The organism is Streptomyces sp. B3I8 (genome assembly GCF_030816915.1).
Taxonomy (GTDB): domain Bacteria; phylum Actinomycetota; class Actinomycetes; order Streptomycetales; family Streptomycetaceae; genus Streptomyces.
In genome coordinates this window covers 6,234,577-6,465,262 of sequence record NZ_JAUSYN010000002.1, presented here as the reverse complement: position 1 = coordinate 6,465,262, position 230,686 = coordinate 6,234,577, and the positions used below count along the sequence as shown (strand labels likewise).

The following is a 230,686-nucleotide window of genomic DNA, read 5'->3' as shown; positions in this document are numbered from 1 at the left end:
ACCGGGTCCGTCCTCGGCGTCCCCGTCCGCCCCTCGGGCGGCGGCGTGCGCGCTCCAGTGCTTCTCCAGGATCTCCGCGACCTCCGCCGGGCGTTCGAGCACCGTCCAGTGATTGCAGTCCATCTCGACCACCTCACTGGAGTGCAGGGAGTCAGCCAGCCGGCGCCCGAACTCGACCTGGCAGGCGGGGTCCCGCGCTCCCCAGAAGACGACGCACGGCGCGGACACCACGGACAGCTCCGGTTGCCACTCCGCTCCCATGGTGAGCGCCGACCTGTACAGCCTGAGCACCGCGTCCTTCATCGGCTCGTCCACGCGGCTCGCCATCTCCCTGGCCAGGTGAAGGGGTACGTCGAAGCCGACCGCCATCTCCTCCGCGAAGGGCTCCGCACGCAGTTCGGCCATGTAACGGTCGCCCTGGACCCGGTCCTGCCAGATCCTGGCCAGCGGATGCCAGACGTACCCGGCGTCGACCGGCCCGTTGCCTCCGGCCCAGGTACGAACGAGGTCAGGGCGCAGGGAGGCGACGCGGAGGGTGAGAATGCAACCCCAGTCGTGCCCGACCAGGTCCACCGGCTCACCGATCCGCTCCAGTCGCCGGACGAGCCAGTCCACGTACTCCTCCTTGGTGGAACCGAAGCCGGCGGGGCGCTCGGCGCCGAAGCCGGGCAGGTCCCACGCTTCGGTGTCGGACCTGGTCAGATGACGGCGCACACCGTCCCACACATGGTGGGTGTCGGGAACGCCGTGGATCAGGATCGCGGGCATGGTGGACCCTTTCGTCGGTGGACGAGGCCGCGTGCGGTCGGCGACACCTGATGGTGTCACACTGTTGTACCCTTCATTCGTCTCCGCGGCCCTCTCTGCCTCCGTCACCGCCTCCGTCACCGCCTTCTGTTGTCACATGATCCGCGCCTGCGCGGTCTGCACTGCCGAGGGCACGGCCAGCCGACCGCGGTGGTGCGATGTGGTGCCGGCAGAGGAAGGACACCTCATGGGTGGGACCGGTGACACGACACCGCTCGCGGAACTGCTGGCCGAGCGACAGCATCTGATCGACGTCGCTCGCTGGATGCTGGGCGCCGGGCCGACGGCCGAAGAAGCCGTCACCGAGGCCTACCGGCGGTGGCACGGCCTGACCGACGACGAGCAGACCGGCATCAGCGATCCGCGTGTCTGGCTGACCAAGAGCACGGGCACCATCTGTCTGGCGCGCCTGTCCGCACCCGCACGCCGACTGCCGGGCCCGGGCGAGGTGGACGCCGGTGTCGGCATCAAGCCCGGCCAGGCCCTGTCGGAGGAGGTCAGCGACGCCCTCCTCAACGCCCTGGACACTCTCTCCCCGTCCGAACGGGCGGCTTTCGTGCTCAACGACGTCTTCGCCATGCCCTCTCGGACGGTCGCCGACATCGTCGGGCGGACCCCGCACGAGTGCGCCGAGCCTGCTGAGAGCGCCCGCCGCAGCCTGCGTGCCCACCGCGCGCGTCCCACCCCGTCGCACCAGCACGACGGGATCGTCCGCGCCGTCCGGCATGCCTGCGCGCTCAATGACGCGAGACATCTGGTGTCCCTGCTGTCTCGGCACGCCATCGCGTTCTTCGACGGCGGAGGCAAGATCCGTGCTCTGACCAGGCCGGTGCACGGCGACCAGCACGTCGCCCGGGCCCTCCTCACATTCCTCGCCCCCCGCCCCCGCACCGTCCTCCACCTCCAGGCGGCCAACGGTCGCACCGCGATCGTCGTGCGCCACCACGGCCGGGTCGCCGCCGTCATCAGCTTCGACATCACCGACCAGCGCGTCACACACGTCTGGGCCGTCCTGAACCCCGACAAGCTGCGCGGGTGGAACCGCCCCCACCCGACCACCGACGGACACGGAACGGTTCGGCACGTCTGAGGAGGTTGCCGGAAGGTGCCGGAAGGTGCCACCGGCCGGGTACTCGGTGCCCAGGGTGCGCTCACCCGTTGCGTTTCCGCGTGTCAGTGGCAACAATGGAAGGTGGGCTTCCACCGAATCGCCATCACATCTTCATCACGGTGACAACGGGATCCATCCGGCGAAGACGTTCCAGCACTCCTTGAAGGAAAACATGGTTCCGGCATCTCGCTCGACACGCGACATCGAAGTCACGGCTGAGAGCCTCCAGGCCGATCTCAGCCGCTTGGAACTGCAGAGGCGGGCGTTGGAGAGGGAGCTGGCCGCCGTCGTCGCTCATCTCGACACGGTTCAGCGGGCACTGGGGGCTCTGGAAGTCGTGATGGCGTCCCCCGCGGCGGGAACGGTCTCCGGGGCCGCGCCGGAGGCCGCCGGCGCCGTTGCCCGGCGCCGTGGCACAGGTCCGGCGCAGGCCGCGATCCGGCCGAGAGCCGGCACGGAGCGCACGTACGGCAGGCTGACCGAACAGATCATGGAGTACTTCGCGCAGGTCGGCGACGCCGACGTGCGCGCCCGGGACGTGGCGGTGGCATTGGGCCGGGCCACCGACAGCGGCAGCATCAACGCCGTTCGCAGCACGCTCGACCGTCTCGTCGGCACCTCGCGTGTCCGGCGCAGCGGTCGAGGCCTCTACCGCGCCGGATGATCCCGGGCAGTCCCTCCGGCCCACGAGAGTGGCCCCGGACGCCGACTCGCGGGGGGATCGGTGGCGTCCGGGGCACAGTGCCCCCGCCAGGCTCCAAGCGGCAGGGGAGCGTTCTCGGCGCCGTGTGTGGGGTGTCCAACCCGACGCCATGAACACTGTGAAGAGTGTACCGCACTTTCACACGCACCGAAGACAACGTCGTGGCCCATACTGGTAGTCGTGAACGACCCGTCTGTGTCTTCTGACCCCGCCCCGTCAGCGGAGGAGCCCGCGCCGCAGTCTGCGGTCGGACCGGCCCCGGACCCTGGGGACAGTGTGGATGCCATGCTGCGTCAGTGGGAGGAACGCCGACCTGGCATGGACGTCTCCTCCAGCGAGGTGCTCGCGCGGCTGTTGCGTGCGGCCCGCCTGGCCGAGGAACTCTTCGAGGAGCGGCTGCGCCGTCAGCCCGGCAGGACCATCACCAATGTCGGGGACTTCGAGCTGCTGCAGACCCTGCGCCGGGCAGCTCCCGGGAACGCCCTGACGCCAGGGCAACTGATGCGGCACCTCGTGGTCTCCTCCGCCGGTCTCAGCGGCCGCCTCAACCGGCTGGAGCGTGACGGCTGGATCGTCCGGACCGCGTCACCGGACGATCGACGGCGCTCGCTGGTCAGTCTGACGGTGCGGGGGCGGGAGGAGTTCGACCGCCGGCTGGAGGGCCACCTGGTGGTGGAGCGTGAGCTGCTGTCCGTCCTCGATGCGCGGGAGCGGGTCGTTGTCGTCGGCGCGTTGCGCAAACTGCTGCTCGCCCTCGAAGCGTCGGAGTGAGCCGGCGGGTGCGGCGGGGCCGAGCCGTTCAGCCCGCCGCCACCAGGACGAGGGGGACGAGCAGAGCGATCACGGTCGCCGCGAGCACGGCCAGCGCCACGCGGGACGTCCGGCGCAGCCGGGCGTAGCGTCTGGCGTGACGCGCTTCCACCATCGTGATCTGATCGGTGAGGTGATGGGCGATGGCGCGGGAGACCCTGATCTGCTCCTCGACGTACCACCACTCCAGGTCGGTCTTCTGTCCTTCGCTCAGTCCGGGCACGTGTGCGGCGAACTCCGCCGCGCGGCGGTGGGCGGCCCGGCGGTGGGAGTCCCAGTACAGGTAGTCCTGTATGACCGTCAGGCCGCGCTCGGCCTCGTCCTTCGCATCCATGGTGTGCTCCAGCCATAGGTGTGCCGCGTCATGCCCACGACGCCGCGGCCACCGCCTTGCGAGACGCCACCGTGGCGGCGCCCTGGCGTGCGGCAGATCGTGTCACACCATCGTATCTCTCGCTCGCGAGAGAGGGGACGGCGAGGCACCGCTCGACCATGACGTGCTGCATAACAGTGTCATCACTCGTTGTGTTCTTTCTTGTGATGTTGCTGCCTCCTCACGGATCATGGGACAACGTGAAGCACACGCATCGACCCGGGGTTCTCCCGCGCACACCCGAAGATCTCTCCTCACCCCTGTCTCCTGGCACGCACGTGATCACCGTTCCGCACGGTACTGCCCGCATCGCACTGCGCTACCACGTCGCCGGCTCGGGCCCCGTATGTCTCGCTCATTCGGGCGGACCGGGCATCGGCTGGGAATACCTGCGCATGCCCGGTCTCGAGGACTCCTTGACCATGGTCTACGTCGAACCGGTCGGCACGGGCGACTCCGGCCGGCTCCCGGATCCGCGCGACTACACCGTGGCCACGTACGCGGACTTCCTGCACGCCGTGGTCCAACACCTGGACGTGCCACGGTTCGCCCTGCTCGGTCACTCCCACGGTGGTTTCGTGGCCCAGCGGTACGCCCTCGACCATCCCGCGCGGGTCACTGCCATCATTCTCTACGACACCTCACCGGTCGCGGACGAGGAGTTCTGGTCGGCGGCGGTCACCGCCATGGAGCGGTTCGTGAAGGATCACGTCGAGGACCACCCGGAGGTCGCGGGTTACGCCGCAGCCCTCACCTCCCGTCTCGGCCTGCTCGACGACGACGGCGCCACCGCCGTCCTGCGCACACTGATGCCGGCCTATCTCTTCGACTACTGGGGCAGAGAACCGGAGTTCGCGCCCGCTCGTCGGACGCTGCGCATGTACGCGGCCCCCTCCCTGGGGGAGGAACCTCCCTTCGACGTCCGGGACGAACTGCCCGTCCTCACTCCGCCGGCACTGGTCCTGGCGGGCCGTCACGACTTCATCTGCGGGCCACGATGGGCCGCCCTGCTGCACGAAGGCCTGGAAAAGGCCGAGTTGACGGTCCTGGAGGAGGCTGGGCACCTTGCGCACCTCGAACAGCCCGCACGGTTCGACGCTTCCGTCCTCACGTTCCTCCGTGCCCACCAAGTCGCTTCGTGACCCCGCGTCACACGTTCCGCGACACGCTCCCCGCCGTCGGAGCCTGCCCCGGCTCGATGAGTCCGAGGCCATCCACTACGAGGTGTTCGGACCCGGCCTGTGGATCGGCAAGCAGCAGCGCCGGCCGCCGGGCAGGGAGCGGGCGGGCGACGGTCCGCGGCGCATGGCGCCGGCCGTCGCCCGCGTGCGGAAGCACGAGAGGAGTCCGGCCCATGGGCGCAGGCGTTCATACGCTCGACGCGGTCGCGGTGAGTCCGGCGAGGGCGGGCTTCAGCTCGGTGCGCCGCTTGATGCCGAGCTTCACGAAGACCTTGCGCAGGTGGTACTCGACGGTGTGCGCGCTGATGAAGAGGCGGGCGCCGATCTCCCGGTTCGTCAGTCCCTCGCGGGCCAGGCGCGCCACGTTCAGTTCCTGTTCGGTGAACCGCGCCGCCGACCCCCGTGCGTGGACCCTCAAGGTCTCACCGCTCGCGCGCAGTTCGTCCGCGGCGCGCTGGGCAAATCCGTTCACTCCGCAGGCCGTCAGCACATGGTGCGCGGTGCGGAGTTGTTCACGCGCTTCGGCGGAACGCCCCTGGCGGTTGAGTGCCTCGCCGTACAGCAGGCGGCAGCGCCCCACCCAGATCGGGATCCGCTCGTGCTCGAAGCGCTTGATCGCGTCCAGGAAAAGCTTCTCGGCCTCGTCCCCCGACCGCAGTTGCGCCTCGGCCATCGCCAGCACGGCCAGCGCGTAGCTGGTGCCCACCGGCCGTGTGACGCCGGCCAACTGCTCGAGTGCCTGCTCGGCGAGCGCGCGCTCACCGGTGTGGGCAGCCGCTTCCACCAGTTCGAGCAGCGTGCGCATCGCGAGGTTCAGTTCGTGGGTGTACGGCAGCTCGCGCCGGCCGCGGGCCACCGCCTCGGCGAAGCGGCCCAGGCCGTTGTAGAGGACCGCCTCGGAGAAGTTGGCCGCGCTCAGCGCGTATCCCTCACCGCGGGCGAGCCCGTCGGCCCGGATCCGCTCGGCCAGGCGTTCCGCCTCGTCGGCCTGCCCCCGGTACGCGGCGAGGAGGAGCCGTCCGTACCCCGGCAGCGGATTGCCGGTGACCTCCTTGATGGCATCGATCTCGTCGCAGGAGGCTTCCGCCCCGTCCAGGTCACCGTCGGTCGTCTGCACGAGCATCAGCAGGCTCAGGGCGATCGGCAGTACGGTGACGACTCCTTCGGCGCGAGCGAGCTCGACCTGCCGGTCGGCGAGCGCGCGCAGCCCGGCGGGGTCCCACAGGTCCTGGGCGGCGCGGGAGGCGAACCACATCCAGTGCAGTTCGAGGAAGTCCGGCGCCTGTTCCAGGAACGCGCGCTGGGCCCGTCGCAGGGTGGGGAGCGCCGCCGTCTGTCCCTCGGTGGCGAGCAGCGCCTGTCCGCGCAGGATCAGGTCCCGTGCCCGGTCGGTCTCGTCGGCGGCGGGCGTGGCGCCGAGAATCGCGTGCGCGACGGCGGCCACCTGCTCGGCGTCACCGAGCCTTCCGCCGTAGGTCGCCGCCGCGAGCGCTTCGATGTAGGTGTCGCGGGCCAGGACCGGGTCGAGCCCTTCGAGCCCTCGCGCCGCGTCGAGCAGGTGCTGCACGCCGCTGCGGTCACGCCGCAGCGCGTATCCGGCCCGCGCGCGCAGTCGCACCACGAGCGCCTCCTGGAGCGCGGTGAGGGGAAGGGCGCGGGCGGACTCGAGCAGGCGCAGGGCCGCGTCCGACGCGCCCGCGTCGTGCTTGGCCTCCGCGGCCGCGATCAGCCGCTGCCCGCGGCGGAACGGCGAGGGCGTGAGCTCCGCCGCCCGCTCGAGAAACGCGCCGGCGGCCGCCGCGCCGCCGCGGGTTCGCGCGCGCACGGCGGACTTCTCCAGATCGGTGGCGACCTCCTCGTCCGGTCGCAGGGTCGCGCTGGCCCGGTGCCAGGCCCTGCGGTCCGGGTCGTGCTCGGCGCTGGTGACGTCCGCCAGAGCGGCGTGGACGCGACGCCGGTCTGCCGGTGACGCCGCCCGGTACACGGCCGAGCGCACCAGCGGATGGCGGAAACCGACACGGGTGCCGAGGACGAACGCGTCGGCGTCCTTGGCCGCGTCGAAGGCTTCCGGCCCCAGTCCCAGTACCGCGCTGGCACGCCACAGCAGCCCCGGGTCACCGGTGGGCTCGGCGGCCGCCAGCAGCAGCAGGAGGCGCGCCGGTGCGGGCAGCGGGGCGAGCTGGACGACCAGGCTCTGCTCGATGCGGCTTTCCAGCGGCAGGGAACCGGTCAGGGTGAAACCGCCGGCGATCTGGGCCGGGCTCAGGGCCCGGGGCAGTTCACGCAGGGCGAGGGGATTGCCGCGGGCCTCCGCGATCAACTGGTCGCGTACCCGCAGGTCCAGGCCACCGGGTACGGCCAGACGCAGCAGTTCGCACGCGTCCTCGTGACCGAGCCCTTCGACGACCAGGTGAGTCAGGCCCGCGAACACCGGGTCGGGCTGCCGCATGGCGAGCACCAGGGCGATACCCTCCGCGTCCAGACGCCGGGCGGCGAAGGCGAGGGCCCGCGCGGACGCCTGGTCGAGCCACTGTGCGTCGTCGACGACGCACAGCAGTGCCTGCTCCTCGGCGGCCTCGGTGAGCAGCCCCAGCAGGGCCAGCCCTACGAGGAACGGGCTCGGCGCGGCCGCGCTGCGCAGCCCGAGCGCCACCTCGATCGCCTCCTGCTGCGGGGCCGGCAGCCGGGCGGCCGAACCCATCATGTGCCCGCAGAGCTGCTGAAGGCCGGCGTAGGCGAGTTCCATCTCGGACTGGGAGGCGACGATGCGCTCGGTGCGGACGTGTGCCGCGGCCCGTGCCGTGAGGTGGTCCAGGAGCGCCGTCTTGCCGACGCCGGCCTCACCGGAGACGACCAGCGCCCCGCTGCGGCCCCCGCGGGCACGGCTCACCAGCGCTTCCAGTTCCGCCAACTCGCCGCGTCGCCCCCGCAACGGCGCGATGTCAGGCACCATGTCCGCCTTCGCCGGGAAGTACCGCTCCGCCATGTCCTTCGTCCGCGCATTCTAACGGAGCGTCGTCCTGAACCGCCGAGCGTCGCGGGTGCCGTGCGCGGTGAGCATCGGCCATCCGTCCCGGCGGGGTGTCAGCGGACAGGGGCATGCCTCATCTCCGACGGGCCCTCCGCGAGGCTTCAGCGGTACAGGCGCCGCTGACGGCGGCGAGAAAAGGCGGGAACGTGCAGCAGCGCCGACGGAGTCAGGTCCTCCAACGCGATGCCCTGCGTGGGTCAGGACAGCGGTCGGGTCGCACTTCGCCCGGACCCGGTGCATGTGGTGTACGTCGAAGGCGTCGGCCGCGGCGAACAACCTCTCCAGCAGCGGATCGGGCGGGAGGTCGCGGAATCTCCGCGGGTAGTCCCGGAACCTGTTCGCGCGGTAGCCGGAGATGGACGGCCGGACGACCCGCAGGCAGAACGCCGGCTCGGTCCCGGCGATCGGATCCGCGCTGTCGACGCGGTCGCCCTCGCGCGCCAGGGCGCATACCGACTCGGCGCCTTCGTCGTCGAAGCCGCCGGCCTGCCACTGTTCCCGCCAGGTGTCGTCAGGCATCTCCTCCAGGACGGAGGAGACCCGCCTGACGGCAGCCCGCCGGCGCCCAGGGTTGGGACGGCCCTCGGTGACCCGCTCGACGATGCGCAGGATCTCGGAGGCCGGGGCCCGGGAAGGTCCAAGAAGGGGCCCAGCGGTGTGCTGGTCAGCGGCGCCGGTGCCGCCTCGAGCTCCGCTCCGGGAACCGGCTGACGGGAGCGGGGACGAAGGGGGTGGTCGGCGTTGCAGTGGGTGCGGCGGTTGCGGGCGGTGAAGGTCTGCGGGTCGGCCGCCGGACACCGCCTTGACGTCGTCCGGGTCGTGGCCGGGCGCGATGCTGGGCCGAACGCGGGGCCGGTGGTAGTGGGCCTGGAAGACGTCGAAGGGGTCCTCGACACGGAACGTGCGGGTAGCGGCCGGTGGTGGCCAGGTCCGCGTGCCGCGGGGACACCCTGTTCCGGAGGGACGCCGCCGCACTGTTCGGCACGGGCGACGGCAGGCGCACGTACGCGGCGGTGGCCGCGATGCGTGGGACCACCGGGGAGCCACTGCGCAGGTGGGCCCGCAGGGACGCTGGGGCGGGCGTGCCGACCGTCCGGGTCGGGAGGGGCCCGCGGAGCACGGCCGGCGAGTCGCGTCCGGCGGTCCGTCACGCCGCCTTCGTCATCGGTCCCCCAAGGAGGGACCCGGCCCGGTGCTGCCTCGTGGGACGAGTTCCACCGGCAGGACCACAAGTCGTTCCCGGTTCGCCTCGGGATCGTGGATCACTCCGTGTGCCAACTCCGCTGCCGCCTCGCCCAGTCGGCGGGCCGGCTGCGCCATCGTGGACAGGTCCCACGGCTCGGCCATCGCGTGACCGTCGAAGCCGAGGATCGACATGCGCTGCGGCACCGGAACGTTGACGCCGCGCAGCACCGTGAGAAGCCTGAAGGCGATGTCGTCCGTCTCGGCGAAGATCGCTGTGGGGGGCTCCGCGAGACTCAGCAGACGCCCCACCGCCGCTTCCAGGCTCGGCCCCTCCCAGTGGGCGACCTCGCGGACAAGGTCGTCGTCCCTGTCGACACCCGCCTCCGCCAGGGCCGCGCGGTAACCGTCCAGCCGGGCTCGGCTGCTCCAGGCGAAGCCCGAGGCGTCCGCAGGCTCCAGGTAGGCGATGCGCCGGTGGCCGAGGTTGAGCAGATAGCGGGTGCCTCGCTGGGCGGCCTCCACATCATCCACATAGACGCCTGCCCTGCCCTGTTCGTGCTGGCTGACGAAGACCAGGGGCATTCCCAGGTCGTCCAGACGCGCTCGTTCCTCGGGGGACAGCGCGAAACTGACCACGAGCAGGGCGTCGGCGTTGCGGCGGGCCGGCAGTCGGTCGAAGAACTGGGCGCGCTGTTCGGCGGTGGTGACGCTGTAGACCAGCATGTCCAGCCCGGCCGCGTTGAGTGCGGGCGCCATGCCGGCGAGCGCCGCGCCGAGGAACCAGGAATCGAGGTTGGGCACGAGTACGGCCACCCGGCCGGTGCGCCCCGTGACCAGACTGGACGCACTGCGCGAGATCGCGAACGACAGTTCGCGCGCGGCTTCCTCCACGCGAGCGCGGGTCGCGGGAGACACCGTCGACAGGCCGCGCAGGGTACGCGAGACGGTCGAGGGCGAGACTCCGGCCCGCCGGGCGACATCCGCCAGCGTGGCGCCCTTTTCAACGGCTTCACCGACCATGTGCGGGACGCTAACACAACGACCGGCTGACCAGGTCTTACCTGAAGACAGCGCTGTCATCATGATCGACCGCGATACTCGAGCACGTGTGACCGTTGACACGTCGTACAGCCGCTCCCTACGGTGACAGCGCTGTCATCAGACAGTCCGAGAGAGGAGGAGTACGCCATGCCCCTGCACCGCAGAGCATTGCTGACAGGCGCCGTGAGCGCCGCCGCGGCGGGCCTGTTGGCCGGGTGCGGCGGGAAGGACCTCGACGACCTGCTCGCACAGGCCTCGGCCGTTCCCCGCAAGCCCGCCCGGCTGACCTGGTGGGTCTCCGAGATTCCCTCACGACGCGGCGGAGTGGTCGCGGACCTGATCATCCGCGCCTTCGAGCGGCGGCATCCGTTGATCACTGTCTCGAAGATCAACGCCCTGTCCACCTCGGACGGCAACCGCAGCGCGCTCACCACCCAGCTCGCCGGCGGCTCCGCCCAGCCCGACGTGTACCTGGGCGACACGACATGGCCCGCGCAGTTCGGCCACTCCTCGCTCGCGTTGCCGGTGGAGAAGCTGCTCCCGGGCGACTTCTGGGACGCCTATCCGCCCGCCCTGCGGGACAGCTCCACGTATCGGGGCAAGGTCTACGCGGTGCCGTTCTTCACCGACAGCAGCTACCTGTTCTACCGCAAGGACCTGCTCGCGAAGCACGGACTGCGCGTCCCCCGCAGCTGGGAGGAACTGCAGCACACCTCCCGCACGGTGCAGCGGACCGGTGACGTCGAGGCCGGGTTCCTCTGGCAGGCGGCGGTGACCGAGTCGCTGACGGCCAACGTCACGGAGTTCCTCGCCGACGCCGGCGCCGCCGTCCTGGACGGGCAGGGAAGGGCCGCGCTGGGCGGAGCGGCGGCGGAGCGGGCATTCTCGCTGATGGCCGGGTTCACCGCCCACGGGATCACGCCCCGCACCGTGGCCACGTACGAGGAATCCGACTCGCAGGACGCCTTCGTCAACGGACGCGGCCTGTTCCTGCGCAACTGGTCGTACGCCTGGGTCAACGCGAACACTCAGGGTGTCTCCCGCGTCGCCGGAAAGATCGGGGCCGTGCCGCGACCGGGCTTCGAGGGCACCGGCCGCTCCGGCGTCTCCTGCGCCGGCGGCTGGAGCAACTTCGTCAATCCCAGTTCACGGGAGCTGGGCGCCGCCGTGGAGTTCGCCCGGTTCTGCGCCGGGGACGAGGTGCAACGTCTCCTCGCCCGCGAGGCCGGCGTCATCCCCGCGGCGACCTCCGCGCTGAGCGGCCCCCAGGCACGCGCTGCCAAAGATCCCACAGTTCTGCGCGCCGCCGACCTGCGACTCGTGGCCCGGCCCGTCACCCCGTACTACCCACAGGTGAGCAAGGCGCTGTACACCCCTGCGAACGAGGTCGTACGCGGCGCCCTCTCCCCCGCGGCCGGCGTACGCGCCGCGGGGAAGGGCCTGCGAACAGCCCTGGAAGGAAGAGCGCTGTGAGTTCCGTACCGATGAAGGCGGCGATGACGCCGTCGAAAGGTGAGAAGAACGGCGGGTCCCCCGCAGCCCCGCGGCAGGCATCGGCGGGCGCGCCTGTGAGCTCCACCGCCCGCCGTCGTGCTCGCACCGGGTGGCTGTTCGCCTCCCCCGCCCTCCTGGTCATCGCCGCGGTGACAATCTTCCCCGTCCTGTTCTCGCTGGTGCTGTCGTTCTGCGAGGTCCGGCTCGAGTACGGCGGCCTGCGGCTCGGCTCGCCCACCGTCGCTCACTACGGGACGCTCCTGACGCACTCCGAGTGGTACCGGGCACTGGCGTTCACACTGGGATTCACGGTCGTCTCGGTCTTCGCCGAGCTGGTCCTCGGGACGCTGGTGGCGCTCGTCCTGGAACGGCTGGGAGCCGCCCGCGGCTGGATTCTCGCGCTGCTCCTGCTGCCCTGGGCGCTGATCAACGTCGTCGCCGCGCAGCTGTGGGCGTACCTGTTCAACGGGACCTACGGCGCGGTGGGCTGGCTGTGCGAGCAGTTGTTCGGGACCCAGCCCGACATCCTCGGGCAGCCGGCGCCCGCGATGGCCGCGCTGGTCGCCGTCGACGTGTGGAAGACGACGCCGTTCGTCGCCATCGTCGTGCTCGCCGGGCTGATGCTCATCCCGGGCGACGTGTACGAAGCCGCCGAGATCGACGGCGCGAACGCGTGGACCACGTTCTGGAAGGTCACCCTGCCGCAGCTGCGGCCCATCGTCGCCATCGCGGTCCTCTTCCGCATCCTCCAGGCGTTCGGCATCTTCGACCTGCCGTTCGTGCTGACGCAGGGCGGTCCGGGCACGGCCACCCAGTCGGTGGCGATCCTCGGGTACCGGATCCTCTTCCAGAACCTCGACTTCGGAGGCGGCGCCGCCGTCGCGGTCACCACGGCGGTCATCGTCATGGGCTGCTGCCTGCTGTTCCTGCGCGTCTTCCGCGCCCACGTCGACGAAGGAGGACGGGCATGAGCCGCCACATCCCGCGCACGGGCGTGCGCCGTTACCTCAATGTGGTCAATCTCGGCGGGCTGCTCATCGCCGTGTGCGCCACGCTGCCCCTGGTCTGGATGGTGTCCTCCTCACTCAAGGGGCCCAGGGAGATCAGCGCGACGCCACCCTCCCTGCTGCCGAAGCAGCCCACCCTCGACAACTACGAGACCGCGTTCACCCGCAACGGGATCGGCCACTACTTCCTCAACAGTGTCGTCGTGGCCTGCCTGTCCACCGTGCTGATCCTGTCCCTGTCGTTCTTCGCCGGATACGCCCTCGCCCGGATGCCGCTGCGCGGACGCGGGGCCGTCATGACGGCGTTGCTGATGCTGTCGGTCTTCCCGCCGATCGCCCTGCTCGTGCCCCTGTTCCTGATGGAGCGCCAGGCCGGGCTGCTCAACAGCTACCCGGGCCTGATCATTCCGTACGTGGCGCTGAATCTGCCCTTCGCGATCTGGATCATGCGCAACTACCTCAGCCGCATCCCGGGTGAGCTGGAGGAGGCCGCCGTCGTCGACGGCGCCGGTCCGCTGCGCACCGCCCTCACGGTGATCCTGCCGCTGGCCCGGCCGGGGCTGTTCACGGCCGGGGTGTTCTCCTTCACCGCGACATGGTCGGAGTTCCTGCTCGCGCTCACGTTCAACGGATCCGACGACCGTCGCACCGTCTCCGTCGGCCTCGCGCTGTTCACCAGCCAGTACCAGGTCCCGTACGGGGTGATCTTCGCCGGCGCGATGGTGGCCACCGTGCCGATCGCGCTCCTGGTGCTGATCTTCCGCCGGTCGGTCGTCTCCGGCATGACCACGGGCGCCGTGAAGGGCTGAGCAGCCCCGCACGGAGTCCTGTTCCTCGGTGACGGCCGCTTCCGGCTCCACCCTCAGCCCCACCCGTACGTCCGCCCGTCCGCACCCTGTCCCGAGCGCTCGCACGAGAGGTTCACAGATGCTCCAGCACGACTCCCCCGCCCCCTCCGCACACGATGCGCACTGGTGGCGGCAGGCCGTCGTCTACCAGGTCTACCCGCGCAGTTTCGCCGACTCGGACGGCGACGGCATCGGGGACATCCCTGGTGTCACCTCCCGTCTGCCCTACCTCGCCGACCTCGGTGTGGACGCCGTCTGGCTGAGCCCGTTCTACCCCTCGCAGCTCGCCGACGGGGGCTACGACGTCGCCGACTACCGCGACGTCGATCCCCGTCTCGGCACCCTGGAGGACTTCGACGCGATGGTCGCGGAGGCCGACCGGCTCGGTCTGCGCGTCATGGTCGACATCGTCCCCAACCACTCCTCCGACCAGCACGTCTGGTTCCAGCAGGCGCTCGCGGCCGCGCCCGGCTCGGCCGCCCGGGAGCGCTACGTCTTCCGTGACGGCCGGGGGCCGGACGGTGAACTGCCGCCCACCGACTGGCCCTCCAGCTTCGGGGGACCCGCCTGGACGCGGGTGCCGGACGGCCAGTGGTACCTGCACCTCTACGCGCCCCAACAACCCGACTTCAACTGGGACAACCCCGAGGTCCGCGAGGACTTCCACACGACCCTGCGCTTCTGGTCCGACCGGGGTGTCGCCGGTTTCCGCGTCGACGTCGCCCACGGCCTCGCCAAGGACCTCCGCGCGCCGCTGCGCGACCTGGGCGAGCAGCTCAGTTATCAGCCCGGCGCCCTGCCGCTCGACGGCAGCCATCCGCTGTGGGACCGCGACGCGGTGCACGAGATCTACCGCGGCTGGCGGCAGGTGTTCGACGCCTACGACCCGCCGCGCTTCGCCGTGGCGGAGGCCTGGGTGGGAGCCTCCCGGCGTACGGCCTACGCCTCCGCGGACGGACTCGGGCAGGCGTTCAACTTCGACTTCCTCGGCGCGCCGCTCGACGCCACCGAGATGTTCACCATCATCGACGCCGCGCTCGCCGACGCCCGCCGCGCGGGGGCGACCAGCACCTGGGTGCTCTCCAACCACGACGTGGTGCGGCACGTCTCGCGTTACGCCCTGCCCGGCGACTTCACCAAGCAGGACATCGAGGCATGGCTGCTGACCGACGGCCGGGAGCCGGAACCGGACCTGCCGAAGGGCATGCGCAAGGCGCGCGCCGCCGCGCTGCTGATGCTGGCTCTGCCGGGGTCCGCGTACGTCTATCAGGGCGAGGAACTGGGACTGCCCGAAGTCGCCGACCTGGACCGCGCGGACCTTCGGGATCCGATGTGGATGCGCAGCGACGGACGTGTCAAGGGACGCGACGGCTGCCGGGTGCCGCTGCCGTGGACCGCGGAGGGCGCGAGCTTCGGGTTCGGCCGCGGTGGCTCGTGGCTGCCCCAGCCCGCGGACTGGGGCCGGTACGCGGCCGAGACCCAGCGCTGGGACAAGGAGTCCTTCCTCGAGCTGTACCGCGAGGCCCTGCGGTTGCGCCGGACGCTGGTCACGGACGAGGGACTCGAGTGGGTCGGCCCGCGCGAGGGGGTGCGGCAGGGGCTGCTGCACTTCGCCCGCACCGGCGACTGGCACACCGTCAGCAACCTCGGTGACGAGCCCATACCGTTGCCGCGGGGTGAGGTGCTCCTCGCCTCCGGCCCGCTGACCGGTGACAAGCTCCCGCCCTGGACCACCGCATGGCTGCGGGCCACCGCACCCGGCCGCTGAGGAACGCCGGCCGGCGCCTGGCGTGGTGAGGACTGCCGTCTCACGGGCGCGTTCCGCGGCGTTGGCGCTCGGGGGCGATCCGGCCCGCGTACAGGGGCAGCTCCAGTGGCGGCTGTCCCTCCGCGAACGGGTCCCACACCCGGGTGCGGGCCCGCGGTTCCCCGGTCCCGCACCCGTCGGGCCTCCGCCAGGCCCAGTACGTCCGCCAGGACCTCTTCCGGTCCGGGTCGTCCGGCCCCCGGCGCACACGTGTCCCTCGGGGTCCACCACGACGCTGCGTCCGACGCCGCCGTCTTCGCCCGCGCCCGACGGCACGGGGTTCCCCGCAACGCGGTCGCGGCGTCCACCGTGGTCGGCATCGCCGCGATGATGGCCGGCCATCTGCTGCCGGGCGTGTTCTCGTACCTCGGGCCTCCGGGGGGCGGGCCCCGGAGCGCACGTGGTCCGGATGCCGACAGGTCAGCGGGCGTGGGCGTGGGTGGCGCGCGGGACGAACTCGGTCGGCAGGACCAGCCGTTCTCCGGCCGGATCGACCTCCTTGGCTATCCGCCGGACGAGCAGCCGTGCCGCCTGGCGCGACAGCTCGCGCAGATCGTGCCGGACCGTGGTGAGCCGGAACACTTCCCACGCGGCCATCGGGAGATCGTCGAAGCCGATGACGGTGAGGTCGTCGGGGACCCTGACACCCGCTGCCAGGGCCGCGTTCAGGACACCGATCGCGACGACGTCGTTGCCGCAGAACACCGCTGTGGGCGCCCGCGCGGACTCGGACAGGACGCGCAGGGCCTGGTAGCCCGTGTCGTACTCGAACGCTCCGCGCACCACCCGGTCCTCCGGCAGCCCCACTCCCGCCTCGGCGAGAGCCAGCCGGAAGCCCATTTCCCGCTCGCGCCCCGTGGTGGTGTTGGCCGCGCCGAAGACGCCGGCGATGTGCCGGTGTCCGAGGGCCACGAGTTCCCGGGCCACGAGCCGCCCGCCGCCCTCGTTGTCGACGACGGAGGCGAAGTCGCCGGCCCGGCCGGTGTCGCGGTTGAGGAAGACGTAGGGCATACCGCGCCGCTCCAGTTGGGCGGGCAGGCGGGAGTCGGTGGTGGCTGTCGCAAGGACGACGCCGTCCATCGACTGGTCCAGCAACTTCTCTTCGGCGACCGCCTCGTCGGACCGCTCCGTGATCAGCATCATGCGGTAGCCGAGGCTGCTCAGTTCGTCGTGGAGCGGCGCGATGACGTGCGGGTAGAACGGGTTCGTCAGGTCGGTGACGATGACGCCCACCCGCCGGGTGGCACGCGTCGAAAGGGTGCGCCCGGCCTCACTCGGCACGTAGTTCAGCGCCTGGGCGGCGCGCCTGACCTTCGCGCGGGTGGCCTCGGACACACGGGGGTCGTCGCGCAACGCGCGGGAGACCGTGGCCTGCGACACCCCGGCCAGTCTGGCCACGTCGTGACTGGTGATCCCCATCGACTCTCCTCGTCACCACCGGCGCCCCCGATGGCGCACCCAGATCAGTATACGTATGCCTCGATCCGCCCACTGGATCGCGCGGGCGCCCACTGCCCCGACAGCGGACATGAACGGGGCCGACTTTCCACGCACCTTCACCCTCCCCCTTGACATCCCTCCCTTCACCGCCTGTCATGGAATACATACGTATTCACAACCAGGGAGCTGCCATGCCCGATGTCGTCGTGACCCCCCACGAGCTGGCCCGCCGCACGGTGCGCCGCAGCGACTTCGTCTCCTGCAACCAGGCCTTCATCGACTGCCGCACGCCCGGTTCGGACCGGAAGGAGAACTACGCGATGATCGGGCCGGGCGTCTCGCAGGCGGCCGGCCAGCACGTCAACCTCCGCCTGCCCCACGGCTACAACATCGGCGCCGCCGCCATGCCGCACGGCATCACCAACAACCTGCACCTCCACTACACGGCCGAGGTGTTCATCTGCACCGAGGGCGAGTACCTGCTGCGCTGGGGCGTCGACGGCACCGAGGGCGAGCTCGAACTCAGGGCCGGCGACATCGCCTCCATCCCGACCTGGATCTTCCGCGGCTTCACCAACACCGGCCCGGACAACGGCTGGCTGTTCACCGTGCTCGGCATGGACGACACCGGCGGCATCATCTGGGGCCCCTCGGTCCTGCGTGAGGCGCAGAAGCACGGCCTGTACCTCACCGCCGACAACGAGCTCGTCGACACCGTCACCGGCGACACCGTCCCGCCGGAGTCCGAGCTGATCAGCCCCCTGGCCCAGGAGCACCTCGACCGGCTGCGGCGCTACACCCCCGACGAGATGAAGCGCCGCATCGCCGCCGCGGACGAGCTCGTCTTCTCCGAGCGCCCCTTCCTCGACAGCACCCTTCCCGGCGGTGGAGCCCGGCTGAGCTGCGTCATCGGGTACGGCATGACCGAGGACCCGCACCAGGAACCCCGCGTCTTCAATCCGCACGGTCACAACGTCGCCTGGCTCCGCGCCGACCCCGGGCAGGGCGTCTCGTCGCACCGCCAGCACGAGACCCAGACGCTGATCGTGAAGGACGGCCTGTGGGAGATCACCCTCAACCGCACCGACCCCCTTTCGGTGCGCCTCGGCCCCCGCGACATGCTCTCCGTCCCGCAGGACGCCTGGCGCACCGTGCGCAACGTCGGTACCGAGCAGGGCGACCTCCTCGTGGTCAACTCCGGTGACGGACGTGTCCGGCTGGAGTGGGACGACGAGGTCCTCAAGAGCGCGGCGGACGCCGGTCTGGGTATCGACCACAACGGATACGTCGCCCCTTACGCGCTGCTGCCCCGCTCCGCGCGCCCCTGGTGACCGGCGTGCCGCACCAGGACCCGTCCGGTCCGCTGCCACTCGTCGTGGTGCCCGGGATGCTCTGCGACGCGAGGCTGTGGCAGGACGTCGACTTCCCCGAGGGCCACGACGTGCACCACGTACAGCTGCGGCGGGCGGACATCGGGGCGCTCGCCGAGGACGTACTCGAGACGGTCGTCGGCCCGTTCCTGCTCGTCGGGCTCAGTCTGGGAGCCATCGTCGGGTTCGAGGTTCTGCGCCGGGCACCCGGCCGCGTCGCCGGCCTGTGCGTGATGTCGACCAACGCCGGCGCGCCGCGCCCCGAGCAGTACGCGGCCTGGCGGGAGATGGACGAGTCGATCGCGGCAGGCCGGTTCACGCACGTCGTCGAGCGAACACTGCCGGACATGTTCCCCGACCGGGAACCGACGCCCGGGGCCGCGCGGCGCTACCGGAGCATGGCGCATGCCGTGGGCGCCACCGCCGCCCGCGCCCAGCTCGCCGCCCAGGCGACGCGCACGGACGCGACCGGCGTACTCCGTACGGTCCGCTGCCCGACCCTCGTGCTGGCCGGCGAGCGGGACCCACTGTGCCCGCCCGCGTTCCACCGGACGATCGCACGAGCGATCCCGGGGGCCGGCCTGACCCTGCTGCGCGACTCGGGGCACCTGGTGCCGTGGCAACGGCCCGAGGCGGTGACGGCCGCGCTGCGCGAACTGGTCGCGGCCGCCACCGGCACGACACCTGCCGGCGCCCCGGACGCCGGCTCGTAGCCCCACCCTCACCTCACCCCTGCCTCACCCGACTGGAAGAGAGCCGTCATGCCTCGACACCTCAAGTCCCCGGTACCCGCCGCGCAGGTCACAGCGGCCCGGGCGGATGTCGCCGAGCGCGTCCACGTCATCCTCGACGACATCCGCCGGCGCGGCGACGACGCGGTGCGCCAGTACTCCGAGAAGTTCGACGACTGGAGTCCCGAGTCGTTCCGCCTGGCTCCCGACGAGATCCGGCGGATCGTCTCCCAGGTGTCCGACACGGTCCTGGACGACATCCGCTTCGTGCAACGGCAGGTCCGCACGTTCGCGCAGGCCCAGCGTGACGCGCTGGGTGATGTCGAGATCGAGACGCTGCCCGGCGTCCACCTCGGCCACCGGCACGTTCCCGTGGCGGGCGCCGGCGCGTACGTGCCCGGAGGGCGCTACCCGCTCACCGCGTCGGCCCACATGACGATCGTGACCGCCAAGGTCGCGGGTGTTCCCCGCGTGGCCGCCTGCACCCCGCCCATCCGGGGGGAGATCCCCGCCGCGACGGTCGCGGCCATGCACCTCGCGGGCGCCGACGAGATCTACCTGCTGGGCGGTGTCCAGGCGATCGCGGCGCTGGCCCTGGGAACCGAGACCATCGAGCGTGTCCCGATGCTCGCCGGCCCGGGCAACGCGTACGTGGCGGAGGCCAAGCGGCAACTGTTCGGCGAGGTCGGCATCGACCTGTTCGCCGGGCCGACCGAGATCCTGGTGCTCGCCGACGAGCACGCGGACCCGTTCGTGGTGGCCGTCGACCTGCTGTCCCAGGCGGAGCACGGCCCGGACTCCCCCGCCGTCCTGGTCACGACCTCCGAGGAGCTGGGCCACGAGGTGGAGCGGCACATCGAGCGCCTGCTGCCCGGCATGCCCACCCGGGACTTCGCCGCACCGGCCTGGCGCGACCACGGTGAGATCGTGGTGGCCGACACCCTCGACGAGGCCTTCCGGATCGCCGACTCCTACGCGAGCGAGCATGTGGAGGTGCTGACCGAGAACCCGCGCCAGGCGCTGGAGAAGATGCGGGACTACGGTGCGCTCTTCCTGGGCGAAGGCACCTGCGTCTCCTACGGCGACAAGGTCATCGGTACCAACCACGTCCTGCCCACCCGCGGTGCCGCCCGCTACACCGGTGGTCTGTGGGTCGGCAAGTACCTGAAGACGGTGACCTACCAGGAAGTCACCGACACCGCCTCCTCGGCGCTGCTCGGCGAGGTGTGCGGGCGCGCCGCACGCGTCGAGCTCTTCGAGGGCCACGCCCGCTCCGGCGACGTCCGCGCCGCCAAGTACGGCAAGGGCACCCTGCCCTGGAACGCGGAGGGCGTCGCGTGAGCGCCGGTATCGCGGTGCCGGCCGGTCCCGCCACTCCGCTGACCGGGCGTACCGCCCTCGTCACCGGCGGGGGCGGCGGTCTCGGCCGGGCCATCGCGGGGGCCCTGGTCGCCGACGGTGCGCGGGTGGTGATCACCGGCCGCGACGAGGTCCGGCTCAAGGAGACGGCGTCCCGGCTCGGTCCGAACGTCGCGCACCGCGTCTGTGACGTCTCCCGTCCCGAGGAGGTCGGATCACTCGTGCGCGGTCTGGCCGACGAGGAGATCTCGATCCTGGTCAACAACGCCGGGATCGCCGGCCCGGTGGCACCGCTGACCGAGATCACCGCGCGGGACTGGGACGAGGTCTTCGACGTGAACGTGCGCGGGGTCTTCCTGATGTGCCGTGCCTTCCTGCCCGCCATGGCCGGGCGGGGCGCGGGCGACATCGTGAACATCGCCTCGGTGTCGGGCAAGCGCCCGCTGGCGCGGCGCACCCCCTACTGCGCGTCGAAGATGGCGGTCATCGGCCTCACGACGACCCTGGCCGCGGAGGCCGGGCCGCTGGGCGTCATGGTGAACTCCCTCTCCCCCGGACCCGTTGCGGGCCCACGCATGGAGCGCAACTTCCGCCTGGAGGCGGAGCGCACGGGCGGCTCGTACGCCCAGGCCGAACAGGCCTTCGTGTCCCGCTCCGCCCTGGGCCGGATGGTCACCGAGGAGGAGGTGGGCGAGGCCGTCGTCGCGATGCTGCGCATGCGTGGTCTGTGCGGCGCCGACATCGACCTCTCGGCCGGGATGGTGGCCCGGTGACCGCGCGCGGCACGTCGCGCCGCACCCTCAAACAGCGCCTGGCGGACGGCGAGCGGTTGCGGGGCGCCCTGCTGCGGCTGCCCTCGGAGACGCTGGTCGAGATGGCGGGGGTGGCGGGACTCGACTACGTCGTCATCGACTGCGAGCACGGGCCCGCCGACACGGCACTGCTCCAGCATCACCTCACGGCCGCGGCGGCGTACGGGATCGACGTCCTGGTCCGCGTGGGTTCGGCCGAGCCGGCACTGGCGCTGCGCTGCCTCGACATGGGCGCCGCCGGACTGATCCACCCGCATGTGAACAGCGCCGAGGACGCCCGGCGGGCGGTGGCCGCAAGCCACTACCCCCCGTGGGGAGAGCGGGGTTTCGCCACCTACAGCAGAGCGGGCCGGTTCGGCACGGTGACGGCGGCCGACCATGTGGCCGCGTCCCGCGAGGCCCTGGTCGTGACGATGGTGGAGACCCGGCGGGCCTGCGAGGACGCCGACGCCATCGCCGGCACCGAGGGAGTGGACGCGGTCCTGGTGGGCCCGGCCGACCTGGCCGCGGACTGTGGCTTCCCGGAGCCCGGCGTCGTCGACGCCCTGATCAACCGGGCCCACGACGCGACGCGGGCGCGCAGGCGCGCGGTGATGACCATCGTGCCGAGTCTCCAGGCCGCCCGGGCCGCCGAGCGCGAGGGCGCCCGGCTGATCGTCTACAACATGGCTCATGTGCTCATGGACACCATGCGTTCCCTGAGCGCGTCCGGGACGGCGGACGCGGTCGGCCCTCCCGCCTGACGGCTCGACCGACCACCGCCGCCGAGGATCCGGCCGACCGTCCCAGGAGCGTCGCGTGCCCCCCTGCCGACGGTGTCGGTGCGCTCCCCGCCGTCGCGTTCTGGGGTGTGCCGCTCCGTGCGGACAAGGCCTTGACGCCCCACACCGGGATCCTTAGTGTTCACCACCAGTTCATACGTATGCACACCCCTCATCCCCCCTGCGTGATCGGAGACGTCATGTCCGCCGCAGCGCCACCCGGCCAGGCGGTCGGCTCCCCCCAGGCCGACCAGGACAAACGGAAAGCCATACGCCGAGCGATCGGCGCCGGCAGCATCGGCAACTTCGTCGAGCAGTTCGACTACGGCCTCTACGGCTACCTGGCACCCGTCATGGCCCCGGCGTTCTTCCCCGAGAGCGACCGGACCGTGGCAGTGCTGGGCACGTACGCGATCATCGCCGTCGCCTGCCTGTTCCGCCCGCTCGGCGGCACCCTCGTGGGCCGCTGGGGCGACCGGGTCGGCCGCAGGAAGACGCTCCTGTGGACCATCGTCGCCATGGGCGTGGCCAGCGCCCTGATCGGGGTCCTGCCCACCTACCAGGCCATCGGCATCGGTGCGCCGATCCTGCTCCTGCTGCTCCGTGTCGTCCAGGGTGCGGTCTCGGGCGGCGAATACGTCGGAGCCGTCGCGTTCATCGTGGAGTGGGCCGAGCCGAACCGCCGGGCCTACTACACCTCGTACGCCTCCAACAGCTGCTTCGTCGGCACCCTCGCGGGCGCCGGTACGGCGGCCCTGACCAGCTGGGTGTTCGAGGGCGAGGCACTCGACTCGTACGGCTGGCGGCTTCCCTTCCTGCTGGCGATCCCGCTCAGCCTGGTCGGGATATGGCTGCGCCGTCACATCGAGGAGACTCCGGAGTTCGTCCGCGCGACCGAAGAGGGCACCGATGTCGTCAGGGCACCGGTCCGTGAGGCGCTGCGCTCGCAGTGGCGGCCGATCCTGGTCTTCTGCGGAATTTCGATCATGCTCGCGATCCTGTCCTACAGCTGGGTCACGTTCTATCCGCAGTACCTGACCGACACGCTCGGCCTGCCGCGCTGGATGGGCCTGGCCTCGAACGCCATCTCCATCGCGGTCCTCATCCCGACCCTTCCGCTGGCCGGCATGCTGTCCGACCGCATCGGCCGCAAGCCGATGCTGGTCACCGGCGCCATCGGGTGCATCGTCCTGGTCCCGCTCGCCTTCCGGGTCGGCGAGCAAGGTACCTTCGAGGCGGCCGTGGTCAGCCAGCTCATCTACCTCGTGCCGGAGTTCTTCCTCACGGGCATCGTCACCGTCTGCGCGGCGGAGCTCTTCTCCACCCGGACCAGGTTCAGTGCCAGCGCCATCGCGTACAACAGCTCCTTCTCCATCTTCATGGGCATCACTCCGTTCGTCGCGACACTGCTGGTCAGCACCTTCGGCACCATCTACGCCGTCTGGGTCTACCTGGCCGTGGGCGCCCTCCTGGCCCTGGTCGTCGTGAGCGCCTTCATGACGGAGACGTACCGGAGCCAACTGGGCGCGGACAAGTTCACCCGATAGCGCGGCGGGGAACCGGACATCGACGGCCCGGCGGCGACCTCACCGGACACCTCCCCGAACCATCCTTCTACATACGCATTCACACCAGCACAGGAACGGAAGCACCATGCCCCTGGATCCCGTCGCATACCTGCCCTACAAGGACCCGGACGACTTCATCCGCGAGGTGACCGACCGTATCTGGGTCGACCGCGACATCGCGCACATCGTCGACAACTACGAGCCCGACTCGATCGTGCACACCAGCCTCGGCACCGTCGTCGGCCGTGAGGGTGTCATCGAGGGCAGCACCATCCGTATGGGCACCGCACCGGGCCACGTGGGCCAGGCGGAGGACGTGGTGTGGGAGGCGCGCGGCGACGACGCCTTCCTCAGTTCCCACCTGGTCTTCTCCGCGGACGAGCACCTCGTGGACGGCCGCAACGTCCGCGTCCGCAAGCGCACGGTGGCCAACTGCCTGTACCGACGCGGCCGGATGGTCGAGGAGTGGGTGGTGCGCGACGAGCTGGCCGACTGCCTGCAACTCGGCCTGGACCCGGCCGAGGCGGCTCGCGGGCTGACCTTCCAGGGATACAGCGGCTCCATGCTCGAGGAGCCGCCGAAGGACGTGCTGGTGAGCGGGGTCAGCGGGGCCCGACCGGACGAGTACCGGCCCGAGTGCGAGATGGTGCTCGAGTTCATCGACGACGTGTGGACGCGGCGCCGACTGCACAGGGTCAACGACTTCATGGTGCGCGACCTGTTCCTGCACACGATCGGCGACCGGACCGTCATCCGCCCCGAGCGCTACCAGAGCGACCTCCTCGCCATGGTCGCGCCCTTCCCTGACGCACGCTTCTCCGTCCGGGACATCCAGACGAACCACTCCCCGCGGTACGCGGGCCTGCGGGTGGCCGTCCTCTGGACCATGCACGGCACGTACCGCGGCGCCCCCGTCTTCGGCCCCCTCACCGGCCGGCCGGTGACGGTGCTCGGCGTGTCGCAGTTCCTGATCCAGGAGGGCCGCATCGTGAAGGAGGTCCGCGTCTACGACGAGATCTCGCTGCGTGCGCAGATCGATGCGGCACGCGAGGACGCCCCACAGGTGGAGGCCAACATCTACTGATCCTCCGCTGATCCCGGCGGGCCCGGCACCGCGCCCAGGTGCCGGGCCCGCCGGGGCGCGGCGCCCGGCTCGGAGCGGGCCACCGCAGGGGCGTCGGGATCACGAGATGAGCCCATGGCCGCCCTCGGCCCTGCCCGATCCGGCGTGGCCCGAGGCGGTGCAGGAACCGGGCGAATGATCCAGGTCGGGGACGCGGTAGGAGACGAACAACCTCACGCCCGCGCACCGGTTGGGCCCGACCCCGCCGTTGTCTCCTCCGGGTCCGCGCGAGCCGACCCGCAACTCAGGTCACGGCGGCCCGGTGGGGGCGTCATTGACGTGGCCACTCCCGGCGTCGGAATGCGAAGGAGACCGGCATGAGTCGTTCGCCGCAGCACGAGGAGTATCGAGTCGGCGCCGTTGTTCGACTTCGGTGAGCGAGCCACCTACAAGGCACTCACCGGGCGCACCGCCCAGATCATGCACGTCGAGATGAAGGCAGGGGTGATCTTTCCCGACCAGCAGGATCCCAACGAGCCGGAGATTCACCCCCCCACGAGCAGATCTCGACCATCATTTCGGGACGCATGAAGATCGTCGTCGACGGTGACGAGCGCCTCCTCGGTGCCGGGGAGTCGATCGCGATCCCCCCGAACGCGCCGCACACGGCCGAGTTCCTCGAGGACACGGTGATGCTCGAGGTGTTCATCCCGCCGATCATGTGACGGCTGCGCGGCCGGGACCCCGCCGCGTCGGCGGCACCTCACCAGTGCCGGCCACCCTGCTGAAGCAGTTCACCGAGAGCGAGATGCCGAAGATGAAGAACCCGGCGGGGGCCGACGAGACGGATCGCACGCGGCCCGCGTGCGATGAGACCCTCGTGCGCGAAGTCCCTGAGGGTTCTGGCGACGACCTCCCGCACCGGTCCCACCGCCCGGGCGACTTCGTCCTGCGTGGCGTGGACGACGAGTCCGGCCTCGTCGCGCGTGCACAGTTCGAGAAGGTGGTACGCCCCGCGCGGCGGCATCCGCTGGTACACGGCAACGGGACCAGGCCCGCCCTGTGGGACTGCAACACCGGAGGCAACCAGCTCCGGACCTCCACGACCACCAACCAGCTCACCGTCTACGACTCCGAGTGCCTGGAGGTCACCGGCGGGGCCACCGCCGACGGGAGCCCGGTCGACATCGACGACTGCGACGGCACCCCCGCCCAGGCCTGGCGGGTCCGCGCCGACGGCAGCGTGGTCGACGTCGCCTCCGGCAAGTGCCTGGACGCGGTCGGCCAGGGCACGGCCCACAACACCGCCCTGGACATCTGGCCCTGCAGCGGCGGATCGGACCAGCGCTGGCGGCGCACCTGACCCGCCCGGAGGCGAGCGCACTCCACCGGGGCCGCCGCCACGACGGCGGCGACCCCGGTCCCCCGGTGCTTCCCCGCCGCCGTCCTCGTCACCCGACCAGGACGGCGGCGGGGGCGGTGTCAGGACGCAAGCGTCCAGCGCTGGTTGCTGCCGCCCGAGCAGGTGTAGAGCTGGAGCTGGGTGCCGTTGGCGGTGCCGGCTCCCACGGCGTCGAGGCAGAGTCCGGACTGGACACCGACTACGGACCCGTCGGAGTTGAGACGCCACTTCTGGTTGTCGCCGCCCCAGCAGCTGTAGATCTGGATCTTGGCGCCGTTGCCGGTGCCGGCGGCGTCCAGGCACTTGTTTCCGTAGACCCGCAGCTCACCGGCGTCCGTCTGCTCCCACTTCTGGTTGTCGGCACTGTTGCAGTCGTACAGCTGGACCGCGGTGCCGTCCGAGGTGGCGGCGCCCGGCACGTCCACGCAACGGCCCGAACCGACGCCCTTGAGCTGTCCGCTCTGGCCGCCGTCGCCGCCGTCGCCGCCGTCGCCGTCGCCGCCGCCGGGCGAGGCGCTGTTGAGGGCGTTCAGGACGGAGGTGTACGCCGACTTCTTGTTGCCGTTGTTGTCGAACAGCAGCGGCGACTGGTCCGAGCGCCAGGAGTCACTGTCCCGCACACCCCAGACGGTGATGCCGAGGCAGCGCGAGACGGCCAGGCAGTCGTTGACCACGTTGGCGTACGTCGAGGCCGAGGCGCCCTGGATGTCGAGCTCGGTGATGGCCACGTCCACGCCGAGGGCGGCGAAGTTCTGCAGCGTGGTACGGAAGTTGCTGTCGTAGGGGCTGCCGCTGTTGAAGTGCGACTGGAAGCCGACGCAGTCGATCGGCACGCCGCGCGACTTGAAGTCGCGGACCATGTTGTACACGCCCTGGGTCTTGGCCCAGTTCCAGTTCTCGATGTTGTAGTCGTTGTAGCAGAGCTTGGCGGACGGGTCGGCGGCGCGCGCGGTGCGGAAGGCGACCTCGATCCAGTCGTTGCCGGTGCGCTGCAGGTTGGAGTCGCGACGGCCGCCCGAGTTGCCGTCGGCGAACGCCTCGTTCACGACGTCCCACTGTGCGATCTTGCCCTTGTAGTGGCCCATCACGCCGTTGATGTGGTCGATCATCGCCTGGCGCAGCGAGCTGCCGCTCAGGCTCTGCATCCACCCGGGCTGCTGGGAGTACCAGGCCAGGGTGTGGCCGCGCACCTTCTTGCCGTTCTGCACGGCCCAGTTGTAGATGCGGTCGGCGTTGGTGAAGTTGAACTGACCCCGCTGCGGCTCGGTGGCGTCGATCTTCATCTCGTTCTCGGCCGTCACCATGTTGAACTCACGGGACGCGATCGAGGTGTACGCCGAGTCGCCGAGCTTGCCCGAGGCGATGGCGGTGCCGAAGTAGCGGCCGCTCTGCGCCGCGGCGGCGCCGAGCGTGTTCTCGGCGGAGTGCGCGGGCGGCGGCGAGACCAGCGCGGCGACCAGGGCGAGGACGCCGGCGGCCAGCGCCACCAGCAGAACACGGCTCTTCCGTCTGGCGACGGGTCTGTCAAGGGCGTAGAAGCCCATGGCTGTGCCTCCGAAGGTAGGAACGAACGGAACCACCGGCACGCGGCGACGCGTACCTCTCCCGCCGCACAGGGCGTCGGGAATGTGTCGACAGGCGTCGACCTGCGTCAGGTGCGAGCCTCACCGGAACGAAGAACGGGGTGGCGCGTGGCGCGGGCGGGGTGGTGTGCGGGTGTGCGGTTCTGCGGACCTGTCGTGCGGATGTACGCGGCTCTGCCGGGCAGCACGGCCGCCCGGGTCATGCGTCCGAGATCTCGGCATGCGGTCGGTTCACCGACAGGATGATGACCAGATTGACGAGAGCTCGTCAACCGTGACGGCAGAATAATTTTCCGATTGCCACTCGAAAGTTTCGACAAGCCGGAAGTCGACGCCAACCCGCACGGTTTACTGCGCCGGCGAGTCATCGGCGGCATACGCAGGGGATTGTCCCTCGGCGGGCGGCATGTTACGCCTCGCGGAGTGACATCTCCCGCACGGAAGTCGACGGGAGGCCTTGACCTATGAGCCCCGCCTACCTAACTTGAGGCGTCGTGAAATCGAAGTGCCGTCGAAACTTTCGCCCATGTCCGACGCCCGTCTCGACACCCTCACGGCGCCCTTCTCAGTGCCCTTCTCAGTGCCCTTCTCAATGCCCGTCTCGGCGCCTGGATCGGCTCCCGTGGCGGGTCGGTGGCGAGTGGCGGGGGCTTCGACACCGGCCCGCCACCGGCCACCGGGACGCGCTCAGTCGGAGTTCATGGCGTCCACCAGGCTCTGGGGACGCATGTCGGTCCAGTTCTGCTCGATGAAGTCGAGGCACGCCTGGCGCGCCGCCTCGCCGAAGACCGGCTTCCAGCCGTCCGGCACGTCGACGAAGGTGGGCCACAGCGAGAACTGGCCCTCCTCGTTCCTCAGTACGAGGTAGTTGGCGTCCGCGTCCTCGAAGGGGTTCGTCATCCGTCGCTCCTGTCCGTGCACCCGGAGGTGGTGGGGGGTTCTTCCTGAAGGTCACCGCTTGTCGTGGACAGCCATGCGGCGACGGCGTTCCACAGCAGCGGGAGCATGGGGGGATCGGCCATCTCGTCGTGCGTGCAGGGCAGTCGGGCCTCGCTGATGCGGCCGGAGGTGTACGGCTGCCACATGGCCCGGCCCCAGCCGTCCTCGAGTTCGTCCGACGAGAGGAAGAGGACGTCGCCGTGGAACACGCGGGGACGGTGCTCCACGTAGACACGGGTGTTGTTCGCGATGATCCTCGCCCTGACCTCGGCCTCGGCCTCCGATATCTCGTTGCGGAAGTAGTCCGGGAGACCGGCGAGATCGTGGAGGGCGGGTGCCTCGTCCAGTACGTCCGCCTCCGTCGCCGTGTCCGTGTCGTCGGGGTCGAGTCCGGCGCGCTCCCACATCGCCCGGCGGAGTTGCTCGGCGGATCCCCGGCCCGTCTCGTCCGTGCCGGATGCATCCGCCATGTCGACGGGGGCGGGTGCGTACCCGCCCATGATGACGAGAGCCACCTCCTGGCCGTCCGCCCGCAGTTGCACGGCCATCTCGTGCGCCACCCGGCCGCCCATCGACCATCCCAGCAGGTGATACGGGCCCGACGGCTGCACGGAGCGCACTTCCCTGACGTACTCCTCCGCCATTTCCCTTATGGAGCCCGGTAGTTCGCCCGTACCCGCCGCACCGCCCCCGCCCGGCGCACTGCCCGCGCCGCCCGCGCCGTCGACGTAGCGCGCCTGCAGGCCGTACAGAGGGATGTCCGCAGGCACGAACGCGGCCAGCGGTGCGAAGCACCAGCTCAGTCCGGAGCGCGGGTGCACACAGAAGAGAGGCGGCCGGCTGCCGTGCGTCCGGATGGGGAGCAGCGTGCGAAGGGAGTCGTTCGTCGCGGGGAGGCTGAGACGGTGTGCGAGCCCCTCGACGCTGGGCGTTTCCATCAGCATCTGGACGGAGACGTCGACACCCATGACCGCGCGGATCCGCCGCACCAGTCTGACCGCGAGGAGTGAGTGCCCTCCGCGTTCGAAGAAGTTGTCCGTGACGCCGATGTGGGGCACGTCGAGTTCTTCGGCGAAGACCCGGCACAGGATCTCCTCCTGGACCGAGGAGGGCTGCCGGCCGGGAGCGGGCGCGGTGCGGTCCGGGGCGGGGAGTTCACGCCGGTCCAGTTTCCCGTTCGCCGTCAGCGGCAGGCTCTCCAGAACGACCAGTGCGGACGGCACCATGTGCTCCGGCAGCCTGGCGCCGAGGTGGGCGCGCAGGCCGGCGGTGTCGACATCGCCGACATGCCCCGGTGAGAGCACGAGGTATGCGACCAGACGCCGGTCCCCGGGGCGGTCCTCCCGTACCACCGCCGCCGCCCGGCCCACGGACGGGTGGGCGGCCAGCGCGGCCTCGACCTCGCCCAGTTCGATCCGGAAGCCGCGCACCTTCACCTGGTCGTCCGTGCGCCCCAGGTACTCCAGGTGCCCCTCCGCGGTCCAGCGGGCCAGGTCGCCGGTGCGGTACATGCGTGTCCCCGGGGAGAACGGACTGGCCACGAACCGCTGCGCGGTCAGCGCGGGCCGGCCGTGGTACCCCCGCGCCAGTTGGGCACCGGAGACGTACAACTCCCCCGCGACGCCCACCGGTACGGGCCGCAGAGCCGCGTCCAGGACGTGGACGCGGGTGTTCCACACGGGACGGCCGACGGGTGCGGCGCCCTGAGGCCAGGTCTCCCGGTCCGCCGGCAGGGTGTGGGCGGTCACCACATGGGTCTCGGACGGTCCGTAGTGGTTGTGCAGCATCGTCCCGGCTGCCCCGGCTGCCCCGGCTGCCCCGGCTGCCCCGGCTGCCCCGGCTACCCCGGCTACCCCGGCTACCCCGGCTACCCCGGCTACCCCGGCCGACTCGACTGCCCCGCACAGGTCACGGACCCTGTCGCCGAGCACGAGGGCCTCGCCGGCCTGAGCGACGTGCCGGAGCCGTGGCAGACCGGCGCCCCGCTCCGCCACGGCCTCGCCCAGGGCGTCCAGCAGCATGGTGGGGGCGTACAGCTCGGTGACCCGCTGCTCGTCGAGCCAGGTCACGAAGGCCTCCGGGTCACGCCGGGTCTCCTCGTCCGGTATCACGAGGGTCTTGCCGTCCAGGAGGGCCGAGAGGACCTCCTGGGCCGAGACGTCGAAACTGATCGCCGTGAACTGGGCGACGCGTGAGCCGGTTTCCGCGGGGACGGCGGACGCGTGCCAGGACAGCAGGTTGACCAGCGCGCCACCGGGCATCACCACTCCCTTGGGGCGCCCGGTCGATCCGGAGGTGTAGATCAGATAGGCGGGGTGCTGCGGCAGCAGCGGGCCGGTCCGGTCCCCGTCGTCCGGGGCGTCGGCCGCGAGGGCATCGAGTGCGGCGACGACGGCGGGGTCGTCCAGCAGCAACGTGGGCCCGGTGGCCAGGTGGCCGTCCGCCACTGTCGTGGTCGCTGTCGGCGTCAGCACGGGCCCGACGGCCGGGCGGCCGGCAACCACGGACGTGGTCAGCGTCAGTGATGGGCCGGCGTCGGCCAGCATGAAGGCGATCCGCTCGGCCGGGTACTCCGGGTCGATCGGCAGGTATCCGGCGCCCGATTTCAGCACCGCCAGCAGCGCGACGATCAGGTCCACCGAACGGGGCACGGCCAGCCCGACGATGTGCTCGGGCCCGACACCGCGACGGATGAGCAGCCGGGCCAGCCGGTTCGCGCGCCCGTCGAGCTCCGCGTACTTCACCTCGACACCGCCGAGGACCACCGCGACCGCGTCGGGATGCCGCGCGACCCGCGCCTGGAACAGCTCGGGCAGTGTGGCCGCGGGCACCTCGCGGGCGGTGTCGTTCCATTCCGCCACCAACCGGTGCCGCTCCTCCGCCGACAGCACCTCGACCTCGCCGACCCGCCGGTGCGGTCGGCCGGTGAGGGCGTCCAGGACGCGGACGAACCGGTCGGCCAGGGTCCGCACCGTGTCGTGGTCGAAGAGGTCGAGGGCGTAGTCGACACCACCGTGCAGACCGGCCGGACGACGACCGCCACCGGCACCGGCAACGCCGGCTTCGCCTCCGCCGTCCCCATCGCTGACGTCGGTATCGGCATCGGCATCGGCATCGGCATGGAAAGTCTCGCTCAGGCTGAAGAAGAGGTCGAACTTGGCGGGCGGTTCGCCGGTGGGGAAGGGTTCGGTGTGGATGCCGGGCAGGTCGAGGCCGGCCGGGGCGGTGTTCTGCAACGCGAGCATCACCTGGAACAACGGGTGCCGGGCCATCGACCGCGCCGGGGCGAGATCCTCCACCAACCGCTCGAAGGGCACATCCTGATGCGCGAACGCACCCAGACCGTTCTCCCGCACCCGCCCCAACAAAGCCGCGAACGTCGGATCACCCGACAGATCCGTCCGCATCACCAGCGTGTTCACGAAGAACCCGACCAGATCGTCCAACGCCTCATCCGTACGACCCGCCACCGGCGTCCCCACCGGAACATCCTCACCCGCACCCAACCGCGACAACAACACCGCAAGCGCCGCCTGCAGCACCATGAACACCGTCACACCCTCCGCACGCGCCACCTCCACCACCCGCGCATGCACCGACGCCGGCACACAGAACTCCACCCGCCCACCACGATGCGACGCCACCCCGGGCCGCGGACGATCCCACGGCAGCACCAACTCCTGCGGCACCCCGTCCAACGCCTCGCGCCAAAAACCCAACTGCTCACTCAGCACACCGCCCGGATCACCCTCCCCACCCAGCAACTCCCGCTGCCACAACGCGTAATCCGCGTACTGCACCCCCAACGCCACCCACCCCGGCACCCCACCCGCCACACGCGCCCGATACGCCACCGACACATCCCGCGCCAACGGCCCCATCGACCACCCGTCACCGGCGATGTGATGCACCACCATCAGCAGCACCCACTCGTCCGGCGCCACCCGCAGCAGCCGGGCCCGCAGCGGGATATCGGCCGCCAGGTCGAACACGCGCATCGCCAGCCCGGCGACCGTCCTCTCCAGGTCCGCCCGCGCCACCTCGGTCACCGGCAGGTCGAAGGATCCGGGCGGGGGCAGGATCCGCTGCCGGGGGGTGCCCTCGTCGGCGGCGATGACCGTCCGCAGCACCTCGTGCCGGCCCACCACGTCACCCAGCGCCGCCCGCAGCGCCCCGACGTCCAGCGCACCCGTCAACCGCAGAGCCACCGGAATGTTGTACGTCGCCGACGGCCCCTCCAGCTCCCCCAGGAACCACAACCGCTGCTGCGCGAACGACAACGGCAGCACGTCCGGCCGTGTCCTCGCCGTCAGCGCGGGACGTGCCGCATTCGAATCGGTGAGCTCGGTGAGCCGCCGCGCGAGTCCGGCCGCGGTCGGAGCTTCGAACAGCGCCCGCATCGGGAGTTCCACCCCCAGCACCGTCCGGGCCCTGTTGATCAGCTGTACGGCGAGGAGGGAGTGGCCGCCCAGTTCGAAGAAGTTGTCGTCCACACCGACCGCGGGCAGTCCCAGCACCTCGGCGAACGCCGAACACAACAACTCCTCCCGCACCGTCACCGGTGCTCGACCGGCACCGGTCGCCCGGTACTCCGGCGCGGGCAGGGCCTCGCGGTCCAGCTTGCCGTTCACCGTCAATGGCAACGACTCCAGCACCACCAACACCGACGGCACCATGTACTCCGGCAACACCCCCCGCACATACCGCCGCACAACAGCGACATCCACCCCCTCCAGCCCGCCCACCCCCCACGGACCACCCGCCGCCACCACATAACCCACCAGACGCCGATCCCCGGGACGGTCCTCCCGCACCACCACCACCGACCGGGCAACGGAGGCATGCGACACCAACGCGGCCTCCACCTCACCCAGTTCGATCCGGAAACCCCGCACCTTCACCTGATCATCCGTACGGCCGAGGAACTCCACCTGCCCGTCCGCGTTCCAGCGGGCCAGGTCACCGGTCCGGTACATCCGCTCCCCCGCACCCCCGTACGGATTCGCCACGAACCGCTCCGCCGTCAACCCCGGACGACCCAGATACCCACGCGCCAACCCCGCCCCCGCCAGATACAACTCCCCCGCCACACCCACCGGCACCGGCCGCAACGCCGAATCCAGCACATAGACGGCGGTGTTGACGACGGGTGTGCCGATGGGCGGTGTGGTGGGGTCCTCGGGGGACAAGGGGGCGGTGGTGGTGGCACAGACGGTTGACTCCGTCGGGCCGTAGGCGTTGACGAGCCGTCGTCCGGCCGACCACCCGGTGGCCAGGTTCCGGGTCAGTGCCTCGCCGGCGGTGACGAGGGTCGTGAGCGACGGCAGGCTGTCCGGCTCCATGAGCGCCAGTGCCGCGGGGGGCAGGGTGGCGTGGGTGACCGCGCGCTCGGCGACCAGGCGGACGAGCGCCGGCCCGGGGAGCAGGTCGTGGGACGCGGCCGACACCAGGCAGGCCCCGTTGCACAGGGCCATCACCGTCTCCCAGAGCGACGCGTCGAAGCTCATCGACGCGAACTGCAGCACCCGGCTGCCCGGCGCGAGCGCCAGTTCTCCGGCCTGTTCGGCCGCCATGCTCGGCAGCCCCCGGTGGGTGACGGCCACGCCCTTGGGGCGTCCGGTGGAACCCGAGGTGTAGATGATGTAGGCGGGGTGGGCGGGCAGCAGCGCGGCACGCCGCTCGGCATCGGTCGGGTCGGTGTCCGCGAAGTCGTGCAGTGCGGCGACGGTCCCGGGGTCGTCGACGGCCAGGAGCGGGACCCTCCCGTCGACGGCGGGACGGGAGGCGAGGTCCGTGCTGGTGAGCATGAGGAAGGGCCGGGCGTCGTCCAGGACATAGGCGATGCGCTCGGCCGGGTAGTCCGGGTCCACGGGCACGTACGCACCCCCGGCCTTGACCACCGCGAGGAGGGCGACGACCAGGTCGGCGGAGCGGTGCATCATCACGGCGACCGGCGACTCGGGGCCCACCCCCCGCTCGATCAGCAACCGGGCGAGCCGGTTGGCGCGGGAGTCGAGCTCCGCATACGTCAGCTCCACGTCCTCGAACACGAGGGCCGGCGCCCCGGGAGTGCGGGCGACCTGGGCCTGGAACAGCTCCGGCAGCGTGACCGCGGGCACCTCACGGGCGGAGGCGTTCCAGTCGACCAGGATACGGCGCCGCTCCACCGGCTCCAGGACCTCGACGGCTCCGACGTGCTGGTGCGGGGCCTCCTCCAGAGCGGTGACGACATGCTCGGCGGTGGTATGGACCATGGCGCACAGCGACGTGCCCGAGACGGGCGCGGCGGCCTGCACGGTGAGGGCGAAGCCGTCGCCGGTGTCGTCGACGCTCAGCCCGATCGGGTAGTTCGTCCGCTCCTGCTCGTGGAGCAGCTCGACGCCGTCGAGGCCGTGGTCCGCCGTCCCCGGCTCGGTGCTCCTGGAGTGCCGGTAGTTGAACAGGGAGGTGAACAACGGGCTGTCCGCCCTGATGCCGCTGGCCTGCCGGGCGAGTTTCAGGGGGGCGTGTTCGTGGACGAGCAGGTCCGCGAGCTGGTTCTGCACCGACCGGACCGTGTCCTCCACCCGCGTGTCGTGCGTCCGTACCCGGACCGGGAGGGAGTTGATGAACAGGCCCAGTACGCGGTCGGCCCCGCTTCCCGCGGCCATGCGGCCGAACAGGACGGTGCCGAAGACCACGTCGTCCCGGCCGGACGTGGCCGCCAGCACCCGTGCCCACACCACGTGCAGGATCGTGGCCGGGCTCACACCCAGTCGACGTGACTGTTCCCGCAGTCGCCGTGCGAGACCGGCGTCCATCACGCGGCGGGACTCGGTCACGTCGGTGCCGTCGCCGCGGACGTCGAGCAGGCCGAACGGGGCGGTCGGCTCGGTGACGTCACCGAGCAGTGCGGAGAAGTACCGCCGGTGCTCCTCCTGCGTCACCCGCAGACGGGCCTGGGCGACGAAGTTCCGGAACGGCAGGGGGGCGGGCAGGGTGTCCTCGCGGCCGGTGAGGAACGCCCGCACCTCGCGCAGCAGTACGTCGAGGGTGGTGTGGTCCGCGATCAGGTGGTGGGCCTGCACGAGTGCGAGCCACTGGCCGTTCACCGGGTTGGTCGCCGTGTACACGCGCAGCAGCGGTGCCCGGCCGACGTCCATCGATCCGGGGCACACGGCCCGCATCCGGCCGATCACGCCGTCCTCGGGACCGCCAGGGCCGTCGGGACCGTCGGAACGATCGGGACCGTCGTGGCTGTCGAGGCCGTCCTGACTGTCGGGGCCGTCGGGGCCGTCGGGGCCGTCGGGGCCGTCGGACAGGTCGACGGCCGTCACCGGGATCGTGGCACGGCGCGCCACCACCTGGACCGGTTCGCGCAGTCCCTCCCACAGGACGGCGGTCCGCAGGATGTCGTGCCGGTCGACGACCTTCTGAAGGGCGTCCACGAACCCGTCGAGGCGTTGCCGGGAGTCGAACCCCAACAGCACCGGCAGCACGTACACGTCGGCCGCGTCCGCCGTGTCGTCGGCCGTGTCGTCGGCCGTGTCGTCGGCCGTATGGGCGGACGCCCCCATCAGGTGGTGGAACAGGATCCCTTCCTGCAGCGGGGCCAGCGGGTACACGTCCGCCACGTTCCCGGCTCCGCCGGGGGTCAGGGCCACGATCCGGTCGATCTCCCCGTGGGTCAGGTCCACCAAGGGGAACATGTCGGGCGAGAGGGCCGTGGCGCCGTCCGGTATCCGGTTGTCCGGGACCGTCACCTCGGCCCGGCCGCCCGCCGCGGCAAGACCGGCCGCCGTCGGCGCCGCGAACAGCGACCGTACGTCGACGGACATCCCCCTGGTGCGCAGCAGCTCGACCACCCGCACCGCGAGGAGGGAGTGGCCGCCCAGCTCGAAGAAGTTGTCGTCCACGCCGACCGCGGGCAGTCCCAACACCTCGGCGAACACCGAGCAGAGGATCTCCTCCTCCACCGTGGCAGGGCCGCGGCCCCGCTCACCCGTCCGGTAGTCCGGGGCGGGCAGGGCCTTGCGGTCGAGCTTGCCGTTCACCGTCAGGGGCAGCGTGTCCAGCACCACCAGCGCCGACGGCACCATGTACTCCGGCAGCGTGCCCGCGAGATGGGCGCGGAGGGCCACGGTGTCGACGTCGCCCGTGCGACCGGTGGACGGAACGAGGTATCCGACCAGCCGCCGGTCACCGGGGCGGTCCTCCCGCACCACCACCGCGGACCGGGCAACGGCGGGGTGCGCGGTCGCCGCGGCCTCCACCTCACCCAGTTCGATCCGGAAGCCACGGATCTTCACCTGGTCGTCCGTACGGCCGAGGTATTCGACCTGCCCGTCCGCGTTCCAGCGGGCGAGGTCGCCGGTGCGGTACATCCGCTCGCCCGGACCGCCGTACGGGTTGGCGACGAACCGTTCCGCCGTCAGCCCCGGCCGGCCCAGATACCCGCGGGCGAGGCCCGCCCCGGCGACGTACAGTTCACCCGCCACTCCCGGCGGCACCGGCCGCAGGGCCGCGTCCAGCACGTACACCAGGGTGTTGGGGACGGGGACGCCGATGGGCGGGCCGGCGGGTCCGGTGGCGGACATGGGTCCTCCGTCGGACAGCGGGCCGGCGGTGGTCGCGCAGACGGTTGACTCCGTCGGACCGTAGGCGTTGACGAGCCGACGGCCGACCGACCAGCCGGCGACCGCGCCCTGACCGAGAGCCTCGCCGCCACTGACGAGGGTCGTGAGCGACGGCAGGCTGTCCGGCTCCATGAGCGCCAGCGCGGCGGGCGGCAGCAACGCGTGGGTGACCGCGCGCTCGGCGACCAGGCGGACGAGCGCCGGCCCGGGGAGCAGATCGTGCGACGCGGCCGACACCAGGCAGGCCCCGTTGCACAGGGCCATCACCGTCTCCCAGAGCGACGCGTCGAAGCTCATCGACGCGAACTGCAGCATCCGGCTCCCGGAGGTGATCCCCAGGTCCTCGGCCTGCGCGACGGTCAGGCTCGGCAGCCCCTGGTGGGTGACGGCCACGCCCTTGGGGCGTCCGGTGGAGCCGGAGGTGTAGATGATGTAGGCGGGGTGGGCGGGCAGCAGCGCTCCACGACGTTCGGCATCGGTCGGGTCGGTGTCCGAGAGATCCTGGAGTGCGGCGACGGTTCGGGGGTCGTCGACGGCGAGATGGGGCGGCTTCCCCTCGGCGGGGCGGGGGGCCAGGTCCGCGCTGGTGAGCACCAACAGGGGCCTGGCGTCGTCCAGGACATAGGCGATGCGCTCGGCCGGGTAGTCCGGGTCGACGGGGAGATAGGCGCCCCCGGCCTTGACCACCGCGAGGAGGGCGACGACCAGGTCGGCGGAGCGGTGCATCATCACGGCGACCGGCGACTCGGGGCCCACCCCCCGCTCGATCAGCAACCGGGCGAGCCGGTTGGCGCGGGAGTCGAGCTCCGCATACGTCAGCTCCACGTCCTCGAACACGAGGGCCGGCGCCCCGGGAGTGCGGGCGACCTGGGCCTGGAACAGCTCCGGCAGCGTGACCGCGGGCACCTCACGGGCGGAGGCGTTCCAGTCGACCAGGATACGGCGCCGCTCCGCCGGCTCCAGGACCTCGACGGCTCCGACGTGTTGATGCGGGTGGCCGGTGAGGGCGTCCAGGACGCGGACGAACCGGTCGGCCAGGGTCCGCACCGTGTCGTGGTCGAAGAGGTCGAGGGCGTAGTCGACACCACCGTGCAGACCGGCCGGACGACGACCGCCACCGGCACCCGCCGCGGTGCCCGTCGCAGTGCCTGTCGCTGGGCCTGTCGCTGCGCCCGTCGCGGTGCCCGGTTCCGAGGGCTCGAAGGTTTCGTCCAGGACGAACGACAGGTCGAACTTGGCCACCGGCTCCCCCATGGGCAGGGGTTCGGTGTGGATGCCGGGCAGGTCGAGGCCGGCCGGGGCGGTGTTCTGCAACGCGAGCATCACCTGGAACAACGGGTGCCGGGCCATCGACCGCGCCGGGGCGAGATCCTCCACCAACCGCTCGAAGGGCACATCCTGATGCGCGAACGCACCCAGACCGTTCTCCCGCACCCGCCCCAACAAAGCCGCGAACGTCGGATCACCCGACAGATCCGTCCGCATCACCAGCGTGTTCACGAAGAACCCGACCAGATCGTCCAACGCCTCATCCGTACGACCCGCCACCGGCGTCCCCACCGGAACATCCTCACCCGCACCCAACCGCGACAACAACACCGCAAGCGCCGCCTGCAGCACCATGAACACCGTCACACCCTCCGCACGCGCCACCTCCACCACCCGCGCATGCACCGACGCCGGCACACCGAACTCCACCCGCCCACCACGATGCGACGCCACCCCGGGCCGCGGACGATCCCACGGCAGCACCAACTCCTGCGGCACCCCGTCCAACGCCTCGCGCCAAAAACCCAACTGCTCACTCAGCACACCGCCCGGATCACCCTCCCCACCCAGCAACTCCCGCTGCCACAACGCGTAATCCGCGTACTGCACCCCCAACGCCACCCACCCCGGCACCCCACCCGCCACACGCGCCCGATACGCCACCGACACATCCCGCGCCAACGGCCCCATCGACCACCCGTCACCGGCGATGTGATGCACCACCATGGCCAGGACATGCTCGTCGGGTCCGACCTCGAACAGCCGCGCCCGCAGCGGGATCTCGGTGGCGAGGTCGAAGTGGTGACCGGCGACCTCGGCGAGTGCGGACCCGAGGTCCGTCACCCGCTCGACCGGGAGGGACACCTTCGCCTCCTCGACCGCGAGGATGCGTTGCCGGGGCTGCGCGTCCACCGTGGTGAACACCGTCCGCAGCACCTCGTGCCGGCCCACCACGTCACCCAGCGCCGCCCGCAGCGCCCCGACGTCCAGCGCACCCGTCAACCGCAGAGCCACCGGAATGTTGTACGTCGCCGACGGCCCCTCCAGCTCCCCCAGGAACCACAGCCGCTGCTGCGCGAACGACAACGGCAGCACGTCCGGCCGTTCGGCACGCACCAACGGTCGTCGCCGCTCACCGGAGGACGTCAGACGCTCCGCCAGGACAGCCGGGGTGGGCGCCTCGAAGACCGTCCGGACGGGCACCTCGACCCCGAAGACCGAGCGGATACGGCTCACCAGCCGCGTCGCCAGCAGCGAGTGCCCGCCCAGTTCGAAGAAGTTGTCGTCCACACCGACCGCGGGCAGTCCCAGCACCTCGGCGAACGCCGAACACAACAACTCCTCCCGCACCGTCACCGGTGCTCGACCGGCACCGGTCGCCCGGTACTCCGGGGCGGGCAGGACCTCGCGGTCGAGCTTGCCGTTCACCGTCAACGGCAACGCGTCCAGTACCACCGACGCCGACGGCACCATGTACTCCGGCAGCACCGCACCGAGGTGGGCACGCAGGGCCACGGTGTCGACACCGCCGGCGTGAGCGGCGGCGGGCACCAGGTAGGCGACCAGACGCCGGTCACCGGGACGGTCCTCCCGCACCACCACCGCCGCTCGCCCCACGGACGGATGCGCGGCCAGAGCCGCCTCGATCTCACCCGGCTCGATCCGGAAACCCCGCACCTTCACCTGATCGTCGGTCCGCCCGAGGTATTCCAGCTCACCGTCGGCCCTCCACCGGGCGAGGTCACCGGTGCGGTACATCCGCTCCCCGGGACCGCCGTACGGGTTGGCGACGAACCGTTCCGCCGTCAGCCCCGGCCGCGCCAGGTACCCGCGCGCCAGCTGGGCCCCGGCGAGGTACAGCTCACCGGCCACTCCTTGCGGTACCGGCCGCAGTGCCGGGTCCAGGACGAGAACTCCGGTGTGCGGGGCGGGCCGGCCGATGGGGACGCCACCCGTCGCGTCCGGGTCACCGGGGCGGAGGGTGAAGGTGACGCATCCGACGGCCGCCTCGGTCGGGCCGTACTCGTTGGTGACGAGGACGTCGGGGTGCGCGGACCGCCACCGTCCGAGCTGTTCGCCCGTGAGGTGCTCGCCGCCGACGACGAGGTCTCCCCGGGGGAAGGACTCGGCGAGCTCCTCCGACAGCAGGCCCAGGTGGCTGGGGGTCACCTTGAGGAAGGTGGGCGCCGGTCCGGCGGGAAGCCCTTCCCGGATGTCCGCGAGGTACAGGGTGCCGCCCGAGAGCAGGGTGCCGTACAGCGGTGTGACGGTCAGGTCGAAGGCGACCGAGGAGTGCAGCAGGGTCCGGCCACTCAGGCCGGGGTACGCGTCGACGGCCCAGTCGAGGTAGTGGGTGACTGCCGCGTGACTCACCACGACGCCCTTGGGCCGCCCCGTGGAGCCGGAGGTGTAGATCACGTAGGCGGGATGGTCGGGCAGGAGTGCCGCCCCCCGCTCGTGCCGCGTGAGGTTCTCCCCGGGCAGCGTGGCCAGGGCGGCCGCGGTGTCCGGGGAGAACCTCACGACGCGTGCCGCGGCGTCCCCCGCCGCGTCGGTTCGGGCCCGTTGGGTGACCAGCACCGCGACCCGGGCATCGCGCAGCATGTGGGCGATGCGGTCGGCGGGATGGGCCGGGTCGATCGGGACGTAGGCGGCACCGGTCTTGAGCACCGCGAGGAGCGTGACGACAAGGTCGGCGGAGCGGTCCATCAGCACCGCCACGCGCGCCTCCGGCCGGGCTCCCTCGGCGAGCAGGGCGCGGGCCAGCCGGTTGGCGCGCGCGTTCAGCTCCGCGTAGGTCAGCTCGGTGTCGTCGGCGACGACCGCGATCGCGTCGGGGGCGCGCGCGGCCTGGACCTCGAAGCGTTCGACCAGCGTGGCCCGCGGTCCGTCGGGGGCGGTGTCGTCGTTCCACGGCGGCAGGAGCCGTTCCCGCTCCCCCGGGTGCAGGATGTCGACGCGGTCGACGGGTGTCGACGGGTCCGCGGTCACCGCCTCCAGGACCAGGAGGAAACGCCGTACGAGCGCCTCGGCACTCGCCTGGTCGAACAGGTCCGTGGCGTAGGTGAGCAGTCCGGTCAGGCCGGCCGCGGTGCCGTCGTCGCCGGCCCGTTCGGCGATCTGGAAGTCCAGGTCGAACTTGGCCGGGAGGGCATTCACGGGCAGTGTCTCGACGTCCAGTCCGGGCAGGTCGAGGGGGGCCGCCGCGGTGTTCTGCAGGGTGAGCATGACCTGGAACAGCGGGTGGCGGGCCATCGACCGCGCCGGGGCGAGATCCTCCACCAGCCGCTCGAACGGCACGTCCTGGTGCGTGTAGGCGCCGAGGTCCGTCTCCCGTGTGCGGGCCAGCAGTTCCAGGAAGGTCGGGGCGCCGGACAGGTCCGAGCGCAGGACGAGGGTGTTGACGAAGAACCCGACCAGATCGTCCAGCGCCTCGTCTGTGCGGCCGGCGATCGAGGTGCCGAGGGGGATGTCGTCACCGGCCCCGAGCCGGTGGAGCAGGACGGCCAGTGCCGCCTGCACCACCATGAACACCGTGACGCCCTCCGCCCTGGCCAGCTCCACCAGGGCGGCATGGACGCGGGCATCGACGGTCAGTTCGACCTTTCCGCCCCGGTGCGAGGAGAGCGCGGGGCGCGGCCGGTCGAACGGCAGGGTCAGTTCCTGGGGCAGACCGGCCAGCGCCTCGCGCCAGTGGTCGAGCTGCCGGGCCAGCACACTGTCCGCGTCGCCCTCCTCGCCCAGCAGCTCCCGCTGCCACAACGCGTAGTCCGCGTACTGCACCGACAACGTTGCCCATGCCGGGGCGCGACCGGCCCGGCGAGCCGTGTAGGCGGCCGACAGGTCACGCGCCAGCGGGGCCTGGGACCAGCCGTCACCCGCGATGTGATGCACGACGATCACCAGGACGTGCTCGTCGGGCCCGGTCTCGAGCAGCAGGGCCCGCAACGGGATCTCGGTGGCGAGAGCGAAACGGTGGCCCGCGACCTCCGCGAGGGCGCCGTCGAGATCGGTCACCTGCCGAACGGGCAGCGACACTGCGGCCTCGTCCAGGGTGAGGACGCGCTGGTACGGCTCCCCGTCCACCGTGGCGAACACCGTCCGCAGCACCTCGTGCCGGTCCACCAGATCCCGCAGGGCGTTCTCCAGGGCGACGACGTCCGGCGCACCGATCAGGCGCAGGGCGAGGGGGATGTTGTACGTCGCCGACGGCCCCTCCAGCTCCCCCAGGAACCACAACCGCTGCTGCGCGAACGACAACGGCAGCACGTCCGGCCGTTCGGCACGCACCAACGGTCGTCGCCGCTCACCGGAGGACGTCAGACGCTCCGCCAGGACAGCCGGGGTGGGCGCCTCGAAGACCGTCCGGACGGGCACCTCGACCCCGAAGACCGAGCGGATACGGCTCACCAGCCGCGTCGCCAGCAGCGAGTGCCCGCCCAGTTCGAAGAAGTTGTCGTCCACACCGACCGCGGGCAGTCCCAGCACCTCGGCGAACGCCGAACACAACAACTCCTCCCGCACCGTCACCGGCCCCCGACCGGCACCGGTCACCGCATACTCCGGAACGGGCAACGCCCCGCGGTCCAGCTTGCCGTTCACCGTCAACGGCAACGACTCCAGCACCACCAACACCGACGGCACCATGTACTCCGGCAACACCCCCCGCACATACCGCCGCACAACAGCGACATCCACCCCCTCCAGCCCGCCCACCCCCCACGGACCACCCGCCGCCACCACATAACCCACCAGACGCCGATCCCCGGGACGGTCCTCCCGCACCACCACCACCGACCGGGCAACGGAGGCATGCGACACCAACGCGGCCTCCACCTCACCCAATTCGATCCGGAAACCCCGCACCTTCACCTGATCATCCGTACGGCCGAGGAACTCCACCTGCCCGTCCGCGTTCCAGCGGGCCAGGTCACCGGTCCGGTACATCCGCTCCCCCGCACCCCCGTACGGATTCGCCACGAACCGCTCCGCCGTCAACCCCGGACGACCCAGATACCCACGCGCCAACCCCGCCCCCGCCAGATACAACTCCCCCGCCACACCCACCGGCACCGGCCGCAACGCCGAATCCAGCACATAGACGGCGGTGTTCCAGATCGGACGCCCGATGGGGACACCGCTGCCCCGGCTGTCGTTGTCGCACGTCCACGCGGTGACCTCGACCGACGCCTCGGTGGGACCGTAGAGGTTGTGCAGCGGCACGCCGAGGACGTCCTGGAACTGTTCGACGACCTCGCCGGTGAGGGCCTCGCCGCTGCAGAACACGGCGCGCAGGTCGGTGCATCCGGCGGCGGCGGGTTCGCGGAGGAAGACCTGCAGCAGGGACGGGACGAAGTGCGCGAGGGTGACGCGTTCGCGCTGGATCAGCTCGGCCAGGTATCCGGGGTCGCGGTGGCCCGAGGGCCTGGCGACCACGACCGTCGCCCCGTGCAGGAGCGGCCAGAAGAACTCGCGTACCGACACGTCGAAGCCGAAGGGTGTCTTCTGCAACACCCGGTCGGAGGCGGTCAGTTCGTACGTGCCCTGCATCCATGTCAGCCAGTTGACGACCCCCGCGTGAGGTACGGCCACGCCCTTGGGGCGTCCGGTGGAACCCGAGGTGTAGATGATGTAGGCGGGGTGGGCGGGCAGCAGCGCTCCACGACGTTCGGCATCGGTCGGGTCGGTGTCCGAGAGATCCTGGAGTGCGGCGACGGTTCGGGGGTCGTCGACGGCGAGATGGGGCGGCTTCCCCTCGGCGGGGCGGGGGGCCAGGTCCGCGCTGGTGAGCACCAACAGGGGCCTGGCGTCGTCCAGGACGTAGGCGATGCGCTCGGCCGGGTAGTCCGGGTCCACGGGCACGTACGCACCCCCGGCCTTGACCACCGCGAGGAGGGCGACGACCAGGTCGGCGGAGCGGTGCATCATCACGGCGACCGGCGACTCGGGGCCCACCCCCCGCTCGATCAGCAACCGGGCGAGCCGGTTGGCGCGTGCGTGGAGGTCCGCGTACGTGATCCCGACGCCCTCGAAGACCACCGCGACCGCGTCGGGGGTGCGGGCGGCCTGCGCCCGCAGCAACTCCGCCAGCGTCGCCGCGGGCACCACCCGGGCGGTGTCGTTCCACTCCTCGAGGACGAGACGCTGCTCGGAGGGGCTCATCAGCGTGATCCGGTGAACGTGTTCCTCCGCGGCGGCGTGCGCCAGCCAGTCGAGCACGTCGAGGAATGCCGCGGCGTGCTCGCGCACGGCCTCCGTGTCGTAGAGCTCCGGACTGCCCTCGGCCACCACGGACATGCTGCCGTCGGAGGACCTGTCGTACACCGATATCGACAGGTCGTCGAAATTGATTCCGCCGAGCGAGTGCGCACGGCTGGAGGCGTCGCCGAATGCCAGGTCGTAGTCGAAGGAGACGATATTGACGAGGAGCGGATAGATTCCGCCGCCGCCCACGAGTTTCAGGTCCCTGAGGATGTCCTCGTAGCGGTACCGCTGATGCTTCAGAGCGTCTCGCATCCCGCGGGAAACCTGCTTCACGAGTTCCCGTACGGTGTCCTTCGGCCGCACCGCGAGGCGCAGGGGAATGATGTTCGCCGTCATTCCCGGTATGTCGCGCAGTGCGGTCCTCCGGCCCAGTACGGGAACGCCGAGGACGATGTCCTCCTGCCCGGTGGCGCGGTGCAGGTATGCGGCGTTCGCGGCCAGGGCCAGGCCCGAGAGGCTCGTTCCGAGGCGGCGGGCGGCGTTCCGGAGTTCCGCGGCGGCGTCGGCCGGGATGTGGAGCGTATGGCGTGTCAGCTCATGGGGTGTGCCGGAGGGCTCCCGGCCGCTCAGACTGACCGCCCGCGGGAGGTCGGTGAGTCGTTCCGTCCAGTACTGCCGGTCCAGTTCGAAGTCCGTGGAGGCCCGGTATTCGGCGTCGGCGTCCATCAATACGGAACTCGACGGGACCGTACCGTCGGGCAGGGGTTCGCCGGCCGACAACGCCGTGTAGACGGCGGCCACTCGGGAGGCGATGCGGGAGCCCGCGAGTCCGTCCGCGACGATGTGGTGAATGCGCTGGTACCAGAAGAAGAGGTCTTCTTCCACCTTGAACAGGGCTTCGGTGAACAGTGCGCCGTCACGCAGGTCCACCGGCCGTCGTAAGTCCGCCAGCATCCATTCGGCGGCACGGGCGGGCGGGTCGTCGGCGCCGCTCACATCGACCATGTGGAAAGGCCAGTCGGTAGGCGGATCGGCATACTGGCGGGGGGTTCCGTCCGGGGCCTCCTCGAAGCGCAGGGCGAAACAGTCGATCGCGGAGACGGCGGTCCGCACGGCCTTCTCGAATAAGACCGGGTCGACCTTTCCCCGAATCTCGAGGTATTCGGCCATGTTGTAGATCGGGTTGTCCGGATCCAGTTGTTGCGCATGCCATACGCCGAGCTGTCCGGCCATCAGGTCACGACGGCCACCACGCGATCCAGACATCCCACACCCCGGTCAATGCTCGCGCTCCGAACAGGAGCAATTACGTGAAGCAATTTGACGGTCATGCCGATTCGCTTCACCTTCTCAAGGGGTAGTGGAAGTGTCAACCATCCTTGGGAATTGGGGGCTAAGGGCGATTGATGCCCTTTCGCGACGGTCGATTGGCACCACTTCGCACCGTTCATCACCAGCTCCCGCCGGACGAAGGCTCACGGAATCTCCACACCTCCGGGAATTTCTCGTGTCACCAATTGATGCCACGGCCCCACGAAATGTGGACGACGTTCGCCTGGCATATACATGACCACTCTGACGACCGAATACCCGGCAATGCGAACAGCGTCTCCGCGGCCCGGGACGGATCGTCCGCCGAGGTACCGGGGCCCGGTATTCGCGGGCACCCGGAGAAAGGACGGGGCCGGCCCGCGCCGGCCCCGTCACAGCGCGGCGCGGCGGGCCGGCCCCGCCCCCCTCACTCGCCTACTCGTCTCCCGGCGTCCCGGTCGGTCCGGGCGGCAGCGGGACCCAGGTGTGCGACCACGCGATGATCGCCGCGATGACCGGTTCCAGATCCTGCCCCTTGGCGGTGAGGCGGTACCGCACCTGCACCGGCGTCTCGGGCACGACGTGACGTTCGATCAGGCCCTCACGCCGCAGCTCGCGGAGGCGCTGCGCCAGCATGGTGTCGCTGAGCCCCGGAATGGCCGCCCTGATCTGCGCGTACCGGCACTGACCGGTGAACAGCGCCCGCAGGATCGCGCCGGTCCAGCGCGCGCCGATCAGCTCGATCGCCGTGTGGAAGCGCACGCAGACCGGGTGGACGTCCACGTCGTCGAGCGCCGGGCCGTCGGTCATGGCGCGGCGGGGGCCCGGAGCGGGCGCAGGGCCTCGGCGAAGCGCACCAGTTCGTCGAGCATCGCCTTCGCGGAGCCGGTCATGACGTCGTTCGGCAGCAGCCGCCGGTCCTCGTCGAGCAGTTGGTGCACGAAGGGGATGGAGACGGCCTCCACCACGGGTGTCATCTTCAGGGTGGTCACCACCTGCTTGATCATCTGCACCGCGCGCGTTCCTCCCGACACGCCGCCGTAGCTGACCAGGCCCACCGGCTTGTACTGCCACTCGCCGTGGAGGTAGTCGAGCGCGTTCTTCAGTTCGGCGTTGTAGCCGTAGTTGTACTCCGGCATGACGAACACGAAGGCGTCGGCCTCGGCGACCTTGGCGCTCCAGTCCCGGGTGTGCTGGTGGGTGTAGCGGCCGAGCCGCGGGTGGTGCGGTTCGTTCATGAAGGGGAGGTTCACCTCTGCGAGGTCCACCACCTCTATCGCGTCGAAGCCGCCGTGCCTCGTGGCCTCCGACTCGATCCAGTGGGCGACACTCGGGCCGACGCGCCCGGGGCGCGTGCTCGCCACGATGATCTCCAGCTTGCTCATGCAGACGTCCGCCTTCCGTATGTGAGGAACGCCTGATGCTACTCATTATCGAGTGACTAAGGAAACCGTAGCAGCGCCTGCCAGTCCACGATCGGGACGGCCGCACCGGCGGCCTCCGCGCCCTGGCAGCGCGCGTGATGCCTTTGGGTGAGGGCGTCGAGGTCGAGAGAGCGGCCGAAGGCCGGGAGGGTCGTCAGTCGCCGGGCATAGGCCCAGACGTGGGGGTGCTCGGTGACGCGGTGAACGGCGGCGGCGTCCAGGTGATGGCGGTGCACGGCGTCCAGTTGGACGAGCGACGCCCACAACTCGACGTCTGCGAGGGTCAGTTGGTCACCGACCGCGTACTCGTGGGAGGCGAGCCGGGCGTCCAGGGAGTCCAGGGTGCGCAGCAGGAGGGCGAGAGCGGCCTCGCGCGCCGCCGGGTCGCCGTCGGAGCGTCCGGCACCCTGGGCGGCCTCGTTGACGCCCTGCTCGCAGAGCCGCTCCACGGCTTCCACGGCCTCCTCGAAGCCCTCGGGACGCAGGTCGGGGCCGTGTCCACCGAAGCTCCGGACCAGGTCACGGAGTATGCCGGGGGCGTGGGTGCTGACGATGGTTCCGGTCCAGTCGTCGCTGAGCACCGGCGCCGCAGCCGGACCGGGATGCTGGTGCGAACTGGCCTCGTACAGCGGGCGGAGCGCCCGGTGACCGCCGTCCGGCGCGTCGGGCAGGGCGGGCAGCAGCGTCACCGGGAGGACGTCGTCGAGGCCGAGCAGGCTGTGCGTGACGGCTATCCGCAGACAGTGCGGACAGGACGGTGACAGGTGGAGGCGGTAGCGCCGGGGCGCGGCGTAGTAGCCGCTGCGCGCGTCACGGCCGATCCTGCCGCGGAGGGACGGCACGACTGTCGGGGATATGGCGGACATACGTCTCCCTGGGGGCTCGGTCACAGGAGGTACGGGCGTGCGGGACGTCCGGGACATCGGGCATGGAGAACGTGCGAGGGCGGTGGGGAAGGCGGAGGCGGGGACGGTGAGGACGGTGGCGCGGGTTGCTTCCCTACTGAATCGATAGGGTTACCGTACTGGAGTTTCTGCCCCCGGCCCGGCCCCGTCAAGTGCGCACACGCCACCCACGCCCGAACGTCTCACCAGGTGAGAAGGGTCGCGGCCCGTGTCGACGTCATGACCGGCGTCACGGTCGCCGCCACATCCCCCGCGCCTCGAGCCTCGGCAGGACGCCCTCGCCGAACCAGTAGGCCTCCTCCAGGTGCGGGTAGCCGGAGAGCACGAACTCCTCGATGCCCAGGGCCGCGTACTCCTCGATGCGCGCGGCCACCTCGGTGTGACTGCCGACCAGCGCCGTGCCCGCTCCGCCGCGCACCAGGCCGATGCCCGCCCAGAGGTTGGGGTGGATCTCCAGCCGGTCGCGGCTGCCGCCGTGCAGTGCGCGCATCCTCCGCTGCCCCTCCGACTCGCTGCGGGCGAGCCCGGCCTGCACCGCCTCGACCGTCGCCGCGTCGAAGCCGGCCAGGAGCCGCTCCGCCTCGGCCCAGGCCTGCTCGGCGGTGTCGCGCGTGATGACGTGCAGCCGGATCCCGAAGCGGACCCGCCGGCCCTCCCGCTCGGCCTGTGACCGCACCCAGGCGATCTTCTCCGCCACGGCGGCGGGCGGCTCGCCCCAGGTGAGGTACACGTCGGCGTGCCGGGCGGCGACCTCCCCCGCGACCGGCGAGGACCCGCCGAAGTACACCTCGGGGAGCGGGTCGGGCACCCGGGTCAGCCGCGCGTCCTCCACATGGAGGTGCCGGCCGCGCGCGGTCACCGTCCGGCCCTCCCACAACTCCCTCACGATGCCGAGGAATTCGCCGGTACGGTGATAGCGGGCGTCCTTGTCGAGGAAGTCGCCGTACGCGCGCTGCTCGTGACTCTCGCCGCCGGTGACGACGTTGAGCAGCAGCCGTCCGCCGGAGTGCCGTTGGAAGGTCGACGCCATCTGCGCGGCGAGTGTCGGGGAGACGAAGCCGGGGCGGAAGGCGACGAGGAACTTCAGCCGCTCGGTGTGTTGGCTGAGCATCGCGGTGGTCAGCCACGCGTCCTCGCACCAGGCCCCCGTCGGGGTGAGCGCACCGGCGAAGCCCAGGTCCTCGGCGGCGCGGGCGATCTGGCTGAGGTAGGCGACGGTCGGCGGCCGGTCGCCCGCGGAGCGTGTGACGGGGGTGCCGTGGCTGCCGCCGACGACATGCCGGCTGTCACCGTTGGTCGGCAGGAACCAGTGGAAGACGAGGGACACGCGGGGCTCCGATCGGGGGGTGGGTGGGGCGCCGACGACCGGCGGCGGCCCGCGCGGGAACGACGATGACGACGACGGCGGCGGCCCGCGTGGAAACGACGACGGTCCGGACGGGAGGACGGTGGCCCGGACGGACCACACGGACTCACACGGGACCGGCCGAACCTCAGCCCGTCGCCGCCAGTGCCGTCGTACGGCCGCCGAGCGCCGCCGAGAACTGGTCCGTGACCCGGGCCAGCCCCTCGGCCGGGCCCGGCGCGAGCATCGCGGTGCCGTCCTCGGCGACGGCTATGTCCTTGTCGAGCGTGAACCAGCCGGGCGTGATGTGGGCGGGGCCCATGGACGCGAGGACCGGGCGCAGGGCGTAGTCGATGGCCAGGACATGGGCGGTGGTGCCCCCGGTGGCCAGCGGGAGGACGGTCTTGCCCGCCAGGGCGTACTGCGGGAGCAGGTCGAGCAGTGACTTCAGCAGCCCTGAGTAGGCGGCCTTGTAGACGGGCGTGCCGATCACCACTCCGTCCGCCTGCTCGAACAGGGCGGTGGCCCGGACGATCGCCGGGTGCGCGAAGTCGGCCAGGAGCAGTGCCTCGGCGGGGAGGGTGCGAACGTCCAGCGGGGTCACCCGGTGTCCCTGGGCGACGAGTCGCCGGTCCAGGTGGCGCAGCAGCCGGGCGGTGCGTGAGGTGGCGGAGGGGCTTCCGGAGACGGACAGGACGATGGCCATGCGGGGACCTCTCGGTTCGTCGTTCTCGGGGTACGGGGCCACGCGGATGTCTGCGGGTCGGGTCGGTCAACGGGTCGGGTCGGGGCGGGTCGGTCAACGGGGCGGGTCGGTCAACGGGTCAGCGCGGTCAGCGGGTGGTGTGGCCCCGTCGGCGCCATTCCTCGGCGAGGAGCGCGTACGAGCGCACCCGGTCGGCGTGGTCGTGGGTGATCGTCGTGATGAGCAGTTCGTCCGCGTCCGTGGCCTCCCGCAGCCGCTCCAGTTCGTCGGCGACCCGGCCGGGCGAGCCGACGAACTGGGTGTCGAGGCGGTCCTGGACGAGGGCCCGGTCCGCGTCGGACCACGGGTGGGCGCGGGCCTCCTCGGGTGTCGGGAACGCGATGGCGCCCTCGGCGGTGCGGATGCTGCGCACCCACAGGCCGTGCCCGGTGGCGAGTTCGCGTGCGGTGGCGTCGTCCTCGGCGACGACGACGTCCGCCGAGACGCTGACGTACGGCTTGTCCAGGAACTCGGACGGCTGGAAGAACGAGCGGTAACCCTCCACCGCCTCCAGGACGGTGGCCGGGCTGACGTGGTAGTTGGCCGCGAACCGCAGCCCCCGGCGGCCGGCGACCGCCGCGCTCTGGCCGCCGCTGCTGCCCAGGATCCAGACCGCCACGTCGGCGCCCTCGCCCGGTACGACGTGGGCCTCGACGCCCTCCGGGGAGCGGTAGGTGCCGGCCAGCAGGGCGAGGAGGTCGTCGATCTGCTCGGCGTAGTCCTGCGGTTCGGCGCCCGGCAGCAGGAGCAGCTCGCGCTGCAGGGCGATGCGGGGCGAGCCGAGCAGGTGCGCGAAGGAGAACCGGGGCGGGATCAGCAGCCCGTTGGGTGCGCGGCCGTCGACGACCGGGGTCGCCGCGGGCAGCGATGCGGCCGGCTCCCCCGGCGGGCGCCCGCCCGAGCGGCCCAGGCCCAGGTCGAAACGGCCCGGGTGCACCGCGTCGAGCAGGCCGAACTCCTCCACGGTGGACAGCGCCGTACGGTGGCCGAGCTGTACGGCCCCCGAGCCGAGCCGGATGGTGGAGGTGGCGGCGGCGGTCAGCGCGAGGACGACGGCGGGCGAGGTGCCGGCGACGCCGGGGTTGAGGTGGTGCTCGGCGAACCAGTAGCGGCCGTAGCCGAGGCGTTCGGCCTGCTGTGCGAGGTCGACGGAGTTGCGCAGCGCGTCGGCGGCCGTCGAGCCCGACGGGATCGGGACCAGGTCGAGGACGCCCAGCGTGAGGTCAGACATGGGTGGACTCCTCTGTGACGGGTGCGGCAGTGGCAGGGAGGACCGGGCCCCAGGTGAACGGCGGGTCGGGGATCTCCCGGCGCAGCACGGGGGCGACGGCGGACTGGAACAGTTCGAGGGAGGCGCGGTGTCGGGCGGGCGGCAGCCCGCCGGCGTCGGCGTGCACATGGAGGACGGTGTGCCCGAGCTGTTCGTGGTACCGGTGCACCTTCTCGACGACCTGCTGCGGGCTGCCGATCAGGGCCGAGCTGCGGGCGACATGGTCCTCCAGGGTCTCGAAGACCACGGGGAGGCCGGACTGCCGGGCGTGGGCCAGGTTGGCCTCGAACACCGGCCGGTAGGCGGCGACGGCCGCCTGCGAGGTCGGGGCCACGAGGATGCCGGCCGTGCCGGCGCCGACCGTGATCCGGGCCGGGTCGTGGCCGTGGTGCTCCCAGCGCTCCCGGTAGTGGCGGACCAGTTCGGCGTAGGGCTCTATCGGATGGGTGACGTTGGCCGAGAACAGCGGCTCACCGTGTCGGGCGGCCAGGTCGACCGACTCCCTGCTGGTGGCACTGCCGTGCCAGATCCGGACCGGCCGCTGGTACGGGCGCGGCCACACCTCGGCGTCGGTGAGCGGCGGGCGGAAACGGGTCGCGGCGGTGACCTTGTCCTGGCGCCAGATCCGCCGGAACACCTCGTAGCTCTCGGCGTTGCGCTCCCACTGGTCCTCGGGCGTGACGTCGAACAGCTCGCGCTGGGCGGCGCCGTTGCCCTTGCCGATGATCAGGTCGAGGCGGCCCTCGGAGAGGTGGTCGAGGGTGGCGTAGTCCTCGTAGGCGCGGACGGGGTCGAGGAGACTGAGGGTGGTGACGGCGGTGAAGAGCCGGATGCGCCCGGTCAGCGCGGCGATGTGGCTGAGGACGACGGTCGGCGAGGAGGAGAGGAAGGGCCGCTCGTGCCGCTCCCCCACGCCGAAGCCGTCGAAGCCGAGTTCCTCGGCGAGCAGCGCGCTGTCGAGCACCTCACGGAAACGGTCGTGGGTGGGGACGAGGACACCGGTCAGCGGGTCCGGGCGGTGCACGATGAGGGTGAGGGCGAGGAACTTCACGACGCCACCCGCCGGGCGTCGCGCTCCGGGTACGCCCGCGACTCGTCGCGCTCCCGGTCCGGATGGTCGAGGCCGAGGTGGTCGCGCAGGGTGGTGCCCTCGTACTCGGTGCGGAACACGCCCCGTTCCTGGAGCAGGGGGACGACCTTGTCGGCGAACTCGTCGAGGCCGCCGGGGGTGAGGTGCGGGACGAGGATGAACCCGTCGCTCGCGTCGGCCTGCACGAACTCGTCGATGGTCCGCGCGACGGTGGCGGGCGAACCCACGAAGCTCTGCCGGTTGCCGGTGTGGATGACCAGGTCACGGATGGACCAGCCGTGCGCGGCGGCGAGTTCACGCCACTCGCGGGCGGTGGCCAGACGGTCACGGTACTCGCGGGTCTGGGCGCGGCCCCGGGCGAGGTGCTCGTCGCCGGTGTCCGGATCGATGTCGGGCAGCGGCCCGTCCGGATCGTACGACGACAGGTCGCGGTTCCAGACGAACTCCAGGTGCCGCAGGGCGGTGGCCCCGCTGACCTGGAGGCGGCGCACCTCGTGGGCCCGTTCCTCCGCCTCGGCGTCGGTGTCGGCGAGCACGAAGGTGGCGGCGGGCAGGATGAGCAACTGGTCGTGCCGGCGGCCGTACTTGGCGAGGCGGGACTTCACGTCGGCGTAGAAGGCCCGCCCGGCGTCCAGTCGGGAGTGCCGGCTGAAGATCGCGTCGGCGCTCGACGCGGCGAACTCGCGGCCATCCTCGGAGTCGCCGGCCTGGAAGATCACCGGCCGGCCCTGTGGGGAGCGCGGCACGTCGAACCGGCCGTGGATGTCGAAGTGCCGGCCGGTGTGCACGAAGGAACCGGCCTTCGCGTCCCGCAGGAACGCGCCGGTGGCCGGGTCCGCGACGATCTCGTCGCCGTGCCAGGAGTCGAAGAGTTCGTGCGCGGTGGCGAGGAACTCCTTGGCGCGGGAGTACCGCTCCTCCTGCGGCAGGAAGCCGCCGCGCCGGAAGTTCTCGCCGGTGAAGGCGTCCCAGGAGGTGACGACGTTCCAGGCGGCGCGGCCGCCCGAGAGGTGGTCGAGGCTGGCGAACTGGCGGGCCACCTCATAGGGCTCGTTGAAGGTGGAGTTGATGGTGCCGGTCAGCCCCAGCCGGTCGGTGACGGCGGCGAGCGCGGCGAGGACGGTGAAGGTGTCCGGGCGGCCCACCACGTCCAAGTCGTAGATCCTGCCGTTGTGTTCGCGCAGCCTGAGTCCCTCCGCGAGGAAGAGGAAGTCGAACTTGGCGCGTTCGGCGGTGCGCGCGAAGTGCGCGAAGGAGGCGAACTCGATGTGGCTGCCGGCCTCCGGGTCGCTCCACACGGTGGTGTTGTTGACGCCGGGGAAGTGGGCGGCGAGATGGACCTGCTTGAGTGGCTCGGTGGTGGCCGAGTGCTCGGTGGTGGTCGGTTGCTCGGTCATGGTGGGTGCGTCCCTCCGGTTCAGGCGGCCGCGTAGCGGTTGGCGGGGCGGGCGAGACCGAGAAGGCCGCGCAGGGTGTCGGCCTCGTAGGCGTGGCGGAAGGCGCCGCGGCGCTGGAGCTCGGGCACCAGGAGCCTGCTGACGGCCGGGAGGTCGTGCCCGGTGACGGCGGGCCGCAGCCGGAAGCCGGTCAGCCCTGCCGACTGCAAGTCCTGCACGAGGTCCGCCAGTTGGGCGGGTGTCCCCGGCGAAGACGCGGGCGTCGGAGGTGTACGGGGTGCCGGCGAGGTCGTCCAGGCGGGCGAGCCGGTCCTCCGCGGCCGCCCGGGTCTCGTCCAGGAGGACCACCAGGTCGCCGAAGATGTGCAGAGACTCGTCCGCGCGCCCGGCTGCCCGCTGTTCGGCGCGGATCTCGGCGACGATCGCGCGCGCCTGGCCGGTGTCGTGCGGGGTGACGTGGCCGACGTCGGCCTGGCGGGCCACCAGCCGGTACGGGACGGTCCGGTGGGCGAGGGCGGTGACGAGTGGCTGGCCCTGGGGCGGGCGCGGGGTGATGGAGGGGCCCTTGACGCTGAAGAAGCGGCCCTCGAAGTCGATGTGGTGCAGCTTGTCCCGGTCGACGAAGCGGCCGGTGGCCACGTCCCGGATCTCGGCGTCGTCCTCCCAGCTGTCCCACAGCCGCCGCACCACCTCGACGTGGTCGGCGGCCTCGTCGAACAGGTCGGTCACGAGGGGCTGGGCGGACAGGTCCGCGGTGAGGTCGGGGCGCGGGACGTGGCGGCGGCCGAAGTGGTCCGCCTCGTCCGGACGGACACTGATCCGCACCCTGAGTCCGGCCCGGCCGCCGCTGACGTGGTCCAGGGTGGCGATCGCCTTGGAGATGTGGAACGGCTCGGTGTGCGTGGCCACCACGGTCGGGACCAGGCCGATGTGTCTGGTCAGCGGGGCGACCCGGGAGGCGATCAGCACGGCGTCGAGACGGCCGCGCACCTGGTCGGTGCGTTCGTCGGGGTCGAGGAGGTGGGAGGACTGGAGGCCGAGGCCGTCCTCGATCGTGACGAAGTCGAGCAGCCCGCGCTCGGCCTCGGCGACCAGGTCGGCCCAGTACCCGGCGGTGAACAACTCCCGGGGGCGGGCGACCCGTTCGCGCCAGGAGGCGGGATGCCAGCCGGTGCCGTCCAGGGCGACGGCGAGGTGAAGGGGGGAGGCGGAGGAGGCGGAGGAGGCGGAGGAGGCGGAGGAGGCGGAGGAGGCGGAGGAGGCGGGTGAGGCGGAGGAGTCGGATGGAGGGGTTGTGGACACGGGGGGCGCCTTCCTGAGGGTCTGTGACGGGTACGGCGGCGGGGAGGGGCGGCGGGCCGGACGGATCAGGGGTGCGCACCCGCGCGAGAGGGCCCGGGCACCGCCGCCGGCGTGCGCACCCGGAGGATCGTGGTGCGGCGGCGCAGGGTGAACCCGAGCGACTCGTACAGCTCGATCGCCCTCGTGTTGCCCGCCGCGGCGTGCAGGAACGGGGTCTCCCCGCGGTCGCGGATGCCCGCCGCGACCGCGCGCACCAGCCGGGTGGCCAGGCCCCGGCCGCGGTGGGCGGGGTCGGTGCAGACCGCGCTGATCTCCGTCCAGCCGGGCACCCGCAGCCGCTCCCCCGCCATGGCGATCAGCCGCCCCCGGTGCCGGATGCCGAGGTAGGTGCCGAGTTCGACGGTGCGGGTGAGGAACGGTCCCGGTGCGGTGCGGCCGATCAGATGCAGGATCTCGGGGACGTCGTCCGGCCCGAGCCGTACGGTCTCCGGGTCCGGCTCGGCGCGCAGGGAGGTGCCGACGAGTTGGACGCCCTCTCCTGCGCCGACGGTCTCCCACCCGGCAGGGACGGTGTCCACTCCCTTGATGTGCAGGAGCTTCGACGGCCCGGCGAGGGTGTGCAGGTCGGCCCAGGCGGCCGGGTCCACGGGTTCGGCGACGGCGGCGAACGCGTAGACGTCGGCCGGATAGCGGGCGGCCCGGCCGACGCGTTCGGCGAAGCGGGCGGCGTGCGGCCCGGTCAGCGCGGCCCAGACAGGGTTGTCCAGGACGTGCGGCGAGGCCGGGACGGCGGGGGCCTCGTCCGCGGGGAGGTCGGTCGTGTGCGCCATGAGTGTGGGGTCCTCACAGGTCTCAGAGGTCGGTGAGAGGCCGGGCCGTACCGGACCGGATCGCGGAAGCTACTTGTTTGTCCTGGGCAGGCCGGGCGGGTTGATCTCGGACTTGGTCACCGCCTCGTCGGACAGCCCCCAGCGGCGCAGCACCCTGGCGTACGTGCCGTTCTCGATCACATGGTTGAGCGCGTCGGCGAGCGGTTTCACCAGCCCGCTGTCCTTCTTGGTGGTGGCCGCGATGAGGCCCTGCAGGGTGGCACCGGCACCGGAGTACGTGCCGGCGATCTCCGACTCGCCGGCCGTGGCGGCGTGGTAGGCGGCGGTGGGGCTGGGGCCGAGGGCGAGATCGATGCGGCCGGAGCGCAGGGCGAGGTAGGTGTCGCTGGGGTTCTGGTAGTACTTGATGCGGACCGGCTCGCGGCCCGCCTTCTCGTCCGCCCTGCTCCACCCGACGAGCAGTTTCTCCTGGTTGGTGCCGCTGCTCACGGCGACCGTCCGGCCCGCCACGTCCTTCGGTCCGGTGACCTTCAGGCCGCTGCCCTTCTTGGCCTCGAAGGCGAGGTTGTCCTCTCGGTAGGAGGCGAAGTCGTACTTCTCCTTGCGCTCCTCGGTGACGGTGATGTTGCTGAAGCCGACGTCGTACTTGGCGCTGTCGAGGCCGACGAAGACGTTCTCCCAGGAGACCGGGTTGAGGTGCGCCTTCAGGCCGAGCACGTCGGCGACCAGGTGCGCGAGGTCGGGTTCGACGCCGATGACGGTCTTGTTGTCGGTGGCGTAGAAGGTGAGCGGTGCGGAGGAGGTGGCGGAGTCGGCGATCTCCAGGGTGCCTCTCTCCCGGATGCGCGCCGGGACCTCGGCGGCCAGGGAGCCGACCTTGCCCGTGGTGATGCGGGCCCGGTCGGAGCTGGTGTCGATCTTCGTCTTCGCGGTGGCACCCGGGAGGGCCGCGGTCTCGGCCGTGCCGCCGTCGTCGGGGTTGCCGCAGGCGGTGAGGGCGAGCGCGGCGGCGAGTCCGAGCGCGGTCGCGGCGGTACGGCGGGTGGGCGAGAGGGGCATGACAGTGCTCCTGGTCGGTGAGCGAGGACGGCGGGAAGCGAAGGCGGCGGGATGGACGGCGGCGGGCCGGGGGGCCTCGAAGCCGGCAGAGGGTTCCGGGGCAAATCAGAGAACCTTGGAGAGGAAGGCCCGGGTGCGCTCGTGGCGCGGCTCGTCCAGGACGGCCGCGGGCGGCCCCTGTTCCACCACGACCCCGCCGTCCATGAACACCACGGTGTCGGCGACCTCGCGGGCGAAGCCGATCTCGTGGGTGACGACGATCATCGTGGTGCCGGTCCTGGCCAGGTCCTTGATGACGTCGAGAACCTCGCCGACCAGTTCCGGGTCGAGCGCGGAGGTGGGCTCGTCGAAGAGCAGCACCTTGGGTGCGAGGGCGAGTGCCCGGGCGATGGCGACGCGCTGCTGCTGGCCGCCGGACAACTGGCGCGGATAGGCGTCCGCCTTGTCGGCGAGCCCGACCCGGTCGAGCAGTCGGCGGGCGGTCTCCCGCGCCTCCTTGCGGGGACGGCGCAGCGCGGAGACGGGGGCCTCGATCAGGTTCTCCAGCACGGTCAGGTGCGGGAAGAGGTTGAAGTCCTGGAAGACGAAGCCGATGTGCGTGCGCTGCCGCAGGACGTCCTTCTCCTTGAGTTCGTGCAGCTTGTCCCCGGAACGGCGGTAGCCGATGAGCTCACCGTCGATGCTGATCCAGCCGCTGTCGACCTTCTCCAGGTGGTTGATCGTGCGCAGCAGCGTGGACTTGCCCGACCCGGACGGGCCGAGGATCACGGTGACCTCGCCGGCGCGGACGGCCAGGTCGACGCCGCGCAGGACCTCCAGCGGGCCGAAACTCTTGTGGACGCCGTGGACGTCCACCATCACCTCGCTCATCGGCTCTCTCCCAGGAGCTCGGGTGCCCTCGGCGGTATGACGGGGCGGTCGGGGTGGTCGGCCGCCGCGCGCAGGGCGCGCAGCGAGCGCCGGAGGCGCCGGAGGGGGGTGGGCGGTGGGGTGCGGTCGGCGCCGCGGGCGTAGCGGCGCTCGACGTGGTACTGCGCGAGGGACAGCAGGGAGGTGAGCAGCACGTACCAGGCGGTGGCGACCAGCAGCAGCGGGATCACCCGGCCGTTGCGGCCGTAGACGACCTGCACCTGGTAGAACAGCTCGCCGATCGACATGACGTAGACCACCGAGGTGCCCTTGAGCAGGCCGATGATCTCGTTGCCCGCGGTGGGCAGGATGGCTCGCATCGCCTGCGGCAGCACGATCCGGCGGATCTGGCGCAGTCGCGGGATGCCGAGCGCGGCGGCGGCCTGGAGCTGCCCGTGGTCGACGGCGAGGACGCCGCCGCGGACGATCTCCGCGCAGTAGGCGGCCTGGTGCAGCGTCAGTCCGATGACGGCGGCGCCCATGGTGCCGATGACGGCGTTGCTGTCGACGGACCAGAACACCGGGCCGAAGGGGATGCCCAGGCCCAGCCGGTCGTAGAGCGCGCTGAGGTTGAACCAGAACACGAGCTGGACGATCATCGGGATCGACCGGAAGATCCAGATGTAGGTCCAGGCGACCGTCCGCAGCACCGGGCTGCGCGAGAGCCGCATGAAGGCGAGCACGGTGCCGAGGGTGAAGCCCAGCACGGTGGCGTAGGCGGTGAGCTGGAGGGTCACCCAGACGGCCTGGACGATCGTCTCGGACAGGACGTAGGCGCCGAACACCCGCCATTCCCATACCGGGTTGGTGGCCAGTCCGTGCGCGAACTGGGCGACCAGGACGAGAACGGCGACGGCCGCCGTCCATCGGGCGTAGTGCCGGGCGGGTACGACGGTGAGGGCGGCCGGGTCGGTGCCGGCCGCGACCGGTGTGTGCCGCACATCCGGTGGGTCCGGCGTGACCTGCGCACCCGGTGTGACCGGTGGCGCGGCGGTGGAGTCGGTGGTGGGCCTCATGGTGGCGTTCTCACTCACTGGTCACTCGTGCTCGGGCGGGTTGATCCGGGAGCCATCGATCGCGGAGCCGGTGGTGCCCCATTTGTCGAGGATCCGGGCGTAGGCGCCGTCCTTGATGAGTTCGTCGACGGCGGCCCGGAAGGCCTCGGTGAGCGGGGAGCCCTTCTTGAAGGTGAAGCCGACGTCGAGCCGGTGGTACTCACCGAGGAAGGTGGTGCCGGACGCGGGCTGGGCGGCCTGGTACCGGAGGCCGTTGGTGGTCGACATGATCACGTCGACGCGTCCCTGCTGGAGCGCGGTGAGCGTGGCGGCGTTCTCGGAGAACACCTTCACGTCGTACGGCTTCTTGCCCGCCTTCGCGCACACGTCCTTCCGCGCGGCCAGGGTGGTCTCGAAGGTGGTGCCGGCGCCGGTGCCGATGGTCAGGCCGCAGAGCTGGGTGAGGTCGGTGATCCTCTTCTTGAGCGTGGTGCTGCCCTTCTTCACCGCGAAGCCCTGGCCGTCGTCGATGTACGTGACGAAGTCGATGGTCTTCAGACGGGTGGTGGTGACGCCGAAGTTGCCGGTGCCGAAGTCATACTTGCCGCTGCCGAGGGCGGGCAGGATCGTCTCGAACGAGGCGTCCTGGCGCCGGAGTTCCACCCCGAGCACCTTGGCGACGGCGTCGGCGAGGTCGATGTCCTGGCCGGCGGGCGCCTTGTCCGGGCCGTTGGGGTAGTACGCGCCGGGCGGGGCCCCGATGGCACTGCCGACCTTGAGCGTGCCCGACTCGCGTACGGCGGCGGGGAGCAGGGCGGCGACGGAGTCCACCCTGTGCACGGCGGCGACCGGGTCGTCGGTCGGGGCGGGGGACGCGTTCGCGCCTGCCGCCGCCGTGTCGCCGGTGTCCCCGGAGCCGCAGGCGGTCAGCACCAGGAACGGCAGCGCGATCAGCGCGGCGAGGGCGCGCGGCCGGCGGGTGCGCGGCCGGGTGCGCGGCGCGTTCATCCGCCCACCACCGCGAGGTTGTGGGTGCCCCGGGGGGTGCGCGCGACGTCGCGCTTGGCGACCTCCTCGCGGACGAGCGGGATCACGTACCGGCCGAAGTCGACGGCGTCCTGGAGCAGGTCGTAGCCGCGTGCGGAGAGGATGTCGACGCCGAGGTCGTAGTAGTCGAGGAGGGCCTGGGCCACCGTCTCGGGGGTGCCGACCAGGGCGTTGGAGTTGCCCGCGCCGCCGGTGGCGGCGGCGGTCGGGGTCCACAGGGCGCGGTCGTAGCGCTCGCCCGCCTCGGCGATGGCGAGCAGCCGCTGCGAGCCGGCGTTCTCCGGCTCGGCGCTCCCGTGACGGCGTCGACCGGCCGGCTCGCCCTTGGCCCTGCGTTCCTTGATCGCGCCGACCACGCGGTGGGCCTTCTCCCAGGCCGCCTGCTCCGTGGGGGCGATGATCGGGCGGAACGCCACCTGGAAGCGCGGGCCTTCGACGCGTCCCGCGACCTTGGCGGCGGCCTTCACCGCGTCGATCTGCTGGGCGGTCCTGGCGAGCGGCTCCCCCCACAGGCAGTAGATGTCGGCCTCGGCGCCGCCGGCGGCGTACGCGGCGGGCGAGGAACCGCCGAACGACACGTCGGGGCGGGGCTGTCGGACGGGGAAGACGTCACTGACGAAGTCGTGGAATCGGTAGTACTCGCCCTCGTGGTCGAAGGGTTCGCGGGTGGTCCAGATCTTCTTGACGATCTCGATGTACTCGCGGGTGCGGGCGTAGCGCTCGTCCTTGGTGAGGGTGTCGCCCTCGCGGCGCTGCTCGTGGTCGTTGCCGCCGGTGATGAAGTGCACGGTCAGCCGGCCCTCGCTGATCTGGTCGAGGGTGGCGAACGTCCTGGCGGCGAAGGTGGGGTAGGACACGTTCGGCCGGTGGGCGAGCAAGAGGTGCAGACGGTCCAGTTTGCTCGCGACGTACGCGGCTGCGGGCGCGGGGTCCGGGGAGCCGGAACCGTAGGCGAACAGCACCCGGTCCCAGTCGTGCTCCTCGTGGGCGGCGGCGAGGCGGAGCGTGTACTCCTTGTCGAAGGCGGGGCCGGAGCGCGGGGTGGTTTCGGAGCCGTCGTGGGTGGCGGCGATACCGAGGAACTGCACGGGCATGACGGTGGCCTTTCACGGGTGACCGCGTGCGGGCACGGTGAAGTGACGACACTCGCGCGTTGTATGACGAGGCGTCGGAAATGTCGGGCGGGAGGGTGCGAGCCGTTCACCGCCGACGCGGGGGCGCGGGCGGTTCGGTGCGGGTGTGACGACGACGGGCGTCGGGGTGACGAGGGCGCGGAGGCAGCGCGCGAAAGGGAGGGGAACGGCCCGCGTCGGGGGTCGACGGAGGAATTCCGGGACTCACCGAGGGAGGGAAGGGCCGGTCAGAGGGCCCGCTGCCGAGTCAGGCGCAACACGCGGCCGACCACACTCGACCGAAGTCGATGTGGTCGCGCGAGACCAAACGCTGCTGGGCATCCATGCGATTAATTGAGCAGTGCGTTTCGCCGTTCGTCAAGCGGCGTTCGGATGGCGGACCGGTTGTCGGTCCAGTCATCGCTCCGCTCATCGGACCGCCCCACACGCCCTGTTGACACATCCGTGCCATGGGCACATACGATCGATGGCGGGTGGGCTCCGCCGTGCGCGGCAGCCTCTCCGGCCGCGTTGAGGGACGCGGCGACTGTGACGACGTCGGACCCGGACGCACCGGACCGCGCGGCGCTCGCCGCGCTCTTCCGCGAGTGCCCCGGACGGTCGTCCACGCCAGCCATCCCTCCCGGAGAGGCCTTCCGATGCCCACGTCTTCCGACGTCACCGCGCCCGACGCCGACTCCCCCGGCACCAACACCGCGAAACGGCCGCCCACGACCACCGGAAACAACTCGCCCGCGCCCGGTGCTTCCGGCTCCGACCGGCCGCGGATCGTGCCTCGCCGACACCCCGGACGTCTGCTGTCCGCCGCCGTCGCGCTGCTCCTGTGCGCGATGCTGGTGAACTCCGTCGTCCGCAACAAGGCGTTCCAGTGGGACGTGGTGGGGCGCTGCTTCACCACCACCGCCGTGCTCGACGGGCTGCTGCTGACGCTGTGGCTGACGGGCGCGGTGATGGTGCTCGGCTTCCTGCTCGGCACCGTTCTCGCGGTGATGCGGCTGTCCGCCAACCCGGTGCTGCGCACGCTGAGCTGGGGTTACGTGTGGATCTTCCGGTCCACGCCGCTGCTGGTGCAGTTGCTGTTCTGGTTCAACATCGGCGCGCTGTATCCGACGCTCGGCCTGGGCGTGCCGTTCGGCCCGCAGTTCGTGACCGTCAGGACGGTGAACCTGCTCGGCCCCACCCTCACCGCCGTGATCGGCCTGACCCTGCACGAGACCGCCTACGCCGCCGAGGTGGTGCGCGGCGGCATCCTCTCCGTCGACTCCGGGCAGACCGAGGCCGCTCAGGCGCTCGGGCTGAGCCGACGCCGCACGCTGCGCCGGATCATCGTTCCGCAGGCCATGCGCTCCATCGTGCCGACCGCCGGGAACATGCTGATCGGGACACTCAAGGGCACGAGCATCGTCAGCGTGCTGGCCGTGCACGACCTGCTGTACTCGGTGCAGCTCGTCTACAACCAGACCTACCAGGTCATCCCGCTGCTGATGGTCGCCACCCTCTGGTACATCGCGGTCACCACGGTACTCAGCACCGGGCAGTTCTACATCGAGCGGTACTACGCGCGCGGCAACGCCCGCGCGCTGCCGCCGACCCCGCTGGGCCGGCTGTGGGCGCGCCGGAGGCCCGGCACCGTGGTGCCGGGCCTCAAGTGATGTGTCAGGATCCGCCGTTGAGCATCGCGGCGGTCAGGATGTTGCCGCCGATCCCCCAGCCGCCGTCGGTGACCTCCTCCACGACGACCAGGGTGTTGGCGCGGGCGCGCTCTCCGTAGACCTCGGCGTAGAGGTCGGTGGTGCGCTCGACGATCTTCTTCTTGTCCTCGTCGCTGAGGGTGCCGGCGGGGACCTTGAAGTTGGCGAAAGGCATGGCTGTGGCTCCTGAGTGAAGGTGTACTAGAGGGTGGGTGTGCTGGTCAGAGGCTCGCGCCGGGCGTGAGCAGTTCGTCGATGCCGATGCGGTGGAAGAACTCCGCGCGAACGCGATCGTAGACGGCGGAGACCACCTCGCTGCCGTCCCGGCTGGGGTCGACGTGCGTGCGCAGCGGCCGGCTGCCGTGGGGCAGGCCGACGACGCGGACGATCTCGTCGGCCACCTCGTCCGCCGCGCGTCCCGGCGGGAAGATGCCGGCGAGCGCGTCGGTCATGGCGTCCCGGAGCGTGCCGTAGGCCTCGTCGTACTCGGCCGCCCGTGCCGTGTCCGCGGGGCTGCCGGCGTGCGCGAAGTGGTTGGTGCCGCTCGGGTAGGCCCCGGGGACGACGAGGGTGGTCTCGATGCCGTACTTGACCACCTCGGCGGCGTAGCTCTCGGCGAGCGCGTCCATCGCGGCCTTGGCGGCGAAGTAGGGCCCGAGGAAGGGCGGATGACCGCCGCGGGTGGAGGAGGAGCCCACCCACAGCAGCAGCCCGCGGCCCTGGCGGCGCATGAGCGGGAGCACCGTGCGGTTGACCCGCTGAGTGGAGAGGACGTTGATGTCGTAGACGTCGGCGAGTTGCTCGGGGGTGAACGCCTCGGTCGGCCCGAGGACCATGTGGCCGGCGTTGTGCACCACGACGTCGAGGCGTCCCCGCTCGGCCTCGATCCGTGCCACTGCGGCGTCGACGGACGCCTGGTCCTGGACGTCCATCTCGATCGCCGAGACGCGCAGCCCGCGCTCCCTGCCGAACGCGTCGAGGGCGGCCGCGGCGGGGGCGTTGCGGCCGGTGGTGGCGCGCATGCCCGCGTGGACCACGTGCCCGGCCTCGGCCAGGGCCCGGGCGGTGAGGTTGCCGAACCCGCTGGACGCGCCGGTGACGACCACGACCTGGGGAGGGCTGCCTGGAGAACCGCTCGGAGAGTCGCTCGGAGTACTGCTCGGAGGGCCGCTCACACCATGCCCCCGTTGGCGCGCAGGATCTGGCCGTTCACCCAGCGGCCCTGGGGGCCGGCCAGGAAGGCGACCACGCGGGCGATGTCCTGAGGAGTGCCCAGCCGCTCCAGCGGCGGGACCTTGGCGAGCCGCTCGACCTCCTCCTCCGTCTTGCCGTCCAGGAAGAGGTCCGTGGCCGTGGGGCCCGGGGCGACCGTGTTCACGGTGATGTCCCGGCCGCGCAGTTCGCGGGCGAGGATCAGGGTCAGCGCCTCGACGGCCCCCTTGCTCGCCGCGTACGCGCCGTAGGAGGGGAACTGCGTGCCCACCACGGAGGTGGAGAAGCCGACGAACGCGCCGCCCGCCCGCAGCCGGCGCGCGGCCTGCTGGGCGACGACGAAGGTGCCGCGGATGTTGGTGCGGTGCAGGGCGTCCAGGACGGCCAGGTCGAGTTCGGCGACGGGGGCCAGGGCCATCCGGCCGGCGCAGTTGACGACGACGTCGACCCCGCCGTACTCCCGCTCCGCCCGGTCGAAGAGCGCGGCGACCTCCTGCTCGTCCGCCACGTCGGCCCGTACGGCGATCGCCCGCCCGCCGTCGGCGGTGATCTCGGCCACCACCTCCTTGGCGGCGCCCTCGTCACTGGCGTAGTTCACCACCACGGCCAACCCGTCCCCGGCGAGTTCCCGGGCGACGGCGCGGCCGATGCCGCGGGAGCCGCCGGTGACGACGGCGACCCGGGTGGTGTTCCCCTGCTGAGGTGAGGTGCTCGTGTTCATGTCTCCAGCGTGCGCGCCCCCGGCCGGCGGAGCCAGGGGACGCCGTCCCCTGTGTCCCGGTCCCGTCCGCGCACACAATGGACCTCATGGGTTCTGCGAAGTACACCGAGCTGGGAGTGTTCCTGCGGTCCCGGCGGGCGCGGATCAAACCCGGCGACGTGGGGCTCCCGACGGGGCCCCGGCGCCGGGTGCCGGGACTGCGGCGCGACGAGGTCGCCCAGCTCGCCGGGGCGTCCGTGGACTACTACAACGAGCTCGAACGGGGGGCCGGGTCGCAGCCGTCCGCGCAGATGATCGCGGCCCTGGCCAGGGCGCTGCGCCTGACCGCCGACGAGCGCGACCACCTGTATCACCTGGCCGACCGGCCGGTGCCGCCGAACTCGGGTCCCGTGTCGCATGTGCACCCCGGCATGCTGGACCTGATCCAGCGGATGCCGTCGACGCCGGCGCAGGTCATCACCGACCTGCACGTCACCCTCGTCCAGAACCCGCTCGCGGTGGCCCTGCTCGGGGACCAGAGCGGGTTGCGGGGCGCCCGGGCCAGCTTCGTGCACCGGTGGTTCACCGAGCCGGAGGCCCGGGCGATGTATCCCGAGGAGGATCACGCGGCACAGTCCCGGTCCTTCGTCGCCGACCTGCGCGCGGCCGCCGCCCGGCGGGACGCGAGGGACGGCGAGGCCCGGGAACTGATCCGTACGCTGCTCGGCCTCTCCCCCGAGTTCGCCCGGCTGTGGGACGAGCACGACGTGGCGTTCCGGCGCAAGGACCGCAAGCGGCTGAACCATCCGGTACTCGGCCTGCTGGAGGTCAACTGCCTCAATCTGTTCAGCGAGGACGGTCGGCAGCGGCTGCTGTGGTTCACCCCGGCGGTCGGCACGGACAGCGCGGACCTGCTGGACCTGCTGGAGGTGGTGGGGACACAGGAGCTGGCGGGGCGAGGGGGCGGAACCGGATGACCCGCGGCCGGGTGGCAGGGCCGGCGGACTCCGTGGGGTCCACCGGCCTCCCGGTCAGTGCCCCCGGCCCGTCGGCTCCTCCGCCGCCGGCCGTCCCGCCCACTGCTGCGGGAGCCCGACCAGACCCGGCTGCGGTGCCTGTCCCTGCAGCGCCACCGTCCGCGTCGGCGCCGGGATCCTGATGCCTTCGAGCTGGTAGCGCGCGTGCAGCCGCTTGATGAACTCGTGCTTGATCCGGTACTGGTCGCTGAACTCCGCGACCCCGAGGATCACCGTGAACCCGATCCGCGAGTCCCCGAAGGTGTGGAACCGCACCGCGGGCTCGTGTTCCGGCAGCGCCCCCGCGATGCCGGTCATCACCTCCGCGACCACCTCGAGGGTGACCCGCTCCACGTGCTCCAGGTCGCTCTCGTACCCGACCCCGACCTGCACCAGGACCGTCAGGTCCTGCTCGGGCTTGGTGAAGTTGGTCATGTTCGCCTTGGCGAGCTGCCCGTTGGGTATCACGACGAGGTTGTTGGAGAGCTGGCGGACGGTCGTCTGCCGCCAGTTGATGTCGACGACATACCCCTCCTCGCCGCTGCTGAGCCGGATGTAGTCACCGGGCTGGACGGTCTTGGAGGCGAGGATGTGGACGCCCGCGAAGAGGTTGGCGAGGGTGTCCTGGAGGGCGAGCGCGACGGCCAGACCGCCGACGCCCAGCGCGGTCAGCATCGGCGCTATCGAGACGCCCAGCGTCTGCAGCATCACCAGGAAGCCGATCGCCAGCACCACCACCCGGGTGATGTTGACGAAGATCGTGGCCGAACCCGCGACCCCGGACCGGGATTGCGTGACCGCCTGTACCAGACCGCTGATCACGCGCGCCGCCGTCGCCGTGGCGACGGCGATGAGCAGCACGGTCAGCGCCTGGTCGACATGGTGGCTCACGCCACCGGTGAGCGGCAGCGCCGCGGCGGCGACCGCCGCGCCGCCGACGACCGCGGTCCACGGCACGATGGTGCGCAGGGCGTCGACGACCACGTCGTCGCCGCGCCAGCGGGTCCGTCCGGCGTGCTTGCCGAGCCAGCGCAGCAGCAGCCGTAGCAGAAACCCGGCGAGCAACCCCGTGACCAGGGCGATCCCGGCCACGACAAGATCGTCCAGAGTGAGCGCCCGGTTCACCGCTCGCCTCCGGGGGCGAAGGGTGCGGCGGCGGGTTCCGCCGACGGCCGGATGAGGAGTTGTGTCACGTGCCACCTGCTCGGATCTCGGATGCGCGATACGCCGTCGGCGAGCGGGAGGCACGCCGGGCGCGACCGCTCATCCTGCCGCATCCGGCTGCCGGTCCGTCAGCCGACCGGGACGAGGGGGGCGTTGCCCACCCACAGAGCCGAATGAGGCGTCCCCGTCTCCCCCGGGGCGGGCTCCCCCGTCTCCCCCGGAGGTGGGCTCCCCCGTCTCCCCGTCTCCCCGTCTCCCCGGGGCGGTTCCGGTGCGTCGTCATCCGCAGGTCGACACGGGCTGGTCGCGCAGTTCCCGCGCCCTGGGGTGTCGGGGCGCCCCCGACTTGCAGGGGCGCAAGGAACTGCGCGAACACCCCCCCACCCGCGCCCGCCGCCGAACCGAGCCCCCCACTCCCTCACGCGCCGCAGGGCTGAGGGGCTGCGCCCCGAAGCCCCCCGTGCCGCCGGCCCCCGCCACGAGATATCTTGATGTCAAGCAATGTCGCAGACGAAGACGTGGACGTGGAGCGGAGCACCCGGTGACTGACTCGACCATCATCTACACACACACTGACGAGGCCCCAGCCCTGGCAACGCATTCGTTCCTGCCGGTGATCAAGGCGTACGCCTCGCAGGCGGGTGTCGCCGTGGAGACCCGCGACATCTCGCTGGCCGGGCGCATCATCGCCGTCTTCCCGGAGTACCTGGACGAGGACCAGCGCATCCCCGACGCGCTGACGGAACTGGGCGAGCTGGCCAGGACCCCGGCCGCCAACATCATCAAGCTGCCGAACATCTCGGCGTCCATCCCCCAGCTCAGGGCCGCGATCGCCGAGCTGCAGGGCCAGGGCTTCGCCCTGCCGGACTACCCGGACGACCCGAAGACCGACGAGGAGCGGGAGATCCGCGCCCGTTACGACAAGATCAAGGGCTCCGCGGTGAACCCGGTGCTGCGCGAGGGCAACTCCGACCGCCGCGCCCCCGCCTCGGTGAAGAACTACGCCAAGTCCCACCCGCACCGCATGGGCGCCTGGTCCGCCGACTCGAAGACGAACGTGGCGACCATGGGCGCCGACGACTTCCGCACGACCGAGAAGTCCGCCGTCATCGCCCAGGACGGCACCCTGCGCATCGAACTCAAGGGCGACGACGGCTCCACCACGGTGCTGCGCGAGTCCGTGCCGGTCCTGGCGGGCGAGGTCGTCGACGGCGCCGTGCTGCGCGTCGCCGCGCTGCGCGAGTTCCTCACCGCGCAGATCGCCCGCGCCAAGGCCGAGGGCGTCCTGTTCTCCGTGCACCTGAAGGCCACGATGATGAAGGTCTCCGACCCGATCATCTTCGGTCACGTGGTGCGCGCCTTCTTCCCGAAGACGTTCGCGAAGTACGGCGAGACCCTCGCCACCGCCGGCCTCACCCCGAACGACGGTCTGGGCGGCATCCTCAAGGGCATCGAGAACCTGCCCGAGGGCGCCGAGATCAAGGCCTCCTTCGACGCCGAGCTCGCCGAGGGGCCGACGCTGGCCATGGTCGACTCCGACAAGGGCATCACCAATCTGCACGTCCCTTCCGACGTCATCATCGACGCGTCCATGCCGGCCATGATCCGCACCTCCGGCCACATGTGGGGCCCGGACGGCCAGGAGGCCGACACCCTCGCCGTGATCCCCGACTCCTCCTACGCGGGCGTCTACCAGGCCGCCATCGAGGACTGCCGGGCCAACGGCGCCTACGACCCGTCGACGATGGGCTCGGTCCCGAACGTCGGCCTGATGGCGCAGAAGGCCGAGGAGTACGGCTCCCACGACAAGACCTTCGAGATCCCGGCGACCGGCACGGTCCGCCTGGTCGACCAGTCCGGCGAGGCCGTGATCGAGCTCGCCGTCTCGGCCGGTGACATCTTCCGCGCCTGCCAGACCAAGGACGCCCCGATCCGCGACTGGGTCAAGCTCGCCGTCACCCGCGCCCGCGCCACCGGCGACCCGGCCGTGTTCTGGCTGGACGAGGACCGCGCCCACGACGCGCAGCTCATCGCGAAGGTGAAGCAGTACCTCACGGAGCACGACACCGAGGGCCTGGACATCCGCATCCTGAACCCCGTCGAGGCGACGAAGCTGTCCGTGGAGCGCATCCGCCGCGGCGAGAACACCATCTCCGTCACCGGCAACGTGCTGCGCGACTACCTGACCGACCTGTTCCCGATCCTGGAGCTGGGCACCAGCGCCAAGATGCTGTCGGTCGTGCCGCTGATGGCGGGTGGTGGCCTGTTCGAGACGGGCGCGGGCGGCTCGGCCCCCAAGCACGTGCAGCAGCTCGTCAAGGAGAACTACCTGCGCTGGGACAGCCTGGGCGAGTTCTTCGCGCTGGTGCCGTCGCTGGAGCAGTACGCCGAGGTCACGGGCAACGCGCGGGCCAAGGTCCTCGCCGACACGCTGGACCGCGCCACGGCGACGCTGCTCAACGAGGACAAGTCGCCGAGCCGCCGCGTCGGCGGGATCGACAACCGCGGCAGCCACTTCTACCTGTCGCTGTACTGGGCGCAGGAGCTGGCGGCACAGACCGACGACGCGGACCTGGCGAAGGCCTTCGCCCCGCTCGCCGAGACCCTCGCCGCGAACGAGCGGAAGATCGTGGACGAACTGGCCGCGGTCCAGGGCAAGCCGGCGGACATCGGCGGCTACTACCGGCCGGACGTGAAGAAGGCGTCGGCGATCATGCGCCCGTCCACGACCTGGAACGAGGCGCTGGCGTCGCTGGCGTAGCCGGAGTCGCCGGCGCAGTCGGCTTCGCCACGTTCCCCGCGCCCTGAACAGGGGCGCGGGGAACCGCGCGGGGCCCCACGGACCGCCCGTACCCGCCGACAAGCCCCCACCACCGTCACCATCACCGGCACGGCGGCTCTCGGGCGCGACCGCCGGGCCCCGCGGAACGCTCGGTATGATCGGCCAATGTCCGACACGACCGAAACCACGCCCGGCTGGCTGTCCTCCGACGACCTCGAGCAGGCGCGCGCCCAGATGCCGATCCTCTACGTCGAGGCGGTACCGGTCCGCGTCGACGACAGCGGTGAAGTCACCAGCATCGGACTGCTGCTGCGCATCGGCCCCGACGGCACGGTCAGCCGCACCCTCGTCTCCGGCCGCGTCCTGCACCACGAACGCGTGCGCGACGCGCTGCTGCGGCACCTGGAGAAGGACCTCGGCCCGGTGGCCCTGCCCCGGGTCCCCGCCTCGCTGCAGCCCTTCACCGTCGCCGAGTACTTCCCGACGCAGGGCATCACCCCGTTCCACGACCCGCGTCAGCACGCCGTGGCCCTCGCCTACATCGTCCCGGTGACGGGCGACTGCCGGCCCCGGCAGGACGCGCTGGACCTGGTCTGGTTCAGTCCCCAGGAGGCCGTCTCCGCGATGGTGCAGAACGAGATGCCGGGCGGCCAGGGCATTCTGCTCAAGCAGGCACTGGCGCACGTGGGCTGCGCGGTCTAGGAACGTACGGCACACGGTACGAAGAGGCCGGGCGACTCCGCGGAGTCGCCCGGCCCTTCATGCGCCGACTGAGCAGCGACATCGGGCCGGCTACCGGTCCGGTGAGTGCCGGCGGGGACCAGGGACGCGTTGAAGTGACCCCTCAGGTCCCGACACTTCCGTCTTGTGCCGCGAGGCCCAGTCGTTGATGCCGGCGGAGCCTCTCCTGGTACGGCGTGATGCAGCCGATCGTCGAGTGGATCCGATCCCGGTCGTGATGTTCCACGATCCGGCGGAGAACGTCCTGTCGAGCCTGTGCCCGGGTGTCCAGGCGGTCGTTCCGGTCTCTGCTTTCAGGACAGCGAAGTCTCCGCGGCGGCGTCTGCTTTTCGTTCAGCGCCGTACCCGCTGACGGCCCTCTCGCCGTGGTGGCGGGCGGCGCGTCCCACGGCAGTTGCTCAGCCCACGCCCAGGCATGGGCCGCAGGCCGCCTCACGCGGTCGACGGCCGCCCTGTCGTGCCGCGGACCACGAGTTCCGGAACCGGTGTGCGGAGCACCAGGTCAGCCAGGGGAGCTCCGTCGATGTGGTCGAGCAGCATGGACGTGGCGGCGGCTCCCGCTTCTTGCAGCGGCATGCGTACAACTGTCACTGGCGGGCAGTACACCTCGGCCATCCAGGTGTCTTGGACAGCCACCACCGAGAGCTCCTCCGGAACGCGTATTCCGGCGCGGCTCGCGCAGGAAACAGCGCCGAAAGCGGCGTTCACACTGGCCACCACCAGGCCGGTGGGAGGTGAGGACGCATCCAGCAGTCGCTTCGCGGCAGCCATGCCCGCATCGGCCTCCCATCCCGCGGCGACGACGTCGGACTTGGCGACGGAGCGCCCGGCAGCGCGCATGGCGGCCCGAAAACCCTTGAGCCTGCGCGCCGCGGCGTCATGCCGAACGGTTCCGCCGACGAATCCGAGGTGCTCGTGCCCGAGGTCGAGCAGATGCCGGGTGGCGATCCTCGCGGCTTCGACGTCGTCGAGAAGCACCGAACCGGTGCGGCCCTTCAGACGGGAGTTGAACAGTACGACGGGTACGTCGGTGTCCAGGGTCGATGCCAGCATGCGGTCGGTGAAGTCCTCCCGCCGCTGGAGGACCACCCCGTCGACCCGGCCCTTCCCTACGAGCGCATCCAACTCACGCTTTCCCGCCCGCGGGCCATCGAGCTGTCCCAGCAGTACGCTCACGGACCGCGATGTCGCGACCTCGTCCACGCCGGCCAGCAAAGGCGCGAAGACGGCGTTGTTGACATCGGGGACGATCAACGCCAGGGCCCCGGCCCTGGACATGCGCAGGGCGCGGGCACGGTGGCTCGGGACGTACCCGATCTCCCCCGCGACAGCCAGGACCCGCTGACGCGTGTCGGGATGGATCCGGGCCTTGGCGTCCGCGGTCAGTACGCGGGAGGCCACCGATATGGATACACCGGCGGCCGCCGCGACGTCTTTGAGTTCTGCCATGGTCAGGGCATCCTACAAGTCGGCTGGACCCGAACCCGGTGGTCGGGACATGGCCGAGAAGACATCAGCGTGCACCGAACTCCGCGGGACGTTTCTCGACGAAGGCCCGGATGCCTTCCCGCGCGTCGGCCGTGTTGAACAGGGCGTGCAGGTGCTGCTGTTCGACAGTGAACCCGGCGGTGGTGGTGTGCCCCACGGCGGCCTTGATCGCCGTGATCGCGTGGGCCGGTCCCCGCGCGAGCTCGTCCGCGATGTGCTGCGCGCGAAGGAGAGCGGTGCCGTCATCACTGACATGGGTGACAATGCCGAGTGCGTGGGCCCGTTCGCTGGAGATCCGCGCACCCGTCATGATCATTTCCTTGGCGCGGTTGATTCCCACGTGCCGGGTCAGCCGCTGGGTGCCTCCCCAACCGGGCATCAGGCCCAGCGAGATCTCCGGCAGGCCGAAAGAGGCTGTGCTGTCGGCCACCACCAGGTCGCAGCTCAGCACGACCTCGAAGCCTCCTCCCAGAGCCAGGCCGTGAACGGCGGCGATGACGGGGAGCCGGAGACCGGCGATCGTGTCGCACATGGTATTGGCACGTGTGGTGAACGCCTGGAACTCCTCGCTTTCCACGCTCGCGTACTCGCCGATGTCGGCGCCGGCGGCGAAGGCGGGGCCGCTGCCGGTGATGATCACGGCACGTATGCCCGGGTCCGCGTCGGCGTCGAGCAGTGACGAGGTGACCAGCTGGATCATCTCGGTGTTGAACGCGTTGTACTTGCGGGGCCGGTTCAACCGGATGGCCAGCGTCTGGTCGCGGACCTCGGTCAGAACGGGCAGATCTTCGGTCCTGGGCCTGCTCGTCCGCTCAGTCGGCACGGTGCAGCGCCCCCTTCTGTACGAGGACATCGATTTCCTGCGCGGTGTAGCCCAGCGACTCCAGGACCGTCGCGGTGTCCGCTCCGAGCGCGGGCGGTACGGCACGGACACCAGGGCGCTCTCCGTCATAGGTGACCGGGTGGCCCAGCACGCGGACTGTGCCCGCGTCAGGGTGTTCGAAGCTGATGATCGAACGGTTGTGGACCACCTGCGGATCCGTGACGACGTCGGCGTAGGTGTTGACCTGTGAGAACCAGATCTTGTGGGCGGTCAGCCGGGCGGTCCAGTCCGCGGTCGTCCGCCCGCGCATGTGCTTGGCGACTCGCGCGTTGACGTGCTCCCGGCGGGCGTAGGACTCGTCTTCTGCGATGTCGTCGAACCATGGGTCGTCGAAGAGCGTGTGCAGGGCGGAGAGGCTGGTGAGGGAGACGCAGAGGTGGCTGTCCGCCGTCGCGAAGACGCCGTAGGGAGCCTTGTAGTACATGGACGAGACGCCGGAGGCGCTGCGCTCTCCCTTGAAGCCGTTCAGATGGTAGGCGAGCGGTTCGATCTGCAGGTCGAGTGCCGCGTTCAGCAGGTTGCTCTCGACCTTGCAGCCCTCGCCCGTACGTTCGCGCCCCTGCAGGGCGGCCAGGATGCCCATGGCTCCGAGGACGGCGCCGTGCTGATCGACGAGCGACGCACCCACCGGCGTGGGAGGCCCGTCGGCGGTCCCGGTGGCTGCGGCCAGCCCCGAGAGTGCCTGAATGAGGACGTCCTGACCAGGCCGGTCACGGTAGGGCCCGTCGGCGCCGTAGCCCGAGAGGGAGCAGTAGACCAGCCGCGGGTTCAGGGACTTCAGCCGCTCGTATCCGAACCCCAGGCGGTCCATCGCGCCGGGCCGGAAGTTCTCGACCACCACGTCGGCGGTGGCCAGCAGTCTGTCGAGCGCCTCGCGCGACTCCGGCGCCTTGAGGTCGACCGCGATGCTCTTGGTGTTCCGGTTCCCGAGAAGGAAGAAGACGCTGGTGTCACCCAGGTATGCGTCGGGGCCCGACCAACTCCGCTCGAAGGCACCGCTCGGTGGTTCGACCTTGATGACCTCGGCCCCGAGGTCGGCCAGTAGCTGGCTCGTCGAGGGGCCCTGGAGGAAATGGGTGAAGCTCACGACGCGGAGACCCGAAAGCATGTGTTGTCCCATCTGAGGTGATGCGGCGTCCGGCTCTGGCCGGCGCGGGGATGCCGACCCGACAGCTCTTCGGTCGCGGGCATCCGGAAGTCCGGGGCGCGGCCCCCAGGACTTGTCTTCCGGAGGCGCCATGTCGGTCGACGCGGAACCGAGTCGATCCCAAGGACGAGCCTTGGCGACTTCGTTTCACACTAGACGGCGCGCATTGGCCTCCGCAAGAGCATGCGCAATCGATTGTGCGCAGGCACTTTCGCCGCATTGCCCCCCCTGTCCTCCACTTCCGTGGTCGACACGCCGCGCCCAACTGCGCAATCGATTGTTCAATGGTGCCGCCGCTGCGGACATCCGGCGTGGCCGGAGTCTTTCTCCACGGGTCCCCGAAGCCGAGTCCGACCGTGCGCGTCGAGCCGCCTGCCGGCCGCCGGCCGCCGGCACATGGTGCCTCAGTGCGCGGCCCCCATGGCCCCGAGCTGGAGCCGCAGAGCCAGTCGTACGCGCGGCGAGGAAAGATCCACCGGAGCCACTTCCCCCAGGCGCCGCATGCGGTAACGCAACGTGTTGGGATGTATGCGCAGAGCGTGAGCGGCACTTTTGGGATCGCCGTGGAAGTCCAGCCACGCGGTGAGCGTCGCCAGGTGCGCGGTCCCGTGCTCCCTGTCATGGGCGGAGAGGGCTGCGAGCGGGCCGCCGAGCAGACCCGCTTCGATCCGCGTTGCCGCCTGGGCCCGTTCCACCACGACGGCGTCCCAGACGTCCTCCACCCGGATGAGTCCACTGGACGCGGCGGTCGGCAGTCGGCCCGCCGTGACCAGCCGGCTCAACTCGGCGGCCTCGCCGCGCGAACGGGGAATCTCCTCGGGCGCGTGCGCCAGGCCGCCCATGACGGCGTACGAACTGCGGTCGTGCGGGGACGACTCGCCGAGGATGTTCCGCAGCCAGCGCACGGAACCCGGGCGAGGTGTCGTGGCAGAGCCGTTGCCGCCGTCGCTCACCAGGCAGTACAGAAGGCCGTCGAGCTCCACCGTGAGCGGCTGCTCCCAGCCGGCTCGACGGGCGACGGATTCCCAGACGAGGGCGTGCGCGCCCACGTCCCGCACCCCGTCCGGGGCGCCCAGGACGATGACGCGCCACGGACCCGGCGGCAGCGCGGACGCCGCCTCCCGCTCCCCATGGCGCAGCACGGCGGACAGGCGGCCTTCCAGCATCCGGCGCCCCAGACCGGCGTCCGCGCGCAGGTGCAGCAGGTGCAGGGCGAGAGCGGACCCCACTCCTTGGAGTTCGCGAATCCGTTCCGGAGGCACCGGCTTCTCGGCCACGGCCCAGATCGAACCGAGCCATTCGCCCGCGGCACGAACGGGAATGATCAGCCGTGGCAGCATGCCGTCCGGCCCTGGAGGAGTCAGCACCGGCTCGCTGGAACCGGCGAGCCGACGGTAGACGCCGCGGGCTCTGAAGTGCGCGGTCACCTCGGCAGGCACCCGTCGGCCCACGATCGTCGAGACCCGCGCGGAGTCCGTGACCTCCTGGCGTGCGGAGTAGGCGAGGACGCGCGAGTGGGCGTCCTCCACGGTCACGGGGGCGTCGACGATGTCCGCTGCCGCATCCGCGAGGGCGAAGAGGGTGCCGCGCGCACCCGCGGCGTCCGCGTCCGTTCCCGCCCCGCGGTCGATGACACTGCGCAGGAGCCAGACAGCGCCCGTCCATGACACGTGCGGTTGCAGCTCCACGAGGGCCAGGCCGAGGCGCTCGGCGATGTCGCCGATCCCCGAAGTGCTGATCACGGCGGCCTTCAACACGAGTCCTTCCGCTCCCGCCGCGGCAGCTCGTTCGGCGAGCTCCGCAGCCGCATGCGGGTGGGTGACGCCCACGCCCAGGACGAGATCGCCCGGCTGTCCCGCGCCCTCACCGGGCTCCGCCAGCACGACATCGCGGATCTCGGCGCCCGGCCCCGCGACGACCAGGCGCAGCAGTCCGGCACCGAGAGAGGTGACAAGGTCGGTGAGGGTGATCACAGCCGGACCCTGGTCCGAAGGACGACGACTTCACTGCGCATGATGCGCATTCTGCATCACCCCTTTGTGCCCGTGGCACAAGCACCACGGCGGTCATGAGCGGATCACGACGAAGACAGCGGCGGCCCGCCCACCCAGGATCGACACCGTTGCCGTCGAAACGGAAGGAAGCACAATGCGGTTCTCCTCCCCTGGTCCTGACCGTGTCGCCGTCGTGGGCGCAGGCATGGTCGGCCTCTCCACCGCCTGGTTTCTGCAGGAACTCGGCGCCACCGTCACCGTGCTCGAACGCGCTGACGTGGCCGCCGGATCCTCATGGGGCAACGCAGGATGGATCACCCCCGGACTCGCCACGCCCCTGCCCGAACCCGCCGTTCTGCGCTATGGCCTGCGGGCCGTACTGAACCCTTCCTCACCCGTCTACGTCCCGTTGAGCGGCGATTTCCAGCTGCTGCGCTTCCTGGCGGGCTTCGCACGCCACAGCACCAACGCCAGGTGGAAACGTGCGATGCGGTCGCTGGTGCCGATCAACCGGCTGGCGCTGTCGAGCTTCGACGCCCTGTCGGAGGGCGGTGTCGCTGCCGAAACCGTCCCCGCGGGCTCGTTCCTCGCCGCATACGGCAGCACACAGGAGCGCAAGGTGCTGCTGGACGAACTGGAGCACATACGGTCTTCGGGACAGAGCATCGAGTTCGATGTGCTCAGTGGTGACGAGGCTCGGGAGGTCGAACCGGCGCTGTCCGCGAAGATCGGCGCGGCGCTGCGGCTGCACGGGCAGCGCTATGTCGACCCGGGGGCCTATGTGCACGCCCTCGCCGCCGCGGTCCGTGCCCGTGGCGGCGATGTCCGGATCGGTGCGGAGGTCACCGAAGTGTCGGACGACGGCCGAGGAGTTCAGGTCCGCACGGCGGACGGCAGAGTGGACCACGTCGCCTCCGTCGTCCTCGCCAACGGTGTCTGGTTGCGTCGCCTCGGCCATCGGTTCGGCGTGCGCTCCCTCATCCAGGCCGGACGGGGTTACAGCTTCAGCGTCCCCATGGAGCGGGTGCCCTCGGCACCGGTGTACTTCCCCGCTCAGCGTGTGGCCTGCACACCGCTGGGGGGTCAGCTCCTGCGGGTGGCGGGCATGATGGAGTTCCGGTCTCCTGAGGCGCCTTTGGACGCCCGCCGGATCAACGCCCTCGTGGACGCCGCCCGGCCGCTGCTGGAGGGAGCGGACCTCGACATGCGCAAGGACGAATGGGTGGGTTCGCGGCCCTGCACCCCCGACGGCCTGCCGCTCATCGGCGCCACTCGCTCGCCACGTGTGTTCGCCGCCGGCGGGCACGGCATGTGGGGCATCACTCTCGGACCGGCGACCGGTCGCCTGCTCGCGGAGCAGGTGGTCACCGGCCGTCGACCGGCGGAACTGGGCCCCTTCGATCCGTTGCGCTGACGCGGGACGGCGGCCCGGAGCCGGTGCCCGTGCCCATCGCCACTCAGGCTCTGCCGGCCAGCATGCCCCACGGGTCCACCGGGATCACCTCGGTGGACCTGCCGTGCTCGTCCACCAGGCGTCCGTGCACCTTCACCTGCCGAAGCACCAGACGACGTTCGGCGATGGTGACCTGCGGATATTCTGCGGCCAGTCTGAGCACGATCTCTTCCAGGTGCTCCACCGAACGCAGGCTGACGATCACACACAGATTGGTGCGACTGACCACGGGCGCGCAGAAGCGCGTCTCCCGCCACTCCCCGATCGCCCGTCCGATGCCGCCGACCTCGGCGTCGGGTGCCGTCAGCCACAGCATCGCCATGGCGTGCCATCCGGCCAGGGGCCGCGCCACATCGCAGCGGAAAGCGACTTCGCCCCGTCGCTGCAACCGGTCGAGGCGGCGCTTGACCACCTGCGGCGAGGTCCCCAGGTCCTGTGCGACCTCGGTGTAGCTGCGGCGCCCGTCCCTTCCCAGGGCGACGTACAGCGCTCTGTCGTCGACGCTGAGCGGGCGCAGTTCCTTGGGCGGCGGCCCCAGGTCGCTGCGGACCTGCTCGCATTGCGCGCGGTTGAGCACTCCGTGCCTCCAACGCCCTCCGCCCAACATGCCCGTGTAGACATGGCTGCTCACCCGGGTGACGTCAGAGGTGATCGGCAGCCCGTCCAGCAGCACCGTGGAGATGGCATCGACGGTCGGGGCGACCACCAGGGCGAACAGGTCGTACTCGCCGACCGTGATGCCCACGGTGGCGACGTGCGGCAGCGCGCTGAAGGCGGCGGCCACGTCCACGGCCGTGCCGGGTTTGCAGGCCACCTCGATGATCGCTCCCCGGAAACTGGGGCCTTCCAGGGTGATGCACGTCCATGCGGTGCGTGCCCGGACGAGCGCCTGCCATCTGCGGGCCAGGGTGACCGGGGACAGCTCGAGCACCTCGGACAGGGTGGTCCAGCTCACGCGTGGGTTCAGCTGCAGCGCATCGGTGAGGGCAAGGTCGGTCTCGTCCAGGATCGGGACTCCGCCCAGGCTGACAGAACTCGTCATAATCCGTCCCACCCGCGTGCTCGACGCAATTTTCCTTCATGTTGGCGGGACGAACGGGATTCGGGACCACTCTGAACGGCATCGCCGCCCACGCCGCCACCATCTTCAACGCGGTGTTCATGCGTGCGCAAGCTCACTCACACATCCCGGAGGCTTCCATGAGAGCCCTGTCCCCGCTCGCGGTGGAGCACGACGCCCGGCGCGATGCTCTGTATGCGAAAGCGGCACGGCGGATCATCCCGCTGCTGGTCGTGTGCTACACCTTCGCCTATCTGGACCGGGTCAACATCGGCTTCGCCAAGCTGCAGATGCAGCAGGACATCGGCATCAGCGAGCATGTCTACGGAGTGGCAGCCGGCATCTTCTTCCTCGGATACGTCATCTTCGAGGTGCCGAGCAATCTGTGGCTGGCCAGGGTGGGGACGCGCAAGACGATCGTGCGCATCATGATCCTGTGGGGGGTGACCTCGGCGGCCATGGTGTTCGTCCATGACGCCACCAGCTTCTACGCCATCCGCTTCCTGCTCGGTGTCTTCGAGGCCGGTTTCGCACCGGGGATCATCTACTACCTCACCCTGTGGTTCCCGCCGGCCCGGATGGCGGCGGTCATGTCGTACGTCATGCTTCCCGGGCCCATCGGATCGATGGTCGGTGGCCCGCTGTCCTCTTGGATCATGTCGACCCTCGACGGCACCGCCGGACTTGCCGGATGGCAGTGGGTGTTCATGATCGAGGGCCTGCCCTGTGTCCTGCTCGGAGTCGTGGTCTGGAGGACGCTCGTCGACCGTCCGTCCGACGCCGGGTGGCTCACGGCCGAGGAGAAGGACATCATCACGGTCGACATCGGGAAGCGCCCGCAGGGCGGCAAGCACCGCCTCGGCGCGGCACTCACGGCTCCGCGGACCTACAGCCTGGCCCTCAGCTACTTCTGCCTCATCAGCGGCATCTATGCGGTGAGCTTCTGGCTTCCGACCATCCTCACGGAGAACGGTGTCCACGGCCTTTCCCGTATCGGTGCCCTCTCCGCGGTGCCGTACCTGTTCGCCATCGTGTTCATGCTGATCGTCGGCCGCCGTTCCGACCGCACCGGCGAGCGCCGGCTGCACAGCGCGATCCCGGCCGGGATCGCCGTCTTCGCACTGGCGTGCGCCGCTGTGACCGCGAGCCACTTCGTGGTGTCCTTCCTGTCGATCAACGTGGCAATCGTCTGCCTCTGGGTGGCGTACACCGTCTTCTGGTCGATCCCACCCTCGTTCCTCAAGGGGACGGCCGCGGCCGGGGGAATCGCCTTCATCAACTCGATCGGGCTCCTCGGCGGCTTCTTCAGCCCCATGATCATGGGGTTCGTGAAGGAACGCACCGGGAGTACCGAGTGGGGGCTGCTGACGATGAGCGCGCTTCTCGCCGCCGGCACGGTACTGCTGCTCGCGACCAAGCCGACCCCCACGCGCGTGGAGACGGATACCGAACACGCGGTGCCTGCCGGCACGTGAGGACGTCCGACTCCCCCACCAGCCCTATCGGAGTGATCTCCATGCCTGCTTCCACCCTCTTCCGCAAGGCCACCGTCGTCGACGGTTCCGGTGGCCCGGCCTACACCGCCGACGTCCATGTCGCCGACTCCCGGATCACCCGCGTGAGCGATCCGCGTCCCGGGGCGGGGACGGCGGACCGTGTCATCGACGCCGAGGGACTCGTCCTGAGTCCGGGGTTCATCGACGTCCACTCACACGCCGACAACGCCCCGTTCCTGAACACTGCCGATGTGTCCAAGGTGACCCAGGGGGTCACCACAGAGGTCGTGGGCAACTGCGGATTCAGCCTGGCTCCGGTGCACGATGCCCATCGGGACGCCTTTCGCTCCTTCACCCGCCGCATCTTTCCCCCGCTGCCGTTCGACTGGTCGTCCATCGAGGAGTTCTTCTCCCGGGCGGACGAGGCCGGCCATGTCGTCAATGTCGCCCATCTCGTCGGCCACAACGCCCTGCGCATCGCGGCCATGGGACTGGAGGCCCGCGCACCCCGCCCCCAGGAGCTGGAGGCGATGCGGTCACAGCTGCGCCGGGCCCTGGAGGCCGGAGTGTTCGGGCTCTCCACGGGACTCATCTACCCGCCCGGAGTGTTCTCCGAGGTCGAGGAACTCGTCGCACTCGCCGAGGTGATGCCGCCCGGCCGTGTCTACGCCACGCACATGCGGGGAGAGGGACCGCAGTTGCTGCAGAGTGTCGCCGAGGCGGTGCATGTCGCCGAACGCGCCGGGTGCCGCCTGCAGGTCTCCCATCTCAAGGCGACGGGAAAGCAGGCCTGGGGAACCGTGAGCGACGCGCTCGAGGCTCTCGACGCGGCCCGGGCACGCGGCCTCGTCGCGCATCAGGACGTGTATCCCTACGAAGCCGCCGGCACGATGCTCACCGCCTGCCTCCCCCCGTGGTTCCAGGACGGCGGCAACCAGGCCTTCCTCGCCCGGCTCCGTTCCGAGGACGCTCTGGCTCGCGCCAGGGCCGAACTGGAGCGGCATGACGGCAGCTGGGAGAACTGGGTGGCCGCGGCGGGGTGGGACCGCATCGTCGTGGCCTCCTCCGCGACCCATCAGTACGACGGCATGAGCCTCGCGCACATCGCCGCGCAGAAGGGGATTCCCGCTTTCGACGCCCTGGTCGCCGTGCTGCTGCAGGAGGAGCTCCAGGTCTCCATGACGGTGTTCGCCATGGACGAGAAGGACATCGCCGCGGCGATCGCCCATCCCAGCTCGGTGATCGGGTCCGACGGCATGCCGCCGGGAAACGGTGGCAAGCCCCATCCCCGGATGTTCGGCACGTTCCCGAAGATCCTGGCCAAGTACGTCCGTGACACCGGTCTGCTGTCGCTGCCCGAAGCGATCCGGAAGATGACGCACCTGCCCGCCACCGCGTTCGGCATCCCCGACCGGGGACGCGTCGCCGAGGGCTGTGCGGCCGATCTCGTCCTCTTCGACGCCGGGACGGTCAAGGACCACGCGACCTATGAAACACCGGATCGGCGGGCAGCGGGCATACGCGCCGTCATGGTCAACGGGCGGATCGTGGTGGAGGACGGCGAATTCAGCGGGGAGCGAGCGGGAAGGCGTCTCACCCCGGCGTGAGCCACCGGAGCGCCCTGGCCGGTCCGCGCATGAGGCCTCTCGGGCCTGTGGGGACCGGTCATACCTCCCGTCGGAGGTGCCGCTGCCGTACGTGCGGTGGCCTGCGGCTAGGGTCTTTCGTTCGGATCAGGCCGGCTGGGAGGCGCGGTGCGTCTTCGACCGACCCGAGCGGGGTCCGGTGCGTGCGGCTGCAAGGCGGAGGAGGGCGCCAGGGCGGAGCCCCGGCAACCGACGACAACGCCGCACAGGCGCGTGCCGGACCCCGCGACGCCGGCCTGATCCGAACGAGAGGCCCTAGTAGTGCTTCGTTGGGCTGTCTGCGGCGGGTTCGTGGGCTGGGCAGGGGTCGTCCGCAGGTGGTGCAGGTACCGGTCCAGCACCTCAGCAGGTCCTGAAGAACGTCGAGGACTTGGACGTTCCGACAACGCGGCGAGGTGCCGTAGCTGTCGTCGCGCGCCCGCCGGGGATTACGGGACAGCCCTTAGCCCCGCGGCCACCGCTCTCCGCCCCGGAGTGCCGCGCCGGTATGCGTCGGAGGACGGCCGCGCGCAGTCTCACCTGCTGCGGATGGTCCGGTGGGAGAACTCCACCAGGTAGTCCGATGGCAGTCATGTGACGCATACCTCGGCTGAGCGTCCGGATACAGAATCGTGATGCGCGCACGGTCGTGCCTCACCGGGTCGGCGGGGCAGGCACGACCGGCGCCGACGGTGGCGTCGCTTCCGCGCAGGGGGTCACCGTAGCCGCACATCTCGGCAAGGAAAGGTCACTCTCATGGTCACCGATGGCTCGTGGCTGGTAGGACTCGGGTTCCGCACGCCTTGCGGTCGGCTGGTACGCCACTTCTATGTGGTCGATGACACGGCCGACGCGGAGCACGCCCGCAAAACAGCTCTTGAGAGAGCCGACCACCCGCGCGAACGCGCGGCCCGCGCCGATCTGCGGCTCGAGGACGGGTGTGTCGAGATACGCCGGGTGCTGCGCGATCCTTTGGGCACCCGGCGGCTGTCCGTCCCAAGTCCATGCACCGCTCACCACCTTGATGCCTGAGCGCTGGCGTGCATGCTGTTTCACTTGCAATTCGGCGGCGTTTCCCGCATCCCCGCATCAGTCACGTGACGGATACAGGCGATTCCCATCTCAGTCACGTGACTGATACCCGTTGACTGCTCCTGGAAGCACCATGGTTGAACAGGCCGTGATGACATGAAAGCGGCTTTGTCACAGTCCTGGCCGCCTCCAACGGCCGGCGCAACAGGACGTCATGTGTGGATTTCATCGGAGTGCAATAAATGGACAGCGAAATTCGTTCACGTTCCCTGAGCCGGCGCGGCTTCGTCGGAATGACCGCGGGCATCGGCGCGGCCGTCGGTGCCGCCGGCCTGTTCGGCAGCCGGCTCCCCGCGTCCGCCGCCGAACGCCGCACGCGGGTCCAGACGATCGAACTGGGCAAGGTCACCATCACCCGTGTCGTCGAGTTCAGCGGTCCGGTGGGCCTGACGTCGCGCCAGTTCTTCCCGGACAGCGCGCCGGAGCTGTGGCAGGAGAACGAGAACTGGCTGAGCCCGGACTTCTGGAGCTCCGGCACCGACATGGTCAGCTCCGCCCTGCAGACCTGGGTCCTGCGTAGTGAGGGCAAGACGATCCTGATCGACACGGGCGCCGGAAACGACAAATTCCGTCCCTACGCCAAGCAGTGGCAGTACATGGACACCGACTTCCTGCGCCGCCTCGCCCGCGCCGGGGTCCGTCCCGAGGACGTCGACGTCGTCGTGAACACCCACCTCCACAACGACCACGTCGGCTGGAACACCCAACGCAGGGACCGCGACTGGGTGCCGACCTTCCCCAACGCCACGTACGTGATCCCCAAGGTCGAATTCGACTTCTGGAACCCCCAGGGCCCGGCGCGGCCGAAATACTGGCAGGGCAACCAGAACGTCTGGGAGGATAGCGTACTCCCGGTCCACAACGCCGGCCTGGTGAAGCTGTGGGAGGACTCGCACACCCTGGACGGCAGCCTGAAGCTGCACCTCGCCCCCGGGCACACTCCCGGCTCGTCCGTCCTCCGGCTGGAATCGGGCAAGGAAAAGGCGCTGTTCACCGGCGACCTGCTGCACACCCCGCTCCAGCTCGAGCACCCCGAATTCAACAGCTGCTTCGAGGAGGACGAGAAGAACGCGCTCGCGACCCGGCGCCGCGAACTGGAGTGGGCCGCCGACAACAAGGCCCTCGTCCTGCCCGCCCACCTTCCCGGCCACGGCGCCGCCGAGGTGGAGCGCAACGGCAGCTACTTCAAGATCAAGGAGTGGGCGGGCTTCAGCCGCAGCTGAACCGGCCGGAAGGACCGCCGGGCATCGCGAGCCCCCACCCACCACCACTCCGGCGATGAGCGCCTGAGGCCCGCGACCGCTGGGCGACGAGCGGGGCGCCGGCACCCGACACCGGTCCGGCGCCCTGCGACCACCGGGCACCCGGGCACCCGGGCGCTGCTCAGCCCGTCGTGGCCGTGGGGCGGTCCGGGCAGTGGGAGGTCCGGGCCGTGTCGCTGTCCAGCACCGGCAGTCAGCCGCAGCGGGCACCGACGGCAAGGACCTGCGCGGGTGCGCAATCCATGTCGCGCCGCAGAACCTGGCTGTCACCTGCGAGGTCTCCCCGGATACGCGGGCATCCCGCTGCGCTGCACAGCACCGCCGCCGCCGCCGCCAAAACCGGAGCACGCGGGACGCGGCTCGGCGCATCGGAGAGTGCAGCCCGTCTCCCGTCCCGGTGGCGGGCTCCCGTGCCCGTTCAGTCACGACCCTCCGAAAGCAGTCACCTGACGCATACCGGACGGAACCCCCGCTCGTCGAGACTGATGACGCGGTAATGAGCCGGCCGGCGGGACCCTCAGCCCCCTCCCCTCGCCGTCTGGCGTATCGCGGTGACGCAGGGTCCCGCGCGGACGACCGCCACGCGGTGGCTCCGCGCCGTCAGCCGCGGGCACGACCGTCCACAGGCGGAAGGATGACGGAGAACCCCATGGTGGCAAGGACAAAAGCATTGCTGTGGGACCGCTTGGCCGGCATTGGCCCGGGGCTGATGCGTCTCACCTCCGCGATGCGCGCCGTGCTCGGCGCCGCCGCGACCCTCGCCGTGCTGACAGCGCTGCAAGGGTCCGACATGGCACTGCTGGCCGGCGGTTTCACCGCGATGGTGACGTCACTGGCGATCAGTGACCTGCACCCGCGCAACCAGCTCATCACGCTCGGGCTCGGGGCTCCACTCTTCCTCGCGGCCCTGACCGCCGGAGCCGTGCTGGCTCCGTACCCGACGGCAGCGAAGATGCTGTTCCTGCTGCTGATCCATCTGGCCGTCCAGGCCCGCCGATTCGGCGCGAGAGGGCTGGGGCTGGGGATCTTCGGCTTCATGGCCTTCTTCCTGTCGCAGTTCACCCAGGCCCGAGTGGTCCAGCTTCCGCAGCTCGGGGCAGCGGTACTCATCGCATTCGGGGCCGTCGCGACCGTGTGGTACTGCGCGGGCCCCAGGACGGTGTCCGGCGTCCTGACGCGGCTGCGGCGTGCCTTCGACGGGCGTCTGCACGATGTCCTACGGGACACAGCCTCCATGATCGCCACTGGTCAGGACGTCCACACCCGGAGGCGATCGTTGGAGCGCCACCTGGACAGGCTGCACGCATCCGTGCTTCTGATCGAGGACTTCCTCGATGAACGCGCGGTCGACCGGGCCACCGACGACCTGCTGCTGCAGCACATCTCTCATGTCGAGGTGGCTGCGCAGCGGCTAGCCGTGCTCACAGTCCGCGCGGCCCGAACGCAACCGAGCCTCGACGGCCTGGCGGAACGGACAGCACGACAGCAGCTCGCGGGACGGATCCAGGTTCTCCGACACCAGTTGACCGTTGGAACGGCCCGTCCCTCCGAGCAGTACGGGGAGCAGCGTGAGGACGGTCCGGCGCGCCGGCCGGCCGGATCCGCACACGTGCGGGACTGCTTCCAAGCAGTCGACGAACTCACCGCAGCCCTGCGGGCTCTCGGCCCGCGCGTCGGCCTCCGGCGAGAACGCGGGACACCTGCGCGCGAGCCCGCCACACTGCAGGGGCAAGCCCTCGCAGTGGAGCGGCGCGGGGAAAGGGACACCGCAAGCCTGAAGCGCGCGGTCACCCAACAGGCCTTCCAGGTGACCACTGCCTCGGCACTCGCCATCGTGGGCGGTCATCTCCTGTCCCCGCAGCTGTGGTACTGGGCCGTCGCGGCGTCCTGGGTCGTATTCATCAAGAACGAGAGCATCGGCGAAGTCCTGTTGCAAAGTCTCCGGCGGCTGACGGGCACCGTCATCGGCGTGGTGGCCGGCTACGGTCTCGCCGCCCTGGTCGGCGGAGACGGCCCGCTTCTCCTGGTCCTGCTGCTGGTCTGCATGTTCGGGATGTTCTCCATGCCGTCCGTCGCCTACTGGGCGGTGACGTTCTTCATCACCTGCATGCTCAGCCTGCTGCTCGCGCTCCTGGGCACCTTCTCGACGCACGTGCTGCTCCTGCGCGTCGAGGAGACCGCACTGGGAGTGGCCTGCGGGATCCTCGCCGCCGTCCTGATTCTGCCCACCACGGTCCGCCGGGCCAGTGACGAGGAATTGGCCAACTTCCTGCTGGTCCTCCACCGCCTCCTTCGGGCCACCACAGGAAGCCCGGGCGCGGGAACATCGACGAGCTGGGTGCGCGCGGCCCATGACCTCGACCAAGCACTGGAGTCCTTCGGCAAAGCGTCTCTGCCGCTCACCCACCCGCTCAACCCGCAGCGTGGTCGACGTGATCGCGCCCGCCACCTGGTGGAACTGCTGGAGGCTGCTGCTTACCACGCACGGAGCCTGGCCGCCACGGCCGGGCGTTTCCCGGCGGGCCAGGACGCGCAGTGCGCCACCCGGCTCACCGCCGCGGCCGACCGCGCGCAGGAGACCGTGACACAGCTGATCCGCATCACGCGCCGTCGACCGGGAGTCGCCTCGCACACAGCGCGCCCCAGGGTCACCAGGGCGCTGTCCCTGCTCTCGGACGAGCGGCGTATGCGTCGCCCGGAGCAGCGCCTGCTGCTGCACATCGATCACCTCGACGCGACCTTGATCGTGCTCGCGCGAGCCCTGGACCCGCTCGCCCCGGAACCCGGCCACGCCCCGGGCCGTCGTCCGCACGGCACCGGGCCACGACCGGCCGCACCACTTCGCGGGACGTGCACGTCCGCGACTACGGCCGTCCCCTGTGCCCCCCGCGCGTAGACGGCGACCGACCGTGTCGCCCGCCAAATCGAGCAGCCTCGAATCCTTCTCGGCCGCCACTTCTTTCCCGGACGGCACAGGCCGGGGCGTGGGCCGGTGGGCACGGGTCGTCGTTGAGGTGCGACTCCGTCCAGCGGTCGGCGGTCCGTCGTGGCCAGGTGCAGTCACGTGACGTATACCGCGGCACGTGCCCGGTGCCGCAGCATCGTGGTGCGGGGTCGCTCACGGAGCGGTCGTACTCGCCGGGAGGCGGCCCTGTCGCCACCCGGCGGGGACCGGCATGAAGGCTCCGCAGCCCCGGCCGTCTCCCACCCGGGTGGTCGTCGGCCGGAAGCGGATGTCAAGCCCATCCTCCGGTTGCGCGCCGGCACGTCGAAGGCGCACCGCCCCGCAGCTGCGAGGCATCCGCGTTCCCGTAGTGAACAGCCGCTCATCCGCATCCGTGCCGCACCACGGTCCCGAGCGATGCGGATCCGATCGAACTGGAGATCAATCATGGATACCATCACCCTCGGCGATGTCACGATTACCCGTGTCTGGGAATACTTCGGCCCCGTCGACATGACCCCCGAGGTGTTCTTCCCGGAGAGCCCGGCGGAGGCGTGGGAGACCCACCGTTCCTGGCTGGCGCCGGACTTCCTGGACGCCGAGACCCGGATCGTCAACTCCGCGATCCAGACGTGGGTGCTGCGCAGCGAGGGCAAGACCATTCTGGTCGACACCGGTGTCGGCAACCACAAGGAACGCCCCTACGCGCCGGTGTGGAGCCACCTGAACACGAACTTCCTGGACAACCTCGCCCGCGCCGGTGTCCGTCCCGAGGACGTCGACATCGTGATCAACACGCATCTGCACATCGACCACGTGGGCTGGAACACCTACCTCGACGGCCGGACCTGGGTGCCCACGTTCCCGAACGCCACCTACCTCATGCCCAAGGCGGACTTCGACTTCTGGAACCCGGCCAATGAGCACAAGCCCCTGCCGGGCCGCGGCAACCAGAACGTCTTCGAGGACAGCGTCGCCCCCGTGCACCAGGCCGGTCTGGCCCAGCTCTGGGAGGACAGCCACCGGATCGACGCCAACCTGCGCCTCGACCTCGCCCCCGGCCACACCCCGGGCTCCTCGATCCTGATGCTGGACTCCGGATCGGACCGGGCGGTCTTCGTCGGCGACATGATGCACAACCCGGTCCAGATCCACGAGCCCGACTCCAACAGCTGCTTCTGCGAGGACCCCGCCGCGGCCCGCGCCACCCGGCGCAAGGTCCTGAGCTGGGCGGCCGACAACAACGCCCTCGTCGTCCCCGCGCACCTGGGCGGCTCCGGCGCCGCCGAGGTGCAGCGCGACGGAGACAAGTTCGCCATCAAGTCCTGGGCCGCGTTCTCCCCGTACGCCCAGAGCTGATCAGCCGAGAGAGGCCCAACCGGTGAACAACCACACAAACCCCATCATAAAGACCGCGCAGGGTGCCGTCCGCGGTCTGCGCCAGGACGGCACCGCTGTCTTCCTCAACATCCCCTACGCCGCACCGCCCGTAGGCGCTGGCCGCTTCGCACCCCCGCGGCCCCACGCTCCGTGGGACGGGGTGCGCGACGCCACCGAGGCCGGGCCCACGGCACCGCAGGCCAAGCGGGACGCGTTCGGCGACCTGGACATGTCCCCGTACTTCGGCCCCGGCTGGATCCCCGGTGAGGACTACCTCACCGTCAACGTATGGGCGCCCGAGGGAGCGTCCGGCGACCTTCCCGTGATGGTCTTCGTGCACGGCGGCGGGTTCGTGGCCGGCTCGACCCGGTCCGCGCTCTACGACGGCAGCGCGTTCGCTCGCGACGGCGTCGTCTTCGTGACCCTCAACTACCGACTGGGCATCTCCGGCTTCCTCGACCTCCCCGGCGCCCCCGCCAACCGGGGCCTGCTCGACGTCGTCGCCGCCCTGCGGTGGGTGCGTTCCAACATCGCGGCCTTCGGTGGCGACCCGGGCAACGTCACCCTGCTCGGTCAGTCCGCGGGAGCCACCATCGTCGGCGGTGTCCTGGCGCATCGTGAGGCCGAAGGTCTCTTCCAGCACGCCATCGTCCAGAGCGGCAGCGGGCTGGGCGCCTTCAGCCCCGAGCAGGCCGCCCGCGTGACCCGGGCGGCGGCGGAGGCCCTCGGCGTCGAGCCCCGTGCGGACGCCTTCGCCGCCATCCCTGACGATCGGTTCGTCGAGATCATGCCCAAGCTGGCGGGTATCGACCTGAGGACCGAGACCCACTCCGATCCGCTGATCGGCCTGAGCCCGTTCAGCCTGGTCCTCGATGTGCAGCCGGCCGACGCCGTGGCCGCGGGCGCCGCCGAAGGCGTCGACCTGCTCGTCGGAACCAACTCCGAGGAGGGAAACCTCTACCTCGCCCCGCTGGGCAACTACTCCACGTCGACCGACGCCGACGTCGACGCCGCCGCGGCACGCGCGCACCGTGACCCTGCCGGACTCGTCGAGACCCTCCGTCGGGAGCGTCCGCAGGCGTCCTCCGGGGAACTCCGGTCGGCCATCATGGCCGATGCGCTCTTCGGCAAGGGCAGCCGGCGTATGGCCGAGGCCCACGCCTCCCACCACCCGAGGTCGGACACGTACGCCTACGAGTTCGCCTGGCGCTCCCAGGCGCTGAACGGTGAGCTGGGGGCCACCCACGCCATGGAGCTGCCCTTCGTCTTCGACGTCACCGCCCTGCCGCAGTTGCACGGCGCGAAGGCCATCCTCGGTCCGGTGGAACCTCCCGCCGAACTGTCGCGTCGGGTACACGCCACCTGGATCGAATTCGCCAGGAGTGGCGCCCCCGGCTGGGACCGCTACGAGACCACCCGTCGGGCCACCATGCGCATCGACAGCGAGTGGACTCTCACGGAGGATCCGCGCAGCGCGGAGCGACAGTTCTGGAGCTGAGCGCCGCCCACCCCGGGGCCCGCGGCACACGACGGCTCCCCGGGCTCCGGCAGCCGCCCTCACCGGCAGGCGCGGGCCGGCTTCGCAGCCGGAACGGGGCGGGCGTCCGCGTCCGCTCCCGGGACTGGTCATGAACCGAATCGGTCCATCCGCCCCCGTCCCCACCGGACCTTGACAGCCCGTCCCCACCGGACCTTGACAGCCCGGCCCTCCCGCCCCGTGGCCGGGCGGGCCCTCGCCGAGGTCACCCACCGAGACGCCTCGCGATCCTTCTCACCACGGATCCGGCCGTCTCGCAGACATTCCCCTCTGAAGCAGACCGAGGAAACTCCCATGAGCAGGACCATCATCAGTACCAAGGACGCCCCCGTGCTTCCCGCTCCCCTGTCCCAGGGCGTACGCAAGGGCGGACTCGTCCAGGTCGCCGGCCAGCTGCCCCTCGACCCGGCGACCGGGAACATCGTGGGCAGCACGGTCGCCGAGCAGACCGCACAGGTCCTGCGCAACGTCACCGCGGTCCTCGAAGCGGCCGGTGCGAGCCTGGAGGACGTGCTCATCCTGCGCGTCTACCTCACCGACCCGGCCCATCTCGCCGAGATGAACCAGGCATACGCCGAGGCGGTGGGCGAGCCGTTCCCGGCCCGTACCACCGTCTACATGGCGCTTCCGCCCGGCATGCTGGTGGAGATCGACGCCCTCGCCGCCATCGACGGCTGACCAGGGCCCGTCGCAGCGCGGCCGATCGGTTGCGACAGCCCGTCCCGGGTTGCCGCGACCGATCGGCCGCGTCATGACATACGGTGCCCGCGAGCGCCGTCGCTGGCCTGGTGGCACTCAACGGACGTCTTCGGAGAACGGAAAGGCATGACTGATCGCTTGCCGCAGGCGTGCCGCGCGCTCCGCGTCACCAGGGCCGACCTCGTGGACGCGGTGTGCGAGCTCTCGGGCCGGCCGGCGCCTCCCCGGGGAGCGCACCCTGTACGGGCTCTCTACCTGCAAGTCCTCGAAGTGGGCGCCACGACAGCGCCGGGGGCACTGCAACCGGGCGACATCAGCGCTGCCGCCCACGTGCGCTCCGGCGTCCTCGACGTCCAAGTGCCGGGCCCGTCAGAGGTCGCCGCACAATACATAGAGCAACTGGTGGACGACCTCGGCATCGGTGATCTCGCCCAGCTCGCCCATGACGCCGCGCTCACCTGGGAGGATGCGGCCAAGGGCGCCGCCACTGTGCTCGGCTTCGCCGGTCCGGACCTCGAGGAGACGCTGTGCGAACTCGGCGCCCACTCCCTCGTCGACGACATCGCCGAACGACCCCCACAGCACTGGGGCCGCCTCCACACGCAGGCGGTCCGTGCCGCCCTGTACCTCTGCCTGGCGGACCTGGCCGACGCCCTGATCGAGGCCTCCGAGTCCACACCCACCCCGCTGCGGTGGAGGAGCGGCGCAGAACAGGGGCAGGAGTCGGCAGAGGCTTGCATCAGCGGAGTGAAGCGCCACATCCTGGTCGACCGGGCGGAGGCTCTGCCGCCCCCGGAGATGCCGATCTGGAGCCATCCCGACGTCGCCCCCGTCCAGTTCACCTGGAGGTGGCAGCTGCGGCCGGGGACGTCCGAGCGCATCACACACGGCTGTGGGACCTTTCCCACCCCGTTCGCGGCTCGCCACGCGGCCGAGTGCGCTATCACCGCCATGTCGGCCGGCCATCGCGACCTGTGAGCCAGTCGACCAGCCCGTGCTGACCGTCGAGACCGATCTGGTCATCTGCGTTGGTGCGAGAAGACGCGTGGGCGGTCGGGGTGCGGGCCGAACCGCGGGACACTTCGTCGAGCACCGTGCCGCGGTCGTTGGCCGCGGCGATGGCCAACCGGCTCAGCTTCCTGCGGGACGGCACTCTCCAGATGCCGCGGACGCAGGTCAGCCGATACCTGTGCGGCGTGGTGCGGACAGAGCCTGATAGGTCACGTCGATCAGGTAATCGTTCAGGCTGTGTGACGCCGCTACGGCGACCGACTCGTCCCCGTGGGCCACCGCTTGCAGGATGGCGCTGTGCATGCGGGCGGCCTGCGCCAGGTGCGTGGTGACGTCCGGCAGATGGGCGAACCAGAAGCGACGGGACAGTGCCTGCAGCGGCGCCATGGCCAGCTGAAGGTAATCGTTGTGCGCCGCTGCCGTGACCAGTCCGTGAACGGACTTCAGCAGCAGCGCGAAGGCACGCATGTCGTCACCGTCGAAGGCGTCCAATCGGCCACTCAGTTCGACCATCGACTCCTTCTGCGGGGTCTCCGCGCGAAACACGGCGAGCCGCACCGCCAGGTCCTCCATCGCGCGGCGGAGCTCGAGCAGCAGGCGGAAGTGCTCCTCCGTGGAGATCGTGGCCACGAAGACTCCGCGGCGGGGAAGGATCTCGACCATGCGCTCGCGGGCGAGGCGCTGCAAGGCCTCGCGCACCGGCGTCCGCCCCAAGCCGGTGAGTTCCATCAGCATCGCCTCCGACAGGAGCTGTCCAGGAGCCAGCTCCTGGAAGGTGATCTTCTCTTCCAAGAGCTCATAAGCCTGGTCCGCCTTGTTCGGCTGGTGCTGCACGACGCTCCCTCTTGTTCACGGCCTGCGCCTACGTAGACAACGAACATTCTAGTCATGTACAACTGATATATGAGTAATACATCGCAGCGGGAGTTCCCCGCCTGGCGGTTGGACACCTCGGACATCGACGCTGAGGCGCTGCCATTGCTGGCCGATGTGGACGTCGTAGTGGTGGGAGCCGGTGCGGCCGGGGTCGCCGCAGCGACGATCGCGGCCGAAGCCGGTTGCACCGTCGTCCTGGTGGAGAAGTACGGCTTCGCCGGAGGGGCGGCGGTCGCCGGCATGTCCGGCACCATCTGCGGCCTGTACCTGGCCTCGGAAGCCCCCCGCGCCCCGGAGCGTCTCGTCCAGGGCTTCACCGACCGTTTCCGCTCCGAACTGCGCAGGCGCGGCGGACTCACCGACCCGCAGCGGTACGGCAAGACGTGGACCGAGGCCCACGACCCGCTGGTGTGGCGGGAAACCGCCGACGCCCTGCTGGAGACAGCCGGCGTCCGCCTGCTGTTCCACACCGGAGTCATCGCACCGGTCATGGACGGTGACACGTTGCGCGGCGTGGTGGTGGAGTCCAATGCCGGCCGCTCGGTCGTCCGGGCACGCCGTGTGATCGACGCCTCCGGCGATGCCGCCGTCGTGGCTCGCGCCGGCGGTGCCACCTTCTTCGGAGACGACGGCGCCATCCAGAACCCGACCATGTTCTTCCGGCTCGGCAACGTCGACACCGACGCGTACGAGGACTACTACGGCCCCGACACCATCTGCCCGCCCGAGGTGACAGAAGCCCTCGAACAGGCCCGAGAGCGGGGGGCCGACCTCCCACGTTCCAAGATATGGATCTTCCGCACGCCGCGCCCCGGTGAACTCCTGGTCAACGCCACCCGCCTCATCGGCCGTGACGGCAGGATGCTGAACGTCATCGACCCCGAGGACTTCACGGAAGCCGAGCTCTACGGCCGCCGCCAGGTACGTGAGTACGAGACGTTCCTGCGGGCCAACCTGCCCGGCTGTGAGAACTCCTTCGTGGTCGACACCGGCGTCGAGGCGGGTATCCGGCAGACACGCAGCATCGTCGGGGTCGACACCCTCCGCAACGACGACGTGGTCGCGTGCCGCAAGCGTCCCGACGGCGTGGTCCGCTCCGCGTGGCCGATCGAGCTGCACAGCGGCGACCACCCGAAGCTGACCTGGCTCTACGACGACTTCTACGAGGTGCCCTATCAGGCACTCGTCCCCCGCACCGGGGAGAACGTCATCGTCGCCGGCCGCTGCCTGAGCGCCCAGCACGAGGCGCTCGCCTCCGCCCGTGTCACCGCCCAGTGCTTCGAGTACGGCCATGCGGCAGCCGCGGCCACCCTCATGTCCCTGGAGACCGACACCCCCTACCGCCGTCTCGACGGCCAGGACGTGCGTGCACGGATGCGCCTGGCCGGAAGTGACCTGTGACCGACCTCCGGCCCCGTACCCGCCCGCTCACCCACCCCGTAGCCGCCCCTTCACACACCCGTAGCCGCCCGCTCACACACCCCGTACACGCTTGAGAGAGAGCCGCCGCCATGTCCTCCACCAGCCAGCACAGCCCGGCCCACCCCACCGAACGTCGCCCGCTGCCCGACGAGGACCGCGGCAGCCCCGGCCGCCTGCGCAGCAACTTCACGCCCGGCAGCACGAGGTGGGCCGTACGCAGGGCGCAGTGGACGTCGATGGGACACGCCCCGGAGGACCAGGAGCGCCCGAAGATCGCCGTGGTCAACACCTCGTCCAAGCTCTCCGTGTGCTTCGCCCACCTCGACGGCATCGTCGACGTCGTCTCCGAGGCGATCTGGGAAGCAGGGGGACTGCCCCTGGAGATCAGGACGGTCGCCCCGAGCGACTTCGTCACCAGCGCCGGCCGCAAGGGGCGTTATCTCATGCCCACGCGCGACCTCATCGTCAACGACATCGAGGCCGCCGTCGAAGGAGCTTCCCTCGACGGAATGGTGTGCCTCTCCTCCTGCGACAAGACCACCCCGGCCCACCTGATGGCCTCCGCGCGCCTCGACCTCCCCTCGATCCTCGTCATCGGCGGCTACCAACAGGGTGGACAGCACGCCGGCTGCTCTGTCGACATCGATACCGTCTACGAGTCGGTCGGTGCCGTGAAGTCCGGACGCATGACCACCGAGGAACTGGGCCGGCTCGCCGACTCGGCCATCAAAGGTCCCGGAGTCTGCGCGGGGCTGGCCACGGCCAACACCATGCACATCCTCGCGGAGTCCCTCGGCATGACCATCCCAGGCTCGGCGCCCACCCGAGCCGACTCCGTACCCATGCGCGCCCGGGCCGCGGAGGCCGGCACCCGCATCGTCGACATGGTGGCCGAAGGCCTGACCGCCCGTAAGGTCCTCACCCGCGAGGCCGTCGGCAACGCCATCGAAGTGGCACTGGCATTGGGCGGATCCGTCAACTGCGTGCGGCACCTCGCGGCCGTCGCCAACGAGGCGGACCTCGACATGGATGTGGTCGCCGCCTTCGAGGAGCGAGGACGCAGCGCCGTCCAGCTCGCCACCATCCGGCCCAACGGACCCCATCAGGTCTGGGATCTCGACCGAGTCGGAGGTGTGCAGACCGTTCTGCGTACGCTCCTGCCCCGCCTCGACCAGGGCGCCCGCACCGTCTCCGGCCGCACTGTCGGTGAACTCGCACGCGAGGCATCCGAGGCGGACGGTCAGATTCTGCGCCGGCTCGACGATCCGGTCCGCGACGAACCCGGACTGCTCATCATGCGCGGCTCTCTCGCGCCGGACGGTGCCATCGTCAAGGTCGCGGGCGCCGGCGACGCCCGACGCCAGTTCTCCGGGAAGGCCAACGTGTTCGCCTCCGAGGACGAGGCCATCAGTGCCCTCGGGGAGAACGGCATCCAGCCCGGTGAAGTGATCATCCTGCGCGGTATGGGTCCCCGCGGCGGTCCGGGCACGGTGTTCGCCGCAAGCTTCGTCGCCGCCCTCAATGGCGCCGGCCTCGGTGGCCAGGTCGCAGTGGTCACCGATGGCGAGCTCTCCGGCCTCAACCACGGACTGGTCGTCGGACAGGTCATGCCGGAGGCTGCGGACGGCGGCCCCCTCGCCGGCGTCGAGGCAGGTGACACCATCAGCATCGACCTCGACGCCCGGCTCATCGACGTCTCGCCCCTCAGGCATGGCAGTCCGGTGACAGCCGGCCGGCCGGAAGAGGAACGGGGCTGGCTCGGCCAGTACGCCGCTCTCGTCGGCCCGGTCCAGCAGGGGGCAGTACTGCGCCGCCCGGCCCCGCTGGGACGGGAGAGCTCCGATGAATGAGCCGTCGCGGAATCCGCACGCCAGAAGAGCGGCCGCGGCCGCCCTCGTGGGCACAGTCCTGGAGTGGTACGACTTCATCATCTACGGCACAGCCGCCGCGATCGTCCTCAACTCGGCGTTCTTCCCCACTGACAACCCGGTGACCGGCACCCTTGCCGCCCTCGCCACCTATGCCGTCGGTTTCGTGGCCAGGCCATTGGGCGGGCTCGTGCTGGGGCGGCTGGGTGACCGGATGGGCCGCAAGAGGGTCCTGGTGCTGACCTTGCTGCTGATGGGCGGCGCCACCACGCTGATCGGCCTGCTGCCCACCTACGCGACCCTCGGCCCGCTCGCTCCCGCGCTACTGGTGCTGCTGAGGCTGGTGCAGGGCTTCGGCGCCGGTGGTGAGTACGCGGGAGCCGTGGTGCTGTCGGTGGAGCACGCCGATCCCGGGCGCCGAGGTCTTGCCGGATCGGCCGCACCCCTCGGTTTCGCCGTGGGGACTCTCCTCGCCAACGGCGTCTTCGCGCTGTTCATGTTGATGCCGACAAGCGCCTTCGAGGCCTGGGGCTGGCGCATCCCCTTCCTGCTCGGTGCGGTCTGTGTGGCCGTCGGCTACCTGGTGCGCCGACGGGTGCAGGAACCGGAGGCGTTCACGGCCGTCCAGGAGTCGGAGCGGCAGCCGTCGCCCCTGTTCGCGGCGTTGCGGCGGCATCCCCGCAGCTTCTTCATCGTGATCGGCACACGGATGGGGGAGAACGGCTTCGCGTACCTCTTCCCCGTCTTCGGGGTCGCCTACATCTCCACCACGCTGGGCCTCGGCGACTCCCTCGGCCTGGTCGCGGTCATGACCGCTTCCGCCGTACAACTGGCCACCGTTCCGTTCTACGGTTGGCTCAGCGATCGCTGGGGGCGCCGCCCCGTGTACGCGGCCGGTGCCGCACTCTCCCTGCTGTGGCTCGTCCCGTTCTTCCTCCTGGTCGGCACCACCGACTCCGTCGCGGTGGTCGGCGCCTTCGTCGTCGGCCTCGGGCTCGTCTATCCGGCGATGCTCGCGCCTCAGGCGGCTTGGTACGCGGAGCTCTTCGACACCGAGTTCAGGCTGACCGGCTTCGCCTTCGCCAGGGAGATCGGGTCCGTAGTCGCAGGGGGCCTGTCACCCTTCATCGCCACCGTTCTTTACGCATGGGCCGACCACTGGTGGCCCATCGTGGTCTACATGGCCCTGCTGTCCCTCATCACTCTCGCGGCGCTGGCCATGGGGCCGGAGACATCCGGCCGCGGCCTCGACCATGACGCCCGCACCCAAGACGGCCGCACCCCGAAGGCCGCCTCCGCGGTTGCCGTGCCACTCAGCCCTCGTGGACTCCAGAACCGAGCCGAGTGACGCACCCCGTCCGGTGGGGGCGCGGCGGCCGGTCGGGATGCCCCGTCCACCGCGCCCTCCTCGGCCCTGCTCCGGCAGCTCCGCCCGCCCTCGTACGCCTGGCTCCGCACTGGCGGCAGACGTCGTGTCCACCTCCGAGCAGCGCGGTTCGAATCGAGGTCGGATCGAAGCGCTTTCTCCGCCTCGACGGCCGGCGCCCAGGCCGTCGGCCCGAATCCCGATGCCCGCCCTGTTCACCGGCCCGCGCGGCGGACGAATCCCCACCGCCGTCCTGCGCGACGCCACACACCGGGACGACGTGGTCACCAAACTCGGCTACGAGCACCCACGCCGTCACGACCTCCGGCACACCGGACTGACCTGGTTCGCCGACGCCCAGGTCCAGGTACACGTCCTGCGACGCATCGCCGGCCACGGCTCCCTGACCACCACCCAGCGCTGCCCGCACCGGGACGTACACAGGATCACGGCCGCCGGGGCAGCGCTCTCCGCCCACCTCGGCGTCCTGCGCGCACCGCGCTCCCTGCCGAGCCCGATCGTCGTGACCCACTGGCCACGGTCAAGGGCGCCGGTCCCCAACCGGTCCCCAGCTGGTCCCCAAGAATGACGAAGGGCCGGTTTCGGATTCCTCCGAAACCGGCCCTGACCTGCGACCGTCTCCAGTCGGGACGACAGGATTTGAACCTGCGACCCCTTGACCCCCAGTCAAGTGCGCTACCAAGCTGCGCCACGTCCCGGTCGCGTCCGGCGCGGGCTGCCCGCGCGATCACGCAGGTCAACCCTACCGTACGGGCGCACCGCGTCCCAATTCCCGGCCGTGGGCGCCCGGCTCAAGCGGGGCCGCCGGCCAGGACCCCGGCGGCGTCCCCGGCCTCCGGCGGCATGTTGTACGGCGTCACCACCTGGATCGCCGACGGCCGCACGGGCCCCGCCGGGGGCAGTGCCCCGTGGGCCCGCAGGACGATCCGGCAGGCCTGGCGCATGTCCTGGCGCAGGTCGTGGTGGAGGACCGCGGAGAGCCGGTGCGCGGCCAGCAGCCGGGTGTTGTCCTGGTCGAGGTCGTGCGCGACGAACACCGCGCACTCGCGGCCCGCCGCCTCGAACGCCTCCAGCGTGGCCACGTTGCCGCCGCCGATCGAGTAGACCGCGCGGATCTCCGGATCGCGGGCGAGCGCGTCCCGGACGAGGTGGTACTGGGCGGCGTCCAGCCCCTGCCCCTCGTCGATCTCGACCAGCGCGTGCCGGGGCCGCAGGCTGCGCAGGGTGCCGCGGAAGCCCATCTCGCGCTCCTCCTCGTTGCGCATGAAGCCGCTGCTCAGACTGATCAGCACACTGCCGGGGCGGTCGCCGAGCCACTGCGCGGTCAGGTACGCGGCCGTCGCGCCGGCCGCCCGGTTGTCGATGCCGACGTAGGCGAGCCGGTCGGCCGCGGGCAGGTCGGTGGCGAGGGTCACGACCGGGACGCCGGCCGCCGTGAGCCGTCCGGCGGCGGCGGTGACCTCGGGCACGTCGGGTGCCTTCAGCAGCACGCCCCGGGAGCCGCGCCGGGCGATCCGGTCCAGGGTGGCGACGAGTTCCGCCACGGGTCCGGTCTCGCGCAGATGGAAGCGGCAGCGCAGCACCGCGGGCTGGAGCAGGGGCAGTTCGGCCTCCAGGGCGGCGCGCACGGCGGAGGAGAACCGTTCCGGCGCCTGCATCACGATGTCGATCATGAAGGTGCGGCCGACCAGTCCGACCTGCGTCCGCTGCCGGTCGAGCTCGGCGACGGCCCGGTGCACCTCGCGCGCGGTGCCGGGGCGCACTCCCCCGCGTTCGTTGAGGACACGGTCGACGGTGGCCTCGCTGAGCCCCGCCTGACGGGCGATCTCACGCAACGGGTACGGGTGGGGCATCTCAGGGGTCTCCTAGGGATTCGCTCCGGGGCGGCTGAGGGGTTTTTGAGGGTTCTCTGCTGGTTGCCCGAGGGGTCCGCGCTGCCCAGAATGGCAGTGATCGGGCGTCCCGTCGCCCCTCGGTCAGGAAAGGACGCCGATGTCCCACGCCACCCCCGTGCGCAGCTCGTGGCTGTCCGAGCAGGACTGCGACCTCGCCGTCTTCCGTGCCCTGGTGGAGCGCACCACCGATCCGGCCGACCATCCCCACGCCGCCGGGGTGGTGGACAACGTCCTCTTCTATGACGGTGACCGGCTGCGTGCCGCGGGGAGGGCCGAGCGGCGGGCGGTGTCGGAGGAGGTGGTGCGCGCACTGACCGACGGGCCGGGGGTCGCCGTCTTCCGGAACGCCTTCCCGGACGCCTCGGTCGTGGACCGGGCCACCGCGGCCTTCGAGGCGGTGATCGACGCGCAGCGCGCGGCCGGCACCCTCGCGGGCGACCACTTCGCCGCGCCGGGCGCCAACGACCGGGTGTGGAACGCGCTGGAGAAACTGGCCCGGCAGGACCCCGAGGTGTTCGCGGACTACTACGCCAACGAGGTTCTCGCGCAGGTGTGCGAGGCGTGGCTGGGCCCCAATTACCAGATCACCTCGCAGCTCAACCAGGTCAATCCCGGTGGCACCGCCCAGTCGCCGCACCGCGACTACCACCTGGGCTTCCTGTCGGCCGACGCCGCGGCCGCGTACCCGGCGCACGTCCACCGCCTCTCCCCCGTGCTCACCCTGCAGGGCGCGGTGGCGCACCGCGACATGCCGGTCGAGTCGGGACCGACGCTCTACCTGCCGTATTCACAGCGCTACGAGCCGGGCTATCTGGCCTGGCGGCTGCCGGAGTTCCGCGCCTACTTCGACGCCCACCACGTCCAGCTCCCGCTCGCCAAGGGGGACGCGGTCTTCTTCAACCCGGCGCTGTTCCACGCGGCCGGCGCCAACCGGTCGGCGGACGTCCGGCGCATGGCGAATCTGCTGCAGATCTCGTCGGCGTTCGGCCGGGCCATGGAGAGAGTGGACCGCGAGGCCGTGGTGAACGCGGTGTATCCGGTGCTGCTGAAGCGGAAGGCGGCGGGCGCGGACGGGGAGTGGCTGGACCGGGTCGTCGCCGCCTGTGCCGAGGGTTACCCCTTCCCCACCGACCTGGACCTCGACCCGCCGGTGGACGGCCTGGCCCCGCCCTCGCAGGCGGACCTGGTCCGGCGCGCGGTTCGCGAGGAGTGGACGCCGGAAGCGCTGCGCGAGGCCCTGGCGGCCACCGCCGGGCGCCGCCGCGGCTGACGCCGCACAGCCGGCCGGAACGGGAGAAGAGGGCACGCGATGGGACTGCTGGAGGGCAAGGTGCTCCTGGTCAACGGCGGCACCCAGGGCATCGGCGCCGCCGTCGCCCGGGCCGCCGCGCGGGAGGGTGCGACGGTCACGGTCACCGGGCGCCGCCCGGAGCCGGGCGAGGCCCTGGTCGCCGAACTGACCGCCGCCGGGGCGAGGGCGACGTACGCCCGCGCCGACCTCGCCGACGCGGAGGAGGCCGGCGCGAGCGTGACCCGGGTGGTGGCGGCGCACGGCCGGATCGACTGCCTGGTGAACGCCGCCGGGCTCACCTCGCGGGGCACGCTGCTCGACACCACGCCCGAACTGTTCGACGCGCACCTGGCGGTCAACCTCCGGGGACCGTTCTTCGCGATGCGGGCCGCCGTGGCGGACATGGTGCGGCGGGGGGCGCCCGGCACGATCGTCAACATCGGTTCGAACTGCGCGCACGGCGGCCCGCCGCACCTCGCCGCGTACTCCGCCGCCAAGGCGGGGCTCGCCGGGCTGACCCGCAACGCGGCCCACGCCCACCGCTGGGACCGCGTCCGGATCAACACGCTCAACATCGGCTGGACGGCGACGGAGGGGGAGGACACCACCCAGCGGACCTTCCACGGGGCGGGCGACGACTGGCGCGAGGAGGCGGGCCGACGGCTGCCCATGGGCAGACTCGGCGACCCCGCCGAGATCGCCGACCTCGTCGTCCTGCTGCTGTCCGACCGCTCCGGCGTGGTCACCGGGTCGGTCGTCGACTGGGACCAGACCGTCGTCGGCGGACAGGACTGACGTACGGTCCGGCGGGGGCCCGCGACGGAACCCACGACGGGACACGCCGGACCCTGAGCACGGCTGAGAACGAAACGAAAGGCAGCACATGCGCATCGGCATCATGGGGCTCGGACGGATCGGCGCGTTCCACGCCGAGACCCTCTCCGCCCTCCCGGTGGTCGACTCCCTCGTGGTCACCGACCCGGTCACGGCGGCCGCCAAGCGGGCCGCCGAGCGGTTCGGCGCCGAGGTGGCGGACACACCGGAGTCCGTCCTGGCGGCGGGCGTGGACGGCGTGGTGATCGCCGCGGCCACCGACGCCCACCCGGAGCTGCTGCTGGCGGCGGTACGGGCCGGGGTGCCCGTGTTCTGCGAGAAGCCGGTCGCCCGCACCATGCGGGAGGGCACCGAGGTGCTGGCGGCGGTGCGGGACAGCGGGGTGGAGATCCAGATCGGCTTCAACCGCCGCTTCGACGCCGGTTTCACCGCCGCCCGGGAGGCCGTGCGCCGCGGCGAGCTGGGCCCGCTGCACACCGTGCGGTCCACGACGCTGGACCCGGCGCCGCCGCCGGCCGCGTACATCGCCACGTCCGGCGGCATCTTCCGCGACTGCGCGGTGCACGACTTCGACATCATCCGCTGGGTCACCGGCCGCGAGGTCACCGAGGTGTACGCGACCGGCGGCAACCGGGGTGCCGAGTTCATCAAGGCGGCGGGCGACGCGGACACCACGGGCGCGCTGCTCACCCTGGACGACGGCACGCTCGCCGTGGTGTCCAACAGCCGCCACAACGCCCGGGGTTATGACGTCCGCATGGAGCTGCACGGCTTCAACGACAGCATCGCGGTCGGCCTGGAGGACCGGCTGCCGCTGCGCTCGGTGGAGCCGGGGGTGTCGTTCCCGGCGGGGCTGCCGTACGACTTCTTCATGGACCGCTTCACCGACGCCTACCGCCGCGAACTGGCCGGGTTCACCGAGATGGTGGCCGGCCGGCGCCCCTCACCGTGCACGGTGGAGGACGCGCTGGAGGCCGGCTGGATCGCGGAGGCGTGCGCGCTGTCGCTGGCCGAGCACCGGCCGGTCACACTCGAGGAGGTGCGCCGGGAGTCGTAGCGGAGGGCGCGGCGGCGGTGTCCCCCGCACCGCCGCCCCCGGCGACGTTGTTCCCGAAGTCGGTCCGGGGGCGGCCGCCGCCGCACCGCGACGGCGGCGGTGCGGTACCCGATCAGCTGCCGGAGCTCTGCTCCACGGCACGACGGCCCCGGTGGTCCGGTCGGGTGAAAGCGCCGGAAGCCGAGTACCAACCCGCCGCCGGGCGGGCATCTTCGCCCGGCCGCCATGGCATTCACACCACGTGAAACTGCGCAGGCCTTTCCCCTCCCGACTGACGGAACAGGGCTACGACCGGGCCCGCACCTGGCGGGTGCGCAAGAGCCGCTGGTACGTCCCGATCCTGGCACTCACCTTCTTCGGCGCCCTCGCCGAGGTGTTCCTGATCGTCATGAGCGTGGCCCATCTGGCCGGGGCCACGTCGTTCGTCGCTCCCTACACGTGGATCAGGAAACAGTGCACGGACAACTACCAGTTCTCCTGTGGCCTGCTGCAGGGCATCGTCATGCCCTTCCTCACCCTCGCGCTGGCCAGCGTCGCCTACCTCTTCTTCCGGTTCACCCACGTGAGCAGGGCGTATCTGCGCAAGGCGCGGGAGAACCCGCGGGATCTGGTGCCGACGGCGGGCGGCATCTTCGGGCGGGTGGTCGGCCGGGACCAGTTGTGCGCGGTGCTCATGGAGGACCTGCGCGACAGCCGCTTCCGCCGTACGCACGTCGTGGTCGGCGGCATCGGCACGGGCAAGACCGCGCTGCTCGTGCTCCTCACCCGGCGGCTGGCACGGCGGGGAGCGGTTCCCGTGCCGGTACGGCTGCGCGGGGTGGAGAGCGATCTGGACTTCCGGCAGCTCGCCTTCGAGCGGTTCCGCCAGGAGGTGCAGGGGCACATCCGGTCCGGCGACGAGGCCGAGAAGGTGTGGCGACGGCTCAGCCAGCAGGGCCGCATCGTCGTGCTGGCCGACGGCCTGGAGGACGCCCTCACCGTTCCCGGGGCGACGGAGGAGCGGGACACCGTCGTCCGGATGGCGATCAGACGGGCCAACGACGAACGGCTCCCGCTCGTCATCACCTCGCGCCCGCACGACACGCTGCGCGGGCTGGACGCCTCGCTGACCGACCTGGAACCGCTGAGCGAGGAGGCCGCCCTCGCCTACGTCTCCTCCGGCACCGTGTGGGAGGACCACCAGCGGCTCGACTGGATCCTGGAGAAGGCGGGCATCGCGGAGGCACCGACCTATCTGCAGGTGACGCGGGAACTGCACGCGGCGGGGCTGCTGGAACGGGCCCTGACCGGCCGCTACGAGGAGGGGGTCGAGACCCGCGGCGGCGACCAGGCGGCCCTGCGGGTGCACCTGGTCGACACCTGGCTGGGCGCCGTCGTCGACGGGCGGCTCCGTCCCCAGGTCCCGGTCGGCCGGGACGAACGGCAGGCGACGCTGGAGTACCTGTCGGCGCTGGCCTGCGTGGGACTGGCCGACGACTCCGCCGAGGTCCGTATCGGCGACGTGGTCGACGAGCACGACCCGTCCGGGTCCCGGTTCCCGGAGATCGTGGCGGAGCTGGCACGGAGGGTGCAGAGCAGCCCGCTGGACATCCGTCTGGCCACCCACTGGGGCATGGGCATGGGGTTGGTGGAACCCCTCGGGGAGCGGGTGCGGTTCCAGCACAGTGTCGTGCAGGCCCATCTCGGCGCCCGCTTCATGAACGCGGTGATCCACCCGGGGACGCCCTCCGTCACCACACCGGGCACGTACTTCCCGGCCGCGCTGGAGAACCCGGGACGCGAGCTGCTGATCGCCATGGTCCTGCACTCGCGGACCCCGGCCGGCTCCTGCCCGCGCGGGAACGGCCCCGGCGACGGTGCCACCTGGTGCCCGGTGACCACGGCGCGCGATCTGCTCCTGGGCGCGGCCTGCCGGGCTCAACGGGACGGCCGTCACCGTACGGCCCCCCGGGACGACTGCGCCCGGGCCGGGTCCGTACCCGGCGACTCCGCCCCTGCGGCCGGGCAGGCCCCGCCGCACGGCGCCGCCGATCCCCCCGGCGACCGGCGGGAACGTACGGGTGTCGCGGCCGTGCCCGACCCCAACGAAGTCTTCCGCCGCACCCTGCACACCAAGGCGCTCCAGCTCTATGCGGCGGCATTGCAGATCGACAGCGTCGACGCCGAGCCCCAGCAGCACCGGATCGCGATGGAGCTGACGACGACATGGCCCGATCTGCGCGCCCGTGACCCCCACACGCTGGCGGTGACCAAGACTCTACTGGTGGCGCGCTTCGGCGAGGCGCTGCGCGACGTCGACCGCAGGCAGAGCGTCCACCCGGCGTACACGGAACTCTTCGAGATCGGTCGTCTGGAGTCGTCGTACGCCGTGCGGGTCGCCCTCGCCCAGGAGATCGGTGCGGGCGGCGACAGCGCCTTCGGACTGCTCCAGGCGCGGCTGCGGCTGCCGGAGACGGTGCGGGAGGAGCCGATGGAGCGCGCCCGGGAGTGGCGGCTGGACCTGTGGGAGAGCCAGCAGCCGCATGAGGCGCCGGGGCGGACGTCCGGTGCGCCGACGTCCGACGCGTCCGACGACCTCGCACCGCTGCGACGGCTGGAGGAGACGGAACGCGAGGAGGAGGAACGCCAGTGGCGCGACGAGACCCTGTGCGCCTGGCTGATCCCGCTGCTGGTCGGCTCGGTCACGCTGCGCCGGCACCGTGACACGCCGTACGAGATCCTGGCGAGCTGGGTGCGCCGCGTGGGCCCCCAGGACAGTGGTGAGCCCGCGCTGAACCCGGCGTTGGAGGTCGCGCTGGCCCAGGGCTTCAAGTTCGCCGCCAACCGCAGGGCCCGGCACCCGCACGCCCGGCCGCAGGCCCGCGAGTACCTGGCCGAACAGGCCCTGGACATGCTCCGGCGGTCCCGGTTCTGGCTCACCCGCCTCACGCTGCTGCACGCGCTGACGCTGTGGGAGCTGCCCGACGGCACGGCCCCGGCGGCCGGTCGTGCCGGGCCCGGTGGACATCCGCGGCAGTTGGTCCATCAGTGGCTGGCGTCGCCGGGCGACGCTGAGCACCACCCCTTCGTCGAGGCCGCGGCCGAGTTGTGCGTACGGGCGCTGCGCACCGGCCGGCCCGAGCGGTTCCTGTGGATCGACGAGTGCGGGTCGACGGCCCAGGTCGGTTCGCAACCCGCCGGCGACGGTGGGGTGCGCAAGCACCGGCTGTGGATCCCGCCGTCCACGGGCTGGAGCACCCTGCACCCGCGGGCGCAGCAGCTCCTGGCCGACGTGCTGCTGCTGGTCAACCTCGCCGAGCGCGGCGACTGGCCCTCGGACCGGCTCCGGCGGCTGGCACACACCGACCGGTCGGATCTGCCCCCGTGTCTCAGCCGGGACCGCCGCCCGCTGGACCCGGGGCGCTCCCTCGCCCACACGGAGGCCTCGCACGCCGGTTCGAACTGCCTCGACGGCTGCCCCTTCGGGCTGTGTCCCTATCCGCCGTCGGGGCTCGGCGGCCAGCGTCCCGAGCTGCCGGAGGCGTTCTGCCGGGCCCAGTTCACCCAGCTCTCGCACTCCTGGCCGTTCGTCCATTCCGGCGCCCCCTGGCAGCGGCGCACCCGGGTGGCCGAGCTGCGCCTGTTCTGGGAACACATGGGCGAGCGCTCCCGCGCCGTGGACCACGACGGATGAACCCGCGTCACCCCCCGGTTCGGGGGCAGGACGAACGGCCGTCTCGCGGCGGCCAGTTCGGCGAACAGGGCCCCGTTGGCCGACATCTCGGTCATGTGGACGTACTGTTCCAGCGGGCCCGTCGCCCCAGTAGGGGGTGTCGGCGACGCACCACGCCGGCCGTACCTCGTCGGCACCGCGCCGCAGCGCCTCCCCCACGTTGGTGTCCTGCACAAAGGGTGGACGCGCATCGGCTCGACGGGCGCAGGCGGCAGGTCGCGGCGCCGCGGGACCGGCAGCACCCCGGGCTCTGACGTACCGTCAGGTGAAAAGCGGCGCGTGCGGCTCGGAGCCTTCGGGGCGTGTCCGGGGGGCACCCCGACGTCCGGCGGGAACGAGCCCGAGGAGGCGAGGACGCGTCGAGGGGCGGTTCCGGATGGTTCCGGAACCGCCCCTCGAACCTTGCGACCCTCACGAGTCGGGACGACAGGATTTGAACCTGCGACCCCTTGACCCCCAGTCAAGTGCGCTACCAAGCTGCGCCACGTCCCGATGCGCGCCGAGCGGTGGAACCGCGCGTTCGCGCGTGGAGCACTCTACCCCACCCCGGACGCCGTCCCGCGGGGGGCGGGACGTGCGGGACAATCGAGGCATGAGCGGGACATCCGGAGTACGCACGGACGACGGTCGGGACCGGGACGCCGAGGGGCGGGCGCGGAACGCGCGCCCGCGGGACGGGCTGGGGCGGCCGCTGCCGTACGGCGCCGAGGGCGTTCCCCGGCAGCCCGAGGGGGTCGTACGGGAGCCGGACGAGTCGGTCGCGGAGGCGCAGACGCTGCTGGACGCGGGCCGGCCCTTCCACGCGCACGAGGTGTTCGAGGACGCGTGGAAGACCGGTCCCGAGGAGGAGCGCGGCCTGTGGCGGGGGCTGGCGCAGCTCGCGGTGGGCCTCACCCACGCGGCCCGCGGCAATGTGGCGGGCGGCGCCCGGCTGCTGCGGCGCGGCGCCGGGGCGGTGGAGGAGTGGCGGGCGCGGGGCGCGGACGCGAATGACCCCGCAGGTGCCCCCGCGAGTGACCCGCACGGTCTCGCTCTGCCCGGACTGATCGACTGGGCGCGGGAGTTGGCGGCCGACGTGGAGCGCGGCGGCGAGCCGGTCGACGCGGCCGCCCGGGCTCCCCGGCTGCGGGGCGACGTCCGGCGTTGAGGCCGGGCGGAGCCGCCGCACGCGGTGGTGGCGGCGTGCGGCAGACTCGGGGGCGTGCGAGAGATTCATGTCATCGGCATCGGAGCGGGCGACCCCGACCAGCTCACCCTGCAGGCGGTCAAGGCGCTGAAGCGCACCGACGTGTTCTTCCTCCTGGACAAGGGCGAGGCGAAGGCGGACCTGGTGCGGCTGCGCCGGGACATCCTCGACGCGCATCTGCCGCAGGGCACGTACCGGCTGGTCGAGGCCCGGGACCCGGAGCGCGACCGGACGGCCGGGAGCGCCGCCTACTCCCCGGCCGTCGACGACTGGCGCAGCGCCCGTGCCGACATCTACGAGCGGCTGCTCGCCGAGGAACTCGGCGAGCAGGAGAGCGGGGCGTTCCTGGTCTGGGGCGACCCCGCACTGTACGACAGCACGCTGGGCATCCTGGAAGAGGTGCGAGAGCGGGGGAACGTGGCGTTCACGTACGACGTCGTCCCCGGCATCAGCAGCGTCTCCGCGCTGGTGGCCCGCCACCGCACGGGCCTGAACCGGGTGGCGCGCCCGGTCCAGATCACCACGGGCCGCCGCCTCGCGGAGGGATTCCCCGAGGGGGTGGACGACGTGGTGGTGATGCTCGACGCGCACCAGGCGTTCCTGCGTCACGCGCAGGACGAGACCGCCGAGGACATGCACATCTACTGGGGCGCGTACATCGGCACGCCGGACGAGATCCTGGCGTCGGGCCCGCTGGCGAAGACGGCCCCCGAGATCGCGCGCCTGCGGGCGGAGGCGCGGGAGCGCAAGGGCTGGATCATGGACACGTATCTGCTCCGCAGGCGGCCGAAGGAGTGAGGCGCCCCGGCGCCTCACCGCCGTTGGCCACCTCGCCGTCGGCCCCCTCGCCGTCGTCTCCTCCGGCCGCCGACCCCGCCGGTCACGGCACCTGAACCACCCCGAGCAGGCCCAGCCTCTCCACCGCGCCCGCCACGTCCTCGACGGCCGTCACGCCTGCCGGGAGCGCGGGGCGCCCGACGAGGACGACCGGGACGCCGAGTCGGCGGGCCGCGGTGAGTTTGGGAGCCGTGGCGGAGCCGCCGCTGTCCTTGGTGACCAGGATCCGGATGTCGCGGTGCCGCAGCAGCGCCAGCTCGTCCTCGAGGGTGAAGGGACCCCGGGCCAGGAGCACTTCCGCGCGGGCAGGCAGCGGGGGGTCGGGCGGTTCCACCGACCGTACGAGGAAGTGGTGCTGGTCCAGGTCGGCGAAGGCGGCGAGACCGAGTCGTCCGGTGGTGAGCAGGACCCGGGCGGGGGCGAGTCCGGCCAGCGTCCGGGCCGCGGCGGTCAGGGAGGGGACCGTGACACGCTGGTCGTCGGGGTCGGTGGGCGGGAAGCCGGGGCGACGCAGGAACACCGCCGGGACGCCGGTCGCCGCGGCGGCCCGTGCCGCGTGGGCGGTGATCCGTTCGGCGAAGGGGTGGGTGGCGTCGACGAGGGCGTCCACGGCGTGGTCGCGCAGCCAGGCGGCGAGCCCCTCGGCCCCGCCGAAGCCGCCGACGCGCACCTGCCCGTCAAGGGCACCGGGGCGGGTGACCCGGCCGGCGAGGGAGGTGGTCACCCGTACGCCGGGGCGGGCGGCGAGCGCGGCGGCGAGGTGCCGGGCCTCGGTGGTGCCGCCGAGGATCAGGACGTGCGGGGACATGCCGGCGAGCGTACGTGCCCGGCCGGGCCGACCGCACCGGCGGCCGGGCCCCTCGACCCGGCGGCCGGACCCGCCGCACCGACGACCGGACTCTCCGGCACCTAGGACCACCGGCACTCAAAACCACCGGCAACCGGGCTCACCGCACCAGCAGTTGCACGCCGCCCACCACCGTCGCGGCGATCACGAGGCGTTCGAAGAGGCGCTGGTTGATGCGGTCGGCGGCCCACTTGCCGAGGAGGGCGCCCGGGACGACGAACACCACGAGTGCCGCGTCGAGCAGCAGCGACCGGCCGTCGATCAGCCCCAGGCCCGCGCTGAACGGCACCTTGACCAGGTTGACGATGAGGTAGAAGAACGCCGAGGTGCCCAGGAAACCGAGCTTGCGGAAGCCCGCGGAGAGCAGGTAGAGCGACATCACCGGGCCGCCCGCGTTGGCGACCATCGTGGTGAAGCCGCCGAGGACGCCGTACGAGCGCGCCTTGATCCTGCCGCCCCGGGTGACCACCTCGTCCGGGTCGCTTCCGCGTTCGGCGGTGCGCCGGCGCCACATCGTGACCGCCGCCATCAGCAGCAGGATCGCCCCGATCGACACCCGTACGACTCCGTCACCGGCCCACAGCAGGAACCCGGTGCCGAGGACGAGGCCGACCGCCACCGCGGGGAAGAGCCGCCACAGGGTGGGCCAGTGGGCGTGCCGCCGGTAGGTGAGGACGGCGAGGACGTCGCCGGCGATGAGGAGGGGCAGCAGTACGCCGGTCGACGCGCGGGCCGGCAGCACGGCCGCGAAGATCGCCAGGCTGACGGTATTGGCGCCGCTCACCGCGGTCTTGGAGAAGCCGACGAGGACGACGGCCGCGGCGAGCGCGGCGAAGCCCCACGGGGTCAGGTGCGAGAGCGAGATCGTGTCCATGCGGCCACCGATGCTATGCCCTCCCCACCTGGCACGTAAGGAGTGTCTCGCCTTTCGGTCCTTTCCTCCGTCGGCGGACCGACCGGGTTTCCGGCGGGGGGCGGCGGGCACTCGCGTGGGGGTGGGGCAGACACGCGGGGCACAGGACCCGCGAGGAGACACACGACTTAAGGAGAACCGAGGCATGACCGTAGTGAAGAGCACGCTCCCCGACGATGCCCGTCGAGTGGCCGGGGACGTCCTCCAGCAGACGCTGGTGGACCTGCTCGGCCTCTCGCTCGTCGGCAAGCAGGCGCACTGGAGCATCGTCGGGCCCCGGTTCCGTTCCATTCACCTCCAGCTCGACGAGGTCGTGGACACCGCCCGGACGTTCTCCGACACCGTGGCCGAGCGCGCGGCCGCGATCGGCGTGCCGCCGGACGGCCGGCCGGAGACCATCGCCGCCTCGTTCAACCTGGGCGGCCCGAAGGTCGGCTGGGTGCGCGACTCCGACGTCGTCCAGATGGTCGTGGACGCCCTGGAGACCGCCGTCAAACGGCTGCGGGAGCGGATCCGCGCCACCGACGAGGCCGACCCGGTCACTCAGGACCTGCTGATCGCGATCACCGCCGACCTGGAGAAGCAGCGCTGGATGTTCGACGCGGAGAACTACCCGCACGAGGAGGGCTGACCCCTCGGGACTACGGCGGGCCCGCCCCGGTGACGGCGCCCGCCGCCCGCACGCCCAGGAACGCGCACGGAAGGGAAAGTGATGGCCGACGCCCTCGAACTCGACACGCTGTGGGACGAGTTCCACCGTGTGGTGAACATGACCTCCCAGGAGCTGGCGGCCTGGCTGCGGGTCCAGGACGCCGGGGAGGAGACCGAGCCGATGCCCGACCGGGCAGGCCCGGCGACCGGACAGCATGTGCTGGCCATCCTGCAGAAGCGGCGCACGGACCTCGGGGAAGCCGACATCGACGTGATGTACGAGGTCGTGGACGCCGTCACCGCCGAGCAGGACCGGGCGGACGAGCCCGAGCCGGAGCGCGCGGACAGCGCGGAGGACACGGCACGGCGGCACCGGCTGATGTCCCTCGGCCACGACCCGCTCAAACCGGAGCGGACGGAGTCCCGCTCACAGTCCCGCTGAGCCACCGGCACAGGCCCCCACCGGCACAGGCCCACCACGGCACGCCCGTAGGGGGCCGCGCCGCGTCGAGGGCCGCGCCATGGGGAAGGGCGCGGCGGCCCGGACGTCACCGCTTCGCTCGAGTTCGACACCCGCTCCCCCGGGTACTCAGGCGGCTCCGCCGCGCACCGAGGCACGGCGAGGACAGCGCCACGTGGGAGAGCGATGACTGAGAAGAACCCCGTGAGGGCATTCGCGGAGAAGGCCGCCGACGTACTCCGCGGCGACGGACCCCCCGAGGGCGTACCCGGACGCCCCGGCCCCGAGGCCCCGCCCCTCGCGGAGCCGACCGAACCCCGGGAGCCGCTGCCGCCCGAGCCGGACCAGGGCGCGCCGGAGACGGTCGGCCCGACGGGGCAGGTCACCGGTGCCGACCCGGCCACGCGCTCGCAGCACGGCGCGTACCTGACCACGGCGCAGGGCGCCCGGCTGTACGACACCGACCACTCCCTCAAGGCCGGCCCGCGCGGCCCCGTCCTGCTGCAGGATCACCATCTGCGGGAGAAGATCACCCACTTCGACCACGAGCGCATCCCGGAGCGGGTCGTGCACGCGCGCGGCGCCGCGGCGCACGGCGTCTTCAAGGGGTACGGCACCGCCGCGAGCGTCACCAAGGCGGCGTTCCTCGGCAAGGACGTCGAGACGCCGGTGTTCACGCGCTTCTCGACGGTGCTCGGTTCGCGCGGCTCGGCGGACACCGTGCGCGACACCCGGGGTTTCGCGACGAAGTTCTACACCACCGAGGGCACGTTCGACCTGGTCGGCAACAACATCCCGGTCTTCTTCATCCAGGACGCGATCAAGTTCCCGGACATCGTGCACGCCGCCAAGCCGCACCCGGACCGGGAGATCCCGCAGGCGCAGAGCGCGCACGACACGCACTGGGACTTCGTCACCCTGCACACCGAGGCCACGCACCACGTGCTGTGGAACATGTCGGACCGGGGCATCCCTCGGTCGTACCGCATGATGGAGGGCTTCGGCGTCCACACCTTCCGGCTGGTGAACGCCGAGGGTGCCACCACGCTGGTGAAGTTCCACTGGAAGCCGAAGCTGGGCGTGCACTCCCTGGTGTGGGAGGAGGCGCAGATCGCGGGCGGGGTGGACCCGGACTTCCACCGCCGGGACCTGGCCGACGCGATCGAGGCGGGCGCGTACCCGCAGTGGGAGCTGGGCATCCAGACCTTCCCGGACACCCCTGAGCAGACCTTCGAGGGCATCGACCTGCTCGACCCGACGAACATCGTCCCCGAGGAGCTGGCGCCGGTGCAGCCGATCGGGCTGCTGACGCTGAACAGGAACCCGACCAACTTCTTCGCGGAGACCGAGCAGGTCGCCTTCCACCCGGGGCACCTGGTGCCGGGCATCGACGTCACCGACGACCCGCTGCTGGCCGGTCGGCTGTTCTCCTACCTGGACACGCAGATCACCCGCCTTGCCGGGCCCAACTTCGGGCAGATCCCGATCAACCGCCCGCACGCGCCGGTCAACGACATGCTGCGGGACGGTTTCCACCAGCAGGCCGTGCACACGGGCGTGGCCCCGTACCGGCCCCACTCCCTCGACGGGGGCTGCCCGTTCACCGCGGGCGCGGACGACGGGGCGTTCGTGGAGACGCCGGTGACGGTGCCGCGGTCGACGAAGGTCCGTGAGGCCCCGGAGACGTTCGCGGACCACTTCAGCCAGCCGCGCCGGTTCTGGCGGAGCATGAGCCCGGTGGAGCGGGAGCACATCGTCGCCGCGTACACCTTCGAGCTCGGCAAGTGCTACGAGCAGACGGTCAAGGAGCGCGGGTTGCGGGTGCTGGCCAACATCGACCCCGAACTGTGCGCGCCCGTCGCCGCGGGGCTAGGACTGCCGGCACCGGAGCCGACGGTGGCGCCGGAGGAGGTCGCACCGAGCCCGGCCCTGTCCCAGGTGGGCCGGAGCTGGCCGACGGACGGCAGGGTGATCGCCGTCGTCACCGGCGCGGAGGGCGACCTGGACGGCGTGCGCGCGGTACGGCGGGCCGTGCTCGACGACGGCATGGTGCCGCTTGTCGTCGCCCCGGCGGGCGGCAGGCTGGGCGCCGAGGACGCCGATCCGGTCACCGTGCAGCGTACGTTCGCCACGGCACGGTCGATCGAGTTCGACGCGGTGCTGGTGGCGGGGGTGCCCGGAAGGGGCGCAGACGCGTTCGGCGCCCGGGACGAGAAGGCCGGGGAGCCGGGTGCGGGAGCGGCCACGGATCCCCGGGTGCTGCTGTTGCTGGACGAGGCGTTCCGGCACGGCAAGGCGATCGGCGTCTGGGGCGGGGGCCGAACGGTGCTGGACGCGGCGGGTGTTCCGGCACAGGCGCCCGGCGTGGTGACGGCCGACGGCGGCCCGCAGGCGCTGGCCGAGGTCACGCGACTCCTGACCACGCACCGCGTCTGGGAGCGCTTCACGGCTACGGCCGCCGGCGACTGACACACCGAGCGGCCCGCTCGTTCGCGCGGTTCCCCGTACCCCTTTGCGAGGGGTACGGGGAACGCGTCCGGTCCGCGGCGAGGCGGCCGCGCACGCCGGGAGACCGCGCAGGGGCCACGCACGCCGAGGGGCCACGCACGCCGAGGGGCCGCGCACGCCGAGGGGCCGGAGCGGCGGTCCGCCAACCGCCGCTCCGGCCCCTCTACCTACCCCTTGTTACCGGTGGTGGTCCTCAGTCCTCGCCCCTGATGATGTTCCCCTCGGTGTCCCGGACCGGTTCCGTCCCGTACCGCTCGCCGTGCTCCTGGACCGCCGGCACGCACGTGCGTACGCCCTTCCCACGGACCTGCCTGGCCTTGGCCCAGCCCGTTTCGAGTCGGTCGGCGACCCAGGTGTCACTGGTGTGCACGGTCACGGCAAGTCATCTTCCTTCGTCGTCCGAAAACTCCGGTCACCCCGGTTTCACAGGGGAGGCGCCGTTTCGCCGGTGCCGCCCGTGACTCCGGGTGCCCAGCGTCTCCACACCGAAACGTGACGACGTCCGGCGACGCCCGACGACGTCCTACAACTCCCTGCGTGCGAGCGGCCGCACGGCCGGCCCCTGGACGACCTCGCCGTCGGTGTCGAAGCGGGAGCCGTGGCACGGGCACTCCCAGGCGCGTTCGGCGCGGTTGAAGGCGACCAGGCAGCCCAGGTGGGTGCAGCGCGCGGAAACGGCGTGCAGGGCCCCGGCCTCGTCGCGGTACACGGCGGTGCGCGCGCCGCCGACGTGGACGATCGCCCCGTCGCCCGGGGCGATCTCGTCGACGCCGGGGCCGCTCATCGAGGTGAGCCGGCCGCCGACGAAGTGTCGGGCGACCTTGGCCTGGTTCTTGAGGAACTCCCCGCCCTCGCGGGCCACGGAGGCCAGCCGCCGGGGGTCGTACAGCCCGCTCCACTCGGGCGTGCGTCCGCCGATCAGGTCGGCGAGGAGCCGGCCGGCCATGATGCCGCCGCTCAGCCCCCAGCCGCCGAAGCCGGTGGCCACGTAGGCGTGGCGGCTGCCCTGGTGCAGGGGGCCGACGAGCGGCACGGTGTCCGTGGAGTCGTTGTCCTGGGTGGCCCAGCGGTGGCTGATACGGAGGTCGCCGAAGGTCTGTCCGGCCCACTCGGTGAGACGGGTGAAACGCTCCTCGACGTCCACCCCGGAGCCCGGGGTGAAGTGCTCGCCGGTGATGACGAGCAGCCGCTTGCCGTCCGTGTACGGGGCGGTCCGCACCGAGCGGGTGTTCCGGTCGGGCGTGAGGTACATGCCGCGCGGTGCGGCCTCGGTCTCGATGGGCGCGGTGATCACGAGTTCGCGGCGCGGGGAGAGCCGGGTGAACAGCAGCGCGCGGTCGAAGACGGGGTAGTGCGTGGCGACCACGACCGTCCCCGTCCTCACCTCGGTACCGGCCGCGGTGGTGAGCACGCAGGGCTCGCCCTCGGTGAGTTTGGTGACGCGGGTGTGCTCGTGCAGGGTGCCGCCCCGGCGGCGGATGTCCTCGGCGAGCGCCCGGAGGTACTTCACCGGGTGGAACTGGGCCTGGCCGGTGACCTCGACGGCGCCCGCGACGGGAAAGGGCAGGTCGGTGTCGGTGGTGAACTCGGCGGGCAGCCCGGCCTCGCGGGCGGCCTCGGCCTCGGCGCGCAGTTCGTCGACGCGGCCGGCCTCCTGGGTGAAGGTGTAGGCGGCCGCTTCCTCCCACTCGCACTCGATGCCGAGCTCGGCGGCGATCTCACCGGCGTGCCGGACGGCCTCGTACTGGGAACGGGCGTACAGCCGGGCGGCCTCGGCCCCCCGGGTGCGGCGCAGCTTGTCGTACACCAGGCCGTGCTGGGCGGTCAGCTTCGCCGTGGTGTGCCCGGTGACCCCGGCGGCGAGCCGGCCGGCCTCCAGCACGGCGACGCGGTGGCCGTCGCGGGCCAGTTCCCAGGCGGTGCTGAGCCCGGCGATGCCGCCGCCGACGACGGCGACGTCCACGACGAGGCCGTCGGCCGGGGGCGGTCCGGGCTCGCCCCCGGGGGCCGTCTCGAGCCAGTACGACCGGTGAAGTGCTGCCTGCTCGTCCATGTGACCCCAGGTTCCCCGCGGTCCCGGGGCCACACCGCGCGCCGCCGGGCGCCGCGTCCTCAGACCAGGTCGGCGCCCACCGCGTCCACCTCATCCGCCTTGTCCGCCTCGTCCACCTCGTCGAGGAAGCCGCCCGACTGGTGCTGCCACAGCTTGGCGTAGGCCCCGTCGCAGGCGAGCAGTTCCTGGTGGGTGCCCTGCTCGATGATCCGGCCGCGGTCGAGGACGACGAGCCGGTCCATGCCGGCGACCGTGCTCAGCCGGTGGGCGACGACGAGCGCCGTGCGCCCCTCCATGAGCCGCCACAACGCCTCCTGGATCAGCACCTCACTCTCGGAGTCCAGGGCGCTGGTCGCCTCGTCGAGCAGCAGGATCGGCGCGTCCCGCAGGATGGCCCGGGCGAGCGCGACCCGCTGCCGCTGCCCGCCGGAGAGTTTGACGCCACGCTCGCCGACCATGGTGTCGAAGCCGTCCGGCAGCCCGTCGGCGAACTCCGTGACGTGCGCGGCCTCGGCCGCGTGGCGGATCTCGGCGTCGGTGGCGCCGGGCCGGGCGAACGCGATGTTCTCCCGCAGGGTGCGGTGGAACATCGCCGGGTCCTGCGGCACGTACGCCATCAGGCTGCGCAGGTCCGCCTGGCGCAGCCGGGTGATGTCCTGGCCGCCGATCAGGATGCGGCCGGCGTCGATGTCCGTCATGCGCAGCAGCAGCCGGGTGAGGGTGGTCTTGCCGCCGCCGGACCTGCCGACCAGGCCGATCTTCGCCCCGTCGGGCACGGTCAGGTCCAGGCCCCGGAAGAGCGGTTCGCTTCCCCGGTGGGCGAAGGTGACCTTCTCGAAGCGGATGTCGGCGGACCCGGGCCGCAGCGGCTCGGGGGCCGGCGGGTCGAGCACGGTCGGGGGCTGCAGCAGCAGTTCGGTGAACTGCGCGGCCTCCGTCATCGAGCTCTCCAGCCGGCGGTAGATCTGGTTGAACTCGAACATGATGCGGGTGGCGTTGCTGTAGTAGGTGAACGCCACGACGACCGCCTCCACGCCGTGCGCGCCCCCGCCGAGGACGACGGCGAGCAGCAGGCCCAGCGCGTTGGTCAGCACCGACATCGGCGCGACGAAGGTGTCGATGCGCAGGTTGCCGTAGTCCCAGGAACGCAGGGTCAGGCTCCGGGAGTGGGCGACGCGGGAGCGGTGTTCGGCGGCCTCGCGTTCCTCGGCGGCGAACGCGCGGACGGTGTCCATGTTCATCAGGCTGTCGGCGACGTGCCCGGCGACCCGGGCGATGGCCTCCTCGCGGCGGCGCACGAGTGCCTGTCGGCGCCGGATGAGGGGCGCCACGCAGACCGATGTCGTCCCGATCATCACCACCAGGCCGACGACGAGCAGGGGCTCGTAGCGCCACAGCACCACCGACCCGAAGATCAGGGGCACGATCCGGCCGATGACCTGGAACGTCATCGTGTCGACGCAGTCCTCGAAGCGGGAGGCGAAGCTGAGGACCCGCTTGGTCAGCGCCCCGGCGAAGTTGTCGTGGAAGAACCCGGCGTCCTTCGCGAAGAGTTCGTCCATCCCGGTGATGTACAGGCGCTCGATGCCGCGGGCGGCGAGGCGGTTGAGGCAGTGCAGGCCGAGGCGCCACATCACCTCCGCGAGCAGCAGGGTCCCGGCGAAGCCCAGGACGTACGGCAGCGCGTCGCCGAGGCCGAGGTCAGCGTGGTCGGCGATGCGGCCGACGAGCTTGGCGACGACCAGGGGGGCGACGTAGTTGATGCCGATGTTGCCGACCGCGGGGAGCAGCATCGCTCCCGCCGTCAGCCATTTGCGGCGGGCCAGTTCCCGGCCGTAGTGGCGCAGCGCGAGAAGGACCGGACCGGTCTTTCGGGACCTGCCCGGTGGAGCATCGGGTACGGGCGGTGATGGCATGGAGACCCTCCGTAGTCGCTCGGGGGCGCGCCGCACGGCAGTCGCGTGTGAGGGGCCCGGTGGAAGGTGGCAGTGTCCCGCGTGGACACCGGTGAGGTCCAAGCGTTTTCGCCGGTCCGTACGGCGTGCGAACAGGTTCGGCCACCTGTCCGTCCGCGCCGTGCGTCACTCGGGGCTCCCCCCGCACCGCCGGGGCGCGGCCGTCGGGGAACGTCCGGTGGGCGGTGGGGCGGTGTCGCGTACGGCGGGGCGCACGGACCGGGGCGGACGCCGCCGGGTGCGGGCCGACGGTGTTGCGCGGGTGCGGATTTCGACGGAAATGCCGCTGCCGGGGCCGTCGCAAGGAGCCGCCGCAGGGGGTTGTCACCGACGGCCGTCACCGGCGCCGGGCCAGGCCGTCTCCGGGCCGCCTGGCCGCCGGTCCGCGGAGACATGCCGAGGGCCGGTTCGGATGTCCTCCGAAACCGGCCCTGAACCGCGACTCTCACGAGTCGGGACGACAGGATTTGAACCTGCGACCCCTTGACCCCCAGTCAAGTGCGCTACCAAGCTGCGCCACGTCCCGCTGCCCGCCTGACCTGGGGTTTCCCCCGGGTCGAACGTGCACGGAAACCATACCGCACTCCGGGCGGTGGCCGCGCACGGCTTTTCCCCGTACGGCACACGGTCAGCCGGCGGCCGGCAGCCCCAGCGTCGGATGTGCTTCCAGGAGGCGGGGCGGTGCCGCCTGGCGCCAGGAGTCGGCGAGGATGTCCCGCAGTTCCGCCTCGTCCTCCAGGGCGGCCAGCCGGGCGCGCACCCAGGCGAAGGACGCCTCGTGGCCCGCGATCCAGAATTTGTCCGGCTCGGCGAGCACGAGTTCGTCGCGCTCCACCTTCGGACAGCGCACGGCGAGGGACGTCTCGTCCTCGGGGAGGGTGGCGAACATCTTTCCCGCGACGCGGAACGTGGGCATGCTCCAGGCGGTCTTCTCCACCGTGTCCGGCAGGGAGAGGGCGATACGGCGTACGTCTTCGGCATCCGGCATGCCCGCACGGTAACCAACGGCACTGACATCGGGCGCGGGCGCCGGGGCCCGCTCACCGGGGAGCGGCCGGGCCGCCGTCAGTGCGCCGTCGCGGCCTCGGTCAGCGCGTCCAGGACGGGGCGGATCAGGGGGTGTTCCTCCGCGCCCCGGCGGACCGCCGCGAACACCCGGCGGGTCGGTGCCACCCCGTCCACCGGCCGGACGACGACGTCGGTCAGGTCCGTGCCGCGCAGCGCGGAGCGCGGCACGAGCGCCACTCCCGCGTCGGCGGAGGCCAGCGAGATCACGGCGCTGAAGTCGTCGGAGGAGTGTTCGAGGCGGGGCTGGAAACCGGCGTGCTCGCAGGCCAGGACGACCACGTCGTGGCACGGGTTGCCCGGGTAGGGGCCGATCCACGGGTCCTTGGCGAGCTCCGCGAGGGGCACCACCTCCGCCCCGGCCAGCCGGTGGCCGACGGGGACGACCGCATCGAACGGTTCGGCGTACAGCGCGATGTGGGTGAGCCGGGGGTCGTCGGCGCCGGGGGCGCCCCGGTACTCGACCGCGACCGCCACGTCCACCTGCCGGTCGAGCACCATCGGCAGGCTGGCGTCGCCCTCCGCGTCCCGGACGCGGACCCGGATGCCGGGTGCGGTACGGGCCAGGGTGACCAGCGCGGGGGCGACGACCAGGCCGATGCCGGTGGCGAACGCGGCGAGCGTCACCGTGCCCGCCGAGCCCGCGCCGTACGCCGCGAGCTCGGCCTCCGCGCGTTCCAGCCGGGCGAGGACGGCGTGGGTGTGGCCGAGCAGGATCTCCCCGGCCGGCGTGAGCCGCACCCCCTTGGCACCGCGTTCCACCAGCCGGTGCCCGGTCTCCTGCTCCAGCGCCGCCAACTGCTGCGAGACGGCGGAGGGGGTGAGGTACAGCGCGGCGGCGGCCGCGGTCACCGTGCGGTGGTCCGCCACCGCCCGGAGAATGTGCAACCGCCGCGCCTCGATCATGCGGTCGATTATCGCAACACCCGGCCGCACCTTCCGTTCCACGGCCCCGCCGCGCCCAAAAGGGGCGCGGGGAACCGCGCGACCGGCCACGCAGCACCCGCGCCCACCCGGAAGGGCAGGGGCGGCGGGGCGAAGAAAGCCCCCCTCAACCCTCCAGCTCGGCCCGCGCGGCGACGAACGCCGCCACGGCCCGCTCCACGTCCTGTGCCGAGTGCGCCGCGGACAGCTGCACGCGAATGCGGGCCGCGCCCTGCGGCACCACCGGGTACGAGAACCCGATCACGTACACCCCCCGCTCCAGCAGCAGCTCCGCCATGCGCCCCGCCTTCGCCGCGTCGCCGATCATGACGGGCGCGATGGCGTGGTCGCCGGAGAGGACGTCGAACCCCTCGTCGGTCATCCGGCGCCGGAACAGTTCGGTGTTGGCGGCCAGCTTCTCCCGCAGCTCCCCCGCCGACTCCAGCAGGTCCAGCACCTTCAGGGAGGCCGCCGCGATCACCGGGGCCAGCGTGTTGGAGAACAGGTACGGGCGCGAACGCTGGCGCAGCAGCGCGACGATCTCGGCGCGGGCGGCCACGTACCCGCCGGACGCGCCGCCGAGCGCCTTGCCGAGCGTGCCGGTGAGGATGTCGACCCGGTCCATGACCCCGTGCAGTTCGGGCGTGCCCCGGCCGCCGGGGCCGACGAAGCCCACGGCGTGCGAGTCGTCGACCATGACCATGGCGTCGTACCGGTCGGCGAGGTCGCAGATCTCGCGCAGCGGGGCGACGTAGCCGTCCATCGAGAAGACGCCGTCGGTGACGATCAGCCGCCGCCGCGCGTCCCCGGCCGTCTTGAGCTGGGTCTCCAGGTCGGCCATGTCGCGGTTGGCGTAACGGAAGCGGCGGGCCTTGGAGAGGCGGATGCCGTCGATGATGGAGGCGTGGTTGAGGGCGTCGGAGATCACCGCGTCCTCGGCGCCGAGCAGTGTCTCGAAGACACCGCCGTTGGCATCGAAGCAGGAGGAGTACAGGATCGTGTCCTCCTGGCCGAGGAAGGCCGACAGCCGGGCCTCCAGCTCCTTGTGCACCTCCTGCGTGCCGCAGATGAAGCGTACGGAGGCCATGCCGTAGCCCCAGCGGTCCAGCGCCTCGTGGGCGGCGGCGACCACCTCGGGGTGGTCGGCGAGACCGAGGTAGTTGTTGGCGCAGAAGTTGAGGACCTCACCGGGCCGGCCGCCCGCCGTGACGGCGACGGTCGCGGACTGCGGGGTGCCGAGGACGCGCTCGGGCTTGTGCAGCCCGGCGGCGCGGATCTCGTCGAGGGTGACGCGGAGGTCGTCGCGTACGGAGTCGAACATGAAGGGGCTCCTGAAGGTGCGTGCGGGTGGCGGGAGTTACGCGGTCCAGTCGAGGATGACCTTGCCGCCCCGGCCGCTCGCGGCGTCGGCGAACGCGGCCTCGTACTCGTCGTGGCCGTACCGGCCGGTGATGACGGGGGCCAGGTCGAGGCCGCCCTCCAGCAGGACGGACATCGCGTACCAGGTCTCGAACATCTCCCGGCCGTAGATGCCCTTGAGGGTGATCATCGACGTGACGATCCGGGCGAAGTCGACGGGGAACTCCTCGGCGGGCAGGCCGAGCATCGCGATGCGGCCGCCGTGCGTCATGTTGGCGATCATGTCGCGCAGCGCCTCGGGACGGCCGGACATCTCCAGGCCGATGTCGAAGCCCTCGCGCAGCCCCAGCTTCCGCTGTCCGTCGGCGATCGTGGCGCCGGAGACGTTCAGGGCCAGGCTCACGCCGATCTTGCGGGCCAGCTCGAGCCGCTCCTCGCTGACGTCGGTGACGACGACGTGGCGGGCGCCGGCGTGCCGGGCCACGGCGGCGGCCATCAGGCCGATGGGTCCGGCGCCGGTGATCAGCACGTCCTCGCCGACCAGCGGGAAGGACAGCGCGGTGTGCACGGCGTTGCCGAACGGGTCGAAGATGGCGGCCACGTCGAGGTCGACGGGGACTCGGTGCACCCACACGTTGGACGCGGGCAGGGCGACGTACTCCGCGAACGCGCCGTCGCGCCCGACACCGAGGCCGACGGTGGCGCGGCACAGGTGGCGGCGGCCGGCCAGGCAGTTGCGGCAGGTGCCGCACACCAGGTGGCCCTCGCCGCTGACCCGGTCGCCCGTCTTGATGCCGGTGACGTCCCGGCCGGTGTCGACGACCTCGCCGACGAACTCGTGCCCGAGCACCAGCGGGGTGGTGATCGCCTGCTGGGCCCAGCCGTCCCAGGAGCGGATGTGCAGGTCGGTGCCGCAGATGCCGGTGCGCAGCACCTTGATCAGTACGTCACCGGGGCCGATGGCCGGTTCGGGTACGTCCTGGAGCCACAGGCCGGGCTCCGCCTTCTGCTTGACCAGCGCCTTCACGCGTACGGCTCCTGTGGTTCGACGGCTCGGTCCCCGGTGAGGGGATCCCTCTGGAATCTGCCGTACCGCCCGGCGGCGGTCCATCGAGGATTTCTTAAGCGCGCCCGCAGCTTTCCTTCACACCCCGGAGCCGTCCGTGCCGTCCATGCCTCCCGTGCCGCCCATGCCGCCCCTTCCGCCCGCCCCGTCCGGTGGTCGCGGGCCGCCGTTCCCCCGCTCCAGGAGCCGCTGGGTCAGTTCCGCGGCGAGCCCCTTGATGGTCTCCAGCCCCTCCCGGCCCCAGCGGCGCGGGACGACGTCGGCGACGCAGACCGTGCCGAGCGCGAGGCCGGTGGGGTCGGGCAGCGGGGCGCCGAGGTAGGCCCGGACGCCGGTCTCGTCGACGATCGGGTTGCCGGCGAACCGCGGGTAGTCGCGCACGTCCTCCAGCGCCAGCGCCCGGCGGCGGACCACGACGTGCGGGCAGAAACCGTGGTCGCGGGTGAGCAGCCGGGCCCGCCCCGTACCGTCCGCACCGGTGGCGGCGGGCAGCGGGAGGCCGTCCGGCGTGTGCAGCCCGGCGAGGAACTGCCGTTGCTCGCCGACGAAGTTGACCATCGCGTACGGGGCCGCCAGCACCCGGGCCAGCCGGTCCGCGAACGCGTCCAGGGCGGGGTCGGGGTGCTCCCCGAGGCCGAGGGCGCGCAGCCGTCGCATCCGCTCGGGGGCGTCCTCGTCCTGCGGGGTCAGCAGGAGCCGGCGGAGGCTCATGTGCGGGCTCCGTGGTGCGGCGCCTGGGTGGCCGGGATGTGGGCGATGAGGTACTTGACCAGGGCGAGCAGGGTCTGCACCCCGGAGCTGGAGATACGGGCGTCGCAGCGGACGACGGGGATGTGGCGGTCCAGGTCGAGGGCCGCGCGCACCTCCTCGGGGTCGTAGCGGTGGGCGCCGTCGAACTCGTTGATCGCGACGATGAAGCCGAGGCCGCGCTCCTCGAAGAAGTCGATGGCGGCGAAGCACTCCTGGAGCCGACGGGTGTCGGCGAGGATCACCGCGCCGAGCGCGCCCTCGGACAGTTCGTCCCACATGAACCAGAACCTCTCCTGGCCGGGGGTGCCGAACAGGTAGAGCACGTGCCGCGGGTCGAGGGTGATGCGGCCGAAGTCCATCGCGACGGTGGTCTCGACCTTGTTCTCGATGCCGTCGAGGTTGTCGGTGGCGGCGCTGACCGTGGTGAGGAGTTCCTCCGTGCTGAGCGGCGCGATCTCGCTGACCGCGCCCACGAAGGTGGTCTTGCCTACTCCGAACCCGCCCGCCACGAGGATCTTCAGCGCGGTGGGGAAGGCGTCAGAGCTGTCGTCGTAGTCCATCGAGCACTGCCTCCAGAAGGGACCGGTCCGTGGGGTTGTGGTGGAAGGCCGGGGGCCTGGTGGTGAGCGCCCCGCTGTCGACGAGGTCGGACAGCAGCACCTTGGCGACCGCGACCGGCAGCCTGAGCTGTCCGGCGACCTCGGCGACGGAGACGGGTCCCCCGCACAGGCCGAGCACCTGGGTGTGTTCGGGGCCGAGGTAGCCGCGGGGGGTCGCCCCGGTGGCTCTCACCTGCGACAACAGGTCGAGGGCGGCGGTCGGCCGGGTCCGCCCGTTGCTGACCTGGTAGGGGCGGACCAGCCGGCCGGCGGCATCGTCGAGCCAGGGCCCGTCGCCCGCGGTGGCCGCGCTCAAGGCCTCAGCACCGGGGGCCGGCCGACGGGCTGCCGGGGCGCGGTCACCAGGTACGGGCGGACGCTCTTGACCAGCATCGCCATCTCGTAGCCGAGGACCGCGGCGTCGGCCTCCCGGTCGGCGAGCACGGCGAGACAGGTGCCGGAACCGGCGGTGGAGACGAACAGCAGGGAGGAGTCGAGTTCGACGACGACCTGGCGGACGTCGCCGCCGCCCGCGAACCGGATGCCGGCGCTGCGGCCGAGGGAGTACAGGCCGGAGGCGAGTGCGGCCATGTGGTCGGCGCTGTCCTGGTCCAGGCCGTGGACGGACTTGACCAGCCCGTCGCAGGAGAGCAGTACCGCGCTCCTGGTGTGCGGCACGCGCTGCACGAGGCCGCTCATCAGCCAGTCGAGGTCGGATGCGTGGCCGGTCGGCGCTTCGCTCGCCATGGTGGATCGACTCCTTGGAGTACGGGGGGCGGTGAGGGTGGTGGGGACGGTGGGACCGGTGTTCGTCGCCCTGCTCGTCGTCTCGCTCGTCGTCCCGCTCATCCGGCGGACGCACGCCCGTCGCGCCGGGCGGCGCCCTCGGGGGCGGGCACGGACGGGCGGGCCACACGCGCGTCGGCCGCGTGCGGCGAAACGGGGTCGAGGGTGGCGGGGTACGGCGGTTCGTCCGGCGCGTCCGGCCCGTCAAGCCCCTTCACAACCGGGTACGGCTGTCCGGCGGGGACGACCGGGTCGGCCGGGCCGGTGGGAGCGACGAGGTTCGGGGACGACGGCTCGGCGGGGCGTCCCGCGGGGCCGACGGGGCCGACGGGGCCGACGGTCGAGGACGCTTGCGGGGGCTCCGCGGAGGCCGGGCTCGACGGTTCGCCGAGCCCGGGGGAAGCCGGGTGCGGCGGCTCAGGGGCGGCCGGTTCGCGTTGCTGGGCCGCCTCGGCGAGGCCGATGCCGCGCTGGAACGCCGCCATCAGGCCGGGGTCGTGCTCGACGTACGCTTCGGCGTCCGCCCGGGGCCCGGGGGCGGGGCCACCGCGGAGCTGGGGCGCGAGATGCTCCTGGGCGCGGCGCCGGGGCAGTTGCGGCTTGCCCATGGTGCCGCGGACGGGGCCGACCCGCGGGGTGGGCGGCAGCCCGGTGTTCTCCGCGAGCGCCCGACGGTGCCCGGCGCCGAGGCCCGGCTGCGCCGCGGCCGGACTGGGCCGCGCGGCGCGCTGCCCCCGCACGGGCAACGGCGGCGCCGTCCCGGGCGGACCGCCGGGTTCACCGGAACCGGAGCCGGGGTGTCCCCCGCCGGACCCGGTGTCCCCGGGCACCGCGCCGGAACCGTGCGTACCGCTCGCGGTGACCTGGACCCAGTCCACGCCCGTACCGGGTGCGGGCGCCGACGCGGGAGTGCCGTGTCCACCCGTACCGGACGTACCGGAGGGCGTCCCGGTGCCCGGGGTGCCCGGACCGGCGGGCGTTCCGGCGCCGGGGGCTGCGGGAACCGGGGCCACCGCCCCGTCGGTCGCGAAGGCCGGCACACCGGCGGACGGCCTTCCCCGCCCGTCCCGCGCCGGGACGCCCGCCGACGCGGGCTCCGTACGGCCCGCGTGCTCCGTGGGGCCGGCGTGCCGCGCCGGGTTCACCCATCCTTCGGGGCCGGGCCGCTCGCCGCGGCCGGCGTGCGCCGGAGCACCGGCGCCGTCCGTACGCGGCGCACCGGGCACGGGCGCTCCTCCGCCTCCGCGCGGTGCGCCCGGAGGGGGCATTCCCCCGGCTCCGCCGGTCCCGCCGGCCGCGGGCGCCCCGCCCTGTCCGGGCACCCGGCCCTGCCCAGGCGCCGTGCCTCCCGGCCGCGCCCCACGCGCGGCGGGTGTCGCCGGCAGCTCCGGCGGGGGTGTGCCGAGGACGTCCGCGGGCAGGACCAGGACCGCCTGGACCCCGCCGTAGATGTTGGTGCCCAGCCGTACCTGGATCCCGTGACGGCGGGCGAGCTGGGAGACGACGTACAGGCCGATCCGGCCGTCCTGCAGCAGGCTGGCGACGTTGACCTGGTCGGGGTCGGCGAGCAGCGCGTTCATGCGGTGCTGTTCGGCGAGCGGCATGCCCAGGCCCCGGTCCTCGACCTCGACCGCGAGCCCGGAGGTGACGAGGTTGGCCCGGAGCAGCACCTGGGTGTGCGGCGCGGAGAACACCGTCGCGTTCTCGACGAGTTCGGCGAGCAGGTGGATGACATCGGCGACGGCGTTCCCGCGCAGCCGGCCGTCGATCGGCGGGACGAGGCGCACCCTGGAGTACTGCTCGACCTCGGCGATGGCCGAGCGCAGCACCTCGGTCATCTCCACCGGGTTGCTCCACTGCCGGCGCGAGACCGCGCCCCCGAGCACCGCGAGATTCTCCGCATGGCGGCGGATGCGGGTGGAGAGGTGGTCGACGTGGAAGAGGCCCTTGAGCAGATCGGGGTCCTCGATCTCGTTCTCCAGCTCGTCGAGCGTGGAGATCTCGCGGTGCACCAGCGACTGCAGTCGCCTGGCCAGGTTGAGGAACACCTCGAGTTTCTGTTCGTTGCCCGCCCGGCTGGAGAGCTGGGCGGCCCGCACGACGGCGGCGACCGCGCTCTCCTGCGCGCGGGCGAGGTCGGCGGCGAGGAGTTCGAAGTCGTCGGCGCCGGAGGTGTCGGCGGCGGGCCTGCCCCGGCCGCCCCGCTTCGGCACGGTCTCACCACGGCGCAGCGCCTCCACGAGGGCGCGCAGGTCGGCCTCGCCGCGGGTGGCGGTGCGCCGCAGCGTGTCCACCCGTTCCTTGACGGAGTCGGCCGCGCGGCCCGCGGCCACGGCCGCGGTCAGTACACCGGCGACGGCGACTCCGAACGCGCCGGCGAGCACGGCCCACAGCGTGGGCGTGGGCATCGCCGCGGTGGAGCGGACGGTGAAGAGCACGGCGGCGCAGCCGGCGAGGGCGACCGCGACGGGGGGCAGCACCGCCAGTCGCAGCAGTTGCGGCCGTATGTGCGTCTCGGTCGGCGTGGGTGCGGTGCGGGCGGCCGGTCGCCCGTGCCGCCCGCCCTCACGGCGGTCCGCACGGGTGGCCGGTGCGCGTAGGTGAGACATCGGTGTCCTCGTACTGGGGGCTCGGGGGCACGGGGCTCCCGCGGTCGGCGCGCGGCGTGGGCGTGCGCCATCGCTGTGCCGGCCGGGAGGGTCACGCAAGGGCGGCCCCCCGTCGTCCGGCGGCGACTCACAGTAGTCGTCACGACAGCATGCGCGGTGGCAGTTGGCAAAGTCCTCCGCGGAGCATCCCGCTCTGGTATGACGCGTCGTACGACAGACCGATAACCGTCTCGGACGCATGTTCCCTCGTTCGAGGGAAGCGATCAGAGCTGGTCAGAAGCAGTCAGGAGCGGGCGCACGGTCGGGCGGGGGTGGATCCCGGTCCCTCGCCGTACGCCCGGTTCCGTGCGCCCGCTGACCGGCCTCCGGGCGCCCTTCCGGCCCCCGGCAGGCCACCCGGCCGCCTCCGTCCGAGGTCACAGGGCGTGTTCAGGCGCGGCCGCACGCCCGGCCCCGCCGACCGCCGCCCTCCCGAACGGCCCGAAGGGACGCCAGGAACTACTGTGGACGAAAGCGGGCCCCACCGGTCCCGCGGTGGCACGGCTCCCGCCCCCCACACAGGGCGCCCTCCGCCACCGCGCGCCCCGGCCGCGGCCCGACGCGCGAGGCAAGCGGGAGGCGACGTGGCGTCTGGTGGTGCCGCCGGTGGTGCCGGACACCGGCGCCCGGCCGGCGAGCCGGACGGTCCCGTCCGCCCTGGCGGCCCCGACCGCCCCGGCGGCAGTGGCGACCCTGCGGAGGGACCCGGGGAGCGTGCGGCACGGACCGCCACCGACCCGGCGGGTTCTCCCGATCCCCTCGCCGCCCCGCGCGACACCGTGCTGCGGGCCCTGTCCGACATGAGCGAGGGCTTCCTGTCGGTCGACGACACCTGGCGTATCTCGTTCGCCAACCGGGAGGCCGCCCGCATCCTGGGCGCCGAGCCGGTCCGGCCGGGAACGAGGCTGTGGGAGGTGGCCGCGCTCGGCGTGCCCGGCCTGGAGGGCCAGTGCCGGCGCGCGGTCGCCGAGGGCCGGCCGATCGGCTTCGACCTCACGCGCCCGATCCACGGACGGCTGTACCACCTGCGTCTGGTCCCCGTCCCGGACGGCGGCCTCGGCATCTCCTTCGTCGACGTCACCGACCGCCGCCTGCGCGAGGCCGGACACCCGCCGGGCGCGCCGGCCGGCGAGCGTGCCGCGCGCATGTCCGAGCTCACCCTGGCCCTCGCCGAGGCCGTCACGTCCAAGGACGTGGTGCGGGCCGTCGCCGAGCACGTCCTGCCGCCCGTCGGGGCCGACGGGCTGGTGGTGGAGACCCTGGAGGCCGGCCGGATCCGCGTGGTCGACTCCGTCGGCTACAACCAGCGGTTCCTGGACCGGGTCGACGGACTCCCGCTCTCCGACCACACGGCCCTCGCCGACGTGCTGCGGGACCGCACCCCCCTGTTCGTCGGCTCCGCCGGCGAGTTCGTGGAGCTCTACCCGAAGCTGGAGTACCTCTCGGACAACTCGCCCTCCGCGGCCTGGGCCTTCCTCCCGCTGATCGTGTCCGGCCGGGCCACCGGCTCCCTCGTCATCTCCTTCGCCGAACCGCGCTCCTTCAGCGAGGACGACCGCACGCTGCTCACCGCGCTCAGCGGCCTCGTCGCCCAGGCGCTGGAGCGGGCCCGGCTGTTCGACGTCGAGCACACCCGCGCCCAGGGCCTCCAGCGCGGCCTGCTCCCCCGTACGCTGCCGTCGCTGCCCGCGGTCTCGGCGGCGGCCCGGTATCTGCCGGCCGGGCGGGGCGACGAGGTCGGCGGGGACTGGTACGACGTCATCCCGCTCTCCGGCGACCGGGTCGCCATGGTGATCGGCGACGTCATGGGGCACGGCATCACCGAGGCCGCCACCATGGGCCGGCTCCGCACGGCGGTGCGCACCCTGGCGGACCTGGACATGGACCCGGACGAGCTGCTGACCCACCTCAGCGAGATCGTCGGCGACCTCGGCTACGACTACTACGCGACCTGCCTGTACGCGGTGTTCGACCCGGTCACCCGGATCTGCTCGTACGCGCTGGCTGGTCATCTGCCGCCGGTCCTCGTCCACCCCGACGGCACGGTCCGCTCCCCCGACGTCGACATCGACCCGCCGCTGGGCGCCGCCGACCCGCCGTTCGAGGTGCACGAGCTGCGGCTGCCGGACGAGAGCCTGCTGGTCTTCTGCACCGACGGGCTGGTCGAGTCCCAGGACCGCGACGCCGACCAGGGGATGGCACTGCTGCGGCAGACCCTGGCCGCGGCCGTGACCCGCACCGGCTACTTCACCCCGTACGAGGCCACGGACACGGACACGGGTACCGGCCCGGACACCGACCGGCCCACGGGTACCGGCCCTCGTGCCGGTCGGCTGGACGAGCTGTGCGACATCGTCGTCTCGACGATGCTGCCGGACCACGCCCGCATCAGCGACGACGCAGCCCTGCTGATCGCCCACACCCGCTCCACGCCCACCTGCGACGTGGCCTCGTGCAGCCTCCCGGAGGACCCGCGGGCGGCCGGCCAGGCGCGGGAGTACGTGCGCAGCCAGCTCGACGTCTGGGGCCTGGACGACCTGGTGATGAGCACGGAGCTGCTGGTCAGCGAGCTGATCGGCAATGTGGTGCGGCACGCCCGCGGACCGATCCGGCTGCGCCTGATGCGCAGCCGGTCACTGATCTGCGAGGTTTACGACGGCAGCCTCACCACACCCCGCATCCGCCGCGTCGGCCAGACCGACGAGGGCGGCCGCGGCCTGCACCTGGTGGCCGCCCTCTCCCGCCGCTGGGGCACCCGCTTCCTGGCCGACGGCAAGTGCATCTGGACGGAGCAGGACCTGCCCGGCAAGCCCTGACCTTTTCATGCCTCACCGAGGAGTTCCCGTGCCTCCCCGGCCTGCGGCGCTCCAAGAGCGTTGTACAGGGCCGACGACTCCCGCAGCCAGGTACGTCCCACGCGGTCCTCGCCACGGGAAACGGCGAGCCTGCCGAGTTCGAGCCGCACGCGCGCCGCGCCGGACCGGTCCCCGATCCGCGCACAGGTCTGCCGTGCGTGCTCGAATCGCGCGTACGTTTCCCGAGCTCGGACCTGCCTCGGAGAGCGTCCCCCGAGAACCGGACGGATCCGTGTCTCAGGCCTCACCCACCTGGTCCACGGTGCGGTCGGTTGCCCCACCGGCCGGAGGCCAGGCCTGCCAGCCGCCGGCCGGGGCCTGGGCCACCTCGCGCCACCACGGGAAGACGGCTCCCGCCGCGGCCGGTTCGAGGGGTTCGCCCGGGCGGGGGGCCACCATGGTGGCGCCCGCGCGGTGTGCCGCCCACATCGTCCGCTCGCCGGGCTCGGCCCACGGGTGCGGTGCCAGGTTGAAGGTGCCCCAGTGGATGGGCAGCAGGACGCCCGCGGCCGCGTCCCCGCCCTGCAGGTCACGGTGGGCGTCGACGCCCTCCTCGGGGGTCATGTGGATGTCCGGCCACATGTCGCTGTACGCGCCGATCTGGATCATCGTCGCGTCGAACGGGCCGTGTTCCGTGCCGATGTCCTTGAAGCCGAAGAAATAACCGGTGTCCCCGCTGTGGTAGATCCGGTGGTGCTCGCCCGCGACCACCCAGGACGCCCACAGGGTGTGCTGTCTGTTGCGGATGCCGCGGCCGCAGAAGTGACGGGCGGGGGTGGCGGTGAGGGTGAGCCCGCCGACGCGCGTCGACTCGTTCCAGTCCAGCTCGCGCATCCGGTCCGGGGAGACGCCCCAGCGTTCCAGGTGGGCGCCGACGCCGAGCGGCACCGCGAAGAGCGTGTCCGTGCCGGCCAGTGCCTTGATCGTGGGCAGGTCGAGGTGGTCGTAGTGGTCGTGCGAGATGACGACCACGTCGACCGGGCCGAGCGCGGCCAGCGGCAGCGGGACGGGGTGCAGCCGCTTGGGGCCGATGAAGTCGAACGGGGAGCAGCGCTGCCCCCACACCGGGTCGAACAGGACGCGCTGTCCGTCGATCTCGGCGAGGATGCTGGAGTGGCCCGTCCAGGTGAGCCGGAGGCCGCTCTTCGGGGGCCGGGCGAGGTCGGCGACGGTCGTGGCGTGCACGGGGATGGTGCCGGTGGGGGCCCGTCGGGCGCGGGACTCCTTGTCGAGGTACTCCTTGGCCATCCCCAGGGCGGAGCCGCCGGACTCGCGGGTGCGGGTGCCGTCCGGGTTGACGAAGACGCCGTCGGCGAAGTTCGGGGAGCGGCGGATGCGGGCCATGCGTGCGCCCGTCGGGTCCGCGCCGAAGGAAAGCGGCCGTATGGGGCGCGGCCGGGTGGTGGGGGTACGTAGGCCGGTCACGGCGTCTCCAGTGGTGATCGTGGTGCGGTCCGTTTTCCGCGTCAACGGTTGTGGGGCGGCTGTGGGTTCCCGGGGGGTGGGTGGGGGTGCGGGGGTACGGGGAGGGCGCCGGGGAGGTCCTTCGCCCCCGCCGCCCCTTTCCCGTCCCGACCCCGGGCTCCCCCTCAGACCGCCGTGCCGATCCGCATCCTGATGTCCTCCGGGGACAGCGGGCCCTTGGCCACCGCCGTGTCGCCGGAGGACTGGCCGCGCAGCCGTCGGCCGATCCACGGCACGAGGTGCTCGCGCGCCCAGTGGATGTCGTCGCGGCGGATCTCCAGCGTCCCGCGCGGCGGCAGCGGCGGCCACGGCTGGTCGGGGTCGGCCGGGATCTCCAGGCCGAGGAGCTGGCCGGCGCGCAGGGCGACCCGGGTGTGCCCCTCGGGCGAGAGGTGCAGCCGGTCGGTGTCCCACGCCCGCCGGTCCTGCACCGTGCGCAGCGACCACAGGTCGAGCACGGGGCACCCGTAACGGTCGGCGATGGCCCGCACGTGCCCGTTGTACGTCGCGATCTTGCCGCGCAGGTGCTTGAACACGGGGACACCGCGGGTGTCGAAGCCGGTGGTCACCATCACCGTGCCGACCGTGCCGGTGAGGCGGGCGACCGCGCGCTCGAACCGTTCGGCGACCTCGTCCGGGTCGGTGCCGGGCCGGATGATGTCGTTGCCGCCCGCGCAGAAGGAGACCAGGTCGGGAGCGAGCTCCAGGGCCCGCGGGAGCTGGTCCGCGACGATCTGGTCGAGCAGTTTCCCGCGTACGGCGAGGTTGGTGTACCGGAAGTCGCCCTCGGGCCGCCGGTCGGCGAGGAGGACCGCGAAACGGTCGGCCCAGCCGACGAAGGCCCCGTCCGGCCCGGGGTCGCCCACGCCTTCGGTGAAGCTGTCCCCCACCGCCACGTACGACCCGATCACTGATCTGTTGTCACTCTTCGAATCGTCTGCCACATCGGCCCATCCTTCCTCCTGGGATGTGAGCTACGCGACCGTAAGGAGGGATTGACGGGCGGTGAGATACCCCACGGGTCAAGGCTTGGTCAATCGCGGAATAAGGCGCCGTCGCGACGCGCGGGGACGAAAGGGCACGGCCGAAGGCCGGACCCCGGGGATCGAGGGTCCGGCCTTCACAGGGCGCGGGAGCCGTCAGCCGACGGTGACGCCGTGGGCGCGCAGGTAGGCGACCGGGTCCACGTCCGAGCCGTAGTTCGGGGTGGTCCGGATCTCGAAGTGCAGGTGCGGCCCGGTCACGTTGCCGGTGGCGCCGGAGAGGCCGAGCTGCTGGCCCTCGGTCACGGTCTGGCCGGCCGAGACGGAGAGCTGCGAGAGGTGGGCGTACTGGGCGTAGTGGCCGTCGGCGAGCTTGAGGACGACCTGGTTGCCGTACGCGCCGCCCCAGCCGGCGGAGACGACGGTGGCGTCGGCTATGGCCTTGACGCTGGTGCCGGTCGGGACCACGAAGTCGGTGCCGGTGTGGTAGCCGCTGGACCACATGCTGCCGGCGGTGTGGTAAGCGGTGCCGATGACGGCGCCCTGGACCGGCAGGGTGTACCCGGAGGAGCTGCTCGCGGCGGGCTCGGCGGAGGAGGCGGCGGACCGGCCGGTCTGCGCGGACGCGGGCTTCTCGGCGTTCGCGGACTTCTCTGCGGTGCCGCTCCTGGCCGGGGCCTCGTGCGCGGCGGAGGACGAACCCGTCGCGTGCGCCGGAGCCTTGGCACCGAGGGTGAGCTTCAGGCCGGGGTGGATGAGCGACGGGTCGGTCCCGACGGCCGCACGGTTGTCGTCGTAGAGCTTGTGCCAGCCGCCGGCGACGTGCTGCTCGTCGGCGATCCTGGCGAGCCAGTCGCCGGCCTTCACCGTGTAGGTGCGGGCGGCGCCCTCGTGAGCGCCCGCCGTGACGGAGGTGGCGGAGTGCTCGGGTGCGGCGGCCGGGGTGGCCGCGTGGGCGCCGGTGGCAACCAGCAGGGGCAGCGCGATCGCGGCGCCACCGGTTCCGGCGGCGGCGAGGGAGGTGGTGATGAACCGGGCCTTGGTACGGCGGTGCTTACCCTTCGCGGGCATGTCGAATTCCTCTCCTGCGCCTGCGAGGTGAGCTGTCGGGTGCGAGCTGGAGATGCCCGGCCGTGTGATTCCACGGCTTTACCCCGAGCCTGTCCTGGAAGACCGGACCAGGCGATGTACCTGTGGGTCCCCCGCTCCTGCCGAGTGCGGGTGGGTGAGTGCGGATTCCGGGCGGCGGCAGGATTAGGCGTTCCGCTCGGAACGAGGGGGAACGTAAGCGAAATGGCGCCGCGACCACAAGCTTTGGATTTCCCGGGCACCGGGTTCTCTTGATCGATTCACAGAATTCACGCCGCCGCACAGAAATGGACGATCTTCTTCTCCCGCCGAATTCACCGACGGAACAGGCGAATTACGTGAACATGACGTTCGACGCCCCGTCACGGATATGACGCTGCTCACGCGCCGCTCGTCGATGTGGAGCAATACCGGGCCAGTTGGAGTGAAGCGACCAAGAATGACTATTCGGACAGAAACCCCTTATAGGGATCGACCGATTGGCCGCATGGTCCGTTTCACGGCATTCGCGGCGATGAGAGGCCCGTGGACGATGCGTGTACGGAACATGCTTGCCGGGGGCACCCGTGCCGTATCGTCGTCGGCGGTACGCGCCCCGCCGACGAGCCGCGTCGGCGGACGGATGGGAGGAGCACCCGTGACACAGCAGGTCCCGTCGACCGAGCCCGAGCTGGCCGGAGTGCGCAACTTCCGCGACCTGGGCGGGCTGCCGACCACGGACGGCCGGCGCGTGGCGTTCGGCAGGCTGTTCCGCAGCGGCCACCTCGCCCATGCGACGGCCGAGGACGCGGAGTTCCTCACCTCCCTGAACCTGCGCACGGTCTTCGACTTCCGCAACGCCGCCGACCACAAGCTGGAGGGCCCGGACGTGGAGCTGCCGGGCGTACGCAACGTGGGCATGCCGCTGTCCGACCCGGCCGACGGCGCGGAGTTCTGGAAGATGGTGCGCGAGGGGGACCTGGACCAGCTGCGGGAACTGCTGGCCGACGGCCGGGCCGAGGCCCGCATGATCGCCTCGTACCGCGCGATCGTCCGCGGACGCACGGCGGAGCACGCGCGGGTGCTGGGCACGCTGGCCGACGGCGGCGCGCCCGCGCTGATGCACTGCTCGGCGGGGAAGGACCGGGCGGGGCTGTCGATCGCCGTGACACTGCTCGCCCTGGGCGTGGAGCGGGACGCGATCGTCGCCGACTATCTGGAGTCGAACGCGAAGCACCGCCGGTACAAGGTGCGGCGCACCGCGTCCTCGCCGGACGCGTACTCCGCCGAGGTGATGGAACTGCTCGGCCCGCTGTTCGACGCGCGGGCCGAGTACCTCCGGGCGGCGTTCACCACGATCGAGGAGACCTGGGGCGGGGTGGACGCCTACCTGGGACAGGGTCTGGGAGTCACCCCCGAGGTGCGCACGCGGCTGCGCGAGCACCTGCTGGACTGAGGAAGCCTCCCCGGGCCGGGCCTACTTGGCGCCCACCTGGAAGAGCAGCCAGATGAAGGCGGCGAAGAGGTGGCCGACGGCCAGGTAGACGAGCAGCCTGATCCACAGGGCGCGCGGGAATTTCGTCTCGTAGTCGCTCATGGGGTGTCTCCGGTGAGAGGTCCGAGGCAGAGCGCGGTGCTCGGGCTCTGCAGGAGGGTGTGGACGAACAGCAGCTCGCAGCCGGCGCGGTCGGCGGCGGCGAGGCGGTGCGGGGTGAGCGAGTCGAAGTGCGCGCTGTCCCCGGCGTCGAGGAGATGCGCGGTGTCGCCGAGGCGGAGGCGGAGCCGGCCGCGCAGGACGTGGAGCCACTCCTCCCCCGGGTGGACGCGGACGATGTCGCCCTGCGTGCCGTGCGGGACGTGGACGCGCAGTGCCTGCATGCCGCGGGCGGGGGCGCCGGCCTGCCAGTACGTCCAGCCGCCGGCCTGCGTCGGTTCCGCGCGGGCGGCGCGGACGACGGCGTCGCGCTCGGCGACGGTCTCGCCGAGCAGTTCGGAGACGGTCGTGCCGTAGACGCGGGCGAGCGTGAGCAGGACGGGGAGTGAGGGGTGGCGATGGCCGGTCTCCAGGCGGGAGAGGTGGGCCGGCGAGAGGTTCGCGGCCTGGGCCGCGGTCTCCAGGGTCATGCCTGTGCGGTGGCGGTGGGCGCGGAGTTGCGGGGCGACGGTGGGGAGGGCCGCGCCGGGCTCCGCCGGGGGTGGCGGATCGGAAGGGCTGCTCATACCTCGATTGAGCCAGATTTTTGCCCGCTGGGCAATTTTCTTGCCTGAGAGGCAAAAGCGTGCGAAGGTGTGCCCACCCGGTCTCAACGCCCCCGCCGCCCCTGCCCTTCCCGTCCCCAGGGGGCTCCGCGCCCCTGGACAGGGGCGCGGAGAACTGCGCGAGAAGCCCCGCCCACCCGCACGTCCGGGGTCCGAAGGGGCAGAGCCCCTTGAGGGACGGGAGCGGGAAGGTGCGGCCGGGGCGAAAACCCGGGCGCCCCCTACCTCGCCGCCACCGCCTGCCTCACCAGCGTCTTGCCGAAGTCCCACATGAGACCCCCCTCGTGCGCGTCGTCCATGACCGCCGTGAACGCCTCCAGGAACCGGTCGACATCCGCCTCGTCCACCACCAACGGCGGAATCAGCTTGATCACCTCCAGATGGTCCCCGGACACCTGCGTCAGGATCCGGTGCCGCTGCAACAGCGGCACGACGACCATCTGCGCGAACAGCCCCTTCCGCGCCGCCTGCAGCATCGCCCACCGGCTCCGCAGCTTCAGCGACTTCGGCCGGCCGAACTCGATGCCGATCATCAGCCCCCGCCCGCGCACCTCGGCGAGCAGCTCGTACCTCTCCGTGAGCGCCGCGAGCCCGGACTTCAGCCTCTCCCCCATCGCCCGCGCGCCCGCGACGATCTGCTCGTTCTCCATCGCGTGCAGCACCGCGAGCCCCGCCGCCATGGCCTGCGCGTTGGCGCCGAAGCTGGCGGAGTGGACCAGGACGCGGTCCATGGAGGAGTAGACCTTCTTGAAGATCCAGTCCTTGCCGAGCGTCGCCGACACCGGCACGTACCCGCCCGACAGCGACTTCGCCACGCACACCAGGTCCGGCTCGACCCCGTCCTCGTGCTGGTAGGCGTAGAAGTCGCCGGTGCGGCCGAGGCCGGTCTGCACCTCGTCGGCGATGAGCAGCGCCTTGTGCTTGTGCAGCAGCTCCTGAGCGGCGCGCAGATAGCCGGGCGGCGCCTCGTGCACGCCCTTGCCCTGGATGGGCTCGACGATGAGCGCGGCCACGTCGCCCTTCTTCAACTCCCGGGCCAGCGCGTCGAGATCGCCGAGCGGCACCGCGGTGTCGGGCAGCAGCGGGGCGAAGCCGTCACGGAAGCCGTCCTCCCCGTTGACGGAGAGGGACCCGGTGGTCAGCCCGTGGAAGGCATGGTCGCAGTACAGGACGCGGCGCCGCCCGGTGGCGTACCGGGCGAACTTGAGCGCGGTCTCGACCGCCTCGGTGCCGCTGTTGCCGAAGAAGACACGGTCCAGGTGCGGGCTGTGGGAGAGCAGCTTCTCGGCGAGCAGTCCGGGCAGCGGCGGGCAGTCGAACCGGGTCAGGTCGGCGAGGTCGGCGTCGAGTACGTCGTGCAACGCCTTGCGCACCACCGGGTGGTGCCGGCCCAGGCCCATGACGCCGAACCCGGCGAGCATGTCGAGGTAGTCGTTGCCGTCGGCGTCCCAGAAGTGGGCGCCCTCGGCGCGTTCGTAGACCTTGTCGAAGCCGATGGTGTGCAGCATGCGCGGCAACTGGTGGTTCACGTAGCGGCCGTGCAGGTCGTAACGCTCGCCACCGCGCTCGGCCAGCAGCCCGGCGAGGTCGAACTCCCTCGCCCCGTCCGCCTCCTTGCCGCGGGCGGTCTGACGGGGGGCGGGTTCCGCGGTGGTCATACGTGGTTCTCCTCGGACGTCTTCACGTGTGCCGGTGTGTCCTGTCCCGGCAGGGCGCCGGCCGTGCCGGTGGCGAGACACCCGCTGATCCGGCCCGCGATCTCGACGGGCGTCAGCCCGATGTCGGCGAGCACCTCGCCCCGCTTGGCGTGCGGGAGGAACTGCTCCGGGATGCCGAAGCGGCGCAGGGGCACGTCCACGTCGGCGTCGCCGAGGGCGAGCGCGACGGCGGAACCGACCCCCGCGGCCCGGCTGTTGTCCTCGACGACGGCGACCAGGCGGTGCCGGGCGGCGAGCCCGGGCAGCGCGGGGTCGACCGGTTTGACCCAGCGCGGGTCGACGACGGTGCAGCGGATGCCGCGGGCTTCCAGGAGCTCGGCGGCGTGGAGGCAGACGGGCGCCATCACTCCGACGGCGACGAGGAGTACCTCGGGGTCCTCCGCGCGGTGCAGCACGTCCATGCCGCCGACCCGGTCCAGGGCCGGGATCGCGGGTCCGACCGACTCCTTGGGGAAGCGGACCAATGTCGGCGCGTCGTCCACGGCGACGGCCTCGCGCAGTTCGGCCCGGAGCTGGTCGGCGTCGCGCGGGGCGGCGATCCGCAGCCCGGGGACGACCTGGAGCACCGACATGTCCCACATGCCGTTGTGCGAGGGCCCGTCGACGCCGGTGACGCCTGCCCGGTCCAGGACGAACGTCACGCCGCACCTGTGCAGGGCGACGTCCATCAGGAGCTGGTCGAAGGCGCGGTTGAGAAAGGTGGCGTAGACGGCGACGACGGGGTGCAGTCCGCCGGTGGCGAGCCCGGCCGCGCTGACGGCGGCGTGCTGCTCGGCGATGCCGACGTCCCACACCCGGTCGGGGAAGCGTTCGGCGAACTTCGCCAGCCCCACCGGGTGCAGCATGGCCGCCGTGAGGGCGACCACGTCCTCGCGCTCCTCGCCGATCGCCACGATCTCCTCGCCGAACACCGAGGTCCACGACGGGCCGCCGGCCGGGGCGAGAGGCGCGCAGGTGAGCGGGTCCATGGCGCCGACGGTGTGGAAGTGGTCCTCCTCGTGGGCGAGGGCGGGTTCGTAGCCGCGGCCCTTCTCGGTGAGGCAGTGCACGAGGACGGGGCCGTGGAAGCGTTTCGCGCGGCGCAGCGCGGACTCGACGGCGCCGATGTCGTGTCCGTCGATGGGGCCGACGTACTTCAGGCCCAGGTCCTCGAACATCCCCTGCGGGGCGAAGGCGTCCTTGAATCCCTTCTTCGCGCCGTGCAGCGCCTCGTAGACGGTGTTGCCGACGACGGGGGTGCGCTGGAGCATCCCCTTGCCCCAGGCGAGCGCCTTCTCGTAGCCGTCGGTGGTGCGCAGGGTGGCCAGATGGTTGGCGAGGCCGCCGATGGTGGGCGCGTAGGAGCGTTCGTTGTCGTTGACGACGACGATCAGCGGACGGTCCTTGGCGGCGGCGATGTTGTTCAGCGCCTCCCAGGCCATGCCGCCGGTGAGCGCCCCGTCGCCGATGACGGCGACGACGTGCCCCTCCTCGCCGCGCACCTCGTGGGCCTTGGCGAGGCCGTCGGCCCAGCCGAGCGCGGTGGAGGCGTGGCTGTTCTCGATGACGTCGTGCTCGGACTCCTCGCGCGAGGGGTAGCCGGACAGTCCGCCCTTGCCGCGCAGCTTGGAGAAGTCCTGACGTCCCGTCAGGAGTTTGTGCACATAGCTCTGGTGTCCGGTGTCCCACAGGATGCGGTCGACCGGCGACTCGAAGACCCGGTGGAGCGCGATGGTCAGTTCCACCACGCCCAGATTGGGCCCCAGGTGTCCGCCGGTCCTGGCGACCGCGTGGATGAGGAACTGCCGGATCTCTTCCGACAGTTCACCGAGTTCCGCCTCGGACAGCGCCTTCAGGTCGCGTGGTCCCCGGATGTTCTCCAGTCTGGTCACGGTCAAGCCCCCTCTCGGTCCGTGCTGCTCAGCTCACGGTGACGGCGGGCTCCCCCGAACCGGTGCCGTCCTTCTCCATCTGCTCCGCGATCTTCATGGCCTCGTCGATGAGGGTCTCCACGATCTTCGACTCCGGGACGGTCTTGATGACCTCGCCCTTGACGAAGATCTGTCCCTTGCCGTTGCCGGAGGCCACGCCGAGGTCGGCCTCGCGGGCCTCACCGGGACCGTTGACGACACAGCCCATCACCGCCACCCGCAGCGGCACCTCCATGCCCTCCAGCCCGGCGGTGACCTCCTCGGCCAGCTTGTACACATCCACCTGCGCGCGACCGCAGGACGGGCAGGACACGATCTCCAGACCGCGCTCCTTCAGGCCGAGGGACTCCAGGATCTGCAACCCGACCTTCACCTCCTCCGCCGGCGGAGCCGACAGCGAGACGCGGATGGTGTCACCGATGCCCTGCGAGAGCAGCGCACCGAACGCGACCGCCGACTTGATCGTCCCCTGGAACGCCGGCCCCGCCTCCGTCACCCCGAGGTGCAGCGGGTACTCGCACGCCTGAGCGAGCTGCCGGTACGCCTCGATCATCACGACCGGGTCGTTGTGCTTGACCGAGATCTTGATGTCCCGGAAGCCGTGCTCCTCGAACAGCGACGCCTCCCACAGCGCCGACTCGACGAGGGCCTCCGGCGTCGCCCTGCCGTACTTCCGCAGCAGACGACGGTCCAGCGAACCCGCGTTCACCCCGATACGGATCGGCGTGCCGTGATCCCTGGCCGCCCTCGCGATCTCCCGCACCTTGTCGTCGAACTGCTTGATGTTGCCCGGATTCACCCGCACCGCCGCACACCCGGCCTCGATCGCGGCGAACACGTACTTCGGCTGGAAATGGATGTCCGCGATCACCGGGATCTGCGACTTCCGCGCGATCGTCGCCAGCGCGTCCGCGTCGTCCTGCGTCGGACACGCCACCCGCACGATCTGACAGCCCGACGCGGTCAGCTCCGCGATCTGCTGCAACGTGGCACCGATGTCGGAGGTCCGGGTCGTCGTCATCGACTGCACCGACACCGGGGCACCGCCGCCGACCGGCACGGATCCGACCTGGATCCGCCGGCTGTTCCGGCGCGGTGCCACCGGGCGTGCGGGCACCCCGGGCAGGCCCAGGGAAACGGCGGTCATGGCCTCACCTGCCGCTTCCCGCGTTCGCCGCGGCGTTCCCGGCGACCGTCTCGCGCATGGCGCGCAGGGACTCCTTGAGCGAGCCCATGGTGGCCATCACGGCGGTCGGCTCGTAGCCGCAGTGCGCCATGCAGTTGTCGCAGCGCGGGTCCTTGCCGCGGCCGTACTTGTCCCAGTCGGTCTTCTCGATCAGCTCGCGGTACGTCGGGACGTAGCCGTCCGCCATCAGGTAGCAGGGGCGCTGCCAGCCGAAGAGCGAGTAGTTGGGGATCGCCCAGGCGGTGCACGGGAAGTCGACCTTGCCCTCGAGGAAGTCGAGGAACAGGGGCGAGTGGTTGAGCCGCCACTTGCGGCGGTTGCCGCCCGCGAAGGACTTCCGGAACAGCTCGCGGGTCTGCTCGACGCCCAGGAAGTGGTCCTGGTCGGGCGCCTTCTCGTAGGCGTAGGCGGGCGAGATCATCATCTCGTCGACCTTGAGGTCGTCGTTGAGGTAGTTGAGCACCTCGATGATGGTCTGCGGGGTGTCGGTGTTGAAGAAGGTGGAGTTGGTGGTGACCCGGAAGCCGCGCCGCTTGGCCTCCTTGATCGCCTCAACGGCCTCGTCGAACACGCCCTCCTTGGCCACGGACTCGTCGTGACGCTCGCGCAGGCCGTCGATGTGCACGGTGAACGCGAAGTAGGGGGAGGGCTTGAACTTGTCCATCTTCTTGCGCAGCAGCATGGCGTTGGTGCACAGGAAGACGTACTTCCGCTTCGCCACGAGCTGTCGCACGATCTCGTCGATCTGGGGGTGCATCAGCGGCTCGCCGCCGGCGATCGACACCATCGGCGCACCGGATTCCAGCACCGCGCCGACGGCCTGGGCCACCGGCATGCGTTGCTTGAGCACCCCGGCCGGGTGCTGGATCTTGCCGCAGCCCTCGCACTTCAGATTGCAGGCGTAGAGGGGTTCGAGCTCCACGATGAGCGGAAACTTGTCCCGCTTGCGGAGCTTCTGTTCAGCCAGATACGTAGCGACCTTGATGGACTGGCGCAACGGCATGGCCATCGGGCTCACCTCCGGGGGAGCAGCAAGGATCGGTGCCATTCGAAAAATGCGGGAAGCACGGCACGAAGGACGCGGAAAGCAGATATTCCACCGCGCACCGTGCCGATTCGGACGAGTTCATGTTCTGGAGCGTCCACGACCACTCGGACGGCCGCAACCGGGCGCGCGCCCGTGCGCACGGCGCTGTGGAGCGTCGCGGCGGACTCCATGTCCACCGCGAGTGCGCCGGTCGCCAGCAGGTCGGCGCGTTCGTGGCCGCGCACGACGTGGTCGGAACCGGTGAGCGGGCCGGTGTGCACGGTACGGCCGGGCAGGGCCCGTACCAGCTCCTTGACCAGCAGTTCGGTGCCGACGCAGGGGGTGATTCCGCGTGGGTCCCGGGTCTCCTCGGCGACGACGAGGTCGCCGGGGTGCATGCCGGGCGCGAGTCCCGCGCAGAACCCGGTGGCCAGCACCGCGGCGTCGGTGAACGCCGGGGTGGCGAGCATCCGGGTGACCGCGCGTTCGGCAGCCTGGGGGCCCATGCCGGTGCGCAGTACGGTGACCGGCCCGCCCCCGGTGCCGGGGCGGCCGCTGCGCAGCGCGAGGCGCTCGATGCCGAGCGCGCAGGCGACGAGCAGCGGGGTGGGGGCGGGCCGGGTGGTCATCAGCGCGCCTCGGTCCTGGCGGGGGTCCCGCCGGTGGAACCGGTGAGCTTGCTGAAGGGCTCGCCGTGGACGTACCGGCCGAGCGCGGTCAGCGGGAAGACCTGCCGGTAGAGGTGGTAGTTGATGGAGAAGTCCCAGGGGAAGCCGGTCCCCGTGAACTGGGGCTCGTCCCAGGAGCCGTCCTCGCGCTGGGTGGCGGCCAGCCAGGCGATGCCCCGCTCGACGGCCCTGGAGTCCTGCTCCCCGGCCGCGAGCAACGCCATCAGCGCCCAGGCGGTCTGGGAGGCGGTGGACTCGCCGCGGCCGCTCCACTCGGCGGACTCGTGGTAGGAGCGCAGGTCCTCGCCCCAGCCGCCGTCGTCGTTCTGCACGGACTCCAGCCAGGCCACCGCGCGGCGGATGGCGGGGTGGGAGGCGGGCAGTCCGGCGGCGGCCAGCGCGGGCACCACCGACCCGGTGCCGTAGACGTAGTTGACGCCCCAGCGGCCGAACCAGGAGCCGTTCTCCTCCTGTTCGGCGAGCAGCCACTCGATGCCGCGGCGGGTGCGCGGGTCGTGGGCGAGGCCCTCGACCGCGAGCATCTCCACCACGTGCGCGGTGACGTCGGCGGACGGCGGGTCGATGACCTCACCGAAGTCGCAGAACGGCAGCCGGTTGGGGAACCTGCTGGTGTTGTCGACGTCGAACGCGCCCCACGCGCCGTTCTTCGACTGCATCCCGAGGTTCCAGGCGACCCCGCGGCCGATGGCCCGTTCCATCCGCTCGGGGTCGTGGTGGGCGACCCGGCGCAGGGCGAGGACGACCTCGGCGGTGTCGTCGGTGTCGGGATAGTTGTCGTTGTGGAACTCGAACGCCCAGCCGCCGGGCGGCAGTCCGGGCCGGCGCACCGACCAGTCGCCGGGACGCACGACCTGCTCGCCGAGCATCCAGTCGGCCGCCTTCACCAACTGCGGGTGATCGGCGGGCAGTCCGGCGTCGGCGAGGGCGATGGTGGCCAGGCAGGTGTCCCACACCGGGGACTGGCAGGCCTCGATCATCCGGGCGCCGTCCTCGCGCCACACGGCGAAACGGTCCAGCGACTCAAGGCCCGCGCGCATCACGGGGTGTTCGAGGTCGTAACCGAGCAGATAAAGGGCGATGACGGAATAGACGGCGGGCGGCTGGATGCCGCCCCAGCAGCCGTCGTTCTCCTGCCGCTCGACGATCCACCGGGCGGCGCTGTTCATGGCGGCGCGGCGCAGTCGGCGCGGCACCACCCTGCGGACGCGGTGCATCGCCCTGTCCAGTCGCTGGAAGGCGCCGTCCCAGGTGCCCAGGGGGGCGAGGGGCCGCGGCGGGTTGGGCCGGTCGGGGTCGACGTGCAGTTCGTCCAGGGAGAAGGGCGCCGGACGCACCGGGCGCTTGGCGGAGACGATGGTCAGGGGCACGATCGTCTGCCGCGCCCAGCAGCCGAAGTCATAAATGTTGAGCGGGAACCAAGTGGGGAAGTAAATGAGCTCCGGGGGAAGTTCGGGCAGATCCTCCCATTTCCACCAGCCGAACAGGGCGAGCCAGATCCGGGTGAAGACGCGGGCCGAGGCGATGCCGCCCCGGGCACGGACCCAGGCGGCCGCCTTCGCCATGTGCGGGGCGTCCGGGGCGTCGCCGGCCAGTCTGAGCGCGACGTAGGCCTCGATGGTGGTGGACAGTTCGGCGGGACCGCCGTGGAAGGTGGCCCAGGTGCCGTCCTCACGCTGTTCACCACGGATGAAGAGGGCGGACGCCTGGGTGGTGCGGTCGTCGCGGATGCCCAGGAACTGGCGGAGCAGCAGGTCCTCGGCGTCCATGGTGACGTTGGTCTCCAGGTCGCCCTTCCACCAGCCCTGGGCGTCCTGGCGGGCGAGGAGGAAGTCGGTGGCGCGCAGCATGGCGCGCGTGGCGGCGTCGCGGTTGCCGGCCGCCGCGGGGGCACCGCCCGTCGCGCCGGCGGTGCGGGAGGCCGTGCCGGTCGTGCTCGTGGTTCCGGTCTTGCCGGTCGTACCAGTGGTGCCGGTCGTACCAGTGGTGCCGGTCCTGCTCGTGGTGCCGGTCGTGCTCGTGGTGCGGATGGTGCTTTCGCTGGCCGAGGCAGCGCGGGGCGGGAGCGCCCCGGTACTTCCGTCGGTCGTCGCTGTCATGGCTTCCCCTTCGTGCAGTGGTGTGTCTCTGCTGGGTCCGCCGTCGACCGGTGCTCGCGGCACCGGCCGGCGACTACGCGAGGTGTGTGGAACCGATAGTGATCATCTCTTCCGTACGACGACGAAGTCGGCGAGCGCGACGAGTTGCGCCCGCACCTGGTCCGGCATCCGGACCGAGTCCAGGGCCCGCACCGCCACCTCGTGCTGGCGGCGGGCCTCCCCGGCGGTCCACTCGCGGCCGCCGGCCTCCTCGATCAGCGCGGCGCGCGCGGCGAACTCCTCCTCGGAGAAGTTCTCGAAGTCGCTGCTCTTGGCGTCCTCGGCGAGGATCTCGCCGAGCCGCTCGGAGGCGGGCCCGCCGGCGGCGAGCGCGGCGACGACCGGCAGGGACTTCTTGCGCTGGCGCAGATCGCTCCAGGCCTGCTTGCCGGTGGCGTCCGGGTCGCCCCAGATGCCGAGGAGGTCGTCGACGGCCTGGAAGGCCAGGCCGAGGTGGTGGCCGTAGGTCTCCAGCGTGTCGGCCGTCGCGTCGTCGGCGCCGCCGAGGACCGCGCCGATGGAGCTGGCGCAGGCGAGCAGGGCGCCGGTCTTGTTGCCCTCCATCTCCAGGCACTCCTCGACGCTGACGCGGTCGCGGTGCTCGTAGGAGATGTCCTGGGCCTGACCGTCGATCAGCGCGCGGGTGGCGGTGGTGAGCCGGCGGGCGGCACGGCCGGCCTCGGCCGTGCCGAGCTCCAGCAGCACCTCGTTGGCCAGCGCGAACAGGGCGTCGCCGACCAGGATCGCCTGGGCGGGGCCGTGTACCTTCCACACCGTGTCGCGGTGGCGGCGTTGTTCGTCACCGTCCATCAGGTCGTCGTGCAGCAGCGAGAAGTTGTGCACCAGCTCGACGGCGACGGCGCCGGGGACGCCGACCTCGGGAGCAGCGCCGGCGGCCTGCGCGGAGAGCAGGGCGAGGGCGGGGCGCACGGCTTTGCCGCCGTCGCCGTCGGCGGGGTTGCCGGCGGCGTCGATCCAGCCGAAGTGGTAGGCGGCGACGGTGTCCATCGGCGGCGCCAAGCGGTCGACGGCCGCCCGGAGTACCGGGGTGGCCAGGGTGCGGCCGCGCTCCAGGAGCGCGGTCACGTCCACCTCGGTCGCTGACGCGGCCGTGGACGCCGGGGGCACGGTGGGCACAGTCTCTCCTCTTGTCGCGTTACCGGGAGCGCGGGTGGCGATACCCCGCTGATCGGCTTTCATGCGGCCTCCTCGTGCAGGGCGGGGAGGTGGTCGCGAGGCCGGCCGAGCGCGCCGAGCGCCGCTTCCGCGGCGGCGGCGCCGCTGCGGACCGCGCCCTCCATGGTCGCGGGCCACCCGGTGGCGGTCCACGCGCCGGCCAGGTAGAGGCCGGGGGCGTCGGTGCGGGCGCCGGGACGCAGCCGGGCGGTGCCCGGGGCGGGGGCGAAGGTGGCGGTGCGTTCGCGGGTGACGAAGAAGTCGCGCACGCGGGCGTCGCGGGCGGCGGGCAGCAGCCGCTCCAGCTCGGGCAGGAACCGCTCCCGCAGGACCGCCACGGGTTCGTCGACGATGTCCTGGGCGGCCGACTGGGACAGCGCCAGGTACTGGCCCTCACGCAGCCCGGATGCCTCGGTGCGGTCGAAGACCCACTGCACCGGGGAGCCGAGGGCGGCGAAGAAGGGCCGGGTCAGCACCCGGCGGTCGTAGACGACGTGGATGTTCAGGATGGGCGCGGTGCCGAGTTCCAGCAGTCTCTCCGGGGCCTGGAGCGCCCCTTCGGGCAGCAGGGCGTGGGCCTCGCGCTGGGGTACGGCGAGGACGACGGTGTCGGCCACGATGGTCTCGCCGGGAACCGACACGCTCCAGCGTCCGTTTCCGTGGGGGGAGAGGGAGGTGACTCGTGTACGGACCTCGGTACGCACGCCCGCGGAGTCGAGCGCCTTGCGGGCCAGGGTGTCGTGCAGTTCGCCCAGCGGGACGCGGGCCCAGCCGATGTCGGCCGCTCCCGGGTCGGACAGCAGACCGGTCTTGAACACCATCGCGGCGAGCGCCAGGGAGGCGTCCTTGGCCACCGCGTTGAGGGTGGCGACCCCCACGAGGTCCCACAGTGCCTCGACGGCGCGCTCCGACTGGCCGTGCTCGGCCAGCCAGCCGGCGAAGTCCCGCTCGTCCAGCGCGGGATCGTCGAGGTCCAGGGCACGGAGGGCGAGGGCGGCCCTGCCCACCTTCGCGCGCTCGGTGAGCGAGAGGTGCGGGTAGGTGGCGAGGCTGCGTCCGAGGTGCAGGGGCACGGGCAGCGCGTCGCGCCGCAGGGTGCCGAGTCTGCGTCCCGGTCTCCGCCGCGGGTCGACAACGGGTACTTCGAGCCGGTCCTGCAGCGGGGCGAGGGAGGCGGCGTCGATGCGGTCGAGGAACCAGCGGTAGGCGGTGCAGCAGCGCAGATAGACGTGCTGGCCGTTGTCGACGGTGAGGTCGCCGCGGTGGAAGGAGAAGGCGAGCCCGCCGAGGCGGGGCCTGCCCTCCAGCAGGGTGACCCGGACACCGGCGTCGGCGAGCGCGAGCGCGGCAGTGACGCCGGCGAGCCCGCCGCCGACCACGACGGCGGTGGCCGGTCCCCCGGCACGGCCGGCCGCGTCCGCCCCCGGTTCGCCCGGCAGCGTGGCCTCGCTCATCGCACACCCTTTCCCGCGGCGGCTCCGCCACGGCGGCACGGAGTGCGGCGGACCGACGCAGTCAGGGACGCGGTGCGACGGCACGGGGTTGCCTGCCTCTTCCCGCGGGTCGCCGCGCACGTCGGCGGGCGCCCGGAGCCGTCTCCGTCCGGCCCGCCGTACGGGCTCGTCCCGTCGCTCATCAGGCGCGCCTCCTGACGGTGCGCCGGGTGACGTTGCGGGCGTCGAGGCCGGACAGGCCGCGCACGGCGACGTAGGCCTTCTCGTGTCCGGGCAGCGAGACCCGGCCGCGCAGCACGGCCTCCGGTTCGCGTTCGATGCGGTCGAGGAGCCGGCGGTAGATGCCCGCCATGGCGGCGACGCAGGCACCGCTGCGCCGGTCGAGCAGGGGCAGCAGCCGGTAGCCCTCGGCGAAAAGGGCGCGGGCCCTACGCACTTCGAAGTGCACGAGGCCCGCGAAATCGGATCCCTCGGGTGGAAGGGGTCCGGAGAATCCGGCGGAGCAGCCGAACTTGGCGAGGTCGTCGGCGGGGAGATAGGTACGGCCGGTCTCGGCGTCCTCGCGTACGTCCCGCAGGATGTTGGTGAGCTGCAGGGCCAGCCCCAGGGTGTCGGCGTACTCGGAGGCGCGGTCGGCGCCGGGCGCTCCGGGCTCGGTGCCGAACACGCCGAGCGAGAGCCGTCCGATGGCACCGGCGACGCAGCGGCAGTACGCCTTGAGGTCGTCCCACGTCTCGTAGGTCTCGCCGGCGACGTCCATCAGGACGCCGTCGATGAGTTCGTCGAGCCCGCCGAGCGGGATCGGGAACCGGTCGGCGGCGTGCGCGAGGGCGACGGCCACCGGGTCGGTGTCGTCCTCGCCGACCTCTCCCCCGCGGACCCGGGCGAGCAGCGCCCGGGTGTCCTCGAGGCGGGCCTTCTTGACGTCGTCCGCCAGTTCGCCGTCGCCGATGTCGTCCACCCGCCGCGAGAACGCGTAGAGCGCGGACATCGCGCGGCGCTTCGGCGTCGGCAGCAGTCTGATGCCGTACGCGAAGTTGCGGGCCTGCTGCCCGGTGACGGTCTCGCAGTAGCGGTACGCGGCGAGTACCGGTGGGGACACGTGTGGTTCCGACTCCACGGTCCGGATCACCCCTCTCCTCGCAGAGTCACGCCCACCTCGCGCAGCAGCCGGAGCTTGCCGGGTCTGGGCGGGCCGGGAAGTACGTCGAAATCGGCGGCGGCGATCGCCCGGACCGCCGCCCTTCCTCCTGCCACGAACCCCGCGAGCAGCAGTTTGAGCCTGCCGTGGACGCTACCCACCAGGGGGGCGCCTTCATTCAGCAGTCCGAGGGCGCGTTCCGCTTCGTATGCAATCAGTGCGCGCACCGATGCGCCTGCTGAGGGGGTGGCGAGATCCGCCTCCTGGACGTGAAAGCGTTTCATGTCCTCGGCGGGGAGGTAGATGCGGTCGCGGCCCAGATCCTCGGCGACGTCCTGGAGGTGCTCGACGATCTGCAGCGCGGTGCAGATGAGGTCGGAGCGGCGGACGCGCTCGGGGGTCGTGGTGCCGGTGACGGCGAGCACGAGCCGGCCGACGGGGTTGGCCGACAGTTCGCAGTAGGCGAGCAGATCGGCGTAGGTCTCGTACCGGGTGACGAGCTGGTCCTGGCGGTTGGCGGCGATCAGCCCGAGAAAGGGTTCGGGGGTCAGCGCGCGGCGCCGGACCGTCGGCTGCAGCCGGCGCAGGAGGGGGTGGTGCGGGGTGGCGTCGAAGACGCGGTGCAGATCGGCCTCGAAGGCGTCGAGCAGGGCGAGCCGGTCGTCCGCCTGTTCGGGTGCCACGCCGAGGAGCCGGGCGTCGGCCCCGCCGGGGGCGAGATCGCCGTCACCGATGTCGTCGACGAGGCGGGCGAAGCCGTAGACGGCCATCAGGTCGTCGCGCCAGGGGCGGGGCAGGAAGAACGGGGCCACGGGGAAGTTCTCGTCCGCGGCCTTGGCGAGGGTGTCGCGCTCCGGATCGCCGGTCCGCGTCGTGCCGGCGTCGGTCACCATGAGCCGCCCGGCCGGGAGACGGCGCGTGCTGTGCGGAGGTGAAGTTCATCCGTAGCCATTGCCGTCACGTCTCCCGTTCTCCACTGCGGACCGAATACATCCTATTTAGAACACGCCGCCCCGTTGTCCACGCCGCGCGGCCTTCGTGCGGATCTCGCGCGTTATCGACCCGGTTGCCGCGAATCAGCACCGGAGCTCAGCTTACGTTGTACAACGCAGCACGCTGCGCGGGGGTGTCCTGCACATCACAAGAACACACCGATTGCCGTCAAGATTCCTAACGACGGCAGGAGTTGACGTTTCTTTTGCGAATGACAGGGGCCCCGCCGGATTCGCACCGGCGGGGCCCTCGTCGACAAGCGGGTCATTGCGGGCTATTTGCCCGTGAATTTCTCGTACTCCTTGAGGACCTCGGCGGTCGGGCCGTCCATGCGCAGCTCGCCGCGCTCCAGCCAGAGCACCCGGTCGCAGGTGTCGCGGATCGACTTGTTGTTGTGGCTGACGAGGAAGACCGTGCCGGCCTGCTTGCGCAGTTCACGGATGCGTGCCTCGGAGCGCTTCTGGAAGGCCCGGTCGCCGGTGGCGAGCGCCTCGTCGATCATGAGGACGTCGTGGTCCTTGGCGGCGGCGATGGAGAACCGCAGCCGCGCCGCCATGCCGGAGGAGTACGTCCGCATCGGCAGCGTGATGAAGTCGCCCTTCTCGTTGATGCCGGAGAAGTCGACGATCTCCTGGTAACGCTCCTTGACCTGCTCGCGGGTCATGCCCATCGCGAGACCGCCGAGGATGACGTTGCGTTCACCGGTGAGGTCGTTCATCAGGGCGGCGTTGACGCCGAGCAGCGAGGGCTGGCCGTCGGTGTAGACCTTGCCGCTCTCGGCGGGCAGCAGTCCGGCGATGGCCCGCAGCAGGGTGGACTTGCCCGAGCCGTTGGAGCCGATCAGGCCGATGGCCTCGCCCCGGTAGGAGGTGAAGGAGACACCGCGCACGGCGTGCACCTTGCGCACCCCCCGCTCCTCGCCTCTCCTCAGGATGCGGCTGAGGGCGGAGGTGGCGCTGCCCTTGCCGGTGCGGGCGCCGTTGACCCGGTAGACGATGTGCAGCTCGTCCGCGATCACGGTGGGGCGGTCGGAATACTCAGCCACGGCCGTACCTCTCTTCCGCCTTCCAGAAATACACGAACCCGCCGGCGAACAGGACGACGGCCCAGAACAGCGCGATCGCCCAGACGTGCGGCGGCAGGTTCGAGGAGCCGTACTGGTCGATCAGGGCGTAGCGCATGAGGTCCATGTAGACCGCGGCGGGGTTCACCTGCAGCACATGGGCGATCCATTCCGGCTTGCCCTTGAGCATGTGTGTGATGGAGAACATGACGCCGGACGCGTACATCCAGGTGCGCATCACGAACGGCATCAGCTGGGCGAGGTCCGGGGTCTTGGACCCCAGCCGCGCCATGATCAGCGCCAGACCGGTGTTGAAGAGGAACTGCAGCACCAGGACCGGCACGACCAGCGCCCACGACAGGCCCGGCATGCTCCCGAAGCCGACCACCACCAGGACCATGACGATCATCGAGAACAGCAGTTGCTGGAGCTGCTGCAGCGCGAACGACACGGGGAGCGCGGCGCGCGGGAAGTGCAGCGCCCGCACCAGCCCGAGGTTTCCGGAGATCGCCCGCACGCCCGCCATCACCGAGCTCTGGGTGAAGGTGAAGGTGAAGACGCCGGTCACCAGGAACGGGATGTACACGTCGTGGGACATGCCCCGGCTGGCGTTGAGGATCAGTCCGAAGATCAGGTAGTAGACCGCCGCGTTGAGCAGCGGGGTCGCCACCTGCCACAACTGGCCCAGCTTGGCCTGGCTGTACTGGGCGGTGAGCTTCGCCTGCGAGAAGGCGAGGATGAAGTGGCGCCGCCCCCACAACTGGCGGACGTACTCGGCGAGTCCGGGCCGGGCGCCGCTGACGCTCAGTCCGTACTTGGCGGCCAGATCGGCCGCGCTCATCCCGTCATCGGGCGACGGTCGGGCGCTCACCGCGACACCGCCGTCATGCGTGGTCTCACTCACAGGTAGGAAGCTTTCGTCCTCAGGGAAGCACGCCAGTCGGGCAGGGAGGAGCCCCGGGGCGTGGTGTCGCCCCGCATGCTCTCAGATCTCGAGCTTGTCAGATGACCGGTGGCCGGCCCAGTCGGGTCAGCCGCCACACCGTACGCCACTTCATGGGCCGGCGGGGGCCGCAGGAGGAGGACCAGCCTTCCCGGAAGCCGCCGAACCAGGCCTTCAGCGCGGCCCCCGAGGGGCGGCGGGCCAGCGTGAGCAGCAGCCAGACCCCGAGGTAGACGGGGACGAGCAGGACGGGCAGGTTGCGGCGGGCGAGCCAGACCCGGTTGCGGGCGACCATGCGGTGGTAGACCGCGTGCCGGGAGGGCGCCGTCGTCGGGTGGTACAGCACCATGTCGGCGCGGTAGTCGATCATCCAGCCGGCGTTCAGCGCCCGCCAGGCGAGGTCGGTCTCCTCGTGGGCGTAGAAGAACTCGCCGGGCAGCCCGCCGACCTCGGCGAACACCTTCGTGCGGACGGCGTTGGCGCCGCCGAGGAAGGTGGTCACCCGGGAGGAGCGCATCGGGTCCGAGGCGCGCAGCCGCGGCACGTGCCGGCGCTGGGTGACACCGGTCTCCGGGTCCGCGATGCGGAAACTGACGATGCCCAGCTCCGGGTCGGCGGCGAAGGCCCGCCGGCACAGTTCGGCGGTGTCGGTGCGGGCGAGCAGTCCGTCGTCGTCCAGGAAGAGCAGGATGTCGACGTCCTCGCCACCCGGTCCGAAGGCCTCGATGCCGACGTTGCGGCCGCCGGGGATGCCGAGGTTCTCCGGCAGCTCCACCGTCCGCACGCCGTCCGGCACCTCGGGCACCGGGGAGCCGTTGCCGACCACGACCACCTCGACCGGGTCGCCGTCCTGCTTGGCGACCGAGTCGAGGAGGGCGCGCAGTTCGTCGGGCCGGTTGCCCATCGTGATGATCACCGCGCCGACCTTCGGCGTGGTGTCCCCGCCGGTGCCGTCGGCGTTGCCCGTGCCGATGCCGCTGCTCATTTGAGCCTGCTCGACGCGAGGATGGACACCAGGTGCAGCAGGGTCTGCAGCAGCGCGATGCCCGCGAGGACGGCGACCCCGAGCCGGGAGAAGAAGAGGTCGCCGCGGATCTGGTCGACGATCGCCAGAACCAGGATGAGCAGGGACGCCTCTATGCCCAGCACGAGCCGGTGGAACTTCAGCGCCGCGGCGGCCCGGCGGGCCAGCGCCATGCCGGAGGAGCGCGGCTCGGAGGCCGCCTCCTTGACGGGCTCCTTGCCGGTCTGGTGGCGGGCGACGCCGACCAGGTCGGTCTCCGCCTTGATCAGGATGGCGCCGAGCGCGGCGAGCGTGCCGAGGAACGCCCACAGCCAGTCGATCCGCCCGCTGCCGAACAGGTCGGCGGCGCGCAGCCCGAAGCCGACCAGGACGGCGGCGTCGGTGAGGTAGGCGCCGACCCGGTCGAGGTAGACCCCGCCGAGCGAGAACTGCTGCCGCCAGCGGGCGATCTCGCCGTCCACGCAGTCGAGGAGCAGGTACAGCTGGACGGCGACGACGCCGAGGACGGCGCCCGGGATGCCCGGCACCAGCAGCGCCGGTGCGGCGAGCACCCCGCAGACGGTCATCAGGTACGTCAGCTGGTTGGGAGTGACCCGGGTGTTCACCAGGTGCCGGTCTATGCGCAGCGAGATCTCGCGCATGTAGAGGCGGCCGCCCCAGTGCTCACCGCTGCGCCGGTCCTTGACCCCGGCGGGGTGGACGACCGGGCGGAGCTCAGCTACCGATGGCTTTTGCATAGTCGGCGTATGCGTCCCTGATCTGGTCGGTGGACAGGTCGAGGTGTTCGAGGATGGTGTAGCGGCCGGGGCGGGTGCTCGGGGCGAACTCCACGACCTGGACGAACTCCTCCGGGGTGAAGCCGATCTCGTCGGGCGTCACCGGAAGTCCGTGGCGGCGCAGCACCGAGGCCATGTACGCCGACTCCTCGGCCGCCCCGCGCAGGTGCATCGCGAAGGCCGCACCCAGGCCGCACTGCTCGCCGTGGCTGGCGGAGCGCTTGGGGAAGAGCAGGTCGAAGGCGTGGTTGATCTCGTGGCAGGCGCCGGAGGCGGGGCGGGAGTCGCCCGCGACCGACATGGAGATGCCGGTGAGCACCAGGCCCTCGGCGAGTACCTGGAGGAAGCTGTCGTCGCCGACCCCGCCGGGGTGGCGCAGCACGGCCTCGCCGGCCTGGCGGGCCATCGCGGCGGCGAGGCCGTCTATGGACTCGCCCTTCTCGCGGTTGGCCAGCTCCCAGTCCGCCACCGCGGAGATGTTGGACAGGGCGTCGCCGATGCCGGACCGCACGTAGCGGACCGGGGCCTCGCGGATGACGTCGAGGTCGATGACGACCGCGATCGGGTTCGGCACGCCGTACGAGCCGCGGCCGGCGTCGTTGTCGAGGGTGGCGACCGGCGAGCACAGGCCGTCGTGCGACAGGTTCGTCGCGACGGCGACCAGCGGCAGGCCGACGCGCGCCGCGGCGAACTTGGCGCAGTCGATGATCTTGCCGCCGCCGAGGCCCACGACCGCGTCGTAATGGCCGCGCTTCATGGCCTCGGCGAGCTTGATCGCGTCGTCCAGGGTGCCGCCGCCGACCTCGAACCAGTCGGCGTCCGGCAGCGCGGGCAGGATCCGCTCGCGCAGCCGGGCGCCGGAGCCGCCGCTGATGGCGACGGCGAGCTTGCCGGAGGAGGAGATCCGCTGGTCGGCCAGGACCGTGGCCAGATCGTCGAGGGCACCCGGGCGGATGTCCACGACGATCGGTGAGGGGATGAGCCGAGTCAGTACCGGCACGCGATCTCACGTCCCTTGGCGAGGTCGTCGTGGTTGTCGATCTCGACCCACTGGACGTCACCGATGGGCGCGACGTCGATCCGGAAGCCCCGGTTGACGAGCTCCTGGTAGCCGTGCTCGTAGAACTGCTGCGGGTCGGTCTCCCAGACCGTCTTCAGCGCGTCGCCGAGCTCGTCGGCGGCCTCGCCCTCGATGAGGGTGACGCCGATGTACTCGCCGGACGCCTCGGCCGGGTCCATCAGCTTGGTGATCTTCGTCATGCCCTTGGCGGGGTCGACGACGACCTTCATCTCCTCGTCGGCCAGCGACTTCACGGTGTCGACGGCGAGGATGATCTTCTTGCCGTCGCCGCGGGCGGCCAGCAGGGTCTTCTCGACGGAGACCGGGTGCACGGTGTCGCCGTTGGCGAGGATCACCGAGTGCTTGATGGCGTCACGCCCGCACCACAGGGAGTAGGCGTTGTTCCACTCCTCGGCCTTGTCGTTGTCGATCAGGGTGATCTTCAGGCCGTACTTCTCCTCGAGGGCCTCACGGCGCTCGTAGATGGCCTCCTTGGCGTAACCGACGATGATCGCGACCTCGGTCAGACCGATCTCGGCGAAGTTGCCGAGGGCGATGTCCAGCACCGTGATGCTCTCCTCCGCGCCCTCGGGTCCGACCGGCACCAGCGCCTTGGGCAGGGTGTCGGTGTAGGGGCGCAGACGCCGTCCGGCGCCGGCCGCCAGCACGAGGCCGATCATGCGGTTTCTCCTTCATCGTGTACGGCGGGTGCTCCTGCGGAGACCCAGAAGCGGATGCTCTCGGCGAGCACCGCGAGTGCCACGGCCACGGCCAGGACCGTGAGCGCGACGGGAAGAGCGGTGGCGGTGAGGGCCGCGGCGAGGACGGCGACGAGCAGTGTCCTGCCGTCGTGCCCCCCGATCGCCCGCACCAGCCCGCGCGGGGGCGCGCCGGCGTTGCCGCGGATGCGGTACACCGTGTCGTAGTGATGGTAGGCGACCGCCGCAACCAGCCCGAAGGCCGCCGGCAACGCTCCGTTCACCTCTGATTTCGCCGCGAGCACGAGGATCGTGCCGTATTCGGCGGCCCGGAAGAAGGGCGGGACGAGCCAGTCGAGCGCACCGGTCAGGGGGCGTGCGACGGCGGCCGCGGAGGTGAGCACGTAGACGGCGGCGCACGCCGCGGTGGCCCAGCTCGCGCCCCACAGGGCGGCGGCGAGCACGACCAGGGCACCGCCGAGGGCGGCGAGGAAGGGCGCGACGCCGCGGGGGACCCGGCGCACGGCCGGGGTCAGCGCCTCGGTGAGCGGTCCGGCGTCGGCGAGGTCGGCCAGCGCGCGGGTGGCGCGTGCGGCGCGGGGTGCCTTGTTGGTCAGCGAGCGCAGGACGCGGCCGGAGGTGGTGTAGAGGGCGGCGAGGGCGCAGCCGATCAGCAGCACGACGAAGGTGAGGCGGGGCGTGGTGAGGGCGGTGAGCACGGCGATCATGGCCCAGCGCTCGCCGATCGGCAGCACGATCATGCGGCGCAGCCAGACCGTCCAGCCGACGTTGTCGAGCCGTCCGGAGAGGGAGGCGGTGGGACTGCTGTTGGCGGCGGTGCCGGTTTCCCCGACGTTCGCCTCGTTGAAGGAGAAGTCGACGACGTGCCGGCAGGTCTGCAGGACCATCGCGCCGAGCGCGAGCGCCCATACGTCGTCGTGGCCGCCGTAGCGGGCGGCGCCGAGGGCGAGGCCCGCGTAGTAGGCGTACTCCTTGGCCCGGTCGAAGGTGGCGTCGAGCCAGGCGCCGAGCGTGGAGTACTGCAGCGAGTAGCGGGCGAGCTGGCCGTCGGTGCAGTCCAGGACGAACGAGGCGATCAGCAGGACACCGGCGGCGACGAAGCCGGGGCGGGTGCCGGTGGCCGCGCAGCCGGCCGCGATCAGCGCGGTGAGCAGGGAGGCGGTGGTGACCTGGTTGGGGGTCAGGCCACGGCGGGCGCACCAGCGGGCGAGGTAGCGGGAGTAGGGGCTGATGCAGTAGGTGGTGAAGAACCCGTCGCGGGACTTCACGGCGGACTTCAGCCGGACCGCCTCGTCGTCGACGGCGGCGACGGCCTGCCGGGCCTCGTTGCGGGTCTGCGGATCGGCGGGGACGGTGGCGACGAGCGAGCCGAGCTCGGGGCGGTGCACGGGGACGCCGTCGGCGTCGAGTGCGGCGGCGAGACGGCCGGGGAGGTCGGACAGGTCGTCGAGTACGGCCGTGGCGGTGGCAGGGGCGGTGTCGCCACCGGGGTCGGCGGCTCCCGTGGTGGCCGCGCGGGTGCCGGCCAGGGCGCGGGCGAGCGCCTGGCGCGCGGCGGGACGCGCGGTGACGGCGCCCGGGAGGGCGGCGGCGTCGAAGCGGGGGTCGGTGAGGCCGAGCCGCAGGGCGTGCAGGTGGCCCACGAAGCGGGCGTCGACGAGGGCGACGCGCTGGTCGGCGGGGATGGTGGTGAGCAGGGCCTCGGCGTCACCGATGTCCGAGGCGACCCGCACGTCGAAGCCGAGGGACCGCAGATCGCCCTCGAGCGACGATCCGGGTACCGGCTGACCGGTGAGGATGGCGGTCGACAGCGAACTCACTCCCTGGGCCGACGCGGGCACGCGTCGGCGTGCGCGATGTAATAGGGGACCGTACGTCCCTGGACGTGCTGCCCTGTGGGGCGACGTGTCGGCAGAGGTTATCGGATGACCGGAAGCGCGCGTTCACCGCGTGTTCACGCGGGGCTCGACCCACCGGCCGACCACCTCCGGCCGCGATCATCTTGGGGGATGCGGGGGGTGGCCACCAAACCGGGGGGTCGCCCCCTGGGGCGAACCGTACGAAATGGCTCCGCCGGTGCGCGGTCGACGGGCGAGCCCGGGGTGCGGAGCGGTGCGGTGCGGCGCTGTGCGGTGCGGAGCGGCGCTGTGCGGTGCTGTCGCGGGAGAGCTCGCCGGGTGCGGTCGTTCGGCGGGGGCGGGTACGTCGTGGCTTGTCGCGCAGTTCCCCGCGCCCCTGGGACAGCTGCGGCCGCCGCCGGCTGGGAGGTTCCCGTCCCTGCAAGGGGCTTCGCCCCTTGCACCCCGGGAGAGCTCGGGTGGATGGGGTCGTGCGGGGAGTGCGGGTGGGTGGGGACTTCTCGCGCAGTTCCCCGCGCCCCGTGCGGGGCACGGTGTTCAGCCCGCGTCCCTGAGGACGGGGCGCAGCCCCGCCCATCCAAGGGGCGCGGGGAACTGCGTGAAACGGGGCAGAGCCCGGGGGCCGTGCCTGGGGGCGGAGCCGCTTACGTCTTTCGGGGGGTGGTGAGCAGGACCCCCGGGTCCCGCTCACCCGGGGGCGGAGGACCCGGCGTAGGGTGGGGCGTCATGACCTGGCTGATCACCGGCGGAGCCGGTTACATCGGAGCGCACGTGGTCCGGGCCATGACCACCGCGAACGAACGCGTCGTCGTCCTGGACGACCTGTCGGCCGGGATCCCCGACCGCCTCCCCGCCGACGTCCCCCTCGTATCGGGGTCCTCGCTCGACGCCCCCCTCCTCAAGCGCGTGCTCTCCGAGCACGCGATCACCGGCATCGTCCACCTCGCCGCCCGCAAGCAGGTCGGCGAATCCGTGGCCGAGCCGGCCCGCTACTACCAGGAGAACGTCGGCGGCCTGGCCACCCTTCTGGACGCCGCCGCCGGCGCCGGGGTCGAGCGGTTCGTCTTCTCCTCCTCCGCCGCCGTCTACGGCAACCCCGACGTGGACCTCATCACGGAGGACACCCCCTGCGCCCCCGTGAACCCCTACGGCGAGACGAAGCTCGCCGGTGAGTGGCTGGTCCGGGCCGCCGGCCGGGCGCACGGCATCGCGACGGTCTGCCTGCGCTACTTCAACGTGGCGGGGGCCGCCGAGCCAGCCCTCGCGGACACCGGCGTGTACAACATCGTGCCCATGGTCCTGGACCGTCTCACCCGCGGCGAGGCCCCCCGGATCTTCGGCGACGACTACCCCACTCCGGACGGCACCTGCGTCCGTGACTACATCCATGTCGCGGACCTCGCCGAGGCGCATCTCGCCGCGACCCGGCGGCTGACCGCGGCGACCTCGACCGGCGACCTGACGCTGAACATCGGCCGCGGCGAGGGTGTCTCGGTGCGCGAACTGATCACCCTCATCGGCGAGGTCACCGGCGACAGCACACCGGCGGTCGTGGAACCGCGGCGCCCGGGCGACGCCCCGCGCGCCGTCGCGTCCGCCGCGCGCGCCGCGCGCGAACTGGACTGGCGCGCCCGGCGCGGGGTGCGCGAGATGGTGGAGTCGGCCTGGCAGGGCTGGCTCCTGCACCACCCGGCGGTGGCGCGCCGGTGAGTGCGCCCCGGGCAGGGCGGTTCCCGGCCGCCGAAGCGGGGCACGATCAGGGCTCACGGCGACAACCGGTGACCGCCGGGTGACGTTCCGGCGGGGTGCCGGGGGTGACCGTGTGCGCGTCCCCGAGCGGCCGGTTCCCTCCCGGCCGGGGCGGGACATGCGGGGTGGTGAAGTGCCGGGAGTGCCGGATTCGTACGGCAGACTTGGGGCTGGAAGACCGAGGCGAAGGATGGGTATGGCGATCACACCTGCCACCGCGACGCGCAGTGCGTCGAACGGCACCGCGGAAGCGATCATGCTGGAGCTGGTGGACGAGGACGGCACCACGATCGGCACCGCGGAGAAGCTCGCCGCTCATCAGCCGCCGGGGCAGTTGCACCGGGCGTTCTCGGTGTTCCTCTTCGACGAGCGGGGCCGGCTGCTGCTCCAGCAGCGGGCGCTCGGCAAGTACCACTCCCCCGGCGTGTGGTCCAACACGTGCTGCGGGCACCCCTACCCCGAGGAGTCGCCCTTCGCGGCCGCGGCCCGGCGCACGTACGAGGAGCTCGGTGTCTCGCCCTCACTGCTCGCGGCGGCGGGCACCGTCCGCTACAACCACCCGGACCCGGACTCCGGCCTGGTCGAGCAGGAGTACAACCACCTCTTCGTGGGACTGGTGCAGTCGCCGGTGCGGCCGGATCCGGAGGAGGTGGGCGCGACCGCGTTCGTGACGCCCGCCGAGCTGACGGAGCGCCACGCGCGGGACCGCTTCTCCGCCTGGTTCATGACCGTGCTCGACGCGGCCCGGCCGGCGGTCAGGGAGCTGACGGGCGACTCGGCCGGCTGGTGAGTGCCTCCACGCCGGCCGCCTCGTAGGGGCCGGCCGCGCGGGCCGGGGTGAGCCCGGCCGTCACGGCAGCGGACGCAGCGGCAGGGTGGCCCAGATCACCTTGCCGCCGCTCGCCGTGTGCGCCATGTCGCACACTCCGCCCGCCTCCCGCGTGATCTCGCGCACGAGCAGCAGGCCGCGCCCTCCGGTGCGCCCGTGGTCGGCCTCCAGGGCGGTGGGTCGGTAGGGGTGCCGGTCCTCGACGGAGACGCGCACCCAGTCCGCGCCGACGGCCACCTCGACGGCGAGCGTCGGGGAGAGCACCGCCGCGTGCCGGACGGCGTTGGTGGTCAGCTCGGAGACGATCAGCAGCAGCCCGTCGGCCACGTCCTCGGAGACCGGGACCCGCTGCCGGGCCAGCAGGTCCCGTACGGCCCGCCGGGCCTGCGGCACCGAGGCGTCCACGGCGGGCGCGGTGAACCGCCACACGCCCTCGTGGTGCGGCGCCCCCGGGGGTCCGTCGGCCACGGGGCCCTCCCCGTCGGCGGGGCCGATGCTGCCGGTACCACCGGCCGCGCGCCCCTCCTCGTCCCTCGTGCGGTCGCCGTCCTCGCGCTCGATTGTCACCACGGGTCGAGTGTTGGGAACGTGACCCGCCCTGCCGAGATTCTGAACAGAAGTCAGCACGTATCGGCGGCTTCTGAACAGACCGGCCTGCCCGCTGCGCCCTCCTGACCGCTTCCGATCACTCCCGAGGCGGATGGATACCATCCGCTCATGCTCATGGAGCCTCGACTGCTGCACCGGGTGACCGGTGCGGTCGCCACCGTCGTCATCCACCATCCGGCCCGGCGGAACGCCATGACGGCCGACATGTGGCGGGCGCTCCCGCCGCTGCTCGACACCCTGGCCGCCGACCCCGCCGTACGCGCGCTGGTGCTGACCGGCGAGGGCGGGACGTTCTGCGCGGGCGCCGACCTCACGGAGCTGCGGCAGTCGACGGCGAAGACGCAGGAGCTCGCCGTCCTCGCCGAGGAGGCGCTGGCCGCCTTCCCCGGGCCGACGCTGGCCGCCGTGCAGGGGTACTGCGTGGGCGGCGGGGCGCAGCTCGCGGCCGCCTGCGATCTGCGGTTCGCCGAGGAGGGCGCGCTGTTCGGGGTGACGCCGGCCAAGCTGGGGATCGTCTACCCGTCCTCGGCCACCCGGCGGCTGACCGCGCTGGTGGGTCCGGCCACCGCCAAGTACCTGCTGTACTCGGGCGACTTGATCGACACCGGTCGGGCGCTGCGCACCGGCCTGGTCGACGAGGTGCTGCCGGCCGGCGCGCTGCGGGCGCGGGTGGCGGAGTTCACCGACGTCCTGGCCGCCCGCTCACGGCTCACCCAGGCCGCGGCGAAGGAGTTCGCCGACGGGCGCACGGACCGGGACGCGTACTGGGCCGCGCAGGCACGCGCGAGCGGTGAGGCCGCGGAGGGCGTCGCCGCGTACGTGGAGCGCCGGGAGCCGCGCTTCGCCTGGCTTCCGGCCGGCCCTGCCGTCCCGGGCAGCCCGGGACCGGCGCCCGAACCCGCGCCCACGCCCGAGTGAGGCGGCCGCCCCGCCCCGCATCCCCGTTCCTCCGTCCCTACGACTGGAGGAAGCGGCTCCGGGCCCGCAGCCGTTCGACGAGGTGGGCGGGGGCCTTCTCCGGGGATCCGGCGTCGTAGGGCGGCCGGGGGTCGTACTCGGTCATCAACTGGACGGCCTGGGCGTGCTCGTCGCCGGCGATCCGGCCGAGCAGGGTGAGACCCATGTCGATGCCGGAGGAGACCCCGGCGGCGGTGACGTACTTGCCGTCGGTGACCACCCGCTCCCCCGTCGGTTCGGCCCCGAGCCGCTTCAGCTCGGTCAGCGCCAGCCAGTGGGAGGTGGCGCGGCGGCCCTCCAGCAGTCCGGCCGCGGCCAGCAGCAGGGAGCCGGTGCAGACGGAGGTCGTCCAGGTGCTGGTGGTGTCGGCGGCGCGCAGCCAGTCGAGAAGGACCGGGTTGTCCATCTGCGCGCTCTGACCGGGTCCGCCGGGTACCACGACGATGTCCGGGCGGGGTACGTCGGCCAGGGTCCGGTCGGCGACGAGCGCGAGGCTGCCGCGCTCGTTGCGGACGGGTCCGGTCCGCTCGGCGACGAGGACCGTCTCGGCGTCCGGGAGGCGGCCGAGGGTCTCGTAGGGGCCGACGGCGTCGAGGGCGGTGAAGCGGTCGAAGAGCACGATGGCGATGCGCATGCGGGGGTTCCCCTTTTCGGAACGGTCACACGGACGAGGGCGACGAGGACTGGGAGGCCGGCGAGGACGAGGACGAGAGTGACGCAGGTGAGGGCGGGGGCTCGGGGCGGGGCAGCGGGCGGAAACGGCGGCGGTATTCGGCCGGGGCCGTGCCGAGCGTCCTGACGAAGGCGCGGCGCATCGCCTCGGGTGTGCCGTACCCGCTCGCACGGGAGATCTCCTCCACGCCGCCGGTGTTGTCCTCCAGCAGGCGCCGGGCGTGTTCGAGGCGGACCCGGTCGACGTAGCGGCCGGGGGTCATGCCGGTCTCGGCCCGGAAGGCGCGGGCGAAGTGGCGGGGCGAAAGCCGGGCGCGGGCCGCGAGGGCGTCGACACCGAGGTCGTCGGCCGGATGCTCGGTGATCCACTGCTGGACCTCCCGCAGCGGGTCCCGCCGGGCGGTCTGCGCCGCCAGTTGGGCGGAGAACTGGGCCTGGCCACCGGGGCGGCGCAGGAAGACGACGAGGTGGCGGGCGACGGTGAGCGCGGCCTCGCGCCCCAGGTCCTCCTCGACGAGGGCCAGCGTCAGGTCGATGCCGGAGGTCACGCCGGCGGAGGTGGCGATGTGTCCGTCGCGGACGTAGATGGGGTCGGGGTCGACGTCGATGCCGGGGTGGTCGCGGGCGAGCCGTTCGCAGTACGCCCAGTGGGTGGTGGCCCGGCGCCCCTCCAGCAGGCCCGCGCCGGCGAGCAGCAGGGCGCCGGTGCAGACGGAGACCAGGCGGCCGGCCCGGGGTCCGTGGCGGTGCAGCCAGTCGAGCAGGGCGGGGTCGGGGGCGCGGGTGCTCTTGCCGCCGGGAACGAGCAGGGTGTCCGGGTCGGGGGCGTCGGCGAGGGTGCCGTCGGGGACGAGGGTGAGGCCGGAGGAGGTGCGCACGGGGGCACCGTCCAGGGAGGCCGTGGTGACGCGGTACGTCCCCGGGGTGTGCTGCTCGGCGCCCGCGAAGACCTCCACCGGGCCGGTGACGTCGAGGCTCTGCACACCGTCGAAGAGGACGACCAGGACGTTTCGCATGTCCTCGATACTGGGCGGGGGCGTCGGTGTCCGCAATGACGAGTACCCCACCTTTCCTGCCATGGGTCTCGAGGGTGTTCCGGTGTCGTTCCGGCATCCGGCGCCCACCGGCTTCCATGCCGTACTGACCAGTCGGTAACCTCCGGGCATGACCTCTTCTCTGCCGGAGCGCGCCGGGCGGCGCTGCCACAACCGGCTCAACCCGCTGCACTCCACGCACTACTTCTCACCGGACCTGGGGCGGGAGCTGGCCGCGGTGGGCATCGGGGATCCGACGGCCGCCTATCTCGCCGCGCGGGCGGCGGCCATGGGTGCGGTGGGCGCCGGGGTGGTGACCGCCGCGTTCTACAACTTCCGTCCCGAGCTGGTCGCGCGGCACGTGCCCGCCGTCTGGGAGGCCGCCTCCCCCGCCGTGGTGCTGGCGGCACGCGCGCGTGCCGTCGACGCGACGCTGCGACGGCTGCTGGGCGAGGAGGTGCGCACCACGAAGGAGGTGGCCGAGGCGGCGGAGCTGGCGCTGCGGGCCGCGGAGGCGTGCACGCCGGTCGCACGCCCCCTGTACGCGGCGCACGCCGGGCTGCCGGTGCCCGAGGAGCCGCACCTCGCGCTGTGGCACGCGGCGACACTGCTGCGCGAGCACCGGGGCGACGGCCATCTGGCGGTGCTGCTGGCCGCGGAGCTGGACCCGGTCGAGGCCCTGGTCAGCCATACGGCGACCGGCAAGGGCATGACGCCGAAGTGGGCGCTGGGCACGCGGGGCTGGAAGCGGGAGGAATGGCACGCGGCGGCGGAGCGGCTGCGGGGGCGCGGGCTGCTGGACGGGGACGGCGAGCTGACGGCGGCCGGGGTCGCGCTGCGGGGAGAGGTCGAGGCGGAGACGGACCGGCTGGACCGGGCGCCGTACGAGCACCTCGGGGCGGCGGGGGTGGAGCGGTTGACCGAGGTGGCCGGGGAGTTGGCCGGGCGGGCGCTGGCGGCGGGGGCGTTTCCGGCGGGCATGGTCGGGAGGGGGTGAGGGTACCCGGAAGTCCTCCGGCGGGCCTGCCGGAAGACGAGAGGGGACGTGCTGTGTTCCGAGCGATCGCGGATGTGTTGCGGCAGATCGGTGGAGCGGTGGCGACCGTGGTGACGTTGCCGTTCCGGGCGGTGGCGCGGTTGTTCGGGGGCGCGTCCAGTAGTACGCGGGGGGCTTGAGCGGGGGTGCGTACGGGTTCGGCCGGTTCTTTTCGCCCCCGCCGCCCTTGCCCTTCCCGTCCCTCAAGGGGCTCGCCCCTCGGACCCCGGGGGTGCGTGATCGGCTGACCGCCGGTGACGGGCTGCTCGCGCCCGCGCGGCGGTAGTCGCACAGTGACACAGCCCCGCGCCCCTTTCGGGGCGCTGTCAGTGGCGCCTGACAGAATTGCCGCGCAAGCCGGGATCTGAGAAGGCGGTACGGGACGTGACGACAGCCGGGGCCACTGGGGCAGGGTCGATCGAGGGCAGGATCGCCGAGGAGCTCGGCGTGCGGGAGCGGCAGGTGAAGGCCGCGGTGGAACTGCTCGACAGCGGTTCGACCGTGCCGTTCATCGCCCGCTACCGCAAGGAAGCCACCGAGATGCTCGACGACGCGCAACTGCGCACGCTCGAGGAGCGGCTGCGGTATCTGCGCGAGCTGGAGGAGCGGCGCACCGCGGTCCTGGAGTCGGTGCGTGAGCAGGGGAAACTCACCGACGACCTCCGGGCGCGCATCCTCGGCGCCGAGACCAAGGCGCGGCTGGAGGACATCTACCTCCCGTACAAGCCGAAGCGCCGCACCAAGGCGCAGATCGCCCGCGAGGCGGGTCTGGAGCCGCTGGCGGAGGGGCTGCTCGGGGATCCGTCGGTCGAGCCGCTCGCCGCGGCCACCGCGTTCGTGGACGCGGACAAGGGTGTCGCCGATCCGCAGGCCGCGCTGGACGGCGCCCGGGCGATCCTGACCGAGCGGTTCTCCGAGGACGCCGACCTCATCGGCGAGCTGCGCGAGCGCATGTGGGTGCGCGGCCGGCTGACCGCCAAGGTGCGGGACGGCAAGGAGGAGGCGGGCGCCAAGTTCGCCGACTACTTCGACTTCGCCGAGCCGTTCACGGAGCTGCCCTCGCACCGGATCCTGGCGATGCTGCGTGGCGAGAAGGAGGAGGTCCTCGATCTCGTCCTGGAGCCGGAGGAGCCCGCCGGGACCCCTTCGGCGCCGTCGTCGTACGAGGGCATCGTCGCGTCGCGGTTCGGGATCGCCGACCATGGCCGGCCCGCCGACAAGTGGCTGAAGGACACCGTCCGTTGGGCCTGGCGCACACGCATCCTCGTGCACCTCGGCATCGACCTGCGGCTGCGGCTGCGGACGGCCGCCGAGGACGAGGCGGTACGGGTCTTCGCGGCCAACCTGCGCGATCTGCTGCTCGCCGCCCCGGCCGGCACCCGCGCCACGCTGGGTCTGGACCCCGGGTTCCGTACGGGCGTGAAGGTGGCGGTGGTGGACGCGACGGGCAAGGTGGTCGCGACCGACGTCATCCACCCGCACGTGCCGGCCAACCGCTGGGACGAGGCGCTGGCGAAACTGGCGCGGCTCGCGAAGAGCCACGCGGTCGAGCTGATCGCGATCGGCAACGGCACGGCGTCCCGCGAGACCGACAAGCTCGCCGGTGAACTGATCGCCAAGCACCCGGAGTTGAACCTCACGAAGGTGATGGTGTCGGAGGCGGGCGCGTCGGTGTACTCGGCGTCGGCCTTCGCCTCGCAGGAGCTGCCGGACATGGACGTGTCGCTGCGCGGCGCCGTCTCCATCGCGCGCCGGCTGCAGGACCCGCTGGCCGAGCTGGTGAAGATCGACCCCAAGTCGATCGGCGTCGGCCAGTACCAGCACGACCTGTCCGAGGTGAAGTTGTCGCGGTCGCTGGACGCGGTGGTGGAGGACTGTGTGAACGGCGTGGGCGTGGACGTCAACACGGCCTCCGCGCCGCTGCTGGCCCGCGTCTCCGGCATCACCTCCGGCCTCGCCGAGAACATCGTCACGCACCGCGACACCAACGGCCCGTTCACCTCCCGCGCGCAGCTCAAGAACGTGGCGCGGCTCGGCCCGAAGGCGTACGAGCAGTGCGCGGGCTTCCTGCGCATCCGCGGCGGCCAGGACCCGCTGGACGCGTCCAGCGTGCACCCGGAGGCGTACCCCGTGGTGCGGCGGATGGTGAAGACGGTGGGCAGCGAGGTGGCCGCGCTGATCGGCAACACGGGCGTACTGCGGTCGCTGCGGCCGCAGGAGTTCGTCGACGACACGTTCGGTCTGCCGACGGTGACCGACATCCTCAAGGAGCTGGAGAAGCCGGGCCGCGACCCCCGCCCGGCCTTCAGGACGGCCGTCTTCAAGGACGGTGTGGAGAAGATCTCCGACCTGTCCTCCGGGATGGTCCTGGAGGGTGTGGTGACGAACGTGGCGGCGTTCGGGGCGTTCGTGGACGTCGGTGTGCACCAGGACGGTCTGGTGCACGTGTCGGCGATGTCGAAGACGTTCGTGAAGGACCCGCGGGACGTGGTGAAGCCCGGCGACATCGTGAAGGTGAAGGTGCTGGACATCGACATCCCGCGCAAGCGGATCGCGTTGACGCTGCGGCTGGACGACGAGGCGGGGGCGGCCGCGTCGGGCGCGGGCGGCGGACGCCCTCAGCGGAGTGGCGGGCGGGCGCCGCAGCCGCGTCAGGGGGGCGGCGGGCGCGGTGCCGGCCGCGGGGCCGGTGCCGGTGCTTCCCGGCAGGCGCCTGCCCCGGCCAACAGTGCGATGGCGGATGCCTTGCGGCGGGCCGGGCTCGCGAACCCCAAGGGGCGGTGACCGCAGGGGGGTGACCTCAGGGGGTTCCGCCCCCGCCGCCCCTTCCCGTCCCGACCCCCAGGGGGGTCCACCCCCGGGCCCCCCAAAAAGATGCGCGGTTCCCCGCGCCCCTGTCAGGGGCGCGGGAGACCGGGTGACGGCCGGATGGCGATCGTGTGGCGAGGGGGGCCATGGACATGACTGTGCGGGTGGGGCTGAATACGCTCCGAAGGGTTTCACCGGATCACCCCCACCCCTTGGAGTTCCCGTGCACCGCAGACTCATCGTTCCGGGCGCGCTCGCGGCCGCCTCCCTGCTGCTGGCGATCCCGGCATCGGCGGCCGGCGCCTCACCCGGGGCGCCGGGCATCGGCGACCCGTACTACCCGTACTACGGCAACGGCGGCTACGACGTCTCCCACTACGACCTGCGGCTGACGTACCGGCCCACGACCGACGAGCTGTCCGGCACAGCGACGATCCAGGCCCGGACGACCCAGGACCTCTCCCGGTTCGACCTCGACTTCCTGCTGGACGTGAGCGAGGTGCGCGTCAACGGCGCGAAGGCGCGGTTCACCACCTCCGGCGAGCACGAGCTGGAGATCACGCCGAGGAGCCCACTGGCCGCGGGCACGCCCGTGACCGTCGTCGTCCGCTACAGCGGCGTGCCGTCGACGAAGAGCGCGTACGGCTTCACGACCTGGCACCGCACCCCGGACGGCGCGGTCGCGGCGGACGAGCCGGAGTCGGCGTGGTGGTGGTTCCCGAGCAACGACCACCCCAGCGACAAGGCCACCTACGACGTCTCGGTCGCCGTGCCCGACGGTACCCAGGCGATCTCCAACGGCACACTGCAGTCGACGAGTTCGCAGCGCGGCTGGACCCGCTACAACTGGCGGCAGAACAAACCCCAGGCCACATATCTGGCCACTCTCGCGCTCGGCCGCTTCGACATCACCACGGGCACCTCCGACGGCGGTGTCCCCGTCGTCAACGCCTACAGCAAGGACCTCGGCGACAACGACGGGGCGGCGCGGGCGAGCGTCGAGCGGACCGGGGAGATCGTCGACTGGCTGAGCGGCTACCTCGGCCCGTACCCGTTCTCCTCCGCCGGTGGGTACGTGCCGAACACGACGACCGGGTACGCGCTGGAGACCCAGACGCGGGTCTACTACTCCCCCAAGCAGTTCGCGAACGGGTCCAACACCTCGGTCGTGGTGCACGAGCTGGCCCACCAGTGGTACGGCGACGACGTGTCGCTCGCCGGGTGGAAGGACATCTGGCTGAACGAGGGCTTCGCCCGGTACGCGCAGTGGCTGTGGTCGGAGCACGAGGGCGAGGGGACGGCCCAGGAACTGGCCGACTACACGTACGCGTCGCATCCGGCCGACGATCCGTTCTGGACGGTCGCGCCCGGGGACCCGGGACCCGAGAACCAGTTCGACACGGCGGTGTACGACCGCGGGGCGCTGGCGGTGCAGGCGTTGCGGAACACGGTGGGCGACGAGGCCTTCTTCACGATCCTGAAGGGGTGGCCGACGGCACGGGCGTACGGGAACGCGTCGGTGGACGACTTCCGGCGGTACGCGGAAGGGGTGACCGGCCGGTCGCTGAAGGCGCTGTTCGACACCTGGCTGTACGACACGGTGAGGCCGGCGGAGCGGGCGGTGTCGGCGCAGGCGGTACGGACGGTGGCGCCGGCGCGCCCCAAGTCGTGGACGAAGATCCAGGCGACGAACGACGTGCACGCCCGGTAGTTCTTCTCGCCCCCGCCGCCCCTGCCCGTCCCGTCCTCTGGGGGTGCTGCCCCTCGGCCCCCGAACGCGCGGGTGCGTCGCGTGGTTGCTCGCGCCCACGCGGCGGAGCCGCATGTCGACACAACCCCCGCGCCCCTGAAACGGGGCGCGGGGAACCGCGCGATCCTTTCGGGGTCCGGGGGCGGAGCCCCGGACCCTCACCTCTCGTCCGCGAACCGTTCCCCCCGCTCGGCCTTCCGCACCAGCAGCGCCGGCGGTGCGAACCGCTCCCCGTATCGCTCCGCCAGCTCCCGCGCCCGCGCGACGAACCCCGGCAGCCCGCCCTCGTAGCCGTTGATGTACTGCAGCACGCCGCCCGTCCACCCCGGGAACCCGATCCCGAAGACGGACCCGATGTTCGCGTCGGCGACCGATGTCAGCACGCCCTCCTCCACCAGCCGCACGGTGTCCAGCGCCTCCGCGAACAGCATGCGTTCCTGCATGTCGCGGAACGGGATCTCGCGCCCCGGCTCGGTGAAGTGCTCGCGCAGCCCGGGCCACAGGGCACCGCGCCGCCCGTCCTCGTCGTACTCGTAGAAGCCCGCGCCGCCACTGCGACCGGTCCGGCCGAACTCGTCGACCATGCGGTCGACGACGGCCTCGGCGGGGTGCGCGGTCCAGGTGCCGCCCGCCTCCTCCACCGCCCGTCGCGTCTCGGTGCGGATCTTGCGCGGGAGGGTGAGTGTGAGTTCGTCCATCAGGGAGAGCACCTTCGCCGGGTAGCCGGCCTGCGCCGCGGCCTGTTCGACCGACGCCGGTTCGATGCCCTCGCCGACCATCGCCACGCCCTCGTCGAGGAAGTGGCCGATGACGCGCGAGGTGAAGAAGCCGCGCGAGTCGTTGACGACGATCGGCGTCTTGTTGATCTGCCGGACCAGGTCGAAGGCGCGGGCCAGCGTCTCGTCGCCGGTGCGCTCGCCCTTGATGATCTCGACGAGTGGCATCTTGTCGACGGGCGAGAAGAAGTGCAGCCCGATGAAGTCGCCCTGGCGTTCGACGCCCTCGGCGAGTGCGGTGATGGGGAGCGTGGAGGTGTTGGAGCAGAGCAGCGCGTCGGGGGCGACGACCTGCTCGACCTCCTGGAACACCTTGTGCTTGAGCGAGGTGTCCTCGAACACCGCCTCGATCACCGCGTCGCAGCCCGCGAGGTCGGCCGCCTCTGCGGTGGGCGTGATCCGGGCGAGCAGCGCGTCGGCCTTGTCCTGGGTGGTACGGCCGCGCGAGACGGCCTTGGCGCACAGCTTCTCGCTGTACCCCTTGCCCTTGACGGCGGCCTCCAGGGACACGTCCTTCAGCAGCACCTCGATGCCCGCGCGGGCGCAGGAGTAGGCGATCCCGGCGCCCATCATCCCGGCGCCGAGGACGGCGACCCGCCGCACCTCGCGCCTGGCCACGTCCTTCGGGCGGCCGGCGCCGGAGTTGACGGCCTGGAGGTCGAAGAAGAACGCCTGGATCATGTTCTTGGCCGTCTGCCCGGCCGCCAGCTCGACGAAGTACCGGGACTCGATGACCTGCGCGGTCTCGAAGTCGACCTGGGAGCCCTCGACCGCGGCGGCCATGATGTTGCGCGGCGCCGGGTAGGGCGCGCCGCCCGTCTGCTTGCGCAGGTTGGCCGGGAAGGCCGGCAGGTTGGCCGCGAACTTCGGGTTGGCGGGGGTGCCGCCGGGGATGCGGTACCCCGGCCTGTCCCAGGGCTGGGCGGACTCGGGGTGGGCGTCGATGAAGGCGCGGGCCCTGGCGAGCATGTCCTCGGGGCTGTCGGCGACCTCGTCGACCAGGCCGTTCTCCTGGGCGCGGCGCGGGGCGTACTGGGTGCCCTGGAGGAGGACCTTCAGCAGCGCGTCGGCGATGCCGAGCATCCTGACCGTACGGACGACGCCGCCGCCCCCGGGGAGCAGGCCGAGGGTGACCTCGGGGCAGCCGATGCGGGAGCCGGGGGCGTCGAGGGCGACGCGGTGGTGGCAGGCGAGGGCGATCTCGTAACCGCCGCCGAGCGCCGCGCCGCCCAGCGCGGCGACGACCGGCTTGCCGAGGGTCTCGATGCGGCGCAGGTTCCTCTTGATCGCCATGCCGGCGTCGAACAGTTCCTGGGCGGTCTCGGGCGTGACACGGATGAGGTCGCGCAGGTCGCCGCCGGCGAAGAACGTCTTCTTGGCGGAGGTGATGACGACGCCGCGGATCGCGTCCTTCTCCGCCTCCAGGCGGTCGGTGACCACGGCCAGGGACTCGCGGAACGCCTGGTTCATGGTGTTCGCGGACTGGGCGGGGTCGTCGAGGACGAGGGTGACGATGCCGGTGTCGTCCTGCTCCCAGCGGATGGTGGTGGCTTCGGTGGTCATGAGGGGGCGCTCCAGGGGATCTGGATCAGGGAATCGGCGGATCGGCGGATCGGGGGGCCGGGGGCCGGGGGGCCAGGGGTGCGTGGACTCGGGGGGGGTCAGACGCGCTCGACGACGGTGGCGATGCCCATGCCGCCGCCCACGCAGAGTGTGGCGAGGCCGTACCGCTTGTCCTGGCGCTCCAGTTCGTCGACGAGGGTGCCGAGGATCATGGCGCCGGTGGCGCCGAGCGGGTGACCGAGCGCGATGGCGCCGCCGTTGACGTTGACCTTGTCCAGCGACAGGCCCATGTCCTTGACGAAGCGGAGCACGACGGCCGCGAACGCCTCGTTGATCTCGACGAGGTCGATGTCGTCGATGGTCAGCCCGGCGCGGGCGAGCGCCTTGCGGGTGGCGGGGGCCGGCCCCGTGAGCATGATGGTGGGTTCGGAGCCGGAGACCGCGGCGGAGACGATCCGGGCGCGCGGGGTGAGGCCGTACCGCTCGCCGATCTCCTTGGAGCCGATCGCGACGAGTGCCGAACCGTCCACGATGCCGGAGGAGTTGCCCGCGTGGTGGACGTGGTCGATCTTCTCCACCCAGTGGTACTTCTGCAGCGCGACGGCGTCGAAGCCGCCGAGGTCGCCGATGTCGGCGAAGGACGGCTTCAGCTTGGCGAGGGAGTCGGCGGTGGTGCCGGGGCGCGGGTGCTCGTCGTGGTCGAGGACGGTGAGCCCGGCGCGGTCCTTGACCGGGACGACGGACCGCTCGAAGCGGCCCTCCTTCCAGGCGGTGGCGGCACGCTCCTGGGAGAGGGCCGCGTACTCGTCCACGTCGCGCCGCGAGAAGCCCTCGATCGTGGCGATGAGGTCGGCTCCGATGCCCTGCGGGACGAAGCCGGTGGCGAGGTTGGTCATCGGGTCGGCGAACCAGGCGCCGCCGTCGGAGGCCATCGGCACCCGGGACATCGACTCCACGCCGCCCGCGAGCACCAGGTCCTCCCAGCCGGAACGCACCTTGGCGGCGGCCATGTTGACCGCTTCGAGCCCGGAGGCACAGAAGCGGTTCTCCTGGACGCCGGCCACGGTGTCGGGCAGTCCGGCGGCGATCGCGGCGATCCGGGCGATGTCGGAGCCCTGATCGCCGACCGGGCCGACGACGCCGAGGACGATGTCGTCGACGGCGGCCGGGTCCAGTCCGGGGAAGCGGGCGCGGAGTTCGTGGATGAGGCCGGTGACGAGGTCGATGGGCTTGGTGCCGTGCAGGGCTCCGTCGGCCTTGCCACGGCCGCGCGGGGTGCGGATCGCGTCGTAGACGTACGCTTCGGTGCTCACGGGCGGACCTTTCGGGTGGCGTGCGGGGCGTCGGGGGTTGCGGGGCCGGGGGTGCGGGGGCCGGGGCCCCTGGTCCGGGGGTCGTCGTCAGGCGTGCGGGGGGCGTGGTGCGGCGGTGTCGGTGACGAGGTGCGGCAGGTTCCAGTCTCTGGCGACGGTCGCCGCGTCGGCACCCGGCCGCGCGGGACCGCCGCGGACGGTCGTGGGGGTCACGGAGAAGCGGGGCGCGGGGGCCGGCTGGGTGAGGCCGCCGTGGTCGGTGAAGGTACCGCGCGCGGCGAGGTGCGGGTCGGCCGGTGCCTCGCGCAGCGACAGGACGGGGGCCACGCAGGCGTCGGAGCCGGCGAAGACCGCCGTCCATTCGGCGCGCGTACGGGTGCGGAAGCGGGCGGCGACGGCGGCCCGCAGCTCCGGCCATCGGGCCGGGTCGTCGCGCGGCGGGAGCGGCTCCTTCGCGCCGAGGAGAGCGGTGAACTCGTCGTAGAACCGCTCCTCCAGGGCGCCGACGGCCATGTGGCGGCCGTCGGAGGTCTCGTAGGTGCCGTAGAAACGGGCAGCCGCCGTCGAGGAGGTTGGCGCCGCGCCGGTCCTGCCAGGCGCCGGCGGCGAGCATGCCGTGCAGCATCGCGGTGAGGTGGGCGGTGCCGTCGACGATGGCGGCGTCCACGACCTGGCCGGTGCCGGTGGCGCGGGCGTGGTGCAGTGCGGCGAGGGCGCCGACGACGAGGTAGAGAGCGCCGCCCGCGTAGTCACCGAGGAGGTTGGCGGGGGCGACGGGCGGGCGGTCGGGGTCGCCGGTCATGCCGAGGGCGCCGGTGCGGGCGAGGTAGGTGATGTCGTGGCCGGCGCGGTCGGCGAGGGGGCCGTCCTGACCCCAGCCGGTCATCCGGCCGTAGACCAGGCGGGGGTTGCGGGCGTGGCAGTCGGCGGGGCCGACGCCGAGCCGCTCGGCGACGCCGGGGCGGTAGCCCTCCAGCAGGATGTCGGCGCGTTCGGCCAGGCCCAGGACGCGGGCGGGGCCGTCGGGAGACTTCAGGTCGAGGACGACGGAGCGCTTGTTCCGGTTGGTGACGTCGAGGGCGGGGTCGATGCCGAGGCCGGGGCCGGTGGGGCGGTCCACGCGGACGACGTCCGCGCCGAGGTCGGCGAGGAGCATGGCGGCGAAGGGGGCGGGGCCGATGCCGGCGAGTTCCACGACCCGGGTGCCGGTGAGGGGGCCGGGGGTGGGGGTCCTTGTGTGCGGGGCGTCGGTGAGGTGTGGGGGTGCGGGTGGTGTCGTTGCCTCTGGCATCGGGGTCCCCTGGAGCGAGCAAGCGCTTGGTTATGCGGTTGGTGGGTCCAGGGTAGGTCACGGGGGGCGATTTTTCTCGCCCCCGCCGCCCTTGCCTTTCCCGTCCGGGGGCTCAGCACCCGGACCCCCGGAAGATGCGTCCACACGGCGGAGCCGCACATCGATACGGTCCCGCACCCGTCATGGAGCAGTCGCCGCCTTCAGTGCCTTGCGGCACAGTGCGTCCGCTCCGCGTGTCGTCTCCGGGAGGCGGTGGGCCGGGGTCAGGGCCAGCGTGTGGGCGCAGGCGTTGGCGAGGGTCACGCGGTGGCCCGTGGAGACGAAGACCGGCTTGACGTCGGTACGTGTGCGCAGGGCGCGGCCGACCTCCTCCGTGCCGTCGGCGAGGAGCGGGCTGCTGCTGCCGCGCGGGGCGGCCGGGGTGTCGTAGGTGAAGGTGAACGGGTTCTTCGCGACGCCGATGACGGGGAGGCCGGTGAGGACGCCGAGGTGGCTGGCGAGGCCGAAGCGGCGGGGGTGGGCGAGACCGTAGCCGTCGCAGACGACCAGGCCGGGGTCGCACGCCAGTGCCTCCAGCGCGGCCAGCACCGCGGGGATCTCACGGAACGCCAGCAGGCCGGGCACATACGGGAAGGAGACCTCGCCGACGGCGGTGGCCTCGGCGACCGGTTCCAGCGTGGCCGCGTAGAGGACGACGGCCGCCGCGGCGACCACGTTCCGCGCGTCGTCGTAGGCGACGTCCACACCCGTCACCCTGCCGGTTCCCGGCGGCGGTCCGGGCTCGTCAAGGATCACCCTGCCGCGCAGCGCGTCCTGGACGGCGAGGGCCTCTTCCTCGGTGGCGGGCGTGGGCGGGCCCGCGGGGATGCGTACGCTCGTCATGGTGGTGACGAGGGTACGGGCCCCGCGGGCCGCTTCACTTGCCGAGGGCCCGCTGGAGCTGCGCCTTGTTCATGTCCGAACGGCCGTGCAGGTTCTTCTTCTTGGCCTCTTCGTAGAGCTGGTCGTACGTCGGCCCCTGCGACCCCTTGCCGGAGCGCTGTCCGCCGCGCTTGCCGGACGACATGTCCTCGGTCGAGGTCCTGCTCCTCTGCCTGGCCTCGCCCGACCGGGCACGCTCCTTGTTCACCGTGCGCGAGGCGATCTCCTTCGCGCGTCCGGTGCTCTCGCCGCGGTCCTCGGCGCTCTTCTTGATGTGCTCGTACTGGCGTTCACGCTTCGGGCTCGACCCGCTGGGCATGGACGGTCACTTCCTCTCGGGACACGGTGACGACCGGGTACCCCTCATCGCCCAGGCAAGCACCACGCGTGCCGGGCCGCGCGGCCACTACTCCGGTCGGGCGGGAACCGGGAGGCGCCGGGCGGTGTCCTTTCGAGGTGTCACGGCGTCCGTGAACGAGGCGTGGACAAGGTGTGGATCATCACGCGCCGCGTTCACCCCGGTGATTGGACTCGGTGACAGAGGTCACTCGCATCTCGTGTGCACGGAACTGCCGGTTCCGGCGTCTTTTCGGTCGACGGGTTCCGGCCACCGGGAGTCCGTCCAGCCCACCACAAGGGAGCAAGGCGATGTCCACCGTCATAGAGCAGCCCGTCGAGGCACGCCTGGTCGCCGCCGCACCTCGGATGTCGAGCATCCCGGCCGCCCTCCACTACGACCGTGCCGACCCGTTCGCGGTCCGCATGACCTTCCCCGCGCCGGCGACGCTGGAGGGTGTCGACGTGAGCTGGACGTTCGCGCGGGAGTTGCTCGCGGCGGGCCTGGAGGAACCGGAGGGGGACGGTGATGTCCGGGTGCGGCCGTACGGGTACGACAGGACGGTGCTGGAGTTCCATGCGCCCGAGGGCACGGCCGTGATCCATGTGCACTCGCGTGATGTGCGGAGTTTTCTGCGGCGGGCGGCGGAGTTGGTGCCGGTGGGGCTGGAGCATCTCCAGTTCGACCTGGACCGTGATCTCGCGGAACTGATGCGGGACGCGTGAGGTGTGCGGACGGGGGGCGGCATGTCTCCTCGCTCCCGCCGCCCCTGCCCTTCCCGTCCCCCTGGGGGGCTCCGCCCCCCGGGCCCCTTACAGGATCGCGCGGTTCCCCGCGCCCCTTCTCGCCTCCACCGCCGTCGCCAGGCTCTCGAGAATCTCCTTCGCCACCCTCCCTGCCGTGAGTGCTTCCGCGCGGGCGAGGGCGGCCTCGGAGGGCCGGGAAGGGACGCCCGCCGTCGCCGCCAGTGCGGCAAGAGCCCCGTCCGTCGGCGGGGGGCCGGCCGGCGGTGGGCCGGACAGCAGTCCCCGAACCCGTTCCTGGAGCGCCGTCGCCTCCGCGACGGACACCAGTGTGTAGTCCACCGTCGGCAGGAAGCCCAGCGCCCGCCGCTTCCCGGGCCGCAGCAGTCCGTCGGCGGCCAGGCCGGCCCGCACCGCGTCGAGGGTGACGGAGGCGTGCGCGGTCACCCATTCCGCCCAGGTGCGCGGCCGGGACTCCCGGACCAGTTCGAGGAAGTCGTCGAGCGCGTCGTCCCCCGTGGTCGCGTCGAGGTCGACCGGGGTGACGATGCCGTCGACGTCGGTCAGCGGCCCGCGCCGCGCCAGTTCGGTGAGGGCGCCCGCCCGCACCAGGTACGGCAGCCGGTCGACGGCGACCGGTTCCCCCGTCGCCGTGTCCCAGGACAGCAGACAGAGGCGGGCGGGCAGGCTGAGGGAGCCATGGAGCACGTCGGCCTCCTGACGCTCGGGCGGGCCGCCGCCACCCGTTCGGGCGGGTCCGGCCCACGGTAATTCCGTTGACACCCCTGGTACCCGTTCCTACGGTGGACACCGGTTCTGTTGTCGTCGATCGGAGAAGGACGTTGCTCGTCTGAGGTTCTGGGACACCGCGCCGCACGCTCGTGGAGCCGTGCCGAGTCGAACTCGGCCGAACCGGGCAGTGTGCGCGTCCTGTGCGACCTCGTTCCACGAGCCGTCCCGTCGACGGAGGACCGTCTTCACTCCCCCTCCTCGCGGTGTCCCGCACGCGTGTTCATGATCCACCCTTCACACGCCCTGCGAGGCCGCATGCATACCTCTGTCACCGTGACGTCCCTGTCCTTCTCCTGGCCCGACGGCTCGCCCGTCCTCGACGGCCTCGACGCCGCGTTCGGCCCCGGCCGCACCGGACTCGTCGGCGTCAACGGCTCAGGGAAGTCGACCCTGTTGAAGCTGCTCGCCGGGGAGCTGACCCCCTCGGACGGCACCGTGCGCGTCACCGGCGAGGTCGGGTACCTGCCGCAGAACATCACGCTCGACACCTCCCTGCGCGTCGACGAGGCGCTCGGCATCGCCGACGTACGCGCCGCGCTGCACGCCATCGAGGCGGGCGACGTGGCCGAGGCGCACTTCACGGCCGTCGGCGACGACTGGGACGTGGAGGAGCGCGCGCTCGCGGTCCTCGGCGAGCTGAGCCTCGGCCACATCGGCCTGGACCGCACGCTCGGCGAGGTCTCCGGCGGCGAGTCGGTCCTGCTGCGGCTGGCCGCCCTGCTGCTGCGCCGCCCCGACGTGCTGCTCCTCGACGAGCCCACCAACAACCTCGACCTGCACGCCCGCCGCCGGCTGTACGAGGCGGTGGACGCGTGGTCCGGGCCGGGCGCGCTGGTGGTGGTCAGCCACGACCGCGAACTCCTCGACCGCGTCGACCAGATCGCCGACCTGCGCGCCGGCGGGCTCACCTGGTACGGCGGCAACCTCTCCGCGTACGAGGAGGCGCTCGCCGTCGAGCAGGACGCCGCCGCGCGGATGGTGCGCGTCGCGGAGTCGGACCTGCGCAAGCAGAAGCGCGAGCTCGTCGAGGCGCAGCAGAAGCTGGCCCGCCGCAAGCGGTACGGGCAGAAGATGTGGGACGCCAAGCGCGAGCCGAAGATCGTCATGGGGGCGCGCAAGCGGGCCGCGCAGGAGTCCGCGGGCAAGCACCGCATCCTGCACGAGGAGCGCCTTGCCGCGGCCCGGGAGCGGCTCGACGAGGCGGCGGACGCCGTCCGGGACGACGACGAGATCCGCGTCGAGCTGCCATACACCGCGGTGCCGCCGGGCCGGACCGTGCTCACCCTGCGCGATCTGCGGACGTCGTTCGGGGCGCTGTTGGAGGGCGGGCTCGATCTGCACGGACCCGAGCGGGTCGCGCTGATCGGGCGCAACGGCGCGGGAAAGACCACCCTGCTGCGGACGGTCGCGGGCGAGCTGCCGCCGGTGCGGGGCGAGGCGCGCGTCCATGTGCCCGTCCGGTTCCTGCCGCAGCGGCTCGACGTGCTGGACGACGCGCTGACGGTGGCCGAGAACGTGGCCCGGTTCGCGCCCGGCGCCACCGGCAACCGGATCCGGGCGCGACTGGCCCGCTTCCTGTTCCGGGGTGCCCGGGCCGACCGGACGGCGGGAACCCTGTCCGGCGGCGAACGGTTCCGCGCGGCTCTGGCGGCGCTGATGCTGGCCGAGCCCGCCCCGCAGCTCCTGCTGCTGGACGAGCCGACCAACAACCTCGACATGGCGAGCGTGCGGCAGCTCACCTCGGCCCTGGATTCCTACGAGGGCGCCCTCGTCATCGCCTCCCACGACCTGCCGTTCCTGGAGTCCGTCGGCATCACCCGGTGGCTGCTCCTGGACGGGGGCGCGCTGCGCGAGACGTCGGCCGAGGAGGTGGCGGCGGGCTGACCGGGAGCCGCCGGTTTCCCGGTGCGCGTGCGCGACACTCGCGCAGGGCGGTGCGCGTGCGGGAGACTCGCGCGTGACGGGAACCGTGCGGGTCACTCGCGGCCGACGGTACGCGTGCGGGAGACTCGTGACTCTCGGTACGTGCGGGAACCCCGGGCCAGGTCAGCGGCCTTTACAGCGTGCTTAACCTACGCTTGCGTAACCTACGGTTTCGTAGCCTACGAGCCCGTAGGTTACGGTGCCGTAGGTGCGGACCCACCGCTCGGGTCCGCGTGCACGCACGTTTTCCGTTCCCGTTCGTCCCCCTGGAGTGCCCCGTGACCGTTACCTCCCCCCTTCTCGGCAGCCCGTCCGCCGCCTGGACCGACGCGCGGCTGCTCTACGCGCTGGAGGAAGTGGTGGAGAGGGAACTGAACCGGCACTTGAAGGTCGCCAAGGACTGGATGCCGCACGAGTACGTGCCGTGGAGCGACGGACGCAACTTCCCCGGGTTCTTCGAGGACGGCGAGTCCTGGGAGAAGGGGCAGTCCAAGGTCACCGAGATCGGCCGCACCGCCCTCGTGGTCAACCTCCTCACGGAGGACAACCTCCCCAGCTACCACCACGAGATCGCCACCCTGTTCGGCCGGAACGGCGCCTGGGGAACCTGGGTGCACCGCTGGACGGCGGAGGAGGGCCGGCACGGCATCGTCATGCGTGACTACCTGCTCGCCTCGCGCGCGGTCGACCCGGACAAGCTGGAGCAGTTCCGGATGTCGCACATGAGCGAGGGCTTCGAGTCGGACAACGCGCACTCGATGCTCCACTCGATCGCGTACGTCGCCTTCCAGGAGCTCGCCACGCGCATCTCGCACCGCAACACCGGGCACCAGTCGGGCGACCCGGTGTGCGACCGTATGCTGGCCCGGATCGCGACGGACGAGAACCTGCACATGGTCTTCTACCGCAACCTGCTCAAGGCCGCGTTCGAGCTGGCCCCCGACCTGACGATGCGGGCGGTGCGGGACGTGGTGGTCGAGTTCCGCATGCCGGGCCACGGCATCCCCGGCTTCGAGCGGGCGGCGGCCCAGATGGCGATAGGAGAGGTGTACAACCTGCGCATCCACCACGACGACGTGCTCCAGCCGGTGCTGCGCCACCTGAAGGTGCTGCAGCTCGACGGCCTGGGCCCGGAGGGTCTGAAGGCCCAGCAGGAACTGGGCATGTTCCTGGGCGGCCTGGACGCGGAGGCGTCGAAGTTCGACGAGAAGCTGGCGGCCCGCAAGGCCCGCTTGGCGGCCCGCGCGGCGGGCTGACCCCGCCCGCAGGCCCGGGAGACCCGCAGGCCCGGGGAGGCCCGTACGGCCCGCAGTACCCGCAGTACCCGTATGACCCGCTGACCCGTGCGGCCCCGCGTCCTCTCCGGAGCGCGGGGCCGTGCGGGCGTGCGGGTACCGCGGGCGTGCGGGGTCGTGCTCAGCTCTCCTCCGCGCGTACCAGGCGCAGGCGCTCCTTCTCGGAGAGGCCGCCCCAGACACCGAAGCGTTCGTCGTGGCGGAGGGCGTAGTCGAGGCAGACGGAGCGCATCTCGCACATGCCGCAGATGCGTTTCGCCTCGCGCAGTGAGCTTCCCGGCTCGGGGAAGAAGAAGTCCGCCCCCGTCTGGGCGCAGAGGGCGCGCTGCTGCCAGGCGATGTCCGAGGTGGTCGACGGTTCCGAGTGCATGGGGGGATGCTGCCCGGAAGCGAAAAACGTTCGATCAACGGGGGATCAACGCGCGCGACTCCCGCGCGCCGGACGGGGTGCGGTGGCAGACTCGGCAGGGGGCCCGTCGAAGGACCGTGAGGACCGTGCGGAGGAGCCGGACATGCTCAGTACGCGTTACGTCAGCGGCGCACCGAACTGGCTGGACCTCGGCGCCCCCGACATCGACGGCGCCGCGGCCTTCTACGCCGCCCTCTTCGACTGGCAGTTCACCCCCGCCGGCGCCGGCGGCTACGGCTTCTTCCGGCTCACCGAGAAGACCGTCGCCGGCGGCATGCCGATCACCCCGGAGCAGGGCCCACCGTCGTGGAACGTGTACTTCCAGGTTCCGGACGCGGGTGCCACCGCGAAGGCGGTCGAGCAGGCGGGCGGCCGGATCCTGGTGCCGCCCGTGGACGTGATGGGCGAGGGCACGATGGCGGTCTTCGCCGACCGGGCGGGAGCGGCGTTCGGCGTCTGGCAGCCGGGCCGGCTGAAGGGGCTCGACGCGGCGGGCACGCTCGGCGCCCTGTGCTGGGTCGAGCTGCACACCGCGGACGTGCCCGCGTCGGCCGCGTTCTACCACCGGGTGTTCGGCTGGGAGGTCGAGGGCGTGCCCTGGCCCGGCGGTGACACGTACACGTGTGTGAACCCGGCGGAGGGCGGCGCGGGCGCCATGTTCGGCGGCCTGGTCGCGTCGGCCGACGACCCGGTGGCGGCGGGCGCGGACGCCGGGGCGGCCCCGGACGCGTACTGGCTGCCGTACTTCGCGGTGGCGGACGCGGACGCCGTGGTGGCCAGGGCGACGGACGGAGGCGGCGGGGTCCTCGTGCCGCCGGCGGACGTGCCGGACGTGGGCCGCCTCGCCCGGCTCACCGACCCTTACGGGGCACGGTTCGCGGTGCTCAGGCCCGCGCCGCGCCGGGGCTGACCGCAGCCCGCACGGAGCAGCCCCCAGCGGAGCAGCCCCCGCAGGGCTCACGCGGAGGCACGGCGCACCAGCGTGGTGGGCAGCACCATGCCGGCGGGCGCGCCCGCCGTCTCCGGTCCCGCACCCACGCCGCCGCCCGCGCCCGTACCGCCGGCTCCGACACCGCCGTCCAGCGTGCGCAGCAGCAGGCGGGCCATCAGGCGGCCCATCTCCTCGATGTCCTGGCGGACCGTGGTGAGCGGCGGGTCGGTCTGTTCGGCGACCGGCAGCATGTCGTCGAACCCGACGACCGCGACGTCCTCCGGCACCCGCCGCCCCGTCTCCCGCAGCACCCGCAGGGCCCCCGCGGCCGTCAGGTCGTTGGCGGCGAACACGGCATCCAGGTCGGGCCGTCGCTCCAGCAGCTCCCGCATGGCCCGCTCCCCGCCGGCGGGGGTGAAGTCGCCCTCCACCACCAGCCCGGGGTCGCCGTCGCCCATGACGTCCCGGAAACCCTCCAGCCGGTCCACGCCCGAGGTCTGGTCGAGGGCCCCGGCGATGTGCGCGACGCGGGTGCGGCCGAGGCCGAGAAGGTGGCGTACGGCCTCGCGGGCGCCGCCCCGGTTGTCGCTGTCGACGTAGGAGGTGTCGCCCGTCCCGCCGGTGTCGTCACCCCAGTCGGGCCGCCCGCCGAACACGGTGGGCACGCCGGCGCGGCGCACCAGGCCGGGAAGCGGGTCGTCGAGGTGCAGGGAGAAGACGAGCGCCCCGTCGACGTGGCCGCCGGCGAGGTAGCGGCCCACACGGGTGTGGTCCTCGCGGCCCTCGGTGAGCAGCAGGACGAGCTGGGAGTCGTGGGCGGTCAGTTCCTTGCTGATGCCGCGGAGCTGGACCGCGAAGAAGGGGTCGGCGAAAACCCTCGTCTCGGGCTCGGCGATGACGACGGCGACGGCGTCGTGCCGTTTGGTGACAAGGCTGCGGGCGGCCTGGTTGGGCACGTAGCCGAGTTCGTCGACGGCCCGGCGCACCCGCTCGGCGAGGCGTTCTCGTACACCGTCGCCGCCGTTGACGACCCGGGAGACGGTGGCCCGGGAGACACCGGCCAGCGCGGCCACCGCCTCCAGCGTGGGCCGCGGCGCGGTCTCGGTCACTCGGCACTCCTCCTCGGCAACTGCGGCCCAGGATAGTCCCGCCGCTCACCCGTCCCCGGCCGCGCTCCGATGTCCACTGTGCGGGTGCGGTGGGACGTCCTTGCGGGCGCGGCTGGGCTGGACGCGTGTGGGCTCGCCGGGCATCTTCGGGTACTCGGGCGGGTACGGCAGGTCGCCGAGGCCGTGGTCGTGCTCGTCGCGGCGGGCGAGTTCGAGGAGGGCGTCCAGGGAGTAGGCGTGGTCGTCCATGTCCGCGTGGACGTCGCCGAGTCCGGCGAAGCGGCCGGGCATGGTCCCCAGGTCGAAGTCGCGGGGGCGGGCGTCGGGGACCTCCTCCCAGCGCAGCGGGGCGGAGACGGGGGCGTGCGGCTTGGGGCGTACCGAGTAGGCGGAGGCGATGGTGCGGTCGCGGGCGGTCTGGTTGTAGTCGACGAAGATCTTCTCGCCCCGCTCCTCCTTCCACCAGGCGGTGGTGACCCGCTCCGGCATCCGGCGCTCCACCTCGCGCGCGACGGCGATGGCGGCGCGGCGGACCTGGGTGAAGGTCCAGCGCGGTTCGATCGGCACGAAGACGTGCAGTCCCCGGCCGCCGGAGGTCTTGGGCCAGCCGCGCAGCCCGCCGAACTCCTCCAGTACGGCACGGAGTTCGTGCGCGGCGTGGACTGCCTCGGGGTAGCCGGTGCCGGGCTGCGGGTCGAGGTCGATCCGGAGTTCGTCGGGGCGGTCGACGTCCGTGCGGCGCACCGGCCAGGGGTGGAAGGTGAGGGTGCCGTACTGGGCGGCCCACAGCACGGCGGCCTCCTCGGTGGGGCACATCTCGTCGGCGCTGCGGCCGCTGGGGAAGGTGATGTGGGCGGTGGGGATCCAGTCGGGCATGCTCTTGGGCGCCCGCTTCTGGTAGAACCACTCGCCGTCGACGCCGTCCGGGTACCGCTGCAGGGTGGTGGGCCGGTCGCGCAGGGCACGCAGGATGCCGGGGGCGACGGCCTGGTAGTAGCGCGCGACGTCCAACTTGGTGAAGCCACGCTCCGGGAAGAACACCTTGTCCGGACTGGACAGCCGTACGGTCCGCCCCGCCACCCGCAGTTCCACCGCTTCGCCCATGCGAGCCACGGTAGGCGTACACCGCATACCTCGCACACCGGGCGAAGGGGTACGTACGGCCGCAGAATCGGGGGCATGGACCTGCCGGTGATGCCTCCCGTTCTGCCGATGCTCGCCAAGTCCGTGGCGCGGATCCCGCCGGACATGAGTTACGAGGCGAAGTGGGACGGGTTCCGGGCGATCGTGTTCCGCGACGGCGCCGAGATCGAGCTGGGCAGCCGCAATGCCAAGCCGCTGACCAGGTACTTCCCCGAGCTGGTGGCGGCGCTGCGGGAGCGGCTGCCCGAGCGGTGCGTGCTGGACGGGGAGATCGTGGTCGCCCGTGGCGGGCGGCTGGACTTCGACGCGCTGAGCGAGCGCATCCACCCGGCGGCCTCGCGGGTGCGCACGCTCGCGGAGCGCACGCCGGCCTCATTCGTCGCGTTCGACCTGCTGGCGCTGGACGACGAGGCGCTGCTGGACGCCCCGCTCACGGACCGGCGCGCGCTGCTGGAGCGGGCGCTGGCGGGTGTCTCCGCACCGGTGCACCTGGCGCCCGCGACCCGGGACCGGGCGGAGGCCGAGCGCTGGTTCGAGCAGTTCGAGGGGGCGGGGCTCGACGGGGTGGTGGCCAAGCCGCTGACGCTGCGGTACCGGCCGGACGAGCGTGCCATGTTCAAGATCAAGCACGAGCGGACGGCCGATGTGGTGGTGGCCGGGTACCGCTTCCACAAGAGCGGCCCCGTGGTCGGCTCGCTGCTGCTCGGGCTGCACGACGGGGCGGGGGTGCTGCAGCACGTGGGAGTGTGCGCGGCGTTCACGGCGAAGCGGCGGGCGGAGCTGGTGGAGGAGCTGGAGCCGTTGCGGATGGCGGACGCGGCGGGGCACCCGTGGGCGGCGTGGGGCGACGAGGCGGCACACGCGTCGGCGCGGATGCCGGGGGCGCCGAGCCGGTGGTCGGGGACCAAGGACCTGTCGTGGGTGCCGGTACGGCCGGAACTGGTGGCGGAGGTCGCGTACGACCACATGGAGAACGGGGAGCGGTTCCGCCACACGGCACGGTTCCGGCGCTGGCGGCCGGACCGGGACGCGGCGAGCTGCACGTTCGCACAGCTGGAGGAACCGGTGCGCTACGACCTGGCGGAAGTGCTGGGAAGCGGCGGCGCGGGGTGAGCCACGGGCCGGCGCGACCGGATCTGCCCCGGCGGTCAGGCGACGAACGGGAGACGGTCGGCCACGGGGCCCAGTACGGCCCGCTGCTCCTCGGTGGGGCTGCGACGCCCCGTGCCGAGCAGCAGGGCGTCCTCGTCGGAGAGCGCGGCGGGGAACGGGGCCCCGGCGACGCCCTCCAGCAGCGCCCGCGCGTGGGCGAGCCCCTCGGCGGGCGGCCCCGGCACGCCGGGCAGGTGGGCGCGCAGGTCCAGGTGGTGCAGTGTCCACTCGTAGACGTACGCCGAGAGGTAGTCCCCCGCGGTGAGGACCTCCCCCTGGGTGGCGACCCGCAGGCCGGGGTCGGCGAGCCGGGCGGCGCGGCCGGCGGCGGAGCCGACGTCGTCCAGATGGAACCTCAGCAGCCCCATGTCCTGGTAGGCGGCGGCCAGCCGGACGGTCAGCGCGGACAACGGGTCCTGGCCGGGCGGATCGTCCGGCGCCGCCGGGTCGTCGATCGTCCAGTAGGTCACCGCGTCCCGGGTGGGCGCGGCCGCGGTGGGCGTCGCCAGGGTGATCAGGACGTCCTGGGCATCGATGACCAGGTGGCACACCAGGTCACGCACCAGCCAGCCGGCGCACCCGGACGGGCGCGCGAAGTCCTCGTCCGGGAGCCCGGCGACCGCCGCGCGCAGCGCCTCCCAGGAGCGTGCGAAGAGTTCCACGCCGATACGGTATCGCCGGCGCCGCCCTTCGGTGGGGGCGAGGGGAGTGGTTCCACAGCCATGGGCCCACTGCCATGGCCCACGGCCCCCATGCCCCCACGGCTCTGCGCGGTAGCCCCTACGGCTTCATCAGGATCTTGATCGCACCGTCCTGCTTCTTCTGGAACATGTCGTACGCGCGGGGCGCGTCCGAGAGGGGGACGTGGTGGGTGGCGAAGTCGTCGACGCCCAGCGGATCGGCCTCCGTGAGGAGGGGGATGATGTCGTCGGTCCAGCGGCGTACGTTCGCCTGGCCCATCCGCAGCTGGATCTGCTTGTCGAAGAGGGTGAGCAGCGGCATCGGGTCCGCCTGGCCGCCGTACACGCCGGACAGCGAGATCGTGCCGCCGCGCCGCACCAGGTCGATCGCCGTGTACAGCGCGGAGAGCCGGTCGACGCTGAACCGTTCCGCGAGCTTGGAGCCGATCGCCCGCGGCAGCACGCCCGCCGCCGTCTGGGCGAGCTTCGCGGCGTGGCTGCCGTGCGCCTCGGTGCCGACGGCGTCGATGACGGCGTCCGGGCCACGGCCGCCGGTCTTCTCGCGGATCGCCTCGACGAGTTCCTTCTCGCTCTCGAAGTCGCGCAGGTCGAACGTCTCTACACCGCGCTCGCGCAGCCGTCGCAGCCGCTCGGGCACGAGGTCCACGCCGAACACCCGCTCGGCGCCCTGGTGCAGGGCGATCCGGCAGGCCATGTCCCCGATGGGTCCGAGGCCGAGCACGGCGGCGCTGCCGCCCCGCGGGACGGCCGCGTACTGGACCGCCTGCCAGGCGGTGGGCAGCACGTCGGAGAGGTAGACGAAGCGGTCGTCCGCCGGCCCCTCGGGCACCTTGATGGGCCCGAAGTGGGCCTGCGGCACGCGCAGATACTCGGCCTGGGCGCCCGGTACGGCCCCGTAGAGGCGGGTGTAGCCGAACAGCGCGGCGCCCATGCCCTCGCCGGACACCTGGGTGGTCTCGCACTGCGTGTACAGGCCCGTGCCGCACATCCAGCAGTGCCCGCAGGCGATCTGGAACGGTACGACCACGCGGTCCCCGGGCCGCAGGTTCGTCACCTCGGGGCCGACCTCCTCGACGATGCCCATGGGCTCGTGGCCCAGGATGTCGCCCGGCGTCATGAACGGCGTCAGCACCTCGTACAGGTGCAGGTCGGAGCCGCACAGGCCGCTGGAGGTGATGCGGACGACCGCGTCCGTGGGCTGCTCGATGCGCGGGTCGGGCACGTCCTCGACGCGCACGTCCCGTTTGCCCTGCCACGTCACTGCCTTCATCGACTCAACCCTTTCGTCCGGTCCGCCGGGTAGGGGCTGCGGGTACCCGGGGCGCCCGGCGTGAACCCGCCCCACTTGCCCACAACGGCCGTGTCCGGGGCGCGCGGTGCGCCTCGTACGGGTATGGCAGGCATCGTATGAAGGTCACACAATTGACGGGTGACGAGGAAACGCGTGACGGGGGCGGCCCCGAGGACCGCGAGGGCACGAACCGCGAGGGCACGAACCACCGCTCTGGTCGCCGCCGCGCTGCTGGGGTCGCTGCTGGCGGCCTGCACCGGCGGGGACGGCGGCTCGGACGACGGGAGCTCCCGAAGACCCGGACGGAGCCCGGACGAGAGCGCCCGGCCCGCCGGCCCGGTGCTCGCCGTCAAGATCGACAACGTGGGCCCGGCACGCCCGCAGGCCGGGCTGGACACGGCGGACGTCGTCTTCGCGGAGCAGGTCGAGGGCGGTCTGAGCCGGCTCATGGCGCTGTACGCGACCCGGTATCCCGAGTCGGTCGGGCCGGTGCGCAGCGCGCGCGAGTCGGACCTGGAGCTGCTGCGCCAGTTCCACGAGCCGACGCTGGCCTTCTCGGGCGCCCAGCACAAGCTGCTGCCGCTGATCGACAGGGCACCGCTGCGGGCCGCGACCCCGGAGTCGGAGCCGGACGCGTTCTACCGGGCGCCGGGCCGCCCCGCACCGCACGACCTCTTCCTGCGCCCGCGCGCGCTGATGGGCTCCGCCCCGGGCGCGGACGCGCTCACCACCGGCTTCCGTTCCGGCGCCGCGCCCCCGGGCGGCACCTCCGAGTCCGCGCGCACGGTCCGGTTCCCCGCGGCCCGGTTCACCTTCACCTGGTCCGGCGACCGGCGGCGCTGGCTCGTCTCGACGGACGGCCGGCCGACCGTGACGACCGGCGGCGACCGGGTCGCCCCCGCGACGGTGGTCGTGCAGTACGTCTCCGTGCACGCCTCCCGCTTCCACGACTACCTCGGCAGCACGACGCCGTACACCGAGACCGTGGGCGCGGGCCGGGCGGAGGTGCTGCGCGACGGCCGGGCGTACGAGGGGCACTGGAAGCGGGACACCGCGACGCAGGGCACGAAGTTCACCACGCCGGACGGGGCACCGCTGAACTTCGCGAAGGGCCAGGTGTGGGTGGTCCTCGCGGAGAAACCGTGACGCCCGCGCCCGACGGTCGTCCGTGGGGGCGGCCCCACGGACGACCGCGGGGCGGGGCGCGCCCCGCGGCTCAGACCGCGCGCAGTCTCTCCGCCGCGTCGGCCACCCGGCCGATGAGGGCGAAGAACTGTTCCCGCTCCTCGTCCGACAGGGGGGCGAGGAACACCTGGTTCATCCTGGCCGTGCGGACCGTGAGCCTGCGGTGGGTGCGGACGCCCTCCTCGGTCGCGTCGAGCAGGAAGCGGCGGCCGTCCCGCGGGTCGCGGACCTTGTCGAGCAGGCCCCTGCGGCTCAGCCGGTCGATGACCTCGGCGACGGTCGAGCGGTCCAGGCCCACCCGCTCCCCCACCGTGCGCTGGTCCAGCCCCGGTTCGGCGACGAGGGTGTTGAGCACGGCGAACTGGGATGAGGTGATCTCCTCGGAGACCATCGTGTTCCACAGCAGGTAGTGCGCCTGCTGGAGCCGCCGGGCCAGGTGCCCGGGATGGGTGGAGAGGTCCACCGCGGCCATGTGTGCTCCTCGGGGTGCCGGGGGGCTGCTCGGGATTTCGTCGGTGCACTGAAGGATATCCGCGCTACGGCCACGCCGTCCGCCTGTCTCCTCGACCGGACACGAGGCCGTGACCAGCCAGTTTGCCGGTGAGGTCTTGACGACCGCCCGACAGGCTGGCAGCGTTCCTCCCCCCACCGAGCGGCACCGAGCGGCACCGAGATACTCAGTGCGCTGACTGCGTACCGGTCGAGGACAGGGAGCCGCGCGGAGGGACAAGGTGATCGCCACGGCCGAGGAGGCGGTGGCGGACATACTGGAGGGCGCGTCGCTCGCGGTGGGCGGGTTCGGGCTCGCCGGGGTGCCGAACGTGCTGATCCGGGCGATGTACGAGCGGGGCGTCGGCGGATGGGCGAAGTGCACCCTGCCGCTCACCGGCAAGGGCTACGTGGACCGCGTCGTCACCGACCGGGGCGTCCTGGAGGTCACCGCCGGCGGGCTCGTCCTCGTCGGGACCGCCCCCGGTGTGACGGCGGCGGAGATCACCGCCGCGACCGACGCCGCACTCACCCTCGCCGAGCCACTGGACGAGGGACCGAAGGAACCGAAGGAGCAGCAGTGAAGGACGTCTACATCGTCGACGCGGTCCGCACCCCGATCGGCCGCTACAACGGCGGCCTCGCCTCCGTCCGCCCGGACGACCTCGCCGCCCACACCCTCCGGGCGCTCCTCGCCCGTACCCCCGGCCTGGACCCCGCCCGGATCGAGGACGTCTACCTCGGCAACGCCAACGGCGCCGGCGAGGAGAACCGCAACGTCGCCCGCATGGCGGGACTGCTGGCCGGGCTCCCCACCTCCGTGCCCGGCGTCACCGTCAACCGGCTGTGCGCCTCCGGGCTCGAAGCCGTCGTCCAGGCCGCCCGTGCCATCGCCGTCGGCGACGCCTCCGTCGCGCTGGCCGGCGGCGTGGAGTCCATGACCCGGGCCCCCTACGTCCTGCCCAAGAACGACCGGCCCTTCCCCGCCGCCCATACCGAGCTGTACTCCACCACCCTCGGCTGGCGGATGGTCAACCCGGGCATGAACCCGCAGTGGACGATCCCCCTCGGCGAGTCGGCCGAACTCATCGCCGACAAGCACGGAATCGGCCGCGAGCAGCAGGACGAGTTCGCCCTCCACAGTCACCGCAAGGCCGCCGCCGCACAGGCCTCCGGTCTCTTCGACGCCGAGATCGCCCCGGTCACGATCCCGCGGCGCAAGGGCGACCCGGTTCTCTTCGACGCCGACGAGTCCGTCCGCGCCGACACCTCCCTGGAGGCCATGGCGAAGCTGAAGCCGTCCTTCCGCGCGGACGGGGGCACGGTCACCGCCGGCAACGCCTCACCGTTGAACGACGGCGCGGCGGCCCTGCTCCTGACCGACGAGGAGGGGTTGAAGGCCACCGGCCGCGAGCCCCTCGCGCGCGTCTCGGCCACCGGCGTGCACGCCGTCGACCCCCACTACTTCGGCCTCGCCCCCGTCGAGGCCGTCGACCGGGCGCTCGCCAAGGCCGGTCGCACCTTCGCCGACCTCGACGTGCTGGAGCTGAACGAGGCCTTCGCCGCGCAGGTCCTCGGCTGCCTCGCCGAATGGCCCGACCTCGACCCCGCCGTGCTCAACCCCCAGGGCGGCGCCCTCGCACTCGGCCACCCCCTCGGCGCCTCCGGTGCCCGCCTCGCCGGCACCGTCGCCCACCAACTCGCCCGCAGGGGCGGCGGAACCGGCGTCGCCACCCTCTGCATCGGCGTCGGCCAGGGTCTCGCACTCGTCCTCGAACGCTGAACGGCGCCACCGTCCCCGCGAGGGCCCCACGCCACCGAGGGAGCGGAGCATGGTGACGTTGACGGCGCTCGTCGCGCACGGGCATCTCGAGGAGCTCGCGATGCATGTGCGGGCGGCGCGGCGGAACGGGTTGACGGTGGAGGAGATCGGGGCGGTGCTGTCGCGGGTGGGGGTGTACTGCGGGGTGCCGGCGGCTAACTCGGCGTTCGCGGTGGCCCAACGGGTCCTGTCGGAGGAGCCGTAGGTTTTCCTCGCCCCCGCCGCCCCTTCCCGTCCCCGGGGGCTCCGCGCCCGGACCCCCAGAAGATGCGCGGTTCCCCGCGCCCCTGATCAGGGGCGCGGGGAACCGCGCGGAACGGGGCGAAGCCCGTGTCGGCGGGGGCGAGGAAAGCTACGTCCGCCGCAGCGCGGATTCCGCACGCGCCGCGACCCCGTCCGCGCCGCAGGACTTCGCCAGGGTCAGCGCCCGCTCCAGTTCCGCCCGCGACGCCGTCGCCACCCCGTACTCCAGGCGCGCCACCGCGTGCTCGTACGCGGACGGCGACGCCTCCAGATACGCCACCGCCCTCTCGTACAGCGCCACGGCCCTGCGCCCCGTCTCCAGCGCCGCGGCGCACCGCAACGCCTCCCCGATCGCCGTGTCCGTCCCGAACCGCTCCGCCTGCTGCCGCGCCGCCCCGGCGAGTTCCGCGGCCCGCCGGGCATCGGACCCGGCCACCGCCCGCGCGAGGTCCAGCGCCCACGGCGCGAGCACCGTGTTGTGGTGGCCGCGCGCACTCGCCGCCTTCTCCGCGTCCTCCAGTTCGTTGATGCCGTCCTGCGTGTGTCCGGTGGCCAGCAGCAGCCGCCCCCGCACGGAGCGGATGTCGGGCAGCACGATCGTCGACGGGTAGGGCGGCGCGAACCCGTACCGCTCGGCCGCCTCCGCCGCCTCCTCCGCGTGCCCGCGGACGAGCAGTGTGTCGACGAGACCGCAGATCGCCGACCAGTACAGGGGCAGTCCGCGGCCGACCCGCTCGGCGAGCCGGAGCGCCTCGCGCTGCGCCTCCTCGGCCTCCCGCAGCCGCCCCCGCCTGCGGTGGGCGAGCCCGACGAAGGCGTGGGCGAGCGCCAGGTGGCCGCCGCTCCAGCCGGCGCTGGTGTAGGCGTGCAGGGCTTCGGAGAAGAGGGCCTCGGCGCGGTCGAGGTGGTCGGCGTAGGCGTAGGAGCTGCCGAGCATCATCAGCAGTTCCATGCCCCACTCGCTGTCGGTCCAGCCGAGTCCGGGGGCGAGGCGGCCGTTGACGAGGGCGCGGTCGCTGAACTCCACGACCTGTTCGGCGCTCTCGCCGTGGGTCATGGCGTCGAAGCCGCGCAGGATCAATAACGCCCGTTCGGCGTTGTCCCGGCCGGTGCACGCGGCCGCGAGGTCGGCGAGACCCGTGGAGCGGGACGGGGCGCGGTCCTCGGGGGCGTGGATGCCCTCCCACATGTAGTGCACGGCCCGGAGCCGGGTCCTGGCGGGCCCGTCCGGCAGTCGCGCCGCCTCGGCGTCGACCGTGCGGACGGCCTCCTCCAGCTGGTCGTTGTGGAGCAGCGCCTGGGAGAGCCGGTGGACGGCGTCGACGCGGACGTCGCCCTCCAGGCCGGGCAGCGCGAGGGCCTCGCGGAGGTACTCGACGGTGGTCGCGGGCGAGGTGAGCAGCGTGGCACAGCCCAGTTCGTACAGGACGTGCGGGTGGACCTCGGGCGGGGGCGGCTCGGCGAGCGCGCGTTCCAGGCAGCGGCGGGCGGGGTCGGGTGCGCCGACGGAGAGGTGCTCCCGCGCGGCCTCCCGCATCTGCTCGACCAGTTCGGCGTCGTCGTCCGGGTGGACGTACATCAGGTGCCGGGAGACGGCGGCGGCGCCCATCCCGTGGTCGGCGACGACCTTGGCCGCGATGCCGTGCATGGCGGTGCGCAGCGCGGCCGGGATGGACTCGTAGATGTCGGTGGCGACCAGTGAGTGGAGGAACTCCAGCTCGTCACCGGCGGCCCGGGCGCCGGCCGTCGGACCGACCGGGGTGAGCACGCGTGCCCTGACGAGCAGGCCGGCGCAGCGTGCCGTGTCCTGCCGGTCCAGTCCGGAGAGGGGCGCCACGAGGTCGACGGTGATGCCGCTGCCGAGGATCGCGGCCGCCCAGGCGAACCGGGTGGCGTCGACGCCGAGTTGTTCGAGACGGGCGAGGAGTCCGCGGCCGCGCGCCGACTTGTGCAGTGCGCGCAGATCGGCGGCGCAGGCCTCGACGGGTTCGAGCCGGCTGTCCCGCACCTTGGCGAGGAGTTCCACGATGCCGTACGGGTTGCCGTCGGTGACGGCCCACACCTCGCGGCAGAAGGGGGCGTCGGCGTGCGCGCCGAGGGTGGCGCGGGTGAGTCCCGCGGTGGCCTCGGGGGTGAGCGGGCGGAGCGGGATCGCGGGGCGGCTCGCGCGGGCGGCCACGGCGTCGAGGTGGCGGGCGGCGGCTGTGTCGGCCTCGTCGGGCCGGCGGGCCACGACGACGAGGACGGGCAGGTCGTCGAGGCGTTCGACGAACGCGTCGAGCCAGCCGAGGGTCTCCTGGTCGGCCCAGTGCGCGTCGTCGACCAACAGCACCAGCGGCCATTCGCGGCGGGCGAGCCGGCGTACGGCGGTGACGAGGCCGTCGCACACCGCCTGCGGGTCCGGCGGACGGGCGCCGGGGTCGGCTATGCCGAGGGCGGGGCCGGAGACCTCGTACCACTCGCCGAGGTACTCGCGGGCCTCGTCCGGCATGAGCTGGACGAGCGCGGGCTGGAGGAGCTGGCGCAGCACGTTGAACGGGACGGAGGAGACGGTGGCGCCGCCGCGGGCGTACCAGACGGTGCAGCCGAGCTTCTCGGCGCGGGCGCGGACCTCGGTGAGCAGGGCGGTCTTGCCGAGGCCGGCCTCGCCGGTGAGAACGAGCACGCGGCCCGGGCCCGACGCCCCGGCCGGCGAGTCGGCGCGCAGGGTGTCCACGGCCTCCGAAACGACGCGGAGTTCCTCCTCGCGTTCCCACAGGGAGGCCGAGGGGACCGCGTCCGGCGGCACCTCCGTCATCCCGCTACCTCCCCAGGCCGCCCAAATGACGTACAGGCATTGAGCGTAGCCGCCCCGGCCGACGGAGGGGACGGCTGTCGGTCACGTGTTGCCGGTTGCCTCGGAAACGGGGTACGGGGAGGCGGGGGGATGGTATGTGGGGCGGTTCACGGTGGTTCCCCACCGCGCCGATGGCGTCGGCGGCGTCGTGAAGGGGGTGCCCTCTCATCCCGCTTTCAGGGTGTGCTCATACGGTGGGGCCATGACGCAGGTGACTCCCCCCGGGTGGTATCCCGACCCCGGGCAGAACAGTGACGGCCCCGCCACGGAGCGTTGGTGGGACGGCAACGCATGGACGGAACGCATCCGCCCCGCGGCCCCGGTCGCCCCGGGGGGTCCGACGGCGCCCGGTCCCGCCGACGCGGACCGTGCCGACGCGGGCCCACCCCCGGCGGACGGGAGCCCGGCGGACGCGGGCTCGACGGACGCGGGCCCGGCGGACGCGGGCCCGGCGGACGTAGCTCTCGGCACGCCCCCGGTACCGGCGAACCCCCCGTCGGCCGGCGCGGGGCACCCGCACGTGGGGCAGGCCGGGCCGGGACCGGTCCCGGCGGCTCCGGCCGGTGCCACTCCCGGCGCCGGCCCGGTGGCTCCGGGCTGGGGCGGGGCCCCGGTGCCGGGCCCGGGTGGTGCGTTCGGTGCCACCGCGCCGCTTCCGGCCGGTGGGTACCCGGGGGCCCACCCCGGCCCGTACCCGCCGCCGTATGGCGCGTATCCCGCGTATCCGGCGCCCGTGCCTCCCCGCCGGCGGCTGCGGATGGGGATAGCCGTGGCCGCCGCCGTGGCAGTGCTCGCCTGCATCGGGGTCGGCACGTACGTCCTGGCCAAGGACGACGGCGGCAACGGCGGCAGCAGCAGCGCGCAGGGCCCCGGTGGCGGCCGGAACGGGAACGGTGGCCGGAACGGGGGCGGCGGTCCCGAGGGCGGCCCCGGTGGCTCCGGCGGTTCTGGTGGGGAGTCGCCTGACCCGGGGCAGTCCGAGGCGCCGAAGATCGAGAGCGGCTCCGTGGCCGACCCGATCGACGGGATCAGCCTGCCGGTCCCGGACGGCTGGTACGGGCAACAGGGACAGATCGGTGCCCAGTTGTCGTCGAAGGACTCGTACAAGTGCCCCGGCGACACGTCCAAGACGTGCACGCGGGGCGGCGCGTACTCGACGCCCGCGCTCGCCCTCGGCAGCAAGGGCAGCACCGCCGAGGAGGTGGCGAAGGCGGACATCGCCGCCAACGCCAAGGAGTCCTACGGCGGCAACAGCTACGGCAGCATCACCTCGCACGAGGTGCTGGCGTCCAAGGTGGTGACCGTGGCCGGGCAGAAGGGCTACCTCGTGCGCTGGAGGGCGGTCACCAGCAAGGGCTCCGACGGCTATGTGCAGTCGCTCGCCTTCCCGTCGCCGGTGAGCGCCAAGCAGATGGTCGTGGTGCGGTTCGGCGTCGACGTGGGCCAGAAGCAGTCCCTCCTCGACGACATCACCGAGGGGATCAAGGTCTCCAAGGGCGGCGGCAGCGGTCAGGACGTCTGAGCCCCCGGGACACCCATAAGAGCGGCACAAGTCGGCCGGGTGGACCCTCTCTCCGCTCCGGAGGGGGTCCACCCGGCCGGGTGGTGCGCCGCGCCCGTCCCCACGGTGCGGCGCGCAGGCCCCCGTCCGGTCATCCCACGGACGGCGGGCCTGGTCCTAGGTGAGGCCGAGTGCCGGGAGGACCGCCGCCACCACGAAACGTTCGAGGTAGGCGCCGTCCGCGTGGCGGCCTTCGAGCAGCGGCCGGATCCTCGCCATGGCGAGGATCTGCGCCGGCACGTACGGCAGGGCGGGATGGTCGGCGCGGATCTCGCCGCGCTCGACACCGCGCCGCAGGATCGACTCCAGCATCCGCACCTCGGGCTCGATCAGCGCCTCGCGCAGCGCCTGCTGGAGCTCCTTGTCCAGTTTCACCGCGTTGCCGAGCGCGTGCATCAGCTCGGTGTCCTGTCCGGACTCCCCCGCCGCCCGCGCGACCGCCCGCAGGTCGCCGGCGAGCGATCCGGTGTCGATGCCGGCGAACCGCACGCACCGGCTGGAGCGGAGCGCGGCGGCGACGAACCGCGGTTTGTTCTGCCACTGCCGGTAGAGCGTGGACTTGCTGCAGCGGGTGCTGGCCGCGACGCCCTCCATGGTGACCGCCTCATAGCCGCATGCGCGGACCTGTTCGAGCACGGCGTCGAAGAACTCCTGCTCGCGCTCGGGGGTGAGCTTGGAGCGGCGCGAGGCGGCCCCCGGCGGGAACGCGTCCGCTGCCTGCGACGTCATGACTCCGATCCCCTCTCCTGCGTCCCACACTTCCGTGCGTCCCGCACCGCGCCGTGCTTTCCGTGGTTCTGCGCTTTGCGTGCTTTCCGTGGGTCCGTGCTCCGAGATGCCCGGTGGGCCGGTGGCGCAATCCGCGAAGCCTCGTGGTGCTCTTCACACAGTATATCGATACGCCAGTGTACCGATACGCGACCGTATCGGTACACTGGCGTATCGATGAGCTCGGAGTGATTCCTCACGGCCCGAGCTCCGTACACCGTCAGCAAAAGGACCGCGGGATGGCTTCCAGAACCGAGCCGCCGGACAGTGAACCACCCGGCAGCGGGACCGACGCGTCCGTCAGGCCGCCGCTCCTACGTGAACTTCTCCTCGTCGTCGGATTGTTCCTCGTCTACAAGGCCGGCCGGCAACTGGCCGACGGCCGTGTCGCGGAGGCATTCCGCAACGGCCACCGGGTCTGGGACCTGGAGCGGGCCGTGCGCCTGCCGGGCGAGGGGGCCGTGCAGTCCCTGCTGCTGCACGGCGACGTCCCGGCGCATGTGGCCAACACCTACTACGCGACGGTGCACTTCCCCGCCACCGTCGCCTTCCTCGCCTGGCTGTACCTGCGCCGTCCGGCGCACTACGTGTGGTCCCGCCGGATCCTCGCGCTGCTCACCGGCGCGGCACTCGCCCTTCACCTGGCCTTCCCGCTCGCCCCGCCACGGCTGCTCGGCGTGACGCAGCTGGTGGACACCGGGCAGGTCTACGGCCCCACGGTCTATGGGGCCCGTCCCGCCGCCGACACGATGGCGAACCAGTTCGCGGCGATGCCCTCGCTGCACTTCGGGTGGGCGCTGATGGTGGCGCTCGGGCTGATCGCGGCGACCCGGTCGCGGTGGCGGTGGCTGTGGCTGCTGCACCCGGCGGTGACGCTGCTGGTCATCGTCGGCACGGCGAACCACTTCTGGCTGGACTCGCTGGTCGCGGCGGCACTGCTGGGACTCGCGCTCGCGGTCGTTCCGGCACCGGCCCGGCGGTCGGGGGTGCGGGCGACCGCCGCACCCACGCCGCCGACCGGGGCCGGCGCACCGCCGGTCCCCGCCGGTGGCCGCGGGCTCGTGGGGGCGCGGCGATGAGCCCGACCGTCCTCGCCGTCGCGCTGTCCCTGGTCTCCGCCGTCGCCTACGCGGCCGCGGCGGTGGCCCAGGAACGGCTCGCCGCCCGCAGCGCGGGCGCCGGTCTCCTGCGGCTGCTCGGGCACGGCGCCTGGTGGTGGTCGGTGCTGCTCAACGCGGCGGCCGCCCTGCTGCACGTCGCCGCGCTCAAGTACGGCACCCTCACGCTGGTGCAGCCGCTGGGCGCGCTCACGCTGGTGGCCGCGGTGCCGCTGGGTGCCCGGGCGGCCGGGCGGCGGGTCACCGCGGCCGAGTGGCGCGGCACGGCACTGACCCTGGCCGGGCTGGCGGCACTGCTCGTCGCCGCGTCCGGGCCCGCCCCGGAGCGCATCCTGAGCCTGCCGCAGGCGCTCGCGGTCGCCGGGGCGACGACGGCGCTCATCGGGATGCTGGCCCGGCCCGGCGCCCGTCCCGGACTGCGGCACGCGACGGCGTCCGGGTTCGCCTCGGGGGTGGCCTCCGCCCTGACCCAGACGGTGACGGTGGCCGCGACGGACCGCTCCGAGCCGTCGCTCGGCGCGCATGTGGTCGTCGTGGCGCTGCTGGTGGCGGCGTTCGCGGCGGGCGGTCTGCTGCTGTCGCAGACGGCGTACCGGGGTGGCCTCGGGGCGCCGCTGGCGGTGGTGACCCTGGCCAATCCGGTCGCGGCGGCGGCGATCGGGGTGACGTTGCTGGACAACCGGCTGCGCAGCGGACTGGAGGGGCTGCCCGCCGGCGGCCTCGGGGCGGCGCTGGCCGCGTGGGGCGTGGTGGTGCTCTCGCACGCGGCCCGGGACGTGGCGGCGGCGCCGGACCGGGTGCCGGTGCCGGATGTGGCTGCGGTGCCGGATGGAGGGGCGGATGCGGTGACGGCGCCGGACGTGGTGGTCGTGCCGGACGAGGTGGCCGTGACTGATGCCGTGGCCGTCCCGGACGAGCACCCCGTCGCGGCCGTGCTCGCGCTGGATCCCGAGGACTGCCCGACGGAGGTCCCGACGGAGGTCCCGGCGCAGCGTCCCTCGCCTCCGCCGTCCGTGTCGGTGCCGTCCCCCAGGGGTTCGACCGTTCCCAGCCGGTGAGCGGGAGCGGGACCGGGCCACGGTGCCGGTGAGCGGACCGGGCGAGCGGGCCGGTCCCGCTCCCGTAACCGGCCCGCTCGCCCGCTCGCCCGCCGGTCGCGGAGCCTCGGGGGTCCAGGCCCAGCCGCTCCCCCCGGCACCGCGAGCCGCAGATCATCATGGTCTCGCCGGCGGCCCGCTCCTCCTCGGTGAGCACCGGGTCCCGGTGGTCCGGCACCCCTCCAGCACATCCGTCTCGCGGGTCCCTCCGGCGCCTGCCTTGCGGGAGTACAGCACCTCGACACCGGTCCCCCGCACCGCGTCCGACACCGATTCCGTCAGACGGAAGACCGCCGCGCCCGGCCGCCGCGCCCTCGGCCCGGCCCCGCCCCCCGTTCCGGTTCCGGCACGGCGGGTCGTCGGGACGACAGCCGTACGCCCGCTGTACTTGTTCCCGTCACAGGAGCGCCCTCGCACCCTTCCCCGACGTTCGGTGTGCTTGGAACACTCCGAAGCGCCCTGAATCACGTCGAACACTCCATGCGCGCGCGACGAAGCACCCCCGGTGGGCCCACCCGCCGGGGACCGAACAGAAGGAGAGGGCCCCGCCCATGCCCGACGTCAACCGGCGCCGATTCCTGCAACTGGCCGGCGCCACCGCCGGAGCCACCGCGCTGAACGGCAGCATCGAGCGTGCCGCCGCGCTCCCCGCGCACCACCGCACGGGCACCGTCGAGGACGTCGAGCACATCGTCGTCCTGATGCAGGAGAACCGGTCCTTCGACCACTACTTCGGCTCCCTCAGAGGCGTCCGCGGCTTCGGCGACCCGCACCCCGTCACCCTGCCCAGCGGGAAGTCCGTGTGGCACCAGCCGCACGGCGACAAGGAGGTGCTGCCCTTCCGCCCCGACGCCGACGATCTGGGACTCGCCTTCATCCAGGACCTCCCGCACGGCTGGAACGACGGCCACGCCGCGTTCGCCGGGGGCCGGTACGACGGCTGGGTGGGCGCCAAGTCCCCGACCACGATGGCGTATCTGACCCGCGAGGACATCCCGTTCCACTACGCCCTCGCCGACACCTTCACCGTCTGCGACGCGTACCACTGCTCGTTCATCGGCTCCACCGACCCCAACCGCTACTACATGTGGACGGGTTACACCGGCAACGACGGCAGCGGCGGCGGCCCCGTCCTCGGCAACGACGAGGCCGGTTACCGCTGGACGACGTACCCCGAGCGGCTGGAGAAGGCGGGCGTCTCCTGGAAGATCTACCAGGACGTCGGCGACGGCCTGGACGCGAACGGCAGTTGGGGCTGGATTCCGGACGCCTACCGCGGCAACTACGGCGACAACTCGCTGCTCTACTTCGACCAGTACCGCGACGCCCGGCCCGGCGACCCGCTGTACGACAAGGCCCGCACCGGCACGGACGCCCGCGAGGGGGAGGGCTTCTTCGACCGGCTGCGTGCGGACGTCACCGGCGGCCGGCTCCCCGAGATCTCCTGGATCGTGGCACCCGAGGCGTTCACCGAGCACCCCAACTGGCCCGCGAACTACGGCGCCTGGTACATCTCCCAGGTCCTGGACGCGCTCACCGCCGACCCCGACGTGTGGGCGAGGACCGCGCTGTTCGTGACGTACGACGAGAACGACGGTTTCTTCGACCACGTCGTCCCGCCCTTCCCGCCCGGCTCCGACACGCAGGGCCGGTCGGCCGTCGACGCGAGCGCCGACGTGTTCCCCGGCGGCGCCTCGCTCGCCGCCGGGCCGTACGGACTCGGCCAGCGGGTGCCCATGCTCGTCATCTCCCCCTGGAGCAGAGGGGGTTACGTCTGCTCCGAGACGCTGGACCACACCTCGATCATCCGGTTCATGGAACGTCGCTTCGGCGTGCACGAGCCCAACATCTCGCCCTGGCGGCGCACCGTCTGCGGCGACCTGACCGCCGCGTTCGACTTCTCCCGGCGCGACACCGGTTCCGTGTCCCTGCCGGACACCGACGGCTACCGGCCCCCGGACGACCAGCGCCACCCCGACTACGTGCCCGTCCCGCCGGCCACCGGCCGACTCCCCCGGCAGGAGCGGGGGGTGCGCCCCGCCCGGCCGCTGAAGTACGTGCCCCACGTGGACGCCTCGGCCGATCCGGCCGCCGGGAAGCTCACCCTCACCTTCGCCGCCGGCCCGCACACGGGGGCCGCGTTCCTGGTGACCTCGGCCGACGGCGCCGACGAGGGCCCGTGGACGTACACGGCGGCTGCCGGCCGCACCGTCTCCGGCACGTGGGACCGCGCGGCGGCGAAGGGCGCGTACGACCTCACCGTGCACGGGCCCAACGGGTTCCTGCGGGAGTTCGCCGGCACGGCGGGGCGGGACGCCACCGCGCCCGAGGTGACGGCACGGCACACGGACGGCGACCTGGAACTGACCTTCACGGGCGGCGGCGGGTCCGGCTCGGTGCGGTACCGGCTCGCGGGGGCGCGGGGTGGAGCGCGCACGGTCCGGGTGCGGGCCGGGGAGCACGTACGGCACCGGGTGCCGCTGGCGGCGAGCCGACGCTGGTACGACTTCACCGTCACCGTCGAGGGGGACCCGTCCTTCCGCCGCCGGTTCGCGGGCCACGTGGAGAACGGCCGTGCGGGTGTGAGCGACCCGGCGCTGGGAGGAGCCTGACAGCCGGGAGGGGCCCGACGGCCGGGAGGGGCCCGACGGCCGGGGGCGGTGCCGTGGCCGGGGGCGGTGCCGTGGCCGGGCGGGAGTGAGGAGAATGGACGGTTGCGTCGGGGGTGACTCGCGGTAGTGTGCCCCGGTGACCACGCATTCGAACACTCCTGCAGGCTGGTACCCCGATCCGCACGGTGCGGTACAGACCCTGCGCTACTGGGACGGCACCCAGTGGACCCAGCACACCAGCCCGGACCAGCAGGGGGCGCAGCAGGCGCCGCCGGCCCCGGGCACCGCCCCGGCCATGCCCCAGCAGCCCGCCGCGCCCGACCCCCGCGTGCAGCACCAGGTGCAGCAGCAGGCCGGGGTCACCGCGGGCGCGGCGGGCGGCGGTTCGCTGTTCAGCGAGCCGGTGCTCGTGGTGAACCAGAAGGCCAAGCTGATCGAACTCACCAACGAGTACAAGGTGTTCGACCAGCAGGGCAACCAGATCGGCTCCGTCGCGGAGGTCGGGCAGAGCGGCCTGAAGAAGGCGCTGCGGTTCGTCTCCAGCGTGGACCAGTACATGACCCACAAGCTGGAGATACGTGACGCGTTCGGCCGGCCGCAGTTGCTGCTGACGCGGCCCGCGAAGTTCATCAAGTCCCGGGTGATCGTGGAGCGTCCGGACGGGCAGCCGGTGGGCGAGATCGTCCAGCAGAACGCGATCGGGAAGATCAACTTCGCGATCAACGCGGGTGGTCAGAAGATCGGCGCGATCAAGGCCGAGAACTGGCGGGCGTGGAACTTCGCGATCACCGACCACGCGGACAACGAGGTCGCCCGCATCACGAAGACGTGGGAGGGCCTCGCCAAGACGATGTTCACCACGGCGGACAACTACGTCCTCCAGATCCACTTCCAGCTCCCCGAGCCGCTGCGGAGCCTTGTCGTCGCGACGGCGCTGACGGTGGACACGGCGCTCAAGCAGGACAGCCGCGGCCTCGGCTGACGCCGAGGGTTCGGACCGGCGGCCGGGGTTCGGGCCGGCGCCCACGACTCGGGCCGGCGCCCGCCCCGGGCTCGCGCCCACGACTCGGGCCGGCGCCCGGGGTTCGGGACCGACGCCCCTCGGGTGGGTGCCCGTCCATGTGCGTCACCCACGGCATCGACGAGGCGGTGCACCTCGGCGAGCGGGTGGTGGTGCTGTCCGCCTCCCCCACCGTACGGGAGGAGCCGAGGGTGGACCTGCCCGAGGAGCGGGACCTGGTCCACGCACGGGTCGCCCCGCGCTTCGCGGATCCGCGTACCCGTGTGTACGAGCGGATCCAGGCGGCGAAGCGCGGGACGCCCGCGCCGGGGCCGGTCCCGGCGGTGGGGCCCCCGGCGGGTCAGGAACCGCCGGGCGACCGGGAACCGGCCCTGGTGCAGGAAGAGCCTTCCGGCCCTACGGCGACTACTGCAGATACGCCTCCACCTCGCTGAACTGGGCAGCCGGCCAGCCGGTGTTGGCGGTCACGTTCAGCTTCAGATAGCGCGGGTTCGCGTTGCTCGGCAAGGTGACGGTGGCCGTGTTGCCGGAGGCCGGGTCGAAGCGGTAGTCCTTCGAGCCGACGACCGTGGAGTACGCGGAGCCGTCGGTGCTGCCGAGCACGGACAGCGTCTCGGTGCGGGCGCCCCACGCGGAGGACGGCGGCAGCTTGAGCACCAGCCGCCGTACGGCCTGCGAGGATCCCAGGTCGACGGTGAACGCCTGCGGGAAGGCGTTGTTCGTCGACTCCCAGTAGGTGTTCGCGTCGCCGTCGACCGCCTTGCCCGGGGTGTAGACGTCCTGGGAGCCGGTGGCGGAGGCCGGGCGGCCCTTGGCGAGGTTGCGGGTGGGGTCGGGGTCGGGGTTGCCCTGGCCGGGCCGGGGCCAGGTGGAGCAGTCCGACCAGGTGCTGTCCCAGCCCGAGTTGCCGCCGCCGTCGGTGAGCGTGAAGGTGCCGGAGTTCGCCGGGTAGGGGCAGTTGTAGACGCCGGCCGCGCCGACGCCGGTGGCGGTGACGTTCTTGAAGGTAGCGGCGCCCTGCGCCTCGGCCTGGACGACGACGGTGCCGGTGTTCCGCACGGTGGCGCCGGAGACGTTGACGCCCTTGACCGGGTAGCCGGTGCCGCCGCCGGAGACGAACTCGAAGGCGCTGTACGGGCTGTCGGTGATGGTGTTGTCGGTGATGTCGACCGTGGCGTTGATCTGGCTGTCGTAGGAGTCGACGCGCAGCGCGCCCATCGGGTGGTTCCAGTTGGGGTTCATCGCGCCGGTGCGGACGAGCGTGTTGCCCTCGACCGTGATCGTCCCGGCGAGCGGGTTGAACGGGTCGAGGAACTTCTGGTTGGAGATGGCGATACCGCTGCCGAGGGCGTTGGTGTCGGAGATCAGGTTGTTCTTCACCGTGATGTCGGTGCCGCCGTAGACGGCGATGCCGTTGGCGAGGTTGGGCTGGGAGATGGTGTTGTTCTCGAAGCTGCTGTTGGTGTCCGGGGAGTAGAGCGACCACATGGCGAGCGAGTCGTCGCCCTGGTTGCGCAGGAAGTTGCCGCGGACGTGGACGTTCTTGGCGGTGCCGTTGAGGTTGATGCCGTCGGCGGTGGTGTCGAGGATGCGGTTGTTCTCGATGACGAGGTTGTCGTTGGTGCCGGTGAGCCAGAGGCCGACCTTGAGGTGCTGGAGCCACATCCCGGAGACGGAGGAGCCCGCGCCGAGAGAGCCGTTGACGAAGTTGTCGGGGCTGCCGTCATTGCGCTCGGTGACCTCGCCGATCACCGCGAAGTCCTTGAGGTGGACGTTGCCCGCGCTGCTCTGCTGGTTGATGAAGCTGGAGCTGTGCACGACGGAGTGCCAGCTTCCGGCGCCCTGGAGGGTGACGTTCTGGACGTTCTGCAGCGACGAGGACACCTTGTAGTCGCCCGGCGGTATCCACACCACCCCGCCCTGGGCGGCGGAGATGGCATCGCGGAAGGCCTGGGTGGAGTCGCCCTGGCCACTGGGGTCGGCGCCCTTGTCGGTGACGGAGACGGCCCCGGACGGCTTGCCGGAGGCGTCGGCGACCTGTTCGAAGTCGGCGACGTCGACCGTGACCTGCACATTGGTCGCCTGGAGGGCGATCTTGTCGCCCGCCTGGACGTTGCGGCCGAGGAGCAGCCGGGCGTTGTCGAAGAAGTGGTGGGTCTTGGCGCCGGCGATCCAGCCCGTGTCGACGTAGGAGTACTTCGACGTGACGGGGAGGGTCCGATCGAGTTTGGTGCCGTTGACGTACACGTCGAGGCTGCCGGACTGGCCGTCGGGCACGTTGTAGGAGACGTTCACGGCGTTGGCGGCGCGCGGCACGGTGAACTCCACGCGCTGGCCTGAGCCGAGGCGGACCGCCTGCCGTCCGGAGGCCTCGGAGGCGACGGTGCCCTGGGTGTAGTCGGGGCCGATCTTCGCGCCGGTGCTGCTCGCCGACTCGGCCTCGACGGAGGTGAAGGGGAGGGTGGCTCCGGCGGCCGCCTGGGCGGAGGGGGCGCCGAGGGTGACGAGGGTGCCGGCCGCGAGGGCGACGGCGGTGCCGACGGCGGTCAGCCGTCCGGCGGTTCTGACGGGGGTGCGGTGGCCCGGGGTGCGGTGTGACATGGTGCTGATCCCTTCGAGCGGGGTGCGGGGATAGCGGGTCGCGAAGGGGCCGCGCTCACGTACTCAGGCAGTGAACTGCTCAGGAGCGCAGCCAGACAGCGGTGTCCTGCGGCAGCCGTCCGTCGTCGTCCATCGGACCGCTGGCGAGCAGGGGTTGTGCGGGGGTGGGGAGTACGACGGGGTCCTCGCCGAGGTTCACCACGCAGCGGACGCCGTCGGCGCGGGTGAAGGCGAGGACTCCCTCCGGGGCGGGCAGCCAGGTCAGCGGCCCGTCGCCGAAGATCGGGCGGAGGCGGATCGCCTCGCGGTAGAGGGCGAGCATCGAGGCGGGGTCCCCGGCCTGCCGGTCGGCGGCGTACGCGGCCCAGCCCTCGGGCTGCGGCAGCCAGGGCTCCTCGCGGGAGCCGAAGCCGGCGTACGGCGCGTCGGCCGTCCAGGGCAGTGGCACCCTGCAGCCGTCGCGGCCGGGGTCGGTGCCGCCGGAGCGGGCGTGCATCGGGTCCTGGATGCGCTCGCGCGGGATGTCGGCCTCGGGCAGGCCGAGTTCCTCGCCCTGGTAGATGTAGACCGAGCCGGGCAGCGCGAGGGTGAGCAGGGCGGCGGCGCGGGCGCGGCGGGTGCCGAGGGCGAGGTCGGTGGGGGTGCCGAAGGCCTTGGTGGCGAAGTCGAAGCCGGTGTCGGCGCGGCCGTAGCGGGTGACGGTGCGGGTCACGTCGTGGTTGCAGAGCACCCAGGTGGCGGGGGCGCCGACGGGGGCGTGCTCGGCGAGGGTGTCGTCGATGGAGGCGCGCAGCCGGGCGGGGTCCCAGGGGCAGGAGAGGAAGGAGAAGTTGAAGGCGGTGTGCAGTTCGTCGGGGCGCAGATAGCGGGCGAAGCGCTCGGCGTCGGGAAGCCAGACCTCGCCGACGAAGACGCCGTCGTACTCGTCGGCGACGCGGCGCCAGGAGCGGTAGACGTCGTGGAGTTCGTCGCGGTCGACGTACGGGTGCGGGTCGCGTCCGGGGGTGAAGTCGGGCAGCAGGGGGTCCTTGACGAGGAGGGCGGCGGAGTCGATGCGGACGCCGGCGACGCCCCGTTCGAACCAGAACCGCAGGACGTCCTCGTGCTCCTGGCGGACGGCCGGATGGGCCCAGTTGAGGTCGGGCTGTTCGGGGGCGAACAGGTGCAGGTACCAGTCGCCGTCGCCGAGCCGGCTCCAGGCCGGGCCGCCGAACTCCGACTGCCAGTCGTTGGGCGGGAGTTCGCCGTGTTCGCCGCGGCCGGGCCGGAAGTGGAACAGCTCGCGCTCCGGGCCGCCGTCGAGGGCCTGGCGGAACCAGGGGTGCTGGTCGGAGACGTGGTTGGGGACGATGTCGACGATGGTGCGGATGCCCAGTTCGCGGGCCTCGGCGATGAGTTTCTCGGCCTCGGCGAGGGTGCCGAAGGCGGGGTCGATGGTGCGGTAGTCGGCGACGTCGTAGCCGCCGTCCTTCATCGGGGAGAGGTACCAGGGGCTGAACCAGAGGGCGTCGACGCCGAGTCGGGCGAGGTGGGGCAGCCGGGCGCGGACGCCCGCGAGGTCGCCGGTGCCGTCCCCGTCTCCGTCGGCGAAGCTGCGGACGTACACCTGGTAGATGACGGCGGAGCGCCACCAGTCGGTCCCTTTTCGGGCAGGGGTGGGCTGTCCCACGTTGCGTGCCTTTCTGTTCGATGGGGAGGAGGGCGGCGGGGGCCGCCGGCGCGGGGGCGGCCGTTCAGCCCTTGGTGCTGCCCGCGCTGATGCCGGCGATGATGTGCCGCTGGAAGACGAGGAACAGGGCGACCATCGGGATGCTGGCGATCACCATGGCGGCGATGAGCACGGTGAGCTGGATGTTCTGCGAGAGCTGCACGAGGGCGACGCTGATGGGCTGTTTGTCGGTGTCGGAGAAGACCATCAGCGGCCAGAGGAAGTCCTGCCAGACGGCGACCAGCGCGAAGATCGACACCACGCCGAGCACGGGCCGCGACATGGGCAGGACGACGGACCACAGGACGCGCAGTTTCCCGGCGCCGTCGATCTCGGCGGCCTCCAGCACGTCTCGCGGTATCCGGTCGAAGAACCGCTTGAGCAGGTAGAGGTTGAAGGCGTTGGCGACGGCGGGCAGCCAGATGCCGAGCGGGTCGTTGAGCAGACTGGTGTGCAGCAGCGGCAGGTCGGCGACGGTGAGGTACTTGGGCACGACGAGGGCCTGGGTCGGCACCATCAGGGTGGCGAGGATGCCGCCGAGGATCACCTTGCCGAAGGCGGGCCTCAGCCGGGACAGGGCGTAGGCGGCGGCGGTGCAGAACACGAGCTGGAAGGCCCAGGCGCCGGCGGCCTGGACGACGGTGTTCCACAGGTGCTGCGGGAGCTGCATCAGGTCCCAGGCGTCGGTGTAACCGCTGAGGTGCCAGTGCTCGGGAACCAGGGTGGGCGGGGTCCTGGCGACCTCGTCCGGGGACTTCATCGCGCCGGTGACCATCCAGTACACGGGGAAGAGGAAGGCGAGCGCGAACAGCAGGACGACGCCGGTGAAGACGCTCCAGTAGATCGCCTTCCCGCGCGGGCGGGCCAGGGCGGCCGGGGAGACGAGGGTGCGGGTGCCGTCGCTCATGTGTCCTCCCCGTCGGTGCGGGTGAGCCGGAGGTACAGGGCGGAGAAGAGGCCGAGCAGCACGAGCAGCATGACGCTGAGCGCGCAGGCGCCGCCGAAGTCGTTGTAGAGGAAGGCGTACTTGTAGATGAGGTAGAGCACGGTGACGGTGGCGTTCTCGGGGCCGCCGCCGGTGATGACGAAGGGTTCGGTGAAGACCTGCATGGTGGCGATGATCTGCAGCAGCATCAGCATGAGGATCACGAAGCGGGTCTGCGGGATCGTGACGTGCCGGACGCGCTGGAGCAGGTTCGCGCCGTCCAGCTCGGCGGCCTCGTAGAGCTCGCCGGGGATGGACTGCAGGGCGGCAAGGTAGATCAGCACGGTGCCGCCCATGTTGGCCCAGGTGGCGACGAGGACGAGGGAGACGAGCGCGGTGTCGGCGCCGTTGGACCAGTTGGACGTGGGCAGGTGCAGGAACCGCAGCGCCTCGTTGGCGAGGCCCGCGCCGGGGTCGTAGAACCACTTCCACAGCAGGGCGCTGACCACCGGCGGGATCATCACCGGCAGATAGACGGCGACGCGGAAGAACGCCTTGGCGTGCCGGAGTTCGTTCAGGACCAGGGCGAGGACGAACGGGACGGCGAAGCCGATGAGCAGGGCGAGTCCGGTGAAGGTGAGCGTATTGCGCCAGGCGTCGCCGAACTCGGGGTCGTGCAGGACGCGGGTGAAGTTGTCGGTGCCGACCCACTCCGGGGACGAGCCGGGGGTGTACTTCTGGAAGGAGATCACGACCGCGCGGATCGCCGGGTACCAGGAGAACAGGGCGAAGCAGAGCAGGCCGCCGAGGAGGAAGGCGTAGGCGCGGGCCTGGTCGCCGAGGCGGCGCCGCCGGCCGGCCCCCGGCGCCGGGGAGGGCGCCTTCGTGGGGGCCGGCCGGGCGGCGGGCGCCTCGGCGGGCGGGCGGGAGGCCGTCTTGGTCATCTGCCGTCAGCCCCGGGCGAGGATGCCGTCGATCTTCCCGGAGGCCTCCTTGAGAAGCTGGTCGATGTCGGCGTCCTTCTTGGTGAGGACGGCGGAGACGACGCCGTCGAGGACGGAGTAGAGCTGCTGGGCCTGCGGCGGCTCGATCTTCATCTCCAGGGTCTGGTTGCCCTTGAGGAAGCTCTCGTAGTTCTCGACGGGGACATTGGCGTCGGCCTTCTTGACCTGCTGGTCCTTGGCGTCGGCGGCTCCGGTGAACAGGCGCGGCTCGGGCAGGCCGACGGGGGCGTCGTTCCTCTTGGCGCGGGCGTAGTCGCCGAGGAAGCCGTCGCCGGGGGTGAGGAACATGTGCTCCAGCCACTTGAGGCCGGCGCGGATCTGGGCGGGGCTGTCCTTCTTGTTGAACATGTAGCCGTCGCCGCCGATGAGGGTGCCCTTGCCCCCGGGCATGGGCGCGAGGGCGAGGTCCTTGTAGTTGCCGCCCTTCTCCTTGACCAGGATCGGGATGTTGTCGGGGGCGGCGAGGTACATGCCGAGCTTGCCCGAACCCATCATCTGCTGGGCGTCGTTGATGACGAGGAGCTGCTTGCTGCCCATGGAGTCGTCGTTCCAGCGCATGTCGTGCAGGTTCCGCAGCACGGCGTGGCCCTCGGGCGTGTCGACGGTGGCCTTCTTGCCGTCGGCGCCGACGACGTTGCCGCCCTGGGAGTACAGCTCGGCGGTGAAGTGCCAGCCGCCCTGGTTCTGGGCGCTGTAGTCGGCGTAGCCGACGGTGCCGTTGCCGAGCGCGGCGATCCTCTTGGCGTCGGCGCGGACCTCTTCCCACGTGGCCGGGGGCGTGTCCGGGTCGAGTCCGGCCTTCTCGAACAGCTTCCTGTTGTAGATCAGGCCCATCGAGTAGCCGGTGCGCGGAATGCCGTAGACCTTGCCGTCGACGGTGTAGATGTCCTTGAGCTGCTTCTGCAGGGTGGGCCAGCTCTTCAGGTCCTTGACGTACGGGGTGAGGTCGGCGGCCTGCTTGATGTCGACGACGTGCCGCGCGTCGGTGAAGTACGTGTAGAACACGTCCTCCATCTGGCCGCCGGCGAGTTTGGCGTCGAAGGTCTTGGGGTCCTGGCAGGGGAAGGCGTCGTGGGCGACGACGTCGATGTCCGGGTTCTTCTTCTCGAAGGACGCGATGTCCTCCTCGAAGAACTTCCGGTCGACCTTGGCGCTTTTCGGCGGCTCGCAGTTGACGGTGATGCGGGTCTTGCCGCCCGCCGCGTCGTCGTCGTTCGAGCCGCAGGAGGTGACGGCGAGGGAGGCGAGGGAACAGACGCCGATCGCGACGAAGGTACGGCGGAACCCGGTGCGTGTCATCGGTGGACCCCTTTGGGCAGGAGCGTGGAAAGGCCCACAGGGGTACGGAACGTGCGTGGTCGCGGCGCGTGTCACCGTCCGTCTCGACGATGCGTTGCGCCGTGCGCGACCACGCGTGGTCCGTACCACCCGTGTCTGGCGACGCACACTCAAGCACCGGGAGAGGGGCCGCGCAATACATCGCGCGAACTTTGCAATTATTCGACAGGCGCGTGGATCTGAGCTGCTGTCGAGTGAATCGATTCGACGATGGTCAGGATCGAGGGGCCTGCGCGGTAGAACCGCGCACCACCAGTTCCGGCTCGAACAGCAGTTCGTCGGCGGGGACGGAGGTGCCCGCGATCTGCGCGTTGAGCAGCTCCACGGCGGCCTTGCCCATGGCGTCGATGGGCTGGCGCACGGTGGTCAGCGGCGGTTCGGTGCAGTTCATCAGCGCGGAGTCGTCGTAACCGACTACGGAGATGTCGCCGGGGACGTCCAGCCTGCGGCGGCGGGCGGCACGGATGACGCCGAGGGCGAGCGGGTCGGAGGCGCAGATGAACCCGGTGACGCCGCGGTCGATGAGCTTGGTCGCGGCCGCGTGGCCGCCCTCGATGGAGAAGATGGCGCGGGCGACGGCGTCGTCGGGCAGCGCGTCGCCGGCCACCGCGCGGGCGGCGGCGAGCTTGCGCGCGGAGGGCATGTGGTCGGCGGGGCCGAGGACCAGGCCGATCCGCTCGTGCCCGAGGGAGGCCAGGTGGCGCCAGGCCTGCTCGACGGCGACGGCGTCGTCGCAGGAGACGGCGGGGAAGCCGAGGCGGGCGATGGCGGCGTTCACCAGGACGACGGGGATGTTGCGCTCGGCGAGCTGGCGGTAGTGGTCGTGCGGGGCGTCGGCCTGGGCGTACAGACCGCCGGCGAAGACGACGCCGGAGACCTGCTGCTGCAGCAGCAGGGTGACGTAGTCGGCCTCGGAGACGCCGCCCTTGGTCTGCGTGCACAGCACGGGGGTCAGGCCGAGCTGTGCGAGGGCGCCGCCGATCACCTCGGCGAACGCCGGGAAGATCGGGTTCTGCAGCTCGGGGAGGACGAGACCGACGAGGCGGGCGCGTTCGCCGCGGAGCTGGGTGGGGCGCTCGTACCCGAGGACGTCGAGGGCGGACAGCACGGACTGCCGGGTGGCCTCGGACACCCCCGGCTTTCCGTTCAGCACGCGGCTGACGGTGGCTTCACTGACCCCGACCTTTTTCGCGACCTCGGCGAGACGACGTGTCATGCCCGCAAGGATAACGCAAGCCGCGCAAGCAGCTTGCGCAACGCTACGCAAAGCCTGGCGGCGCGCCCGACGGGGGCGGAGCTCCCCGCGCCCCCGGAGAGGGGGTGGGCGGTAACCGGTACGTGGGCGGGTGCGGGTCCGCTGCGGCTTGCCGCGCGGTCCCCCGCGCCGCTTGCGGGCCCCCGCCGGACAACGTCCAAAACGACGAGGACGAAGGCGGCCGAAGGCCCTGGCACCCTTCGGGACCGGGGCCCTGCGGGGCGCGCGGCCGGGGTCCGCGGGGCGAAAGTCCGCCTCGGGCCGGCCGAGCGAAAGGCTCACAGGCAGTCGGCGCGGTCAGCGACGCCGGCCGTACGCGGGCGTCCAGCCGCGAAGCCGGACAGTCCGGCCGCCGGTCGCGTCCTGGGCCGCGCCGGCGGCCGGACGCCCGAGCCCGGCCCTGGTCCGCACGCGTCCGGTTCAGCCTGCCAGATGCTGCAGCCATTCGCGCAGCAGAGCTGTCTCCGTGGCTCTCAGGGGCACCGCGGCCTCCGCGACAGGGGGCCCGATGGTGAGCGCGGTTTCCAGTGCCGCGTCGAGGGCGAGCGCGCGCGAGGCCAGGTCCGACCCGGACGAGACGAGCTCGCCCGTGGTGACGGAGGCGATGACGGTGTCCCGCAGCCGCGCCGAAGTGGTCAGGTCCCGCTGCGAGGGCGCTTCGCCGATCAGTGCCAGCGTGGCACCCGTCGTCGCCGCGTGGATGACGCGGGTCGCCTGTCCCACAGGAATCCGAAGGCGCCCGGCCTCGGCCACGCGGCGCAGCAGTCTCACCAGCAGGGCGTGCGCCTCGTCCGCGGCGGGGGGCCGCCGCCCGGGCCGCACAGTGCCGTACATGAGCATGTAGAACGCGGGGTGCCGCAGTCCGAAGTCGACGTGCAGGTCCCAGCCGCGATAGAGGTCTGCCACCGGGTCGTCCGGGGTCAGCGCCAGCGCCTCCCGCTTCTCGGCCAGATACCTCTCGAACCCGTAGGCGGCCAGCTCGGCCAGGAGTCCGTCCTTGTCGTCGAACATCCTGTAGAGCGCGGGGGATTCACCAACTCCGGCTCCATGAGCGGGGACAAGCTGCACACCCTGCAGTACCTCTCGCTCCTGGCTGCCCAGCACGGAATGCTCTGGGTGAGCCTGAACCTCCTGCCGGGCTGGAACACCACCACGTCCAGCCCCCAGGACCACAACCGCCTCGGCTTCTACCTCGGCGCCGGCGCACAGAGCTTCAACGACACACCCGAGGTCCATGACGCAGACCTGAACACCGCCCGCCACCTCGGCCGGCGCGTCGCCGAGCACACCCGGATCCACCGCGCCGGGCTGACCGCCGCGACGCACTGACACAACCGTCCGTGAACCGCCCCGGCAGCCCCGCCCCGCACGGGCGAAGGCGACTCCGCACCAGGAGGACACGGCTGGGGGCTGCCCCGGTCCAGAGGGTCATGCCGGCAGGCGTGCCCAACAGCGTCGTTCGACCCGGCGACAGGACGCGCGAGGCGTACCGCGCACAAGGGCCTTTCATCGATGAGTCACTTGGCGGTTCCTTCCGGAGGAGCACACCATGCAGAACCGGACGCTTCGAAGCCAGGGCCTGGAGGTCGCGGCGATCGGCTACGGCGCGATGGGCCTGACGATGGCCTACGGACCCACCGACGCGGAGGCCGGCGTCGCCGCCCTCCGCCGCGCCCACGACCGGGCGTCGCCTTCTTCGACACCGCCGGGATGTACGGCCGGGGCACCGGGCCCGTCGTCGAACCCGCACCCGCCCACCCACAGGCGCCCCCGAGCTCCCAGGCGTCCCGCCCGCCAGGGGGCTCCCGCCCGAACCGGCCCCGGGGCCCCGGCGCCGTCGGCGACCTGAACGTCGACGGAGCCGGGGCCCAGCTCTCGTGAGGGGGGAGCCGGAGGGCGTTCAGCCCTCCGTGGCCGGGACGACCCTCAGCCGGGCCGCTCCCGCCCGCCCCGCCGCCTCCCGCAACACCAGCGTCAACCGCGCGTACCCCGCCTCCCGCAACGTCCGCGGCGTCTCCCCCACGACCCGGCACACTCCGCCCCACCGGGGGTCCGGGTGGTGCAACGGCCGCACCGCCCCGTCGGGCTCACCCGCCTCCGCCCCCGCCACCCGCAGCCAGTGCGGCACCCCGTGCCGGTAGGCGACGTCCATGATGGGGTCCTGCGCGATCTCCCGCCTGATCGCCTGCAAGCCACGGTCGGGTCCGTGCCGTTCCACCGCTGACGCGAAGTCGGCGAGCATCGGCAGGCACCAGCTCGACTCGTGCTCGCCGAGCACCCGCCCCGCGTCCGGATGGAACAGCACGAACCGCAGCAGGTTGTCGCCCGGCATGGCCGTGGGGTGCGGGGAGACCTCCGCGAACAGCTCCTCGTACGCGGAGTTGGCGAGCACGACGTCCCAGCGGTGGTCGTGGAGGACCGACGGGAAGGGCGTGGACTCCAACAGCGCCGCGTAGTCCCGCAGATACGCGCGAACGCCGGGGGAAACGGGACGCCCGGGGACGGACCGCGACGCCGACCGCTGTCCCCCTGCCTGCTGCACCATCGGGAGGTCACCCCTCTTGCCCTGGGTCCCGCACTCTGCGGCCGGTCCCGCTCACCCGCCGTCACGCGGAGCCCCGATCCTCGGGGGGACCGCCGACGCATGTCAACTATCGTGGCATTCTCGGGCCATGGACGGCCGGATCTCGCCACAGTTGTGGCGAGACCTGGATGCGGGTTCGAAAGAGCCGTTACTCTCCGGGGGTTCGGGACACCCGGCACGGGTCGCCCCTGTTCATACCCGGCCTTCCTGGGAGCGCGCTGAGGAAACGGCCTGAGAGACGTGGGAGTTGGGTCGGTGACGGATGGCTTCGAGGTTCCGGGCGCCACGGCCACGGGTCCGCTGCCGGCCGTCGTGACCCGGGTCACCGCCCTCGCCGACCGCCTCGGCGTGCCGCACGCCCAGGTGTTCGACACCAGCCGGCTCTCCGCGGCGTCGGGCGTCCCGGACTCCGTGGTGAAGGCGCTGCTCGCGGGGCGTCCCGCGGGCGAACCCGACCTGCAGGCCCGGTTCCTGCGGCGGCTGGACCTGTTGCGCCGCACCCGGCTGAAACCGAACGGTCGCAAGTACACCCAGCAGGAGATCGCGGACGGCGCGGGCATGTCACGGCAGCAGGCGGGCGCGCTGATCAACGGTGACCGCCGCCCCACGATGGAGCACTGCGACGCCATCCAGCGCTTCTTCCGCGTGCACGCCGGTTTCCTGACCGCCGACGACCCGGACGCCCTCGCCACCGCCCTCCAGCACGTCGAGCAGGAGCTGCTCCAGCAGCTCGCGGACCGGGAGGGCGCGGGCCCCGCCGCCCAGGTGGGCGCCGACCGGGCCCGTACGGAGCGGGAGGGCGCACCCCTCGCGGGAGAGGCCGCCGCGGGCGCTCCGCCCGCCGCCGGGCACGATCCGCTGGAGCGGCTGCTGCTGGACCACGGCGTGCGCGGCATCGCCTGGCGGGCCGCGCAGTTGCCCACCGACGAGCACCGCGACAAGGTCGCGGAGTGGCTGGACATGCTCCTGGAGAGCGTCAAGCGGCCCGAGTCCTGAGCCGGGAGGGGGAAGGGGGAGACCGACCATGGGGATTGGCAGGGACATGCGCCGTCTGTGCGGCGAACTCGTCGCGGAGCTCACGCTCCCGGCGCCGGCGGATCCCGCCGCGCTGTACGCGGCGCTGTGCTCCGGCATGAGCCGGCGGCGCGGCCGGCCCGTGCGGTTCCGTACCGCCGTCTTCCCGCCCGGCACGGCCAGCGGGCTGTGGCTGGACATGGCCGAGCAGGACCTCGTCGTCGTCGAGGAACGCACCGCCCCCGACCACCAGTTGGTGATTCTGGGCCACGAGCTGTGGCACATGAGTGCCGGACACCACGGGCATCACGTGGAGGGCGCCGCCGTCGCCGCGCGATTACTGAGTGACACCGCCGACCTGCAGGCCACCGTCCAGTCGGTGACCGTCCACTCGGTGGCCGCCCGCACCCGGTTCGACCTGGCGCACGAGAAGGACGCCGAGAGCTTCGGTCTGCTGCTGGCCAGCAAGTGCCGCAGGTGGCTGGCCGGTTCGCCCATGCGGGGCCCTGCGCGCCGTGACGATCTGGCCGGCCGCATCGAGGCGTCGCTGGGCTACCGCGGGCCACAGGGCTGAGGGGACTGACGCACCGACACGATGGACGGCTCCGGCTACTACCTTCCCTCCGCCGCGATGGCGGTGGCGCTCACCGTGAAGGCGCCCGCGCTGCTGCGCGCGTGGCGCGATCCGCTGCTGCGCTCGGTGTGCGTACTGCTCGCGCTGGCCGGGCTGGTCTTCTGCTTCGCCGCACCGCCGACGATCGCACAGGTCAACGAGTGGACCGGGATCGCGAACTTCTCGGCGCCACTGGTGTACTGCCTGCTCGGCGCGTTCAGCGCGTCCTGCCTCGTCCTGATGGTCAACTGGCGCGGCGGTCCGCCGGCCCGGACCCGCCGCGTCAACCGGTGGATCATCGCCGGGTACGGCGTGGTGATCGCCGCCCTGATCACGCTGTTCGTGCTGGGCAGCGCGCCGGTGGAGCGGCTGCGGGACTTCGACACGTACTACGCGCGCACGCCGTACATCCGCGAGCTGATCGTGCTCTACCTGGTGGCGCTGACGGTGGCGGGCGTCGCGATGAACATCATGTGCGGGCGCTGGGCGCTGCGGGTGCGCGGCTGGCTGCGGGTCGGGCTGCTCATCATCGTCGTCGGCTATCTGTGCAATCTGGCGTACCTGGCGACCAAGTTCACCGCGGTGATCGCCCGGTGGCGCGGGGCCGACCTGGACTATCTGAGCAGTGACTGGGCGCCGGTGCTGGCCTCCGCGGGGGCGCAGATCAGCGCGGTCGGCTTCTGCGTCCCGCTGGCCTGCCGCCGGGCCGGGGACAGCTGGCAGACCTGGGCCACGTACCGCCGGCTCGGCCCCCTGTGGCGCGAACTGCGGCCGGTCGCCGCCCGGTCGCACCGGGGCGTGCGGATCGCCTGGTGGTCGCCGGCCGAACTCCGGGTGATCCAACGGGAGTCCGACATCCACGACGGAATGCTCGGCCTGTACCCCTACTTCGACGCCGAGCTGCGCCTGCGCGCCCGGGACGCGGCGCTGGCCTCGGGTGCGGACCCGGAGCAGGCGCGGGCCGAGGCCGACGCGGCGATGGTGGCGGCCGCCGTGCGGGCCCGGGCCGCCGATCCGGAGGGCAGAATGATCGACGCGGCCGGCGCCGCCGATGCCCGCCACACCCCCGCCGACCCGGCCCCTCCCGCTTCCCACGACGGCCCCCGCGACCTCGTGCGGATGTCCCTCGCCCTGCGTCAGTCACCCGTCGTCGCGGCCGTCCGGGGACGGACCGCCACCAGGTCAGGAAGCGATCTCCATGAGTGAACCCGTCGGCACCCCCCGCGGTGCCGCGCCCCGTCGGGCCGTCGTGATCGGCGGTGGTATGGCCGGCATGCTCGCCGCCACCGCGCTGAGCGCGCACGCCGAGGTCACCGTCGTCGAGCGCGACGCGCTGCCCGAGGGCCCCGAGCCGCGCAAGGGACTGCCGCAGGCCCGGCACGTGCACGTCATCTGGTCCGGTGGCGTCCGGGCGATGGAGGAGCTGCTGCCGGGGGTGACCGAGGCGTGGCTGGCCGGCGGGGCTCGACGGATCTCCTTGCCGACGGGGCTGGTGTCGATGCAGCCGCGCGGCTGGTTCCGGCGGTGGCCGGAGATGCAGTTCATGATCGCGTGCAGTCGGGACCTGCTGGACTGGGTGGTGCGCGAGCGGGTGGTGAAGGGCCCCCGGGTCACCGTGGTGCAGCGGGCCGAGCTGCTGTCGCTGGAGGGCGACGCGGACCGGGTGACGGGCGTACGGGTGCGGGCGACGGACGGCGAGGAACGGGTGCTCCCCGCCGACCTCGTCGTCGACGCCGCCGGGCGCGGCTCCCGGGCGCAGCGGTGGCTGGGCGAACTGGGCGTGGCGGACGCGCCGATGGAGGAGGTCGACTCCGGGCTCGCCTACTCCAGCCGGCTCTACCGCGCACCTGCGGGCACGGAGGAGTTCCCGCTGGTCAACGTGCAGTCGGACGCGACGGTTCCGGTGCCGGGGCGGACCACGACCATAGAGCCCGTCGAGGGCGGGCGGTGGCTGGTGACGCTGTCGGGCACGCGGGGCGGTGAACCGCCCGCCTCGGCCGAGGAGTTCGAGAAGTTCGCGCGAGACAGTGTGCGGCACCCGGTGGTGGGCGAACTGATCGCGCACGCGGAGCCGCTGTCGGAGCCCGTGGTCACCCGCAGCACGATCAACCGGCGGCGGTACTACGAGAAGGTCAAGGACTGGCCGGAGGGGTTCGTCGCGATCGGCGACTCCGTCGCCACGTACAACCCCGTCTACGGGCACGGGCTGTCGGTCGCCGCGCAGGGCGCCCTCGCGCTGCGGGACGAGGTGGCCCGGGGCGGGCTCGGCACGGCGGGGCTGTCGCGGCGGGTGCAGCGGGCGGTGGCCCGGCCGGTGGCGACGGCGTGGGAGCTGGCGACGAGCACGGACATCCACTACCCCGGGGCGATCGGCACGGCCCCGGGGCTGGGCAACCGGCTGCTGGGTGCGTACGTGAACCGGTTGATGCTGACGGCGACGGGGCGGCCGCTGGTGGCGCGGGCCTTCTTCGACGTGGTGACACTGTCGAAGCCGGTGTCGGAACTGGTGCGGCCGGCGGTGCTGGCAGCCGTACTGCGCGGCCCCCGGCAGCGGCGGCTCACGGAGCCGCCGCTGACCGAGGCGGAGTGGGGAGCGGTGCGCGGGGGGTCGGACCGGCCGGTGTGAGTCCGGGGCGACGGGTGACCGGACGAGGGCGGCGCGCGGGACGGGCGTGCGGGGGATGCGGTACCGGGCGGGAGCGGCGCGGGACGCGGTACGGGGTGCGTGGGACGGAGTGCCGAGCGCGCGGGACGCGGTACGCGGCGCCCGATGCGGGACAGGCATCGGGCGGCGCGCGCGTCGTGAGCCCCACTCGGCGCCCGGGGCGGGGCGGCTCGGAGCGGGGCGGTCCCTGGCGGTCAAGCCGCGGGGCGGCCCGGCTCCACCCCGGCGCCCCAGCGGGGAGGCTCCCGAAGCACTGGTACGGCCGAAGCACCGGTGCGGTGCCGATGCCGTGTGCCGATGCCGAGGTCGATGCCGATGCCGAGGTCGATGCCGATGCCGTCAGAGCGTCGGTGCCGTCAGTGCGGCGCCGGCCGCCGCCCGAAGCGCGTCGATCATGGGATTCGGGTCGTCCTTGCGGCTGACCAGGACGACCTGGCTGGGGGGAGCCCCTTCGAGCGGGACGGTGACCAGGTCGGGGCGGAGCGAGCTGCGCCGGTCACCGATCGGCAGCACGCCGATCGCCCGGCCGCTCGCGACGAGCTCCAGCTTGTCCTCGTAGGTCTCGATCGCCGGCACCGAGGCCCCGAGGATCCGGTAGGAGGTCCAGTCCTCGGTCTCGAACGCGCACGGCATCGCCTCCTCGCCGGCCAGTTCGTCCGCCGTCACCGACGCCCGGGCGGCGAGGGGGTGCCCGCGCGGGACGACGAGCATCCGGGGCTCCTCGTACAGCGGGACGGTGGACACCTCGTCCTCGGCGAAGGGCAGCGGGGCCCGCGCGATCAGGGCGTCGATGCGGTGCTCGGTCAGCGCCCCGACGTCACGGCAGTTCAGGTACCGGGTGACGATCTCGGCGTGCGGGTGCCGGCTGCGCAGTTCCCGGACCGCGTCGGTGATGACCAGGTCCTCGACGTAGCCGACCGCGAGGCGTGCGGCCCCGGCCGTCTCCCGCACGGCCCGCTCGGCCTGGCGGGCGGCCCGCAGCAGGGCCTCGGCCCAGGGGAGGAACTCCTCGCCGGCCGGGGTGAGCCGGGCACCCCGTGGGGTGCGGTCCAGCAGCCGGGTCCCGAGATGCTTCTCCAGCCGCTGGATCTGGCGACTCAGGGCCGGCTGGGCCACGTGCAGGTCGGCGGCGGCCCGGCCGAAGTGCCGGTGCGCCGCCACCACGGTGAAGTAGCGCACGAGTCGCAGGTCCAGGTCCTGTCCGGGATCGTTCACCCCTCCAGCGTACGGGTCATGCCGTTTCGGAATGAGGGGGTTGCCGGACAGGTCTTGGACGCCCGCGCGGTGCCGGGCCTTGACTGGAGAGGCAAGGTTCCCCACCACGGAAAGCGACAGGCGTGATGAAGGCGATCCAGTTCCACGAAGCGGGCGGCCCGGAGGTCCTGCGGTACGAGGAGGTGCCGGTTCCCGCGATCGGTCCCGGCGAGGTGCTCGTCCGGGTGCGCGCGGTGGGGATCAATCCCCCCGACTGGTACCTGCGCGAGGGGATGAAGGTGATGCCGCCCGAGCTGCGGCCCGTGCTGGAGTTCCCGCTGATCCCCGGCACGGACATGTCGGGCGTGGTCGAGGCGGTCGCCCCGGACGTGACGGGGTTCGCCGTCGGTGACGAGGTCCACGGCATGCTGCGGTTCCCCGGTTTCGACGGCCGGACGTACGCCGAGTACGTGGCCGCGCCGGCCTCGGACCTGGCGCACAAGCCCGCCGCGCTCGATCACGTGGAGGCGGCCGGGGCGCCGATGGCCCTGCTCACCGCCTGGCAGTTCCTGATCGACCTCGGTCACGACGTGCCGTCGCCCTTCACCGGCCGGGTGCACGCGCCGGTGCCCCTCGCTCCGGGGACGACCGTGCTGGTCAACGGCGCCGCCGGCGGCGTGGGCCACTTCGCCGTGCAGTTGGCCAAGTGGAAGGGGGCGCGCGTGATCGCTGTGGCCTCGGGCCGGCACGAGACGTTCCTGCGCGAACTCGGTGCCGACGAGTTCGTCGACTACACCACGACGGAGGTCACGGACGTGGTCCGCGACGTCGACGTGGTGATCGACACCGTCGGGGGTCCGCGCAGTGGACGCTTCCTGCACGTGCTCAAGCGCGGCGGCACCATGCTGCCGGTGTTCTTCGCCGAGTTCGACCCGGCGGAGACAGCGCGGCTGGGCATCACCGTCTCGAACATCCAGGTGCGCGCCAACGGCCCCCAACTCGCCGAGGCCGGGCGCCTGTTCGACGAGGGCGCGCTTCGGGTCGGCGTGGACAGCACCTACCCGCTGTCCGAGGCGGGCAGCGCGCACACGCGCGCCGGACAGGGCCACATCCAGGGCAAGATCGTACTGACGGTGGCCGCGTCGTGAGCGCCGAGCTCCAGCAGGTGGTGGCGGCCTACGCCCACGCCCTGGACGAGTCGGACGTTCCCGCGCTGGAGGCGGTCCTGACCGAGGACACCACCTGGACCTTCACGATGCCCGGGCGGGGAGCCCTCGGCCCGGTCGCCGGGCGGGCGGCGGTGCTCGACTTCGTCCGTGAGCACGCGGCCCGGACCGGGAAGGTGCGGCACCACCTCGGCAACGTCCTGGTCACCACGGCGGACGCCGACGCCGACACCGGGACCGGCACCGCCGACGCTGCCGAGGTGCGGGCCTATCTGCTGCAGACGGAGAACACCGGCGGCAACGTCCGGACGCTGTCGACCGGGGTCTACACGTTCGGTCTGCGCCGGTCCGGCGGTGCGTGGCGGATCGCCGAGCTGACCCTGGCCCTGGACAACCCCCTGTAGCGCGGAATCTCCGCCGCGGGGGCGCGCCGCGGCGCCCCCGTTGTCAGTGGCGCACGGCAAGCTGGTCGGGTCCGTCGTGGTCGACACCGGGGAGAGATGGACCATGCCCAGCACCGTACTGACCGGCCGTCAGCGCTCCGCCGTCCAGGCGTATGTGCGGCTGTTGCACACCGTGCGTGCCGCGCTGGACGATCCCCCGCCGGCGCCGGGCGGCGGCTCCGCGCCGCCGCCCCTCGTGCCCCCCGGGGTGCTGGCGGAGGCGGACCAGGCGCTGGCCGCCGCCGGACTTCCGGGTACCGACGCCGAGTTCTTCCGGCTGCTGAGCGGCTGGTGCACGGCCCTCGACCCGTCGGACCGGGGTGAGGCGCGGTGCCGGGGTCAGTCCCGGGGTCCGGAGCGGGGCCGGGACGGCGGCTGAACGGTCCGGTCAGGCGGTGTGGCCGGGCGCGCGCCCGTGCGGCACCGCCACCGCTGTCGCCAGCAGCCCCTGCCCCACGGCCCACCGGCCGTCGAAGGCCCGTACGACGCGGTCGCCGACCCGGGGGCCCGGCACGAGCAGCGTCGCGCGGAAGCCGCCGGTCGTTCCGCCGTCGGAGGGCGGCCGGATCTCCAGGTCCGCCTCCTGGAAGTCCAGCCACCGCCCGGTCAGCGGGTACCAGGCCTTGTACACCGCTTCCTTGGCGCTGAACAGCAGGCGGTCCCAGTGCACGGACGGGTGCGCCGCCGACAGCGCGCGCACCCGCTCACGCTCGCCGGGCGCCGCGACCGCGCCGAGCACCCCCTCGGGCAGTGCCTCGTGCGGTTCGGCGTCGATGCCGAGCGAGGCCAGTTCCGTGGCGCGGACCAGGGCCGCCGCGCAGTAGCCGGTGCAGTGGGTCATGCTGCCGAGGATTCCCTCCGGCCAGCGCGGCGCCCCGCGTTCACCGGGCAGCACCGGCCGCGGCTCCACGCCCAGCTTCTCCATCGCGCGCCGCGCGCACAGCCGTACCGCCGTGAACTCCCGCCGTCGCTTGGCGACCGCGCGGGCGACGACGGCCCGCTCCTCGGGGTACAGCGGCGCGTCGTCGACGGCGGCCTCGGCGCCGAACGCCTCCACGGCGACGACCGCCTCCGGAAGCAACTCCTCGATCACCGGTTCTCCCTCCCCAACGCCGCGAGGCTCTTCCTCCCCGCGCGGCACCCGGCCGACGGCACCCGGCCGACGGCACCGACCGTAGCCCATGCGGGGCGCCGCCCCGGGGTCCAGGTGAGTGCGGTGACGGACCGCGCAACCACCGTGAGCGGAAGAGACGTTGCGGGGAGGGGACGAGCGGTCACCCGTTCCGGCCCGCCGGTCCGGACCAATCTCCGTCAGCACTCTTGACGCCGCAATTGGTCCATACCAAATTTGAGAGCGCACGCCTCGCGCGACACCGCGCGGCACCGTGCGACCCCGCATCACACCGCACGACCTCCGCACCACCCCGGCACTCCCGAATTCCCCATTCCCCGCAGGGAGATCGCGTGCGTACTCGTCCCTCGTCACCCCCGTCAGGTTTCCTCGCGCGTTCCAGACGCGCCCTCGTCGCCGTGCTCGGCTCCGCCGCGCTGGCCTTCGCCGGGGCCGTCGCGGTGCCCGGCACGGCCCACGCGGCCAACGTCCTGTCCAACCCCGGCTTCGAGTCGGGTTCCCTCTCCCCCTGGTCCTGTTCCGGCAACCTCGGCTCCGTCGTGTCCTCCCCGGTGCACGGCGGCTCCAAGGCCCTCGCGGGCGCGGTCACCTCCGACGACAACGCCCAGTGCACCCAGACCGTGTCCGTGCAGCCCAACACCGCGTACACGCTGAGCGGTTGGGTGCGCGGCTCCTACGTGTACCTCGGTGTCGACGGCGGCGCCTCCACCTGGGCCTCCTCCCCTTCCGCGTACACCCAGCTCAAGGTGCCGTTCACCACCGGCGCCTCGCAGACCAGCGTCAAGCTGTACGTCCACGGCTGGTACGCGCAGGGCACCTACTACGCCGACGACATCTCGCTCGACGGCCCGGGCGGCGGCAGTTCCGACACCCAGGCGCCCAGCGCGCCGTCGAACCTGACCTCCACCGGCAAGACCTCCTCCAGCGTCTCGCTGTCCTGGTCGGCGGCGTCCGACAACGTGGGCGTCACCGGCTACGACGTCTACAGCGGCGGCAACCAGGTGCTCAGCGTCTCCGGGACGAGCGCCACCGTCGGCGGGCTGTCGCCGAGCACCGCCTACACCTTCACCGTCAAGGCGCGGGACGCGGCCGGGAACACCTCGGCGGCCTCCAACTCAGTGAGCGTCACGACCAGCGCGGGCACCGGCACCGGCACCGGCTTCAAGCAGGCCGCGCCCTACCTCTACCTCGGCTGGGGCGACCCGCCGAACGCGGCCTCGGTGATGAGCGCGACCGGCGTCAAGTGGTACACGATGGCGTTCATGCTCGACTCGGGCGGCTGCAACCCGGCCTGGGACGGCAACCGGCCGCTGACCGGCGGCGTCGACCAGAGCACCATCAACCAGATCCGCTCGGCCGGCGGCGACATCGTGCCCTCGTTCGGCGGCTGGCAGGGCAGCAAACTCGGCGCCAACTGCTCCTCCGCGGGCGCGCTCGCCGGAGCCCTGCAGAAGGTGATCGACGCCTACTCGCTCAAGGCGATCGACATGGACATCGAGAACACCGACGAGTTCGAGAACGAGGCCGTGCAGGCGCGTATCCTCACCGCGCTGAAGACCGTCAAGGCGAACAACCCCGGCCTCAGGACCATCGTCACCTTCGGCACCACGACGACCGGACCGAGCTACTACGGCAACCGGCTCATCGAGCAGGCCAAGTCGTTGGACGCCGGCATCGACGTCTTCACCGTCATGCCGTTCGACTTCGGCGGCGGCTCGGACATGTACGGCAACACGGTGAACGCCGCCGAGGGCCTGAAGGCCAAGCTGAAGTCGACCTTCGGGTGGGACGACGCCACCGCCTACTCCCACATCGGCATCTCCGGCATGAACGGTCTCTCCGACCAGCAGGAGACCACCACCCCGGCGATCTGGACCTCGATCCGCGACTGGGCCAACTCGCACCACATCGCGCGGCTGGCGTACTGGGCGGTCAACCGTGACCGGCCGTGCGCGGGCGGCGGAGTGGTCAGCAACTGCTCCGGGATCTCCCAGAGCGACTGGCAGTTCACCTCGATCACGGCCGGCTTCAAGGGCTGACCGGACCGACCGTGAGGGGGTACCCCGCCCGGGGTACCCCCATCCCCCTATCGCAGGTAGGCCAGCCCCGGGTGGACGGCGGTGTACCCCTCCACCAGCCGGCGGGCCACGTTGACCGAGTCGACGAGCGGGTGCGTGGCGAACGCCTTCACCGCGGTCGTACGGGACCCGGACTCGGCCGCCGCCAGTACCTCGCGCTCGACCGCCTTCACCGCGCAGACCAGGGCGGTGGCATGGCCGGGCAGCGGGTCGACGGCGACCGGGTGGGCGCCGTTCGCGTCGACCAGGCAGGGCACCTCGATGACGGCGTCGGCGTCCAGCACGGACAGCGTGGTGCCGTTGCGGACGTTGAGGATCAGCGTGGCGCGCTCGTCGCGGGCGATGGCCCGCATCAGGGCGAGGGCGACCTTCTCGTAGCCGCCGGAGAGGTCCTCCGCGGCGCGCTCGCCGGCACCCGCGGACTCCCGGTTCTCCGCCATGTAGGTGGCCTCGCGTTCGGCGCGGGTGCGGTCCCACAGGTCGAGGGCGGGGGTGTCCGGGCGGGCCGCCCGGGCGTAGAAGTCGGCCTGCTGGCCGAGGAGGAAGGCGCCCCGGGTCTTCTCCACCTCCTGGTAGGCGCGGACGGTCTCCCGGTTGAAGTAGTAGTAGTGCAGGTACTCGTTGGGGATCGCGCCGAGGGAGCGCAGCCAGTCGGGGCCGAAGAGCTTTCCCTCCTCGAAGGAGCCGAGCAGCTCGGGGTCCTCGAGCAGGCGCGGCAGTTCGTCGCGCCCGGCGACGCGCAGGCCGCGGACCCAGCCGAGGTGGTTGAGGCCGACGTAGTCGATCCACGCCTCCTCGGGGTCGGCGCCGAGCGTGCGGGCGATACGGCGGCCGAGGCCGACGGGTGAGTCGCAGATGCCGATGACACGCGAACCGAGCTGACGGGACATCGCCTCGGTGACCAGCCCCGCCGGGTTGGTGAAGTTGATGACCCAGGCGTCGGGGGCGAGGCGGGCGACGCGGCGGGCGATGTCGGTGGCCACGGGTACGGTGCGCAGACCGTACGCGATGCCGCCCGCGCCGACGGTCTCCTGTCCGAGGACCCCCTCCGCGAGCGCGACGCGCTCGTCCTCGGCGCGGCCCTCCAGTCCGCCGACACGGATCGCCGAGAACACGAAGTCCGCACCGCGCAGGGCCTCGTCGAGATCGGTGGTGGAGGTGACGGTGAGAGGAGGAGTGCCGGGAGCGGCGTGGGAGGCCTGGTCGGCCAGGACCCGGGTGATGGCGGTGAGGCGGGCGCGGTCCAGGTCGTGCAGGGCGAGGTGGGTGATGCGGTGGGAACCTTCGTCGGCGAGCAGGGCGGCATGCACGAGCGGCACGCGGAATCCACCGCCGCCGAGGAGGGTGAGTTTCATGAGGGCCTTCCGGGTCGTACGGGTCGTGCAGGTCGTACGGGTCGTGCAGGTCGTACGGGGTAAGTCTCCGGGCATTTTCCTCGCCGGCGAGGCACCGCTCACCCCACCTGCCGGTCGATCGCGGGGAGGGGGCTCCGAAGTGAGTCACCGACCCGGTCCGCCTGCGCCGGCGGCTCGCCGAGGTGCGGCGGGCGGGCGTGGCGGTGAGCAGCCGTCGGATCACGGAGGACGCGGTGTCGGTGGCGGCCCCTGTACGCAGCCGGGACGGGGGGTGACGGCGGCGGTGCCGGTCGTCGTCCCCCGGGCGGACGCCTCCGTACCGGCGCTCACCCCGACCGTGCGCCTGGCCGCGCTCGGCATCAGCCGGGCCCTGGGGCGGCGGCCGGCTGCGCCCCGGCCATGGCGGAGGCCGCGCGGCGCGGGGGGAGTGCGCCGCGCGGCCTCCGACCGGAAAGAGGGGGGAATCGGGATCCGGGTTCCGCGGCGGGGGATCTTCTTCCGCCGCCGGCCGCCTCCGGGGCTCCCCGGGGCGGCGGGGGCCGCGGGCCCCCCGTCCCCTGACGGCCGGGACGTCCACCGGCCCCCGACCCGCTCCCGCTCGCGCCCCCACACCTCGATCCGTCGCCGTCGCCGCCGCACCGCCCGCGCGCCCGCCGTGTACACGAGCCGTCCGAGCACCACCACCGCCACGGCCGCGCAGATCCCGGCCCCGGCGGTCCGGCGGCGGATCTCCCGCTCCGTGAGCGGCGGCTCCACGACGTCACCCGCGGCGTCGGTCCACACCGGCACCCGCGCCCCGGCTCGACCCCGGTGGTGGCGGTGCGTACGGTCCCGGCGGCCCTGGTGGTGCCGGGCGGCGACACCCTGACGGACTTCGCGCCGGCCCTGCTCATCGGCATCGTGGTGGGAACGTACTCGTCGGTCTTCACGGCGACCCCCGCCGGCCGTGCTGCGCAGGGACGCACGCGGGGCGGGGCGGCGGACACGAGAGCGGGCGCGGTGCCCGGACGCCGGCCCGGGCCACGGCTGCCTCGCCGGCGTCCCGGACACCCTGACCTGGGGAGGGCGGTGCATCCCGTACCGCCCTCTTCATCCTTTGAACTCCTGGGCACGCAAGGTGATTTCCTTGCTTTACCTCTTGACGGCCGGGGCGCCGGAGAGCACATTGAGCGCGCGCTGAGAGCGCTCTCAGCGCGCACATGCACCACCCGCGTACCCCCACTCCCCCTGTACGTGAAGAGGCATACATCAGATGACCGAGACACTCCCCTCCGGCACCGGCCGGATCCACCGCAGACGCCGGTCCCTGCGGCGCGCACTCGTCGCGATCGTCGGCACCCTGGGCCTGGCCGCCGCCGCGGCCACCGCCACCACCGGCTCCGCCAGCGCCTCGGCGCCCACTCCCCCGGCGGGCTGGTCCCAGGTCTTCCTGGACGACTTCAACGGTGCCGCCGGCACCGGGGTCGACACCAACAACTGGCAGTACGACACCGGTACTTCGTACCCCGGCGGCGCCGGCAACTGGGGCACCGGCGAGGTCGAGACGATGACCTCCAGCACCAGCAACGTCGCCCTGGACGGCGCCGGCAACCTACAGATCACCCCGCGCCGGGACTCCTCCGGGCGCTGGACCTCCGGCCGTATCGAGACGCGGCGCACCGACTTCCAGCCGCCGTCGGGCGGGAAGCTGCGGGTGCAGGCCCGCATCCAGCTCCCGAACGTCACCGGTGCGGCGGCCAAGGGCTACTGGCCGGCGTTCTGGACGCTGGGCGCCCCGTTCCGGGGCAACTACCAGAACTGGCCGGCCGTCGGCGAGCTGGACATCATGGAGAACGTCCAGGGGCTCAACACCGACTGGGCGACGATGCACTGCGGCGTCAACCCGGACGGGCCCTGCAAGGAGACCAACGGCATCGGCGGTACGACCTCCTGCACCGGCACCACCTGTCAGGCCGGGTTCCACACGTACGCGATGGAGTGGGACAGGTCGACCAGCCCGGAGGAGGTGCGGTTCTACCTCGACGGCGTCAACTTCCACACCGTGCGGGCCAATCAGGTCGACGCGACGACGTGGGCGAACGCCACGAACCACGGCTACTTCGTCATTCTCAACGTCGCGATGGGCGGCGGTTTCCCGGGCGCCTTCGGCGGCGGCCCGGACGGCGGCACCGAGCCGGGGCACCCGATGACCGTCGACTACGTGCAGGTGCTGTCGACCTCCGGTGACGGGGGCGGTACGACGCCGCCGCCCGGGAGCCGGGACGCGTACGGGACGATCCAGGCGGAGTCGTTCGACAGCCAGTCCGGGACGTTCACGGAGTCCACGTCCGACAGCGGTGGCGGCCAGAACATCGGCGCGGTCGCCAACGGGGACTGGGCGCTGTACAAGGGCGTCAAGTTCGGCTCGGACGCGGCGCACCAGTTCCAGGCGCGGGTCGCGAGCGGGGCCGGCAGCGGGGTGAGCGGTCTGGTCGAGGTACGGCTGGACAGCCGGAGCGCGGCGCCGATCGGGAGTTTCGCGCTGGGGAACACGGGCGGCTGGCAGAGCTGGCGTACGGTGCCGGCGAACATCAGCGGGGTGACGGGGACGCACGACGTCTACCTGACCTTCACGAGCGGCCAGCCCGCGGACTTCGTCAACGTCAACTGGTTCACGTTCGGCCACTGAGTTCGGGGCCCCCGGGTGCGCGGGCGGATGCGGGTTCCCCGCGCCCCGGGACGCCTGAGAGCTCGGGGGTGCGGGTGCGGGTCATGCGTGGCTTGTCGCGCAGTTCCCCGCGCCCCTGGGTGGGCCGGGGTGGCCGGTGTTCACATGTACATCCGTACGCATGTCCCGCCACCCGCGCCCCGGGGCCCCGCAGGGGCCCTCAGGGGCGCGGGGAACTGCGCGACAAGCCACAACGGACCGGGCGTCAGCTCATCTCCGCGCGGAACAACGCCGGCGTCAGCCCCGTGCGCTGGTGGAAGAACTTCGAGAAGTTCGCCGCGTCCGGGAACCCCAGCGCCGCGCCCACGCGGCCGACCGGCACCTCCGTGTGCGCCAGCATCCTCTTCGCCTCCAGCACCACCCTCTTGTCGATGAACCCCTTCGGCGTCTCCCCCGTGGCCGCGCGCACCGCGCGCACCAGCGTGCGGCGGGAGTACCCGAGCGCGTCGGCGTACGCGCTGACGCTGTGGTTCGTCGCGAAGTCCCGCTCGACGGCGGCCCGGAACCGCTCGAACGCGCTGTCCGCCCCCGCCACCGCCCGCCGCCCCGCCGAGCCGGCCGCGAGGTGGGCGAGGCGGTACAGGAACGCGGTCAGGGTGTGCCGCAGCACGGCGGTGTGCACGCTCGGCGGGAGCGTCGCCGTGTCCACGTACTCCCGCTCCAGTTGCTCCAGGGAGTGCCGCAGCGCGGCGAGCTGTGCCGGGCCGGGGTGGAGCAGGGGCGGCAGGTCGTAGCGGTAGAGCTCGGTCGCCTCGACGATCGCCCGTGGCAGGAACCCGGGCTGCATGGTGAGCGCCGTCCCCCGGTACGCGTGCGCGGGCCGGAACCGGTGGACCTGGCCGGGGCGGATCCACAGCACGTCGCCCGCGCGGGCCTCGTGGTCGGCGAAGTCGATCATGTGGGTCACCGGCTCCCCGGTGAACAGCATCACGACGTGGAAGTCGACGCGGTGCACCCGCTCCGGCACCGCCCGGGACTGCCACGTCGGACCGCCCTCCCCCATGGGCCCGATCTGCATGCCGACGCCGCTCACGCTCGCCCGCGCGTCGAACGGGAAGGTCTGGATGCCCGCGCCGGAGGGCGAGCCCACCGACGCGGTCCCCGCCGGCGCGGTCCCCGCCGGCGTGATCTCCCCCTCGGAGGTCTGGAACCCGTCTCCGTAGGTACCCGTGCCCGTGTCCACCATGTCCGTCTCGCGTGAGTTCATCCGCCCGTACGGCACCCGCCGACCGGGGCCGTGTCCCACTTTCACCGAAGCGTGGCACAGCGTGACCTCGCCCGCCAAAAGTCAGACTTTTAGTGTTGAAGGCGTTCGACGGTCTTACCCCCCGATGTGAGGACTTCTTGAAGATGAGTGAGCAGACCCCCGGCCGCCCCGCCCGCCTGGAGTGGACCGACCTCGACCGCCGCGCCGTCGACACGGCCCGCGTCCTGGCGGCCGACGCCGTACAGAAGGTCGGCAACGGTCACCCGGGCACGGCGATGAGCCTCGCCCCGGCCGCGTACACACTCTTTCAGAAGGTGATGCGGCACGACCCGGCCGACCCCGAGTGGACCGGCCGCGACCGCTTCGTCCTCTCCCCCGGTCACACCTCCCTCACCCTTTACACCCAGCTCTACCTCGCCGGCTACGAGTTGGAGCTGGACGACCTCAAGGCGTTCCGCACCCACGGTTCCAAGACCCCCGGCCACCCGGAGTACGGGCACACCGCCGGCGTGGAGACCACGACAGGTCCGCTGGGCCAGGGCGTGGCCAACGCCGTCGGCATGGCGATGGCCGCCCGCTACGAGCGCGGCCTGTTCGACCCGGAGGCCGCCGAGGGCGACTCCCCGTTCGACCACACCATCTGGGCGATCGTCTCCGACGGCGACCTGGAGGAGGGCATCTCCGCCGAGGCCTCCTCGCTCGCCGGCCACCAGCGGCTCGGCAACCTCGTCTTCCTCTACGACGACAACCACATCTCCATCGAGGGCGACACCGCGACCGCGTTCTCCGAGGACGTGCTGAAGCGCTACGAGGCGTACGGATGGCACGTGCAGCGCATCGAGCCCGCCGAGAGCGGCGACGTCGACGTGCACGCGCTGTACGCGGCGCTCGGGGCGGCGCAGGCCGAGACCGGGCGCCCCTCGATCATCGCGATGCGCACGATCATCGCCTGGCCGGCCCCGCACGCGCAGAACACCGAGGCCGCGCACGGCTCGGCGCTCGGCGCGGACGAGGTCGCGGCAACCAAGCGGGTCCTGGGCTTCGACCCGGAGAAGAGCTTCGAGGTCGCCGACGAGGTCCTCGCGCACACCCGCAAGGCCCTGGACCGGGGCGCCGAGGCGCACGCGGCCTGGGACAAGGAACTGTCCCGCTGGCGCGAGGCCGACGGCGAGCATGCCGCGCTGTTCGACCGGGTCGTGGCCGGCCGGCTCCCCGAGGGCTGGGAGGACGCGCTTCCGGTGTTCGAGGAGGGCGGGGCCGTCGCCACGCGTGCCGCCTCCGGCAAGGTGCTCCAGGCGCTCGGCGCACTCGTGCCCGAACTGTGGGGCGGCTCCGCCGACCTCGCGGGGTCGAACAACACCACGATCGACAAGACCAGTTCCTTCCTCCCGAAGGGCAACCCGCTCCCCGAGGCCGACCCCTACGGCCGCACGATCCACTTCGGCATCCGCGAGCACTCCATGGCCGCGGAGATGAACGGCATCGCGCTGCACGGCAACACCCGCGTCTACGGCGGCACGTTCCTCGTGTTCTCCGACTACATGCGCAACGCCGTGCGCCTGTCCGCCCTCATGCAGCTCCCGGTGACGTACGTGTGGACGCACGACTCCATCGGCCTGGGCGAGGACGGCCCCACCCACCAGCCGGTCGAGCACCTCGCCTCGCTGCGCGCCATCCCCGGTCTCAACGTCGTACGCCCGGCGGACGCCAACGAGACCGCGCTCGCCTGGGCCGAGATCCTGCGCCGGCACGCCACGCGCCCGGCCCCGCACGGCCTGGCCCTGACCCGGCAGGGTGTGCCGACGTACGCGCCCAACCCCGAGACGGTCAAGGGCGGTTACGTCCTCCAGGAGGCCTCCACCGGCACCCCCGACGTCATCCTGATCGCCACCGGCTCCGAGGTGCAGCTCGCCGTCGGCGCCCGGGAACGGCTGGAGGCCGAGGGCGTCGCCACCCGCGTGGTGTCCATGCCGTCGGTCGAGTGGTTCGAGGAGCAGGACGCGGAGTACCGCGAGCGCGTACTGCCGTCCGCCGTGAAGGCGCGGGTCGCCGTCGAGGCCGGCATCGGTCTGACCTGGTACCGCTTCGTCGGGGACGCCGGCCGCATCGTCTCCCTGGAGCACTTCGGTGCCTCCGCGGACGCCAAGGTGCTCTTCCGCGAGTTCGGGTTCACCGCGGAGCACGTGGCCGCCGCGGCGAAGGAGTCCCTGACCGCCGCACGCGGCTGACGGCGCACGCGCGCCGCCCGACCTCCGCTTCCCACCTCACGGTTAGGAAAGAAAGATCACTGTGACCACCGAAGGAACATCCGCCGCCGTCCCCGCCGCCGCTTCCGCCGCCCCCTCCACCGAGCCGCTCGCGCTGCTGGCGAAGGAGGGTGTGTCCGTGTGGCTGGACGACCTGTCCCGCCGCCGGATCGCCTCCGGGAACCTGGCCGGGCTGATCGCCGAGAAGCACGTCGTCGGCGTGACCACCAACCCGTCCATCTTCCGCGCCGCCATCGGCTCCGGCGACGGTTACGAGGAGCAGCTCGCCGACCTGGCCGTGCGCGGGGTGACGGTCGACGAGGCCGTACGGATGATGACCACCGCCGACGTACGGGCCGCCGCCGACGTGCTGCGCCCGGTGTACGAGGCGACCGGCGGCCGGGACGGCCGGGTCTCCATCGAGGTGGACCCCCGGCTCGCGCACGACACACGGGCCACGGTCGCCGAGGCCGTGCAGCTCTTCTGGCTGGTGGACCGGCCCAACGTGATGATCAAGATTCCGGCCACCGAGGCCGGGCTCCCCGCGATCACCGAGGTGACCGCCCGGGGCATCAGCGTCAACGTGACGTTGATCTTCTCCCTGGCCCGCTACCGCCAGGTGATGGACGCCTACCTGACCGGCCTGGAGCAGGCGCGACAGCGCGGCACGGAACTGTCCGGCATCCACTCGGTCGCCTCGTTCTTCGTCTCCCGCGTGGACGCCGAGATCGACAAGCGGCTCACCGCGCTGGGCACCGACGAGGCCGCCGGCCTGCGCGGCCGGGCGGCGCTCGCCAACGCCCGCCTCGCCTACCAGGCGTACGAGGAGGTGTTCGGCACGGAGCGCTGGGCGGCCCTGGAGCGCGCCGGAGCCAACCGGCAGCGCCCCCTGTGGGCGTCCACGGGGGTGAAGGACCCCGCCTACAAGGACACCCTGTACGTGGACGAACTGGTCGCGCCCGGCACGGTCAACACCATGCCCGAGGCCACCCTGGACGCCACCGCGGATCACGGCGGCGTGCGGGGTGACACGGTCACCGGTGGGTACGCACAGGCGCGGGCCGATCTCGACGCGGTGGCTCGGCTGGGCATCTCGTACGACGAGGTCGTCGGGCTGCTGGAGGAGGAGGGCGTGGCGAAGTTCGAGGCCGCCTGGCAGGAACTGCTGGACGCGGTCACGTCCTCGCTGAACGCCGAGGACGGCGCCGACGACGACGGCAAGGAGGTGCACGCCTGATGAGCGACGAGGAAACGGGCGCCAAGGCCGGCAAGCGCGCGGCCGCGGCCACCGAACGCGCGGCCGAGGGCGCCGCGAGCAGGGTCCGGACCGCGAGGTCGAAGTCGGCCGGGGCGTCCGGAGCGTCCGGGTCCGCGGAGGCGTCTCGGACTCCCCGGACCACGAAGTCCACGAAGACCACACAGTCCTCGAAGACCACGCGGTCCTCGAAGACAACAAAGGCC

At 72.1% G+C, this 230,686-nt stretch carries 176 protein-coding genes, 3 tRNA genes, 11 pseudogenes and 1 riboswitch (2 of these 191 running past the window's edge); of the genes and pseudogenes, 85 read left to right on the top strand and 105 right to left on the bottom strand.

Annotated features, from left to right (window positions below; genetic code table 11):
• Positions 1–768, bottom strand: partial view of an alpha/beta fold hydrolase gene (locus QFZ64_RS30775; protein ID WP_307070739.1) — the 5' portion only. The gene continues 33 nt to the left of window position 1, outside the view; 768 of the gene's 801 nt are visible here — the first part of the coding sequence; the start codon lies at positions 766–768; the stop codon falls past the left edge of the window.
• Positions 769–994: 226 nt separating this feature from the next.
• Between QFZ64_RS30775 and QFZ64_RS30770 the strand changes: the two genes are divergently transcribed.
• The 3 genes from QFZ64_RS30770 to QFZ64_RS30760 all read left to right on the top strand — a co-directional run bounded on the left by QFZ64_RS30770 (position 995) and on the right by QFZ64_RS30760 (position 3,392).
• Positions 995–1,897 carry an RNA polymerase subunit sigma gene (locus tag QFZ64_RS30770; RefSeq protein ID WP_307070738.1) on the top strand — a complete coding sequence of 301 codons (903 nt, stop codon included), beginning with the start codon at positions 995–997 and terminating at the stop codon, positions 1,895–1,897.
• 193 nt (positions 1,898–2,090) lie between these two features.
• Positions 2,091–2,582 (top strand): hypothetical protein, encoded by a 492-nt coding sequence (locus QFZ64_RS30765; RefSeq protein ID WP_307070737.1) that lies wholly within the window; start codon positions 2,091–2,093, stop codon positions 2,580–2,582.
• Between the two features lie 324 nt (positions 2,583–2,906).
• Entirely contained in the window at positions 2,907–3,392 is a 486-nt protein-coding gene (locus QFZ64_RS30760) for a MarR family winged helix-turn-helix transcriptional regulator (RefSeq protein ID WP_307070736.1), read from the top strand.
• 28 nt (positions 3,393–3,420) lie between these two features.
• On the opposite strand, the gene QFZ64_RS30755 is transcribed toward QFZ64_RS30760, so the two are convergent.
• Positions 3,421–3,765 carry a hypothetical protein gene (locus QFZ64_RS30755; protein WP_307070735.1) on the bottom strand — a complete coding sequence of 115 codons (345 nt, stop codon included), beginning with the start codon at positions 3,763–3,765 and terminating at the stop codon, positions 3,421–3,423.
• Between the two features lie 239 nt (positions 3,766–4,004).
• On the opposite strand from QFZ64_RS30755, the gene QFZ64_RS30750 reads away from it, so the two are divergent.
• Positions 4,005–4,946, top strand: coding sequence for an alpha/beta fold hydrolase (locus QFZ64_RS30750; RefSeq protein WP_307070734.1), 942 nt, complete (start codon positions 4,005–4,007; stop codon positions 4,944–4,946).
• A 226-nt stretch (positions 4,947–5,172) separates the two neighbouring features.
• On the opposite strand, the gene QFZ64_RS30745 is transcribed toward QFZ64_RS30750, so the two are convergent.
• A complete protein-coding gene (locus QFZ64_RS30745; protein ID WP_307070733.1) occupies positions 5,173–7,971 on the bottom strand; it encodes a LuxR family transcriptional regulator in 2,799 nt (932 codons plus the stop codon).
• 1,206 nt (positions 7,972–9,177) lie between these two features.
• Positions 9,178–10,221: a LacI family DNA-binding transcriptional regulator gene (locus QFZ64_RS30740; protein WP_307070732.1), complete on the bottom strand. Its 1,044-nt coding sequence runs from the start codon at positions 10,219–10,221 to the stop codon at positions 9,178–9,180.
• A gap of 168 nt (positions 10,222–10,389) precedes the next feature.
• On the opposite strand from QFZ64_RS30740, the gene QFZ64_RS30735 reads away from it, so the two are divergent.
• The 4 genes from QFZ64_RS30735 (at position 10,390) to QFZ64_RS30720 (ending at position 15,359) form a co-directional block, all read left to right on the top strand.
• Entirely contained in the window at positions 10,390–11,715 is a 1,326-nt protein-coding gene (locus QFZ64_RS30735) for an extracellular solute-binding protein (RefSeq protein WP_307070731.1), read from the top strand.
• Entirely contained in the window at positions 11,712–12,707 is a 996-nt protein-coding gene (locus tag QFZ64_RS30730; protein ID WP_307070730.1) for a carbohydrate ABC transporter permease, read from the top strand. The genes QFZ64_RS30735 and QFZ64_RS30730 overlap by 4 nt, the downstream gene beginning before the upstream one ends.
• Entirely contained in the window at positions 12,704–13,552 is an 849-nt protein-coding gene (locus QFZ64_RS30725; protein WP_307070729.1) for a carbohydrate ABC transporter permease, read from the top strand. The genes QFZ64_RS30730 and QFZ64_RS30725 overlap by 4 nt, the downstream gene beginning before the upstream one ends.
• A gap of 118 nt (positions 13,553–13,670) precedes the next feature.
• On the top strand, positions 13,671–15,359 hold the full coding sequence (locus QFZ64_RS30720; protein ID WP_307070728.1) for a glycoside hydrolase family 13 protein: 1,689 nt from the start codon (positions 13,671–13,673) through the stop codon (positions 15,357–15,359).
• A gap of 459 nt (positions 15,360–15,818) precedes the next feature.
• Here the strand turns inward: QFZ64_RS30720 and QFZ64_RS30715 are convergent, their stop codons facing one another.
• On the bottom strand, positions 15,819–16,817 hold the full coding sequence (locus QFZ64_RS30715) for a LacI family DNA-binding transcriptional regulator (RefSeq protein ID WP_307070727.1): 999 nt from the start codon (positions 16,815–16,817) through the stop codon (positions 15,819–15,821).
• 212 nt (positions 16,818–17,029) lie between these two features.
• Here QFZ64_RS30715 and QFZ64_RS30710 point away from each other — a divergent pair, with 212 nt between their 5' ends.
• The 8 genes from QFZ64_RS30710 to QFZ64_RS30675 all read left to right on the top strand — a co-directional run bounded on the left by QFZ64_RS30710 (position 17,030) and on the right by QFZ64_RS30675 (position 25,227).
• Positions 17,030–18,169 (top strand): cupin domain-containing protein, encoded by a 1,140-nt coding sequence (locus QFZ64_RS30710; RefSeq protein WP_307070726.1) that lies wholly within the window; start codon positions 17,030–17,032, stop codon positions 18,167–18,169.
• 5 nt (positions 18,170–18,174) lie between these two features.
• Positions 18,175–18,921: an alpha/beta fold hydrolase gene (locus QFZ64_RS30705; protein ID WP_307070725.1), complete on the top strand. Its 747-nt coding sequence runs from the start codon at positions 18,175–18,177 to the stop codon at positions 18,919–18,921.
• Between the two features lie 48 nt (positions 18,922–18,969).
• On the top strand, positions 18,970–20,280 hold the full coding sequence (hisD, locus tag QFZ64_RS30700) for a histidinol dehydrogenase (RefSeq protein ID WP_307070724.1): 1,311 nt from the start codon (positions 18,970–18,972) through the stop codon (positions 20,278–20,280).
• Entirely contained in the window at positions 20,277–21,071 is a 795-nt protein-coding gene (locus tag QFZ64_RS30695; protein WP_307070723.1) for an SDR family NAD(P)-dependent oxidoreductase, read from the top strand. Before hisD ends, QFZ64_RS30695 begins: the two co-directional genes overlap by 4 nt.
• Entirely contained in the window at positions 21,068–21,853 is a 786-nt protein-coding gene (locus QFZ64_RS30690) for an HpcH/HpaI aldolase/citrate lyase family protein (protein WP_307070722.1), read from the top strand. Before QFZ64_RS30695 ends, QFZ64_RS30690 begins: the two co-directional genes overlap by 4 nt.
• Before the next feature lie 218 nt (positions 21,854–22,071).
• Complete coding sequence (locus QFZ64_RS30685; protein WP_307070721.1) at positions 22,072–23,418, top strand: MFS transporter; 1,347 nt, start codon at positions 22,072–22,074, stop codon at positions 23,416–23,418.
• Between the two features lie 106 nt (positions 23,419–23,524).
• Positions 23,525–24,523, top strand: a complete 999-nt coding sequence (locus tag QFZ64_RS30680) for an ester cyclase (protein ID WP_307070720.1) — start codon at positions 23,525–23,527, stop codon at positions 24,521–24,523.
• 542 nt (positions 24,524–25,065) lie between these two features.
• Positions 25,066–25,227: a cupin domain-containing protein gene (locus tag QFZ64_RS30675; RefSeq protein WP_307071924.1), complete on the top strand. Its 162-nt coding sequence runs from the start codon at positions 25,066–25,068 to the stop codon at positions 25,225–25,227.
• 38 nt (positions 25,228–25,265) lie between these two features.
• On the opposite strand, the gene QFZ64_RS35470 is transcribed toward QFZ64_RS30675, so the two are convergent.
• Positions 25,266–25,529: a helix-turn-helix domain-containing protein gene (locus QFZ64_RS35470; protein ID WP_373430690.1), complete on the bottom strand. Its 264-nt coding sequence runs from the start codon at positions 25,527–25,529 to the stop codon at positions 25,266–25,268.
• Between QFZ64_RS35470 and QFZ64_RS30670 the strand changes: the two genes are divergently transcribed.
• Positions 25,461–25,865, top strand: a complete 405-nt coding sequence (locus QFZ64_RS30670) for a ricin-type beta-trefoil lectin domain protein (RefSeq protein ID WP_373430689.1) — start codon at positions 25,461–25,463, stop codon at positions 25,863–25,865. The genes QFZ64_RS35470 and QFZ64_RS30670 overlap by 69 nt on opposite strands.
• 119 nt (positions 25,866–25,984) lie before the next feature.
• Here the strand turns inward: QFZ64_RS30670 and QFZ64_RS30665 are convergent, their stop codons facing one another.
• The 18 genes and pseudogenes from QFZ64_RS30665 to QFZ64_RS30580 form a co-directional block, all read right to left on the bottom strand.
• Positions 25,985–27,448, bottom strand: coding sequence for an endo-1,4-beta-xylanase (locus QFZ64_RS30665; protein ID WP_307070718.1), 1,464 nt, complete (start codon positions 27,446–27,448; stop codon positions 25,985–25,987).
• A 726-nt stretch (positions 27,449–28,174) separates the two neighbouring features.
• Positions 28,175–28,387: an MbtH family protein gene (locus QFZ64_RS30660; RefSeq protein WP_307070717.1), complete on the bottom strand. Its 213-nt coding sequence runs from the start codon at positions 28,385–28,387 to the stop codon at positions 28,175–28,177.
• A complete protein-coding gene (locus tag QFZ64_RS30655) occupies positions 28,384–45,780 on the bottom strand; it encodes a non-ribosomal peptide synthetase (protein WP_307070716.1) in 17,397 nt (5,798 codons plus the stop codon). Before QFZ64_RS30655 ends, QFZ64_RS30660 begins: the two co-directional genes overlap by 4 nt.
• A 480-nt stretch (positions 45,781–46,260) precedes the next feature.
• Positions 46,261–46,635 (bottom strand): helix-turn-helix domain-containing protein, encoded by a 375-nt coding sequence (locus tag QFZ64_RS30650; RefSeq protein WP_307070715.1) that lies wholly within the window; start codon positions 46,633–46,635, stop codon positions 46,261–46,263.
• Positions 46,632–47,210: an NADPH-dependent FMN reductase gene (locus QFZ64_RS30645; protein WP_307070714.1), complete on the bottom strand. Its 579-nt coding sequence runs from the start codon at positions 47,208–47,210 to the stop codon at positions 46,632–46,634. The genes QFZ64_RS30650 and QFZ64_RS30645 overlap by 4 nt, the downstream gene beginning before the upstream one ends.
• 56 nt (positions 47,211–47,266) lie before the next feature.
• Positions 47,267–48,115 carry a glutathione S-transferase C-terminal domain-containing protein gene (locus QFZ64_RS30640; protein WP_307070713.1) on the bottom strand — a complete coding sequence of 283 codons (849 nt, stop codon included), beginning with the start codon at positions 48,113–48,115 and terminating at the stop codon, positions 47,267–47,269.
• A 268-nt stretch (positions 48,116–48,383) separates the two neighbouring features.
• On the bottom strand, positions 48,384–49,481 hold the full coding sequence (locus QFZ64_RS30635) for an LLM class flavin-dependent oxidoreductase (protein WP_307070712.1): 1,098 nt from the start codon (positions 49,479–49,481) through the stop codon (positions 48,384–48,386).
• A gap of 166 nt (positions 49,482–49,647) precedes the next feature.
• Positions 49,648–50,205: an NADPH-dependent FMN reductase gene (gene ssuE / locus QFZ64_RS30630; RefSeq protein ID WP_307070711.1), complete on the bottom strand. Its 558-nt coding sequence runs from the start codon at positions 50,203–50,205 to the stop codon at positions 49,648–49,650.
• A gap of 127 nt (positions 50,206–50,332) precedes the next feature.
• Positions 50,333–51,475, bottom strand: coding sequence for an LLM class flavin-dependent oxidoreductase (locus tag QFZ64_RS30625; RefSeq protein WP_307070710.1), 1,143 nt, complete (start codon positions 51,473–51,475; stop codon positions 50,333–50,335).
• The gene (locus QFZ64_RS30620) at positions 51,468–52,565 is read right to left on the bottom strand and encodes an LLM class flavin-dependent oxidoreductase (RefSeq protein ID WP_307070709.1); all 1,098 of its coding nucleotides are present in this window, start codon (positions 52,563–52,565) and stop codon (positions 51,468–51,470) included. Before QFZ64_RS30620 ends, QFZ64_RS30625 begins: the two co-directional genes overlap by 8 nt.
• A complete protein-coding gene (locus tag QFZ64_RS30615; protein WP_307071923.1) occupies positions 52,562–54,001 on the bottom strand; it encodes an NtaA/DmoA family FMN-dependent monooxygenase in 1,440 nt (479 codons plus the stop codon). The genes QFZ64_RS30620 and QFZ64_RS30615 overlap by 4 nt, the downstream gene beginning before the upstream one ends.
• A 20-nt stretch (positions 54,002–54,021) precedes the next feature.
• Positions 54,022–55,183, bottom strand: a pseudogene (locus QFZ64_RS30610) (LLM class flavin-dependent oxidoreductase).
• A 185-nt stretch (positions 55,184–55,368) separates the two neighbouring features.
• On the bottom strand, positions 55,369–56,133 hold the full coding sequence (locus QFZ64_RS30605) for a GNAT family N-acetyltransferase (RefSeq protein WP_307070708.1): 765 nt from the start codon (positions 56,131–56,133) through the stop codon (positions 55,369–55,371).
• A gap of 69 nt (positions 56,134–56,202) precedes the next feature.
• Positions 56,203–57,192, bottom strand: a complete 990-nt coding sequence (locus QFZ64_RS30600) for an ABC transporter substrate-binding protein (RefSeq protein WP_307070707.1) — start codon at positions 57,190–57,192, stop codon at positions 56,203–56,205.
• Between the two features lie 105 nt (positions 57,193–57,297).
• Positions 57,298–58,062, bottom strand: coding sequence for an amino acid ABC transporter ATP-binding protein (locus tag QFZ64_RS30595; RefSeq protein WP_307070706.1), 765 nt, complete (start codon positions 58,060–58,062; stop codon positions 57,298–57,300).
• Entirely contained in the window at positions 58,059–59,117 is a 1,059-nt protein-coding gene (locus QFZ64_RS30590) for an amino acid ABC transporter permease (protein WP_307070705.1), read from the bottom strand. The genes QFZ64_RS30595 and QFZ64_RS30590 overlap by 4 nt, the downstream gene beginning before the upstream one ends.
• A 21-nt stretch (positions 59,118–59,138) precedes the next feature.
• A complete protein-coding gene (locus tag QFZ64_RS30585) occupies positions 59,139–60,104 on the bottom strand; it encodes an ABC transporter substrate-binding protein (RefSeq protein WP_307070704.1) in 966 nt (321 codons plus the stop codon).
• Positions 60,101–61,237 (bottom strand): LLM class flavin-dependent oxidoreductase, encoded by a 1,137-nt coding sequence (locus tag QFZ64_RS30580; RefSeq protein WP_307070703.1) that lies wholly within the window; start codon positions 61,235–61,237, stop codon positions 60,101–60,103. Before QFZ64_RS30580 ends, QFZ64_RS30585 begins: the two co-directional genes overlap by 4 nt.
• A 677-nt stretch (positions 61,238–61,914) precedes the next feature.
• Between QFZ64_RS30580 and QFZ64_RS30575 the strand changes: the two genes are divergently transcribed.
• Complete coding sequence (locus QFZ64_RS30575; protein ID WP_307070702.1) at positions 61,915–62,928, top strand: amino acid ABC transporter permease; 1,014 nt, start codon at positions 61,915–61,917, stop codon at positions 62,926–62,928.
• A gap of 4 nt (positions 62,929–62,932) precedes the next feature.
• On the opposite strand, the gene QFZ64_RS30570 is transcribed toward QFZ64_RS30575, so the two are convergent.
• The 3 genes from QFZ64_RS30570 to QFZ64_RS30560 form a co-directional block, all read right to left on the bottom strand.
• Positions 62,933–63,142, bottom strand: a complete 210-nt coding sequence (locus tag QFZ64_RS30570; RefSeq protein WP_307070701.1) for a 4-oxalocrotonate tautomerase family protein — start codon at positions 63,140–63,142, stop codon at positions 62,933–62,935.
• A 46-nt stretch (positions 63,143–63,188) separates the two neighbouring features.
• Positions 63,189–64,073, bottom strand: coding sequence for an SDR family NAD(P)-dependent oxidoreductase (locus QFZ64_RS30565; protein WP_307070700.1), 885 nt, complete (start codon positions 64,071–64,073; stop codon positions 63,189–63,191).
• 65 nt (positions 64,074–64,138) lie between these two features.
• Entirely contained in the window at positions 64,139–64,900 is a 762-nt protein-coding gene (locus QFZ64_RS30560) for an SDR family oxidoreductase (protein WP_307070699.1), read from the bottom strand.
• 86 nt (positions 64,901–64,986) lie between these two features.
• On the opposite strand from QFZ64_RS30560, the gene QFZ64_RS30555 reads away from it, so the two are divergent.
• Complete coding sequence (locus QFZ64_RS30555) at positions 64,987–65,856, top strand: helix-turn-helix transcriptional regulator (protein ID WP_373430688.1); 870 nt, start codon at positions 64,987–64,989, stop codon at positions 65,854–65,856.
• Positions 65,857–65,910: 54 nt separating this feature from the next.
• Here the strand turns inward: QFZ64_RS30555 and QFZ64_RS30550 are convergent, their stop codons facing one another.
• Positions 65,911–67,020, bottom strand: coding sequence for a mechanosensitive ion channel family protein (locus QFZ64_RS30550; protein ID WP_307070697.1), 1,110 nt, complete (start codon positions 67,018–67,020; stop codon positions 65,911–65,913).
• A gap of 580 nt (positions 67,021–67,600) precedes the next feature.
• On the opposite strand from QFZ64_RS30550, the gene QFZ64_RS30545 reads away from it, so the two are divergent.
• Positions 67,601–69,820 (top strand): NADP-dependent isocitrate dehydrogenase, encoded by a 2,220-nt coding sequence (locus tag QFZ64_RS30545; RefSeq protein ID WP_307070696.1) that lies wholly within the window; start codon positions 67,601–67,603, stop codon positions 69,818–69,820.
• 186 nt (positions 69,821–70,006) lie between these two features.
• Positions 70,007–70,543 (top strand): NUDIX hydrolase family protein, encoded by a 537-nt coding sequence (locus QFZ64_RS30540; RefSeq protein WP_307070695.1) that lies wholly within the window; start codon positions 70,007–70,009, stop codon positions 70,541–70,543.
• A 471-nt stretch (positions 70,544–71,014) separates the two neighbouring features.
• Here the strand turns inward: QFZ64_RS30540 and QFZ64_RS30535 are convergent, their stop codons facing one another.
• From QFZ64_RS30535 to QFZ64_RS30520, 4 genes are all read right to left on the bottom strand, one after another.
• Positions 71,015–72,031 (bottom strand): LacI family DNA-binding transcriptional regulator, encoded by a 1,017-nt coding sequence (locus tag QFZ64_RS30535; protein WP_307070694.1) that lies wholly within the window; start codon positions 72,029–72,031, stop codon positions 71,015–71,017.
• A 64-nt stretch (positions 72,032–72,095) separates the two neighbouring features.
• On the bottom strand, positions 72,096–72,893 hold the full coding sequence (locus tag QFZ64_RS30530; protein WP_307070693.1) for an enoyl-CoA hydratase/isomerase family protein: 798 nt from the start codon (positions 72,891–72,893) through the stop codon (positions 72,096–72,098).
• Positions 72,883–74,061 carry a CaiB/BaiF CoA-transferase family protein gene (locus tag QFZ64_RS30525; RefSeq protein WP_307070692.1) on the bottom strand — a complete coding sequence of 393 codons (1,179 nt, stop codon included), beginning with the start codon at positions 74,059–74,061 and terminating at the stop codon, positions 72,883–72,885. Before QFZ64_RS30525 ends, QFZ64_RS30530 begins: the two co-directional genes overlap by 11 nt.
• 443 nt (positions 74,062–74,504) lie before the next feature.
• Positions 74,505–76,073: a CdaR family transcriptional regulator gene (locus tag QFZ64_RS30520; RefSeq protein ID WP_307070691.1), complete on the bottom strand. Its 1,569-nt coding sequence runs from the start codon at positions 76,071–76,073 to the stop codon at positions 74,505–74,507.
• Positions 76,074–76,248: 175 nt separating this feature from the next.
• On the opposite strand from QFZ64_RS30520, the gene QFZ64_RS30515 reads away from it, so the two are divergent.
• On the top strand, positions 76,249–77,508 hold the full coding sequence (locus QFZ64_RS30515) for an FAD-binding oxidoreductase (protein ID WP_307070690.1): 1,260 nt from the start codon (positions 76,249–76,251) through the stop codon (positions 77,506–77,508).
• A gap of 43 nt (positions 77,509–77,551) precedes the next feature.
• Here QFZ64_RS30515 and QFZ64_RS30510 read toward each other — a convergent pair whose 3' ends face one another.
• The gene (locus QFZ64_RS30510; protein WP_307070689.1) at positions 77,552–78,589 is read right to left on the bottom strand and encodes an Lrp/AsnC family transcriptional regulator; all 1,038 of its coding nucleotides are present in this window, start codon (positions 78,587–78,589) and stop codon (positions 77,552–77,554) included.
• Between the two features lie 158 nt (positions 78,590–78,747).
• Between QFZ64_RS30510 and QFZ64_RS30505 the strand changes: the two genes are divergently transcribed.
• From QFZ64_RS30505 to QFZ64_RS30465, 9 genes are all read left to right on the top strand, one after another.
• Positions 78,748–80,082 (top strand): MFS transporter, encoded by a 1,335-nt coding sequence (locus QFZ64_RS30505; protein WP_307070688.1) that lies wholly within the window; start codon positions 78,748–78,750, stop codon positions 80,080–80,082.
• A gap of 41 nt (positions 80,083–80,123) precedes the next feature.
• Positions 80,124–81,710, top strand: a complete 1,587-nt coding sequence (locus QFZ64_RS30500) for an amidohydrolase family protein (RefSeq protein WP_307070687.1) — start codon at positions 80,124–80,126, stop codon at positions 81,708–81,710.
• Positions 81,711–82,484: 774 nt separating this feature from the next.
• The gene (locus tag QFZ64_RS30495) at positions 82,485–82,760 is read left to right on the top strand and encodes a hypothetical protein (protein WP_307070686.1); all 276 of its coding nucleotides are present in this window, start codon (positions 82,485–82,487) and stop codon (positions 82,758–82,760) included.
• Positions 82,761–83,002: 242 nt separating this feature from the next.
• The gene (locus QFZ64_RS30490; RefSeq protein WP_307070685.1) at positions 83,003–84,043 is read left to right on the top strand and encodes an MBL fold metallo-hydrolase; all 1,041 of its coding nucleotides are present in this window, start codon (positions 83,003–83,005) and stop codon (positions 84,041–84,043) included.
• Positions 84,044–84,731: 688 nt separating this feature from the next.
• Positions 84,732–86,978, top strand: a complete 2,247-nt coding sequence (locus QFZ64_RS30485; protein ID WP_307070684.1) for an FUSC family protein — start codon at positions 84,732–84,734, stop codon at positions 86,976–86,978.
• A gap of 495 nt (positions 86,979–87,473) precedes the next feature.
• Complete coding sequence (locus QFZ64_RS30480; RefSeq protein WP_307070683.1) at positions 87,474–88,385, top strand: MBL fold metallo-hydrolase; 912 nt, start codon at positions 87,474–87,476, stop codon at positions 88,383–88,385.
• Positions 88,386–88,407: 22 nt separating this feature from the next.
• Positions 88,408–89,904 carry a carboxylesterase/lipase family protein gene (locus tag QFZ64_RS30475; RefSeq protein ID WP_307070682.1) on the top strand — a complete coding sequence of 499 codons (1,497 nt, stop codon included), beginning with the start codon at positions 88,408–88,410 and terminating at the stop codon, positions 89,902–89,904.
• A gap of 333 nt (positions 89,905–90,237) precedes the next feature.
• The gene (locus QFZ64_RS30470; protein WP_307070681.1) at positions 90,238–90,621 is read left to right on the top strand and encodes a RidA family protein; all 384 of its coding nucleotides are present in this window, start codon (positions 90,238–90,240) and stop codon (positions 90,619–90,621) included.
• 147 nt (positions 90,622–90,768) lie between these two features.
• A complete protein-coding gene (locus QFZ64_RS30465) occupies positions 90,769–91,620 on the top strand; it encodes a hypothetical protein (protein ID WP_307070680.1) in 852 nt (283 codons plus the stop codon).
• Between the two features lie 198 nt (positions 91,621–91,818).
• Here QFZ64_RS30465 and QFZ64_RS30460 read toward each other — a convergent pair whose 3' ends face one another.
• Positions 91,819–92,487 carry a GntR family transcriptional regulator gene (locus QFZ64_RS30460; protein ID WP_307070679.1) on the bottom strand — a complete coding sequence of 223 codons (669 nt, stop codon included), beginning with the start codon at positions 92,485–92,487 and terminating at the stop codon, positions 91,819–91,821.
• Between the two features lie 69 nt (positions 92,488–92,556).
• Here QFZ64_RS30460 and QFZ64_RS30455 point away from each other — a divergent pair, with 69 nt between their 5' ends.
• The 4 genes and pseudogenes from QFZ64_RS30455 to QFZ64_RS30440 form a co-directional block, all read left to right on the top strand.
• Positions 92,557–93,930, top strand: a complete 1,374-nt coding sequence (locus QFZ64_RS30455) for an FAD-dependent oxidoreductase (RefSeq protein ID WP_307070678.1) — start codon at positions 92,557–92,559, stop codon at positions 93,928–93,930.
• Positions 93,931–94,040: 110 nt separating this feature from the next.
• Positions 94,041–95,801, top strand: a complete 1,761-nt coding sequence (locus tag QFZ64_RS30450) for a dihydroxy-acid dehydratase (protein WP_307070677.1) — start codon at positions 94,041–94,043, stop codon at positions 95,799–95,801.
• The gene (locus QFZ64_RS30445; protein WP_307070676.1) at positions 95,794–97,167 is read left to right on the top strand and encodes an MFS transporter; all 1,374 of its coding nucleotides are present in this window, start codon (positions 95,794–95,796) and stop codon (positions 97,165–97,167) included. Before QFZ64_RS30450 ends, QFZ64_RS30445 begins: the two co-directional genes overlap by 8 nt.
• A gap of 201 nt (positions 97,168–97,368) precedes the next feature.
• Positions 97,369–97,774: pseudogene (locus tag QFZ64_RS30440) on the top strand (tyrosine-type recombinase/integrase); the annotation flags it as partial.
• A 56-nt stretch (positions 97,775–97,830) separates the two neighbouring features.
• On the opposite strand, the gene QFZ64_RS30435 reads toward QFZ64_RS30440, so the two are convergent.
• Positions 97,831–97,904 (bottom strand) — tRNA-Pro (locus tag QFZ64_RS30435).
• Between the two features lie 93 nt (positions 97,905–97,997).
• Positions 97,998–99,059 (bottom strand): LacI family DNA-binding transcriptional regulator, encoded by a 1,062-nt coding sequence (locus QFZ64_RS30430; RefSeq protein ID WP_307070675.1) that lies wholly within the window; start codon positions 99,057–99,059, stop codon positions 97,998–98,000.
• 139 nt (positions 99,060–99,198) lie between these two features.
• Here QFZ64_RS30430 and QFZ64_RS30425 point away from each other — a divergent pair, with 139 nt between their 5' ends.
• From QFZ64_RS30425 to QFZ64_RS30410, 4 genes are all read left to right on the top strand, one after another.
• Positions 99,199–100,371 (top strand): phytanoyl-CoA dioxygenase family protein, encoded by a 1,173-nt coding sequence (locus QFZ64_RS30425; protein ID WP_307070674.1) that lies wholly within the window; start codon positions 99,199–99,201, stop codon positions 100,369–100,371.
• A gap of 39 nt (positions 100,372–100,410) precedes the next feature.
• A complete protein-coding gene (locus QFZ64_RS30420) occupies positions 100,411–101,187 on the top strand; it encodes an SDR family oxidoreductase (RefSeq protein WP_307070673.1) in 777 nt (258 codons plus the stop codon).
• A gap of 88 nt (positions 101,188–101,275) precedes the next feature.
• Complete coding sequence (locus tag QFZ64_RS30415; RefSeq protein ID WP_307070672.1) at positions 101,276–102,283, top strand: Gfo/Idh/MocA family oxidoreductase; 1,008 nt, start codon at positions 101,276–101,278, stop codon at positions 102,281–102,283.
• A 241-nt stretch (positions 102,284–102,524) separates the two neighbouring features.
• The gene (locus QFZ64_RS30410) at positions 102,525–105,956 is read left to right on the top strand and encodes a hypothetical protein (RefSeq protein WP_307070671.1); all 3,432 of its coding nucleotides are present in this window, start codon (positions 102,525–102,527) and stop codon (positions 105,954–105,956) included.
• A gap of 457 nt (positions 105,957–106,413) precedes the next feature.
• Here QFZ64_RS30410 and QFZ64_RS30405 read toward each other — a convergent pair.
• Positions 106,414–106,487 (bottom strand) — tRNA-Pro (locus QFZ64_RS30405).
• A gap of 100 nt (positions 106,488–106,587) precedes the next feature.
• Here QFZ64_RS30405 and QFZ64_RS30400 point away from each other — a divergent pair.
• Complete coding sequence (locus QFZ64_RS30400; protein WP_307070670.1) at positions 106,588–107,142, top strand: DUF309 domain-containing protein; 555 nt, start codon at positions 106,588–106,590, stop codon at positions 107,140–107,142.
• A 54-nt stretch (positions 107,143–107,196) separates the two neighbouring features.
• Positions 107,197–107,979 carry a precorrin-6A synthase (deacetylating) gene (gene cobF / locus QFZ64_RS30395; protein WP_307070669.1) on the top strand — a complete coding sequence of 261 codons (783 nt, stop codon included), beginning with the start codon at positions 107,197–107,199 and terminating at the stop codon, positions 107,977–107,979.
• An 82-nt stretch (positions 107,980–108,061) separates the two neighbouring features.
• Here cobF and QFZ64_RS30390 read toward each other — a convergent pair whose 3' ends face one another.
• Together QFZ64_RS30390 and QFZ64_RS30385 are read right to left on the bottom strand one after the other, a co-directional pair.
• A complete protein-coding gene (locus tag QFZ64_RS30390; protein ID WP_307070668.1) occupies positions 108,062–108,826 on the bottom strand; it encodes a cobalt-precorrin-6A reductase in 765 nt (254 codons plus the stop codon).
• 139 nt (positions 108,827–108,965) lie between these two features.
• Positions 108,966–109,739: a sulfite exporter TauE/SafE family protein gene (locus QFZ64_RS30385; RefSeq protein ID WP_307070667.1), complete on the bottom strand. Its 774-nt coding sequence runs from the start codon at positions 109,737–109,739 to the stop codon at positions 108,966–108,968.
• 184 nt (positions 109,740–109,923) lie between these two features.
• On the opposite strand from QFZ64_RS30385, the gene QFZ64_RS30380 reads away from it, so the two are divergent.
• From QFZ64_RS30380 to QFZ64_RS30370, 3 genes are all read left to right on the top strand, one after another.
• Positions 109,924–110,409 (top strand): Dps family protein, encoded by a 486-nt coding sequence (locus QFZ64_RS30380; RefSeq protein WP_307070666.1) that lies wholly within the window; start codon positions 109,924–109,926, stop codon positions 110,407–110,409.
• Positions 110,410–110,490: 81 nt separating this feature from the next.
• Positions 110,491–110,871: a DUF3140 domain-containing protein gene (locus QFZ64_RS30375; RefSeq protein ID WP_307070665.1), complete on the top strand. Its 381-nt coding sequence runs from the start codon at positions 110,491–110,493 to the stop codon at positions 110,869–110,871.
• Between the two features lie 204 nt (positions 110,872–111,075).
• On the top strand, positions 111,076–113,358 hold the full coding sequence (locus tag QFZ64_RS30370; RefSeq protein WP_307070664.1) for a catalase: 2,283 nt from the start codon (positions 111,076–111,078) through the stop codon (positions 113,356–113,358).
• A 232-nt stretch (positions 113,359–113,590) separates the two neighbouring features.
• Here QFZ64_RS30370 and QFZ64_RS30365 read toward each other — a convergent pair whose 3' ends face one another.
• From QFZ64_RS30365 to QFZ64_RS30305, 13 genes are all read right to left on the bottom strand, one after another.
• Positions 113,591–113,773, bottom strand: a complete 183-nt coding sequence (locus tag QFZ64_RS30365) for a hypothetical protein (protein ID WP_307070663.1) — start codon at positions 113,771–113,773, stop codon at positions 113,591–113,593.
• Between the two features lie 147 nt (positions 113,774–113,920).
• Positions 113,921–115,450 carry an FAD-dependent oxidoreductase gene (locus QFZ64_RS30360; RefSeq protein ID WP_307070662.1) on the bottom strand — a complete coding sequence of 510 codons (1,530 nt, stop codon included), beginning with the start codon at positions 115,448–115,450 and terminating at the stop codon, positions 113,921–113,923.
• 59 nt (positions 115,451–115,509) lie between these two features.
• Positions 115,510–117,366, bottom strand: a complete 1,857-nt coding sequence (locus QFZ64_RS30355; protein ID WP_307070661.1) for an ABC transporter ATP-binding protein — start codon at positions 117,364–117,366, stop codon at positions 115,510–115,512.
• Between the two features lie 491 nt (positions 117,367–117,857).
• Positions 117,858–117,931, bottom strand: a tRNA-Pro gene (locus tag QFZ64_RS30350).
• Between the two features lie 102 nt (positions 117,932–118,033).
• Complete coding sequence (locus tag QFZ64_RS30345) at positions 118,034–118,393, bottom strand: MmcQ/YjbR family DNA-binding protein (RefSeq protein WP_307070660.1); 360 nt, start codon at positions 118,391–118,393, stop codon at positions 118,034–118,036.
• Positions 118,394–118,470: 77 nt separating this feature from the next.
• On the bottom strand, positions 118,471–119,376 hold the full coding sequence (locus tag QFZ64_RS30340) for a LysR family transcriptional regulator (protein WP_307070659.1): 906 nt from the start codon (positions 119,374–119,376) through the stop codon (positions 118,471–118,473).
• 145 nt (positions 119,377–119,521) lie between these two features.
• Complete coding sequence (locus QFZ64_RS30335) at positions 119,522–120,715, bottom strand: glycine C-acetyltransferase (RefSeq protein ID WP_307070658.1); 1,194 nt, start codon at positions 120,713–120,715, stop codon at positions 119,522–119,524.
• Positions 120,716–120,751: 36 nt separating this feature from the next.
• A complete protein-coding gene (tdh, locus tag QFZ64_RS30330) occupies positions 120,752–121,780 on the bottom strand; it encodes an L-threonine 3-dehydrogenase (RefSeq protein WP_307070657.1) in 1,029 nt (342 codons plus the stop codon).
• 117 nt (positions 121,781–121,897) lie between these two features.
• The gene (locus QFZ64_RS30325; RefSeq protein WP_307070656.1) at positions 121,898–122,530 is read right to left on the bottom strand and encodes a GAF domain-containing protein; all 633 of its coding nucleotides are present in this window, start codon (positions 122,528–122,530) and stop codon (positions 121,898–121,900) included.
• Entirely contained in the window at positions 122,527–123,129 is a 603-nt protein-coding gene (locus tag QFZ64_RS30320; protein ID WP_307070655.1) for an ATP/GTP-binding protein, read from the bottom strand. Before QFZ64_RS30320 ends, QFZ64_RS30325 begins: the two co-directional genes overlap by 4 nt.
• Positions 123,107–123,484, bottom strand: coding sequence for a DUF742 domain-containing protein (locus QFZ64_RS30315; protein WP_307070654.1), 378 nt, complete (start codon positions 123,482–123,484; stop codon positions 123,107–123,109). Before QFZ64_RS30315 ends, QFZ64_RS30320 begins: the two co-directional genes overlap by 23 nt.
• Complete coding sequence (locus tag QFZ64_RS30310) at positions 123,481–123,915, bottom strand: roadblock/LC7 domain-containing protein (protein ID WP_307070653.1); 435 nt, start codon at positions 123,913–123,915, stop codon at positions 123,481–123,483. Before QFZ64_RS30310 ends, QFZ64_RS30315 begins: the two co-directional genes overlap by 4 nt.
• Before the next feature lie 98 nt (positions 123,916–124,013).
• Positions 124,014–126,563, bottom strand: a complete 2,550-nt coding sequence (locus QFZ64_RS30305; protein WP_307070652.1) for a sensor histidine kinase KdpD — start codon at positions 126,561–126,563, stop codon at positions 124,014–124,016.
• Between the two features lie 623 nt (positions 126,564–127,186).
• Between QFZ64_RS30305 and QFZ64_RS30300 the strand changes: the two genes are divergently transcribed.
• Positions 127,187–129,418, top strand: a complete 2,232-nt coding sequence (locus tag QFZ64_RS30300) for a SpoIIE family protein phosphatase (RefSeq protein WP_307070651.1) — start codon at positions 127,187–127,189, stop codon at positions 129,416–129,418.
• Positions 129,419–129,694: 276 nt separating this feature from the next.
• Here QFZ64_RS30300 and QFZ64_RS30295 read toward each other — a convergent pair whose 3' ends face one another.
• The 3 genes from QFZ64_RS30295 to QFZ64_RS30285 all read right to left on the bottom strand — a co-directional run bounded on the left by QFZ64_RS30295 (position 129,695) and on the right by QFZ64_RS30285 (position 132,975).
• Positions 129,695–130,882 carry an MBL fold metallo-hydrolase gene (locus QFZ64_RS30295; protein ID WP_307070650.1) on the bottom strand — a complete coding sequence of 396 codons (1,188 nt, stop codon included), beginning with the start codon at positions 130,880–130,882 and terminating at the stop codon, positions 129,695–129,697.
• A gap of 164 nt (positions 130,883–131,046) precedes the next feature.
• Complete coding sequence (locus QFZ64_RS30290) at positions 131,047–131,832, bottom strand: SGNH/GDSL hydrolase family protein (protein ID WP_307071922.1); 786 nt, start codon at positions 131,830–131,832, stop codon at positions 131,047–131,049.
• A gap of 228 nt (positions 131,833–132,060) precedes the next feature.
• The gene (locus QFZ64_RS30285) at positions 132,061–132,975 is read right to left on the bottom strand and encodes a M23 family metallopeptidase (RefSeq protein WP_307070649.1); all 915 of its coding nucleotides are present in this window, start codon (positions 132,973–132,975) and stop codon (positions 132,061–132,063) included.
• Positions 132,976–132,979: 4 nt separating this feature from the next.
• Positions 132,980–133,142: riboswitch (cyclic di-AMP (ydaO/yuaA leader) on the bottom strand.
• A gap of 488 nt (positions 133,143–133,630) precedes the next feature.
• On the opposite strand from QFZ64_RS30285, the gene QFZ64_RS30280 reads away from it, so the two are divergent.
• Positions 133,631–134,428, top strand: coding sequence for a tyrosine-protein phosphatase (locus QFZ64_RS30280; protein ID WP_307070648.1), 798 nt, complete (start codon positions 133,631–133,633; stop codon positions 134,426–134,428).
• A 21-nt stretch (positions 134,429–134,449) separates the two neighbouring features.
• On the opposite strand, the gene QFZ64_RS30275 is transcribed toward QFZ64_RS30280, so the two are convergent.
• The 20 genes from QFZ64_RS30275 to QFZ64_RS30185 form a co-directional block, all read right to left on the bottom strand.
• Positions 134,450–134,569 (bottom strand): DUF6126 family protein, encoded by a 120-nt coding sequence (locus QFZ64_RS30275; RefSeq protein WP_307070647.1) that lies wholly within the window; start codon positions 134,567–134,569, stop codon positions 134,450–134,452.
• The gene (locus QFZ64_RS30270; RefSeq protein WP_307070646.1) at positions 134,566–135,192 is read right to left on the bottom strand and encodes a helix-turn-helix domain-containing protein; all 627 of its coding nucleotides are present in this window, start codon (positions 135,190–135,192) and stop codon (positions 134,566–134,568) included. Before QFZ64_RS30270 ends, QFZ64_RS30275 begins: the two co-directional genes overlap by 4 nt.
• Before the next feature lie 260 nt (positions 135,193–135,452).
• Complete coding sequence (locus QFZ64_RS30265) at positions 135,453–136,889, bottom strand: aspartate aminotransferase family protein (RefSeq protein WP_307070645.1); 1,437 nt, start codon at positions 136,887–136,889, stop codon at positions 135,453–135,455.
• Positions 136,886–138,820: a 1-deoxy-D-xylulose-5-phosphate synthase gene (dxs, locus tag QFZ64_RS30260; protein WP_307070644.1), complete on the bottom strand. Its 1,935-nt coding sequence runs from the start codon at positions 138,818–138,820 to the stop codon at positions 136,886–136,888. Before dxs ends, QFZ64_RS30265 begins: the two co-directional genes overlap by 4 nt.
• Before the next feature lie 28 nt (positions 138,821–138,848).
• A complete protein-coding gene (gene ispG / locus QFZ64_RS30255) occupies positions 138,849–140,006 on the bottom strand; it encodes a flavodoxin-dependent (E)-4-hydroxy-3-methylbut-2-enyl-diphosphate synthase (RefSeq protein WP_307070643.1) in 1,158 nt (385 codons plus the stop codon).
• 4 nt (positions 140,007–140,010) lie between these two features.
• A complete protein-coding gene (gene hpnH, locus QFZ64_RS30250) occupies positions 140,011–141,054 on the bottom strand; it encodes an adenosyl-hopene transferase HpnH (protein WP_006139897.1) in 1,044 nt (347 codons plus the stop codon).
• Positions 141,055–141,059: 5 nt separating this feature from the next.
• Positions 141,060–141,701, bottom strand: coding sequence for a 1-hydroxy-2-methyl-2-butenyl 4-diphosphate reductase (locus QFZ64_RS30245; RefSeq protein ID WP_307070642.1), 642 nt, complete (start codon positions 141,699–141,701; stop codon positions 141,060–141,062).
• A complete protein-coding gene (shc, locus tag QFZ64_RS30240; RefSeq protein ID WP_307070641.1) occupies positions 141,701–143,857 on the bottom strand; it encodes a squalene--hopene cyclase in 2,157 nt (718 codons plus the stop codon). Before shc ends, QFZ64_RS30245 begins: the two co-directional genes overlap by 1 nt.
• 102 nt (positions 143,858–143,959) lie before the next feature.
• Positions 143,960–145,096, bottom strand: a complete 1,137-nt coding sequence (locus QFZ64_RS30235; protein WP_307070640.1) for a polyprenyl synthetase family protein — start codon at positions 145,094–145,096, stop codon at positions 143,960–143,962.
• Positions 145,093–146,526, bottom strand: coding sequence for a hydroxysqualene dehydroxylase HpnE (gene hpnE, locus QFZ64_RS30230; protein WP_307070639.1), 1,434 nt, complete (start codon positions 146,524–146,526; stop codon positions 145,093–145,095). Before hpnE ends, QFZ64_RS30235 begins: the two co-directional genes overlap by 4 nt.
• Entirely contained in the window at positions 146,523–146,708 is a 186-nt protein-coding gene (locus tag QFZ64_RS35465) for a DUF6380 family protein (RefSeq protein WP_373430686.1), read from the bottom strand. The genes hpnE and QFZ64_RS35465 overlap by 4 nt, the downstream gene beginning before the upstream one ends.
• A complete protein-coding gene (gene hpnD / locus QFZ64_RS30225) occupies positions 146,708–147,658 on the bottom strand; it encodes a presqualene diphosphate synthase HpnD (RefSeq protein WP_307070638.1) in 951 nt (316 codons plus the stop codon). Before hpnD ends, QFZ64_RS35465 begins: the two co-directional genes overlap by 1 nt.
• Positions 147,655–148,557: a squalene synthase HpnC gene (gene hpnC, locus QFZ64_RS30220; RefSeq protein ID WP_307071921.1), complete on the bottom strand. Its 903-nt coding sequence runs from the start codon at positions 148,555–148,557 to the stop codon at positions 147,655–147,657. The genes hpnD and hpnC overlap by 4 nt, the downstream gene beginning before the upstream one ends.
• A gap of 377 nt (positions 148,558–148,934) precedes the next feature.
• Positions 148,935–149,705, bottom strand: coding sequence for an ABC transporter ATP-binding protein (locus QFZ64_RS30215; protein WP_307070637.1), 771 nt, complete (start codon positions 149,703–149,705; stop codon positions 148,935–148,937).
• Positions 149,698–150,627, bottom strand: coding sequence for an ABC transporter permease (locus QFZ64_RS30210; RefSeq protein WP_307070636.1), 930 nt, complete (start codon positions 150,625–150,627; stop codon positions 149,698–149,700). Before QFZ64_RS30210 ends, QFZ64_RS30215 begins: the two co-directional genes overlap by 8 nt.
• A gap of 97 nt (positions 150,628–150,724) precedes the next feature.
• Positions 150,725–151,651 carry a glycosyltransferase family 2 protein gene (locus QFZ64_RS30205; protein WP_307070635.1) on the bottom strand — a complete coding sequence of 309 codons (927 nt, stop codon included), beginning with the start codon at positions 151,649–151,651 and terminating at the stop codon, positions 150,725–150,727.
• Positions 151,648–152,427, bottom strand: a complete 780-nt coding sequence (locus QFZ64_RS30200; protein WP_307070633.1) for a CDP-alcohol phosphatidyltransferase family protein — start codon at positions 152,425–152,427, stop codon at positions 151,648–151,650. The genes QFZ64_RS30205 and QFZ64_RS30200 overlap by 4 nt, the downstream gene beginning before the upstream one ends.
• Complete coding sequence (locus QFZ64_RS30195) at positions 152,405–153,466, bottom strand: iron-containing alcohol dehydrogenase family protein (protein ID WP_307070632.1); 1,062 nt, start codon at positions 153,464–153,466, stop codon at positions 152,405–152,407. Before QFZ64_RS30195 ends, QFZ64_RS30200 begins: the two co-directional genes overlap by 23 nt.
• Positions 153,454–154,206, bottom strand: a complete 753-nt coding sequence (locus QFZ64_RS30190) for a phosphocholine cytidylyltransferase family protein (protein WP_307070631.1) — start codon at positions 154,204–154,206, stop codon at positions 153,454–153,456. Before QFZ64_RS30190 ends, QFZ64_RS30195 begins: the two co-directional genes overlap by 13 nt.
• Positions 154,203–156,056, bottom strand: coding sequence for a DUF5941 domain-containing protein (locus QFZ64_RS30185; RefSeq protein ID WP_307071920.1), 1,854 nt, complete (start codon positions 156,054–156,056; stop codon positions 154,203–154,205). Before QFZ64_RS30185 ends, QFZ64_RS30190 begins: the two co-directional genes overlap by 4 nt.
• A 774-nt stretch (positions 156,057–156,830) precedes the next feature.
• Between QFZ64_RS30185 and galE the strand changes: the two genes are divergently transcribed.
• The gene (gene galE / locus QFZ64_RS30180; protein ID WP_307070630.1) at positions 156,831–157,814 is read left to right on the top strand and encodes a UDP-glucose 4-epimerase GalE; all 984 of its coding nucleotides are present in this window, start codon (positions 156,831–156,833) and stop codon (positions 157,812–157,814) included.
• A gap of 235 nt (positions 157,815–158,049) precedes the next feature.
• The gene (gene idi / locus QFZ64_RS30175) at positions 158,050–158,643 is read left to right on the top strand and encodes an isopentenyl-diphosphate Delta-isomerase (protein ID WP_307070629.1); all 594 of its coding nucleotides are present in this window, start codon (positions 158,050–158,052) and stop codon (positions 158,641–158,643) included.
• 60 nt (positions 158,644–158,703) lie between these two features.
• Here idi and QFZ64_RS30170 read toward each other — a convergent pair whose 3' ends face one another.
• A complete protein-coding gene (locus tag QFZ64_RS30170) occupies positions 158,704–159,252 on the bottom strand; it encodes an ATP-binding protein (RefSeq protein WP_307070628.1) in 549 nt (182 codons plus the stop codon).
• Positions 159,253–159,405: 153 nt separating this feature from the next.
• Here QFZ64_RS30170 and QFZ64_RS30165 point away from each other — a divergent pair, with 153 nt between their 5' ends.
• The gene (locus QFZ64_RS30165; RefSeq protein ID WP_307071919.1) at positions 159,406–160,209 is read left to right on the top strand and encodes an enoyl-CoA hydratase/isomerase family protein; all 804 of its coding nucleotides are present in this window, start codon (positions 159,406–159,408) and stop codon (positions 160,207–160,209) included.
• Positions 160,210–160,246: 37 nt separating this feature from the next.
• On the opposite strand, the gene QFZ64_RS30160 is transcribed toward QFZ64_RS30165, so the two are convergent.
• Together QFZ64_RS30160 and QFZ64_RS30155 are read right to left on the bottom strand one after the other, a co-directional pair.
• A complete protein-coding gene (locus QFZ64_RS30160; protein ID WP_307070627.1) occupies positions 160,247–160,882 on the bottom strand; it encodes a DJ-1/PfpI family protein in 636 nt (211 codons plus the stop codon).
• Between the two features lie 25 nt (positions 160,883–160,907).
• Entirely contained in the window at positions 160,908–161,936 is a 1,029-nt protein-coding gene (locus tag QFZ64_RS30155) for a GlxA family transcriptional regulator (RefSeq protein WP_307070626.1), read from the bottom strand.
• Positions 161,937–162,084: 148 nt separating this feature from the next.
• On the opposite strand from QFZ64_RS30155, the gene QFZ64_RS30150 reads away from it, so the two are divergent.
• The 4 genes from QFZ64_RS30150 (at position 162,085) to QFZ64_RS30135 (ending at position 167,509) form a co-directional block, all read left to right on the top strand.
• On the top strand, positions 162,085–162,951 hold the full coding sequence (locus QFZ64_RS30150) for a hypothetical protein (protein WP_307070625.1): 867 nt from the start codon (positions 162,085–162,087) through the stop codon (positions 162,949–162,951).
• A gap of 53 nt (positions 162,952–163,004) precedes the next feature.
• On the top strand, positions 163,005–163,130 hold the full coding sequence (locus tag QFZ64_RS30145; RefSeq protein ID WP_307070624.1) for an LPFR motif small protein: 126 nt from the start codon (positions 163,005–163,007) through the stop codon (positions 163,128–163,130).
• Positions 163,131–163,374: 244 nt separating this feature from the next.
• Positions 163,375–165,774, top strand: coding sequence for a Tex family protein (locus QFZ64_RS30140; RefSeq protein ID WP_307070623.1), 2,400 nt, complete (start codon positions 163,375–163,377; stop codon positions 165,772–165,774).
• A gap of 247 nt (positions 165,775–166,021) precedes the next feature.
• A complete protein-coding gene (locus QFZ64_RS30135) occupies positions 166,022–167,509 on the top strand; it encodes a M1 family metallopeptidase (protein WP_307070622.1) in 1,488 nt (495 codons plus the stop codon).
• 197 nt (positions 167,510–167,706) lie between these two features.
• On the opposite strand, the gene QFZ64_RS30130 is transcribed toward QFZ64_RS30135, so the two are convergent.
• The 5 genes and pseudogenes from QFZ64_RS30130 to QFZ64_RS30110 form a co-directional block, all read right to left on the bottom strand.
• Positions 167,707–169,887 carry a 3-hydroxyacyl-CoA dehydrogenase NAD-binding domain-containing protein gene (locus tag QFZ64_RS30130; protein WP_307070621.1) on the bottom strand — a complete coding sequence of 727 codons (2,181 nt, stop codon included), beginning with the start codon at positions 169,885–169,887 and terminating at the stop codon, positions 167,707–167,709.
• Between the two features lie 98 nt (positions 169,888–169,985).
• Positions 169,986–171,200, bottom strand: a complete 1,215-nt coding sequence (locus QFZ64_RS30125; RefSeq protein WP_307070620.1) for an acetyl-CoA C-acetyltransferase — start codon at positions 171,198–171,200, stop codon at positions 169,986–169,988.
• A gap of 87 nt (positions 171,201–171,287) precedes the next feature.
• Positions 171,288–172,491: pseudogene (locus QFZ64_RS30120) on the bottom strand (CaiB/BaiF CoA transferase family protein).
• A 180-nt stretch (positions 172,492–172,671) separates the two neighbouring features.
• Positions 172,672–173,373: an endonuclease V gene (locus tag QFZ64_RS30115; RefSeq protein WP_307070619.1), complete on the bottom strand. Its 702-nt coding sequence runs from the start codon at positions 173,371–173,373 to the stop codon at positions 172,672–172,674.
• Positions 173,374–173,407: 34 nt separating this feature from the next.
• Complete coding sequence (locus tag QFZ64_RS30110) at positions 173,408–173,731, bottom strand: plasmid stabilization protein (protein WP_307070618.1); 324 nt, start codon at positions 173,729–173,731, stop codon at positions 173,408–173,410.
• A gap of 329 nt (positions 173,732–174,060) precedes the next feature.
• Between QFZ64_RS30110 and QFZ64_RS30105 the strand changes: the two genes are divergently transcribed.
• Positions 174,061–174,474 carry an SsgA family sporulation/cell division regulator gene (locus tag QFZ64_RS30105; protein ID WP_307070617.1) on the top strand — a complete coding sequence of 138 codons (414 nt, stop codon included), beginning with the start codon at positions 174,061–174,063 and terminating at the stop codon, positions 174,472–174,474.
• Positions 174,475–174,561: 87 nt separating this feature from the next.
• On the opposite strand, the gene QFZ64_RS30100 is transcribed toward QFZ64_RS30105, so the two are convergent.
• The gene (locus tag QFZ64_RS30100) at positions 174,562–175,200 is read right to left on the bottom strand and encodes a GPP34 family phosphoprotein (RefSeq protein ID WP_307070616.1); all 639 of its coding nucleotides are present in this window, start codon (positions 175,198–175,200) and stop codon (positions 174,562–174,564) included.
• Positions 175,201–175,539: 339 nt separating this feature from the next.
• Between QFZ64_RS30100 and QFZ64_RS30095 the strand changes: the two genes are divergently transcribed.
• Complete coding sequence (locus QFZ64_RS30095; protein WP_307070615.1) at positions 175,540–177,168, top strand: ABC-F family ATP-binding cassette domain-containing protein; 1,629 nt, start codon at positions 175,540–175,542, stop codon at positions 177,166–177,168.
• A gap of 317 nt (positions 177,169–177,485) precedes the next feature.
• Positions 177,486–178,463, top strand: coding sequence for an acyl-ACP desaturase (locus tag QFZ64_RS30090; protein ID WP_307070614.1), 978 nt, complete (start codon positions 177,486–177,488; stop codon positions 178,461–178,463).
• Between the two features lie 160 nt (positions 178,464–178,623).
• On the opposite strand, the gene QFZ64_RS30085 is transcribed toward QFZ64_RS30090, so the two are convergent.
• On the bottom strand, positions 178,624–178,872 hold the full coding sequence (locus QFZ64_RS30085) for a WhiB family transcriptional regulator (protein WP_307070613.1): 249 nt from the start codon (positions 178,870–178,872) through the stop codon (positions 178,624–178,626).
• Positions 178,873–179,014: 142 nt separating this feature from the next.
• Here QFZ64_RS30085 and QFZ64_RS30080 point away from each other — a divergent pair, with 142 nt between their 5' ends.
• Entirely contained in the window at positions 179,015–179,821 is an 807-nt protein-coding gene (locus QFZ64_RS30080; protein ID WP_307070612.1) for a VOC family protein, read from the top strand.
• Between the two features lie 47 nt (positions 179,822–179,868).
• Here the strand turns inward: QFZ64_RS30080 and QFZ64_RS30075 are convergent, their stop codons facing one another.
• Both QFZ64_RS30075 and ligD read right to left on the bottom strand, forming a co-directional pair.
• Positions 179,869–180,951, bottom strand: a complete 1,083-nt coding sequence (locus QFZ64_RS30075) for a LacI family DNA-binding transcriptional regulator (RefSeq protein ID WP_307070611.1) — start codon at positions 180,949–180,951, stop codon at positions 179,869–179,871.
• Positions 180,952–180,996: 45 nt separating this feature from the next.
• Complete coding sequence (gene ligD / locus QFZ64_RS30070; protein ID WP_307070610.1) at positions 180,997–182,055, bottom strand: non-homologous end-joining DNA ligase; 1,059 nt, start codon at positions 182,053–182,055, stop codon at positions 180,997–180,999.
• Between the two features lie 75 nt (positions 182,056–182,130).
• On the opposite strand from ligD, the gene QFZ64_RS30065 reads away from it, so the two are divergent.
• Positions 182,131–183,207 carry an ATP-dependent DNA ligase gene (locus tag QFZ64_RS30065; RefSeq protein WP_307070609.1) on the top strand — a complete coding sequence of 359 codons (1,077 nt, stop codon included), beginning with the start codon at positions 182,131–182,133 and terminating at the stop codon, positions 183,205–183,207.
• 35 nt (positions 183,208–183,242) lie between these two features.
• Here the strand turns inward: QFZ64_RS30065 and QFZ64_RS30060 are convergent, their stop codons facing one another.
• Both QFZ64_RS30060 and QFZ64_RS30055 read right to left on the bottom strand, forming a co-directional pair.
• Complete coding sequence (locus QFZ64_RS30060) at positions 183,243–183,908, bottom strand: maleylpyruvate isomerase N-terminal domain-containing protein (protein ID WP_307070608.1); 666 nt, start codon at positions 183,906–183,908, stop codon at positions 183,243–183,245.
• 118 nt (positions 183,909–184,026) lie between these two features.
• Positions 184,027–185,217: a zinc-dependent alcohol dehydrogenase gene (locus tag QFZ64_RS30055; RefSeq protein WP_307070607.1), complete on the bottom strand. Its 1,191-nt coding sequence runs from the start codon at positions 185,215–185,217 to the stop codon at positions 184,027–184,029.
• A 159-nt stretch (positions 185,218–185,376) separates the two neighbouring features.
• Here QFZ64_RS30055 and QFZ64_RS30050 point away from each other — a divergent pair, with 159 nt between their 5' ends.
• Positions 185,377–186,384, top strand: a complete 1,008-nt coding sequence (locus tag QFZ64_RS30050; RefSeq protein ID WP_307070606.1) for a DUF3048 domain-containing protein — start codon at positions 185,377–185,379, stop codon at positions 186,382–186,384.
• A 70-nt stretch (positions 186,385–186,454) separates the two neighbouring features.
• Here QFZ64_RS30050 and QFZ64_RS30045 read toward each other — a convergent pair whose 3' ends face one another.
• Complete coding sequence (locus QFZ64_RS30045; RefSeq protein WP_307070605.1) at positions 186,455–186,895, bottom strand: MarR family winged helix-turn-helix transcriptional regulator; 441 nt, start codon at positions 186,893–186,895, stop codon at positions 186,455–186,457.
• Between the two features lie 217 nt (positions 186,896–187,112).
• On the opposite strand from QFZ64_RS30045, the pseudogene QFZ64_RS30040 reads away from it, so the two are divergent.
• The 4 genes and pseudogenes from QFZ64_RS30040 to QFZ64_RS30025 all read left to right on the top strand — a co-directional run.
• Positions 187,113–187,283 (top strand): annotated as a pseudogene (locus QFZ64_RS30040) (CoA-transferase); the annotation flags it as partial.
• Between the two features lie 6 nt (positions 187,284–187,289).
• Positions 187,290–187,496: pseudogene (locus tag QFZ64_RS30035) on the top strand (succinyl-CoA--3-ketoacid-CoA transferase); the annotation flags it as partial.
• Positions 187,493–188,695, top strand: coding sequence for a thiolase family protein (locus QFZ64_RS30030; protein WP_307070604.1), 1,203 nt, complete (start codon positions 187,493–187,495; stop codon positions 188,693–188,695). The pseudogene QFZ64_RS30035 and the gene QFZ64_RS30030, both read left to right, overlap by 4 nt.
• A complete protein-coding gene (locus QFZ64_RS30025) occupies positions 188,580–188,939 on the top strand; it encodes a carboxymuconolactone decarboxylase family protein (protein WP_307070603.1) in 360 nt (119 codons plus the stop codon). The genes QFZ64_RS30030 and QFZ64_RS30025 overlap by 116 nt, the downstream gene beginning before the upstream one ends.
• 147 nt (positions 188,940–189,086) lie before the next feature.
• Here QFZ64_RS30025 and QFZ64_RS30020 read toward each other — a convergent pair whose 3' ends face one another.
• Positions 189,087–191,774 (bottom strand): AAA family ATPase, encoded by a 2,688-nt coding sequence (locus QFZ64_RS30020; protein WP_307070602.1) that lies wholly within the window; start codon positions 191,772–191,774, stop codon positions 189,087–189,089.
• A 241-nt stretch (positions 191,775–192,015) separates the two neighbouring features.
• Here QFZ64_RS30020 and QFZ64_RS30015 point away from each other — a divergent pair.
• Positions 192,016–192,132 (top strand): annotated as a pseudogene (locus QFZ64_RS30015) (DUF2510 domain-containing protein); the annotation flags it as partial.
• A gap of 294 nt (positions 192,133–192,426) precedes the next feature.
• Complete coding sequence (locus QFZ64_RS30010) at positions 192,427–193,335, top strand: hypothetical protein (RefSeq protein ID WP_373430780.1); 909 nt, start codon at positions 192,427–192,429, stop codon at positions 193,333–193,335.
• Between the two features lie 156 nt (positions 193,336–193,491).
• Here the strand turns inward: QFZ64_RS30010 and QFZ64_RS30005 are convergent, their stop codons facing one another.
• Positions 193,492–194,103 (bottom strand): TetR-like C-terminal domain-containing protein, encoded by a 612-nt coding sequence (locus QFZ64_RS30005; protein WP_307070601.1) that lies wholly within the window; start codon positions 194,101–194,103, stop codon positions 193,492–193,494.
• A 278-nt stretch (positions 194,104–194,381) separates the two neighbouring features.
• On the opposite strand from QFZ64_RS30005, the gene QFZ64_RS30000 reads away from it, so the two are divergent.
• Both QFZ64_RS30000 and QFZ64_RS29995 read left to right on the top strand, forming a co-directional pair.
• Positions 194,382–195,221, top strand: a complete 840-nt coding sequence (locus QFZ64_RS30000) for a phosphatase PAP2 family protein (protein WP_307070600.1) — start codon at positions 194,382–194,384, stop codon at positions 195,219–195,221.
• Positions 195,218–196,318, top strand: a complete 1,101-nt coding sequence (locus QFZ64_RS29995; RefSeq protein WP_307070599.1) for a hypothetical protein — start codon at positions 195,218–195,220, stop codon at positions 196,316–196,318. Before QFZ64_RS30000 ends, QFZ64_RS29995 begins: the two co-directional genes overlap by 4 nt.
• 112 nt (positions 196,319–196,430) lie before the next feature.
• On the opposite strand, the pseudogene QFZ64_RS29990 reads toward QFZ64_RS29995, so the two are convergent.
• Positions 196,431–196,630, bottom strand: a pseudogene (locus tag QFZ64_RS29990) (oxidoreductase); the annotation flags it as partial.
• Between the two features lie 278 nt (positions 196,631–196,908).
• Here QFZ64_RS29990 and QFZ64_RS29985 point away from each other — a divergent pair.
• The 3 genes and pseudogenes from QFZ64_RS29985 to QFZ64_RS29975 form a co-directional block, all read left to right on the top strand.
• The gene (locus QFZ64_RS29985) at positions 196,909–198,969 is read left to right on the top strand and encodes a phosphocholine-specific phospholipase C (protein ID WP_307070598.1); all 2,061 of its coding nucleotides are present in this window, start codon (positions 196,909–196,911) and stop codon (positions 198,967–198,969) included.
• Positions 198,970–199,105: 136 nt separating this feature from the next.
• Entirely contained in the window at positions 199,106–199,951 is an 846-nt protein-coding gene (locus QFZ64_RS29980) for a phospholipid scramblase-related protein (protein ID WP_307070597.1), read from the top strand.
• 140 nt (positions 199,952–200,091) lie between these two features.
• Positions 200,092–200,292, top strand: a pseudogene (locus tag QFZ64_RS29975) (ABC transporter ATP-binding protein); the annotation flags it as partial.
• A 103-nt stretch (positions 200,293–200,395) separates the two neighbouring features.
• Here the strand turns inward: QFZ64_RS29975 and QFZ64_RS29970 are convergent.
• The 7 genes from QFZ64_RS29970 to QFZ64_RS29940 all read right to left on the bottom strand — a co-directional run bounded on the left by QFZ64_RS29970 (position 200,396) and on the right by QFZ64_RS29940 (position 209,832).
• Positions 200,396–202,591: a discoidin domain-containing protein gene (locus tag QFZ64_RS29970; RefSeq protein ID WP_307070596.1), complete on the bottom strand. Its 2,196-nt coding sequence runs from the start codon at positions 202,589–202,591 to the stop codon at positions 200,396–200,398.
• Between the two features lie 79 nt (positions 202,592–202,670).
• On the bottom strand, positions 202,671–204,260 hold the full coding sequence (locus tag QFZ64_RS29965; protein ID WP_307070595.1) for a glycoside hydrolase family 13 protein: 1,590 nt from the start codon (positions 204,258–204,260) through the stop codon (positions 202,671–202,673).
• Positions 204,261–204,324: 64 nt separating this feature from the next.
• A complete protein-coding gene (locus QFZ64_RS29960) occupies positions 204,325–205,206 on the bottom strand; it encodes a carbohydrate ABC transporter permease (RefSeq protein WP_307070594.1) in 882 nt (293 codons plus the stop codon).
• Positions 205,203–206,168 (bottom strand): carbohydrate ABC transporter permease, encoded by a 966-nt coding sequence (locus tag QFZ64_RS29955; protein ID WP_307070593.1) that lies wholly within the window; start codon positions 206,166–206,168, stop codon positions 205,203–205,205. Before QFZ64_RS29955 ends, QFZ64_RS29960 begins: the two co-directional genes overlap by 4 nt.
• A 6-nt stretch (positions 206,169–206,174) precedes the next feature.
• Positions 206,175–207,527, bottom strand: coding sequence for an ABC transporter substrate-binding protein (locus QFZ64_RS29950; protein WP_307070592.1), 1,353 nt, complete (start codon positions 207,525–207,527; stop codon positions 206,175–206,177).
• 253 nt (positions 207,528–207,780) lie between these two features.
• The gene (locus QFZ64_RS29945) at positions 207,781–208,782 is read right to left on the bottom strand and encodes a LacI family DNA-binding transcriptional regulator (RefSeq protein ID WP_307070591.1); all 1,002 of its coding nucleotides are present in this window, start codon (positions 208,780–208,782) and stop codon (positions 207,781–207,783) included.
• A gap of 459 nt (positions 208,783–209,241) precedes the next feature.
• Positions 209,242–209,832: a TetR/AcrR family transcriptional regulator gene (locus QFZ64_RS29940; protein WP_307071984.1), complete on the bottom strand. Its 591-nt coding sequence runs from the start codon at positions 209,830–209,832 to the stop codon at positions 209,242–209,244.
• 15 nt (positions 209,833–209,847) lie between these two features.
• On the opposite strand from QFZ64_RS29940, the pseudogene QFZ64_RS29935 reads away from it, so the two are divergent.
• Positions 209,848–210,150: pseudogene (locus QFZ64_RS29935) on the top strand (NADPH-dependent FMN reductase); the annotation flags it as partial.
• A 571-nt stretch (positions 210,151–210,721) separates the two neighbouring features.
• Here the strand turns inward: QFZ64_RS29935 and QFZ64_RS29930 are convergent.
• Positions 210,722–211,366 carry a hypothetical protein gene (locus QFZ64_RS29930; RefSeq protein WP_307070590.1) on the bottom strand — a complete coding sequence of 215 codons (645 nt, stop codon included), beginning with the start codon at positions 211,364–211,366 and terminating at the stop codon, positions 210,722–210,724.
• Positions 211,367–211,660: 294 nt separating this feature from the next.
• On the opposite strand from QFZ64_RS29930, the gene QFZ64_RS29925 reads away from it, so the two are divergent.
• Genes QFZ64_RS29925 through QFZ64_RS29910 form a run of 4 tightly spaced genes read left to right on the top strand, consistent with a single transcriptional unit; the run spans position 211,661 to position 215,658 of the window.
• Positions 211,661–212,401, top strand: coding sequence for a helix-turn-helix transcriptional regulator (locus tag QFZ64_RS29925; RefSeq protein ID WP_307070589.1), 741 nt, complete (start codon positions 211,661–211,663; stop codon positions 212,399–212,401).
• Positions 212,402–212,429: 28 nt separating this feature from the next.
• Positions 212,430–212,993 (top strand): toxin-antitoxin system, toxin component, encoded by a 564-nt coding sequence (locus tag QFZ64_RS29920; protein WP_307070588.1) that lies wholly within the window; start codon positions 212,430–212,432, stop codon positions 212,991–212,993.
• Between the two features lie 21 nt (positions 212,994–213,014).
• A complete protein-coding gene (locus QFZ64_RS29915) occupies positions 213,015–214,238 on the top strand; it encodes an MAB_1171c family putative transporter (RefSeq protein WP_307070587.1) in 1,224 nt (407 codons plus the stop codon).
• Positions 214,231–215,658, top strand: a complete 1,428-nt coding sequence (locus QFZ64_RS29910) for an NAD(P)/FAD-dependent oxidoreductase (protein WP_307070586.1) — start codon at positions 214,231–214,233, stop codon at positions 215,656–215,658. The genes QFZ64_RS29915 and QFZ64_RS29910 overlap by 8 nt, the downstream gene beginning before the upstream one ends.
• A 378-nt stretch (positions 215,659–216,036) precedes the next feature.
• Here the strand turns inward: QFZ64_RS29910 and QFZ64_RS29905 are convergent, their stop codons facing one another.
• A complete protein-coding gene (locus QFZ64_RS29905) occupies positions 216,037–216,912 on the bottom strand; it encodes a LysR family transcriptional regulator (protein WP_307070585.1) in 876 nt (291 codons plus the stop codon).
• 125 nt (positions 216,913–217,037) lie between these two features.
• Here QFZ64_RS29905 and QFZ64_RS29900 point away from each other — a divergent pair, with 125 nt between their 5' ends.
• The 3 genes from QFZ64_RS29900 to QFZ64_RS29890 all read left to right on the top strand — a co-directional run bounded on the left by QFZ64_RS29900 (position 217,038) and on the right by QFZ64_RS29890 (position 218,879).
• Positions 217,038–218,039: an NADP-dependent oxidoreductase gene (locus tag QFZ64_RS29900; protein ID WP_307071917.1), complete on the top strand. Its 1,002-nt coding sequence runs from the start codon at positions 217,038–217,040 to the stop codon at positions 218,037–218,039.
• Positions 218,036–218,461, top strand: a complete 426-nt coding sequence (locus tag QFZ64_RS29895; RefSeq protein ID WP_307070584.1) for a nuclear transport factor 2 family protein — start codon at positions 218,036–218,038, stop codon at positions 218,459–218,461. Before QFZ64_RS29900 ends, QFZ64_RS29895 begins: the two co-directional genes overlap by 4 nt.
• 103 nt (positions 218,462–218,564) lie before the next feature.
• On the top strand, positions 218,565–218,879 hold the full coding sequence (locus QFZ64_RS29890) for a hypothetical protein (protein ID WP_373430685.1): 315 nt from the start codon (positions 218,565–218,567) through the stop codon (positions 218,877–218,879).
• A 9-nt stretch (positions 218,880–218,888) separates the two neighbouring features.
• Here the strand turns inward: QFZ64_RS29890 and QFZ64_RS29885 are convergent, their stop codons facing one another.
• On the bottom strand, positions 218,889–219,593 hold the full coding sequence (locus tag QFZ64_RS29885; protein WP_307070583.1) for a 4'-phosphopantetheinyl transferase: 705 nt from the start codon (positions 219,591–219,593) through the stop codon (positions 218,889–218,891).
• Positions 219,594–219,964: 371 nt separating this feature from the next.
• Here QFZ64_RS29885 and QFZ64_RS29880 point away from each other — a divergent pair, with 371 nt between their 5' ends.
• Entirely contained in the window at positions 219,965–221,671 is a 1,707-nt protein-coding gene (locus tag QFZ64_RS29880) for a carbohydrate binding domain-containing protein (RefSeq protein ID WP_307070582.1), read from the top strand.
• A 47-nt stretch (positions 221,672–221,718) separates the two neighbouring features.
• Here the strand turns inward: QFZ64_RS29880 and QFZ64_RS29875 are convergent, their stop codons facing one another.
• Positions 221,719–223,065: a 6-phospho-beta-glucosidase gene (locus tag QFZ64_RS29875; protein WP_307070581.1), complete on the bottom strand. Its 1,347-nt coding sequence runs from the start codon at positions 223,063–223,065 to the stop codon at positions 221,719–221,721.
• 143 nt (positions 223,066–223,208) lie between these two features.
• Between QFZ64_RS29875 and QFZ64_RS29870 the strand changes: the two are divergent.
• From QFZ64_RS29870 to QFZ64_RS29860, 3 genes and pseudogenes are all read left to right on the top strand, one after another.
• Positions 223,209–223,456: pseudogene (locus QFZ64_RS29870) on the top strand (IclR family transcriptional regulator C-terminal domain-containing protein); the annotation flags it as partial.
• A 419-nt stretch (positions 223,457–223,875) separates the two neighbouring features.
• Positions 223,876–223,950 (top strand): annotated as a pseudogene (locus tag QFZ64_RS35460) (hypothetical protein); the annotation flags it as partial.
• A gap of 367 nt (positions 223,951–224,317) precedes the next feature.
• Positions 224,318–225,733 carry a glycoside hydrolase family 16 protein gene (locus tag QFZ64_RS29860; protein ID WP_307070580.1) on the top strand — a complete coding sequence of 472 codons (1,416 nt, stop codon included), beginning with the start codon at positions 224,318–224,320 and terminating at the stop codon, positions 225,731–225,733.
• Between the two features lie 244 nt (positions 225,734–225,977).
• Here QFZ64_RS29860 and QFZ64_RS29855 read toward each other — a convergent pair whose 3' ends face one another.
• Positions 225,978–226,979, bottom strand: a complete 1,002-nt coding sequence (locus QFZ64_RS29855) for an AraC family transcriptional regulator (RefSeq protein WP_307070579.1) — start codon at positions 226,977–226,979, stop codon at positions 225,978–225,980.
• Positions 226,980–227,122: 143 nt separating this feature from the next.
• Here QFZ64_RS29855 and tkt point away from each other — a divergent pair, with 143 nt between their 5' ends.
• The 3 genes from tkt to zwf all read left to right on the top strand — a co-directional run.
• Entirely contained in the window at positions 227,123–229,207 is a 2,085-nt protein-coding gene (gene tkt / locus QFZ64_RS29850) for a transketolase (protein WP_307070578.1), read from the top strand.
• A gap of 61 nt (positions 229,208–229,268) precedes the next feature.
• Positions 229,269–230,462 (top strand): transaldolase, encoded by a 1,194-nt coding sequence (gene tal, locus QFZ64_RS29845; protein ID WP_307070577.1) that lies wholly within the window; start codon positions 229,269–229,271, stop codon positions 230,460–230,462.
• Positions 230,462–230,686: the 5' portion of a glucose-6-phosphate dehydrogenase gene (gene zwf / locus QFZ64_RS29840; protein ID WP_307070576.1), read on the top strand. Its footprint extends 1,656 nt past the window's final position; only the first 225 of its 1,881 coding nucleotides appear in the window; it begins with the start codon at positions 230,462–230,464; its stop codon lies beyond the right edge, outside the window. Before tal ends, zwf begins: the two co-directional genes overlap by 1 nt.

What these genes read in the sequence shown, in the direction of transcription:
- QFZ64_RS30615 (WP_307071923.1), bottom strand. Translation starts at nt 54,001, where the DNA reads ATGACCGAGCAACCGACCACCACCGAGCACTCGGCCACCACCGAGCCA.
- QFZ64_RS29875 (WP_307070581.1), bottom strand. Translation starts at nt 223,065, where the DNA reads ATGAAACTCACCCTCCTCGGCGGCGGTGGATTCCGCGTGCCGCTCGTG.
- QFZ64_RS30165 (WP_307071919.1), top strand. Translation starts at nt 159,406, where the DNA reads ATGGAGCCTCGACTGCTGCACCGGGTGACCGGTGCGGTCGCCACCGTC.
- QFZ64_RS30735 (WP_307070731.1), top strand. Translation starts at nt 10,390, where the DNA reads ATGCCCCTGCACCGCAGAGCATTGCTGACAGGCGCCGTGAGCGCCGCC.
- QFZ64_RS30415 (WP_307070672.1), top strand. Translation starts at nt 101,276, where the DNA reads ATGCGCATCGGCATCATGGGGCTCGGACGGATCGGCGCGTTCCACGCC.
- QFZ64_RS30320 (WP_307070655.1), bottom strand. Translation starts at nt 123,129, where the DNA reads ATGGACTACGACGACAGCTCTGACGCCTTCCCCACCGCGCTGAAGATC.
- QFZ64_RS30500 (WP_307070687.1), top strand. Translation starts at nt 80,124, where the DNA reads ATGCCTGCTTCCACCCTCTTCCGCAAGGCCACCGTCGTCGACGGTTCC.
- QFZ64_RS30590 (WP_307070705.1), bottom strand. Translation starts at nt 59,117, where the DNA reads ATGAGGCCCACCACCGACTCCACCGCCGCGCCACCGGTCACACCGGGT.
- hpnH (WP_006139897.1), bottom strand. Translation starts at nt 141,054, where the DNA reads ATGGCCATGCCGTTGCGCCAGTCCATCAAGGTCGCTACGTATCTGGCT.
- QFZ64_RS30720 (WP_307070728.1), top strand. Translation starts at nt 13,671, where the DNA reads ATGCTCCAGCACGACTCCCCCGCCCCCTCCGCACACGATGCGCACTGG.
- QFZ64_RS30650 (WP_307070715.1), bottom strand. Translation starts at nt 46,635, where the DNA reads ATGACCGACGGCCCGGCGCTCGACGACGTGGACGTCCACCCGGTCTGC.
- QFZ64_RS30535 (WP_307070694.1), bottom strand. Translation starts at nt 72,031, where the DNA reads ATGGCAGAACTCAAAGACGTCGCGGCGGCCGCCGGTGTATCCATATCG.
- QFZ64_RS29930 (WP_307070590.1), bottom strand. Translation starts at nt 211,366, where the DNA reads ATGGTGCAGCAGGCAGGGGGACAGCGGTCGGCGTCGCGGTCCGTCCCC.
- ligD (WP_307070610.1), bottom strand. Translation starts at nt 182,055, where the DNA reads ATGGGCGAAGCGGTGGAACTGCGGGTGGCGGGGCGGACCGTACGGCTG.
- QFZ64_RS30560 (WP_307070699.1), bottom strand. Translation starts at nt 64,900, where the DNA reads ATGAACACGAGCACCTCACCTCAGCAGGGGAACACCACCCGGGTCGCC.
- QFZ64_RS30425 (WP_307070674.1), top strand. Translation starts at nt 99,199, where the DNA reads ATGTCCCACGCCACCCCCGTGCGCAGCTCGTGGCTGTCCGAGCAGGAC.
- QFZ64_RS30680 (WP_307070720.1), top strand. Translation starts at nt 23,525, where the DNA reads ATGCCCCTGGATCCCGTCGCATACCTGCCCTACAAGGACCCGGACGAC.
- QFZ64_RS30005 (WP_307070601.1), bottom strand. Translation starts at nt 194,103, where the DNA reads ATGACGTCGCAGGCAGCGGACGCGTTCCCGCCGGGGGCCGCCTCGCGC.
- QFZ64_RS30270 (WP_307070646.1), bottom strand. Translation starts at nt 135,192, where the DNA reads ATGAGCAGCCCTTCCGATCCGCCACCCCCGGCGGAGCCCGGCGCGGCC.
- QFZ64_RS30725 (WP_307070729.1), top strand. Translation starts at nt 12,704, where the DNA reads ATGAGCCGCCACATCCCGCGCACGGGCGTGCGCCGTTACCTCAATGTG.
- QFZ64_RS30085 (WP_307070613.1), bottom strand. Translation starts at nt 178,872, where the DNA reads ATGCACTCGGAACCGTCGACCACCTCGGACATCGCCTGGCAGCAGCGC.
- QFZ64_RS30390 (WP_307070668.1), bottom strand. Translation starts at nt 108,826, where the DNA reads ATGTCCCCGCACGTCCTGATCCTCGGCGGCACCACCGAGGCCCGGCAC.
- QFZ64_RS30205 (WP_307070635.1), bottom strand. Translation starts at nt 151,651, where the DNA reads ATGAGCAGCGGCATCGGCACGGGCAACGCCGACGGCACCGGCGGGGAC.
- QFZ64_RS30580 (WP_307070703.1), bottom strand. Translation starts at nt 61,237, where the DNA reads ATGCCCGTGCAGTTCCTCGGTATCGCCGCCACCCACGACGGCTCCGAA.
- QFZ64_RS30340 (WP_307070659.1), bottom strand. Translation starts at nt 119,376, where the DNA reads ATGATCGAGGCGCGGCGGTTGCACATTCTCCGGGCGGTGGCGGACCAC.
- QFZ64_RS30420 (WP_307070673.1), top strand. Translation starts at nt 100,411, where the DNA reads ATGGGACTGCTGGAGGGCAAGGTGCTCCTGGTCAACGGCGGCACCCAG.
- tkt (WP_307070578.1), top strand. Translation starts at nt 227,123, where the DNA reads ATGAGTGAGCAGACCCCCGGCCGCCCCGCCCGCCTGGAGTGGACCGAC.
- ispG (WP_307070643.1), bottom strand. Translation starts at nt 140,006, where the DNA reads ATGACCGCCGTTTCCCTGGGCCTGCCCGGGGTGCCCGCACGCCCGGTG.
- QFZ64_RS30245 (WP_307070642.1), bottom strand. Translation starts at nt 141,701, where the DNA reads ATGACCACCCGGCCCGCCCCCACCCCGCTGCTCGTCGCCTGCGCGCTC.
- QFZ64_RS29955 (WP_307070593.1), bottom strand. Translation starts at nt 206,168, where the DNA reads ATGACCAAGACGGCCTCCCGCCCGCCCGCCGAGGCGCCCGCCGCCCGG.
- galE (WP_307070630.1), top strand. Translation starts at nt 156,831, where the DNA reads ATGACCTGGCTGATCACCGGCGGAGCCGGTTACATCGGAGCGCACGTG.
- idi (WP_307070629.1), top strand. Translation starts at nt 158,050, where the DNA reads ATGGCGATCACACCTGCCACCGCGACGCGCAGTGCGTCGAACGGCACC.
- QFZ64_RS30660 (WP_307070717.1), bottom strand. Translation starts at nt 28,387, where the DNA reads ATGACGAACCCCTTCGAGGACGCGGACGCCAACTACCTCGTACTGAGG.
- QFZ64_RS30045 (WP_307070605.1), bottom strand. Translation starts at nt 186,895, where the DNA reads ATGGCCGCGGTGGACCTCTCCACCCATCCCGGGCACCTGGCCCGGCGG.
- QFZ64_RS30605 (WP_307070708.1), bottom strand. Translation starts at nt 56,133, where the DNA reads ATGGCGCACACGACCGACCTCCCCGCGGACGAGGCCCCCGCCGTCCCG.
- QFZ64_RS30020 (WP_307070602.1), bottom strand. Translation starts at nt 191,774, where the DNA reads ATGACGGAGGTGCCGCCGGACGCGGTCCCCTCGGCCTCCCTGTGGGAA.
- QFZ64_RS29920 (WP_307070588.1), top strand. Translation starts at nt 212,430, where the DNA reads ATGGGGATTGGCAGGGACATGCGCCGTCTGTGCGGCGAACTCGTCGCG.
- QFZ64_RS30155 (WP_307070626.1), bottom strand. Translation starts at nt 161,936, where the DNA reads ATGCGAAACGTCCTGGTCGTCCTCTTCGACGGTGTGCAGAGCCTCGAC.
- QFZ64_RS30595 (WP_307070706.1), bottom strand. Translation starts at nt 58,062, where the DNA reads ATGAGCGAGGTGATGGTGGACGTCCACGGCGTCCACAAGAGTTTCGGC.
- QFZ64_RS30600 (WP_307070707.1), bottom strand. Translation starts at nt 57,192, where the DNA reads ATGCCCCTCTCGCCCACCCGCCGTACCGCCGCGACCGCGCTCGGACTC.
- QFZ64_RS30760 (WP_307070736.1), top strand. Translation starts at nt 2,907, where the DNA reads ATGCTGCGTCAGTGGGAGGAACGCCGACCTGGCATGGACGTCTCCTCC.
- QFZ64_RS30505 (WP_307070688.1), top strand. Translation starts at nt 78,748, where the DNA reads ATGAGAGCCCTGTCCCCGCTCGCGGTGGAGCACGACGCCCGGCGCGAT.
- QFZ64_RS30480 (WP_307070683.1), top strand. Translation starts at nt 87,474, where the DNA reads ATGGATACCATCACCCTCGGCGATGTCACGATTACCCGTGTCTGGGAA.
- QFZ64_RS29995 (WP_307070599.1), top strand. Translation starts at nt 195,218, where the DNA reads ATGAGCCCGACCGTCCTCGCCGTCGCGCTGTCCCTGGTCTCCGCCGTC.
- QFZ64_RS30380 (WP_307070666.1), top strand. Translation starts at nt 109,924, where the DNA reads ATGACCGTAGTGAAGAGCACGCTCCCCGACGATGCCCGTCGAGTGGCC.
- QFZ64_RS30345 (WP_307070660.1), bottom strand. Translation starts at nt 118,393, where the DNA reads ATGCCGGATGCCGAAGACGTACGCCGTATCGCCCTCTCCCTGCCGGAC.
- QFZ64_RS30625 (WP_307070710.1), bottom strand. Translation starts at nt 51,475, where the DNA reads ATGTCTGACCTCACGCTGGGCGTCCTCGACCTGGTCCCGATCCCGTCG.
- QFZ64_RS30470 (WP_307070681.1), top strand. Translation starts at nt 90,238, where the DNA reads ATGAGCAGGACCATCATCAGTACCAAGGACGCCCCCGTGCTTCCCGCT.
- QFZ64_RS30450 (WP_307070677.1), top strand. Translation starts at nt 94,041, where the DNA reads ATGTCCTCCACCAGCCAGCACAGCCCGGCCCACCCCACCGAACGTCGC.
- QFZ64_RS30430 (WP_307070675.1), bottom strand. Translation starts at nt 99,059, where the DNA reads ATGCCCCACCCGTACCCGTTGCGTGAGATCGCCCGTCAGGCGGGGCTC.
- QFZ64_RS30665 (WP_307070718.1), bottom strand. Translation starts at nt 27,448, where the DNA reads ATGGGCTTCTACGCCCTTGACAGACCCGTCGCCAGACGGAAGAGCCGT.
- QFZ64_RS30710 (WP_307070726.1), top strand. Translation starts at nt 17,030, where the DNA reads ATGCCCGATGTCGTCGTGACCCCCCACGAGCTGGCCCGCCGCACGGTG.
- QFZ64_RS29950 (WP_307070592.1), bottom strand. Translation starts at nt 207,527, where the DNA reads ATGACACGCACCGGGTTCCGCCGTACCTTCGTCGCGATCGGCGTCTGT.
- QFZ64_RS30655 (WP_307070716.1), bottom strand. Translation starts at nt 45,780, where the DNA reads ATGTCTGGATCGCGTGGTGGCCGTCGTGACCTGATGGCCGGACAGCTC.
- QFZ64_RS30685 (WP_307070721.1), top strand. Translation starts at nt 22,072, where the DNA reads ATGTCCGCCGCAGCGCCACCCGGCCAGGCGGTCGGCTCCCCCCAGGCC.
- QFZ64_RS30375 (WP_307070665.1), top strand. Translation starts at nt 110,491, where the DNA reads ATGGCCGACGCCCTCGAACTCGACACGCTGTGGGACGAGTTCCACCGT.
- QFZ64_RS30265 (WP_307070645.1), bottom strand. Translation starts at nt 136,889, where the DNA reads ATGACCACCGCGGAACCCGCCCCCCGTCAGACCGCCCGCGGCAAGGAG.
- QFZ64_RS29970 (WP_307070596.1), bottom strand. Translation starts at nt 202,591, where the DNA reads ATGTCACACCGCACCCCGGGCCACCGCACCCCCGTCAGAACCGCCGGA.
- QFZ64_RS30765 (WP_307070737.1), top strand. Translation starts at nt 2,091, where the DNA reads ATGGTTCCGGCATCTCGCTCGACACGCGACATCGAAGTCACGGCTGAG.
- QFZ64_RS30585 (WP_307070704.1), bottom strand. Translation starts at nt 60,104, where the DNA reads ATGAACGCGCCGCGCACCCGGCCGCGCACCCGCCGGCCGCGCGCCCTC.
- QFZ64_RS29890 (WP_373430685.1), top strand. Translation starts at nt 218,565, where the DNA reads ATGCCCAGCACCGTACTGACCGGCCGTCAGCGCTCCGCCGTCCAGGCG.
- QFZ64_RS29860 (WP_307070580.1), top strand. Translation starts at nt 224,318, where the DNA reads ATGACCGAGACACTCCCCTCCGGCACCGGCCGGATCCACCGCAGACGC.
- QFZ64_RS35470 (WP_373430690.1), bottom strand. Translation starts at nt 25,529, where the DNA reads ATGCCGCCGCGCGGGGCGTACCACCTTCTCGAACTGTGCACGCGCGAC.
- QFZ64_RS30160 (WP_307070627.1), bottom strand. Translation starts at nt 160,882, where the DNA reads ATGCGCATCGCCATCGTGCTCTTCGACCGCTTCACCGCCCTCGACGCC.
- QFZ64_RS30065 (WP_307070609.1), top strand. Translation starts at nt 182,131, where the DNA reads ATGGACCTGCCGGTGATGCCTCCCGTTCTGCCGATGCTCGCCAAGTCC.
- QFZ64_RS30745 (WP_307070733.1), bottom strand. Translation starts at nt 7,971, where the DNA reads ATGGCGGAGCGGTACTTCCCGGCGAAGGCGGACATGGTGCCTGACATC.
- QFZ64_RS30325 (WP_307070656.1), bottom strand. Translation starts at nt 122,530, where the DNA reads ATGAGCCTCCGCCGGCTCCTGCTGACCCCGCAGGACGAGGACGCCCCC.
- QFZ64_RS30130 (WP_307070621.1), bottom strand. Translation starts at nt 169,887, where the DNA reads ATGACCACCGAAGCCACCACCATCCGCTGGGAGCAGGACGACACCGGC.
- QFZ64_RS30360 (WP_307070662.1), bottom strand. Translation starts at nt 115,450, where the DNA reads ATGGACGAGCAGGCAGCACTTCACCGGTCGTACTGGCTCGAGACGGCC.
- QFZ64_RS30540 (WP_307070695.1), top strand. Translation starts at nt 70,007, where the DNA reads ATGTCCGACACGACCGAAACCACGCCCGGCTGGCTGTCCTCCGACGAC.
- QFZ64_RS30515 (WP_307070690.1), top strand. Translation starts at nt 76,249, where the DNA reads ATGCGGTTCTCCTCCCCTGGTCCTGACCGTGTCGCCGTCGTGGGCGCA.
- hisD (WP_307070724.1), top strand. Translation starts at nt 18,970, where the DNA reads ATGCCTCGACACCTCAAGTCCCCGGTACCCGCCGCGCAGGTCACAGCG.
- QFZ64_RS30000 (WP_307070600.1), top strand. Translation starts at nt 194,382, where the DNA reads ATGGCTTCCAGAACCGAGCCGCCGGACAGTGAACCACCCGGCAGCGGG.
- QFZ64_RS30080 (WP_307070612.1), top strand. Translation starts at nt 179,015, where the DNA reads ATGCTCAGTACGCGTTACGTCAGCGGCGCACCGAACTGGCTGGACCTC.
- QFZ64_RS30525 (WP_307070692.1), bottom strand. Translation starts at nt 74,061, where the DNA reads ATGCTTTCGGGTCTCCGCGTCGTGAGCTTCACCCATTTCCTCCAGGGC.
- QFZ64_RS30740 (WP_307070732.1), bottom strand. Translation starts at nt 10,221, where the DNA reads ATGGTCGGTGAAGCCGTTGAAAAGGGCGCCACGCTGGCGGATGTCGCC.
- QFZ64_RS30570 (WP_307070701.1), bottom strand. Translation starts at nt 63,142, where the DNA reads ATGCCTTTCGCCAACTTCAAGGTCCCCGCCGGCACCCTCAGCGACGAG.
- QFZ64_RS29915 (WP_307070587.1), top strand. Translation starts at nt 213,015, where the DNA reads ATGGACGGCTCCGGCTACTACCTTCCCTCCGCCGCGATGGCGGTGGCG.
- QFZ64_RS30150 (WP_307070625.1), top strand. Translation starts at nt 162,085, where the DNA reads ATGACCTCTTCTCTGCCGGAGCGCGCCGGGCGGCGCTGCCACAACCGG.
- QFZ64_RS30490 (WP_307070685.1), top strand. Translation starts at nt 83,003, where the DNA reads ATGGACAGCGAAATTCGTTCACGTTCCCTGAGCCGGCGCGGCTTCGTC.
- QFZ64_RS30105 (WP_307070617.1), top strand. Translation starts at nt 174,061, where the DNA reads ATGTCCACCGTCATAGAGCAGCCCGTCGAGGCACGCCTGGTCGCCGCC.
- QFZ64_RS29985 (WP_307070598.1), top strand. Translation starts at nt 196,909, where the DNA reads ATGCCCGACGTCAACCGGCGCCGATTCCTGCAACTGGCCGGCGCCACC.
- QFZ64_RS29900 (WP_307071917.1), top strand. Translation starts at nt 217,038, where the DNA reads ATGAAGGCGATCCAGTTCCACGAAGCGGGCGGCCCGGAGGTCCTGCGG.
- QFZ64_RS30715 (WP_307070727.1), bottom strand. Translation starts at nt 16,817, where the DNA reads ATGGGGATCACCAGTCACGACGTGGCCAGACTGGCCGGGGTGTCGCAG.
- QFZ64_RS30485 (WP_307070684.1), top strand. Translation starts at nt 84,732, where the DNA reads ATGGTGGCAAGGACAAAAGCATTGCTGTGGGACCGCTTGGCCGGCATT.
- QFZ64_RS30190 (WP_307070631.1), bottom strand. Translation starts at nt 154,206, where the DNA reads ATGATCGGCCTCGTGCTGGCGGCCGGCGCCGGACGGCGTCTGCGCCCC.
- QFZ64_RS29855 (WP_307070579.1), bottom strand. Translation starts at nt 226,979, where the DNA reads ATGAACTCACGCGAGACGGACATGGTGGACACGGGCACGGGTACCTAC.
- QFZ64_RS30385 (WP_307070667.1), bottom strand. Translation starts at nt 109,739, where the DNA reads ATGGACACGATCTCGCTCTCGCACCTGACCCCGTGGGGCTTCGCCGCG.
- QFZ64_RS30285 (WP_307070649.1), bottom strand. Translation starts at nt 132,975, where the DNA reads ATGCCCGCGAAGGGTAAGCACCGCCGTACCAAGGCCCGGTTCATCACC.
- QFZ64_RS30640 (WP_307070713.1), bottom strand. Translation starts at nt 48,115, where the DNA reads ATGTCCGCCATATCCCCGACAGTCGTGCCGTCCCTCCGCGGCAGGATC.
- QFZ64_RS30055 (WP_307070607.1), bottom strand. Translation starts at nt 185,217, where the DNA reads ATGAAGGCAGTGACGTGGCAGGGCAAACGGGACGTGCGCGTCGAGGAC.
- QFZ64_RS30445 (WP_307070676.1), top strand. Translation starts at nt 95,794, where the DNA reads ATGAATGAGCCGTCGCGGAATCCGCACGCCAGAAGAGCGGCCGCGGCC.
- hpnE (WP_307070639.1), bottom strand. Translation starts at nt 146,526, where the DNA reads ATGAGCGAGGCCACGCTGCCGGGCGAACCGGGGGCGGACGCGGCCGGC.
- QFZ64_RS30575 (WP_307070702.1), top strand. Translation starts at nt 61,915, where the DNA reads ATGCCCACGTCTTCCGACGTCACCGCGCCCGACGCCGACTCCCCCGGC.
- QFZ64_RS30455 (WP_307070678.1), top strand. Translation starts at nt 92,557, where the DNA reads ATGAGTAATACATCGCAGCGGGAGTTCCCCGCCTGGCGGTTGGACACC.
- QFZ64_RS30495 (WP_307070686.1), top strand. Translation starts at nt 82,485, where the DNA reads ATGGTCACCGATGGCTCGTGGCTGGTAGGACTCGGGTTCCGCACGCCT.
- QFZ64_RS30645 (WP_307070714.1), bottom strand. Translation starts at nt 47,210, where the DNA reads ATGAGCAAGCTGGAGATCATCGTGGCGAGCACGCGCCCCGGGCGCGTC.
- QFZ64_RS29945 (WP_307070591.1), bottom strand. Translation starts at nt 208,782, where the DNA reads ATGACACGTCGTCTCGCCGAGGTCGCGAAAAAGGTCGGGGTCAGTGAA.
- QFZ64_RS30465 (WP_307070680.1), top strand. Translation starts at nt 90,769, where the DNA reads ATGACTGATCGCTTGCCGCAGGCGTGCCGCGCGCTCCGCGTCACCAGG.
- QFZ64_RS30755 (WP_307070735.1), bottom strand. Translation starts at nt 3,765, where the DNA reads ATGGATGCGAAGGACGAGGCCGAGCGCGGCCTGACGGTCATACAGGAC.
- QFZ64_RS30400 (WP_307070670.1), top strand. Translation starts at nt 106,588, where the DNA reads ATGAGCGGGACATCCGGAGTACGCACGGACGACGGTCGGGACCGGGAC.
- QFZ64_RS29960 (WP_307070594.1), bottom strand. Translation starts at nt 205,206, where the DNA reads ATGAGCGACGGCACCCGCACCCTCGTCTCCCCGGCCGCCCTGGCCCGC.
- QFZ64_RS30335 (WP_307070658.1), bottom strand. Translation starts at nt 120,715, where the DNA reads ATGTTCGACTCCGTACGCGACGACCTCCGCGTCACCCTCGACGAGATC.
- QFZ64_RS30305 (WP_307070652.1), bottom strand. Translation starts at nt 126,563, where the DNA reads ATGTCTCACCTACGCGCACCGGCCACCCGTGCGGACCGCCGTGAGGGC.
- QFZ64_RS30200 (WP_307070633.1), bottom strand. Translation starts at nt 152,427, where the DNA reads ATGCAAAAGCCATCGGTAGCTGAGCTCCGCCCGGTCGTCCACCCCGCC.
- QFZ64_RS30310 (WP_307070653.1), bottom strand. Translation starts at nt 123,915, where the DNA reads ATGGCGAGCGAAGCGCCGACCGGCCACGCATCCGACCTCGACTGGCTG.
- QFZ64_RS30355 (WP_307070661.1), bottom strand. Translation starts at nt 117,366, where the DNA reads ATGCCATCACCGCCCGTACCCGATGCTCCACCGGGCAGGTCCCGAAAG.
- ssuE (WP_307070711.1), bottom strand. Translation starts at nt 50,205, where the DNA reads ATGGCCATCGTCCTGTCCGTCTCCGGAAGCCCCTCCGCCACCTCACGC.
- QFZ64_RS35465 (WP_373430686.1), bottom strand. Translation starts at nt 146,708, where the DNA reads ATGAGCGACGGGACGAGCCCGTACGGCGGGCCGGACGGAGACGGCTCC.
- QFZ64_RS30115 (WP_307070619.1), bottom strand. Translation starts at nt 173,373, where the DNA reads ATGACGAGCGTACGCATCCCCGCGGGCCCGCCCACGCCCGCCACCGAG.
- QFZ64_RS30510 (WP_307070689.1), bottom strand. Translation starts at nt 78,589, where the DNA reads ATGACGAGTTCTGTCAGCCTGGGCGGAGTCCCGATCCTGGACGAGACC.
- QFZ64_RS29940 (WP_307071984.1), bottom strand. Translation starts at nt 209,832, where the DNA reads ATGTTCGACGACAAGGACGGACTCCTGGCCGAGCTGGCCGCCTACGGG.
- QFZ64_RS30275 (WP_307070647.1), bottom strand. Translation starts at nt 134,569, where the DNA reads ATGAGCGACTACGAGACGAAATTCCCGCGCGCCCTGTGGATCAGGCTG.
- QFZ64_RS30235 (WP_307070640.1), bottom strand. Translation starts at nt 145,096, where the DNA reads ATGAAAGCCGATCAGCGGGGTATCGCCACCCGCGCTCCCGGTAACGCG.
- QFZ64_RS29910 (WP_307070586.1), top strand. Translation starts at nt 214,231, where the DNA reads ATGAGTGAACCCGTCGGCACCCCCCGCGGTGCCGCGCCCCGTCGGGCC.
- QFZ64_RS30555 (WP_373430688.1), top strand. Translation starts at nt 64,987, where the DNA reads ATGGGTTCTGCGAAGTACACCGAGCTGGGAGTGTTCCTGCGGTCCCGG.
- shc (WP_307070641.1), bottom strand. Translation starts at nt 143,857, where the DNA reads ATGACAGCGACGACCGACGGAAGTACCGGGGCGCTCCCGCCCCGCGCT.
- QFZ64_RS30770 (WP_307070738.1), top strand. Translation starts at nt 995, where the DNA reads ATGGGTGGGACCGGTGACACGACACCGCTCGCGGAACTGCTGGCCGAG.
- QFZ64_RS30095 (WP_307070615.1), top strand. Translation starts at nt 175,540, where the DNA reads ATGCATACCTCTGTCACCGTGACGTCCCTGTCCTTCTCCTGGCCCGAC.
- QFZ64_RS30370 (WP_307070664.1), top strand. Translation starts at nt 111,076, where the DNA reads ATGACTGAGAAGAACCCCGTGAGGGCATTCGCGGAGAAGGCCGCCGAC.
- QFZ64_RS30110 (WP_307070618.1), bottom strand. Translation starts at nt 173,731, where the DNA reads ATGCCCAGCGGGTCGAGCCCGAAGCGTGAACGCCAGTACGAGCACATC.